This window comes from Achromobacter xylosoxidans A8 (genome assembly GCF_000165835.1).
In the GTDB taxonomy this organism is placed as follows: domain Bacteria; phylum Pseudomonadota; class Gammaproteobacteria; order Burkholderiales; family Burkholderiaceae_B; genus Achromobacter; species Achromobacter xylosoxidans_B.
On record NC_014640.1, the window covers coordinates 730,742 to 956,758 of the forward strand.

A 226,017-nucleotide genomic window follows, 5' to 3' on the forward strand; every position below is an offset into this window, starting at 1 on the left:
CGACCTTTCATCACGGCCAGGGCGGCGACCGCGAGATGGTGCACCCCGGCAACCGCGAGTTTGCCAAGGGCGACACCTTCGACCGGCCGCAAGGCGGGCAGGGAGAAGGCGGGTCCGAGCCGGGCGAAGGCGAATCGGTCGACCAGTTCACCTTCAGCCTGTCGCGGGCCGAGTTCCTGAACCTGTTCTTCGAAGATCTGGAACTGCCGCACATGGCGCGCACCCAGTTGGGCGAGGTCAGCCAGAAGAAGTGGCAGCGTGCCGGCTACACGACCACCGGCTCGCCCAGCATGCTGAGCATCAGCCGCACGCTCAAATCGTCGCTGGCGCGCCGCGTCGCGCTCAGCGTGAAGGCGCGCGCGGATCTCGAGGATGCCGAGGAGCGCCTGGCCAAGGCCCGCGAGGCCGGCGCCTCTGCCGACGACATCAAGGCGCTGGAGCAGGATGTCGAGGATTGCCGCGAGCGCCTCGCCCGCGTGCCTTTCCTGGACGACCTGGACCTGCGCTACCGCAACCGCGTGTCGGTGGCCATCCCGATGGCGCGCGCCGTCATGTTCTGCCTGATGGACGTGTCGGGCTCCATGGACGAAAACAAGAAGGATCTGGCCAAGCGCTTCTTCTCGCTGCTCTACCTGTTCCTGTCGCGCAAGTACGAGCACGTGGATCTGGTCTTCATCCGCCACACCGACAACGCCGAGGAAGTCGACGAGCAAACCTTCTTCTACGATCCCAAGAGCGGCGGCACCATCGTGCTGTCGGCGCTGGAATTGATGCGCGAGATCCTGGAGAAGCGCTATCCGCCGACCGCGTGGAACGTGTACGCGGCGCAGGCCAGCGACGGCGATTCGTTCGGCGCCGACGCGGGCAAGAGCGCGCGCTTCCTGGCCGAGCACCTGTTGCCGGCCACGCGTTACTTCGCCTACATCGAAGTGCCCGACTCGCAGGAGGCGCGCAAGAGCAGCCTGTGGGCGGAATATGAACAGAAACTGGAGCCGCATTTCGTCATGCGGCGCATCTGCGAACGCGGCGAGATCTTCCCCGTGTTCCATGACCTGTTCAAAAAGGAAACCGCATGAATGCCATCGTGGGAGCGCTCGTGGAACCGGAGGCCGCCGGCAGCGCCCGGCCGATCTCCCAGGGTTCCGAATGGACCTTCGAACTGATCCAGTCCTATGACGACGCCATCTCCAAGATCGCCGCCGAATACGGGCTGGACACCTACCCGAACCAGATCGAGGTCATCACCTCGGAGCAGATGCTGGACGCCTACGCCTCGGCCGGGCTGCCCATTGGCTATCCGCACTGGTCGTACGGCAAGGAATTCATCCGCAACGAGCAGTTCTATCGCCGCGGCATGCAGGGGCTGGCGTACGAGATCGTCATCAACTCCAACCCTTGCATCTCCTATCTCATGGAAGAAAACTCCATGACGATGCAGGCGCTGGTGATTGCGCACGCCTGCTACGGCCACAACTCGTTCTTCAAGGGCAATTACCTGTTCCGCCAATGGACCGACGCGGACGGGGTTTTGGATTATCTGGTCTTCGCTCGCAAGTACGTGATGTCCTGCGAAGACCGTTATGGCATCGACGCGGTGGAAGCCCTGCTCGACTCCTGCCATGCGCTCTCGCACCATGGCGTGGACCGCTACAAGCGCCCGACGCCGATCTCCTACAAGGAAGAGGCCGCGCGCCAGGCCGAACGCCAGGAGCACGCGCGCCTGCAATACAACGATCTGTGGCGGACCCTGCCGCGCCTTGAAGCCGACAAGGACGCCCACGTCGAAGCCTCGGTTTTTCCGCCGGAGCCCGAAGAAAACCTGCTGTACTTCATCGAGAAATACTCGCCCAAGCTCGCGCCTTGGCAGAAAGAGCTGGTGCGCATCGTTCGCAAGATCGCGCAGTACTTCTATCCGCAGACCCAGACCAAGGTCATGAACGAAGGCTGGGCCACGTTCTGGCACTACACCATCCTGAATCGGCTGCACGAAAAGGGGCTGGTGAATGACGGCTTCATGATGGAGTTCCTGCAAAGCCACACCAACGTCGTCAGCCAGCGCGGCTTCGATGAGCGCGGCTACGGCGGCATCAACCCCTATGCGCTGGGCTTCGCCATGATGTCCGACATCCGCCGCATCTGCGAAGCGCCCACGCCCGAGGACCGGCGCTGGTTCCCCGACATCGCCGGCGGCGACTGGCTGAAGACGCTGGACTTCGCCATGCGCAACTTCAAGGACGAGTCCTTCATCTCGCAGTACCTGTCGCCCCGCCTGATCCGCGAGTTCCGCTTCTTCGCGATCTCCGACCATCAGGCCAACCCCAAGCTCGAAGTCGCCGCCATCCATGACGACGAAGGCTACCGCGACATCCGTCGCCTGCTGGCCGCGCAGCACAACCGCGACAACCAGGTGCCGGACATCCAGGTGGTCCGCTTCAACCGCGACTCCGACCGCTCGCTGGTGCTGCGCCACCTGAAGAGCCGGGGCCGCCCGCTGGCCGGCGACGACGCCGAGCAGGTGATGAAGCATCTGGCCCGGCTGTGGGGCTTCAAGGTGCGTCTGGAAGAGACCGAGCCGGACGGCACGGTCAGCTCCTACCGGGAACAGGACCCGCCGGCATCGGCCTAGTGTCCACGCAGGCAGAGGGGACGCATATGTCGTCCCCTTTTCTTTGCCTGCTTGTGGGCGGTGCGCAAAATCTGCTAGAATCGCGGATTCGCATTTTCTGCAGCGGCTTGCCCGTGGCAAAAATCGCAAATAGGACAGGTGGCCGAGCGGTTGAAGGCGCACGCCTGGAAAGCGTGTATACGTCAAAAGCGTATCGGGGGTTCGAATCCCCCTCTGTCCGCCAGGATTCGCACTGCAAAACAGTGCACAAAAAAACCCGCAAGCGCTCAAGCCTTGCGGGTTTTTTGTATTGGCGTGGCGTAAAAAAACGCCGCCCGGCGCAAGGTGCCGGGCGGCGTCTTCAACCAGAGCGCTTACGCGCCTACCGGCTTGCCATCAGTCCGGCGCACCACCACCGTCGCGGAGCGGGCGTCGCCGCCGCCTGCGCGCAGGGTGTTCCACGTCTTATCCGGGTGCTGGATGTTGATGAAGAACGTGGTCAGGTCCGGCGTGTAGGCGATACCGGTGATCTCGCAGCCCAGCGGGCCGACCAGGAAGCGCTTGGATTCGCCGGTCTTCTGGTCGATGTAGTACATCGAGTTATTGCCGAAGAAGTCCGTGGTTGAAGCGCTGGTGCCGGCGTCGGTCTGGACCCACAGGCGGCCCTTGGGGTCGACGCGGATGCCGTCGGGGCTGGAGAAGGTGTCGCCGTTGACGTTGCCGGTCAGGTTGGCGGCCACGCCGTCGGCCTTGTCGCGGCCGGCCAGCAGCAGCAGGTCCCACTCGAAGGTGGTGGCCAGCGGCGAATCGCCGCGCTCGTGCCAGCGGATGATGTGGCCGTGCGAGTTGCTGACGCGCGGGTTGGCGGCGCTGGTGCGCTTGCGGCTGCCGTTGTTGGTCAGCGTGCAGTACACGGTCTTGTCCACGCCCACCGTGATCCACTCGGGGCGGTCCATTAGCGTGGCGCCGGCGACGCGGGCGGCGGCCCCGGTATTGACCAGCACGTCGGCTTGCGTGTTGAAGTTGATGAGCTTGCCGGTGATCACGGTGCCGCTGGCGACCTGCGTGAAGTTGCCCGGGTCGGTGGCGCCGGCGGTCAGATTGTTCTTGCCCACCGTCAGTTCCACCCAATTGCCGCTGCCGTCGTCGTTGAAGCGCGCGGCGTACAGCGTGCCTTCGTCCAGCAGGCCCATGTTGGCGGCGCGGTTGGCCGGGTCGTAGGGCTTGGTGGGGATGAACTTGTAGATGCAGCCGGGCGTGGTGTCATCGCCCATGTAGAACGCGACGCGGTTGTTCTCGTCCAACATGAAGGCCGTGTTTTCGTGGCTGAAGCGGCCCATCGCGGTGCGCTTGACGGCGGTCGAGTCCGGGTTCTGCGGATCGATTTCCACCACCCAGCCGTAGCCTTCATCGGCCGGCTTGCCGGTGTCGCCGGTCTTGTAGTGGTAGTTGTTGAGCGTCTCTTCGCAGGTCAGGTAGGTGCCCCAGGGCGTGTCGCCGCTGGAACAGTTGTTCAGGGTGCCGACGACGGTGTCGCCGACAACCGATTTGGCCGGGCCGCTGACGTTGTAGACGGTGTTGCCGGTGTAGCGCTTGTTGTAGCGCGAGTCGGTCTTGACGGCCCATGCGCCGTTGGCGCTACGGGTGATTTCGACGACGGACACGCCGACGTTGGACAGGCGGGTCTTCACGCCTTCGACGCTCTGATCCAGGGTCTCATCGTCCAGCGCTTCGTGGTTCAGCACCAGCAGGCCGCCCTGATTGGGATCGACGCCGGGCAGGGCATAGAAGTGCATGCCGTCGTGCTGGCCGCCGGACTGGGTCTCGGTGGCGGGATAGGACTGCGGTACGCCAGCGTAGCCGGTCGAGCCGATCATGCACTTGTCGCCGGCGGAATACAGCACTTCGGCGACGTAGCCTGCGGGCACGGTGACGGTGTCGGCGACGATCTTGTCGGCCAGCGGGGTGAACGTGACGGAGTAGTCGGGGCCAGGGGGCGGCTTGGTTTCGCCGCCCTCGCCAGGCTGGGTGCCAGGGGAATCGTCGTCGTCATCGTCGCTGCCGCCACAGGCGGTCAGCAGGGTCGATGCGCCGAACACGGACAACATTGACAGGCCGAAGCTGTTCTTCAGCAAAGTGCGGCGCTGGGGATTCGCGGCGACGATCTCGTCGAACATCTGCCCGGGCACGGTGACCGCGTCCTGGGCTTCGCGATAGGGAGCGCGCAATTTATCAGTCAAGTAGGACATTCCAACCTCATAGTGTCGCGAACGAGTCGCTCAGTTGTCTGTAAGCAAAACGAAAGCGAGGTTAAAGGTCGGTCGTTACAAAGGGGTGACGATAGTGTGAAGTCCTTGCTGTGGTCTGTGTAGTCCGCCGCCTGGCGGAGTCGCGGCTTGACTCGCGGCCGAGGCGGCGGCTGGGCGTGGCTGGGCGTGGCTTAAGCGCGCGGTCCGACGATGGGCGTTACGTCCAGCACGTACATCTGGCGTTCGCCCTCATGCACGGAGTCGATGCAGACCTGCGTGCCGTCGCGGCTCCAGCGCGGATGCAGGTCGCAGCGGTTTTCCTTGGAGAGATGGGGATCGGCGTAGAAGCTGCCCAGCGCGTGGCGCAGGCCGGTCTGCATGTCGTAGAGGAACAGGATGCGTTCGTGCGTGGTCGAGTCCGGATAGGTGTCGCTCAGCAGCCAGCGCGTGTTCACCGGCGAGTAGGTCATGTGGCCGTTCTCGGTCAGCACGCCGTCGCCCACGGCCTGCACCGCGCCGCCGGGCGCGTCGCGGTAGAGGTGGTAATGGATGCTGCCGTCATGCGGCCCCCAGACGATGATCGTATGGTCATCGCGCCACAGCGGATGCGAGATCTGATATTCGGATTTCTCGTAATCGAAGGTGCCGACCGCGCTGGGATCGAAGTCGTCGGCCAGTTGCGGCAGCGGGTGGTCGGAGCATTCCAGCAGGCGCATGTCGCTGCCGTCCGCGTTCATGGTGATCAGGCGGTGCAGGAAGCAGGTCTCGTCCTTCACGCGCTCGGTCCAGCGGTGCAGGAACAGGATGCGCGAGGACGAGGGATTGATCTCGATATGGCTGACCCAGTGGATGGCGCGTTCCATCGAGTCGCGCGGATGGAAGTTGCGCAGGTCGGCATAGCTGACCAGCAGGCGGTGCGCGCCGCTCTCCAGATCCATGCCGTGGATGCCGTCGTCGGCTGGGGCGTTGCTCACCGGGCCGGGCGCGTGTTCGCTGTAGCCGATGGTCTCGTGCGTGATGTAGAGGCGACGGTAGTCCACGCAGAGCGCGTAGCGGCTGTTGGGCGCGGCCACGTAGATGGGCAGCGGCAGATAGCGGGTCTGGCCGGTGGCGACGTTGTGGACGGCGGAGCGAAAGCCCGGATAGAAGCCGCTGTCGTCGTCGCGGCGGCAGTTGTAGATCATCTGCGGCTCGGCCTCGCCGTCCAGCCATTGCAGCTGGCAGCCCATCTGCCAGTTCCAGGCCGTGGTGTTGCCCACGGCGTGGTAGCGGTCGCCATCCTGCAGGTCGAAGTAGCCCACTTCCGCGCTCAGTTCGGGCGTGAGCGGCGCGTCCTTGAATGGCGTGCGGTTGGCCAGCAGATAGCGGCCGTCGCGATGCCAGACGGTCTTGTTGTAGTAGCCGAAGAAATGGTGGTGCGGCGTGGCGCCCAGGCGGCGGCAGGCGATGGGCGTGGCGAGCATGCGGTTCATGGATGGCGGGGTAGAGATAAAGTCGGAAAGAAAAAGGGCGGCGCTGGCGCCGCCCCAGGCAGGCGTTCAGCCCGCGGTGATGTGTTCGGTCTCGATGACCTTGTTCCAGCGGGCCCGTTCGCGTTCGACGAACTCGCGCGCTTCGGCGGGGCTGTTGCCCACCGGCGTCATGCCCAGGCGTTCCAGGCCGTCGCGGAAGGCGGGGTCGGCGTAGATGCGGCGCAGGTCGGCGCTGATTTTTTCGACCAGCGCGTCCGGCACGTCCTTGCTGGCGGCCAACGTCGTCCACGAGGTGACCGTCAAGCCGGGCAGGCCGGCTTCGGCGGCGGTGGGCACATCGGGCAGGGCGGGCGAGCGGGTGGCGCCGGTAATGGCCAGCGCCTTCAGCTTCTTGGCCTGGATGTAGCCGATGGTGGTGGGCACGTTCTCGAACAGCAACTGGATCTGGCCGCCCAGCAGATCGTTGGTGGCGGCTGAACTGCCACGGTACGGGATGTGCACGATGGGCGCCTGCGCGGCCATCTTGTAGAGCTCGCCGACCATATGCACGGACGAACCCACGCCGGCCGAGCCGAAGTGCAGCGTTTCCGGCTTGGCCTTTGCCAGTGCGGTGAGTTCGGCCAGGGTGTTGGCTTCCAGCGCGGGATTGGCCACCACCACGTGCGGCATCTCGGCCACGATGGTGATCAGCTTCAAATCGCGGGCGGGCTGGTAGTTGAGGTTCTTGTAGACCCCGTAGGTGGCGTGCAGGCCGATGGAGCCGAGCAGCAGGGTATAGCCGTCCGGTCCGGAGTCGGCGACGAACTTGCCGCCGATATGGCCGCCGGCGCCGGGACGGTTTTCCACCACCACCGACTGGCCATAGAGTTTGCCCAGGTGCTCGGCCAGCAGGCGGCCCTGGATGTCGGAGCTGCCGCCCGCGGTGAAGGGCACGATGATGCGCACCGGCCGGTCGGGATAGTTGGCTTGCGCGTGCGCAGCCAGCGGCAGCGTCGCTGCCGTCACGCTCAGACACAGCGTTTGCAGGAGGTGGCGCCAGGAGCGGCGGAGGTTCATGTGGGTTCCCCTGGGAGGTTGGATAGTGCGGGGGCGCATCTGGCGGCGCCCTTGGGAAAACCAGTGTAGGAGTCTGCGGGTATTTGAAAAAATTCTTTTTTCAACATAGGCTATGCAGAATTGCCATACATTGCCCCTGCCCCTGCCCCTGCCCCTGCCCCTGCCCCTGCCCCTGCCCCTGCCCCTGCCCCTGCCCATGAGCCGACCGCTGAATTTCCGCCAGATCGAAGCCTTCCACGCGGTCATGCTGGCAGGCACCACTACGGGCGCCGCGCAGATGCTGCGCACCACCCAGCCTTCGGTCAGCCGCCTGCTGGCGCAGGTGCAGCAGGCCAGCGGCCTGAAGCTGTTCGACATGGAGCGCGGACGCTTGAGGCCCACGCGGGAGGCCAAGGACTTGTTCGATACCGTCCAGCGCCATTTCGTGGGGCTGGAGCGTATCGAGGATCGCGTCGCGGCGATGCGGCGCAGCGGCAGCGGCGTGCTGCGGTTGGCCTGCACCCCGGCGCTGGGCCTGGGCGTGCTGCCGGGCGCGATCGAAACCTTCGCGCAGCGCTATCCCGACGTGCACATCAATATGCAGACCGTGGGCAGCCAGTATCTGCGCGAAGGGCTGCTGCACGGCACCTACGATGTGGTGGTGACCACGGCGCCGCTGGACGGCGCGCAGTTGGAAATGCAAAGCCTGCACGAAAGCGCCGCCGTCTGCGTGATGCGGCCCGATCATCCGCTCGCCGCGCAGCCGTCCGTCGGCATCATGGACCTGGACGGGCGGCGTCTGCTGGTGTTGAACGCCGATGACGACGTCTATCTGCAACTGCGCGGCGCCATGCAGCAACACGAGGCGCAGCCCGCCTCGGAAATCGAGACCACGTATTCGTCCACCATCTGCGCGCTGGCCGCCGCCGGCAGCGGCCTGGGCGTGGTCAATCCCTACATCGCCGCCGTGTTCGCGGACCGCTTGGCGATACGGCCGTTCACGCCGCGCCTGCCGGTCCGCGTCAGCATGGCTTATCCGGCGCAGACCGCGCCGTCGTCGGTGACGGAGGCTTTTGTGGAGATCCTGGCGCGCGGATTCCAGGCGTTGCCCGGCGCGGCCTGAGCGCCGCGCGGGCGGCGTCCGGGCTCGCGTATCATCTTGCCATCGCGCCGGGAGGGCTTAGCTCTTGCGGTTCTCGTACGAAGTATCTAGCACGTCATCTTCCGGGGTGATGATGCCGGGTTCGCCGGGTTCCGCAATGGCGCGTCCGCGCCGCGGCATGCCGGCGACCTCCTTGCTGTGGTCCGCCATCGGCAGCACTTCGGTGCCTTTGCGCGGGTCGACGGCGACGGGTTGTTCCGTTTCGGCGGTTTTGGCCGCCTGCGGATCGGGGGCGGTTTTCAACATGATGTCTGCTCCGCTTGCGGGCGTCCCAGGATGGCGACGCGCCTGGTTGCCACTTCCATCTTAGGACGGCACGCAGGCCCGGGAGCAGGAATGGCTGTCACGTTTGCAAGGGGCTGTTGCAGGAGCCCGACCCTTATAATTTCCAGCGCCCTGCGGTTTGCCGCCAGCCGCCCGGTTTCTCACTTTTCCTACGCCTACCTTGACTGAATCCGTCGAACGCTCCGTCCATGCTGAACTCGTTGCCGTGCTGGTCGCCGTCACCAACGGCGAGCCGCGGGTGCTGACGACCGACGATGCGCGCGCCTTGCCGGCCGGTCCCTTCGAACTGTCGCACCGTTCCTTGCAGGCCGGCTTGCGCGCCTGGGTGGAGGAGCAGACTCATCACCCGCTGGGTTATGTGGAGCAGCTCTACACCTTCGCTGATGGCGACCGTTCCGATGAGTCGGGCGCGCGCGTCATGTCGGTCAGTTACCTGGGCCTGACGCGCGAGGCCGGCGAGACCGGCGTGGCGCAGGTCGGCTGGCAGGACTGGTATCGCTACTTCCCCTGGGAAGACCGGCGCGCGGGCACGCCCGCGCTGGTGGAGGAAATGATCGTGCCGCGCCTGGCCGCCTGGTGCGAAGACAGTTCCGATGCGGCCGTGCGCACGCGCCGCCGCCAGCGCGCCGCCATCACCTTCGGGCTGGACGGCTCGCCGTGGAACGAGGACATGGTGCTGCAGCGCTACGAGCTGCTGTTCGAGGCCGGGCTGGTGCCCGAAGCCGCGCGGCGCGGGAACAAGGGCGCCGTGGTGCCGGGCGAACCCATGCGCCACGACCATCGCCGCATCCTGGCCACCGGCATCGCCCGGCTGCGCGCCAAGATCAAATACCGGCCCGTGGTGTTCGAATTGATGCCGGTGCAGTTCACCTTGCTGCAATTGCAGTTGGCCGTGGAAGCGCTGGCCGGACGCGCCCTGCACAAGCAGAATTTCCGCCGCCTCATCGAGCAGCAGGCGCTGGTCGAAGAAACCGGTGAAATGGCCACCGGCACGGCCGGCAGGCCGGCCAAACTGTTCCGCTTCCGCCGCGACGTGCTGTTGGAGCGTGCTATTGCGGGGAGCAAATTGCCGCTGTCGCGGGCGATGTGAGGCTTGACAAGCTTTATGCTCGTCTCTAGCATAATTACTGCGCAATCCCTGCGCGCCTTTTTTTAATCATTAAATACTCAAAATGAGCATTAAAGCCGCAGCGCCTGTGACCGTCGCCCGACTGGCCGTTCCTCCCTTGCCGGAAGTCATGCTGGAGCCGCTGGTGCGCGCGGCCTTGCTCGAGGATCTGGGACGCGCCGGCGATCTGACTACCGATGCCATCGTGCCCGCCGACGCCACGGCGCAGACCCGCCTGGTCGCGCGCCAGGAAGGCGTGCTGGCCGGGCTGGACCTGGCGCGACTAGCGTTTCGCGCCATGGACCCGGACATCAAGTTCGAGGTCGCGCTGCGCGACGGCAGCGAGTTGCAGCCGGGGGCGGAAATCGCCCGCATCAGCGGCAATGCGCGCGCCATGCTGACGGCCGAGCGCGTGGCGCTGAACTTCCTGTGCCACCTGAGCGGCGTGGCCAGCGCCACCGCGTCCATCGCCCGCGCCATCGAAGGCTACGGCGCGCGCGTCACCTGCACCCGCAAGACCATGCCGGGCCTGCGCGCGGTGCAGAAGTACGCGGTGCGGGTGGGCGGCGGCAGCAATCACCGCCATGGCCTGGACGACGCGGTGCTGATCAAGGACAACCACATCGCGCTGGCAGGCGGGGTCGCGACGGCGGTCGAGCGGGCGCGCGCCGGTATCGGCCATATGGTCAAGATCGAACTGGAAGTGGACACGCTGGAGCAGCTGGAAACGGCGCTGTCGCTGGGCGTGGACGTGGTGCTGCTGGACAACATGAGCCTGGACGACCTGCGCCGCGCGGTCGCCATGGCGCGCGGCCGCGCCATCACCGAGGCCTCGGGCCGCATCACGCCCGAAACCGCCGCCGCGGTAGCGGCCACCGGCGTGGACCAGATCGCGGTGGGCTGGATTACCCATAGCGCCAAGGTGCTCGACATCGGCCTGGACGCCTGAGCCTGTTCGCCGGCTTCTAGCCGGCATCGCCCAAGTCCCTGCGCGCGCATGCCGCGCGGGGACGCTTGCAAGCCCGCATCATGAATCGCCTGCTTAGCTCCGTTCTTACGTTTCTGGTCCTGCCGCTGGCCGCCTGCGGCAATTCGCCTTCGGGCGAAGCGCCCAAGGACGCCGCGTATCCCTCCCATCCCATCACCATCGTGGTGACGTTTCCGCCGGGCGGCGGCACCGATCTGCTGGCGCGCCGCATCGGCGCCAGCCTGCAGGAGCAGTTCGGCATGGCGGTGGTAGTGGAAAACCGTCCTGGCGCCAGCGGCAATATCGGCGCGCGCGCCGTGGCCGAGGCGCCTGCCGACGGCTATACGCTGCTGATGGTCAACAGCTCCTTCGCGATCAATCCGGGCGTCTACGGCAACCTGGGTTTCGCGCCCAAGCAGGACTTCGCGGCGGTCATCAATGTGGCATTCGTGCCGTCGGTGTACGTGGTGCCGGCGGCGTCGCCCTGGCACAGCCTGGACCAGGCGCTGGCCGCCGCCGCGCCGGACCGGCCGCTGCCGTTCGCGTCTTGCGGCAATGGTACGCCGCAGCACCTGGCGGGCGAGATGCTGGCGCGCGCCACCGGCGCGTCTTTGCAGCATGTGCCGTACAAGGGCTGCGGCCCCGCGCTGACCGACGTGACAGCGGGCCAGGTGAGCATGGGCGTGGTGACCGCGTCCAGCGCCGCGCCGCTGATCGCGGCCGGCAAGCTGCGGGCCTTGGCGGTGACCTCGCCCGCTCGCTCGCCGTTGTTGCCTGCGGTGCCGACGGTGGCCGAGCAAGGAGTGCCTGGCTATGCGCTGGACCAATGGCATGGCCTTCTGGCGCCGGCGGCGACGCCGCCCGCGGTGGTAGCCAAGCTGAATGCGGCGGTGGCGAAGATCGTCCAGCGCCCGGCTGTGCAGGCGGCGCTGCGTGAACAGGGTTTTACGCCTGCCAGCAGCACGCCGCGCGAATTCCAGGCGATGATCGATGCGGATATCGACCGCTATACCGCCTTGACGCAGGCGATCGGCCTGCGCGCCGACTAAACGATGTGCAGGCCGCCCGGTCTCAGGCTGCGGCGGCCCGGGCGTGCTGTTCCAGCTGTTCCTTCAAGCCCGGTTGCAGCTTGAGCTGGCGCGCCAGTTCGTCCAGATAGGCGCGTTCCATATAGCTTTCTTCGTCCACCACCAAGAGGCTGGCCAGGTACATCTCGGCCGCCATTTCCGGCGTTTGCGCGGCTTGCGCGATGACGGAAGGATCCAGCGGGCGCGACAACTCGGCTTCGAGCCAGCGGCGGTCTTGCGCGTCCGAAGACAGCTTGGACAGTTCGGTTTCGAGCAGGCTGCGTTCTTCCGGGCCGATGTGGCCGTCGGCCTTGGCCGCGCCGATCATGGCGGTCAGCACCGCCGTGCTGTGCTGCTCGGCCTGGGGCGCGGGCAGGCGGTCCAGCGTCTGCGGTGGGGCCGCCGGCGCGCCGGACTGGCTGCGCTGCCAGTCGCCATAGGCGCGGTAGGCCAGGGCGCCCAGCGCCGCCATGCCGCCGTACATGGCGACCTTGCCACCGATCTTGCGGGCCTTCTTGCTGCCCAGCAGCAGTCCCAGGGCGCCCGCGCCCAGCGCGCCGCCGCCCAGGCCGGTCAGGAAGGACGAACCCTTGCCGCCCGTGGCGTTCTGCACGCGATTGGTGGTGTCGGACAGCAGCCCTTGCCCGGACTGCAGCAGTTGATCGAGTAGTTGTCTGGCGCTCATGCGGCCCCCTTAAGTGTGCTCAGGTATTGCGGATAGAGATATCCGACCGGCCCAGCGGCCAGAAGTTCAGCTTACAGTCAGTTGCTTGCGCTGGCGACGTACAGCGATCGTCGCCAGGTGATACAACGTGGTCTGGGGCGGCCGCGGCGGCCGCCCGCCAGCACCCGTTACCAGGAGACAGGACCCATGAGCATCCGCGTGCGCCAGAATGCGCCCAACTCGCTGCAATTCACCGCCACGGCCGAAGGCCACGATCTGCCGCTGGACATGCCCCAGCCGCAGGGCGCCGGCCCTGATCCGCACGACTATTTCGATACCGCGCTGGGCGGCTGCAAGGCCATGACCCTGATGGTCTACGCGCAGCGCAAGGGTCTGCCGCTGGAATCGGTGGGGGTGGAGGTAGTGCGCGATGCCGGCGAGGAGCGCAAGGGCATCTACCGCCTGACGGCCAAGCTGACGCTGAATGGCGAGCTGTCCGATGCGCAGATCGATGAACTGCTGGCGGTGGCCGAGAAGTGCCCGGTGCACAAGCTGATGACCGCAGTAGACGTGCAAGTGTCCACCGTGGTGGTGCAGCCGGCCTGAGCGGTCCGGCTGCCGCGGCTGGGGCCGTCGGCCCCGCCGCGCAGGGACTTAGTCTTCCATGCCCGGGACGATGGTCGAGAAGCCCGCGTCCACGTGGGTGATCTCGCCCGTCACGCCAGCGGCCAGGTCCGACAGCATGAAGGCGGCGACGTTGCCCACGTCTTCGATGGTGACGTTGCGGCGCAGGGGAGCCTGGGCTTCCACGAACTTCAGGATGGCCGAGAAGTCCTTGATGCCGCTGGCGGCCAGCGTCTTGATGGGGCCGGCGGAAATGCCGTTGGCGCGGATGCCGCGCGGACCCAGCGCCGTGGCCAGGTAGCGCACGCTGGCTTCCAGCGAAGCCTTGGCCAGGCCCATGGTGTTGTAGTTCGGGACCACGCGCTCGGCGCCCAGGTAGGTCAGCGTCAGCACGGAGCCGTTGCGGCCTTCCATCAGTGGCAGGGCCGCCTTGGCCATGGCGGCGAAGCTGTAGGCCGAGATGTCGTGGGCGATGCGGAAGCCTTCGCGCGACAGGCCGTCGAGGAAGTTGCCGGCGATGGCTTCGCGCGGCGCGAAGCCGATGGAGTGCACCAGGCCGTCCAGGCCGTCCCAGTGCTGGCCGAGTTCGGCGAAGGCGCCTTCGATCTGGCTGTCTTCGGCCACATCGCAGGGCAGCACGATCTTGCTGCCGAATTCGGCGGCGAATTCGCCCACGCGGTCTTTGAAACGGTCGCCCACGTAGGTGAACGCCAGTTCGGCGCCTTGCTGGTGACAGGCGCGCGCGATGCCGTAGGCGATGGATCGGTTGGAAAGCACCCCGGTGACCAGGATGCGCTTGCCGGCGAGAAAGCCCATATATCTATCCTTTGATTTTTTCCCTCTGGAGACCGCCTATTTTAAGGAGTTTGCGCGGTTTCGCGATATGAAAAACCCGGGGCCGGATCTGCCCGGATTGCGCTTCAGGACGGCTGCCCGGGCGGCGGGAACAGGCGCACGAAGCTGGCGAGCAGGGGATCGCGCTGGTCGGCGCGCCAGACCAGCTCCAGATCGAACGTCAGGTCTATGCCGCCGACCTCCTTGAAGACCACGCCAGCGGGGCCGTGCTGCATGAACGAGGCGGGAATGACGGCGCAGCCCAGCCCGGCCGACACCAGCCCCAGAATGGTGGGAAGATCGGTCGCCACGGCAGCCGGCCGGGTCATCGGAATGCCGGCGGCCCTGAGGATGCGCACCAGCGCGTCATAGTGCGAGGGCGACCCGGCGCGCGGGAACAGAATGAATTTCTGGCCGGCCAGATCCTTGAGCGTGCGGACGCTTCCCGCGCCGCGCGCCACCGCCGCGGGCATGGCCAGGATCATGCGGTCTTCATAGATTTTCAGCCCCTCTACTTCGCTGTCGAGCGGAGAGCGCCAAGCGACGATACCGGCGTCCAATTCATGGCGCTTGATCGCATCCAGCTGCCAGGCCGACAGGCCGGGTTCCACCATCACGTCGGTATCGGGCGAGGCGCGCGACAAGGCGGCGATCGCCCGTCCCAGGCCGGGCAGCCAGCTATAGCCGGGCATGACGCCGATCTTCAGCGAGCCGGCCTTGCCGTTGGCCGCCAGCGCGACCTGCGCCCGCAAGGCCTCGCTGCCCGCCAGCATCAGCTTCGCCTGGGCCAGCAGGGCCTCGCCGGCCCGCGTCAATGCCACGCCGCGCGGCAGCCGCACCAGCAGTTGCGCGCCCAGTTCCTCTTCCAGGGCCATCATCTGGCGGGATAGCGCGGGCTGGGCGATATGCAAAGCCTTGGCCGCGCCGGCGACACTGCCGGCCGCGCATACGGCCGCGAAATAACGCAACTGCCTCAACTCCATGCCATGCCTCCCAGGCATACGTAATGCTCAACAAAAGTATTTGTTTCGACGGCTACAAATACCTATATTTTCCGGTTGAATCCCATAACGTATACCCAAAAGGTCTATGAAAAAAGCCACCTTCCGCGATTCGCCGTCGTTGCGTGACCGGCGGGTCGCGCACCTGCCCGCGCGCAACCCGCAGTGCGCGACGGCCTTCACCGACATCGATCTCGACGCGCCGGGCCGGCAGGCGGGCTTTCTGCATATTCCGCAATCGCCTCACGACGACGCCTGGGGCACGGTGCGCATTCCCATGGCGGTACTGGCGAATGGCGACGGGCCCACGGTCATCCTGGAAGGCGGCAACCATGGCGACGAATACGAAGGGCAGATCGTGCTGGGCGAACTGATCCGCGACCTGCCGCTGGACCGTATCCGGGGCAGGTTGATCGTCATGCCCTCGCTCAATGCGCCGGCGGCCGAAGCCGGACTGCGCACGTCGCCGCTGGACGGCAAGAACCTGAACCGCACGTTTCCCGGCGACCATGCCGGCAGCATCACGGAGCAGATCGCCGCCTACGTCAGCGACCAGCTGTTCTCGCGCGGCGACGCGTTCCTGAGCCTGCACTCCGGCGGCTCGTCGCTGGACATCATTCCCAGCGCCCTGGTGCAGCCGTCGAAGGATGCGGAGCAGACCCAGCGCAATATCGACGCCGTGATGGCCTTTGGCGCGCCGTTCAACGTGCTGCTGGACACGCTGGGCGACACGCGCACCAGCGTCGCCACGGCGGTGGCCGCGGGACTCACCTGCGTCAGCACCGAGATGGCGGGGCGCGGCACCGTGACGGACAGCGCGCTCGCGCTATGCCGCGCCGGCGCCTTGCGCGTGCTGGCGCACTGGGGCGTGCTGGACCAGGCCTGTGCCCAGCCGCTGGCGGCGCAGCTCGCGCCCCTGTACAAGGTCAGTGGCGCGACGTCCTACGTCATCGCTTCGGAGCGGGGCGTGTTCGAGGCTTACCATCGGCATGGCGAGGCCGTCGAAGCCGGCCAGCCGGCGGGCCGCATCCACCAGACCTTCGATCCGCGGCGCGCGCCGGTCGAACTGCTTTACGGGACCAGCGGCGTCGTCTTCGCCAAGCGGCATCCTGGCATCGTCTTGCCCGGCAACGTCTGCTGCGTGGTGGCCAGCGCGGCGTGAGGCCGCAGCCCGATTCACTTTTTCAGAAATCAGAACATGGCAATCCATATCGAAACCCCGGCGCTCGCATCCCGCGCTTTCTCCCTGCGCAGCGGCAAGGACGTGCGCCTGAAGATGGAGGCGCTGCAGCCCAGCGGCTCGTTCAAGGCGCGCGGCATAGGCCATGCCTGCCAGATCTACAAATCCCGCGGCGCCCGGCGCTTCATTTCTTCGTCCGGCGGCAATGCCGGCTATGCGGTGGCCTACGCCGGCCGCATGCTCGCCACGCCGGTGACCGTGGTGGTGCCTGCTACGACCTCGGAACGCGCCAAGAGCCTGATCCGCTCCGAGGGCGCCGAAGTCATCGTGCATGGCGCCTCCTGGATGGAGGCCAACGCCCACGCACTCGAACTCATGACGCCGGCCGACGCGTTCCTGCATCCCTTCGATGATCCCTTGCTATGGGAGGGGCACGCGACCATGATCGACGAGCTGGCCCGGCAGGGCGGGCGGCCGGACGTGGTCATCTGCTCGGTGGGTGGCGGCGGGCTGCTGTGCGGCGTGGTCGAAGGCCTGCGGCGCAACGGCTGGGCCGAGGTGCCGGTGATCGCGGCCGAGACCACCGGCGCGGATTCCTACGCCCAGGCCCTGAGCGCGGGGGCGCCGGTGCTGTTGCCCGAGATCAGGTCGATTGCGACTTCATTGGGCGCGCGTCAGGTCTGCGACCGCGCGCTGGATCTGGAGAAAGAGCACCCCATCGAGAGCGTCGTCGTATCGGACGCCGCCGCGGTGGCGGCCTGCGAAGACGTGCTGCTGGAGCACCGCATCCTGGTCGAGCCCGCCTGCGGCGCATCGGTGGCGGCGCTGGACAGCGGTTCGGAGTTCCTGAAGAACGCCCGCTCGGTAGCGGTCATATTGTGCGGCGGCGTGGGGGTCACGGCGGACCAGCTGGCGCAATGGAGCGCGCAATTCGCGGCGCAGCCCCGCTAGCGGCCCGGGCCAGAGGTGACTCGTCGTGCGGCTCGGCCTTACTTGGGCAGAAGGCTCACGGGTTGCCGAAGAATGACCTTGCGTTTCGTGGGGGCGGTGCGAGTCCAATCATCAAGATAGATCTCGTGATACGGCCCTGACGGCGCCAAACCTTCTTGCGGCAGATGTTCTCCGTAGAGCTTTTCAAGCATGGCGGGCAGATCGTTGGTTGGGCCCACATGAAGAATCTGTACGCACTTTCCTTCGACCAGCGCCTCCCAGCGCGGCGTTGGCGCACCGTTCAGTTCGTGGCGCATTTGCGCGGCGGATTCCTCAAGGCACGCCGCATTCGCCCACACAGGCAAGGTTATCTGCGCGCGCCAACGCCAATTCTCGCGATGGCCTGCTGCGAAGTCGCGCATATCGTCTGCCCAATAGAGCAATTCCACCGGAGGCTCGACAAAGGCCTTTCCCAGGCGCTCACGAGCTTTGCGCCGTATGGGATAGATGGCGGTGTAAAGGCCCTTGATCGCTGCCGTGACGGACGACGGTTCGGGAGATCCTGCACCATCCCAGACTGCGAATGGCAGCTTGGGCACATCGATCATGCTGAATGCCCCCGTCGGGGGGGCGTAGAGCGCCCTGAGCATCGCTCTGTCGCGGATCAAATCGATCATTCCTTCGTCGGCCATGGCTTGCTCCTCATGTAATCCAGGGTGGTGGTGATCCACCCGCGCTCTGCAGCCAGTTGGCTCGCGGAAAAGTCAAAAAGGACTTCAATGTGATCAGGCATCGGCTGCCGCTGCCGGCGCATGAGTTCGAGCCGTTCTGCTTCTGCCATGACCGAAGACAGGCGGTTCTCCAACGCAGCCAGCGCTGACTCGCGCGACAGCGCTGGCCAATGAATCATTCCCAGCAAAAGGGATGAATGCGTGGGGCGATAGGCTCCAAGGGCAGAGATCGTTTGTTCCAGCAGCGCCTGATGGCCCGCGGCAGTCGCCGAAAACGTCTTGCGCGCCTTGGTTCCAGCGGGGGCTTCCGCCAAAACCAGTCCCGCTTTCTCCAACTTTCCAAGCACGAAATAGATCGAGGAAAAACCGATCTGGGTCCATTCACGCATGCCCCGGGTTTCGATGACTTGTTCAAGTTCATAGCCGTGCCGCGGCATCTCTGCGACGAGGCCTAGTAGCAAGAGCTCGGAGTCGGTCAGGTTCATTGTTTTATTCTAGTACTAGAATAAAAAGCCAGGCAAGCTGAAATAAAAAAAGGCGCGTCCCGCAAGGACGCGCCTCTTGTTGTTCCGGCGGCGTTCAGCCGCGGGCGTTGGTGCCCGGCACGCGTAGCTGCGAGCCCACCTTCAGGGCGCTGCCCTTGATGTTGTTGAGCGCGCGCAGCGCGTCGACCGAGGTGCCGTACTGCTTGGCCAGCGAGAACAGCGTGTCGCCCTGGCGCACCTTGTGGGTGCGGACATTGGGACGGGCGCTGGCGACGCGGGCGGCCGGCGCTTGCGCGGCGCGGCCGCGCGGGGCGGCGGCCTTGTTGTCCGACGGCGCCGAGTCCAGCGCGCCCACCGGGGCCGCCAGCGAGGCCAGTTGCACGCCGCCCGTGCCGGGTTCGCCCGGCACCAGCAACGATTGGCCGGAGGCCGATTTCTGGCGCGAGCCGATGTCGTTGGTCTGGCGCAGCGTGGCTTCGCTCACGCCGAAACGTTTGGCGATCGAGGCGTAGGATTCACCACGGCGCGAGTGGTAGATCTTCCAGGCGCTGAGGTCGCCCTTGTAGTTGGTCAGGTTGGCGTTGAAGATCTCGACGCGGTCGGCCGGCAGCAGCAGGGTCGGGCCGTGGTCGCCGCGGATCACCGGGCGGTTGAACGAGGGATTCAGCGCCTTGAATTCGTCCAGCGGCATTTCGGCCAGCTTGGCGGCGATTTCCAGGTCGATGTCGCTGTTCTTCTGGACCGTCACGAAGTAGGGCGTGTTGCCGACCGGGGGCAGGGCCACCGCATAACGCTGCGGATCGGCGATGATGTTCTTGATGGCCTGCAGCTTGGGTACGTAGTTGCGGGTTTCGTCGGGCATGTTCAGGGACAGGTAGTCCGTGCCCTGGCCGGCCGCTTCGTTCTTGGCCATGGCGCGCTGCACCGAGCCTTCGCCCCAGTTGTACGAGGCCAGCGCCAGGTACCAGTCGCCCTGCATTTCAAACAGCTTTTCCAGGTAGTCCAGCGCCGCGTTGGTCGAGGCGATGGGATCGCGGCGCTCGTCGCGCCACCAGTCCTGCTTCAGGTTGAAATGCTGGCCCGTGGCCGGCACGAACTGCCACAGGCCCGAGGCCTGGGCGCGCGACAGCGCGGTCGGGTTGTAGGCGCTTTCGACGAAGGGCAGCAGCGCCAGCTCGGTCGGCAGGCCGCGGCGGTTGATCTCGTCGACGATGAAATACAGGTACTTGCCGGCGCGTTCCGCCATGCGCTGCACCGACTCGGGGTGGGACGCGTAATAGTCGGTCCACTGCTGCGAGAGGTCGGTGTTCAGGTTGGGGATGGCGAAACCGCGGCGGATGCGGTCCCAGGCGTCGGCGGGCGGGTTGGTCAGATCCACCGTCCGGGACGTGTCGCGGGCGATGTATCGCCCTTGGGAATTGGTGGTGAGGTTCTTGCTATCGGGGGCTTTGGTTCCTGCGCAACCGGCGAGGACTGCCAGCATGAGCGGCAGAAGGAGTCGGGATAGATTCATCAGGCTGTCACTTGAAATCGTTCTTCCATTTACGAAGGGAGGCAAAAACCTCTACCGGCGTAGCGTGGCTGTGGCCGGCCCAGCGCTCTGCGGCGTGGACGACCTCAACTTCTTGCGTGCGCAAAAACGGATTGGCCGCGCGTTCCTGTCCAATCGTGGACGGAAGCGTGGGAAGACCTTCTGCTCGTAATTGCTGGGCCTGCTGGTGCCACTGTTGCAGGCTGCGGTTGGCCGGATCGACTGCCAAGGCCCAGCGCAAGTTCGCTAGAGTGTACTCGTGTGCGCAAAAAACCTGTGTATCTGGCGGTAAAACAGCAAATTTCCCTAAAGAATCATGCATTTGCGCCGGAGTGCCTTCGAAAAGACGGCCGCAGCCCCCCGCAAACAGGGTGTCGCCACAGAACAGAACCGGCTGCTGGCCGGCTGCCCGGCCGTAGTACGCGATGTGGCCGGCAGTGTGCCCGGGCACGTCCAGCACGGTCAGATCCAGGTCCAGTTCCGGGATCGCCACGCGGTCGCCTTCCGCCAGGCGCACGTCGCAGCGCGGCAGCTGTTCATGCGCGGGCCCGTATACGGTGATGCCCTCGATGCGGGACAATTCCGGAACACCGCCCACGTGGTCGCCGTGATGGTGCGTGAGTAGAATGGCGCGCAGTCTCAAGCCCGTCCGGTCCAGCCATTGCAGCACCGGGCCGGCATCGCCGGGATCCACCACGGCGGCTTCGCCGCCGTGGACGATGGCCCAGATGTAGTTGTCGTTGAAGGCGGGTAGAGGCAAGACCGCGGCGTTGCGATCGCGGCCGCCTGTGGGGGCGGTCATGGCTTGCATGGGATTCGAAGGAATAAAACGTGGCAGAAGATACTCCGCCGATTGTAGAACTGGCCGAATGGTTCCAGACGCCGCCGGGACAGTATGCCCTGGCCTGGGAGCGGGCGCAGTTCGACGCGGCTGTCGCGGACGTGTTCGGATATTACGCCTGGCAGGTCGGCCTGGCGGACATGAATCTGCTGCGCGCCAACCGCATGCCCTTCAAAGGTTACGTGGGTACCGAGATTCCGTCCGCGGAAAGCGCGGCCAGCTGGCAGTCGCGGGTGGTGCTGGCCGAGCCCGAGGCCCTGCCGTTCGAATCCCAGAGTGTGGACCTGCTGATCCTGCCGCACGCCTTCGAATGCGCCGAAGAACCCCACAACGTGCTGCGCGAGGTCGAACGCGTGCTGGTGCCGGAAGGGCGGGTCGTGATCTCGGGCTTCAATCCCTGGAGCATGTGGGGCGCGCGCACGCGCATGCCCGGCATGGAGCCCTGGCTGCCTCAGCCGCCGTCGTCCCAGGTGTCCTTGCCGCGGTTGAAGGACTGGTTCAAGCTGCTGTCGCTGGAGGTCGACGCCAGCCACTTCGGCTGCTACGCGCCGGCCTGCCGCAGCGAAAAATGGCTGCAGCGCTGGTCCTTCCTGGAGTCGGCGGGCGCCCGCTGGTGGAGCCTGGGCGGCGCGGTCTACGTGGTGTCGGCGGTCAAGCGGGTGGCCGGCATGCGTATCATTGGCCCAGCCTGGAAGAAGGCCAAGCCCAAGCGTGCCCGCGCTGCGTCGGTGGTGGTCAACCGCCAGGCGGACGACGGCTCCTGAAGGACATGGCTCCGCGCCGCGGAGCCGATTTTTTTAGCAAGGAATACCAGGCAGCACCATGCAGGACGACAAAGCGAACGAGCAGAAAGTGGAAATGTGGACCGACGGCGCCTGCAAGGGCAATCCCGGTCCGGGCGGCTGGGGCGTGCTGATGCGCGCCGGGGGCCACGAAAAGACGCTACATGGCGGCGAACTTCAGACCACCAATAACCGGATGGAACTGCTGGCGGTCATCCAGGGCCTGCGCGCGCTCAAGCGCCCGTGCAGGGTCATCATCCACACGGACTCCCAATATGTGATGAAGGGCATGACCGAGTGGTTGGCCAACTGGAAGCGGCGCGGCTGGATGACGGCCGACAAGAAGCCGGTCAAGAACGTCGAACTGTGGCAATTGCTGGACGAACAGGTGCAACGCCATACGGTGTCCTGGCGCTGGGTCCGCGGACACGCCGGCGATCCGGGCAACGAACGGGCCGACCAATTGGCCAATATGGGCGTGGAATCGGCCAAGCGGGGCTGATGGCATCGGGAAATACCCTCAAATCCGCCCTCAGGGGCGGATTTAGTTCTTTCATCCGGCTTCAGGATTGTTCCAGTATGTAAATTCGGGTGCTAAAGTGCCAACCCTCATTCCAGTTCCTGCGGCGCAGTCCGCGTGGGGGCATGCCTGGCCCGCGCCGCAATACCGCCACATTTGCGCATGAAAAAAGCAGTACTGCTCGCCGCCGTAGCGGCAGGGGTGGCCGCGGGGGCCGCGCTCGGCGTTTTTGTGCCGCGCTGGCTCGCCTTCGGAACCGTCAGTCCACCACCCGGCGCCGTCGAAGCGCCCCTGGTCACGCGCGCCGCGCCCGTCCGGGTCGAAGTGGCCGCCGTCGAAGAGATTCCTTTCGCGCGCGGCATCTCGGCCGTGGGCAGCCTGCGCTCCGACGAATCCGTGGTGCTGCGCCCGGAAGTGGCCGGCCGCATCCAGTCCATCGATTTCAAGGAAGGCCAGCCGGTCAAGCGCGGTGACGTGCTGATCCGCCTGGACGATTCCGTGCCGCGCGCGGAATTGGCCCAGGCGCGCGCCAATCTGACGCTGGCGCAAAGCCACTACCGGCGCTCCGTGGAGTTGCAGGGCAAGGGCTTCGTCAGCCAGCAGGCGCGCGACGAGTCCGCAAGCACGCTGAAGGTGCAGGAAGCCGCCGTGGCGCTGGCCCAGGCGCGGCTGGACAAGATGACGATCTCGGCGCCGTTCGGCGGCATTGTGGGCTTGCGCAGCGTGTCGGTGGGCGACTACGTCAATCAGGGCCAGGACTTGGCGCCGCTGGAGGCGATCGATCCGCTCAAGGTGGACTTCCGCGTTCCCGAAATGTATTTGAGCAAGGTGGGCGTGGGCCAGCAGTTGACGCTGCGCATGGATGCGCTGCCCGGCCAGGAGCGGCCGGGTACGGTTTACGCGGTCAGCCCGCTGGTCGATGCGGGTGGACGTTCCATCCTGCTGCGCGCCACGGTCGCCAACAAGGATGCGGTGCTGCGCCCGGGCATGTTCGCCCGCGTGCAGCTGCAGTTCAATCAGGACAAGGCGCTGGTCGCGCCGGAAGCCGCGTTGTCGCCCTCGGGCGCGACGCAGTATGTCTACCGGGTCAAGAACGGCGCGGCCGAGCGGCGCGAGGTCACCATCGGCGAGCGCCGCGAGGGCCGCGTCGAGATCCTGACCGGGGTGGCGGCGGGCGACCAGCTGGTGGTGTCGGGCCTGCAACGGGTGACGGACGGCGCCGCGGTGACCGTTCTGGCCAACGGCGCGTGACGCCGGCTTTTTTCCCTATCTGGCGGTAGCGCAATGCGTATCTCGGAAACCTGCATCAAGCGGCCGGTGTTCGCATCGGTCCTGTCGCTGATCATCGTGCTGATCGGCCTGATTTCGTATTCGCGCCTGACCGTGCGCGAGTATCCCAAGATCGATGAGCCCATCGTTTCGGTGGACACGACCTATAAGGGCGCCTCGCCCGAAGTGATCGAGTCGCAGGTGACCAAGCCGCTGGAAGACCAGCTGGCCGGCATCGAGGGCGTGGACGTGATGACCTCGCGCAGCCGGTCGGAACGCAGCCTCATCAACATCAAGTTCAATCTGTCGCGCAATCCGGACGCCGCGGCCGCGGAAGTCCGCGACAAGGTCTCGCGCGCGCGCCGCTTCCTGCCCGACGAGATCGATGAACCCATCATCGGCAAGGTCGAGGCGGACTCCCAGCCCATCATCTACATCGCGGTCGAGTCCGGTACGTATTCCGCGATCCAGACCTCGGACTACATCAACCGCTACATCAAGACCCGCCTGTCGGTGCTGCCCGGCGCGGCCGAGGTGCGCGTCTTCGGCGAACGCCTGCCGTCCATGCGCATCTACGTGGACCGTGACAAGCTCGCCGCCTACGGCCTGACCGTGCAGGACGTGGAGGCCGCGCTGCGCAGCCAGAACGTGGAGATTCCAGCCGGCCGCATCGAATCGCGCGCCCGCGAGTTCTCGGTGGTGTCTTCCACCGACCTGCAGACGCCGGCGCAGTTTGAGAACGTGATCGTCGCCAACGTCAAAGGCTACCCGGTGCGCATGCGCGACGTGGCCAATGTGGAGATCGCCGCCGCCAGCGACCGCGTGCTGTCGCGGTTCAACGGCAAGCCCGCCATCAACATCGGCGTGACGCGCCAGTCCACCGCCAACCCGCTGGAACTGTCCAAGGCCGCGCGCGAGGAAGTGGCGCGCCTCAACGAGAACCTGCCGGCCGGCATGAAGCTGAACATCGCGTACGACTCGTCGGTGTTCATCGAGCGCTCCATCGATTCCGTGTTCCACACCATCGGCGAAGCCATCGTCCTGGTGGTGCTGGTGATCTTCTTCTTCCTGCGCAACCTGCGCGCCAGCATCATCCCCATCGTCACCATCCCGGTATCGCTGGTGGGCGCCTGTGCGCTGATGTACCTGTTCGGTTTTTCCATCAACACGCTGACCCTGCTGGCCATGGTGCTGGCCATCGGCCTGGTGGTGGATGACGCCATCGTGGTGCTGGAAAATATCTTCCGCCACATCGAAGAGGGCATGCCGCGCAAAGAGGCCGCCCTGCGCGGTTCGCGCGAGATCGGCTTCGCGGTGGTCGCGATGACCATGACCCTGGTCACCGTGTACGCGCCGCTGGCCTTCGCCACCGGCCGCACCGGACGGCTGTTCATCGAGTTCGCGCTGGCGCTGGCCGGCGCGGTGCTGGTGTCGGGCTTCGTGGCGCTGACGCTTACGCCCATGATGTGCTCGGTGCTGCTGCGCCACCAGAGCAGCCACAGCCGCTGGTACAACATGATCGAAGGCTGGCTCAATGCCATGAGCAACGGCTACCGGCGCGCGCTTGGGGCCTCCTTGCGCCATCGCTGGCTAGTGGTGGTGATAGGCGTGGCGGTGGCGGCCGCGAGCGGGGTGCTGTTCAAGGTGGTCAAGAGCGAGCTGGCGCCCATCGAGGACCGCGGCGTGGTGTTCGGCATCGTCAGCTCGCCGGAAGGCGCCACGCTGAACTACACGCTGGAAAGCATGCTGGGCATCGAGAAGTTCTATTCCGAGATTCCGGAGGCCAGCGGCAGCCAGGTGACCGTGGGCTTCCCCACGGTGACGGACGGCACCGCCATCCTGCGCCTGAAGCCCTGGGAAGAACGCAGCCGCAAGCAGCAGGCCATCACGCAGCAGCTGCAGCCGCAGTTCGCCTCGCTGCCTGGGGTGCGGGCGTTTCCGACCAATCCGCCGTCGCTGGGCCAGTCGGCGCGCTCCAAGCCGGTTGAGTTCATCATCATGAGCCAGGCGTCGTACGCCGAGCTGTCGCGCCTGACCGAAGTCTTCCTGGCCGAACTGCGCAAGTATCCCGGCCTGATCAATCTGGACACGGACCTGCGCTTGAACACGCCCGAGTTGCGGGTGCGGGTGGACCGCGACAAGATGGCCGACGTGGGCGCCAATGTGGACACCGTGGGCCGCACCCTGGAATCGATGCTGGGCGGCCGCCAGGTCACCCGCTACAAGGACGAAGGCGAACAGTACGACGTGATCGTGCAGGTGACGCCGCGCGACCGCGCCAATCCCACCGACATTTCCGGCATCTATGTCCGGGCGCGCGACGGCAGCATGGTGCAGCTGGACAACCTGCTGGGCGTGCACGAAGGCGTGTCGCCGCAGTCGCTGAATCACTTCAACCGCCTGCGCGCCGTGAAGATCGACGGCGCGGTGGCGCCGGGCTACGCCTTGGGCGAAGTCCTGGCGCACATGCACCAGGTGGCGCGCGACGTGCTGCCCAACACCATCGTGACCGACCTGGACGGCCAGTCGCGCGAGTTCCGCGATTCCTCCGGCAGCATCTACCTGGTGTTCGCCATGGCGCTGGCCTTCATCTACCTGGTGCTGGCCGCGCAGTTCGAAAGCTGGCGCAATCCCTTCATCATCATGCTGTCGGTGCCGCTGTCCATGACCGGCGCGCTGCTGGCGCTGTGGCTGACCGGCGGCACCTTGTCCATCTACAGCCAGATTGGCCTGATCACGCTGGTGGGGCTGATCACCAAGCACGGCATCCTGATCGTCGAATTCACCAACCAGCTGCGCGACGAGGGCAAGGAATTGTTCGAGGCCGTGGTTGAGGCCAGCGTGCTGCGCCTGCGCCCCATCCTGATGACGACCGGCGCCATGGTGCTGGGCACCGTGCCGCTGGCACTGTCCACGGGCGCGGGGGCGGAATCGCGCCAGCAGATCGGCTGGGTTCTGGTGGGCGGGCTGATGCTGGGTACACTACTGACCTTGTTCGTCGTGCCGGTGGCCTATACCTTGATCGCCACCGCACGCAAGAAACCCGGCCAGGCCGGCAGCGCAGCGCATCATCCGGACCCCGCTCCGGCGCCGCACGCGCAGCCCGCCGCGCCTGCCCAAGCGTCGGAATAAGTTATGCGCCAGATCATCTTTGACACTGAAACCACCGGACTGGACCCTGCCCAGGGCCATCGCATCGTCGAGATCGGCTGCGTGGAAATGGTCAACCGGATGAGCACCGGCAACAACCTGCACATCTACCTGAACCCGGACCGCGACAGCGACCCCGAGGCTTTGGCGGTGCACGGCCTGACCACGGAGTTCCTGTCCGACAAGCCGCGCTTCGCCGATGTCGCGGACGAGTTCGTCAAGTTCATCCAGGGCGCCGAGCTGATCGCGCACAACGCGGCATTCGACGTCAAGTTCTTCAACGCCGAACTCGCCAAGACCGGGCGCGGCCCGGTCACCGACTACTGCGAGACGGTCACCGATTCGCTGTTGCACGCGCGCTCGCTGTTCCCGGGCAAGCGCAATTCGCTGGACGCGCTGTGCGACCGTTTCGGTATCTCCAACGCCCACCGCACGCTGCACGGCGCATTGCTGGACTCGCAGCTGTTGGCGGAAGTCTGGCTGGCCATGACCCGCGGCCAGGACGCGCTGCTGATCGACGTGGACGATGGCGCCAGCGCTGGCGGCAACGGCGTCGAACTGGCTCGCTTCGACGCGTCGGGCTTGCCCGTGATCAAAGCCAGCGAAGCGGAACTGGCCGAGCATGAAACCTATCTCGCGGCCCTGGACAAGTCCGTGGGCGGGGAGTGCACCTGGCGCAAGATCGACGCGCCGGTGGCGGCCGTCTAAAGTTTTTCGAGGCGACTTGCACACGTTCAAAAAAACGTGCTAATATTTCGCCTCTTTCGGGGTGGTTAGCTCAGTGGTAGAGCACTGCCTTCACACGGCAGGGGTCACTGGTTCGAACCCAGTACTACCCACCAAAGACCCTTGGAAGACAACGCAGGCCCCAGGTCCAACGTTGTCGGCGCCCCAAGGTTAAAAAGACGCAAAGCAAAAAGCCAGCCGCGAGGTTGGCTTTTTTGTTTTGCACGCGTCGAACATATCGAGCCCGCCTTCAAGCCCAAGTGCTTTGGCCCGGGGTGCTTTGCATATGGGACGCCAGCCATTGCGCGGAACCGTCCCTTTCATTACGCTTAGATTGATTTGACGCAAGCGGACTCTCATCGATTGAGCCGCATCGCATGCGAGCCTGACTATCATTGATAACAAAGGCTTTGGCCCGTGGGGCCAGGCGTAGGCGAACAGGAGAAGGTCATGTCCGAGCACACCACTACCATGTTGATCATCATCGGCGCTGGCGTGGCGCTCATGCTGATCGGCTTCGGGCTGCGCGACCGCAATCTCGGCATGGGGCTGATGGGCGTAGGCCTGATCACGGCCCTGGGCACGATTATCTACAAGGCCTACATCACCTTCTATTGACCGCCTGTCGCGGCCGCCGGGGACTCAGCCCTTCTGCGCGTTGCGCGCCGCGCGCGCCAGCAGGCTGTCCAGCTGGTTGGCGAAGGCCTTGCGGTCGGCCTGGCTGAACGATGCCGGGCCGCCGGTGTCTACGCCGCTGGCCCGCAATTCTTCCATCATGTCCCGCAGCGCCAGCCGTTCCCGGATGGTTTCCGGCGAATAGCGCTCGCCGCGCGGGTTCAGCGCCAGCGCGCCTTTTTCCAGGACCTCCGCGGCCAGCGGGATGTCGCCGGTGATGACTAGGTCGCCCGGCTCCGCGCGTTCGGCGATGTGGGCGTCGGCGACGTCGAAGCCGCGCGGCACCTGCACTGCGCGGATCAGCGGCGAGGGCGGGGTGTAAAGCATCTGGTTGGCCACCAGCGTCAGCGGCACCTGCCAGCGCTGGGCAGCGCGGAACAGGATGTCTTTGATGACCGCGGGGCAGGCGTCCGCATCGACCCAGATGTGCATGCGCTTATTTGTCCAGCGCGTTCTGCAGCACTTCGGCGACGATGTCGTTGGTGGACACGCCGCGTTCGGCCGCCAGGGCGCGCAGCTTGTCGGCGTGCGCCTGCGACAGCTTCAGCGGGAAGGGCACCAGGCCGGCGGCCTGGTCCAGCTTGCGCTGCTCGCGGCGGTCGGGCGCTTGCGAGGCGGTGCCGAAGCGGTCCGGCGTGGCGGCTTGCTTGAGTTGGCCGGCCAGCTTCAGGGCCTGGTTTTTCTGCAGATCGAGTTTATTCATGGGAATTCCTGGTAGGGAGCGCAATCATAAGCGCAACCGGCTTCATTGCGGTTTGGCCTGTTCCAGCTTGGCCAGCCCTTCCTGGGCGCCGTCGTGCAGCGGCACGGTCAGCCCGCGCCGGGCGGTCGCTATGCCGACCTGGGCGCCCTGGGCCGATCCTGCGGCCAGCAGGTCCTGTCCGGTCACGTAAACCGCGCGCACGATCACCAGGGCTTCATCGCGAGTCAGGTCGGCGGTGGTGAGCAGCAGCGCCGCCATGCCCAAGGTGGGGATTGCTTCGGTCTGGTTGGGGTAGGTGCCGGCGGCGATGTCCAGCGGCATCAGCGCGTTGTCCTCGGCCGCGGTCAGCGTCTTGATGGCGGCGGGGTCCAGCGGCAGCAGTTTCAAGCGGGCCTGGGTCAACGCGTCGCGCAGGGGCGTTGCGGGCACGCCGATGACCTGGGCGGCGGCGTCGACCGTGCCGGCGTTCAAGGCCGGCAGGGACTCGGTGAAGGGGGTGTCGGCCACCTTGTAGTCGCGGCCGGCCTGCAGGCCGTGGGCGGCCAGCACTGTTTCCAGCGTGGCGCGCACCGCCGAACCTTCCGGCCCGAGGGCGATGGTCTTGCCCTTGAGGTCGCGCACGCCGCGCAGGGCGGCATCGTCGCGCACCACGATATGGACCAGTTCCGGATACAGGCTGCCCAAGGCGCGCAGCCCGGTGAACGGACCCTGGCCCGCGAACGGCCCCTTGCCGTCGTAGGCGAGCCGCGCCGTGTCGGCCTGGGCCAGCCCGACCACGGCGTCGCCGCTACGCAGCAGCGCGATGTTCTCGGCGCCGCCGCCAGTGATCAGGGGCGAGACGCGGATCTGCTGCTTGCGCGCCACGTCGCTCAGGGCGCGCGCGAAGGCCACGTACTCGCCACGGTCCGGGCCGCCGGCCAGCGGGTAGCCCTGTTGCATGCGGGCCAGCCGGCCGTTGATGCGCGCGACCGAACGCTCCAGTTCCTGCTGCACCACGTGCTGCGCGGTGCTGGAGGCGCTATAGGAAACCGAATGGGTGATCTGGTCCAGCGTATCCAGCAACTGGCGCGTGACGGGCGGCGGCGCGCCGGTGTCCAGGTTGGGCGCCTCGGCTGCCTTGAAGCCGGCCGGGGTCACCAGTTTCCAGGTGTCGCCGTCCTTGCGGTAGATCGCGCTGGCGTGCGCAACGATGCGGTCGCCGGCCTGGTTGCCGCCGGATTTCACGCCGCTGATGCTGCGCGGGCCGGCCCCCAGCAGCGTGACCAGCGCGGCGGCGCCGGGCTGGTCCCAGGCGCCCAGGGTGACGTTGCGTCCCAGGTCCAGTTCGACGTCGTAATAGACCACGCGGCGGGTTTCGCCCGCGGGGGCGCTGTTGTCCGAGGCCGATCCCATGCGCTTGAGTTCGGCGATACGGAACAGGCCGGCGCCATAGGCGGTGGCCAGGCTGTGTTCGACGTCGGCGCGCAAGGCGTCGGTATCCGGCGCGCGGCCGCAGGCCGCCAGCAGCAGGCAGAGGCTCAGGATGACGAGGCGTTTGAACATGGTCACATACCCCCCACGAACGGCAAGGAGATCAGCGAGGTCAGCACGATCACGTTGAGGATGTCGACCAGGAAGGCGCCGGTGACCGGTACGACGATGAACGCTTCCGGCGCCGGGCCATGGCGCCGCGTCAGTGCCTGCATGTTGGCGATGGCAGTGGCCGTGGCGCCCAGCGCGAAGCCGCAGAACGCGGCCGACATGATGGCCGCCTCGTAGTCGCGCTTGAGCATGCGGAACACCACCCAGGCGGCGTACAGCGCGCAGACCAGGGTCTGCACCACCAGCATCATCGCCAGGGGACCGGCCAGGCGCGCCACGCTGGACAGGTCCAGCGTCATCATGGTCATGCCCAGGAACAGCGACAGGGAGATGGTGCCGATGATCTCGGTGGCGCGGTCGTCCAGCTTCAGGCCCAGCCGTTCGCCGCCGTTGCGGATCAGCACGCCCGTGGCCAGGCACCAAAGGAAGTTCGGCAGGCTGACCGGGGCGTCCTCGACCAGCGCGGCCAGGTAGCCGCCCACCACCAGGCAGACCAGCGCGGCGGTCAGGGACACGATGTAGGAGCCCGCTGTGGAGGTAGGCGCGTTTTCCATGAGGTCCGGGGCCTCGTGGCCGTCGCCCGGCGCATGGTCGAGGCTGCCGGCCAGCTTGTGGCGCCGCATCAGCCATTCGGCCACCGGTCCGCCCACCACGCCGCCCAGCACCAGCCCCAGGGTGGCGGAGGTCATCGCCAGCGCCATGACGTCCTGGATGTTGTTGAAGTCGGCGAAGCGCGTGGCATAGGCCGCGCCCGTGCCGTGTCCGCCCACCAGCGTGATGGTGCCGCCCAGCAGGCCCATCAGCGGATGCATGTCCAGCAGCCAGGCCATGCCCAGCCCCACGGCGTTCTGCAGCACCAGGAAGGGGATCAGGGCCAGCAGGAAGGCGATCAGCCTGGGGCCGCCCTTGGCCAGCAGCTTGAGGTTGGCGGTCAGGCCGATGCTGCCGAAGAACAGCAGCAGCAAGGTCGGCTTGATGCTGGTTTCCAGCGAGACGGAAACGCCGCCCCAGGTGGACAGCAGGTAGGCCAGCACGGCGAACAGCAGACCGCCCACGATGGGGTCGGGAATGCTGTAGCGGGCGAGGACGCCGATCCTGGTGGTGAGCACGCGTCCGATGACCAGGACGAGGCAGCATGCCAGCAGCGATTGAACGGGCGTAAGCGAGATCATAGGTACCTTTGCGCCCTGTCAGGGCACGGTGAACTTTCTGGCTGTTTGAACCCTGCCGCCTCACACGGACTGAGGCTTATGTTACGTCCGCCGCGATGGCGGTGTACATGGGGGCAGGGGAGCGGCGCGCGGCGCGGAGCCGGGCGGGCGGAGAGGCCGTGGCGGGAGGCCGCCGCGGCCGGGGCGGCTAGAGCGGAAACGCGCGCGACATGTACTGCGCGCGCGGCCCATAGCCGGCCAGTTTTTCGGCCAGGTCGGCGCTGTCTGCGCTGACCGGCTGATAGCCGTGGCGCTGCCAATAGCCCACGGCGGACTCCAGGGACACCAGGCTTGCCCGGCGCAAACCGCCTTCGTGTGCGCTGGCCGCGGCGGCGCGCAGCAGCGCCTGGCCGACGCCCAGTCCTTGCGCCGAAGGCGCCACGGCGCAGTCGTGCAGGAACCAATGGTCGGCACCGGCCGGCAACGCAGCCAGCGTGACGTCCAGGGCAGGGGGCAGTCCCGCGTCCCAGGGATAGGAGATCAGATAGCCCAGCAACCCGTCCAGATTGGCGGAAGCTTGCGCGACCCAGCAGTGCGTGGGGGCGAGCGTCAGGCGGTTCTGGAAGAAACCGGCGCTTTCCAGCAGGAAACCGGGGTAGGCCAGGGTCTGGAGGGCCAGGATGGCGTCCACGTCGCTGGCCCGCATGGGCCGGACTCGATATTGCATGACAACCTGCGAAAACAAGAACTCGGGCGCATTTTACCGATGCGCGCGCGGTCCCCGGCTTTACAGGCCTTCACAAATTGGGGACACAGGTTCACCGGACTTTATTGTTTTCAGGGATCGGGCTCCTAGAATTTGCCCTGGATTACCGGCTGATCGGGCTGCGGCGCATTTTATGAAAATTCAACGACCCGCTGCGCATACTGCTCGCCATAGTCCTGCAATCCGAGTCTAGAGCCATGCACATCCAGTTCCGGTCCGAACCCATCGTCCCGCAAGTCTTGACCAAATCGTTTCCCCTGGAATCGGTGTGGCCGGCGGCCGAGGCCAGCGTACCGTACGACACCTGCGTGACCTGCGTCATTCCCTGCCTGAATGAATGCGAGAACCTGCGGGTGCTGCTGCCGTTGCTGCGCAACCGTCTGGAGGCGCTGTGCACCAGCTGGGAAATCATCGTGGCCGACGACGGCAGTACCGACGGCACGGAAGCGCTGATGGCCGAATGGACCGAGCACGATGGCTTCCGCTACGTGCAGCTGTCGCGCAACTTCGGCAAGGAAGCCGCGATCAGCGCCGGCCTGGAAGCGGCCACCGGCAATGCAGTGATCTGCCTGGACGCCGATCTGCAGCACCCCCCCGCACTGATCGAGCAGATGCTGGCGCGCTGGGCGGCTGGCGCCGAGATGGTCTACGCCGTGCGCGAGACCCGCGCCGATGAATCCTGGGCCAAGCGCGCTGGCGCGCGCTGGTTCTACAAATTGCTCAGTGGCGCGCGCGGCGTGGACGTGCCGGCGCACGCCGGCGATTTCCGCCTGATGGACCGCAGCGTGGTGAACGCCTTGATTGCCTTGCCCGAACGCACCCGTTTCATGAAGGGCCTGTACGCCTGGGTCGGCTTCAAGGGCGAGGCCCTGACCTATACCCCCGACGAGCGCATGCATGGCGACAGCCGTTTTGGCAGCATGCGCCTCTTCCGGCTGGCGCTGGACGGCCTGACCGCCTTCACCACCTGGCCGTTGCGCCTGGTCAGTCTGGTCGGCGTGGCTTTCGCCATGCTGGCGCTGGCCTATGCGGCTTACTTGGTTGGCGAATACCTGTTCTTCGGCAACGAGGTCTCGGGCTGGACGACGATCGTGACGGCGGTGCTGTTCTTTGCCGGCGTGAATCTGATTTCGCTGGGCGTGGTGGGCGAATACGTGTCCCGGATCTTCGACGAAGTGAAGGGCCGGCCTCTGTTTGTCGTGCGCCGCCGCCAGGGCCGGGCTTCCCGGCCGGGCCAGGGTTTGAGCTGACATGTCCGCCACCACTTTCTGGCGGCGTTCCGATTGGACCCCGCCGGCGGGACGCTTCCTGCTCGCGATAGGCGCGTGGCTTGCCTTCCTGGCCTGGCTCAGGCCGCTGACCCTGCCGGACGAAGGGCGCTATGCCGGCGTGGCCTGGGACATGCTGCGCAGCGGCTCGCATGCGGTGCCCTTGTTGGACGGCATGCCGTACTTCCACAAGCCGCCGCTCTATTACTGGCTGACCGAGCTGTCCTTCTCGATCTTCGGCGTGCATCCCTGGGCGGCGCGAGTTCCTTCCTGGCTGGCCGCGTGGGGCGCCCTGGCGGCTCTGTACTGCTTCGTGCGGCGCTACCGCGATAGCGCGGCGGCCGCGCTGACCGTGCTGGTCCTCGCCACCATGCCGTTTTTCTATGGGGGCGCGCAGTTCGCGAATCTGGACATGCTGGTGGCCGGCCTGATCACGCTATGCGTGCTGGCCGCGGCGGACGCGGTGCTGCGCGTCGAGCAAGGCCAAGCGTGGCGCACGATGTCGGTGGCGGCCGCGGTGCTGGCGGCGTTGGCGGTACTGGCCAAGGGCCTGATCGGCTTGGCGTTGCCGGGCGCCATCCTGCTGATCTGGCTGCTGTGGGAGCGGCGCTGGCGCGGCCTGGCCGCGCTGTTCTGGCCGCCCGCGCTGTTGGCCTTCATCGCCATGGCGGCGCCGTGGTTCGTGCTGATGCAGCTGCGCTATCCCGGTTTTTACGACTATTTTTTCGTCTATCAGCATTTCCAGCGCTTCGCGGCCAGCGGCTTCAACAATGCGCAGCCGTTCTGGTTTTACTTGCCGGTGATCGTCGGGCTCAGCCTGCCCTGGTCGCTTTGGGGTGGCGGCATTCTGCGCAAGGCGTTCTGGGAAGGCCCCACGCGCAGCCTGCGGCGTCTGGCCTTGGCGTGGTTTGCAGTTGTGGTGGTGTTTTTTTCGCTGCCGAACTCCAAGCTTGTGGGCTATGTCCTGCCGGCGCTGGCGCCGCTGGCCTTTCTGCTGGCGGAAGTGATTCAGGGCGCCAGGCGCGCCGATGCTGAAGGCACCACGCGCCTGGTGCGTCTGAGCGCGGCCGTGGCGGCTGGCATCTGCGTCATCGCGGTGGGCATTGCGGCCAACAATGCGCGCGGCAGCGCCGCTCCCCTGGCCAAGGTGGTGCGCCAACAGGCGCAGCCGGAAGACACCTTCGTGTCGCTGCACACCTATCCTTTCGATCTGGCGCTGTACGCCAGAGCCGCGCGGCCCGCGTGGGTGGTGGACGACTGGCGCAACCCCGAGGTGCCGGTGCGGGACAACTGGCGCAAGGAGCTGTACGACGCCGCCCAGTTCGATCCCGAGACGGGCGCGGAGGTGCTGCTAAGCCCCACCGAGTTCACTGCGCGTCTGTGCCAGGCGGCGGAAGGCGCGCGTTTCTGGGTATGGGGTACCGCGGCGGACAACCCGGTCTATCCGCCGCTGCAGGGGCTGGCGCCCGTGGCCAGCAGCGTGAAGTACGTGATGTGGCGCGTCGACGTGGACGCGGCCTTCAGGCAGCGGGTTTGTGGCGGAATGCCCAGAACCGGCTGACGATGAAGGTCGCCACGGCGAGCCCGAGCAGGATCAGCGCGAGCAGGATGTCGTAGCGGATGGCGGTGTTGTGCAGCAGCCAGGCGTAAGCGGCTTCGTTGATGAGGAAGCCTATGGCTGACACAAAGAAGAAACGGCGCGCTGCTACCGTCCAGGGAGTTTTGGAATGTCGGAACGTCAGCCGGTAGTGGCCGGTGAAGGAAACCGCGAAGGCGATCAGCCACCCCACCAGGTTGGCGGCCAGGGGCGGCATGCGCAAGAGTTCGACGCAACCCACGGCGACAGCCCAATGGGTGGCTGCGGCGGCGCATCCGACAGCAATGAAGGTGCTTACTTGTTGCAGCAGGGCGCGCATGAAGGCTGTGATGAAAGGGAAGTCAAAGGTATAGCGATGAGCAAACGTATCGTGGTCTGCGGTGACGATTTTGGCATGAATGCCGACATCGATGAAGGCATGATTGCGCTGGCCGGCATGGGCCGCCTGAGCGCGGTCAGCTGCCTCGCGCTGGGCCCTTCGTTCGCGGCGAACGCAGGGCGGCTGGCGCAGATGAACGTGGATATCGGCCTGCACGTGAACTTCACCGAAGCGCTTGAACCCGGCGCTGAACCCATGCCCACGCTGAGCCGGCTGATCCTCAACGCCTACACGGGCAGGCTGGACGGCGCCTGGGTCGAGGCGCTACTGGAACGCCAGTTCGATGCCTTCGAGGCCGCGTTCGGTCGCGCGCCGGATTATGTCGATGGCCATCAGCACGTGCATCAGCTGCCCGGCATCCGCGAACGCCTGCTGCAGCTGCTCAAGCGGCGTTACGGAGCGCACATGCCGTGGCTGCGCCAGACGGCGCCAGGCATGCAGTTCGGCATACCCTTGAAGGAAGCCATCAAGGCGCGCGTCATCGGCGCGCTGGGCTCCGCGGCGCTGGCGCGCCAGGCGCGCCAGGACGGCATGCGCACCAATCGCCGGCTGCTGGGTGTTTACGGTTTCGAAGGCGGCAAGCGCCGCTACGCGGATCTGCTGCAGAACTGGCTGTTCAACGCGCGCGACTGCGACCTGCTCATGTGCCATCCGGCGATGGGCAGCCAGGACGGCTGCGCCATGTCGCGCCAGCGCCGCGCGGAATTCGACGTGCTGGCCAGCCCCAAGCTGGGCGACTGGCTCAACGCCAACGGCGTGCACATTTCGCGCTTGCCCGCCACGGCGCGCTGACCGGCTCCAGATCCTGTTGCGTGCGGCGCTAGCCGCCCGTCAGGCTCTGCAGCAGCCAGGCGCCCGCCGGCCCCAGCGCGCGGCGGCGCGACCAGACCGCATCGACGCGGATATGGCGCGGCCAGCCCGGCGCTTTCAACTCCACCAGCTGGTCCTGGCCGAAGCGCTGGATCATCCAGCGCGGCAGCTCGGTCCAGCCGAATCCGCGGCTGGCCATTTCCAGCAGCATCAGATAGCCGGGCGCAGACCAGGTGGCATAGGCTGGCTCGGCTTCCTTGTCGCCCAGTTCATACGTGCTCAGGCGCAGCGCGCGCTCGGATTTCAGCTGGTCTTCGGTGACTCGGGGCAGCTTGGCCAGCGCGTGGCCGCGGCCCACGCACAGAACGATCTCCGACAGCTCCGCCAGCGTGGCGTGCGCCACGTCGGGCGGATAGCTGTCCTGCGCGGCCATCAGTCCCAGGTGAGCGCGTCCCTGCTGCACCAGCGCCACCACGTCCTCGTATTCCGCGATCAGGCATTCGAAACGCAGCGCCGGATAGCGCTGATCGATCTGGCTGAGCATGGTATCGAAGGTCTCGGATTGGAAGGTGTCGGACAGTACCACCGTCAGCCGGGGCTCCAGGCCCTCAGCCAGTTGGCTGGCGCTGCGGTTCAGCCTGTCGTTCGCCGCCAGCACCTGCAGGGCCTGCCCCAGCAGCACCTGGCCAGCCTCGGTTAGCGTCGGCTGCCGCTGGCTGCGGTCGAACAGCGTGACGTTCAGGTCCACCTCCAGGTTGGCGACGGTCTCGCTGACGGTGGACTGGCTTTTGCCAAGCTTGCGGGCGGCGGCGGAAAACGTGCCTTCGGAGGCAACCTGGGCGAACGCTGCCAGGGATTCCAGGGAGTGGCGCATGCGGGCAGGCTCCGGGGTAGGGCTTATGGGTTATCGGTTTTTCCGATGAAAACCATCTTTATGGTAACGGAAATATCGTCGAAAATTCCTGCCACTGAGTATCAACCGACCGCAGGTGGGTCATGACGCAAGCCAAGAAATCCCTCAAAGAACGTTTCCTCCACGCCTTTCTGTTCGAAATCATCGCCATCGGCCTGTGCGCCCCGGCGGCCGCCTGGGCCATGGGCAAGTCCCTGTTTGAAATGGGCGTGTTGACCGCGGTGATCGCCTGGATCGCGCTGGTCTGGAACATGATCTACAACGCGGGCTTCGACCGCATCGAGAACAGCATGGGCTGGACCCGCACGCTGCGGTTGCGCGTGGTGCACGCCTTCGGTTTCGAATTGGGCCTGATCCTGATCGTGATTCCGCTGGCGGCCTGGTGGCTCAATATCAGCCTGTGGCAGGCCTTCGTGCTGGATATCGCGCTGGTGCTGTTCTATCTGCCCTACGCCTTCCTCTACAACCTGGCGTATGACCGTTCGCGGCCGCGGGTCTTGCAGTGGCTGGCCCGCCGCAATGGGCAGGCCGCGCCGGCCGTCACGCGTCAATCACCTTGCGCGTGAACATCTCCAGGTAGTCCATCAGCGAGTCCGCGCCCTTGATGGCCGCGGACTCGTTGCCGGTGGCGATGCCTTCGGCCATCAGCATGTGGCGGCGCGCGCCTTCGGCAATGTCGCCCTCGTGTTGGTAGGCGTACCAGAAGCGCCGGCACTGGATGATCAGCGGCGCCACCGCGTTTACGGCCGAGGCGTTGCGGCAGGCCTGGTGGCAGACGTGGTCCAGCAGCTGGTCGGCATGCATGTAGTCGTCGAGATTGCCGCCTTCCGCCGCGCGTATCATCTGCGCCGCGCAATCCACGATCTGGCTGCGCTGAGCCGGCGTGGCGCGGCGCGCGGCATTGGCGGCGATCAGCTGCTCCAGCGCCCGGCGGGTCTGGATCAGGTCCATGTGGTCGGCCAGCTGGATCATGGACACGCGCAGGCCGCGCCGCGGCTCCTGGCGTATCAGCCCGGCGGCGACCATGCGCAGCAGCGCCTCGCGCAGCGGCGTGCGCCCCAGGCCGGTCTTTTCGACCAGATCCGCCTCGACGACCGCGCTGCCCGGTTGCAATTGCAGCGTGGCGATCATGCTTTCGATCTGATCGTAGGCGACATCGGCGGCGCGCCGTTTGGATTCTGCTGCTACCATCAACTATTGTTTTCCTTCGTTTTGCGCCACTGCGCGTAGGCCAGCCATTCGCCGACGAATCCGCGCCGGAAGAACGACACGCACAACACGAAAATCAGTCCGATGACGATGGTGACGACGTCGCCCAGGGTGGCAAGGTAATTCTGCAAGCTGACGACCAGCGTCGCGCCGACCACTGGCCCCCATACCGTGCCGATGCCGCCCAAGAGCGTCATCAGCAGCACTTCCGTGGAGGTAGCGAGCGACACGTCGTTCAATGCAACCAGCTGGAGCACCAGCGCCTTCAGCGAACCGGCCAGGCCGGCGACCGCGGCCGACAGCACGAAGGCCAGCAGCTTGCACCGGTCTGTATCGTAACCTAGCGATATGGCGCGTGGCGCGTTGTCGCGGATGGTCTTGAGCACCTGGCCGAAGGGCGAATGGATCACCCGGTAGACGAACAGGAAGCCCAGTACAAACACCCCCAGCGCGAAGTAATACATGTTGGCGTCGACGCTCAAATCCACCAGGCCCAGGAACTTGCCGCGTGGAATGCCCTGCATGCCGTCTTCGCCGCGCGTCCAGCCCACCTGCACGGCCATGAAATACGCCACCTGCGACAGCGCCAGCGTGATCATCGCGAAGTAGATGCCGGTGCGCCGGATCGCCAGCCAGCCGATCGCGTAGCCGATGGCGGCGGCCATGGCCACGCCGCAGGCCATGGCGATCTCTGGCGGCAGGCCGCGGGCGCCAAACAGGATCATCATTTCGCCGGCCGCGTAGCCGGCCCAGCCGAAGAACGCGGCGTGGCCGAAGGACACCAGCCCGGTAAAGCCGGTCAGCAGGTTGAAGGCCAGCGCGAACAGCGCAAAGCACAACACCTTCATCACAAACACGGGGTAGACGATCTGCGGGAAGAACGGCACCAGCAGGGCCGGCACCAGCAGCAGCGCCAGGATGCGGATCGAGGAGGGTATGCGCTGCACCTTATTTCTCCTTGCCGAACAGGCCGGCCGGGCGCGTCAGCAGAACGATCGCCATCACGATGAAGACGACCACCGTCGAGGCTTCGGGATAGAACACTTTGGTCAGCCCTTCCAGCAAGCCCAGGGCCAGTCCGGTGACGATGGCGCCCATGATGGAACCCAGCCCCCCGATCACCACCACGGCGAACACGATGTTCAGCAGGTTCGACCCCATCAGGGGGTTGATCTGCATGACGGGCGCGGCCAGCACCCCGGCTACGCCGGCCAGCGCCACGCCGAAGCCGTAGGTCAGGGTGATCATCACCGGTACGTTGACGCCGAAGGCCTGCAGTAGCCTGGGATTTTCAGTGCCCGCGCGCAGCATGGCGCCCAGCCGGGTCCGCTCGAACAGATACCAGGTGGCCAGGCACAGCACCAGCGACGCCACCACCACGAACGCGCGGTAGGCCGGCAGGAACATGAAGCCCAGGTCGAAGCCGCCCTGCAGGATCTCGGGCGGTTCATAGCCCACGCCCGAGATGCCGTAGAAGTAGCGGAAGCCGCCTTCCATCATCAGCGCGATGCCGAAGGTCAGCAACAGGCCATACAAGTGGTCCAGGTGGTAGAGCCGCTTGAGCAGCGTCTTCTCGATCACGACGCCCACCAGCCCCACCAGCAGCGGCGCCACGATCAGCGCGGCCCAGAAGTTGATCTGCACGCCCGGACCCAGCAGCTGCGGCAGCTGCGTGAAGCCGATCCAGGCCAGGAACGCCGCCATCATGAATTGGGCGCCGTGGGTGAAATTGACGATGTTGAGCAGGCCGAAGATGATGGCCAGCCCCATGCTCAGGATGGCGTAGAAGCAGCCGTTGATCAGCCCCACCAGCAGTTGGGCGAGCAAGGCGGGAAGCGAGATGTCGAACATAGTAGGCGGCGGGCGGACAGGTGTCGCGTCGATTTCCGGGAAGCGCGCGGCGGTGCGCCGCGGCCAGGGCAGCCGGCGCCGCACGCCAGGCGTGCGGCGCGTGGCGGCTTTACGTCTTGTTCAACGAGCACGCGGCCTGGGGCTTGGGAAACACGTCCTCGCCCTTGAGCACCGACTTCACGTTGTAGTAGTCCCACGGCGCCTTGGATTCCTTGGGCGTCTTTACCTGCAGCAGGAGCATGTCGTGTACCAGTGCGCCGTCGGCGCGCAGCTTGCCGTTGCGGATCACGGCGTCGTTGATGGTCATTTCGCGCAGCTTGGCCATGACCGCCGGCGCATCGTCGGTGCCAGCGGCTTCGATCGCCTTCAGGTACGACAGCGTGGCCGAATACACGCCCGCCTGCGAGGCCGTCGGCATCTTCTTGGCCTTCTCGAAGAACTTCTTGGCCCATGCGCGCGAGGCGTCGTCATAGTCCCAGTAGAAGGCTTCGGTCAGGTACATGCCCTGCGCCTTGGCCAGGCCCATGCTGTGCACGTCCGAGATGTAGGTCAGTAGCGGCGCCACGATCTGCTTCTTGTTGATGCCGAACTCGTTGGCCTGCTTGACCGCGTTGACCGTGTCGTTGCCGGCGTTGGCCAGCGCGATGACATCCGCCTTCGAGGCCTGCGCCTTCAACAGGAACGAGGAAAAATCATTGCCGGGGAAGGGATGGCGCGACACGCCCACCACATTGCCGCCGTTTTCCTGGATGACTTCGGTGCCGTCCTTTTCCAGCGAGTGGCCGAAGGTGTAGTCGGCGGTGATGAAGTACCAGCTCTTCTTGCCCTCCTTGACCAGCGCGCGCGCGGTGCCGGCGGCCAGGGCATAGGTGTTGGTGGTCCACTGCGCGTTCAGCGGCGAGCATTTCTCGCCCAGGATGGCGGTGGACAGGCCGGCCGACGGCATGGTCACGCGGTTCTTCTGCTTGGCGATCTCCATCACCGCCAGCGCGGTGGACGCGGTGGGGAAGTCGGTGATCATGTCGACCTTGCCTTGGTCGAACCATTCGCGCGCCAGGTTGGCGGCGACGTCGGGCTTGTTCTGGTGGTCGGCCGAAACCACTTCCACCGGTTTGCCCAGCACCTTGTTGCCCATTTCCTCGGCGGCCATGCGCGCCGCGATCACGGAGCCGTTGCCGGCCAGGTCGGAATAGACGCCGGACAGGTCGGTCAGGACGCCGATCTTGACCACGTCGTCGCTGACCTTGGTCTGGGCCTGGGCGGCGCCGATCATGCCGACGGCGAACAGCGCTGCTGCGATTCGATTCAATTTCATCTGACTACGCTCCGTGTAGGAAGGGGACTGCGGTCGGAAGGAATGCGGCTGGAAAACTCAAATGCCGAGCAGGGCGTTCAGCCTGTCCTGCGATTGCCGGACCTCGGCGCGGTCGATCACCGCCACCACCTGGCCGTGCTCGATGACGTAATGGCGGTCGGCCAGGTGTTGGGCGAAACGGAAGTTCTGCTCGACCAGCACGGTGGTGTAGCCGCGCTCTTTCAATTGCCGGATCACGCGGCCCAGGGATTGCACGATGACGGGGGCCAGGCCTTCGGTGATTTCGTCCAGCAACAACAGGCGGGCGCCGGTGCGCAGGATGCGCGCCATCGCCAGCATCTGCTGTTCGCCGCCCGACAGCCGCGTGCCAGGGCTGTGGGCGCGCTCTTTCAGGTTGGGGAACATGTCGTAGATCTCCGCCACCGACATGCCGTCCGGTCCCACCGAGGGCAGCAGCATGAGGTTTTCCTCGGCGCTCAAGGACGCATAGATGCCGCGTTCCTCGGGGCAATAGCCGATGCCGCGGCGCGCGATCTTGTGGGGCGGCAGGCCGACGGTCTCCTGGCCCCGGATCTTGACGGAGCCGCTGCGCCGGCTCACCAGGCCCAGGATGGACTTCAGCGTGGAGCTGCGGCCCGCGCCGTTCCTGCCCAGCAGGGTCACGCATTCGCCCGGCTTCACGTCCAGGTCTATGCCGTGCAGGATGTGCGATTCGCCGTACCAGGCGTGCAGATTGCGGATCTCCAGCATGCTGGAGGTCGAGGCCGGGGCGGCTTCATTCATCTTCGGCTCCCATGTAGGCTTCGCGCACCGCCGGGTTTTCCGACACGGTTGCGTAGGGGCCTTCGGCCAGGATCTCGCCCCGCTGCAACACGGTGATGGTGTCGGAGATGTCTGCCACCACTTTCATGTTGTGTTCGACCATGAGGATGGTGCGGCCGGCAGAGACCTGCTTGATCAGGTGCTTGACCCGGTCTACATCTTCGTGGCCCATGCCCTGGGTGGGTTCGTCGAGCAGCAGCAGCTCGGGTTCCAGCGCCAGCGTGGTGGCGATTTCCAGCGTGCGCTTGCGGCCATAGGGCAGGTCGCCCGCGGCCACGTCCAGATGCGTGCGCAGGCCAACCTGGTCCAGCAGTTCCTCGACGCGGTGGTGCAGGCTTTCCAGCGTGCGTTCCGAACGCCAGAAGCAATAGTCCACGCCGAGTTTGCGCTGCAGGGCCACGCGCACGTTTTCGCGCACCGACAGCAGTGGGAACACGGCGGAAATCTGGAACGAGCGCACGATGCCGCGGCGGGCGGTCTGCGCCGGGCGTTCCTGCGTGATGTCCACGCCGTCGTACAGGATCTCGCCGCGCGTCGGGATGTGGAACTTGGTCAGCAGATTGAAGAAGGTGGTCTTGCCCGCGCCGTTGGGGCCGATGAGCGCGTGGATGGCGCCACGGCGCACGCTCATGTCGACGTTGTTGACCGCAACGAAGCCGCGGAATTCCTTGCTCAGGCCCCGGGTCTGAAGAATGATGTCGCTTTGCATGATGTCCGTTAGGCTTGCGGGAGGACAGGCCCTGGCGCGTCGCGGCTCCGCCACGCGCCAGGAGGTTCGTGCTTCTTCCGGAGCCCGGCCTTACTTCGACTGGTACTGCGCGGGGCGCTTGGCCAGCGAGGCCTGGATGATGGCGGCGCAGCGTTCGCGCTCGGCCCCGACCAGCGGCAGGCGCGGACGGCGCACGTGCTCGTTGCCCACCCCGGCCAGCGTCTCGGCCAGCTTGATGTTCTGCACCAGCTTGGTCGACACATCCAGGTGCAAGAGCGGCGTGAACCACTGGTACAGCGCCAGCGCTTCCTGCCACTTGCCGGCCTTCATCAGGTCGTACAGGGCCACGGTCTCGCGCGGAAAGGCGGTCACCAATCCCGCCAGCAGGCCGTCGGCGCCCAGCGCCAGCGCTTCGAACGACAGGTCGTCCACGCCGATGAACAGTTGGTAGCGGGTGCCCAGCGCGTTGCGCAGGTCGGTCAGGCGGCGCACGTCGTCGCTGCTTTCCTTGATGGCGACCAGCCACTTGCAGTCGGCCAGTTCGACCATGTGCTCGGTCTTCAGGTCCACGCGGTAGGCGACGGGGTTGTTGTAGATCATGCAGGGCTTCTGCGCCGCTTCGGCCATGGTGCGGATGCTCTGCATCGCTTCGCGCGCGTCCGCTACGTAGATCAGCGAAGGCATCAGCATGAAGCCGTCGACGCCCAGTTCCACGGCGGCCTTGATGAAACGCAGCGCCTCGCGGGTGCTGGTTTCCGATACGTTGGCCAGGACAGGAATGCGGCCCGCGCTGACTTCAACCGCGCAGCGCGTCACTTCCAGCTTTTCTTCCAGGGTCAGGGTGCTGGCTTCGCCCAGCGAGCCGCAGGTGACCAGGCCGTGTACGCCGTTATCGATCAGGAAGCCGAAGTGCTTGCGCATCGCCTCGAAGTCGAGGGTCTCGTCGGCATGGAACTTACTCGTTACGGCAGGAAAGACCCCCTGCCAAAGCACGTTACTCAACTGGCTTCTCCTCAAGATGCCGTCGCTTCAATGGCGGAGCGGCGAGCAGGAGCAAAGTCTAATATCTAGTAAATATATTTAGAAGATATTTTGATTTGGGGATTTCCCGGGGCGGGCCAACCCGGGGCGGGTCATCCCGGAGGGGGGGGAGGCCGGCCGGGGTGGGATTTCGCAAGGGGCGTATGTTCGGGGCGGAGCCTGCCCAGCGCGCGCATTTTCGCGGGATGGGCAGGTGTACGGGAAACGCGCTATTGGCGCGTGCGGGCAGGGCCGGCTAAGAGCCCGCCGCGCCGGTTCGGGCCGTCAGCCCGCCTTGCGCGGATACGCGCGGCTCGCGTCCTGCATGAAGGCCTTCACGGCGGTCTCATACTGCGCGCCGCTGCGGAAGGCTCCCGAGTGCGTGGCGCCTTCGATCTTGACCAGGCGCTTGAGCTCGGGCGCGACATTGCTGGCGGCGGCGTAGAGTTCATCGCTCATGGTGTGGGGCACCACGCGGTCGGCGGTGCCGTGCATGAACAGCATGGGGGTGCGCATGCGCGCCAGCTTTTCCACCGAGGCGAACGGCTGTGTGACCAGCAGACTGGCGCCCGGCACTTTGCCCCAACGCAGCGTGCCCAGCATCGCGCCGATGCTGGTGAAGCTGGACTCCACGATCAGGCCGGCGAACGCCGGCTGCTCAGGGCGCGCGGCCAGGTCGATCGCGATGGCGCCGCCCAGGCTGTGGCCGTAGATGAAGCGGCGAGACGGATCGGGCTGGATCCGGGCCAGTTCCTTCAGCCCGGCCACGGCATCTTCCAGCGCGCTGTCCTCGGACGGCAGGCGCGGCGTCGACGCGCCGAAGCCGCGGTAGTCGATGGCCAGCACGGAATAGCCCATGCGGGTCCAGCCGTCGATGCGAAAGGCGCTGCCGTTCAGGTTCCAGCGCGCGCCGTGCAGGTACAGCACGGTGGGCGCGCCGGCTTGCGGGCTTTGCCAGTACCAGGCGCGCACCTTGTCGCCGCCGGCCAGCGTCAGGTCGTAGACCTGGGTGCCGGCGGCGGGTTCGCGCCACCAGGTCTGCGGTTCGGACTGGGGAGAGAAAATCGTCTGCCGCTGCCAGGAATCGAGTTGGCTGCAGCCAACCACGCTGGCGCCGGCAAGCAGGGCAACGGCGAACAGGCGGCGGGGAGAGAGGCGGGGTAGGGCGGGCATGGAGTGTCTGACCCGGGCGAGGCGGCTGGGTTCCGGCATCAGCATACTTCGGGATGGACTTCTCGCGTCAAGGCCAGCCAGGCCTGGGCGGCATGCGACAGGTAGCCGCCGCGGCGCCAGACCAGCACCATTTCCCAGTCCGTGCCGGCATCGCGCAGCGGCACGCGCGCCACGCCCGCGTGCAGTTCTTCGCGGGCCTTCAGGCGCGGCAGGAAGGCCACGCCCAGGCCGGCCGCCACCAGCGCCACGATGAAATCGATCTGGCCGCTGCGCGCGGCAATGGTGGGCGCGAAGCCGGCGCGCTGGCAGGCGTCGTGGAGGATGCGGTTCAGGGCGAAGCCAGTCTCGAACAGGATGAACGGCGAGTCGCGCAGTTCGCCCAGTCCCACGGTTGCGGCGCGCGCCTTGGGATGGTCGGCGGGCATCAGCGCCACCAGCGGTTCGCGCGCCACCGGCTGCCACTCGAAAATGTCGGGCACCGGCTTGAGCGAACCCGCCAGCTCGATCTCGCCGGCCATCACCATTTCCTCCAGGCGGCGGCTGCCGTGTTCCACCAGGCTGATCTCGATCTGCGGGTAGCGGCTGCGAAAGCGCGCGAACATGGGCGCGAACAGGGTGCTGCTGCCCAGCGGCGGCAGGCCCAGCCGCAGCACGCCGCGCTTGAGCCCCTTCAATTCGTCGAGTTCGGCGTACAGGTCGTCGCGCTGCGTCAGCATGGCCACGGCGCGGCGGTAGACGATTTCGCCGGCGGCCGTCAGCCGCGGGGGCTGGGCGTGGCGGTCCAGCAAGGGCATGCCCAGCTCGTCTTCCAGCTGGCGCACCGCCTTGCTCACGGTGGGCTGGGTGGCGAAGACGGTCTTGGCCGCCTGGGAAAAGCCGCCTTGGCGCACGACCTCGACCAGGGCGCGCAGGGGACGCAGTTCCATGGTTATGCCTTTTTGGAATGGGATGGATTCGATGAATTCATTTTATCTATGGGCGGCCCGGGCGTAAAACATCTACTTGCCGCTGGAACTTCCATTCAATGTCTCGCCCACGCCTCATCATTCTTCTACGCAGCCGGCTGCGCCGCAGCCGCGTGCTGCAGATCTGCCTGCTGATCCTCTTTTCCCTGCTGGGCCAGGCGCTGGCCCAACTGCTGGGCCTGCCCGTGCCGGGCGGCGTCATCGGCATGGCGCTGGTGCTGCTACTGCTGGCCACGCGCCGCCTGCGGGTGCGCAATGTGCACCGCGGCGCCAGTTGGCTGCTGGGCGAGATGCTGTTGTTCTTCGTGCCCGCCGTCATGTCGCTGCTGGATCACCGCGAATTTCTCGGCCTGCTGGGGCTGAAGTTGCTGGCCGTCATCCTCCTGGGCACGGCCTTGGTGATGACCGGCACTGCGCTGACCATCGATCTCTGCTACCGATGGATGAACCGCCATGCCGGCTGATTTCAACCTGTGGTTCTGGCCCGCCGCGACCGTGCTGGCCTACGTCTGTGCGCGCCTGTTCTACCGACGCTTCGCCTGCTGGTGGACGTCGACACTGGTGGTGGCGCCCGCGTTGCTGCTGACGCTGGCGATTGCGTTGCACACCGGCTATCGGGAGTACATGGCGGGGTCCCACTGGCTGATGGCGATGCTGGGACCGGTGATCGTCGCGTTTGCGCTGCCCTTGTACGAGCAGCGCGCCTTGATCCGCCGCTACTGGCCGGTGCTGGTGGCTGGCGTGGCGGTCGGCAGCCTGATCGCGGGCGTCAGCGCCTGGATGCTGGGCAGCCTGCTGGGCTTGTCGCCGGACCTGCGCCTGAGCCTGCTGCCGCGCTCGGTGGCCACGCCGTTCGCGGTGGCGGTGTCGTCGCACGTGGGCGGGGTGCCGGATCTGACGGCTGTCTTCGTGATCGTCACGGGCGTATTCGGCGCGGCCATCGGCCAGCTGATGCGGCGCTGGCTGCCGCTGCGTTCGGCCTTGGCGCGCGGCGCGCTGTTCGGCATGGGCGCGCACGGCGCCGGAACGGCCAAGGCCCGCGAACTGGCGGCCGATGAAGGCGCCGTCGCGGGCCTGGTGATGGTGATGGCGGGCTTGTTCAACGTGCTGGTCACGCCCGCCGTGGTCGTGGGGCTGCTGGCCTGACGGCCGCGTCAGTGCAGCATTTCCAGCGCCACCGGATACAGCGAGGCCACCAGCAGCAGCGCCATGCCCACATTGAAGGCGCGGATCGCCCAGGGCTTGTGCAGCACGCGGCGCAGCGCCGTGCCGAAGGTCACCCAGATGCCGATGCTGGGCAGGTTGACGACGCCGCAGACGATGGTGGCGATGACCAGGTTGGCGAAGAAGCCGTTCTGCGGCGTGTAGGTCGCGATCACGCCCACGGCCATGACCCAGGCCTTGGGGTTGACCCACTGGAAGGCAGCGGCCTGCAGAAAAGTGAAGGGCTTGCCGCGCGCCTCGCCGTCGTCCATTTCGCCCGAATTCGCGATCTTCCAGGCCAGGTACAGCAGATAGGCCGCGCCGGCGTACTTCAGCACGGCGTACAACTGCGGCACCTGCTGGAACACCGAGCCCAGCCCGATGCCTACCAGGAAGATCATGAAGGTAAAGCCCAGGTTCACGCCCAGCAGGTGCGGCACGCTGCGGCGGAAACCGAAGTTCAGGCCGGAGGAGGCCAGCATCACGTTGTTGGGGCCGGGCGTAATCGAACTGACCAGCGCGAACATGGCCAGCGGGCCCAGCAAGGACAGGGACATCAGGGGCACGTCGGCCCAGTTGGAGGGGAACGGATTCATTTTTTGGTCCTGACGATGGCGCGGCGTCCGCCGGCGATAACGGCGATCACGGCAGCGGCGAAGACATACGTCGCCGGTTCCACGGATTCGCCAAACAGCATTGCGGCCGCCACCACCGTCAGGAACGGCTGCAGCAACTGCACCTGGCCGACCCGGGCGATGCCGCCCACGGCCAGGCCGCGATACCAGGCAAAAAAGCCCAGGAACATCGAACCCAGCGCCAGATAGGCGCAGGCATAGATTACCGAGGCCGTGGGCCAACTGGCCTGCTGCGCCGCCATCCAGCCGACAGGCGCCGCCACCACGGGTGCGCTGATCACCAGCGCCCAGCAGATGGTGCGCCCGCCGCCCAGCGTGCGGGAAGCGCGCGCGCCTTCGGCGTAGCCCATGCCGCCCAGCACCACGGCCAGCAGTAGCCAGAGGTAACCCGTCTCCAGCGTGCCGTTGCCTTGGCGCAAGGCGTAGGCCGTGACCAGGGCGGCGCCCAGTACAGCCCAGGCCCAGAAGCCGGGAGAAGGGCGTTCGCCGCTGCGCAACGCGGCAAACGCCGCGGTCGACAGCGGCAGCAAGCCATTGAACACCGCGCCCTGCGCAGCGGGTACGGTCTGCATGGCGAGCGAGGACGCCAGCGGCCAGCCCACCACGATCCCGAGCGCGGCCAGGATCACGCCAGGCCACTCCTGGCGGTTCGGCCTGCGTGCGCGGGTCAGCCAGAGCACGGCGACGGCTGGCACGGCCGCCAGCAGGGCGCGGCCCAGCCCTACCAGCAGCGGCGCCAATTCGGCGACCGCCAGGCGGGTCATGGGCAGCGTCAGGGAAAAGACCAGCACCCCCAGAAAACCATAGCCGTAGCCCTCCCAAAGCGCAGCGGGCGCGGCGGGCGCGCCTTGGGATGTCGGATAGAAAGCGGGACGGGTCATCACAGCCACCAGGGAATGGGAACGCCGCGGGCATCGCGCCCGTCCGCTCTTGCGGGTTTCCGGCATTGCTGTCACTCTACGCATAGTTATCGGTACAGTACCGGTACACTTTTGCATATCACTTTAATCACTGGCCTGGTGAAATTCCCATGACAGTTGCTTCCGCCGCGACCCCCTCCATGCCCTGGCAGCCCGTGCGCCAGGCCGACGCCACCCTGGTGGCGCAACTGGCCGACGGGCTGGCGCGCCGCATCGACGAACAGGGGCTGCGTCCCGGCACCCGGCTGCCGTCGATCCGCAAGATGGCGGAACAGTCAGGCGTCAGCCGCTTCACGGTGGTCGAGGCCTACGACCGGCTGGTGGCCAGTGGCCTGGTGCAATCGCGCCGCGGTGCAGGGTTCTTCGTGCGGGCGCGCAGCGGCCAGTTGGCGGCGGTCGCCAGCGCGGCGCCCGTGGCGCTGACGCCGCCTGCCCGCATCGACGTCGCCTGGCTGCTGCGCAGCATGTTCCGCGACACCAATCCCTCAGGCATGCCGGGCGGCGCGGGGCTGCTGCCGGCGGACTGGCTGGATCCGGAGATGGTGGCGGGGGCGGTGCGCGCGGTGGGGCGTTCGGTGCGCGGACACCTGGTCAGCTATGGACATCCGCAGGGCTTTGCGCCGCTGCGCCAGCAGATCGCCGCCTTCCTGCAGAACGACGGCGTGCCGGCGCACCCGGAACTCAATCTGCTCACCACCAACGGCGTCACGCACGGGCTGGACCTGATCGCGCGGCACCTGGTCAAGCCGGGCGACACCGTGCTGGTCGAAGATCCCGCCTGGTTCGTCATCTTCGGCCGCCTGGCTGCCTTCGGCGCGCGCCTGATCGGCGTGCCGCGCGGCCCCGACGGCCCCGACACGGCGCTGCTCGAACAGTTGGCGGCCCAGCACAAGCCCAAGCTCTTCATCATCAACAGCTCGGTGCACAATCCCACCGGCCACCGGTTGTCGGCCGGCGTCGCCTACGACATCCTGCGCATCGCCGAACGCCACGATTTCCTGGTGGTCGAAGACGACACCTACGGCGAACTGCACCCTGGCGGCGCCATGAAACTGGCCGCGCTGGACGGCCTGAAACGGGTGATCCTGGTAGGCGGCTATTCCAAGATGCTGGCCGCCAGCCTGCGCGTGGGCTACCTGGCCGCGAATCCCGAGATGCTGCAGAAGCTGGCGGACCTGAAGATGCTGGCCGGCCTGACCTCACCCGAACTGGGCGAGCGCGTCATCCACCGCGTGCTGATGGAAGGTCAATACCGCCGCCACATCGAGCGCGTGCGCCTGCGGGTGGACGACGCCCGCCAGCGTTGCCTGAAAGGGCTGCTGAAGCTGGGGCTGACCGTGCCGCACGAGCCGCATGCGGGAATGTTCGTCTGGGCTGACTATGGCCGCGATACCGAGGCGCTGGCGCGCGTGGCGGCGGATCACGGCATGTTATTGGCGCCGGGCACGCTATTTTCCCCGTCACAGGCGCCTTCGACCATGCTGCGCTTTTCGGTCACCATCGTCGATCATCGCGGCGTCTGGACCGATCTGGAAAAAATCTTCGCGCAAAACGCCTCCAGCAATTAATAATAGAGAGCTATCTCGTTGACGCCATTGAAGGAAACGCCATGTCCGCACCCATCAAGCCCCTGACCCAGAATTTCGCCGTCGCGCCGCAGCTCGGCCCGGACGACATGGCGGACGTCGCCGCCGCCGGCTACAAGAGCGTCATCATCAACCGTCCCGATTTCGAAGGCGGCCCGGACCAGCCCACCGCCGCGGACGTGTCCAAGGCCGCGCTGGCCGCCGGCCTGCAGATCGAGTACCAGCCCGTGGTGGGCAGCGCCATGACCTCCGCCGACGTGGTGCGCTTCGCCGAGTTGCTGCGCACCCTGCCGGGCCCGGTCCTGGCGTATTGCCGCACCGGCACGCGCTGCACCAATCTGTTCGCCGCTGCTCAGCAACTGGGCTGAACGCGCGCTTGACGCGCGTCAAGGCGCGCCGGGTTCCGTTGATGTGAACCTGGCGCGTTTCCGGTAGCATGGAGGTACCTCACAGACAGGAGCAGGCAAGATGTTCAAGAAGATCCTGATTCCCACCGACGGTTCTCCGCTCTCGGCCCAGGCCGCCAACGCCGGTATTTGCTTCGCGCGCTCCGTGGGCGCTGAAGTCGTCGCCCTCTACGTGACCCAGCCTTTCGCTGCCACTATCGGTTTCGACGGCATGGCCGCCGCTTACGCCATCACCGACGAAGACTACGAAAAGGCCTCCGCCGAGCAGGCCGACAAGTACCTCAAGCAGATCACCGATCGCGCCGACACCGCCGGCGTGAAGTCCGAATCGCGCGCCGTGTCCAACTTCAACGTGGCCGACGGCATCGTGCAAGCCGCCGCCGACGCCGGCTGCGACCTGATCTTCATCGGCAGCCACGGCCGCAGCGGCCTGTCGCGCCTGCTGCTGGGCAGCGTCACCGCCAAGGTCCTGTCGCTGGCCAGCACGGCAGTGCTGGTGTATCGCGTCAAGGAAGAAAAGAAGTAGCCTGCCCGCATCAGCCGCCGCGGAACGCTCTACGGAGTTGCCCCAGGCTGGCGCATGGCGAACGAGCCCCTCCTGATGGAGGGGCTTTTTTTATCCTTGGCCCTTGCAGGGACTAGGCTTGTTTCTTGCCGCGCCGCGCGTAATATTTGTGAATCAGTGCGGGCGCGATTTCGCCATTCTCAAGCACCCTACGCGGCATGGCGCCCGCCGCGGCAAGGCCCGGTCGGGCTTGCCGTCTTCGCCCGGTAGTTCACTGCAAGGGAAGAGGCCATGACTCGCAAGACGCGTATCGAGCTATACCGCAATATCGGCATCAGCGCCCATATCGACGCGGGCAAAACGACCACCACCGAGCGCATCCTCTTCTACACCGGCATCACTCATAAAATCGGCGAAGTGCACGACGGCGCCGCCGTGATGGACTGGATGGAGCAGGAGCAGGAACGCGGCATCACCATCACGTCGGCCGCCACCACCGCCTTCTGGAAGGGCATGGCGGGCAATTATCCCGAACACCGCATCAACATCATCGACACGCCGGGCCACGTCGACTTCACCATCGAGGTCGAGCGTTCCATGCGCGTGCTGGACGGCGCGGTCATGGTCTATGACGCCGTGGGCGGCGTGCAGCCGCAATCCGAAACCGTCTGGCGTCAGGCCAACAAGTACAAGGTGCCGCGCCTGGCCTTCGTCAACAAGATGGACCGGGTCGGCGCGGATTTCCTGCGCGTGCAGCGCCAGATCGCCGAACGCCTGAACGGCGACGCGGTGCCCATCCAACTGCCGGTGGGCGCCGAGGACCATTTCGAAGGCGTGATCGACCTGGTCAAAATGAAGGCCATCATCTGGGACGAGGACAGCCAGGGCGTGCGTTTCGAGTATCGCGACATTCCCGCCGACATGCAGGCGCAAGCCCAGGAATGGCACGACAAGATGGTGGAAAAGGCGGCGGAAGCCAACGAAACCCTACTGGAGAAATACCTGTCCGGCGAAGCGCTGACCGAGGACGAGATCAAGCAGGGCCTGCGCATGCGCACGGTCGCCAACGAAATCGTGCCCATGCTCTGTGGCAGCGCGTTCAAGAACAAGGGCGTGCAGGCCATGCTGGACGCGGTCATCGACTACATGCCTTCGCCCGTTGATGTGCCCGCGATCAAAGGCCACGACGTGCGCGACCACGAAATCGAACGCCATCCCACCGACAACGAACCGTTCTCGGCCCTGGCCTTCAAGATCATGACGGACCCCTTCGTCGGCCAGCTGGTGTTCTTCCGTGTCTATTCGGGCGTGGTGAAGTCGGGTGACTCCGTCTTCAATCCCATCAAGGAAAAGAAGGAGAGGCTAGGCCGCATCCTGCAGATGCACGCCAACGAGCGGCGCGAGATCACCGAGGTCTACGCGGGCGACATCGCCGCGGCCGTGGGCATCAAGGACGTCACCACCGGCGACACGCTGACCGATCCGGCCCACATCATCATCCTGGAACGCATGGTGTTTCCGGAGCCCGTGATTTCCCAGGCCGTGGAGCCCAAGACCAAGGCCGACCAGGAAAAAATGGGCATCGCGCTGGGCCGCCTGGCGCAAGAGGACCCGTCCTTCCGCGTGCGCACCGACGAGGAATCCGGGCAGACCATCATCTCCGGCATGGGCGAGCTGCACCTGGAAATCCTGGTCGACCGCATGAAGCGCGAGTTCGGCGTCGAGGCCACCGTGGGCAAGCCCCAGGTCGCGTACCGCGAAACCATACGCAAGGCCTGCAACGAGGTCGAAGGCAAGTTCGTCAAGCAATCGGGCGGGCGCGGCCAATACGGCCACGTGGTGCTCAAGCTGGAGCCGCAGGAACCCGGCAAGGGCTACGAATTCGTCGACGCCATCAAGGGCGGCGTGGTGCCGCGCGAATTCATCCCGGCGGTCGACAAGGGCATACGCGAAGCGCTGAATGCGGGCGTGCTGGCGGGTTACCCGGTGGTGGACGTGAAGGCGACGCTGTTCTTCGGGTCCTATCACGATGTGGACTCGAACGAGAACGCCTTCAAGATGGCGGGCTCGATGGCCTTCAAGGAAGGCATGCGCCGCGCGGATCCGGTGCTGCTGGAGCCCATGATGCACGTCGAAGTGGAAACGCCCGAGGACTTTACCGGCAACGTCATGGGCGACCTGTCGTCGCGGCGCGGCATGGTGCAGGGCATGGAGGACATCGCCGGCGGCAGCGGCAAGCTGGTGCGGGCCGAAGTGCCGCTGGCCGAGATGTTCGGCTATTCGACGTCGCTGCGTTCGCTGACCCAGGGGCGCGCGACCTACAGCATGGAGTTCAAGCACTATGCCGAGGCGCCGCGCCAGGTGGCGCAGGAAGTGATGGCGGCCCAGGGCGCCGGCCGCTGAGTCCGAGAGTCGTGCGTGTCAGGCGGGGGCGGCGGCCGTGGGCGCCGCCGCGCGCATGCGCGACGAAGCCAGTTTCACGCCCAGCAGGATCATCACAAAACCGTAGGCATGGAACAGCTGCGGGGCTTCGCCCAGCAGCGGCCAGGCCAGCAGCGCGGCATAGACCGGCACCAGGAACATCGATAGTCCCGCGGTGGCCGGGCCGGCCTGGCTGATCAGGCGGCCATACACGTAGTACGCGCCCAGGCTGGGCACCACCGCCAGGAACAGCAGCACTGCCGCCAGGCGCGGATCGCCCCAGGGCGGCGTGGCGCCAGCCGCGGCCTCGATGGCGGCGAAGGGCGCCAGCGCCAGCACGCCGCCCAGCATCAAGGTCGCGAGCCGCGCGCTGTCGGGCACCGCAGGCAGGCGCAGGCGCTTTTGCAGCACGGTATAGAGGGCCCAGCCGGTGGCGGCCAACAACACCCAGAGGTCGCCCTGGCCGAAAGCCAGCCGCGCTAATGTCTGCGCGTCGCCGCGCGCCAGCACCACCAGCACGCCGCCCAGGGCCAGCGCCAGTCCCGCGCCGCGCAGGGCGGACAGCGGCTTGCGCCAGATGACGGCCTCCAGCAGCGCCACCAGGATGGGGCTGCAAGAAAAGATCAGGGCGATGTTGGTCGCGCTGGTGCTCTGCGCGCCGATGTATTGCGGAGCCACCGCCACGCCCATGCCCAGCACCGCCAGGGGCGCCAGCGATGGCAAAGCGCGCCACAGCGTCTTGCGGTGCGCGCGCAGGGCGGGCGCGGCCAGCGGCAACAGGATCAGCAAGGCGATCAGCCAGCGGCCGAAAGCCAGGAAGACGGGGGGAAGGTTGGTGTCATGAGCCCAGCGGGCTGCCACCATGTTGGAGGCGAATAGCGCCGGAGCGGCGAAAAGCATGGCGGTGCCGGAGAGGCCCAGGCCGGTTCTTGCGGGTGCTGCTGCTGCGAGAGACATGGTTTCCTGCCGCGCGGATCGGCGCGCGGCGTGCTGCGTTGATGCTGCCGGCGCCTGCGCCGGGTTATGCCGCAGCGTGGACGCCGAAATCGGACGGCCGGGATAGGTGGCTGCCTTGCAGGAGAGTCTACGGGCAGGAAAGCAAAATAGGTTTCCTGATTCACGCCTTATTGGCGGAATTTGGAAAATATCTATCTTGTAAAATTGTTTTTTTAAGAGATATTATCTTCAGATCAAACCCGCCATGCCCACACCCCCCAAGATCGACGAAACCGACCGCAAGATCCTGCGCGCCTTGCGTGCGGACGGACGCCTTACCAATCTGAAGCTGGCCGAACAAGTGGGGCTGTCGCCCACGCCCTGCTGGAACCGGGTCAAGGCGCTGGAAGAGGCGGGCGTGATCGAGGGCTACGCGGCTCTGCTGAACCAGAAGGCGCTGGGTTTGCCGGACACCGTCATGATCGAGGTGACGCTGGAGCACCACGACGACGACACCCTGGCGCGTTTCGGCGAAGAAATCACGCGGCTGCCAGAAGTGGTCGAGGCCTTTCTCGTGACGGGCGAGTACGACTATCTGATCAAGGTGGCGGTGGCGGGAACCGAAGGCTACGAGGAATTCCTGCGCAAGCGGCTGTACAAGCTGCGTGGCGTGCGGCACAGCCGTTCTACCTTCGTGTTGCGGCGTCTGAAGCACACGCCTTCGGTCGAGCCCTAGCTCAACCCCCAAGCGTGCACCCTCGCTCGAGCCCTAACGCGACGCCCAAAAGCGCATTGTCGGACGCGCCCAGCCAGGCGCACTCTCGGCCGGACTCCGGCACTCGGCCGGGCACCGGCTCAGCCGCCGATGAACGTCTCGATGGCCCCGTTGAAGGCGCGGGGATTGCCCAGGTTCATGCCGTGCGACGATCCCGTGATCGTCACGCGCTGCGCTTGCGGCAGCCACTGCGACAGGGCGTCCAGCACGGCCGGGTAGGGCGCGGGGCTCAGGGCGCCGCCGATCAGCAGGGTCGGCAGCTTCAGCGTGCCGATCTGCGCCGGCGTCAGCGCTTCGGGCTTTTCCTCGGCCTGCCCGAACAGCGTGCCGACGTTATCGCGCACCATCTCCTTGAACCACGGCACCATGCGCTGCCAAGTGTCGGGTCCGGTCACGGTATCGACGAACAGCGCCAGGCCCGTTTCGATCTCGCCGTCGCGGATGAGGGCCAGCGCGCGCTGGCGAAAGCCGCCGCGCTGGTCGTCGTCGCCCGGCAGGGGCAGGCCGGGGTCGGCCAGGGTCAGGCTGCGTAGCGCGCCGGGCTGTTGCAGCGCCGCTTCCAGCGCCACGCGGCCGCCGCGGGAATGGCCCACCAGATGGGCCGGTCCGCCGGCCACGGTATCGATGAACTCCAGCACGTCATTGGCATGTTGCTCGATCGAAAAGCCTTCGCCCTCGCCGTCCCAGGTTTCGGGCCAGTAGCGGCGCAGGCACACCGCCAGCACGCGGAACGACTTGCCCAGCGGCGCCATCTGCGACTTCCAGTAGCGGCAGTCGGACAGGGAGCCATGCACCAGCACCATGGGCGCGCCGCTGCCGTACTCGGTGTAGGACATGGCGTAGCCGCCGATCAGCGCGGTTTGCAGGGGCAGGACGGGTTCGGAACGCATGGGTGTCGTATGGGAAAGCCAGGTCCGCATTCTAGCCCGCTGGCGTCTGCCGGCGGCGCTGATAAACTCGTTTCCGACCTGCCGGCGCGCTGTCCGCGCCGGCTTCGCACCACTACGGAGCCGCCCCGATGTCCCCTGAGTCGCTTGCCGCCTTGCCCGAATCCGCCCAGCGCGTCGCGCGCCTGCTGCTGGAGCTGGGCCATGACAAACCCGTGGTGGTCCTGCCGCAAACCGGCAAGACCTCGGCGGAAGCGGCGGCGGGGCTAGGCTGCGAGGTTGCGCAGATCGCCAAGTCCATCATCTTCCGGCGCGCCACGGACGACGCTCCGGTGCTGGTCATCGCCAGCGGCGCCAACCGCGTGGACGAGGCCAAGGTGGCCGCGCAGGTGGGCGCGCTGGCCAAGGCGGACGCGAAATTCGTGCGTGACATGACCGGCTATGCGATCGGCGGCGTATGTCCCATCGGCCATGCGGTCAAGCCGGTGATGCTGCTGGACGCGGACCTGTTCAACTACGACAGCCTGTGGGCCGCGGCGGGACATCCGCATGCGGTGTTCAACCTGACGCCGCGGCAACTGGCGGATATGACTGGCGCGCCGGTCGTGGATGTGGCCCTGCGCGGCTGAGTCCGCGCCCGCCACAATCAGTGCGGGTGCGTGTCCAGGCCGTCGATCAGCACTTGCCGCAAGCCGCGCGAGCAGGTCTCCACCCGCCCTTCGACGCCGTACACGGCCGCCAGCGAGGCCGGCGTGATCACGTCCGCCGGCAAGCCTGCGGCATGCAGCCCGCCTTTATGGATCATGACCGCGCGGTCGGCGTGCTGCAGCGCCACGTTCAGGTCATGCAGCACGATGACGCTGATCAAGCCATGCTCCCGGGTCTCCTGCCGCAGCAGCCGCATGACGTGGAACTGATAGTTCAGGTCCAGCGCCGACAGCGGTTCGTCCAGCAGCAGCACGCGCGGATGCCGGATCAGCGCCTGCGCCAGTCCCACCAGTTGCTTCTGTCCGCCGGATAGCGAATCCAGGTACTGCAAGGCCAGATGGGCAATGCCCAGCCGTTCCAGCAGGCGGTCTATGGCCTGCATGTCCACCGGCGTGGCCAGGCCGTCGCCGGCCTTGGCCGCCACCAGCACGGACTCGAATACCCGCAGGTGCACGGCGGCGGGCAGGCCCTGGGGCAGGTAGACCACATGACGCGCGCGCTCGCCGAAGCTCCGGCGGACCAGGTCCCGTCCATCCAGCGCCACGTCGCCAGCGCGCACGCGTATCAGGCCGGCCAGGGCCTTGAGCAGCGTCGATTTGCCGCTGCCGTTGGGGCCCAGCAAGGCGGTCACCTGGCCGGCTGCCAGTTCGGGCAGTGACAACTCATGCAGTACGTCCGCGCGGCCGTAGCCGGCCGTCAGGCCGCGCACGGCCAGGGCAGACGAGGGGGCAGTCTGGAGCGCGGTCATGGCATGCGCCGGCGCAGCACGACAGACGCGAAGAAGGGTATGCCGACCAGGGAGGTCACGATGCCGATCGGCACGATCACGCCGGGCATGAGATTCTTGGAAGCGATCGACGCCAGCGACAGGATCACGGCGCCCACCAATGCGCTACCCGGCAGGAAGAACCGGTGGTCCTCGCCGAACAGCCGTCGCGCAATGTGCGGCGCGACCAGCCCGATGAAGCCGATGGTGCCGACAAAAGCCACCGCCAGCGCCGACAGCAGGCTGACCCGGGCCAGCGCCGCAACGCGCACCCGGCGCACGTCCACGCCGAAACTCGCGGCGCGGTCCTCGCCCAGGCGCAGCGCCGTCAGTTTCCAGGATTGGCGCATGGCCAGCGGCAGCGCCAGGGCGAAGGCCGCCGCCAGCACGGCCACGGTGATCCAGCTGGAGCGCGACAGGCTGCCCATGGTCCAGAACACCAGGTTCTGCAGCGCTTCGGCGCTGGCCATGAACTGCACCAGCGATACCAGGGCATTGAAGGTGAACAGCATGGCGATGCCGAACAGCACCACGCCCGACGTGTTCATGCCGCCCCAGCGGGTTACCGCATCCAGCATCAAGGCCGCCAGCAAGGCGAACAGGAAGGCATTGCCCGCCACCAGCCAACCGGCGGGGATGCCGGGCACGCCGAGCTGCAGCACGATGGCCAGCGAGGCCCCGAAAGCGGCGGCTGAAGACACGCCAAGGGTGAACGGGCTGGCCAGCGGATTGTTCAGGATGGTCTGCATTTCGGCGCCCGCCATCCCCAGCGCCATGCCGACCAGCGCGGCCATCAGCGCGGACGGCAGACGGATGTCCCACACGATCACGCGGGTGGTCGGGTCGGCGGCGGCGGGGCGGGTGAGCGTCTGCCAGAGCTCGCCCCAGGGCAGGCCTGACGGACCCACCGTGAAGTCGGCCAGCAGCGCAATGAAAAGCGCCGCCAACAGCAGGGCGATAAGCCCTGCCCGGCGGCGCAGAATGTGCCGGTAGGCGGCAACCGCGTTCGCGGTTGGCGGCATTACTGCAGCAGCTGCAGACGGCTCTTGGCCGTGCTCGCGGCCGGCGTGGTCGGATAGTCGCGGACGATGCGTTGCAACGTGGTCTTGGCGCCGGCGCGGTTGTTCATTTCGATCTGGCTGCCGGCGATGACCAGCAGGGCGTCCGGCGCGCGCGCGTTGTCCGGGGCCTTCTGCACCATGGCGTTCAACTGTTCGATGGCGCCCTTGAAGTCCTTCAGCGCGTAGCGGCTGCTGCCCAGGTAAAACTGGGCGCTGGGCGCAAGCTGGCTGGCAGGGTACAGGGCGGTGAAGGCGGCCAGCGATTCGGACGCTTCCTTGTATTGGCCCTTGCGGAACAGGTCGATCGCGCCATCATAGGCCGCTTGCTCCTGGGGATCGCCGGCGGAGGCTCCCGGAGGATTGGCGCTGCCAGCAGCACCGCCCGGCTTGGCCGAAGGCTGCTGGCGCGACACCAGCTCCAACTGGTCGCGCAGTTGGGCGACTTCCTGCTGCAGAGCCTGAATCTGGTCGGCCAGTTGCAGCTTGGCGCGCTGGCTTTGTTCGTTCTGCTGCTGCACCTGTTGGCGCAAATCCAGGATGGCCCGGCGGGCTTCATCGTCGGAAAAAGCGTGGGCGGGCGCCGCCAGGGCCGCCAGTACCAAGCCGGTGGCCGCAATCAGAGGACGCAGGGACAGAACGTTATCGCGCATGAAAATTCCCGGGTATAAAAACAAACGTCGGGACGGCCGGTTGACCGTCCCGACGCGTGGTAGGGCTCTAGACTATACGAAAAAGCTTAGCGGCGATAAACGATATCGGCGCGGCGGTTTTCCGCAAAGTCGGCTTCCGACGTGCCAGTCGACTTCGGCTTTTCTTTACCGAAGCTGATGGTTTCGATCTGGTTGTCGCTGACGCCCAGCAGGGTCATCATGCGGCGCACGGCGTCGGCACGGCGCTGGCCCAGGGCCAGGTTGTATTCAGCGCCGCCGCGTTCGTCGGTGTTGCCTTCGATCTTGATGGTCTGCTGCTGATGCGAGGCCAGGTACTTGGCGTGGGTTTCGACCAAGCTGCGGTACTGGTCCGACACCGTGTAGCTGTCGAAGTCAAAGTACACCGAGCGCTGTTGCGCCAGGATGCTTTGGGGGTTGAAGGGATCAAGGATCTGGCCAGAGGCCGAGGATCCTTGGCCAGCGCCTCCGCCCTGACCCGCTTTATCGTCGAGAGGGACGGAGCTGCAAGCTGCCAGGGCGGCAGCCAGAGCGGCGATGGTTAGGCTTTTGGCAATGCGCGACTTCATGATAGTTCCTTTGCAAAGAGAGTCACACGTGTTATCGGGTAAATGGGCCCCAAGTCGGTTCACGTATTTCCCCATTCAGTACCGAAAGCGTCTGCCGTACGCGGCCATCGCTCGACACACCCGCAAGCACGCTACGTCCATTTTGGATGGCGGCGTAGAGGACTTGCATTCCATTTGGCGCAAAACTCGGGGACTGATCGTCACGACCATCAGTCAGCAAGGTCTCGGAGCCTGAGGACAGGTTCAGCGATGCGATACGAAACGCGCCGTCGCGTCTTGCAACGTACAGTAGCGTCGATCCATCGGGGGAAATTCGGGGTGATATGTTGTAACCACCATTAAACGTGAGGCGGCGAGCTTCGCCGCCACTCGAGCCGGTCTGATAGATTTGCGGCCCGCCGCTGCGGTCACTCGTAAAGATAATGGAAGCACCGTCTGGCGTAAAGCTCGGTTCGGTGTCAATCCCGGGAGAACGCGTAACTCGCGTCGGATTGGAGCCGTCCGTTGCGCCAACGATGTAAATTTGCGACAAACCATCGCGGGTCAGGGCCACGGCCAGCTTGCTGCCGTCGGGCGACCAGCCGGGTGCGCTGTTGTTGCCCTTGAAGTTGGCGACAGGCGAGCGGGCGCTGGTGGCCAGATTGTGCACGTAGACGACAGGTTTGCCGGATTCGAAGCTCACATAGGCGAGCTTGGAGCCATCGGGCGACCAGGACGGCGAGATGATGGGCTCGCGCGAACGCAGTGCCACCTGGGGATTCTGGCCGTCGGCGTCGGCCACCTGCAATTCGTAGGTGGCGCCCTTCTTCAGCACATACGCGATACGCGTCGAGAAGACGCCCTTAACGCCGGTGATCTTCTCGTAAATGCGGTCGGCGATCTGGTGCGCGACGCGGCGCAGTTCCTGCTCGGTGCCCGAGAACGCCACGCCATCCAGCTGGCTCTTCTTGACCGTGTCGGCCAAGCGGTAGCGGACGTCGTAGCGGCCGTCGCCGCCGCGCGTGATGCTGCCGTAAGCGATGAAATCGGCGCCCTTGCCGCGCCAGTCGTCATGGGCGATGGGGGAGTCCACATTCAGGCCGGAACCTGCGGCGTTGATCAGGCGGAACTGGCCCGTGCGGGTCAGGTCGGCGCGGATCACTTCGGCCAAGGCGCGGCCATGGGTGTCGTCAACCGCGAAATCGGCGATGGCCACGGGGTACTGGGTGGCGCCGGTGCCGGAAATGTCGACGCGCAGCTGCGCATGGGCGGGCTTGATGGCCATCAGGCAGGCCAGGGTCAGCATCAGCAGACCGAGTCCATACGATCGCCAGAGAGCGAGGGGGGGTACTCGTCGGCTATAAGCGGGAGTCATATTCATCAATCTCCTGTCAATCATACATTCTGTACACAACGTCAATAATGGGTTCGTAGCGGCCCGTCGAGGGCTTCGGGAACGGGTTGCAACGGCGGATGCCCGTCTCGACCGCGCGGTCGAAGCCGGCATTGCCCGAAGAACTGGTCAAAGTGACGCCATTGACCTTCCCGTCGGAACCTAACTGTACCCGGTATTGTGCCGTGGGATTTTCCGATCCGCTGCGGGCCGGGGGCGGATATGCCACCCCGGGTTGCACGCAGGCGCGGACCTTGGCGCCATAGCCGCTGTCGCGTCCGCCGCCCGCCTGGTTGCGGTCGGCCGTGCCGCCGGGGATGCCGGCGGCGCCCAGGGCGTCGTTGCGGAAGGCATCCTTCAGCGCCTTGTCGGCAGCGGCCTTCTTGGCGGCTTCTTCCTTGGCCTTCTTCTCGGCCGCAGCCTTTTTCTCGGCGGCGGCTTTCTCGGCGGCGGCCTTTTCAGCCTTTTCCTCGGCGGCCTTTTCGGCAGCGGCCTTCTCCGCCGCCGCCTTCTTGGCGGCGTCGTCCTTAGCCTTCTTTTCCGCGGCCGCCTTGTCGGCAGCAGCCTTTTCAGCCGCGGCCTTCTCGGCAGCAGCCTTGTCGGCGGCCTGGCGTTCCTGCTCCAGACGCTTCTTTTCCTTCAGTTCGGCCTGCTTGCGCTCTTCCTCGAGGCGCGCCTTTTCCTTGGCGGCTTCGGCCGCCTGGCGTGCCTTTTCTTCCTGCTCGCGCTTCTTCTTGGCTTCCTGCAGCGCGATTTCGGGGTCGACTTCCTCGGTCTTGGGCTGAGCTTCGGGCTCGGGCTTGGGAGGAGGAGGCGGCGGAGGAGGCGGCTCGGGCGCCTTTTCAGGCTCCGGCTTGGGTTCCGGTTTGGGCTGCGGCTTCGGCGGTTCGGGTTGCGGCGTGGGCGGCGGAGAGTCGGGCGAGTTGCCGTCAGCCCAGAGCTGGACCTGTACGGGGCCGGGGCTCTCGGAGCGCCAGTTCACGCCAAAGATCAAGACGATCAGCAGCAGCACGTGCACCGCCACGGCCAGAATCAATGCCTTCCGGTTGTCGTGGTTCGGCGGGGTGGCCGGGGGGCCGCTGCGGTGTCGGATTATGGGTGGCGTCATGAGCGTTGCATGCCGGCGGCGCCGGCGGAAGGCGTCGCGTTAGCGTTTTTTCGCGGGTGCGGGCTGGGAGCCGCCGGCGGACTGGTCCACCAGCAGGCCCAGGCGGGTGATGCCGTTGGTGCGAAGTTCATCCATGACCTTCACGACCGTCTCATAGGGCACCTTGCCGTCGGCGGCGATGACCACCGGGGTTTCCGCGGTAATGCGCGAACGCACTTGCGCCACCAGTTCGGGGCGCGCGATGTCCTGCATGGTGGCGCCGGGTTCGCGCATGCGCAGGGCAATCTTGCCGTCTTCCGAAATCTGGACTTCCAGCGGCTTGACCGGCACGTCCGAAGCCGCGCCGACCGAGGGCAGCTGGATCAGGCCGGGCGTGATGAGGGGCGCGGTCACCATGAAGATGACCAGCAGCACCAGCATCACGTCGATGTACGGCACCACGTTGATGTCGGCCTTCATGCGGCGGCCGGACCTGCCGCGTGAGCTTACCGAGGGCATTAGCGCACCTGCCGTTGCAGAATGTTCAGGAATTCATCGACGAAGCTGTCGAAACGGATCGAGATGCGATCGATGTCGTTCGTGAAGCGGTTGTAGGCGACCACGGCGGGAATTGCCGCGAACAGGCCGATGGCGGTGGCGATCAGCGCTTCCGCGATGCCGGGGGCCACCGAGGCCAGCGTGGCCTGCTGCATGTTCGACAGGCCGATGAAGGCGTGCATGATCCCCCAGACCGTGCCCAGCAGGCCGATATAAGGGGACACGGAGCCGGCCGAAGCCAGGAAGTTCAGGTGCGACTCCAGCGAATCCATCTCGCGCTGGTAGGCGGCGCGCATGGCGCGGCGCGGGCCGTCCAGCACGGCGGTGGCGTCACCTGCGGCATTGCCGCGGCGGGCTTTCAGGAATTCGGTCATGCCGGCGTCGAAGATGCGGGCCAGGGCGCCTTGCTCATCGCGGCGCGAGGCCACGGCCTGCTGCAGCATGGAGAGGTCGCCGCCCGACCAGAAATCGTCTTCGAAGCGGCGGGTCTGGGCGTGGGCCCGCTTGATCGCCAGCCGCTTGGCGAAAATGTAGGTCCAGGACATGATCGAAATGCCCAACAGCATCAGCATGATCAGCTGGACCGGCACGCTGGCGTGCGAAATCAGCGAAAGCAACGACATGTCGTTGGTGACTTGCATGGTTATTCCTGAATGAATTCCAGTTTGGCGCGAACGTCAGCCGGCAACTCCGCCGGCCGCATGTGAATGGCATCGACGCAGCAGACTTGGATGTTGCCTTCGGCAAGCAGTTCCCCGTCGCGTTCCGCGCGTTGCGCGAAGTGTATCGAAGCGCGGCCCAGTCGTGTGACTCGGCTGCGTATGGTAAGTAAATCGTCCAGCCTGGCCGGCTTGCGGTAGGACATGTCCAGGGAGCGGACAACGAACAGTCGTTGCTCGCTGACCGCCAGGTTGGACTGGTTGACCCCCAGGTTGCGCAGCCACTCGGTGCGTGCGCGTTCCAGGAATTTCAAGTAGTTGGCGTAGAAAACCACTCCGCCTGCATCCGTGTCTTCGTAGTAGACACGGACTTGCAGGACGGATTCGGCGGACTTCGGGTCGGTCACGATGGATGGCAAAGGGCGGTCGGGACGCGAAAAGTCCGTAGTTACTATAAGGTTTACAGCGTGTCGAGCTTCGTCAGCACGGCTTCAAGCGCGGACTCTACCGGAATCTTGGCCGCTTCGGTTTCCCGACGGGCCTGCAATTCCACCACACCATCGTTCAGGCCGCGTTCTCCAACTGTTACACGCAGCGGCGCGCCGATCAGCTCCCATTCAGCAAACATCACGCCCGGGCGGGCATCGCGGTCATCCAGGATGACGTCCACGCCGCGCGCCAGGAGCGATTCATAAAGTTTCTGCGCGGTGTCACGCACGGTTTCACTTTTGCCCCAGCCGACCGGGCAGATTACCACTTCGAAGGGGGCGATCGCGCGCGGCCAGATGATGCCGCGGGCATCGTGGTTCTGCTCGATGGCCGCGCCCACGATGCGGGTCACGCCGATGCCGTAGCAGCCCATTTCCAGGACGGCGGGTTTGCCGGTCTCGTCCAGGAAGGTGGCCTTGAGGGCTTCCGAGTACTTTTTGCCCAGGTAGAAGACGTGGCCCACTTCGATGCCGCGCTGGATCGACAGGGTGCCCTTGCCGTCCGGCGAGGGGTCGCCCGCGACCACGTTGCGCAGGTCGGCCACCAGTTCGGGCTCGGGCAGGTCGCGGCCCCAGTTCACGCCCTGGATGTGGAAGTCTTCCTTGTTCGCGCCGCAGACGAAATCGGCCATGTTGGCCACGGTGCGGTCGGCGATGACGTGCATCGGACGGACGGTCTTGACCGGGCCCAGGTAGCCGGGCTTGCAGCCGAAGGCCTCGACGATCTCGGTTTCCGTGGCGAAGCGGAAACCGGCCAGGCCGGGCAGCTTGCCGGCCTTGATTTCATTGAGTTCATGGTCGCCGCGCAGCAGCAGCAGCCAGATGTCGGCGCCCTTTTCGCCGTCGGTGGCCAGCACGATGGACTTGATGGTGCGCTCCAGCGGCAGGCCCAGCAGCTTGGCCACGTCCTCGCACTTGGCGGCGCCCGGCGTGGGCACGTCGGCCATGGCCTGGGCGGGTTCGGCGCGGGTGGGGTACAGGGCCACGGCCTCGGCCAGCTCGATGTTGGCGGCGTAGTCGGTGTCGGCGTTGTAGACCAGCAGGTCTTCGCCGGTGTCGGCGATCACCTGGAATTCGTGGCTGCGGGTGCCGCCGATCGAGCCCGTGTCAGCGGCCACGGCGCGGAATCCCAGGCCCAGACGGCCGAAAATGCGCATGTAGGCGTTGTACATGGTGTCGTAGCTGGCCTGCGCGCCAGCTTCGTCACGGTCGAAGGAGTAGGCGTCCTTCATGGTGAACTCGCGGCCACGCATCAGGCCGAAGCGCGGACGGCGCTCGTCCCGGAACTTGGTCTGGATGTGATAGAAGTTCACCGGCAACTGGCGATAGCTGTGGATTTCGTTGCGCGCGATGTCGGTGATGACTTCCTCGGACGTGGGCTGCAGCACGAAATCGCGCTGGTGCCGATCCTTGATGCGCAGCAACTCGGCGCCGTACTGCTCCCAGCGGCCCGACTCCTGCCAGAGCTCGGCCGGCTGGACCACCGGCATCAGCAGCTCGATCGCACCCGCGGCGTTCATTTCTTCGCGGACGATGGCTTCGACCTTGCGGATGACTTTCAGCCCCAGGGGCATGTAGGTGTAGATGCCGCCCGCGAGCTTGCGGATCATCCCGGCCCGGGTCATCAGCTGGTGGCTGGCGACTTCGGCTTCGGAAGGGGCTTCTTTGAGGGTGTTGATGTGGTAGTTGGATGCGCGCATGTTTAAAGGTGGCAGCAGATACGTATAATCGACCGTAATTGTATTGAATTCGGTGGGGGTGGCCCATGCTTGACCGCGAAGGCTACCGCCCCAATGTCGGCATCATTCTCGTCAACGGTAGAAACGAGGTCTTTTGGGGCAAGCGTATCAGGGAACATGCCTGGCAGTTCCCCCAAGGCGGCATCAAGTACGGCGAAAGCCCGGTGCAAGCCATGTATCGCGAACTCCATGAAGAGGTGGGCTTGAAGCCCGAGCATGTCCGTATTTTGGGGCGTACACGCGATTGGTTACGTTATAACGTGCCCGATCACTTCGTCCGGCGTGAGTGGCGCGGCCACTATAAAGGACAAAAGCAGATTTGGTTCTTGTTGCGCCTGGTAGGACGTGACAGCGATGTGTGCTTGCGCGCGACGCAGCATCCGGAATTCGATGCCTGGCGCTGGAGCCAGTATTGGGTGCCCCTGGATGCCGTGATCGAGTTCAAGCGCGATGTCTACACCCAGGCGCTGAACGAGTTGTCGGCTATCCTCTTCCGGCGCCATCACGAAACCCGCTACCTGCGCCAACGGGTGCACGGGCAACGGGCGGCAGACAATCTGCCCGAAGGAACGGACGGTCATGCGCATATTGTTGGTTGAAGACGAACGGGACATGGCGTCCTGGTTGATGCGCGCGCTCGCCCAGAGCGGATTCGTGCCGGACCACGCGGCCGACGCCCGTACCGCCGAAGCCTTCATGGCAGGCACCGAATACGACGCCATCGTCATGGACCTGCGCCTGCCCGACAAGCATGGGCTGGTGGTGCTGCGCGAAATGCGCAACCGCGACGACCGCACCCCCGTGCTGCTGCTCACCGCCCAGGGCGCCCTGCAGGATCGCGTGCGCGGCCTGAACCTGGGCGCGGACGACTTCCTGACCAAACCCTTCGCGCTCGAGGAACTGGAAGCGCGCCTCACGGCGCTGGTGCGCCGCAGCCGCGGCCGCCAGCATCCGCGGCTGCAATGCGGCTCGCTGTCCTACGACAGCGAAAGCCGCGCCTTCACCCTGGACGGCTCGCTGCTGTTCCTGACCCCGCGCGAACATGCCGCCCTGGCCGCCTTGTTGACCCGCAGCGGCTATCCGGTGGACAAGTCCCAATTGTTCGGCAAGGTCTTCACCCACGACAGCGAGGCCAATCCGGATGCCATCGAGGTCGTGCTGCACCGGCTGCGCAAGAAACTGACCGGCAGCGACGTGCGTATCGTCACCGTGCGCGGGCTGGGCTACATGCTGGAAAGCGTCGCCAGCGAGTCCGCGGAATCCTGAGTGAGGCTGCGGCTATCCGAGCTGCCGCGCGTGGGCATCCGCGCGCTGCTGATCATTCTGCTGCTGCCGGGCGTGATCATGCTCCTGGTGGTAGACAGCGTGAACGACTACCGCACCCTGGCCGAGATCACCAACGAAGCCTACGACAGCGCCCTGGTGGAGCCGGCCCGGGTGCTGGAAAGCAGCCTGGAATTCACGCCTGACGGCAATCTGCAGGTCGCCACGCCGCTGTACGCGCAGGTGATGCTCGAGTCCCGCGCGGGCCTGCGCAAGTACTTCCGCATCGAAGAGATCGACCCGCCCCTGCCGGACGGCGCCGCGGTGCCCACGGCCCCGGGCAAGACCCTGCTGGGCATGCCGGAAATGCCGCGTCCGCCCAGCTGGCCGCGATCCAACAGCCAGCCTATTTTCTACGACAGCGTCTATCGCAACGATCCCGTGCGGGTCGTCGCGGTGGTGCGGGATCTGTATTACCAGGGGCAGCACCGGCAGGTACTGGTGGTCGTGGCCGAAAGCACCGGCAAGCGTATCGAAGCCGAGAACAACGCGCGGCGCCAGGAAATCCTGCGCGACACGCGCATGCTGGCGCTGGTGGCGCTGCTGGTGTGGTGGGGCGTGTCGTGGGCGCTGAAGCCGCTACGCCGGCTGCGCAACGATATCCGTGCGCGCCGCCCGGATGACCTGACGCCGCTGGACGCCTCGCGCGTGCCCAGCGAAGTGGCGCCGCTGGTCGATGCGGTCAATCACCATATCGCCCGCTACCGTCGCGTCCTCGATGAACAATCGCAGTTCCTGGCCGATGCCTCGCATCAGCTGCGCACGCCGCTGGCCATCATGCTGACCCAGGCCCAGTACGCCCTGCGCGAGCGCGATCCGGCCCGCGCGCAGGAAGGCCTGCGCGGCATCGTCGACCAACTGGGCCGCACGCGCCGCCTGACCGAGCAGTTGCTGTCCCTGGCCCACGCCAATCAGGCCGATCAGCTGCCGCGGCAGTTGCTGGACATGAACGCCGTGTCGCGCGAGGTGGTGCTGCAATACCTGCCGCTGGCGCACGAAAAGCAGCAGGACCTGGGCTGGGTGCAGGCCGGCTCCGAAGAGGGGCTGGAGATCCCCGCACCGGTTTCGGGCAACGAGGCCGAACTGCACGAGGCGCTTTCGAACCTGGTGCACAACGCCATCCATTACGCCCCAGTTGGCGCGCGCATTACCGTATCGGTCTGCTGCCACGCCAACCGCGCCGAGGTTGCCGTGTCCGACAACGGGCCAGGGCTGGACCCGATACTGCGCCAGCGGGCCTTCGCGCGTTTCGAACGCGTCGGTACGGACAAACCGGTCGCCTCGTCTGGGTCGGGCCTGGGGCTGGCGATCGCCCGCGCCTATGCCCGCCGCAACGACGGCGACATCGAACTGCGCGACGGCGAACCGAACGCCCAGGGGGGCGTAGGACTGGCTTCCGTGCTGTGGTTGCCGCTCGCGTCCACCGTCTCGCAGTATCCGCGTCCGCTCGATGTCGAGCTCAAGGGCGATCAGTAACTTCTCCGCATTTCCGCTTTCATCCGCAGCTTCCGTTCAGGGATAACCCCCGAATTCAGGATCGCGACAGCGCACAGAAAGCGGATTAGCAGCTTCCTTCCGTAATCTGCGTCCGGGCCTGTCGCCAGGACCCGGGTCGCGCTCGCTTCGAGCGGCACATCCCCGGGCAGGCGCGCGGACCGCACCACGAAGGAGGATGAAGTGCAAAAGACAATCAATAGAAAGGACTATTACGGCGGAGCGCTGATGGTCCTCATCGGGCTGGGGGCAATCTACGGCGGGACCGACTATCACATCGGCTCCCTGAGCCACATGGGACCCGGCTTTTTCCCTGCGGCGCTCGGCGGTCTGCTGGCGCTGACCGGCGTGCTGATCGCTATCTCGGCGCGCTCGGGCGAATCGTCCGCGCCGCCACCCGGCGACGGCCACGGCCATGGACTGCCGGATTTCCGCGGCGGCGCCTGCATCCTGCTGGGCATCCTGGCTTTCCTGCTGCTGGGCCATTACGGCGGCTTGCTGCCCGCCACGTTCGCCATCGTATTCATTTCTGCGCTGGGCGACCGCAAGAACACGATCAAGCAGGCCATCCTGCTTTCGGTCGCCATGACCGCCATCGCGGTCGTCGTCTTCTGGTGGGCGCTGCAGCTGCAGCTTCCGCTGTTTCGCTGGGGTTGAAGCGCCATGATTTCGCAATCCTTGATGGACCTCTGGTACGGCTTCGGCGTTGCCTTCCAGTGGCATAACCTGATGTGGTCGTTCTTCGGCGTGCTGGTGGGCAACCTCATCGGCGTGCTGCCCGGCATGGGCGCGCTGTCAGCCATTTCCATTCTGCTGCCGCTGACCTACGTGATGCATCCAGTGCCCGCCATCCTGATGCTGGCCGGCATTTTCTATGGTTCGCAGTACGGCGGCGCCATTGGCGCGATCCTGCTGAATCTGCCTTCGCATCCGCCGCACGCGGTCACCTGCCTGGACGGCTATCCGCTGACCAAGCAGGGCAAGGGCGGAACAGCGTTGGGCATCACGATGATCTGTTCGTTCTTCGCCGCATCGGTGGGGATCATCGTCATGATCTTCGCCTCGCCGCTGCTGGTGGAAGTCGCGTTCAAGTTCGGTCCGACCGAGATTTTCTCGATCATGCTGCTGGGTCTGCTGGCAGGCGCCACGATGTCGCGCGGCTCGCCGCTCAAGGGCGTGGCAATGACCTTGTTCGGCCTGATGTGCGGCGTGGTGGGCACGGACGTGAACACCGGCACCATCCGCTTCTCCTTCGGTCTGCTGGACCTGTCCGACGGCCTGGAACTGGTGGCGATTTCGATGGGCCTGTTCGGCGTGGCCGACTTCCTGATGAGCGTCAACCGCATGACCATCATCGGCAGCGGCGCCAAGCTGCGCCTGCGCGACATGCGGCCCAGCAAGCAGGAACTCAAGACTGCTTTCTGGCCCATGGTCCGCGGCACGGCGGTGGGCACGCTGTTCGGCGCCATGCCCGGCACCGGTCCCACCATCACCACTTTCGTGGCCTATGCGCTGGAGCGCAAGATCTCCAAGACGCCCGAGAAGTTCGGCACCGGCATGATCGCCGGCGTGGCGTCGCCCGAAGCCTCTTCGCACTCCAAGACGCAGGTCGACTTCATCCCCACGATGAGCCTGGGCATTCCCGGCGACGCGGTGATGGCGCTGATCCTGGGCGCGCTGCTGATCCAGGGCATCCAGCCCGGCCCGCAGCTGATCACCGAGCATCCGGACATCTTCTGGGGCCTGATCGCCAGCTTCTGGGTGGGTAATGTGCTGCTCATGGTGCTGAACGTGCCGCTGATCGGCGTGTGGGTGAAACTGCTGCAGGTGCCGTACCGCTACCTGTTCCCGTCAGCGCTGTTCTTCATCGCGGTGGGCGTGTTCAGCACGCAGAACAGCCTCTTCCAGATATGGGAAGTGCTGGCGTTCGGCGTGATCGGCGCGATCCTGATGACGCTGGAGTTTTCCGTCGCGCCCATCCTGCTCGGCTTCGTGCTGGGGCCGATGGTCGAAGAGAACTTCCGCCGCGCGCTGTTGCTGTCCCGCGGCGATCTGGCGGTATTCGTGGAACGGCCGATCAGCGCCTGGTTCATTGGCGCAAGCGCCTTGCTGATCTTCCTGCAAGTGTGGGCATTCCTGCGCCGCAACAAGAACAAGGACAAGAGCAAGCCCGAGGTGCCGCAAGCGGCCTGAGCGCGGCAGCCCTCAGCCTGAACACGGCCCGGCAATCTGCCGGGCCGTTTGATTTGTGGGGCGGCATCCCTCATGCTTGAGCCTTCCCGAGCCTGCACTCAGAGCCATCATGCACATACTCTTTGCCTGCCCCCACCACGATCCCGCCGCCTGGGTTCCGCTCCTGGAAGCCGCCATGCCCGGCTGTCGCATCTCCGTGTGGAACCCTGACGGCCCGCCCTCGGGCGCGGAAGCCGCCTTGGTCTGGCGTCCGCCGGCAGAGCTCTTCGCGCACGAGACCGGCCTGAAGACGCTGTTCAATCTGGGCGCCGGCGTCGATGCCTTGCTGAAGATGCCCGAGATCCCGCCGCATGTGCGCATCGTCCGCCTGGAGGACGCGGGCATGTCGGTGCAGATGGCCGAGTACGCGCTGTACGCGCTGCTGCGCGTCTCGCGCGATTTCGAAGACTTCGATCATGCGCAGGCGCGCCAGCATTGGGACACTCGCGAAGGCTCGCGCCAGGCGGACTGGCCGGTCGGCGTGCTGGGGCTGGGGCAGGTGGGCGCGCGCGTGGCGCAGATCCTGGCCCAGTTTGGCTATCCCGTGGCCGGCTGGTCGCGTTCGCCGCGCGAGATCCCGGGCGTGGAGTCCTACGCGGGCGAAGCCGCCTTGCCGGCGTTCCTGGCCCGCACGCGCTTCCTGGTGAACGTGCTGCCGCTCACGCCGGACACGATCGGCATCCTCAATCGCGACACGCTGTCGCAGCTTCTGCCGCATGCGCATCTGGTCAACGTGGGCCGCGGCGAACATCTGGTCGAAGACGATCTGGTGCAGATGCTTGAAGAAGGCGAGATCGACGGCGCCACGCTGGACGTCTTCCACACCGAGCCCTTGCCCAAGGACCATGCGTTCTGGCGCGATGCGCGCGTGCACGTCACGCCGCATATCGCGGCGCGCACCTTGCGCGACGAAAGCATCCGGCAGATCGCGGACAAGGTTGCGCAACTGCAGCGCGGCGAATCCATCAGCGGCGTGGTGGACCGCTCGCGCGGCTACTGAGCCGGGGGCAGCGGGGCCTTTTCCAGCCGCTGGTACATGGCGGGCAGGCGCTCCGACAGGAAATCGAGCAGGGCGCGCACGGCGGGCATCATGCCCCGCCGCGACGGATAGATGCAATGCACGATGCCTTCGGGCGACTGCCACTGCGGCAGGACCTGCACCAGTTGGCCGCGCCGCAGCTGTTCGTGCGTGGCGATAGAAGGCAGCAGGGCGATGCCGCGGCCCCGCACCGCGGCCTCGGTCAGCACGATGAAGTCGTTGCAGGACAGCTGCGGCTTCAATTCAATGTGCACCTCTTCGCCCTTGTCGTTGCGCAACGGCCAGCGCACTTCGTTTTGCGGATCGCTGAAACTCAGCGTGGTATGCGTGGCGAGATCCTGCGGCGTATCGGGCGTGCCGTGGCGCTGCAGGTAGCTGGGGCTGGCGACCAGCGTGCCGCGCGCCGTGCCGAAGTGGCGCACGACCAGCTCGGCGTCCGTATCCAGCTTGGTGCGTACGCGCAGGGCCAGGTCCACGCCTTCGCGGATCAGGTCCACGCGGCGGTTGGTCACCAGCAATTGCACCGACACGGCGGGCCAGGCGTCCAGGAACTCGGGCAGCAGCGGCGACAGCACGTCCTGCGCGATGGACACCGGGCAGCTCACGATCACAGGGCCGGTGGGCTCCGCCTGCAACTGCCGCATGGCGTCGTCCGCCGCGCGCGCCGAGGCGGCCATTTCGCGGCAATAGTGCAAATAGCGTTCGCCAGCCGAGGTCAGGCGCAAGCGGCGCGTCGTGCGTTGCAACAAGCGTACGCCCAGGCTTTCCTCCAGGTGCGAGATCCGGCGCGACAAGCGGGATTTCGGAATGTCCAGCGCCCTGGCCGCCGCGCTGAAACCTCCCTGTTCGACCACCTGGGAGAAGTAATAGAGGTCATTGAGATCTTGCATGATTGTTCTATGCCTGGAACGAATAGTTCATCATAACCGTATTTATGTGAACAATTAAGCCGTCTACAGTGACGCCATGCACTCGGGATCTGATCAAAGCCTACGGATCCTGACCGCCCGCAGCGAGCGGGCCCTCACTGGAGAAATTTGCAATGAAGACCCTGGTTATCCTTTCCTCTATTCTCGGCGATCGTTCCAACAGCAAGCAATTGGCCGATCACCTGATCAACCGCGTCAAGGCGTCCAACCCGGCCGCGGCCATCAAGGTCCGTGACCTTGGCGCGCAACCCATCCCGTACTTCGACGGCAACACCGCCGGCGCGCTGTTTACCCCGGCGGATGCCCGCAGCGTGGAACAGCAACGCCTGGTTGAGATGAGTGACACGCTGGTCGCCGAAGTGATGGAGGCCGATCGCATCGTCTTCGCCGTTCCGGTCTACAACTTCAACATGCCGGCGCAGTTCAAGAGCTATCTCGACCATCTGGCGCGCGCCGGCATCACCTTCCGCTATACCGCCGAAGGCGTGCCGGAAGGTCTGGTCAAGGGCAAGCAGGTGTTTGTGCTGACCGCCCGCGGCGGCAAGGCCGAAGGCACGCCCTCGGATACGCTGACGCCTTATCTGCGCCAGATGCTCGCCTTCCTGGGCATGACCGACGTCAACTTCATCGCCGCCGAAGGCATGGCCATGGGCGAAGTGGCTGCGCTGGAAGGCATTGCGCAGGCCAAGCAGCGTATCGATGCGCTGCTGCCCGTCGCGCAACAGGACAGCCTGGCCGCGTAAGCGCAGGCCCCAAAAGCAAAGGCGAGCCTCATGGCTCGCCTTTTTTCTTGCCGCGGGGGCAGGGCTCAGTCGCGCAGGCGCTTGATCAGGCTGGACGTATCCCAGCGGCTGCCGCCCATCTTCTGGACGTCGCCATAGAACTGGTCCACCAGCGCCGTCAGGGGCAGGCGTGCGCCGTTGTGGCGGGCTTCGGCCAGCACCAGGCCCAGATCCTTGCGCATCCAGTCCACCGCGAAACCGAACTCGAACTTGTCGTCGACCATGGTCCCGCCGCGATTTTCCATCTGCCAGCTCTGCGCCGCGCCCTTGCTGATCACGTCCAGCACGAGTTTCATGTCCAGATCGGCCGCCTGGCCGAAAGCGATGGCTTCGGACAGGCCCTGCACCACGCCCGCGATGCAGATCTGGTTGACCATCTTGGCCAGTTGGCCAGCTCCCGGGGGGCCAACCAGCGTGACGGCGCGGCCGAAAGACTGTGCCACGGGCTTGATCGCATCGAACACGGCCTGTTCGCCGCCGCACATGATGGTCAGCACGCCATTGACCGCGCCCGCCTGTCCGCCCGACACCGGGGCGTCGATGAAATTCAGGCCCAGGTCCTTGGCTTGCGCGTAGAGCTCGCGCGCCACGTCGGCGGATGCGGTGGTGTGGTCGACGAAGACCGCGCCCGGCGCCATGCCGGCGAAGGCGCCGTCCGGTCCCAGCACCACGCTGCGCAGGTCATCGTCATTGCCCACGCAGGCGAACACGATCTGCGCGCCGGCCACGGCTTCGCGCGGCGTGGCCGCGCTCTTGCCGCCGAACTCGGCGACCCAGGCCTGCGCCTTGGCGGGCGAGCGGTTGTAGACCGTGACCTCGTGTCCCGCGCGCGCCAGATGGCCGGCCATGGGCAGGCCCATCACGCCCAAACCGAGGAAAGTGACTTTCTGGGCTACGACAGCGTCGTAGCTCTTGGTACCGATCGTTGCCATGCAGGGAACTCCGCTTTATGAAGTTAGGGGCATCAGGGGCGCTGGCGCCTGTTAACAGGCCCTAACCTTAACGCAATCAAAAGCCCGCGGCGAGTCCATCGCGCCGGCTGTCGCTGGCGCTGACATATCCGTCGACGGCCGGGTCGCCCAGGCGCCAGATGAATTGCCCCGATCCGAAATCCATGTAGGGATCGGCCATGCTTTCGAGCACGTGGCCGCGGGCGCGCAGTCCCTCGGCGACCGCCGGGGCCAGGCCGGCCTCTACATCCAATGACAGTCCGTGGTTCCATTTCCAGCGAGGCGCGTCGCAGGCGGCTTGCGGCTGCTGCCCATAGTCCAGCATCCGCACCAGCGCCTGCACCTGCCCCTGGGGCTGCATATTGCCTCCCATGACCCCGAAGCTCATGACGGGGGCGCCATTGCGCATCAGGAAACCGGGGATGATGGTGTGGAAAGGGCGCTTGCCGCCGGCCACCGCATTGGGGTGGCCGGGATCGGTACTGAAGCAATGACCGCGGTTCTGCAGGCTGACGCCGGTGCCCGGCACCACCACGCCGGAACCAAAACCCATGTAGTTCGACTGGATGAAGCTGACCATCATGCCGCACTTGTCGGCCGCGGTCAGGTAGACAGTGCCGCCGCGCGGCGCATGGCCGGCGGCAGGGGCCTGCGCCGCGTTGGGGTCAATCAGGTGTGCACGCTGCGCCAGATAGTCCGCGGCCAGCATCTGTTCGGGCGTGACGCGCATGTGGCGGGCATCGGCCACGTGATCGTAGACGTCGGCGAAGGCCAGTTTCATCGCCTCGATCAGCAGGTGCTGCGTCTCTGGATGATCTACCGGGCGGGCCGCCACGTCGAAGTTTTGCAGGATGCCCAGGGCGATCAGGGCGGCGATGCCCTGGCCATTGGGTGGAATCTGATGCAGTGTGTGGCCGCGATACGCCTGGCTGATAGGCGTGACCCATTGCGGCGCGTAATCGCGCAGATCAGCCAGCGTCAGGGCGGCGTCGTGGGCCTGGGCATGCGCCACCAGCTTGTGGGCGGTTTCGCCTTCGTAGAAGTCCCTGCCTCCGCTGGCCGCGATGCGCTTGAGGGTGGAGGCCGCGCCCTGCAGCACGAAGTGCTCGCCGACCTGCGGCGCGCGCCCGCGCGGCAGGAAATGCTCGGCGAAGCCCGGCTGCGGCTGCAGGACATCGGCTTGCGCCGCCCATTTCTCTTGCACGACGGGTGACACGGCAAAGCCGCGCTCGGCGTACTCGATGGCGGGCGCCAGCACGTCGGCAAAGGCCAGGCGGCCCAGTTTTTCATGCAGGGCGGCCCAGCCGGCCACGCAGCCCGGCACCGTCACGCTGTCCCAGCCCCGGGCCGGGATGGCGCCCTGATGCTTGCGCCGGAAGTAATCCATGTTCCACCCGGCCGGCGCCGTGCCCGAGGCATTCAGCCCATGCAGTTTGGAGCCGTCCCAGACGATGGCGAAACAGTCCGATCCCAGCCCGTTGCTGACCGGCTCCGTCAGGGCCAGCGTGGCGGCCGCGGCGATCGCCGCGTCGACGGCATTGCCGCCTTGCGCCAGGATCCGGAGGCCCGCCTGCGCGGCCAGCGGCTGCGAGGTGGCGACCACGTTGCGCGCGAACACCGGGCGCCGGATGGTGGGATAGGGGTTGTTCCAGTTGAAATTCATCTCGAATCGTCGCGTGGGGTAAACCCCTAGCTTAACGTACGCGAACTGCGTTTGAACATACTTCGTATTGAGTCGTATCGATCCGTAGCGTTTGTCGGACTGAATTCCGCGCGCACAAAGAAAAACCCCCGGGCGGAACCCGGGGGTTTTCAGGGCGAGACTGCCGCTGAGCGGCAGGCTGCGCTTTACTCTTCTTCGACGAAGGTCTCTTCGCGCTTCTTGCGGATCGCAGGCAGCGCCACCAGGATCACCAGGAAGACGGCGATGGCCAGCAGCGAGGCCGACAGCGGACGCGTCACGAAGGTCGTGAAGTCGCCGCGCGACAGCAGCAGGGCGCGACGGAAGTTCTCTTCCATCATGGGGCCCAGCACCAAGCCCAGCAGCAGCGGTGCACCTTCGCACTTCAGCTTGGACCAGACGTAGCCGATGATGCCGAAGATGGCGGTGGTGAAGATGTCGAACGTGTTGTAGTTCAACGAGTACACCCCGATCGTGCAGAACACCAGAATCGCCGGGAACAGGATGCGGTAGGGCACCTTCAGCAGCTTGACCCACAGGCCGATCAGCGGCAGGTTCAGCACCACCAGCATCAGGTTGCCGATCCACATCGAGGCGATCAGGCCCCAGAACAGCTCCGGGTGGCTCGTCATGACTTGCGGGCCGGGCTGGATGTTGTGGATGGTCATCGCGCCGACCATCAGCGCCATCACGGCGTTGCCCGGGATGCCCAGGGTCAGCAGCGGGATGAACGAGGTCTGGGCCGCAGCGTTGTTCGCCGATTCCGGGCCAGCCAGGCCGGCCGGGTGGCCCTTGCCGAAGCGTTCCGGGTTCTTCGAGATCTTCTTTTCCAGCGTGTAGGAAGCGAACGACGACAACACGGCGCCACCGCCCGGCAGGATGCCCAGGGCCGAACCCAGGGCCGTGCCGCGCAGCACGGCGGGAGCGGCTTCCTTGAATTCCTGCTTGTTGGGATACAGCGAGCCGATCTTGTCGGTGATGTCGACGCGGTTTTCCTTCTGCTCGAGGTTGGTCATGATTTCGGCGAAGCCGAACACGCCCATGGCCACGATGGCGAAGTCGATGCCGTCCTGCAGCTCGGGGATGCCGAAGTCGAAGCGGGCAACGCCCGAGTTCACGTCGGTGCCGACCATGCCCAGCAGCAGGCCCAGCAGGATCATCGCGATAGCCTTGGGCAGCGAACCCGAAGCCAGCACCACGGCGCCGACCAGGCCCAGGCACATCAGCGAGAAGTACTCGGCGGGGCCGAACTTGAACGCGACTTCAGCCAGCGGGGGCGCGAAGGCAGCCAGCAGCAGCGTGGCCACGCAGCCTGCGAAGAACGAACCCAGCGCGGCGATCGCCAGCGCGGCGCCAGCACGGCCGTTGCGGGCCATCTGGTGACCGTCCAGCACGGTCACCACCGCGGACGTTTCCCCTGGCAAAGCCACAAGAATTGCCGTCGTGGAGCCGCCGTATTGGGCGCCGTAGTAGATGCCTGCCAGCATGATCAGGCCGGCTACCGGGGGCAGCACGTACGTGATCGGCAGCAGCATGGCGATGGTCGGGACGGGGCCGATGCCCGGCAGCACGCCGATCAGCGTGCCCAGAATGCAGCCCAGCAGTGCGTAAAGCAGGTTCTCGGGCGTAAACGCCACCGAGAAGCCCAACATCAGGTTGTCAAACAATTCCATGACCGGGTGCTCCTTAGTTCATGCCCAGAAACGACGGCCACAGCGGGAAAATCAGCCCCAGCCCCTTGACGAATGCCAGATACGAGAACAGCACCAGGAAGATGCCGTTGGCGACGGCGACCTTCAGGCTGAACTCGTGGCTGGCCAGGCTGCTGACGACAACCAGGACGAATACCGAGATGTAGATGCCCAGCAGCTTGAGGATGAAGCCGTAGAGCACGACCGATCCGACCACCAGGAACACGATGCGCCAGTCGAACTTGTCGACGTGGGTGTCGTGCGCCTTCTTGGACATCGAGCCAAGCAGCACGATGGCGCCCAGCAATGCCAGAACAATGCCTAGCCAGAAAGGAAAATACCCTGGGCCCATTCGGGCGGCAGTACCCATTTGGTAGCTGCTGGCCTGCCAGGCGAATCCCAGTCCTAGGGCGATGAACATCACCCCCGACCAGAAGTCCTGTCGATTGCGTAGCTGCATGATTGGTTGGCTCCTGTTTACAGCATGTAGATAAAAAAGGTCTGTGGCCACTCCCGCCGACAGGCGAGTGACAGGCACAAAAAAGGCACTTCGGGGTGCCGTTTGTTCTTATGAAAGGTAAGGCTGGGATTCTTGAAAGGGCGAATGGTAATGGACGCCCGCCACGCTGCAAACCCTGTAAGGTCGGTGAAAGGCTGGGGTTTTCCCTAAAATTCGGGAACTCCCGACCCCGAGTTGTAACGGGTCAGGAAGTTTGAGGGCTTTTTGAAAGCTAAGTGAAAGTTTATAGAAAGAAAGGCGAAAGCAGGATCGGCCGGATGCGTGGCTTTCGTATGAGTGAGGGATAAATCCTACTGAATATTGCCGGGTTTCTCACCTTGCGTGAAGAGACCCCGTTCAACTCAGGATGGTTTACGATAGCGCCCATGCTGCAAGATCTAGACCAACTCGCCGCCCGCATCGGGCAACTGGTGCAACGCACCCGCCAACTCCACGCAGAGCGTGACGCGTTGCGCCAACGCCTGAACGACACCGAAGCCGAGCAGCGTGTGCTCAAGCAGCGCGCCGCCGAGCGCGAGGCCGAGATCGTCACGCTACAGAGCAAGCTTCAGGACAACGACGGGGCGGTCACCGCCATGCTCGAGCAAGCCCAGCAGGCTGAAGCCTCGCTGCGTGAGCAATTGGCTCGCGAAACTTCCGAGCGCCAATCGCTCGAATCGCGTTTCTCCGCCAGGGAAACCGAACTGCAGGGCAATCTGCAGACCCGCGACACCGAATTACAGCGCTTGCGCGTGGCTGCCGCATCGGCCCGCGAGCGTATTGACGCCGTGCTGGCCCGTCTGCCGGGCGCACCGTCTGGAGAGCAACACTGATGGAACGCGTAGATGTCACCATACTGGGGCGCGACTATTCCCTGGCATGTTCCGCCGAAGAGAAACCGACGCTGCTGGCCGCCGTGCGCCACGTGGACCAACTGATGCTGCGCATCCAGGGCACGGGCAAGGTCTCCAGCAACGAACGCATCGCCGTGATGGCCGCGCTGCAAGTCGCGGGCGAGCTGCTCGCCATGAAAGCGCCCGATGGTCCTCTGGGCGGTTTGGCGGTCGGCGACTTCAAGCGTAGAATCGAGGACATGAACGCAGTACTCGATGACGCCTTGTCGGGTCAGGAAAAACTGCTCTAACCGTTCATAAAGCAGTATTCAAGTATTTTCAGTTTGTCCCTGCCGTGTTCGTGACTAGGCCATACATTCTCTGAACCTATGTCTTTTGGCATATTGGTTGCGGGAGTGCAGAGCTGGAGTGATCGTCTCCCGTAGACGAACCCGACGCTCTTCGGAACGCGACCACCTTGAACCTCAGGGTTCGAGATGCCGGCCTTGACGGCACAGGCGGGGCATCTATCCCAGCGGGCCTGCCATAAGAGCAGGTCCGCCCCGGGCGCCTCACCACTCCCTCTTCGTCCTCCCTCCTAGGACCAGTCCATGTTCAAACACCCAGTTTTCTCGCTGACCAAACTCGGCGCGGCGTGCGCAACCGTGGCCGCTCTGAGCGCCGCGCCGCTCGCGCATGCGCAGACCCAGGCGCCCGCCGCCGCGGCCGAAGCGACGGCTAGCCGTGCGCCGGAACTGACTTTGCAGGCCAATGCGTCTTCCGAGGTCAAGCAGGACACCGTCCGCATTACGCTGTCCGTCGAAATCGAGGCGCCCGACCAGCCCGCCGCAGGCAAGAAGCTGAGCACGCTCCTGGACGACGTGGTCAAGCGTGCGCGCGACGTCAAGGGCGTGGAAGTGCGCACCGGCGGCTACAACGTCTGGCCGAGCACTTCCAGCAAGGGCAGGATCGGTTCCTGGCGCGGCCAGGGCGAAGTGATCTTGGAATCCAAAGACTTCGAAGCCGCGGCCGCGCTGGCCTCCAAGCTGTCCGACAAGACCGCCATCTCCCACATCAGCTTCCTGCTGTCGCGCGAAGCGCGCGAGGCCGAAGAACGCAAGCTGCTCAAGGAAGCCGCGCAAGCCTTCAAGGACCGCGCGCTGGCTGCGGCCAACGCCTTCGGTTTCTCGGGCTATCGCCTTTCCAAGTTGGAGTTGGGCGGCTCGGGCGGCCCGATGCCAATGCCGCGCACGATGGGCGCGGCGGCGATGGCCAAGGACGGTTCTGGCGGCTACAGTCCGGACGTGCCGCTGGAAGCGGGCAACGTCACGGTCAGCATCGCAGTCAACGGGACGATCGTTTTGCAGTAAGGCTGAACATGATGGCGCCCAGGGCGACCATCGGCACGGACAGCCACTGTCCCATGCTCAAACCGCCCGCGAGCAGGCCCAGGAAGTTGTCCGGCTCGCGGGTGAATTCCACCAGGAAGCGGAACGTTCCGTAGCCCATCAGGAAGAGCCCGCTCACCTGTCCCAGCGGGCGCGGCTTGCTCGAAAACCACCACAGCAGCGCAAACAGCACGATGCCTTCCAGGCCCAGTTCATAGAGCTGCGAAGGGTGGCGCGCCAGGCCGTCGCCGCTGCCAGGAAACACCATGGCCCACGGCACATCGGTGGGCCGGCCCCAGAGCTCGCCATTGATGAAGTTGCCCAGGCGGCCGAAGCCCAGCCCCAACGGAATCAGCGGTGCAATGAAATCGCTGACCGCAAAGAACGGCAGCTTCTTCTTGCGCGCGAACAGCAGCATCACCACGATCACGCCGATCAAGCCGCCATGGAACGACATGCCGCCCTGCCACAGGTACGCCACTTCCAGCGGATGGGACAGGTAATACGAAGGCTTGTAGAACAGTACATAGCCTAGCCGTCCGCCCACCACCACGCCCAGCACGCTATAGAAGATCAGGTCTTCCAGGTCCTTCACGTTCAGCGATGTGGTGTGGCCGCTGGTGATGCGCCGGCGTCCCAGCAGGTACACCAGGGCAAAGCCCACCAGGTACATCAGTCCGTACCAGTGGATGGCTAGCGGCCCGATCTGCAGGGCGACGGGATCAAATTGGGGATATTGCAGCATGTTCTGCCCGACACAATAAAGTTGAATGATAATAACCGGCGAACATTGAAGATTCGCGCGCAAGCGAGCCAGTTCCCCCGGGGCGGTCGCCATGTCCGAGCCCCGTCGGCCGACAGGAGACAGACCATGCCGCACAACGAACGTTCCCGCCATATCACCCACGGTGTCGCGCGCGCACCCAATCGCGCCATGTACTACGCGCTGGGCTATCAAGAGGCCGATTTCGAAAATCCCATGATCGGCGTGGCCAATGGCCATTCGACCATCACGCCTTGCAATAGCGGCCTGCAGCGCCTGGCCGATGCCGCCATCGACGCCATTCGCGCATCGCGCGCCAATCCCCAGGTGTTCGGCACGCCCACCATTTCCGACGGCATGTCCATGGGCACCGAGGGCATGAAGTACTCGCTGGTGTCCCGCGAAGTCATCGCCGACTGCATCGAGACCGCCGCGCAAGGGCAGTGGATGGACGGCGTGGTGGTGATCGGCGGCTGCGACAAGAACATGCCCGGCGGGATGATCGCGCTGGCGCGCACCAACGTGCCCGGCATCTATGTCTATGGCGGCACCATCAAACCCGGCCATTACAAGGGCAACGATCTCACCATCGTCTCCGTCTTCGAAGCGGTGGGCGAATACACCATGGGCCGCATGCCCGAAGAGGACTTCAAGCAAATAGAGAAATGCGCGATTCCGGGCTCGGGGTCCTGTGGCGGCATGTACACCGCCAACACCATGAGCTCCGCGTTCGAAGCCATGGGCATGAGCCTGCCGTACTCCAGCACCATGGCCAACGAGGACGAGGAAAAGGTCGCTTCCGCGGCGGAGTCGGCTCGGGTGCTGGTCGAGGCGGTCAGGAAAGGGCTGCGCCCGCGCGACATCATCACGCGCGAGTCCATCGAAAATGCGGTGTCCGTCATCATGGCTACGGGCGGCTCCACCAATGCCGTGCTGCACTTCCTGGCAATTGCGCATGCCGCGGAAGTGCCCTGGACCATCGACGACTTTGAACGCATCCGCAAGCGCGTGCCGGTGCTGTGCGACCTGAAACCGTCCGGCAAATACGTCGCCACCGATCTGCATCGCGCCGGCGGCATTCCGCAGGTCATGAAGCTGCTGCTCAATGCGGGCTTGCTGCATGCGGACTGCATCACCATCACCGGCAAGACCATCGCCGAGACCTTGGCCGGCGTGCCCAATGCGCCCAGGGCGGACCAGGACGTCATCATGCCGCTCGACCGCGCGCTCTATCCGCAGGGGCATCTGGCCATCTTGAAGGGCAATCTCTCGCCTGAAGGCTGTGTCGCCAAGATCACCGGCCTGAAGAATCCCGTCATCACGGGCCCGGCGCGCGTCTTCGATTCCGAGGATGACGCCATGACCGCCATCATGGCGCGCGAGATCCGTGATGGCGATGTGGTGGTCATCCGCTACGAAGGCCCCAAGGGCGGTCCCGGCATGCGCGAAATGCTCGCGCCTACCTCCGCGCTGGTCGGCCAGGGGCTGGGCGAAACCGTGGGGCTGATCACCGATGGACGCTTTTCCGGCGGCACCTGGGGCATGGTCGTGGGCCACGTTGCGCCGGAAGCCTTCGTGGGCGGTCCCATCGCGCTGATCCGCGAGGGCGATTCGGTTACCATCGATGCCCATAAGCTGCTGTTGCAGCTCAATATCAGCGACGAAGAAATGGCGGCTCGTCGCCAGGCCTGGGTGCAGCCCCGGCCGCGTTATACACGCGGTGTGCTTGCCAAATTCGGCAAGCTCGCCAGCACCGCGAGCCGTGGGGCAGTTACCGATGCATTTGAAGAGTAGTCTGTTGTTGGTCGCCGCCTGCGTGCTGGGCGCGGGGGCGGCGCAAGCGCAAACCACCGGCTTGGATCTGGCCAAGAACAAGGCCTGTATGGCCTGCCACCAGGTCGAAGCCAAACGCGTGGGGCCGCCGCTCAAGAGCGTGGCCGAACGCTATGCGGGCCAGGGCGACGCCATGGTCGACTACCTGGCAGGCAAGATCCGCGGCGGCGGCCGTGGCGCCTGGGGCGCCGTGCCCATGCCCGCGCAAACCCAGGTCAGCCCGGACGACGCCCGCGCGCTCGCCGAATGGATCTTGTCGCTGGCTCCGCCCAAGCAGTAGTCTTATTCTCTCGCGTCCCGCGCGTAAGCTGGGGCGCTTGGCCGCAGTCCGCGGCCGCCTATCAGGAAGGAATCGTCATGGCAGAACAACCCTCCCCGGGCAATGAAGTCGCCGTACTCGGCGGCGGCTGCTTCTGGTGCGTCGAAGCGGTGTTCACCGAGCTGCGTGGTGTCAAGAGCGTGCTGCCCGGTTACAGCGGCGGCCATGTGGACAACCCCAGCTACGAGCAGGTCTGCGGGAAGGCCACGGGCCACATCGAAGTGGCCCGCGTCGAGTTCGACCCCGCCGAATTGTCTTACAGCGATTTGCTGCGCGTGTTCTTCGCGACCCACGACCCCACCACCCCGGGCCGCCAGGGCAACGACGTCGGCCCACAATACGAGTCCGCCATCTTCTGGCAGAACGAAACGCAGCGCGAGCAGGCGCAAGCGGTCATTGCGGAGGTCGAAGCCCAGAAAATCTACGATGCGCCTATCGTGACGCACGTGTTGCCGCCCGCCACCTTCTGGCAAGCCGAGGACTATCACAGCAACTACTTCGCCCTGCATCCCGAGCAAGGCTACTGCCAGTTCGTGATCGCGCCCAAGGTCGCCAAGTTCCGCAAGCAGTTCCAGGACCGGCTGCAGAAGTAGCAGGCGAAAAAAAACCTCACCAAAGGTGAGGTTTCAAAGCCAGCGCCGATGCCTGGGCACCGGGCGCTGGCGGGGGAAGTCTTTACTCGACGGTCTTAACCACGCCGCGGCGCATCTGGTCCAGCTCGATCGATTCGAACAGGGCCTTGAAATTGCCTTCGCCGAAGCCGTCGTTGCCCTTGCGCTGAATGATCTCGAAGAAGATCGGGCCGATCTGGTTTTCGGTGAAGATCTGCAGCAGCAGGCCGCCGCCGGGGGCGCCATCCAGCAGGATGCGGTTCTTCTGCAGGCGCGCCACGTCCTCGCCGTGATTCGGCAGGCGGCGATCCAGCAGTTCATAGTAGGTTTCCGGCGTATCCAGGAACACCACGCCGTTCTGGCGCAGCGCTTCGATGGTGCTGTAGATGTCTTCCGTGGCCATGGCGATGTGCTGGATGCCCTCGCCGCGGTACAGGTCCAGGTATTCCTGGATCTGGCCCTTCTCTTCCGTGCCTTCCTCATTGATAGGAATGCGGATGTTGCCGCAAGGCGAGGTCATGGCCTTGGACTTCACGCCCGTCACTTTGCCCTCGATGTCGAAGTAGCGCACTTCGCGGAAATTAAAGAGGCGTTCGTAGAATTCGGCCCACTCGGCCATGCGGCCCTTGTGCACGTTGTGCGTCAGGTGGTCCACCAGCGTCAGACCGGCGCCGCGGTGATGCAGATCGGCCTGGGCGTTCTGCGGATCCACGGGCACGAAGTCCACGTCATAGATGCTGATGTCGCCGATGCCGCCGTGGCCGTCCTTGCCGCTCCAGCGATCCACCAGATAAATCAGCGAATCGCCGATGCCCTTGATCGCCGGGATGTTCAGCTCCATCGGGCCGCTATGCGAGTCGAAACCCCATGCGCCCAGCTCCAGCGCGCGCTTGTAGGCGGCATTGGCGTCCTGCACACGGAAGCCGATCGCACAGATCGACGGGCCATGCAGGCGGGCGAAACGTTGGGCGAAGGAATCCGGTTCGGCGTTGATCAGGAAGTTCACGCCGCCCTGACGGTACAGCGTCACGTCCTTGTGGCGGTGCTTGGCGATGGCCTTGAAGCCCAGCAGTTCGAACACCTTGCGCAGCGCGGCGGGGTCCGGCGCGGCATATTCAATGAACTCGAACCCGGCGGTACCCATCGGGTTGTCCCAGGGTTGGAAAGCGCTGCTCATAAGTCTGCTCCCTTGCATCGTTTTTAAGGACGACTTGTTCTTCAAGTCTAGACGGAGATTGTAGGAAGGAACGACGGGCAGACAATTGCAAACATGTCGCGAAAGCCGCTAGGTTGAGCAATAATATTGCTGTACAGAAAACATTCAGGGCTGAAAATGTCTGACATTGAGCTAGATAGGACAGATATACGGATTTTGGCTGAGCTGCAGCGAGATGGCCGCCTGAGCAACCAGGAACTGGCCGACCGGGTGTCGCTCTCTCCCAGTCCCTGCCTGCGCCGGGTTCGCCGGCTCGAAGAGAAGGGGTTCATCAAGAAGTACGTCGCGTTGATCGACGCGGGGAAGGTCGGCCTCGGCCTGCTCGCCTACGTGAATATCCGCCTGAACAAGCACAGCGGCTCCAGTCATGCCCCAATGAGCGATTTCGCACGCGACGTGCAACTCTGGCCGGAGGTGGTCGAGTGCTACGCCATGTCTGGTGACATGGACTACCTGCTGCGCATACAGGTCGCCGACCTGGCGCATTTCTCCCGGTTCGCCATGGACACGCTGATGCGGCATCCCGCCGTGGTCGACATGCGCTCATTCTTCGCGCTTCAGCAGATCAAGGAAACCACGGAGCTTAGGCTGTAGCTGCCGCGCCTTACTGCCCTCTATATATAGGCGTGGGCGGCTGGATCGTTTCAGATGCTTTAGTACGTCCCCTAAAAACTTCATCTTCTTGAAAAAAGGGTGCCACCTCCGCAGCATAGGAAAAATTCCGTGCTATAGTCTCGCTCCTTCGCGATTCGGCAGTTTTGAAGCGCGAAGCCAAGCAAGCACACAGGCCAGCATGGGTAACCAAGCCGACCTGCCGCCAGGCGATCAGAAATGGAAGCTCAGCGGTTATTGCAAGAATTGCGGCAAATCAGGCAGAAGCCGGTTGCGCAATTCGCAAAAATCGTGCTATAGTCTTGGGCTTGGCTGGTTATTTTGTTTAAGGGTTTTCCCTTGCTTCCCAGCCACCCAGTGCGGTGACCGATCCCTGGATTCCGGGGCCAAGGCTGAGGCGAAAGTCGAGCTGAGGGGTTGCAAGATAGGGTGCAAATTAGGCAAAAGCCAGTTGCACGATCTGCAAAAATCGTGTTATAGTCTTGGGCTTGGTAGTTGCCGAAAACTTAGGGTTAACCCTGATATTTCGATAGCTGCTAAAGAGAGGCGGACCTGAAGAGGTCACAGGCAAGAAAGCGTAACGATGGATGTGACGCTGACTTGACAAGCGATAAAAATTTCTTCATAATCTCGTTTCTCTGCTGCAAACAACGCGGCGCCAGCGAAAGCGGCGTAGCGAAGCGAGCAGGCAGTAAGTAGTACCGAATTTAGCAGTACCGCTCTTTAACAATTAAACAACCGATAAGTGTGGGCGCTTGATGCGAGTGCAGTGTGATTGGGTTTTAAACCCCGGCCACAAGCACAATGAAATCAAGTGCTCACTAGAAGTGAAGTACCTTAGACGTCAAGTTTAAGAACATACCTCACTTCCTTTGAGTAGCGACGTATGACCTGGTTTGGATTTATTCAGACCAAGAATACGAAACAAATACAGAGATTAAACTGAAGAGTTTGATCCTGGCTCAGATTGAACGCTAGCGGGATGCCTTACACATGCAAGTCGAACGGCAGCACGGACTTCGGTCTGGTGGCGAGTGGCGAACGGGTGAGTAATGTATCGGAACGTGCCTAGTAGCGGGGGATAACTACGCGAAAGCGTAGCTAATACCGCATACGCCCTACGGGGGAAAGCAGGGGATCGCAAGACCTTGCACTATTAGAGCGGCCGATATCGGATTAGCTAGTTGGTGGGGTAACGGCTCACCAAGGCGACGATCCGTAGCTGGTTTGAGAGGACGACCAGCCACACTGGGACTGAGACACGGCCCAGACTCCTACGGGAGGCAGCAGTGGGGAATTTTGGACAATGGGGGAAACCCTGATCCAGCCATCCCGCGTGTGCGATGAAGGCCTTCGGGTTGTAAAGCACTTTTGGCAGGAAAGAAACGTCATGGGCTAATACCCCGTGAAACTGACGGTACCTGCAGAATAAGCACCGGCTAACTACGTGCCAGCAGCCGCGGTAATACGTAGGGTGCAAGCGTTAATCGGAATTACTGGGCGTAAAGCGTGCGCAGGCGGTTCGGAAAGAAAGATGTGAAATCCCAGAGCTCAACTTTGGAACTGCATTTTTAACTACCGGGCTAGAGTGTGTCAGAGGGAGGTGGAATTCCGCGTGTAGCAGTGAAATGCGTAGATATGCGGAGGAACACCGATGGCGAAGGCAGCCTCCTGGGATAACACTGACGCTCATGCACGAAAGCGTGGGGAGCAAACAGGATTAGATACCCTGGTAGTCCACGCCCTAAACGATGTCAACTAGCTGTTGGGGCCTTCGGGCCTTAGTAGCGCAGCTAACGCGTGAAGTTGACCGCCTGGGGAGTACGGTCGCAAGATTAAAACTCAAAGGAATTGACGGGGACCCGCACAAGCGGTGGATGATGTGGATTAATTCGATGCAACGCGAAAAACCTTACCTACCCTTGACATGTCTGGAATTCCGAAGAGATTTGGAAGTGCTCGCAAGAGAACCGGAACACAGGTGCTGCATGGCTGTCGTCAGCTCGTGTCGTGAGATGTTGGGTTAAGTCCCGCAACGAGCGCAACCCTTGTCATTAGTTGCTACGAAAGGGCACTCTAATGAGACTGCCGGTGACAAACCGGAGGAAGGTGGGGATGACGTCAAGTCCTCATGGCCCTTATGGGTAGGGCTTCACACGTCATACAATGGTCGGGACAGAGGGTCGCCAACCCGCGAGGGGGAGCCAATCCCAGAAACCCGATCGTAGTCCGGATCGCAGTCTGCAACTCGACTGCGTGAAGTCGGAATCGCTAGTAATCGCGGATCAGCATGTCGCGGTGAATACGTTCCCGGGTCTTGTACACACCGCCCGTCACACCATGGGAGTGGGTTTTACCAGAAGTAGTTAGCCTAACCGTAAGGGGGGCGATTACCACGGTAGGATTCATGACTGGGGTGAAGTCGTAACAAGGTAGCCGTATCGGAAGGTGCGGCTGGATCACCTCCTTTCAGAGCTTAGTGCTCGTGTTAAGCGTCCACTCTTATCGGTTGTTTGATATAGCTGGGATCAGTTGTAGGCTTGGGTCGAGGGAATCTTCCCTGGGTCTCCAACTACCTGACTGCTGATCCGAGAAGGTTTTGGGTCTGTAGCTCAGTCGGTTAGAGCACCGTCTTGATAAGGCGGGGGTCGTTGGTTCGAATCCAACCAGACCCACCAAGTATTCTACGCATGCGGGATATGGGGGTGTAGCTCAGCTGGGAGAGCGCCTGCTTTGCAAGCAGGATGTCATCGGTTCGATCCCGTTCACCTCCACCATTGATTCTCAAAACTCACCTGGTGGTGATGTAGAGGCTAACTCATAGTGTCGTGGAAACGGCGTTATGAGTTAGGTTTTACCTGAACAGCTATATTTGTTCTTTAACAATCTGGAAGAAGCACAACGAAAATGTACTTATCAAGTACTCGACGCAAGTCGATGAAGATAGGTACGGGTTGTGATTGCATTAATTTTGTTCCAAGTTCTCAAGACTGGGGTGAATAACCTCAGACTGCTTTGAAACTTATGAACGGCACAAACGCTAATACTCAGGTCCTATAGCCTACAGCGTTATAGGATCAAGCGACTAAGTGCATATGGTGGATGCCTTGGCGATCACAGGCGATGAAGGACGTAGTAGCCTGCGAAAAGCTACGGGGAGCTGGCAAACAAGCTTTGATCCGTAGATGTCCGAATGGGGAAACCCACCGCAGCAATGCGGTATCCCTGGCTGAATACATAGGCCAGTGGAAGCGAACCGGGTGAACTGAAACATCTCAGTAGCTCGAGGAAAAGAAATCAACCGAGATTCCGAAAGTAGTGGCGAGCGAAATCGGAAGAGCCTTTACGTTTTAGCATGCAAGATAGTCGAACGGAATGGAAAGTCCGGCCGTAGCAGGTGATAGCCCTGTAGGCGAAATCTTGTGTGTGGAACTAAGCGTAAGACAAGTAGGGCGGGACACGTGAAATCCTGTTTGAAGATGGGGGGACCATCCTCCAAGGCTAAATACTCGTGATCGACCGATAGTGAACCAGTACCGTGAGGGAAAGGCGAAAAGAACCCCGGAAGGGGAGTGAAATAGATCCTGAAACCGTATGCATACAAACAGTAGGAGCCTCCTTGTGGGGTGACTGCGTACCTTTTGTATAATGGGTCAGCGACTTACATTCAGTGGCAAGGTTAACCGAATAGGGAAGCCGTAGCGAAAGCGAGTCCGAATAGGGCGATTCAGTCGCTGGGTGTAGACCCGAAACCAGATGATCTATCCATGGCCAGGTTGAAGGCACGGTAACACGTGCTGGAGGACCGAACCCACTAATGTTGAAAAATTAGGGGATGAGCTGTGGATAGGGGTGAAAGGCTAAACAAATCTGGAAATAGCTGGTTCTCTCCGAAAACTATTTAGGTAGTGCCTCAAGTATTACTGCGGGGGGTAGAGCACTGTTATAGCTAGGGGGTCATGGCGACTTACCAAACTATGGCAAACTCCGAATACCCGCAAGTACAGCTTGGGAGACAGAGCACCGGGTGCTAACGTCCGGACTCAAGAGGGAAACAACCCAGACCGCCAGCTAAGGTCCCGAATTATCGCTAAGTGGGAAACGAAGTGGGAAGGCATAGACAGTCAGGAGGTTGGCTTAGAAGCAGCCATCCTTTAAAGAAAGCGTAATAGCTCACTGATCGAGTCGTCCTGCGCGGAAGATGTAACGGGGCTAAGCGATAAACCGAAGCTGCGGGTGTGCACTTTTAGTGCACGCGGTAGGAGAGCGTTCTGTAAGCCTGCGAAGGTGGCTTGTAAAGGCTGCTGGAGGTATCAGAAGTGCGAATGCTGACATGAGTAGCGATAAAGGGGGTGAAAAGCCCCCTCGCCGTAAGTCCAAGGTTTCCTGCGCAACGTTCATCGGCGCAGGGTGAGTCGGCCCCTAAGGCGAGGCAGAGATGCGTAGCTGATGGGAAACTGGTTAATATTCCAGTACCGTCGTACAGTGCGATGGGGGGACGGATCGCGGAAGATCATCAGGGTGTTGGATGTCCCTGTTGCTGTATCGAAGATGGCGCTTAGGCAAATCCGGGCGCGTAAATCAAGGGTATGGCACGAGCGAGCATTGCTTGCGAAGTGATTGGAAGTGGTTCCAAGAAAAGCCTCTAAGCTTCAGCTGTACGAGACCGTACCGCAAACCGACACAGGTGGACGGGATGAATATTCCAAGGCGCTTGAGAGAACTCAGGAGAAGGAACTCGGCAAATTGATACCGTAACTTCGGGAGAAGGTATACCCCGGTAGTGTGAAGCGCCTGCGCGCTTAGCATGATGGGGTCGCAGAGAATCGGTGGCTGCGACTGTTTATTAAAAACACAGCACTCTGCAAAGACGAAAGTCGACGTATAGGGTGTGACGCCTGCCCGGTGCCGGAAGGTTAAGTGATGGGGTGCAAGCTCTTGATCGAAGCCCCGGTAAACGGCGGCCGTAACTATAACGGTCCTAAGGTAGCGAAATTCCTTGTCGGGTAAGTTCCGACCTGCACGAATGGCGTAACGATGGCCACACTGTCTCCTCCTGAGACTCAGCGAAGTTGAAGTGTTTGTGATGATGCAATCTACCCGCGGCTAGACGGAAAGACCCCATGAACCTTTACTGTAGCTTTGCATTGATCTGTGAACCGGCCTGTGTAGGATAGGTGGGAGGCTTTGAAGCGTAGTCGCTAGATTACGTGGAGCCATCCTTGAAATACCACCCTGGTTTGTTTGCGGTTCTAACCTTGGTCCGTTATCCGGATCGGGGACAGTGCATGGTGGGCAGTTTGACTGGGGCGGTCTCCTCCCAAAGTGTAACGGAGGAGTTCGAAGGTACGCTAGGTACGGTCGGAAATCGTGCTGATAGTGCAATGGCATAAGCGTGCTTGACTGTGAGACTGACAAGTCGAACAGGTGCGAAAGCAGGACATAGTGATCCGGTGGTTCTGAATGGAAGGGCCATCGCTCAACGGATAAAAGGTACTCTGGGGATAACAGGCTGATACCGCCCAAGAGTTCATATCGACGGCGGTGTTTGGCACCTCGATGTCGGCTCATCTCATCCTGGGGCTGTAGCCGGTCCCAAGGGTATGGCTGTTCGCCATTTAAAGAGGTACGTGAGCTGGGTTTAAAACGTCGTGAGACAGTTTGGTCCCTATCTGCCGTGGGCGTTGGATACTTGACGGAGCCTGCTCCTAGTACGAGAGGACCGGAGTGGACGTACCTCTGGTGTACCGGTTGTCATGCCAATGGCATTGCCGGGTAGCTAAGTACGGAAGAGATAACCGCTGAAGGCATCTAAGCGGGAAACTCGTCTGAAGATAAGGTATCCCGGGGACTTGATCCCCCTGAAGGGTCGTTCGAGACCAGGACGTTGATAGGTCGGGTGTGGAAGCGCAGTAATGCGTTAAGCTAACCGATACTAATTGCCCGTGAGGCTTGATCCTATAACACTGATGGTTATGACCTGGTGATGTAGCGTTCCAAGTGTCGTTCAATACAAAATCTGGCTGCACCGTCGGCAGCCAGCCAACACCAATTACACCCCCCCGTGCGTGATCATCGAGTCTGACTCTGATCCCCCACGCGTTGTGTTTCTTCCAAGATTGGAGCAGTTGCCTCGCGGCAGCCGCTCAACCAGTTACGCTTGACGACCATAGCGAGTTGGTCCCACTCCTTCCCATCCCGAACAGGACAGTGAAACGACTTTGCGCCGATGATAGTGGACGGACGTCTGTGAAAGTAGGTCATCGTCAAGCTTTTATTCCGCAAAACCCCACAGGTAACCCCTGTGGGGTTTTGTCTTTGTGAGAGCCCATGGCGGCCGCCTGTCGAGACTTGCTCCAGGCGCATTCATCGGTCTCTCGACAGGATTGGAGCGTTTGCCCAGGCAGGGCAGGCACTCAAGCAGTTACGCCTGACAACCATAGCAAGGTGGTCCCACTCCTTCCCATCCCGAACAGGACAGTGAAACGCCTTTGCGCCGATGATAGTGGACGGACGTCCGTGAAAGTAGGTCATTGTCAGGCTTTGATTCCAGAAACCCCGCAGCTCGCGCTGCGGGGTTTTTTCTTTGTCGCGGGCGCTGCGGCAGGCGTACACACTGTCTGACGGTGGCAGACGCGTGAGCGCGTGGCACGGGCTTTTGCTTGGTGCTTGCGCACCGTCAATCAGGCTGCAAGCCGCGCCAGCATTGAATGTGCACAAATAACAACGGCCGTGGGCGGGGTGGCTTTGTGCGGTAAGATTGACCGAGTCAATTCGTTGGAGCGTTATCGTGAGTGATCCCCAGACCCCCGTGCCCGGAACGACGTTAGACCTGCGCACGCTGACCCACGTGGCCTATGGCTTGTACGCCCTGGGCTTCCTGACGAGTGGATTCCTGGGCATCGCCACGCTGGCGGCCGTTGTGCTGATGTATTTGAAGCGCTCGGACGCCGCAGGCACCGTCTATGCCGCTCATTTTGACTGGCTGCTGCGTACTTTCTGGTGGGCCTTGCTGTGGCTGGCCATCAGCGGTATTGCGACCTTGATCTTCATCGGCTGGATCGGCTTGGCCGCGACCGTGATCTGGGTGCTGTATCGCTTGATCAAGGGCTGGCTGTCGCTGCTGGAAGGCTCCGCGCCGACCACCTACGCCTGAAGGCGTGCGTTCAAGCAAAAGGCCGGCACATGCCGGCCTTTTGTTTTGTTGGGCTCGCACCACGGCTGCGCGCCTATCGTGCGCGTGCGTGCAGCAGCGAACAAGAGACAGGCGCGCGGTTCAGGACCTTGCGTGAGCCTGCAGGCGCAGGAGCTTGCCCGTGCATGGCGCCGCGCCATGTGGATGCTCGTGACGCCGCCGAGCCTGGGGTTGTTCGTGCAGCTACCAGCCGCTAGATGCGAGTTTGCAAGAAGCGTTGCCAACTGCCTGAAGAGGCGCGCCAGGCTTGGCTTTCGGGGAATGCTGGTGTGGGGAATCGGGCCTTGCCGGTGAGGTGGCGGCGTGGCTGTCGCGATGCTTGAAAGCTGCGCTGGGGAGGCGAGCTCGCCCAGGAATGAACCGGGGCGTCGCGACGATATGTAGGCAGGGACGTACGGGGTACGCCCTTTGCCTGCTTACTTCAGATGTGCGTTGACCAGCTTGGTCAATTCGAACATCGTGACCTGATCTTTGCCGAAGATCGGGCGCAGCTTGGCATCGGCGTTGATGTTGCGCTTGTTGCTGGCATCTTGCAGGTTGTGCTTCTTGATGTATTCCCAGATCTTTTTGGTGACCTCGGTACGCGGCACGGCTTCCGAGCCGATGACAGCAGCCAGTTCGGCGCTGGGGGTCAGGGGCTTCATGAATGCAGCGTTCGGCTTGCGCGCGGTCGCGGGTTTGGAGGTTGTGGCCATAATGCGGCGCTCCTTCTCTGGCTGTTGGAAAAATTGTCCTGCGGCCGGAGCATAACGTGTCTCTCCCGTAAAGACAAAGGCATTTATCCTCTGTAGCAACTAAAATGCACGGACTGTCCTCCCTACATCGTCATTCTGTAACCTCCTATGTACGCACGATCTCCTTTGGAATCAATTCGCCTTTTTCATGACGAATTGACGGCGCTGCGGCGCGATTTGCACGCGCACCCCGAACTGGGCTTCGAGGAGGTACGGACTTCCGGCATCGTGGCCGGCGCGCTGGAGGCGCTGGGGATCGAGGTGCATCGCGGCATCGGCAAGACTGGCGTGGTGGGTGTCATCCGCGGCAAACGCTGCGACAGCGGGCGCATGATAGGCCTGCGCGCCGACATGGATGCCTTGCCCATGACCGAGGACAACGACTTCGGCCACAAGTCGACCAAGCCCGGTCTGATGCACGGCTGCGGCCACGACGGCCACACCGCGGTGCTTATTGGCGCGGCCAAGTACCTGTCGCAGACGCGCAATTTCGACGGAACGGCAGTGCTGATTTTCCAGCCCGCCGAAGAGGGCCGCGGCGGCGCGCGCGCCATGCTGGAAGACGGACTGTTCGATACCTTTCCGTGCGATGCGATCTATGCGCTGCACAACTGGCCGGGCTTGAAGCCGGGCACGATAGGCATCAATCCCGGGCCGATGATGGCCGCGGCGGATCGCTTCGAGATCCTGATCACCGGGCGCGGCGGCCACGGCGCGCATCCTTACCAGACTATCGATCCCGTCACGATCGCCGGGCAGATCATCACGGCCTTGCAGACCATCGTGTCGCGCAACGTGAATCCGCTGGATTCGGCGGTGGTGTCTATTGGATCCTTGCAGGCGGGCCATCCCGGCGCGATGAGCGTGATTCCGCGCGAAGCGCGGATGGTGGGCACGGTGCGCACCTTCCGCAAATCCGTCCAGGAAATGGTGGAGAGCCGCATGCGCGAACTGGTGTCAGCTATCGCGAGCGCCTTCGGCGGCAGCGCCGAGGTGACTTACGAACGGATCTATCCGGCGACCTTGAACACGCCGCAGCATGCCAATCTGGTGGCCGACATCGCCACCGAGATGATAGGCAAGGAGAACGTCGTGCGCGATCTGACGCCATCGATGGGCTCCGAGGATTTCTCTTTCATGTTGCAGAGCAAGCCTGGCGCATACTTCCGGCTGGGCCAGGGCGGAGCCGATTCCGGCTGCGTGCTGCACAACTCGCATTTCGATTTCAACGATGCCGTCATTCCCTTGGGCAGCGCGATGTTCAGCGCGCTGGCCGAACGGGGCATGCCGCTGGCAGATTAAGAAGCCTAACCATGTCTACTCAAAATACGACTCAGCTCACCATTACTCGCCCGGACGACTGGCATCTGCACCTGCGCGACGGCGCTGCCCTGGAGGCCGTGGTGGCGGACAGCGCGCGCCAGTTCGCGCGGGCCATCATCATGCCCAACCTGAAGCCGCCGGTCACGACCACCGAGCAGGCGCTGGCCTATCGCGGCCGCATCCTGGAGGCCTTGAAGAAGGCGGGTGGCAACCCCGACGCCTTCACGCCGCTGATGACGCTGTACCTGACCGACAACACCACGTCGGAAGAGATCTTCCGCGCTTACGAGTCGGGCCAGGTCTACGCCGTGAAGCTCTATCCCGCAGGCGCCACCACCAACTCGGACGCCGGCGTGACCGATCTGCTGGGCAAGTGCGCCAAGGCGCTGGAAGCGCTTGAAAAATGCGGCATGCCGTTGTTGGTGCATGGCGAGGTCACGGACCCGTCGATCGACCTGTTTGACCGTGAGGCGATCTTCGTCGAGCGCGTGATGAAACCTCTGCGCCGCGCCTTTCCCGCCTTGAAAGTGGTGTTCGAACACATCACGACGAAAGAGGGTGCCGAGTACGTGCGAGACGCCGAAGGCCCGATTGCCGCCACTATCACGCCGCAGCACTTGCTGTACAACCGCAACGCGATTTTCCAGGGCGGGGTGCGGCCGCACTTCTACTGTCTGCCCGTCCTCAAGCGCGAAACCCACCGCCTCGCTCTGGTCCAAGCGGCCACTAGCGGGAGCCCGCGCTTTTTCCTGGGAACCGACAGCGCCCCGCATGCGCGCGGCCTGAAGGAGCATGCCTGCGGCTGCGCCGGCTGCTATACGGGCTTGCATGCCATGGAGCTGTACGCGACGGCTTTCGACGCCGTCGGCAAGCTGGACAAGCTGGAAGGTTTCGCCAGTTTCCATGGCCCGGACTTTTACGGCCTGCCGCGCAACACCGGCACGCTGACGCTGGTGCGCGAGGCCTATGTGGTGCCCGAGGAGATCCCGTTCGGCAATACGACGCTGGTTCCGCTGGCGGCAGGCGAGGCGCTGGCCTGGCGCGCACGCGGCTAGGCGGCTGCGCCGCGGCCCAGGCGGCAGGTCCGAGACGTGAAAATGCCCCCGAATTTTCGGGGGCATTTTTTACGCGCCTCTATATGTATATAGAGACAAGCTGATTACAGCGCGCCTTCGCGCCGTGCTTCCAGCAATTCCCAGCGGGCGAAGCGCTCTTCGAGTTCGCTTTCCAGCTTGGCCAGTTCGCCGTTGATGCGTTCGACCTCGGCCGGCGCGTCGCGGTACAGGCTGCCGTCGGCGAGCTTGCCGGCGAGCTCGGCCTGCTGCGCCTCGAGCGCGGCGATGGCGTCGGGCAGCCCCTCCAGTTCGCGCAGTTCCCAGGAGTTCATCTTGGAGGACTTAGGGGGTTTGGGCCGGGCTGCCTTGGCGCGCGCGGCGGCGTCATCGGCAGGCCGGGCGGCAGGGGCGGTCTCTTCGGCGGGGGCCGCCGGCGCGGGCCGCTGGGCGACCCACTCGTCGTAGCCGCCTACGTAGTCGCGCCAGCGGCCGTCACCTTCGTAGGCGATGGTTTGCGTGACGACGTTGTTCAGGAAGGCGCGGTCGTGGCTGACCAGCAGCACCGTGCCTTGGTATTCTTGCAGCAACTCTTCCAGCAGTTCCAGCGTTTCGATGTCGAGATCGTTGGTGGGTTCGTCCAGCACCAGCACGTTGGCGGGGCGGGCGAACAGCCGTGCCAGCAGCAGGCGCGCGCGCTCGCCGCCGGACAGGCTGCGCACCGGCGAGCCGGCGCGGGCGGGCGAGAACAGGAAGTCGCCCAGGTAGCTCATGACGTGCTTGCGTGCGCCGCCGATTTCGACCCATTCGCTGCCCGGGCTGATGATGTCGACGAGCGTGGCGTTTTCATCCAGCTGCGCGCGCATCTGGTCGAAATACGCGACCGCGACATTGGTGCCCAGGCGGGTCGTACCGCTGTCCGGCTGCATTTCGCCCAGGATCAGTTTGAGCAGGGTGGTCTTGCCGGCGCCGTTGGGGCCGATGATGCCGATGCGGTCGCCGCGCAGGATGGTGGTGGAGTAGTCGTCCACCACGATCTTGTCGCCAAAGGCCTTGTTCACATGATCGAGTTCCGCGACCAGCTTGCCGGAGCGTTGGCCTTCGGCAAGCGCGAGCGAGACGTCGCCGACGCGTTCGCGGCGTTCGGCGCGATCGACGCGCAGCTGTTCAAGGCGGCGCACGCGGCCTTCATTGCGGGTGCGGCGGGCTTCGACACCCTTGCGGATCCAGATTTCTTCCTGCGCCAGCAGCTTATCGAAGCGGGCTTGTTCCAGGCGCTCGGATTCCAGCCACTGGGCCTTGCGCTCCTGCCACTGCGAGAAGTTGCCGGGGAAACTCAGCAGCCGCCCGCGGTCGAGTTCCACGATGCGGGTGGCGACGGAATCCAGGAAGCGGCGGTCGTGGGTGATGATGACCGCAGCGCCTTTCCAGGAGCGCAGCATGTCCTCCAGCCAGGCAATGCCTTCGAAGTCCAGGTGGTTGGTGGGTTCGTCCAGCAGCAGCAGATCCGGCTCATCGACCAGGGCGCGCGCCAGCGCGACCCGCTTGCGGGTGCCGCCAGACAAGCCGGCGATCTGCACGTCGGCAGGCAGGCCGAGTTTTTCGAGCACCGAGCGTACGCGCGACGGGCGTTGCCAGTCTTCATGATCGCCCTCGACATTGCAGACGACATCGAAGACGGTGGCGTTTTCGTCCAGCTCAGGTTCCTGCTCGACGGTGGCCACGCGCAGTCCGGAGCTGCGGGCGATATCGCCGTCGTCCGGCTGGGTCCTGCCGTCCAGCAGTCTCAGCAGCGAGGACTTGCCGGCGCCATTGCGGCCGATGAGGCCGATGCGCTCGCCGGCCTGGATGGCGAAATCGGCGTGATCCAGCAGCGGATGGTGGCCATAGGCCAGCTGGATGTCGGTAAGGGTGATGAGCGTAGCAAGGGCCATGTGATGGGTAGTGTCTGCGGCGTCTGACTGAATCAAGGCGTATTGTCGCAGGAACCCCGCGACGCCGTTTACACGGCGCGCGCCGCAGCCGCTTCGGGGACAGAGCCGGCGGGTGTAATAGAATACGGACCGCAAGGCGGGTCGGGCGATCGCGGTGGATGCGAATCCATCGAGGAAGGTCCGGACTCCACAGGGCAGGGTAACGGCTAACGGCCGTCCGGCCGCGTCTTCGGGCACGGTTGAGGAATAGGGCCACAGAGACGAGTCTGCGGGGTGGGCGCGCATCGCGCGCACAGATACGGCCATCTCCGTATCGCGCCGTCCGGCAACGGGCGGCGGCATCGCAGGGTGAAACGCGGCAACCTCTACCCGGAGCAACATCAAATAGGCATGCGTGCGGTCTTCGGATCGCGAAGGGCGGCTCCGTCCGAGCATGCGGGTAGATGGCTAGAGCGGCTCAGCAATGATCCGCGCAGAGGAATGATCGTCCGCCAGGGAAACCTGGTGTACAGAATCCGGCCTATAGACCCGTCTTGCAACTCATTCTCAACGCGAGCGAGGTTCGAACCGGAGCCTGGCATCGCGTGGGCCGGGTCGGCCACTTTTTCGATCGTCACAATCCCGGAGTCCGGCGGAAAGCCTCGCCAACCGGAGCAATCGACCGATCGTAAAACAATGCAAAGCCATTGTTAGCTGCCACTTCTGAAGAAGGACTTTTAGATAGTGCCGCAACCTCCTGATTTATTGGGAGGTTTTTCTTTTTGCGGATTTACATATTGATCTAAGTCCTTGTTGTGATTGAAAAAATTGCAACCACGCGCTTGACCGCCCTGATCCCATACCGTAGAGTGGGAAATAGTAGGAAATTGTGCAATTAAGTGGGGTAAAAGTGGTGTTTCAGGGAAGCAGCGCGCTCACGCTGGATGCCAAGGGACGGATCTCGATTCCGACCCGGCATCGTGACGCGCTCATGTCGCAGGCCGATGGCCGGCTGACCCTGACACGCCACCCTGACGGCTGCTTGCTGGTCTACCCGCGGCCGGAGTGGGAAAAGAAGCGCGAGCAGATTGCCGCCTTTCCCATGACGGCGCGCGCGTTGCAGCGGCTGTTGCTGGGCAACGCTCAGGACGTGGAACTGGACGGCTCCGGCCGGGTCCTGATCGCTCCTGAACTGCGCAACGCTTCCGGTATGACGCGCGATGTGATGCTGCTCGGTCTGGGCGCGCACTTCGAGCTGTGGGACGCCGCTACCCTGGCCAGCCGCGAGGCTGAGGACCTGGCCAAGGGTATGCCGGATGTGTTGAATCAGTTTTCGTTCTGAAAAAGTTATGGAATTCGAACATCGGCCCGTTCTGCTGGAGCCGACGGTGGACGCGTTATTGCTGCCCGACTTCGGCGGCAAGGGCGCGACACGGTCGCATCAGCAGGCCGGGCCGGCTACGGCTACGCGAGCGGAGGACGGCGTCTTCGTCGACGGCACCTTCGGGCGTGGCGGGCACAGCCGCGAACTTTTGGGCCGTCTGGGCAAGGCTGCCAGGCTGGTGGTGTTCGACAAGGACCCGGAGGCGATCGCCGTAGCCAATGCGTTGGCGGCAGCGGACCCGAGGGTCACCGTGGTGCATGGCGGCTTTGCCACCATGGCCGAAGAATTGGAGCAGCTCGGTATCGGCAAGGTCGATGGCGTGATGCTGGATCTGGGCGTTTCCTCGCCTCAGATCGACGATGCCGAGCGCGGTTTCTCGTTCATGCGAGACGGCCCGCTCGATATGCGGATGGACACCACTCGTGGTCCCACGGTGGCGGATTGGCTGGCGCAAGCCAGTGTGGATGAGATGCGGGAGGTCATAGCGGATTATGGCGAAGAACGGTTTGCTTTTCAGGTTGCAAAGGCGATTGCTGCTCGCCGCGCAACAAGGCCGCTGCGCACCACGCTCGAACTTGCCGAGTGCGTCGCCAGCGCCGTCCGCACGCGCGAAAAGGGGCAGCATCCGGCCACACGCACCTTTCAAGCTCTACGGATTTACATCAATCGGGAACTCGAAGAGCTCGCGCGCACCCTCGCGGCAGCTCTAGACCTGCTCGCCCCGGGAGGGAGGTTGGCGGTGATCAGCTTTCATTCGCTTGAAGACCGCATGGTCAAGCAGTGCATCGCGGCGGCGGCTCGTCCGGCTGCCGCGCATGCGCGCCTGCCCCTGCGGGAAAGCGAAATGCCGCAGCCGGTCCTGCGTTCCCTGGGGCGCGTGCTGGCCGAAGACGATGAGGTCTCGGCCAACGCCCGTGCCCGCTCCGCCGTCCTGCGCGTTGCCGAACGCACCGAAACGCCGCTGCCCGCCGAGGGCGGCTTTGCGTTCGTGAAGATCGGCTCGCTGCCGGGCAGCGACCTGGCTCCTGCGCCGCGCCGCGGCAAGGGGGGGCGTCGCTAATGGGTCGCGTCAACCTGATCGTTGCGGCTTTACTGATGCTGTCGGCCATTTCCCTGGTCACCAGCCGGTATCAGTCGCGCCAGCTCTTTATCGAGCTGGGCCGCGATCAGGCGCACGCACGCGACCTTGAAACCAGTTGGCGGCGTCTGCAGCTGGACCGCGCCGAACTCGCCCGCAACGCGCGGGTGGACGCTATTGCGCGTGAGGGCCTGAAGATGATTTCCATCGTTCCGGACCGCACGCTGTACATGAATCAGGCGCCTGTCTCCGCCAGCGGAGGCGCGCAATGAAACGCGTCCCCTTCTTCGACAACCCCGTGCTGCGCGGGCAATTGCCCACGTGGCGCGCGCGCCTGGTGCTGATCCTGCTGTTCGGCGGGTTCACCGTGCTGGCCGGCCGCGCGCTGTTCCTGCAGGGGCTGTCCACCGAATTCCTGCAGCAGCAGGGCGAGCGGCGCTATGAGCGCACGCTGACCCTGGCCGCCACGCGCGGCAAGATCATGGACCGCAATGGCGCGGTGCTGGCCTCCAGCGTGCCGGCGCGCGCCATCTGGGCGATTCCCGAAGACGCCAAGCAGGCCACCCCGGCGCAGATGGATACCTTGGCGAAGCTGCTGGAAACGCCCTTGGCCGATCTGCGCCACCGCCTGGTCGACGAAGACAAGAACTTCGTCTACCTGAAGCGCCAGGTCTCGATGGACGTGGCCGACAAGATCAAGCAATTGGGCATGCCGGGCGTGCACCAGCAGCCGGAGACCCGCCGTTATTACCCGGACGGCGACGTGATGGCCCATGTGGTGGGCTTCAACAGCGTCGAGGACCAGGGACAGGAAGGCGTCGAATTGACGTTCAACCAGCAGTTGTCCGGCCGCCCCGGCAGCCGCCGCGTCATCAAGGACCGGCTGGGCCGCGTGATCGAGGACGTGCAGGCCGTGACCCTGCCAGTGGATGGCCGCGACCTGCGCCTGTCCATCGACACGCGCTTGCAGTACCTGGTGTTCAAGGCTCTGAAGGACGCCATGGACAAGCACCAGGCCAAGGGCGCGACCGCCGTGGTGGTGGACGTGCACACGGGCGAGATCCTGGCCCTGGCCAACGTGCCTACCTTCGATCCGAACAAGCGCGAAACCTTTCATGGTTCCAAGCTGCGCAACCAGGCCATTACCGACACGTTCGAACCTGGCTCGATCATGAAGCCCTTCACCGCCGCGCTGGCGCTGGACCTGGGTCGCATCAGCACCAAGACGCTGTTTGAAACCGGCAATGGCCGCTTCCAATACCAAGGCAGCACGATCAGTGACGTGAGCCGCAACGGCACGCTGGACGTGGCCGGCGTACTGCGCAAGTCCAGCAACATCGGCATGACCATGATCTCCGAGAAGCTGGAATCCCGCGAGATGTGGGACCGCTTCACCGAATTGGGCCTGGGCCAGGCGCCCCAGGTGGGATTTCCCGGCGCGGCGCCCGGCCGCCTGCGCCCCTGGGACCGCTGGCGCCTGATCGAAAAGGCCACGATGGCCTACGGCTACGGCCTGTCGGTGTCGCTGCTGCAGGTGGCGCGCGCCTATACCGTTTTCGCCCGCAATGGCGACATGGTGTCGCTGACGCTGGTCAAGCGCGACAGCGACCCTACCAGCGTCAAGATCTATACGCCCAAGACCACCGAAATGGTGCGCGGCATGCTGGAAGCCGCCGCTGGTCCTGAAGGCACCAAGGCTGCCCAGGTGCAGGGCTATCGCGTGGCCGGCAAGAGCGGCACGGCGCGCAAGATCGTCGACGGCAAGTACAGCATGCAGCGCTATCGGAGCTCCTACGTGGGCTTCGCTCCGGTGTCGGATCCGAAGATCGTCGTGGCCGTGTCCATCGACGAGCCGACGGTTGGCGGCTATTACGGCGGCGCTATCGCCGCGCCCGTGTTCTCCCAGATCGTGGGGGGGAGCTTGCGGCTGATGGGGGTGCGCCCGGACGCGCCCTTCGAATCCACAATTGTTGCTGGTCTTAAGGAGCCAGGCAGATGAGCGCCAAAGGCTTCCTCTTCAACCCTGTCGCCACGGTTGCCGAAACCGTGGCGTGGTTGCATTCGCGCGTGTCGTTGACCGCGCACCTCAAGCTGGACTCCCGCGATATCGAGCCGGGCGATGTTTTCGTCGCCTGCCCGGGTCTGTCCAGCGACGGACGTCTCTATATAGAGAAGGCGTTGGCGCTGGGCGCCAGCGCGGTGTTGTTCGAAGCCCCCGCCAACGATGCCGTCGCGGCCGTGGCGGACCAGGCCCCGATGCTGCCGGTGACCGGCCTGCGCGCCCTGTTGGGCGAGCTGGCCGACACCTGGTATGGCCGGCCTTCGGCCGAGCTGGCAGTCGTGGCGGTGACTGGCACCAACGGCAAGACCTCATCGGTGCAGTGGATCGCCCACGCGCTGAGCCGCAATGACAAGCCTTGCGGCACCATCGGCACCCTGGGCGCCGTGCTGCCCGACGGGCGCACGCTGGGCGGCGACCTGACCACGCCTGACGTGCTGACCGTGCATCGCACGCTGGCCGCCATGCGCGACGCCGGCGCCAAGGCCGTGGCGATGGAGGCATCCTCCATCGGCATCGAGCAGGGCCGGATGGACGGCGTGCGCGTTGCGCTGGCCGCCTTCACCAACCTGACCCGCGACCATCTCGATTATCACGGCACCATGGAGCGGTACGAGGCCGCCAAGGCGCGCCTGTTCCGTTGGCCGGGGCTGACCGCCGCCGTGATCAACGCCGACGACGAAGCCGGACGCCGCCTGATCGCCGGTCTGCCCGCGGGCATGGCGATGGGCTACAGCCTGAGCGCCGACCCGGAGATTCCCGCCGGCATGCGCGCGCGCGATCTCCAGGCCACTGCCCAGGGCCAGATCTTCACGTTGGTGTCGCCGCATGGCGAGGCCCAGATCGTGACCCGCCTGCTGGGCGCGCACAACGTGTCGAACCTGCTGTTGGTGGCGGGTGTGCTGTATCAACTGGGCCTGCCGTTTGCGCAGATCGCGCGCGAACTGGCCGCGACGGATCCCGTCGACGGCCGCCTGCAGACCGTCGAGCCGGTGGCGCACAGCACCCAGGCCGCCACGGGCCGCGGCGCGCTGGTGGTGGTGGACTATGCACATACGCCCGACGCGCTGGCGCGGGCGCTGTCCGCCCTGCGCGCCGTCGCGACCGCACGCTCGGGCCGCCTGATCTGCCTGTTCGGTTGCGGCGGCGAGCGTGATCCGGGCAAGCGTCCCGAGATGGGCCGTATCGCCGCGGACCTGGCCGACCACGTGGTCGTATCCAGCGACAACCCGCGTACCGAATCGCCCGAAGCCATCGTCGAACAGATCCTGGCCGGCATTCCCGACAGCGTGCGCCCCGACGTGCAGGTGGACCGCGCGCGCGCCATCATGCAGACCATCTGGGCGGCAGCACCCGATGACGTGGTGCTGCTGGCCGGCAAGGGACATGAAACCTATCAGGACATCGGAGGCGAGAAGCTGCCCTTCGATGACCGCGAATGGGCGCGGCTGGCGCTGCTGGTGCCGCAGATCAAGGGCGTGTCCACCGACACGCGTCGCATCGGCCAGGGCGAACTGTTCGTGGCGCTGGTGGGCGAGAACTTCGACGCTCACAACTATCTGGACCAGGCCGAGGCGCGCGGCGCCTGCGCGGCCGTGGTGGCGCATGCCGTGCCCGATGCCAAGCTGCCGCAACTGGTGCTGGGCGACACGCGCATCGCGTTGATGCGCATCGGCGCCGCCTGGCGTGCGCAGTTCGCGTTGCCCGTGGTGGCGGTGACCGGCAGCAACGGCAAGACCACCACCAAGGAAATGATCTCGGCCATGCTGGCCGAGTGGCAGGGCGAGGCGGGCCGCCTGGCGACCGCCGGCAACCTGAACAACGACATCGGCGTGCCGCTGACTCTGCTGCGCCTGCGGCCGGAGCACCGCGCAGCCGTATTCGAGCTGGGCATGAACCACCCCGGCGAGATCGCGCAATTGGCCGCCATCGCCGCGCCCACGGTGGCGCTGGTGACCAACGCCCAGCGCGAGCACCAGGAATTCATGCACAGCGTGGAAGCCGTGGCCCATGAGAACGGCGCGGCCATCGCGGCGCTGCCCGAGGATGGTGTCGCGGTTTATCCCGGCGACGAACCCTATTCGGCGATTTGGGACGCCTTGGCCGAGCCGCGCCGTGTGCTGCGCTTCGGCCTGCAACCCGGCCTGGACGTGTATGCCGAACAGATCCTCGCGGACGTGCACGCCACGCGGTGCCGCGTGGTCACGCCGATGGGCGTCGCCGACTTGACGCTGCCGGTGCCGGGCCTGCACAACCTGCGCAACGCGCTGGCGGCCATCGCCAGCGCGATCGCCGCGGGGGCGCCGCTGGAAGGCGCGGTGCGCGCCCTGTCCGGATTCAGCCCGGTCGCGGGCCGCATGCAGCACAAGCATATGAGTGACGGAACGTTGCTCATCGATGACACCTACAATGCCAACCCCGACTCGGTGCGCGTGGCCGTGGACGTGCTGGCCCGCATGGCCGGCAAGCGCGTCCTGGTGCTGGGCGACATGGGCGAGGTCGGGGACAACGGCCCCGCCATGCATGTCGAGGTGGGCAATTACGCGCGCGAGCAAGGGCTCGACGCGTTCATCACGCTAGGCGAAGCCAGCCGGGCGGCCGCGGCCGCATTCGGAGTGGGCGCGCACGCCTGCGCATCGGTAGACGAAGTGGTTGCCGCCTTGCGCGGCTTGCGCGCGTCCTGCGTATTGATAAAGGGATCGCGCTTTATGCGCATGGAGCGGGTAGTGACGGCTTTTTCTACGAATGAAGGTGTGACGGCCAAGGGGCAGGGAGAGCAGAATGCTGCTTGAAATCGCCCGCATGCTGTCTGACGATGTGCGCGCGCTGGGGGTGTTCGAATACATCACCTTGCGCGCCGTGCTGGCGTGCGCGACCGCGCTTTTGATCGGCCTGGTGGCCGGTCCGCGCGTGATCCGCAAACTGACCGAGATGAAGATCGGCCAGGCCGTGCGTTCCTACGGTCCGGAAACCCATCTGGTCAAGACTGGCACGCCCACCATGGGCGGCGTGCTGATCCTTATCTCCATCGCCATCAGCACGCTGCTGTGGGCGGATTGGACCAACCGCTTCGTGTGGGTGGTGCTGCTGGTGACCTTCGGCTTCGGCTGGATCGGCTGGATGGACGATTACCGCAAGGTGGTTTATCGCGATCCGGAAGGCATGCCCGCGCGGCAGAAATTCTTCTGGCAGGCGACCATCGGCATCGTGGCGGCGGTGTATCTGGCGTTCGCCGTGTCGGCGCCGGCCAATACCGAACTGTGGCCCCTGTTCAAGGCCTGGGTCGGCAGCGGCTTCACGATGCCCCTGCCGACGCGCGCCGACCTGATCGTTCCGTTCTTCAAGAGCGTGAGCTACCCGTTGGGCGTGCTGGGCTTCGTGGCGCTGACCTGGGCTGTCATCGTCGGCACCAGCAATGCCGTGAACCTGACCGACGGCCTGGACGGCCTGGCCATCATGCCCACCGTCATGGTGGGCAGCGCGCTGGGCATCTTCGCGTACGTGGTCGGCCGCGTGGACTATTCCAAGTACCTGTTATTCCCCTATATCCCGGGCGCATCGGAATTGATGGTGCTGTGCGCCGCGATCGGCGGCGCCGGCCTGGCGTTTTTGTGGTTCAACGCGTATCCGGCGCAGGTCTTCATGGGCGACGTCGGCGCGCTGGCGCTGGGCGGCGCATTGGGCACCATCGCGGTCATCGTGCGCCAGGAAATCGTGCTGTTCATCATGGGCGGCGTGTTCGTGGTCGAGACCCTTTCCGTGATGATGCAAGTGACTTGGTTCAAGTACACCAAGCGACGTTATGGAACAGGTAGACGCATTTTCCGCATGGCCCCGTTGCATCATCACTTTGAAGTGGGTGGCTGGAAAGAAACCCAGGTGGTCGTGCGTTTCTGGATCATCAGCATGATGCTGGTGCTGATTGGCCTCTCTACCCTGAAGTTGCGATGAATACGATGGAAACCTCCCGCGCAGACGCGCCGCTCGTCCTGATCCTCGGATTGGGCGAGACGGGTGTCGCCGCCGCTCGCTGGTGCGCCCGCCTGGGCGCCCGCTTGCGCGTGGCTGACACGCGCGCTGAACCGGGTGGGCTGGCCGCGCTGCGCGAAGCGCTGGCGCAAAGCGAAGTGGAATACCGCCTGGGCTGCGATCAGTCCTTCGACACCGCGCTGCTGGATGGCGTGAGCCAACTGGTGCTGAGCCCCGGCCTGGCGCCCGCTCAGCCTCCCGCGGCCGATCTGCTGCGTGAGGCCGAGGCCCGCGGCATCGAGATTGTTGGCGAAATCGAATTGTTTGCGCGCGCGCTGGCCGACCTGGCCGAAACGCGCGAGTACCGGCCGCGCCTGTTGACCGTGACCGGCACCAACGGCAAGACCACCGTCACTGCGCTGACGCGTCAACTGATCGAGGCCAGCGGCCTGTCGGTCGTGGCGGCGGGCAACATCAGCCCCGCGGCGCTGGCCGCGCTGATGGATGCGCTGGATGCGGAATCGCTGCCACAAGTCTGGGTGCTGGAGCTGTCCAGTTTCCAGCTGGAAACCACGCACTCGCTGATGGCCGACGCAGGTGTCGTGCTGAACGTCACCCAGGATCACCTGGACTGGCATGGCAGCATGGAGGCCTACGCTCAGGCCAAGGCCCGTCTGCTGAAGATGGCGCGCGTGGCCATCGTCAACCGCGACGATCCCTATACCGTGGACATGGTCGCCACCCTGAACGCGCTGAACGTGCGCAGCTTCGGCCGCGACGTGCCGGAGCTGGTCGGCGACATGGGCCTGGAACTGGGCCAGGGCGTGGCCTGGCTGGTGGCCTGCGAACCCAATGATTTCGATGAGCCCGCGCCGCCGGTGCGCCGCAAGAAGGACGCGCCTGAACCTGTGCGCGCCAAGGGCCGCATGAGCCGCCTGATGCCGGTGGACGCCTTGCGCATCCGCGGCATCCACAATGCCCTGAACGCGCTGGCCGCGTTGCAACTGGCCCGTTGCCTGGACCTGGGCTGGGGCGCGATGTTGCGCGCGCTGCGCGAATACGCCGGCGAACCGCATCGCGCGGCCTTTGTGCGCACGATCGGTGGCGTCGACTACATCAATGACAGCAAGGGCACCAACGTGGGCGCCACTGTCGCCGCGCTGGAGGGCCTGGGCCAGCAGGTCGTGCTGATCGCCGGCGGCCAGGGCAAGGGCCAGGATTTCGCGCCGCTGATTCCGGGGGTGACGCAGCATGCGCGCGCCGTGATGCTGATCGGCCAGGACGGTCCCGAGATCGGCCGCGTGCTGGCGTCGACCGGGGTGCAGTGCGTCATGGCTGAAACGTTGCGCGACGCGGTGCGCGGCGCCGCCGAACTGGCCCAGCCCGGCGATGCCGTGCTGCTGTCGCCCGCCTGCGCCAGCCTGGACATGTTCCGCAACTATCCGCATCGCGGACAGGTGTTCGTGGAAGAGGTCGAAGACCTGGCCCGCGACCGTGGAGAGGTCGCATGAGCCTGATCGCCGATCTCACCGCCAGCGTCAACGCCGTACGGCCCGGCCGTACCCGCATGCGCAATTTCGATCTGCCGCTGGTCATCGCGGCGTCGACCTTGCTGCTGCTCGGCCTGCTGATGGTGTACTCGGCATCGATCGCGCTGGCCGACGGCCCGCGCTACGCGTCCTATGGCCGCTACTACTTCGTGATCCGCCACGGCCTGTTCATCAGTGCCGGGCTGCTTGCCGCCGCCGTGGTGCTGGCGGTGCCGATCCGCGTGTGGCAGCGTCTGGCCGTGCCCCTGTTCGTGGTCGCCAACGTGCTGCTGGTGGCCGTGCTGATTCCCGGCATCGGCCGCGAAGTCAACGGCGCGCACCGCTGGATTCCGCTGGGTCCGCTCAACTTCCAGCCTTCCGAGCTGATGAAGCTGGCCGCGCTGCTCTACGCCGCCGATTACACCGTGCGCAAGCAGGAACATATGCAGGCGTTCGCGCGGGGCTTCCTGCCCATGGCGTTCGCGCTGGCCGGCGTCGGCATGCTGCTGCTGCTCGAGCCCGACCTGGGCGCTTTCATGGTGATCGTGGCGATCGCCATCGGCATCCTGTTCCTGGGTGGCATCAACGGCAAGTACTTCAGCAGCCTGCTGGCGGTGCTGGTCAGCACGTTTCTGATGCTGATCTGGCTGTCGCCGTGGCGCCGCGCACGTCTGTTCGCCTACCTGGATCCCTGGAACGAAGACAATGCCTACGGCAGCGCCTACCAGTTGTCGCATTCGCTGATTGCCCTGGGCCGCGGCGAATGGCTGGGCGTGGGCCTGGGCGCCAGCGTCGAAAAGTTGCACTACCTGCCCGAAGCGCACACCGACTTCCTGATGGCGGTGGTGGGAGAGGAACTGGGCTTTGCCGGCGTGATGCTGGTCATCACCTTGTTCGCCATCATCGTCTACCGCGGATTCGACATCGGCCGCCAGGCCATCGCCATGGAACGCACCTTCGCGGGCCTGGTGGCGCACGGCGTGGCGATGTGGTTCGGCGTGCAGGCCTTCATCAATATGGGCGTCTGCCTGGGCCTGCTGCCCACCAAGGGCCTGACCCTGCCCCTGATGAGCTACGGCGGTTCGGGCGTGGTGATGAACCTGTGCGCCCTGGCCATGTTGATCCGGGTCGACGTGGAAAACCGCATCATGATGCGTGGGGGGCGGGTATGACGGCCTCGCGCACCATCCTGATCATGGCCGGCGGCACCGGCGGCCACATCATGCCGGGCCTGGCGGTGGCCGATGTGCTGCGCGAGCGCGGCTGGCGCGTGCTGTGGCTGGGCAATCCCGAAAAGATGGAAGGCCGGCTGGTGCCGCCGCGCGGCATCGAGCTGGTTCCGTTGCGCTTTCAGGGCGTGCGCGGCAAGGGCGCCTCGGCGCTTCTGAAGCTGCCGTTCCTGCTGCTGCGCGCGTTCGGGCAAGCCTGGTCGCGTTTGTCCGACGTGCGGCCCGACGTGGTGCTGGGCATGGGCGGCTACGTGGCTTTCCCGGGCGGCGTCATCGCGGCGCTGCGCGGCACGCCGCTGGTCGTGCATGAACAGAATGCCGTGGCAGGCACCGCGAACAAATGGCTGGCCCGGATGGCCCGCCGCGTGCTCAGCGGCTTTCCCGGCGTATTGCCCAAGGGCGAGGCCATGGGCAATCCGGTGCGCGCGGACCTGTGCGCGCTGCCGGACCCGGCGGCGCGTTACGCAGGCCGCAGCGGTCCGCTGCGGGTGCTGATCGTGGGCGGCAGCCTGGGCGCCCAGGCGCTGAACACGACTTTGCCGCAGGCGCTCGCGCGCCTGCCGCAGGAAAGCCGGCCGATGGTGGTACACCAGGCCGGCGAACAACATTTGCCCGCGCTGCAGCAGGCCTACGCCCAGGCGGGCGTGGAAGCCGACTGCCGCGCATTCATCGATGACATGGCGGGCGCCATGGGCGATGCCGACCTGCTGATCTGCCGCGCGGGCGCCATGACGGTGTCCGAAGTGGCCGCGGCAGGCGTGGCGGCCTTGTTCGTGCCGTTCCCGCATGCCATCGATGACCACCAGACCGCCAACGCGCGCTTCCTGAGCGATGCGCAGGCCGCCTGGCTGCAGCCGCAGACCGGCCTGACGCCCGAATGGCTGGCGCAGTGGCTGGGCCAGCGCTCCCGACAAGAACTCCAAGCCGTGGCCGAACGGGCCCGCGCGCATGCGCGTCCCGAAGCCGCGGCTCATATCGCCGACGTCTGTGAACAAGCAGCGGGGCGTTCATCATGAAACACAGAATTCAACACATCCATTTCGTAGGCATAGGCGGCTCGGGCATGAGCGGCATTGCCGAGGTGCTGCTCAACCTGGGCTACACCATCAGCGGTTCCGACCTGAACGAGTCGGCGGTGACGCGCCGCCTGGCCGGCCTGGGCATGAAGATCGCGATCGGCCACGTCGCCAGCAACGTCACCGGCGCCGCCGCCATCGTCACGTCCACGGCAGTGGCGGGCGACAACCCTGAAGTGATCGCCGCCCGCGCGGCGCGCATTCCGGTGGTGCCGCGCGCCCTCATGCTGGCCGAGCTGATGCGCCTGAAGCGCGGCATCGCCGTTGCCGGCACGCATGGCAAGACGACCACGACCAGCCTGGTGGCCAGCGTGCTCGCCGCCGGCGACCTGGATCCGACCTTCGTGATCGGCGGCCGCCTGAATTCCGCGGGCGCAAATGCGCGCCTGGGGCAGGGCGACTACATCGTGGTCGAAGCCGACGAATCCGACGCCTCGTTCCTGAATCTGCTGCCGGTGATGGCCATCGTGACCAACATCGATGCCGATCACATGGACACCTACGGGCACGACGTGGCGCGCCTGAAGAGCGCCTTCATCGAGTTCACGCAGCGCCTGCCGTTCTACGGCAGCGCCGTGCTGTGCTCGGACGACGCCAATGTGCGTGAAATCATGCCCTTCGTGTCGCGGCCGATCACGACCTATGGCCTGAACGAAGAGGCGCAGGTGCGCGCCTACGAAGTGCAGCCGGCGGGCACGCGCATGCGCTTCAACGTGCAGCGCACGCATCGCGACACCCTGTTGCCGCCGCTGCAGGTCGAACTGAACCTGCCGGGCCTGCACAACGTGCGCAACGCGCTGGCCGCGATCGCCGTGGCGACCGAGCTGGGCGTGGCCGACGAGGCCATCTGCGAGGCATTGTCTTCCTTCCACGGCGTGGGCCGTCGTTTCACGCAAACGGGCGATTTCCCCGTGCCGGCCAACCATGGCGGCGGCACCTTCACGGTGATCGACGACTACGGCCATCACCCGGTGGAAATGGCTGCCACGCTGGCCGCCGCGCGCGGCGCCTGGCCCGACCGCCGCATCGTGCTGGCGTTCCAGCCGCATCGCTACACCCGGACTCGGGATTGTTTTGAAGACTTCGTGCGCGTGCTGGGCACCGCCGATGCCGTGTTGCTGACCGAGGTCTACGCCGCGGGCGAACCGCCTTTGGTGGCGGCGGACGGCCGGGCCTTGTCGCGCGCCTTGCGTGTGGCCGGCAAGGTCGAGCCGGTGTTCGTCGAGGACGTGGCGGAGCTGCCGCAGGCCGTGGTCGATTTCGTGCGCGACGGCGACGTGGTGATTGTTATGGGAGCGGGTTCGATCAGCAAGGTCCCCGCCCAAGTTGGAGAACTGGCATGAGCACGCAATTCGGCAAAGTGGGTGTGTTGTACGGCGGGCGCTCCGCCGAACGCGAAGTGTCCTTGATGTCGGGCGCGGGCGTGCACCAGGCGCTGCTCAGCGCCGGCGTGGACGCGCACCTGTTCGACACGGGCGAGCGCAGCCTGTCCGAGCTGGCCGCCCAAGGCTTCGACCGCGTGTTCATCGCTTTGCACGGCCGCTATGGCGAAGACGGCACCATCCAGGGGGCGCTGGAACTGCTGGGCATCCCCTACACCGGCAGCGGCCCGCTGGCGTCCGCGCTCGCCATGGACAAGACCATGACCAAGCGCGTGTGGCTGCAGCACGGCCTGCCCACGCCCGACTTTGAATTGCTGGATGCGGACACCGAACTGCGCCTGGTGCCGGACCGCCTGAGCCTGCCGCTGATCATCAAGCCGCCGCACGAAGGATCGACGGTGGGCATTACCAAGGTGGTGGGCTATTCCGACATGAAGGAAGCCTACGCCGCAGCGGCCCGTTTCGACGCCGAAGTGCTGGCCGAGCAGTTCATCACCGGCCGCGAGCTGACCGTGGCGGTGCTGGGCGGCGGCAAGACCGCGCGCGCGCTGCCCGTCATCGAGATCGCCGCGCCTGGCGGCAATTACGACTACGAGCACAAGTACTTCTCCGACGACACGCAGTACTTCTGCCCGGCCACCTTGCCGCCCGAAGTGGCCGCGGAAGTCGCCGAGATCGCGGTCCAGGCTTACCAGGCGCTGGGCTGCGAAGGCTGGGGCCGCGCCGATTTCATCCTCGACCGCGACAACCGGCCGTGGCTGCTTGAAATGAATACCTCGCCTGGCATGACCAGCCATTCACTCGTTCCCATGGCCGCCAAGGCGGTGGGAATCAGCTACGCCGACCTGTGCGTGGCGATCTTGTCCGAGGCCGCGTGCAAAGTGCGCAGCCCGGCCCGTAACGCTTGACCCGGATACTCTGTGTGGAACGACGCTCGCACCACCAACCTGATCGCCAACACGCTGGCCGTGCTGGCGGTTTGCGCCATGCTCGTCGCGGGCGTGGTGTGGGTGGTGCAACGCCCGTTCTTCACGCTCTCGGCCATCGAGCTGGAATCGATGCCGGACACCGAGCTGCACTACGTCTCCACGGGGGCGGTGCGGTCGGCGATCGCGGGCCGCTTCAAGGGCAATTTCTTCACGGTCGACCTGGACGACGCGCGCGAGATCTTCGAGTCGGTGCCGTGGGTCCGGCACGCCACCGTGCGGCGGATCTGGCCCAATGTGCTGCGCGTGCGGATCGAGGAACAGCAGCCTCTGGCGCTGTGGAACGAGAACCAGATGATCAACACCTGGGGCGAAGCGTTCACGGCCAATACGGGCGAGGTGGACGACGAGACCGTGCTGCCGCAGTTCTCCGGTCCGGAGGGCACCGAATCGCTCGTCGTGCAACGCTACGCCGAACTGGCCCGCTGGTTCGCGCCGCTCGATATGCACGTGACGCAGCTGGATCTGAGTCCGCGCTACGCCTGGCGCGTGGTGCTGTCCAACGGCATGTCGCTGGACCTGGGCCGAGATCCGGGCGCGGACGCGCCGGATCCGCATGGCCTGCCGGGCGCTCTGCCGTTCGCGGCCCGAATTCAACGTTTTGTGCAGGCGTGGCCCGCCGTGTCGGGGCGCCTGGAAGGGCGCACCGTGACGCAGGCCGACCTGCGTTATCCCAATGGTTTCGCCCTGGCGCTGGCCCCGTTGCCGCCGTCGGAAACCAAATCCAAATCCATACCGAAACCTCCCAAGAAACGCTAACGCCATGACCCGTGACATCAAGGACCTTATCGTCGCCCTCGATATCGGCACCAGCAAGGTGGTGGCTGTGGTGGCTGAAATTTTGCCTGAAGGGCGATTCGAAGTGCTAGGCCTGGGCCAGCACGAATCGCGCGGCATGCGCAAGGGCGTGGTCGTCAACATCGAGACCACTGTGAATTCCATCCAGCGCGCGCTTGAAGAAGCCGAGCTGATGGCAGATTGCAAGATTCGCGACGTCTACACCGGCATTGCCGGCAGCCATATCCGCAGCTTCAACTCCAGCGGCATGGTCGCCGTGAAAGACAAGGAAGTCACCGCCACCGACGTTGCCCGCGTCATCGAGACCGCCAAGGCGGTGAACATCCCGACCGACCAGCAGGTGCTGCACGTGCTGACGCAGGAGTTCATCGTCGACGGCCAGGAAGACATCCGCGAGCCCATCGGCATGAGCGGCCTGCGCCTGGAAGTGCGCGTGCACATCGTGACGGGCGCGGTCAGCGCCGCCCAGAACATCGTCAAGTGCGTGCGCCGCTGCGGCCTGGAAGTGCAAGACCTGATCCTGCAGCCCCTGGCGTCCAGCCTGGCCGTGCTGACCGCCGATGAAAAAGAACTCGGCGTGGTGCTGGTCGACATCGGCGGCGGCACCACCGACGTTGCCATCTTCACCGGCGGCGCGATCCGTCACACCGCCGTCCTGCCGATTGCCGGCGACCAGATCACCAACGACATCGCCGCGATGCTGCGCACGCCCACGCCCGATGCCGAGGAAATCAAGCTGCGCTACGGCGTGGCCAAGCAGGTGCTGGCCAGCCCGGACGAGTCCGTGGAAGTGCCGGGCCTGGGCGACCGCGGTCCGCGCCAGGTCAAGCGCCAGGCGCTGGGCGCCGTGATCGAACCGCGCGTGGAAGAACTGTTCACGCTGGTGCAGCAGGTCGTGCGCGATTCCGGCTACGAGGACCTGCTGGCGTCCGGCGTGGTCCTGACCGGCGGATCGGCGCAACTGCCCGGCATGATCGAACTGGCCGAGGACGTGTTCCTCAAGCCGGTGCGCGTGGCGGTGCCCGAATACGAAGGCAGCCTGGCCGACGTGATGCGCAATCCGCGCTTCTCGACGGTGATGGGCTTGTTGCAGGAAGCACGGATGCAGCGCGTGCGCGGCCGCAAGGTCGCCGCCCAGACCGGCAATTTCAAGAGCCTGCTGGCGCGCATGAAGGAATGGTTCATGAACTGAGTTTCAAGGGGCAGGTTGGGGCCTGTCCTTGGTGCGGTTCGCAGCAGTAACGCGGGCCGGGCCAGAAGAGGGGAGGCGCTTCAAACCCGTTGCGGGCCCGTCCGGCGACGAGTTTGAGGCGATTCACAAAACATAGGTTGGTTGGGGAATTTTTGTGATTTGCGAAATCGGACTTGTGAGGGAGTCATCATGATGAACTTTGAGATGCTTGAGAACAACACCAAAGGGACCGTTATCAAGGTCGTTGGTGTGGGCGGTGCGGGCGGCAATGCCGTGGCGCACATGATTCGCAGCGGTGTGCACGGGGTGGATTTCATCTGCGCCAACACCGATGCGCAGGCACTGGCGGCGACCAACGCCCCGGTGCAGATCCGTCTGGGCCGTACCGGCCTGGGCGCGGGCGCCAAGCCCGAGCAGGGACGTGCGTCGGCTGAAACCGCGCGCGAGGAGATCCGTGCCGCGCTGAATGGCGCGCATATGGTCTTCATCACCGCCGGCATGGGTGGTGGCACCGGCACCGGCGCAGGTCCGGTCGTGGCCGAAGTCGCGAAGGAACTGGGCATTCTGACGGTGGGCGTGGTCACCAAGCCTTTCACCTTCGAAGGCAACAAGCGCCTGAAGATGGCCGAGGACGGTATCTCGGAACTGGCCAAGCACGTGCATTCGCTCATCGTGGTGCTCAACGAGAACCTCTATGAACTGATGGACGAGGACGCGACGCAGGAAGACTGCTTCCGTTCGGCCGACGACATCCTGCACAACGCTTGCGCGGGCATCGCCGAAATCATCAACGTCGAAGGCAACGTCAACGTCGACTTCGAAGACGTCAAGACGATCATGGGCGAGCAGGGCCAGGCCATGATGGGCACGGCGTCGGCTTCGGGTGCGGACCGCGCCCGCGTGGCCGCCGAGCACGCCATTGCTTGCCCGCTGCTGGAAGGCGTGGACCTGAACGGCGCTCGCGGCGTGCTGGTCAACATTACCGCCAGCCGCTCGCTGAAGATGCGCGAAACGCGCGAAATCATGGAAACGATCCGCAGCTACGCTTCGGACGACGCGACCGTGATCTTCGGCACCGCCTACGACGAATCCATGGGCGAAAACCTGCGCGTGACCGTGGTGGCAACTGGCCTGGGCCGTGCGCAAGCGCGTCCGCAGCTGGTGCAGAACACCGCTGAAGTGCTGCGTACCGGCACCGACAACATGCCCATGGGCACGATGCCGGCTGGCGGTCAAGGCGATTACCGCAACCTGGACATGCCGTCTGTCATGCGCAACCCGCGCAGCCAGGCGTCGGCCCAGGTGCGTGCTCTGGAAAGCTCGGGCATGGATCATTTCGACATCCCGGCATTCCTGCGCAAGCAAGCGGATTGAACCTAGGAGCCGATTTCTGGCTCTAATTGCACTCCCTCATCTCCGGCCTGCCTGTCCCCACAGGCAAGCCGGAGGCAGAGCGGTCCGTGTTTCCCTTGCACGGTTTCAATAAGGGACGGAGGTATCGGTCGATCCGGACGCCAAATGGCGCCAGGGATCGGACAGAGTTACAATACGTCAGTTACGCCGGCAATCTGCTTGTCTTCTTGCCGGCTTCCTGGCTCAAAACACCCAAGTCTCATGTTCCGACAGCGCAGCATTCAGAATCTCGTCCGCACGACAGGCGTCGGCGTCCACTCCGGACGGCGGGTCGAGCTCACCTTGCGCCCGGCACAACCGAATACGGGCATCGTGTTCCATCGCGTCGATCTGCCGCAGGTCGTGGATCTGCCCGCGCAGGCCACCGGCGTGGGCGATACGCGCATGGCATCGGTGTTGCAGCAGGGCAATGTCCGCGTGTCCACGGTGGAACACCTGATGTCGGCGCTGGCCGGCCTGGGTATCGACAACCTGCATATCGACCTCACTGCCGAAGAAGTCCCCATCATGGACGGCAGTGCGGCCACGTTTGTCTATCTGCTGCGCTCGGCAGGCATCGTTGAACAGAACGCGCCCAAGCAATTCATCCGCGTGTTGAAGCCGGTGGAAGTGCGCGAAGGCGAAGGCCGCAACGAGAAATGGGCCCGTCTCGAACCCCATGAGGGCTACGCGCTGGCGTTCTCGATCGATTTCCGCCACCCTGCCATCGACTCCACGGCCAATTTTGCCGAGATCGATTTCGCTACGCACTCGTATGTGCGTGAAATCGCTCGCGCGCGCACCTTCGGTTTCGTCAATGAAGTCGAGGCCTTGCGCTCCATGGGCCTGGCCCGCGGCGGCAGCCTGGACAACGCCATCGTCATGGACGAGTACCGCGTGCTCAATAGCGACGGACTGCGCTACGACGACGAATTTGTAAAACACAAGATCCTGGACGCCATCGGCGACCTGTATCTGCTGGGCAAGCCCCTGGTGGCGCGCTACGTCGCGTGCAAGTCGGGCCACGGCCTGAACAACCAGCTGGCCCGTGCGCTGCTGGAGCAGCGCGACGCCTGGGAACTGATTACCTACGAATCGCAGGCTGAAGCGCCACAGGCGTTCCGCCAAGAGTGGCAGCTGGCCTAGAGCCAGGCCCACTCCCTACCCGCTGACGCGGGCCCCCTCCAGGGGCGACGTCTGCGGACCGGCAAAGCCGGCTCCGCGACGTCCGCGCTATCATCTTGCGCGGCTAGGTCCCTGAGGACTCCCAGAGGATGTGACGGCCGTCATCCTCTAGCGCTTTAGGCGCAAACCGGCGGCAAACCATAGGATGGATCCGTCCGAGAACTTGGTTTCGCTTCGTTTCCGGGAGGCCCGGATCACGGACAACCCGGCTGGCTTCAGCTACTCTTGTGGTGCTTCAGCAGCTTGGCGACCGCGTCGGCCAGAGGGCCTGGCCGCAGGTTGTCGTGCAGGGTCTCGAACGCGCCCAGGGCGGTGTCGCCCAGTGGTTGCGCCTCTTTGGGAGGGCGCGGCTGGCGGGCGCCAGGTTTGGGCAAACCCGCTTGTACCTTGACGGCGATTTCGTTAAGGTTCCAGCCTTGGTCTGCCAAGGTCCGCGCGATGCGCGGTGCCAATTGACGCATCTTGGCCGCATGCGCGGCACTCGGCACCACCAGGTGCAGGCACTGGTTTTCCAGCTTGCCCACCTGGCATACGGCGCCCAGCGGGGCGGGCAGAACCGCCGCCACCGCGTACTGGATTTGCAAGTGCTTGCGGGCGGTCGCCAGAACGCCGGCGCCCCGCATGTCATGACCCAGCCATCCCAGGGCGGTATCTTCTTTCCGCCGGCTGGAACTGGAACGTTGACGGTATGAAGTGGGTCTATTCATGCCGGCTCTAAGAATTAGGAAGCAAACCTTGAAAATCGTGATTATGCACGCCCGCGACGGGCGGGACGGGCATTTCACCCTGGGCGGCGCGCGCCTCGCGCTGTTTCTGGGGGGCGCCTTGATCACGGCCGCCATCTTTGGCGCCGCGTTACAACGATACCTTACTCCGATCCTGCCGGCCGTACATACCGTGGGCTGGCCGCTGGCGGGCCAACCCGGGCGCGACGCCGATTTCCTGCGCGGAAACATGAATCTGCTGGCCGCCAAGGTGGGGGCGCTGCAGGCCAAGCTGGTAAGCATCGACGGCCTGGGCCAGCGCGTGGCCAAGGTGGCCGGCGTGGCTTACACCGATCCCGAGTTGGCCAAGCAACTGGCCGTGGCGCAGCCCGAGGCGCTGACCCAGCCCGAAGCCACCCAGGTCATGGACGATCTGTTCACCGACCACCCGCCGCCCAGCGCGGCCTCGGCCGAGGCGCTAGGCCGCCAGCTCGACGAGATCCAGGCCAGGCTGGCCCAGCAGTCGGACAATCTGAAGCTGCTGGACGCGGCGCTGACCAAGCGGTCGGCGGACCAGGCGCGCATGCCGACCGCCATGCCCATCACCGATTACCCCTATCTCAGTTCCTCGTACGGTTGGCGCCGCAACCCCGTGACCGGCCGCAGCGCCATGCACGAGGGCCTGGACTTCGCCGCGCCTCCGGGTACGCCCATCCTCGCGGCCTCGGGCGGGGTGGTGCTGGAGTCCAAGTTCCAGCCGGGCTACGGCAATATGGTCGAGATCGATCATGGGGACGGTTTGATCACCCGTTATGCCCACGCTTCCTCCCTGATGGTGAAGCAGGGGCAACTGGTCGAACGCGGCCAGCAGGTGGCCCGCGTAGGCAGTTCCGGCCGTTCCACCGGCCCGCATCTGCACTTCGAGGTCCGCTTGGCCGGGCAGCCGCTGGACCCGCGCCTGTTCCTGGGACCGCATCAGACCGCGCCGCCTTCCGCGGTGGCCCACGCCGGGCAGTGAACCTGGGCGGTCCGCGCCGGTCAAACCGGCCGGCAGTGCTACCCTGTCCATAGGTTCAGGCTATTGCGCTCCAGGTGCGTTAAACTGGTTCGTTTTCCAGCGGACCCCCGCTCAACCAATAACATCAAGTCACGGGTGACGCTGCTCCGGCCTTTTGCGGGCGCGGCGTGGCTCGTGCGGCCGACATACGCATGGTTTCTCTGCTCAAAAAACTCATAGGCAGCCGCAACGACCGGCTGCTTAAGCAGTATCGCAAGCTGGTAACCCAGATCAATGGGCTCGAACCCAAGATCTCCGCGCTCTCCGATGCGGAGCTGGCGGCCAAAACCGAGGAATTCCGTTCCCGCCACGCCCAGGGCACATCCCTGGACGATCTGCTGCCCGAAGCGTTCGCGGTTGTGCGCGAAGCGGGCAAGCGGGTGTTCGGCATGCGCCACTTCGACGTGCAGATGCTGGGCGGCATCGCCCTGCACAGCGGCAAGATCGCCGAAATGCGCACGGGCGAAGGCAAGACGCTCATGGCGACCTTGCCGGTCTACCTGAATGCGATCGCCGGCAAGGGCGTGCACGTGGTCACGGTGAACGACTACCTGGCCCGCCGCGACGCCGAATGGATGGGACGCCTGTACCACTTCCTGGGCTTGAGCACGGGCGTGGTGGTGCCGCAGCAGCCCAACGAGGAAAAGAAGGCGGCTTACCTCGCCGACATCACCTACGGCACCAACAACGAATTCGGCTTCGACTACCTGCGCGACAACATGGAATACCGTGTTGAAGACCGTCGCCAGCGCGGGCTGTTCTACGCCATCGTCGACGAAGTGGACTCGATCCTGATCGACGAAGCTCGCACGCCGCTGATCATCTCCGGCCAGGCCGAAGACCACACCGAACTCTACGTCCGCATGAATGCGGTGCCGCCGCTGCTCAAGCGCATGGCCCACGAGCCCAAGCCGCAGGAGCCGGAACCCGAAGGCGACTACTGGGTCGACGAAAAGAGCCAGCAGGTCTACCTGTCCGAAGCCGGGCACGAGAACGCCGAAGGCATCCTGTCGCGCCTGGGTATCCTGCCCGAGGGCGAATCGCTGTACGACCCGCGCCATATCGCGCTGATGCACCACCTGATGGTGGCGCTGCGCGCCAACACGCTGTTCTTCCGCGACCAGCAGTACGTGGTGCAGGACGGCGAAGTGGTGATCGTCGACGAATTCACCGGCCGCCTGATGGTGGGCCGCCGCTGGTCCGATGGCCTGCACCAGGCGGTCGAGGCCAAGGAAGGCGTGAAGATCCAGCACGAGAACCAGACGCTGGCGTCGATCACGTTCCAGAACTACTTCCGCATGTACGAAAAGCTGTCCGGCATGACCGGCACGGCCGATACGGAAGCCTACGAATTCCAGGAAATCTACGGGCTCGAAACGGTCATCATCCCGACCAACAAGCCCATGGTCCGCAAGGATCAGAACGACCAGGTCTTCAAGACCGACGGCGAAAAGTACAACGCCATTCTCGAAGACATCCGCGACTGCCACGAACGCGGCCAGCCGGTGCTGGTGGGTACCACCAGCATCGAAAACTCCGAGCTGCTGTCGGGCCTGCTGAAGAAGGCCAAGCTGCCGCACGAAGTGCTGAACGCCAAGCAGCACGCCCGCGAAGCCGAGATCGTCGCCGAAGCCGGCAAGCCTGGCCACATCACCATCGCCACCAACATGGCGGGCCGCGGCACCGACATCGTGCTGGGCGGCAGCGTCGACAAGCAGGTCGACCTGATCCGCGCCGACGAGTCGCTGTCCGAAGCCGAAAAGGACGCCCGCATCGCGAAGGTGCGCGCCGACTGGAAGCCGCTGAACGAGCAGGTCAAGGCCGCCGGCGGCCTGCGCATCATCGGCACCGAACGCCACGAATCGCGCCGTATCGACAACCAGTTGCGCGGCCGTGCCGGCCGCCAGGGCGATCCGGGCTCGTCGCGCTTCTATTTGTCGCTGGAAGACTCGCTGATGCGCATCTTCGCGGGCGACCGCGTGCGCGCCATCATGGAACGCCTGAAGCTGCCCGAGGGCGAGCCCATCGAGGCCGGCATGGTGACGCGTTCGATCGAGACCGCGCAGCGCAAGGTGGAAGGCCGCAACTTCGACATCCGTAAGCAATTGCTGGAGTACGACGACGTCGCCAACGACCAGCGCAAGGTGCTGTATTCGCAGCGCAATGACGTGCTGGAAGCCGCCAGCGTGGGCGCCACCGTGCAGAACCTGCGCGATGCCGCCGTGGCCGAGATGGTCAACACCTACGTGCCGCCGGAATCGGTGGAAGAACAGTGGGACGTGCCGGCGCTGCAAAAGGCGCTGGAAGCCGACTGGCACGTGCAGTTGCCGCTGACCGAAATGCTGGAAAAGGAAGCCAGCCTGACCGACGACGACCTGCGCGAGCGTGTTGTTGGCGCGGCGCGCGACGCCTACCAGGCCAAGGTCGACCAGGTGGGCACGGAATCGTGGTCGCAGTTCGAGCGTTCGATCATGCTGCAGGCGATCGACACGCATTGGCGCGAGCACCTGTCGGCGCTGGATTACCTGCGCCAGGGCATCCATCTGCGCGGCTATGCGCAGAAGAATCCCAAGCAGGAGTACAAGCGCGAAGCCTTCGAACTGTTCTCGGGCATGCTGGACCGCATCCGCGACGACGTGGTCCGGGTGCTGATGACGGTGCGCGTGCAGTCGCAGGAACAGGTCGAACAGGCCGAGGCCGAAGCGGCGCAGCCGCACGTGCAGAACGTGCAGTATCACCATTCCGATTACGACGAAGCGCTGGCCCAGTCCGAACCGGAAGGCGGCGCCCAGCCCGTGCGCAATGCCTTGCCCAAGGTCGGCCGCAACGACCCGTGCCCTTGCGGCAGCGGCAAGAAGTACAAGCAGTGCCACGGCAAGCTCGTCTGATCCAGGAGCCATCATGCTGCATTCCGTCGGCCGCACTGAATTCGACCATGCCGTGGTCATGGTGCGCGACCGGCTGGATGCGCTGGCCCCGCATTTCGAACGCCAGGGGTTCCACCTCAGCGACAAGGCGGTGCACAACCTGGGGTCGTGCAACCGGCTGATCGTGCTGGAAGGCACGTATGTCGAACTGCTGGGCTGGCCGCCCGGCGCGCCGCCCGCCCGCAAGGAAATCGCCGATTCGCCATTTGGGCTGGAAGCGCTGGTGTTCCGCACCTATGATGCCGAAGCCACTCGCGAGCGCCTGCTGGCCGCTGGGTTTGCCGTCAACCCGGTCCAGGAACTGAGCCGTCCCGCCATGCTGGACGGCCAGGAAGTCCAGGCCCGTTTCCATACCGTGCGCTTCGCCGAGCAGCCCTTGCCCGGCATCCGCATGTATTTCTGCCGCCATCTGACGCCCGAGTGCGTGTGGTCGCCTGAACTCATGGCGCACCCCAACGGCGCCCGCAGCCTGGTGCGCATCGATGCCCGGGCGCAGGATGCGCGCGCGGTCGCACAGCAGCTGGCGCTGGTGGCCGGCGTGGACGCCGAAGCCGCAAGCGGCGGCTGGGACGTGCCGCTGGCGAATCTGCGCATCCATGTGAGCCAGGATGCGGCGGCGGGACCCACGCTTTCGACGCTGACCCTGGAAAACAAGGACGGCGCCCACTACACGCTGGATACCGGCCTGTAAGCGCCAGGCGGCAGGCGCCGCCGCAAGAACAAACTGCCCGCAACGTTCCGCGTTGCGGGCTTTTTTTTTCGTCTCGCATGTGCCGATCAGGCGTCGTACAGCACGACCTGTGCCCCGTAGGCCGCGATCTGGGCATCACGCGCAGTCAACGGTGCTTCGTGCGTGGGACGCTTCGCCCATCGGGCATTCGGCCAACGCACGCAGTTGCTGCGCGTCTAGATGATCCAGGGATGCGGTACTCATGCCCGCTCTGCTGGGCGCCTGATCACCGCGCGGCGCGACAGGTTCTGCAGCTGGACCTCAATTTCCTTTTTCAGCCCAGAGCCCAGATATGCGAGCGACGATTCCGAGCGAGCATATCGAGGGTCGCGCTGCGCGCTGAACCAGTTGAATGACCCGACGCAATAGTAGGTGCCGTCCGCGATCACAAGCTTGCTATGCACTCGGTTCACCACCACCGGCTCGACGCCATGTTGGCTTAGCTTCGCCAATTGCTGATCAAAGTCCAGTTGCTTCACTTTTCGCCTGCTGGAATCCTGGTCGTGCGTATTGGAAAAGCCATCCGCATACACCTTCACTTGAACGCCACGCCGGACTGCGTCTGCCATGGCTTCGAGCGCACCGGCTTCCTCCATGCAGCCTGGCCGGATCCAAGGCGTGACGATATGCACCTCCAGCTTGGCATTCTGCAGAACCATCTTTAGGTAGGGATCGTGTTCAGGGGCATCCAGCAATTGCTGCAACGAAGTACCCACTGTTGTCAGGTCCGCTCGGGCTGGTGTTGCGAATTCCAGGGCGTTCGTCCCCTCGGCAAACAGCATATCGGCAAGTAGACCTCGCGGGGTCGTCGATGCCGCCAGGGACAGTACATCCATATCGCCGAACACCAGGAACGCGTCCTTCGCACGCGATACAGCGACGTTCAGCAGGCTGGGGTCCTTGTCGATGAATTGACCGTCCGCGTGCTTGGAGTAGACCGGCGAAAACAGAACTACGGGGCGCGCGGCGCCTTGCAAGGCGTGGACCGTGCCAATTGTCAGTCCATCATCACCCTCAACAGCAATGCCTCTTTGCTGGCAAGCCTGGCGGATGGCGCGAACCTGTCCAGCAAAGGGAGATATGACCCCAACGACTTGACTTAGAGGTTTGCCATAGCGAGCCTCCAGCCGTTCCCGATGCTCAGCAAGCCACGCGGCGATGGTGTCGGCCTCCAGCTGATTGCAGCGGCTGCCGCCATTCCCCTTCACTGCAATGCCATCGATGTGCAGATAGCCCATGGACGGCAATGGCAGCGCCTGCTCCTCCTCGGGCGAGCGCCGCAGCCGCAGCCCTCGCATGGGAATGAGCTTGCCGTGATAGCACAAGCGGTTGCTGTAGCTGATGATTTCGTCGAAGCAACGCCGATGCTCCGACAAGAACATGCCCCGGGCCATATCAGGCGCAGAGTGCCAACGGCTGGCAACCTGCGCGACACGCATTACGCTGCCGGACGCGGCCAACTTGCCCTTGGTGGCAAGCAGCTCGTAGGCCGCCGCCGTATCGCCCGCGCGATCGAGCAGACCTGCCTCGTGCAGATTCCCAACGTCGACCGCGCGGGGAATGGACCAGATAGGCGGAATCTGCAGCGTATCGCCGATGACGAGTCCCTGCCTGGCCAGAGCGAATGATGCGCCGGCTACTTCCGGGAGCACCTGGCCTGCCTCGTCCACGATCAGCAGGTCGGCAAAATCATAGAGGTAGTTGTCAACAAAACCACCTGCCGTGGCCTTGCTTGTCTTCATCTCTGCAGGCAGTCTGAAGCAGGTCATCACCACGCAAGGCGTTAGCATCATTCGGCGCTGCCAGCGCTTTTCCATCGCAGCCCGGCCGTTCTTTCTCTTCTCCGACTGCAGATCGCCCAGAGCAGAAATGGCCGATAGCCAGCGGCCCTCCCAATAGTGAACCGCCAATTGGAAGATCGGAAAGCGCACAGAGCGGTCACTCCAGTTGTCGACATCTGGCAAGGTGGCTTGGTGTACATCTCCCTCGAAGCCCAGCTTGGTCAGTAAATCACGCCACCGAGCCTCCGCGTCCGCCAGATTCTGTACGACGAGACCGTAGTTCATCGTCAGCTTTTGCGCTTCGTCGCGGGCTTTCTTTGTCCGATTGAACAACGCCGTCACGTCGGAGCCGATGTCGTCCAGGGTTCTCCAGCGCTCGGTTGGTGCGTCGCCAGGCCAGTGCTGCAGAATGTGGTACTGCGCTGCGGCCATTCTGGAGCGATGAATTCCAGGCAAGAACCCAAGCAGGCTCTTCAGCCAGTGTTCCTCGGCAAGAAACCGAAGCCAGGCTGCGCGCACCGCTTCTGCCGCGGCAAAATCGTTCTTCGCCTGGTGTAGTCTTAGCTCCATCTCCTGCGGTGAAGCACTGGCAATTTTCACCAACTGTTGCCGAATGGTCTCGCAGTCCGTCCAGGCACTTCCCAGTCTTGCCAGGGAGGCCGCGTGCTCCCCCAGCCGTCGCCGCAGGGCGGCGATGACGCTGTCGACGTCCAAGGATTCGAGTTCAGGCAGGGCCAGATTCGCCGCGTCAAGGTAGTTGACCCGGGCCCGCTCGATGTACTCCTCGGATTCGACAGCTTCGAAGAATTCCTTGAGTTGATATTTGCCAGGAGGGAGCTTTTCCGCGGCCGCCTTCGATGGAAAGTAAGCACCATAGCTCTTGATGTCCGGTAGCCAGCGATCGGCGAACGGGCCACTGCCTTTGGCAAACTCATCTTCGAACGCGTCGAGAATGTTGGTTACCGCCTGGTTGTTGGTCGAAGTTGCCAAGATCACGGGAGGAGCGTCGTCGTTAAGCGCGGCCTTGGCCCAGAGCGTAGCGACAACCGACAGCACCAGGGTCGTCTTGCCGGTGCCAGGCGGCCCGTTCACGGCGAGAATGTCGCCATGCTTCCCAGCCAAGAAATGACTCAGAGCCTCCCTCTGCGACGGTGCCAGCGGGTATTTGTCGCTGGAATGTGCCAAGCGCTCGGCGAACTGCCCGTTGGCCGGAAGGCGCGGCTCGACTTCCAGTTCGCTCTCACTGGCGAACCGCTCGAACAGTGGCACCGTAGGGGCGGAGCTCCGCATATGGTCGTACAGCTGACGTATGTGGTAGCTGAAGCCGCGGATCGATGTCGACTTCTCCCAGAAGCCATAGTCCATCCTCGCGAAATCGGCTTGCCCCGACTCGGGCCAATCGGGGCAGACTTGCCCAAGCAGCGCGTTAGATCCGGCCAGGTAGTCCGTCCACAGCTGAACAAAGGCTTCCTCGTTTGCATCCTCCAAGGCGGCAGGCAGGTCTTCTGCACCAGGAACTCCACTCTCGGTCAGGAACTGATCGAGTTCCGCCAATTCGCCAATGGTGTAGATGTTCTTATCCTGCGGCTCCAGCAGGTCGCGGGGTACGACCGTTCCGGGCAGCGGGAACAGCCGGCCGTCGCGCGCGAGCGCGACTGGGGTGGTCAAGGGGGTCAGGACTTCCGGCAGCCCATCGGATTTGGACACCCCGTGTTCGACCCGCCGCCTGTAGACGAAGGGCCGAATCAGCAACTCGACGGTGACGACATCCTCCGGCTCATCGGCAAAGCAGGTTTTGACAACACTCTCGTCGATCAGCCCAGGTTTGCCATTGCGCCATTGGAAAGGCTCGAGCGCCTCGGCATGGCGCTTGGACAACGCTCCCTTTCCAAGCTCTGCGTCGGACAGCGAGTTTCGCCAGTAGCGGGCATAAGCGGCGGCATGGGCCGGTGTTCTTGTTTGCATCTAACCTCGCTTGAAATCAAAGAGCCGGGTGTGCCAGCGATTCAATGCCTACCTCAGGGCCTGCCTGCCGCCGTTCGGCACGGACAGTGGTCGGGCCCCCGATGAAGCCAGCTTCGCAATATGGTGTTTGCGCCGTAAGGCAGCACTATTGAAGTGCCGTCATCGCCAATATCCGACAAGATCTGCTGTGCTCCTGCTCATGTCATCTATTCAACATCTCGCGTTGCGCGTGCGCAGCACGCCCGCCGGTACAGGAGCTGAGTCATGCCGAATGAGTTTCCATGGTTGATGCACTTCGAAGAAGTTGTTCGTGCCTCGCGAGAGCAATGCGCCGTCATCCGAATAGTGCGACGCAGCGAGACGAATGAATGAAGCATCCATGCTAGTAGTTTCACTTAATTTGGAAAATGAGAACCATCTGATCTACCTATCAGATATTTTCCTGCCTAGCGGTATTCGCTGTTTAGTGCAAAAGCTAAAGATAGGATTGCCGGGCGATTACGGGCTTGCAGTAGCCAGCGTCCGGGGAAACCCGGGTTGTTGCGCCAACTGTATGCACTTTAGTATGCATTTCATTCCCGGCCATCCAACCGAGCGCAGGTGAGCAGGCATGACCCAATCCTCAATCGCAATCCGGCCCGCGGCGCGCACCAAGGAAGCGCAGGCGGAGCTGTATAACGCGGTCAAGGCGATGGCAGTGCGCTTTGACTTCAAACCGGGCGAACGCATCAACGAGGTGGAGTTGGCCCGCAGGCTGAACGTCAGCCGCACGCCGCTGCGCGAAGTCCTGAACCAGCTGATGGTCGAGGGCTTCCTGACCCGCTCGGTCAATCGCGGTTTCATTGCCCGCCTGCTCGACGCCAAGCAGATTCACAGTCTCTACGAGTACCGCGCCGTGCTGGAGGCGGGCATCGTGCGCGCGGCCTGCGAGCGCGCCAGCGACGAAGAGCTGGCCAGCCTGCGGGAGTTCGTCGAGCGGTCCCGCGACCTGCCCGAGGACAGCGACGCCACCCGCCTGCTGGAACTCGATGAGGCTTTCCATCTGACGCTGGCGCGCTACTCGCGCAACGAGGAGTTCGTGCGCGCGCTGGAAAGCGTCAACGCCCGCATCCACTTCGTGCGCTGGATCGACATGCAGCAGGGGCGTCGCAGCCACACGCAGAGCGAGCACCTTCGCATCGTCGAGGCGCTGGAACGGCGCGACATCGCTGCCTTGCCGGACCTGATGGGCGCGCATATCGGCCGCCGCCTGGATCAGATCACCGACGTCATACGCACCGGTTTTTCCACGATCTACATGCGGGACCAGGTCGAACCCGCCACGGCAGCGCCGGCCAACACCATACAAGCAGGGGAAAATCTATGAATCACGGGATCAAGCGCGGACTGGCTGCGCTATGCATGTTGTCCGCCACGGCAGGTGCTTTCGTCACGTCGCCGGCTACCGCCGCAGAGGAACGGCCGCTGATACTGGTCGTGCCGTATCCCCCTGGAGGCAGTACCGACATCCTGGCGCGCATTCTGCAGCCGCGCCTGTCGCAGCAATTGGGCGGCCGCGCGGTGGTGGTCGAAAACCGGCCGGGGGCGGCCAGCCAGATCGCCACCGCCTTCGTGGCGCGCGCCGAACCCGACGGCAACACCTTGCTGGTCAGCTTCGACAACCACGGCATCAATCCCGCCGTGAAGCCCAAGCTGCCCTACGACACGTTCAAGGACTTTGTCGCCATTTCGCAGACGGTGCGCTTCCCGCTGGTGCTGGGCGCCAATCCCAGCGTGCCTGGGGATAACCTGAAGGAATTCCTCGCCGCCGCGGCCAAGCAGCCGCCCAACAAGTTCAACTACGCCTCGACCGGCGTGGGCTCGTTGAACCATTTGGCGCCCGAAGAGCTCAAGCGCCTGTCGAAGGTCGAACTGCTGCATGTGCCGTACGGCGGCGGCGGACCGGCCATCCAGGCGGTGGTGGGCGGACAGGCCAGCATGACCTGGTTGAGCTTCGCCGCCCTGCGCGGCCAGATCCAGGCCGGCAAGATCAAGCCGCTGGCGGTGGCGGGCGACAAGCGCCTGGCCGATCTGCCCAATGTGCCGACGGTGGCGGAATCCGGCTTCCCGGGCTTTGTCGCCTATTCCTGGAGCGGCATGTTTGCGCCCAAGGGCACGCCGGACGCAACGGTAAAAAAGCTGACCGCTGATTTCAAGGCCGTGCTGGCCGATCCGGAAATCCGCAAGAAGGTCACGGACGCGGGCTTCGAGATCGTGGCCTCCGACGGTCCGGCGCTGGACGCCTACGTGAAGTCGGAATACGACCGCTGGAGCGCCTTCATCAAGAGCAGCAACATCAATCTGGACAACTGAACCACGCGCGGCCGGCGGAGTGCCGCCCGGCCGCGGCGCGTGCAACACAAGTGGAGATGACATGGAAAACATGACCGGCGCCGAAGCCATGGTGCGCATGCTGCAGCACAACGGCGTCAAGCACATATTCGGCCTGTGCGGCGATACCAGCCTGCCGTTCTACGACGCGCTGTACCGGCTGGACCACGGCATGCAGCACATCCTGACGCGCGATGAGCGCAGCGCCGGCTACATGGCGGACGCCTATGCCCGCGTGACCGGCAAGGTCGGCGTGTGCGAAGGCCCCAGCGGCGGCGGCGCAACCTATCTGCTGCCCGGCCTGGTGGAGGCCAACGAATCGTCGATCCCGGTGCTGGGCATTACCTCGGACGTGGCGGTGGGCTCGCGCGGCAAGTATCCGCTGACCGAACTGGACCAGGAAGCGCTGTACCGTCCGCTGACCAAATGGAACCGCACCATCGACCGCGCGGATCAGATTCCCGGTATGGTGCGCGCCGCCTTCCGCGCCATGACGACCGGCAAGCCCGGCGCCGCCCATCTGTGCTTTCCGTATGACGTGATGAAGCAGCAGGTGGAGGCGTCCGATGTCTGGGCCCAGCCCGAGCACGGACGGTTCCCGGCCATGCGCTATGCGCCGGATCCGCTGGATGTCGCGCGCGCCGCGCAGCGGCTGGTCAGCGCGCGGGCGCCGGTGATCATCTGCGGCGGCGGCGTGGTCATCGCCGGCGCCAGCGGCGCCTTGCAGGAATTGGCCGAATCGCTCAAGGCCGCGGTCTGCGTGACCGTGAGCGGGCAGGGCAGCCTGGCCGACAACCATCCCTTGAACGCGGGCGTGGTCGGCTCCAACGGCGGTGTGATGGCGACGCGCGACGTGGTGGCCGCGGCCGACGTGGTGCTGTTCGTCGGCTGCCGCGCCGGTTCGACCTCCACCGAGCACTGGCGCTTTCCGAACCGCGACGTGCCCATCCTGCATATCGACATCGATCCCATGGTGATCGGCGCCAACTACCTGACCGAAGTCGGCATGGTGGGCGACGCCAAGCTGGCGCTGGAGGCCCTGGGCGTGGAGGTCGCGGCCCGCCTGGCGCACCGTCCCGCGGATGCCGCCGACGGCGCGGTGCTGGCTGGCCGCGCCAAGGAGGCTCGCCGGGCGCAGCTGGAGCCGCTGGCCCACAGCCTGGACGCACCCATCCGCCCGGAGCGCGTGGTGCAGTCCCTGAACCGCCTGCTGCCGGACGACGCGGTGGTCTGCGCCGACCCCGGCACGCCTTGCCCGTATTTCTCCGCCTACTACGACGTGTCGCGCCCCGGCCGTCATTTCATCACCAACCGCGCGCATGGCGCGCTGGGCTTCTCCATGTCGGCCGCGCTGGGCGCCTGGGTCGGCCGGCCGCAGTCCAAGTGCGTGTCGGTGATGGGCGACGGCAGCTTCGGCTTCACCGTGGGCGAACTGGAAACCATTGTGCGGCACAAGGCGCCGCTGCTGATGGTGGTGTTCTCCAACTCGGTCTATGGCTGGATCAAGGCCAGCCAGAAGGCGGGCTACGACAAGCGCTACTACAGCGTGGACTTCAACCGCACCGACCATGCCCGCATCGCCGAAGCCTATGGCGTCAAGGCCTGGCGCGTGGAGGATCCGGCCAAGCTGGACGCCGCCATCAAGGCGGCAATGGAGCATGACGGCCCGGCGCTGATCGACGTGGTGGCGCAGCCCTTGCAGGATGCGGCGGCGCCGGTCAGCCAGTGGATGGGCTGATACAGCAGTCCTATACTGGTCCGCTTTGGCGGAGTGCTCCGCCAAAGCGCAATGACAGGAGAGTCGGGCATGGATCTGGGGATCGGCGGCAAGACGGCACTGGTATTCGGCGGCAGCCGCGGCATGGGTCGGGCGTGCGCTCTGCAATTGGCACGGGAAGGCGTGGCGGTCACGATAGCCGCCCGCAACCCGGCCACGCTGGAGCAGGCCGCGGCCGAGATATCGCATGAAACCGGAATCGGGGTGGGCTGGGTGTCGGCCGACCTGACGCAGGCGCCGGGCCGGGACGCGGCCATGGCCGCCTGTCCGCATCCCGACATCCTGATCAACAACGCGGACGGCCCGCTGCCGGGCGACTTCCGCAACTGGAGCCATGACGACTGGATCGCCGCGCTGGACGCCATGATGCTGGGCCCCATCGACATGATCCGCCGGGTGGTGGACGGGATGATGGAGCGGCGCTTCGGGCGCATCGTGAACATCGTGTCGCGCAGCGTCAAGGCGCCGCATGCCGAGCTTGGCCTGTCCAATGGCGCGCGTTCGGGCCTGATCGGCTTCGTCAGCGGACTCGCGCGGCAGACCGTGCGCCACAACGTCACCATCAACAACCTGCTGCCCGGCGCCTTCGCCACGGATGCGCAGGTCAGGCACATACAAGGCATGCTGGATCAGTCCGGCGGCAAGAGCTTCGAGCAGCTCTGGGACGAGCGCGGACGCGCGAATCCAGCCGGCCGCTACGGCCAGCCCGAGGAGCTGGGCGCGCTATGCGCCTATGTCTGTTCCGCGCAGGCCGGCTACATGACGGCGCAGAACATCCTGATCGACGGCGGCGGCTACCCCGGGACCTACTGAAGTCCGGCGCCCGGCGGGCGCAAGCTGGACGCGGGCAGGCGGAACAGGCAACATTGGGGCCGATCCAGCCGAGGAAACCCATGGACCAGACGGACATCAAGATACTGGCCTTGCTGCAGAAGGACGCCACCTGTTCGGTCGCCGAAATCGCCGAGCAGGTGCACCTGTCCGTCACGCCCTGCTGGCGCCGCATCCAGAAGCTGAAGGATGACGGCGTCATCGCCCGCAATGCCATCTTGCTGGATCCCTGCGCGCTGGGCCTGAACCTGACGGTCTTCGTGTCCATCAAGACCAGCCAGCACAACGAAAAATGGACCCAGAGCCTGATTAACGCCGTGATGGCCCTGCCCAACGTGGTGGAGTTCCACCGCATGGCGGGTGACGTCGATTATCTGCTCAAGGTCGTGGTCGAGGACATGGCGGCCTATGACCGCTTCTACCGCCGCCTGATCGGTGCCGTGGACCTGCTGGACGTCAGCGCCAGCTTCTCGATGGAAGTCATCAAAAGCACCACCGAATTGCCGCTGGACGCGGTGTAGGCGGGCGCGCGCAATTTTTTTTCCATGGCGGGGGCTGCCGGGGATGCAAATTCCATTCGGCCCGCCGGCCGGCCTCCATCACGCAATTCTTTTGCGCGGGCTACGGCGTAGGATATCCCCACTCCCATTATGGGATGAATCGGGATATCAGAGGACCCTATGTCGTTGGCAGTACCCGCCGGCTGCGCCGGTACGGAAACTTCGCGGCGCGCGCTTTCGGTGGATGACCTGCTGGTCGGCTGGAACGGCGTCGACGATCTGTGGGTGTTCGCCTATGGATCCCTGATATGGCACCCCGGCTTCACCTGGCGCGAGCGCCGGCTGGCGACGGTGCGCGGCTACCACCGGTCCCTGTGTCTGTGGTCGCACGATCATCGCGGTTCGCCCGACAATCCCGGCCTGGTGTTTGGCCTGGACCGCGGCGGCTGCTGCCGCGGCGTGGCTTTCCAGATAGCCGCCTGCGACGTGCCCGCGGTATTCCAGGCGCTATGGCGCCGCGAGATGATCACGGGCGCGTACTCGCCGCGCTGGCTCACCTGCCATACCGAAGCCGCGCCGGTGCGCGGGCTGGTGTTCCTGTTGAACCGGGCTTGCCAGGAGTACGCGGCAGGCCTCAGCGACGATCGTCTGCTGGCGTCGGTGCGCAATGCCGTCGGCCATTCGGGGCCTTGCCTGGACTATGTCGTGGAGACCGAGCGTGCGCTGCGTGCGCACGGCATCGACGACTGGCGCTTGGGCGATCTGGTGCGCAGGCTGGGCCAGGCCTTCTGAGGCCTGCGAGCGCTTCAGAAGCTCCAGCGGCCGAACATGAACAGCACGTTGCCCGCGCCGGCGGAACCCGGGATGTAGGTCGCGTATAGCATCGCGTCCTTGTAGCCCGCGCTCACCAGCGGCAGGATGCCCGGAAACGGCACGTAGCTCATGATGTCGTGGCGCGCCGTCAGGAAGACGGTATAGCCCGCGCCCAGGCGAAAGTTCTCGCTGACCCGCCCGATCTTCAGGAAGCCGTAGCCGGCGATCGGTTCGACCTTGCTATGCGAATCGAGAAAGGCCATGGCGTACAGGCCCTGCCAGTCGCCGTCTTCGTCGTAGATGCTGCGGCCGTAGCCGCCGCCCCAGGCCAGCTCGTTGAAGCTGTCGATCTTCTCTTTGCTGTAGGTGGCCCGGTTGTGCCACGAGTAGCCGGTGAAGTACAGGTCGTTGCCGCCCTCGTTCCAGATCTGGTCAAGGCGGTTGCAGGCCGACTGGGCCCATGAGGGCATGCTGTCACAGGCTTGGGCGGTGGCGGCGAAGGTGGCGAGCAGCAGGCAAAGAATTGCCGCCCGGAATCTTGCAGTCATTGTGGATGCAGAAAGGGTAGAGATGACAATTCCATTACTGTAATGGAACGATCGTTATCTACCCTGTCAGCTAGCTGTCAACCGGGCGCCGCCAGAGGGAAGCCGGTTTTCTTGACCGTTGTATCCGGGCTACAGCAGGAAAATCGTCGCCAGGCCCAGAAAGATGAAGAACCCCAACGAATCGGTGGCAAAGGTCAGGAGCACCGACGAGCCCATCGCCGGATCCTTGCCGAAGCGGGCGCGCACCATCGGCACCAGCACGCCCACCGACGCGCCGACCAGCATATTGCAGATCATGGCGGCCATCATCACCAGCGCGATGGACAGCGAATGCGAAATCGCCCAGGCGAACAATGCGGCGACCAGGCTGCCGCACAGCCCCACCATCAGGGTGACGAGGAGTTCGCGCTTGACCAGCTGCCACAGATTGCGGCCGGTGATCCGCCCCATGGCCAGGGCCCGGATGATCAGGGTCATGGTCTGGTTGCCGGAGTTGCCGCCGATGCCGGCCACGATGGACATCAGGAACGCCAGGATGACGATCTGGCTGACCGTGCCCTCGAACTGGGAGGCCACGAAGGACGCCGTGGCGGCGGTACAGAGGTTGAACAGCAGCCAGGGGGCGCGGTTGCGCAGGGCCGTGGCGACGGGCGCAAAAATGTCTTCTTCCTGCAGGCCGGCGCGCGACAGCGCCTGTTCCTGGGAGTCTTCGCGCATCACGTCCACCACGTCGGCAATGGTGACCCGCCCGATCAGGCGGCCTTGGTCGTCCATGACCGGCGCAGAAACCAGGTCGTAGCGTTCGAAGGCGCCGGCGGCATCGGCGTCGGAATCCAGCGGGTTGAGCGCCAGGAAATCCGAGTTCATGACCGCGCTCACTTCGGTTTCGGGCTCGCTGACCAGCAGCTTGGACAGGGGCAGGATGCCTTGCAGCTTGTCCTGGCGGTCCACCACGAAGATCTGGTCGGTGTGGTCGGGTAGTTCGTGCAGCCGGCGCAGATAGCGCAGCACCACTTCCAGCGTCACGTCCTCGCGCACCCGGACCATCTCGAAGTCCATGATCGCGCCCACGCTGTCTTCTGGATAGCCCATGGCTTCCAGCAGCTGCGCGCGTTCCTCTTCGGTCAGGCCCTTCTGGACTTCCGCCACCACGTCGGGCGGCAAGTCGGGCGCCAGGTCGGCCAGCTCGTCGGCGTCCATGTTGCCGGTGGCGGCAACCAGGTCCTGGCGGTCCATCGCCTCGATCAGCGATTCCCGCACCCAGTCTTCGACTTCCAGCAGCACGTCCGCGTCGTGCTCGGGGCTGACCAGTTTCCAGATGGCCTGCCGTTCGTCCTTGGGCAGCGATTCCAGGATGAAGGCGATGTCGGCCGGATGCAGGCCGTCCAGCAGGGTCTTGAGTTCGGCTTCGTGCTGGCGGTGCACCAGGTCCTCGACCAGCGAGGCCTTGGAGTCGCCTTCTTCCTGGCGATGCACCAGGTCGGCGACCAGTTGCTGGCGGCGCAGGCGTTCCTGCACTTCCGCCAGCGCGTGTTGGGCGTCTTCCGGGTCGAGGCGGCCGGGCGTCGCGGGCGGTTTCTGCGCGGCGGCGGACTGCGTCATGCGTTACGGCTCAAAGAGTAGGAAGGGGACGGCGCCGGCGGGCTTCGTCGGTGGCGACGTAGGTCAGCGTGGCCTCGGTGACCTTGACGATCTCGGCGTCCAGCCGCTGACGCTCCGCGTAGACCTCGACGGACACCGTGACCGAGGTCGTGCCGGTCTTGGTGATGGCTGCGTAGAAACTGAGCAAATCGCCCACGAACACCGGCTCTTTGAACTGGAAGGCATTGACCGCGACGGTGGCCACGCGCCCGGCGGCGCGGCGCGCGGCGGGGATCGATCCGGCGATGTCGACCTGGGACATGATCCAGCCGCCAAAGACGTCCCCGTGGATATTCGCGTCCGCCGGCATCGGCATGACGCGCAACACCGCGTCGCGATCGGCGGGCAAAGTCGTAAACGGGGTTTTGGTGCTGGAGGTCATGCGGCCGACTCCACTGCTAGGGAACCAGCCGATTATGCAGGAAAAACGCGACAGCGGCGTGCATGCGCAAAGCCCGCCGCGCCTCTGGGCGCGGCGGGCCGGGGATCAGGACGCCAGCTTGACGATGCCGTAGCCGCCGACCAGCAGCCAGAGGTACAGGATCAGGCCCAGCGCCATCACCCGGGGACCGGCCTTGCGGATCTGGGCGAAGCGGGTTTCGATGCCCAGCGCGGTCATGGCCATGGTCAGGGCGAAGACGTCCAGGCGGCGGATGGCGGCCACCGCGTCGGCGGGGATGATGTTCAGCGAATTGATGATGGCCAGCACCAGGAAGCCCACCGCGAACCAGGGGATCGGCAGCTTGCCGCCTTTGCCCTGGCCGCCGGCATGCGAGGCGGCGCTGCGCAGATACATGCCCAGGATCAGCAGGACCGGCACCAGCAGGGCCACGCGGGTCATCTTCACGATGGTGGCGACTTCGGTGGTGGCGGGGTCGACGTTGCTGGCCGCGCCGACGACCTGGGCCACTTCATGGATGGTGCCGCCGATATAGATGCCCAGGGCCTGGGTGTCGAAGTTCAGCCAGCCCGCGTGGTAGAGCACCGGGTACAGGAACATGGACAGGGTGCCGAACAGCACCACGGTGGCCACGGCCACCGCGCTCTTGTGGGGAGCGGCCCGCAACGTGGGTTCGAAGGCCAGCACGGCGGCGGCGCCGCAGATGGCGCTGCCGGCGGCCGTCAGCATGGCGGTGTCGCGGTCCAGGCCCAACAGACGCTGGCCCACCACCGTGCCGAGCACCAGGGTGCCCACCACCACCGCCACCGAGACCGCCAGCCCGGGCAGGCCCACGGCGGCGATCTGCTGGATGCTGATGTTCAGGCCGTAGAAGGCCACGGCGATGCGCAGCAGGCGCCGCGCGGTGAAATTCACGCCCGCGCTCCAGTCAGCGGGCATGGTGCCGCGCAGGAAGTTGCCGTAGAGCATGCCGCAGACGATGCCCACGACCAGCGGCGAGAAACCCAGCTGGCGGATGGCGGGCAGGTCCGCGAGCTGCATCACCGCGGCGGCCATCAGGCCGACGAACAGCACGCCGTTGAGCTTGTCGCGCCAGGGTGTGGCGGCGGGAGACGCCGTCGGCGTGGCGGGGAGGGGGACGGCGGTGCTGGTAGATGTACTCATGGCTGGCCTTTTGGGGGAGGCATATCTAAATAACTTCCCGAAATATTAATTTCCCGCCTACTATTTGAAAAATCTTTATTTCAGATATGTAATATCAGGAATTCTGATATTTAGGCGATCATGACTCCCGATCAGCTGCTTACCTTCGCCAGCGTGGCCGATGCCGGCAATATCAGCCGCGCCGCGCAGCTGCTGAACCTGTCCCAGCCCGCCGTCTCCGGCCAGCTACGGATGTTGCAGGAATGGTTCGGCGAACCCCTGTACCGCCGCAGCGGCCACGGCATCGCGCTGACCGAAGCCGGTGAGCGCCTGGCCGAGCAGGCCCGCCAGTTGCGCCAGGTGTACCGGCAGGCGCAGGCGGTGCGCGAATCCTGGCGCGGACTGGAAACCGGCGATCTGCGCCTGGGCGCCAGCACCACCCCCGCCAGCTATCTGCTGCCCAGCCTGGTGGCCGATTTCCGCCATGCCTTTCCGGCGGTCAGCCTGCATCTGTCCGATGGCAACACGCGTGAGATCGTCGAGCGCCTGCCGGCCCTGGATCTGGCGTTCATCGAAGGCGACGTGCCTACGGGCTTGCCCGCGGACACGGCCGTGCATGCCTGGCGCCAGGACGAAGTGGTGGCGGTGGTGCGCGCGGACCACGCGCTGGCGGGAAAAGGGGCGGTGACGCTGCGCGACCTGGCGGCGTCAGCGCTGATCATGCGCGAACCCGGTTCGGGCGTGCGCCGGCTGGTGGAGCGCGCTTTCGCGGACGCCGGCCTGGCGCCGTCGGTGGGCCTGGAGCTGGCCGGCGTGGAGGGGGTGAAGCAGGCGGTGCGGGCCGGACTGGGCGTGGGCTTCGTGTCGGTCATGTCGATGCGGCACGAGGATGGCGCCCTGGCGGCCTTGCGCCTCTTGCCCAGGCCGCTGACGCGGACCCTGAGCATCCTGGTGCCGCATGCCGACGCGGCCGCCCGCGCCGCCGAACGCTTCCTGGCGATGTGCCTGGCGGTCGGGACGGCGGACGGCGTTTGAGGGTCAGGCCTTGGCCAGGCGCTTGAGCGCCAGCTGGACCCAGTAGGTGCCGCCCAGCGGCAGCAGTTCGTCGTTGAAGTCGTAGCTGCCGTTATGCAGCATGCAGGGGCCCAGGCCGTGGCCGCTGTCGCGATGGTCGCCGGTGCCGTTGCCGATCCAGACATAACAGCCCGGCAGTTCCTGCAGCATGAAGGCGAAGTCTTCCGCGCCCATGGTGGGTTGCACGTGGTCGTTGACGTTGGCCTCGCCCACGATGTCGCGCAGCACGTCGGCGCAGAACGCGGCTTCCTCGGCGTGATTGATGGTGGGCGGGTAGTTGCGCTGGAACGTGAATTCGACCTCGCAGTCCATCGCCGCGCAGGTGTGGCGCGCGATCTCTTCCATACGGCGTTCGATCAGGTCCAGCACGTCCAGCGTGAAGGTGCGCACGGTGCCGCGCAATTCGGCATGGTTGGGCACGACGTTGTCGGCGCTACCGGCGTGGATCTGCGTGATGCTGAGCACGGCCGCGTCCAGCGGATTGCGGTTGCGCGTGATGATGGTCTGCAGCGATTGCGCCAGTTGCACGGCCGCCATGACCGGATCGATGCCCAGGTTGGGCATGCCGGCGTGTGTGCCCTTGCCCTTCACGATGATGGAGAACTCGTTGCTGGAGGCCATGATGGGGCCGGCGGTCAGGCCGAACTGGCCGGGCTTCATGCCGGGCCAGTTGTGCATGCCGAACACCGCTTCCATGGGAAAGCGTTTGAACAGGCCGTCGTCGATCATGCGCTTGGCGCCGCCGCCGCCTTCTTCCGCGGGCTGGAAGATCACGTAGACCGTGCCGGCGTAATCGCGGTGCTGCGACAGGTATTGCGCGGCCGCCAGCAGCATGGCCGTGTGGCCGTCGTGGCCGCAGGCGTGCATCTTGCCGGCGTTGGTGCTGGCGTGCGCGAAGGTGTTGACCTCCTGCATGGGCAGCGCGTCCATGTCGGCGCGCAGGCCCACGGCGCGGTCGCCCGGCAGATTGCCGCGGATGATGCCGACCACGCCGGTGCCACCCAGGCCCCGGTCGATTTCAATGCCCCATTCCTCGAGTTTCGCGGCCACTACGTCGGCGGTGCGGAACTCTTCGAAAGCCAGTTCGGGATGCGCGTGGATGTCGCGGCGGATCTTGGAAATGTCGTGATGCCACGCGACGATGGGTTCGAGCAGTTTCATGGAGCTCTCGGGCGAAAAAAGGGAACGCAACAAGGGTATCATCAATCAAAAACCAATTTAATGGAGACAAATACCATGACGCGTCCGTGGCTTGCCCATTATCCGCAGGGGGTTCCGGCGGAGATATCCACAGAGGGTTATGCCTCCCTGACTGACTTGCTGGATCGGGCCTGCAAGCAGTACGCCTCGCGCATCGCCTGCACCGCGATGGGCAGCAACATTACCTATGCGCAGCTCGACGCCCATGCGCAAGCGTTCGCCGGCTGGCTGCAAAGCATGGGCCTGGCCAAGGGCGAGCGGGTGGCATTGATGATGCCGAACGTGCCTGCCTATCTGGTCAGCATGCTGGGCACGCTGCGCGCGGGTCTGGTCGTGGTGAACGTGAATCCGCTTTACACCGCTGAAGAGCTGCAGCGACAGCTGCAGGACAGCGGCGCGTCGGCCATCGTCATCCTGGAAAATTTCGCGCACACCTTGCAGCGCGTCACGGACCGCGGACAGCTCAAGCACATCATCGTGACCGGCCCCGGCGATCTGCTCGGCGGGCTGAAGGCGCCGCTGGTGAATCTGGCTGCGCGCTACGTCAAGAAGATCGTGCCCGCATGGCAGATCGATGGCGCCCGCATGCTGCCCGACGTGCTGCGCGACGGCGCGCGCCAGCGCTTTGCGCCGCCGCCGCTGTCGATGGACGACGTGGCGGTGCTGCAATACACCGGCGGCACCACCGGCGTGCCCAAGGGCGCGATGCTGTCGCATCGCAATCTGGTGGCCAATGTGCTGCAGACGGAAGCGGTGGCCCAGCCCGTGGTGCATGACCTCGCGGACCAGCAGCTCACCATCATCAGCGCGCTGCCGCTCTACCACGTGTTCGCGATGACCGTGTGCGGGCTGTATGGGCTGCATGCCGGCATGCGCAACGTGCTTATCATCAACCCGCGCGACCAGCCTTCGCTCATCAACGCGTGGCGCAAGGTGCCGATCAATGTGTTCCCCGGCGTTAATACGCTGTTTAACGCACTGGCGCACAACGACGACTTCGCCCGCCTGGACTTTTCTGCCTTGCGGCTGACCTTGGGCGGCGGCATGGCGGTGCAGCAGCAGGTCGCCGAACGTTGGCTGAAGATTACGGGCAGGCCGCTGATCGAAGGCTATGGCCTGTCGGAAACCTCGCCGGTGGCGACCGTGAATCCCACCAACGCGACCGCGTACTCCGGCTCCATCGGCCTGCCGCTGCCGTCCACCGACGTGGCCATCCTGGACGACGAAGGCCATGAAGTGCCGCTGGGCGAGCGTGGCGAAGTGGGTATCCGCGGGCCGCAGGTCATGCTGGGATACTGGCAGAAGCCCGAGGAAACCCGCCACTCCATGACCGCCGACGGCTACTTCCGCACCGGCGACATCGGCATCATGGACGAGCAGGGCTATACCCGCATCGTCGATCGCAAGAAAGACATGATCGCGGTGTCGGGCTTCAAGGTCTATCCGAACGAGGTCGAGGCCGCAGTGGCGCAGCACCCCGGCGTGCTGGAATGCGCGGCGATCGGCGTGCCGGACGAGCACTCGGGCGAGGCCGTCAAGGTGTTCGTGGTGCGGCGGGACCCGACGCTGACTGAAGCGCAGATCCAGGATTGGTGCCGCGAAAAGCTCACGGGCTACAAGCGTCCGCGCTACGTGGAATTCCGCGACGAGCTGCCCAAGAGCAACGTGGGCAAGATACTGCGCCGGGAGCTGCGTCCCGATGCGGTTGCGGGTGCGCCCACGGGCACCGCGGCGTAAGGGCCGTCAGTCCTTCTTGTCCAGGTGCGGCGCGATCATTTCGTGCAAGGCGCGCTCGATGGCCTTGTTGCCGGCCACGACGCGCCCGCCGATGGGCCAGGGATCCTGCCGGTGCATGTCCGAACACGCGCCGCCCGCTTCGCGCAGGATCAGCGTGCCGGCAGCCACGTCCCAGGGCGCCAGGCCCATTTCCCAATAGCCGTCATAGCGGCCGCAGGCGGTCCATGCCAGGTCCAACGCAGCCGCGCCCATGCGGCGCACACCGCGGGCGCGGTTGATGGCGTCGTGCAGCATGGGCATATATTGCGCGGCGAATGAAAAGTCGCGGAACGGAAACCCGGTGGCCAGAACGGCGTCTTCGATGGTCGGCGTGCGCGAACACTTGATGCGCCGGCCGTTGAGCCAGGCGCCCAGGCCGTGGACCGCGGTAAAGAGTTCCTCGCGGCAGGGGTCGTACACCACGCCGACCACGGGCGTGTCCTCGGCCAGCGTTTCGGTGGCTGATATGGCGGTGCCGGCGTGCGCGATCAGCGCGATCGACACCGCGTAATGCGGAATGTCGTGCAGGAAGTTGGTGGTGCCGTCCAGCGGATCGATATACCAGGTGGCGCTGCCCTGCGGCTTGCCGCCGGTCTCTTCGGCGACGATGCCGAATTTGGGCGTGCGCGCTTGCAGCTCCTGGATAATGGCAGCCTCCGCCTCGCGGTCCGCCTGGGACACGAGATCGTTGCGCGCCTTGCGGTCGATCACGAGATCCGCGCGGTGATGCGCGTAGGATTGCAGTATGGCCGCGCCGGCATGGGCCGCCGTGACTGCCGCGTCGATCGCGGCGCACAGGTCGATGGGCGAGGTCTGCGAGCGGGGCTGATCGTAGGTATCCATGAAACCAGTGTAAGCCCATGTATGCGTCAACTCCGTGGCTGCGCCCCTAAACCGCCGCGCCGCGTGTGGCGTCCGCCCAACGCAGCCGCATCCGATAATCCGCGCTGAGTCCCATTCTCCATTTCGTCCGCCGTCGCCGTTTCCATGTCCTCTAGCTATGCTCCCCTGATCCCCGCCAAGGCTGAGTTCGACGCCGACGGCCGGCTCTACAGTCCCGCTTATGGCGATGTCTACCATTCGCCATCGGGTGCGTTGGGCCAGGCGGAACACGTGTTCCTGCGAGGCAACGGCCTGCCCGAGCGTTGGCGTGGTCGCCGCGGTTTCACCGTTTGCGAAACGGGCTTCGGGTTGGGGCTGAACTTCCTGGCCCTCTGGAAAGCATGGCGCGACGATCCCCTGCGCAGCGCCGCGCTGCACGTGGTGTCGCTTGAAGGGCATCCCTTCGAACGCGAAGACCTGGCGGCTTTGCTGGCCCGCTACGCGCCCGAGTCCCTGGCCGGCCTGGGACGGCAGCTGGCAGAGCGATGGCCGGTCCTGTTGCCCGGATTGCATCGCCTGGAGTTCGAGGGCGGCGCCGTCACGCTGACGCTGGGCTTCGGCGATGCCCAGGTCCTGGCGCCCCGCCTGAACGCGAGCGTGGACGCATTCTTCCTGGACGGCTTCGCGCCGGAGCGCAATCCGCGGATGTGGGAGCTTTCCCTGCTGCGCGACCTGGCCACGCTGGCCGCACCCGGCGCCACGCTGGCTACCTGGGCCTGCACCGGCGAATTGCGCCAGACCTTGCGGACGGCGGGTTTCGAGGCGCGGCGGGCGCCCGGCTACGGCGGCAAATGGCATATGACCGTGGCGGCTGCCATCGCGCCGGGCTGCGCGGCCCCGAGCGCCCCGGACGAGGATTCCCGCCACGCCGTGGTGGTGGGGGCGGGGCTGGCGGGCGCAGGCATTGCCCAGGCATTGGCCGCGCGCGGGTGGCGTGTGACGGTGCTCGACGCAGGCCTGGCGCAGGGCGCGCCATCGCATGCCGGGCATGTCGCGGCGGCTTTGACTCCGGTGGTGGCGCGCGATGACAACGCGCGGGCGCGTCTGTCGCGCGCGGGCAGTCTGCGCGCGTTGGCGCGATGGCAAAGCCTGCCCGAAGGCGCGGCGCCGCTGGTCTGCGGCACCGTGCAGTTGGAGCGCGACGAAGGCCGGTCCGCGGCGCTGGCCGGCACCCTGGAGACCTTGGCCTTTCCCGGGCACTGGGTGCGCCAGGTGAACCGCGACGAAGCCAGCGCCCTGGCCGGCCTGCCGCTGGCGCGGGGCGGGGTGTATTTCGGACAGGGCATGTTGCTGCAGCCTGGCAGGCTGATAGAGGCGCTGCTGGCGGCGGACGGCGTGACGGTCCTGCCCGGCAAGGTGGCCAGTGTCGACCGCAACGGCGCGGGCTGGAGCGTGCGCGATCTGGCCGGCGCCGAGCTGGCGCGCGCCGATACCGTCATCCTGGCCAATGCGTTCGGCGCGCGCGCCGTGCTGGCCGATAGCGGTCTGCTGGATCCCTTGCCCCGTGTGGCGCAGATGCATGCGCTCGCGGGCGAGGTAACGCTGGTGCCAGCCCGGGCACTGCACGGCGGTCCGCGCTGCATCGTCGGCGGCGAGGGCTATCTGCTGCCCGATGTGGGCACCGGTTGCGTGGCCGGCAGCACTTACGTGCATGGCGCGGCCGAAGCGCGGGTCGGCGCCGAAGGTCAGCGTGTCACCCTGGACAAGGCTGCGGGCCTGCTGGGCGGCGGCTTTCCGGACTTTGATTCCCTGGAGCCTGGCAGCCTGCCGGGTTGGGCCGGCTGGCGGGCCGTGCTGCCGGGGCGGCTGCCGGCCGTGGGCGAGCTTCCTCAGGCCCCGGGTCTGTGGCTGGCCGTCGGTTACGCGTCGCGCGGCCTTTCATGGTCGGCGCTGATGGGCGACCTGATCGCCGCGCGCCTGGCCGGCGAGCCGTCGCCCCTGGAAACAGATCTGGCGCAACTTATTTCGCCACGTTGAAAAAAAGCCGGGAAGGGGGAACGGGGGCATCCCGCAGGTGGCGTAGAATGGCAGGAATTGCCAGGATTTGGCGCCAAATTGGCCTGAGTTGGCCGCGAACCTGGCGTTTTGGCGGGTCGAAGGCCGCTCCTTTTGGGGGCGCTGGCCGAAGGCTTTAGACCCCTTTTATGGATGAGTTCGCAATCCAAAAGAGGGACCGAGTTTATTTCAAAGCCCAAATCCGTCAAAATAGCGTCTTTTGATGGTTTTTGGCTTAAGCCGGGGGATGCTCTGTGCCGCCCAAGTTCGACTTTGCCCATACTACCCAGCTCGACAATGTCGAGCTGTTGACGTCCCGCCCCAGTCGCATCGATTTCGACGCGGGCGATGGGTTGCACCTGGTAGTCGAGGCGCATGCGCCTGGTGTTTTTCGCCTGCGCTGCGGCGAGGCGAATCACCTTAATGATGACAAGCCCGGCGCGCGTGCTCGCGCCGTGGCGGAAATGCTGCTCGCGCGCCAAGAGGCCGTGGGCGAAGCCGTTATCGCTCCGCGCGACGACGGGGAAGGCTGGCGGATCACCCAGGGCGACGTCTCCCTGGAAATCCTGTCCAACCCCGTGCGGGTCGCGATCTACCGCAACGACGAGCGGGTGTTCGAGTCCGAGGTCTCCGCGCATACGCCCGCATTCGGGCACAACGCGCTGGATCAGGCCGACGACGCCGTCTGGACGGCGGGCTTTACGCTGCAGTCCGATGAGCGCGTGTACGGACTGGGCGAAACTCCGGGCGACCTGAACCGCCGCGAAGAATCCGTGGTTTCCGACGATCCCGAGCACCGCGCCTTGCCTTTGGCATGGAGTCCGCGCGGCTGGGGCGTCTACGTCAACACGATGCGCCGCGTGGAGCATTCGGTGGGCGTGGCGCCCGCGGATTCCGCCTACGTGCTGACCGTGGACGACGTCGTGCTGGACGTGTTCCTGTTCGCTGGCGAACCCGGTGAAATCCTCAATCAGTACACCGCCCTGACCGGCCGCGCCGGCCAACCCTCGCTGTGGGCGATGGGAGCATGGCTGCAGCAGGCCCCGGGCGAGATGCCCACGGATACCGTGGCCCTGGTAGCCCGCATGCGCGAAAACCAGATTCCGGTTGATGCCGTGACGCTGGCGCAGCCGGCGGCCTGGGGCTTCCAGTCGGACAAGACGGTTTTCGAATGGGATGCCCAGCGCTTCCCCGACGCCAAGCAGATGCTGGCGCTGTTCCACAAGCACCATGTGCATGTCGCCGCTTCCGGCTTCCCCGGCGTGCTGAAGACCAGCCCGCTGTTCGAAGAACTCGAAGACCGTGGCTGGCTGCTGGCCAAGGACGATGGTTCGGCGCAGGTGTTCGACGGCAACGCCGCTACCTCGGGACAGCCCTATGGCCTGCTGGACCTGACCTACCGCGACATCTACAACCTGTGGGTGGAGCGCCATCGCCAACTGGTCGAAGACGGCCTGGACGCGCCCGCGTGCGACGCCCAGATCGCCATCCCTGACGGCGTCACCGCCCGCAACGGCGAAACCGGCCCCGCGCTGCGCAGCATGTATCCGCTGCTGGTGCGCCGCGCGCTGTTCGACGCGGTCGCCGGCCTGAAGGTCCCGCCGGAAGGGGTGGTGCCCAGCTCCGACCTGTTCCCCGCTGCCCAGCGTCTGCCGTGGCAGGTTGGGCCGCAGGCTGAAAACACCTGGGAAGGGCTGCGCCACACCCTGCGCACCGCCTTGTCGATCGGCGCCAGCGGCTTGCCCGTCCAGGTGCACGGCATCGGCTCGGCCGCGCGCGACCGCGCCAGCATGACGCCGGAACTGTATCTGCGTTGGCTGACCGCCGGCGTGTTCTCGTCGAACTTCGCCTTCCAGGGCGTGGACGGCCTGATGCCCTGGGACTTCGGCGAAGAAACCCTGGCGCACGCCAAGACCTGGATGCAGTGGCGCTATCGCCTGGTGCCTTATGTGCTGGGCGCCATCGAGGACTCGGCGCGCACCGGCCTGCCGGTGCAGCGGTCCATGGCCATGTCGTTCCCGAACGATCCCGTCTCGCATGATTGGGACTTGCAGTACCTGCTGGGCCCGGCCCTGCTGGTAGCGCCCATCACGGAACCGGGTAAGCAAGTGCGCGTCTACCTGCCCAAGGGCGAAGCCTGGTGGGACCTGAATACGGGGCACCGCTATGAAGGCGGCACCACCTGGACCATCGATTGCGAATTGGGCCAGTTCCCCGTGTTCGGCCGCGAAGGGCACATGCTCTGTCTGGGGCCGGCGGCGCAGCATACGGGCGAGTTCAACTCGGCCCGCATCCTGGACGAGGTCTGGATGTTCGGCATGCCGGTGCACAACCCGGTTGTCATGCGCAACAAGATCCGCGTGATGCAGATGCAGGGCTCCAGCTACATCAAGGGGCTGGAAGGCCTGCGCATTTCTCCGTCCGAGGGCCTGGAGGTCAAGCGCCGCGGCGCGGAAGTCCGCATCTCGCGCGCACGCTGAACCAACCGGCTGCGGCCGGTCCGGCAAAAACTGGGCAGTCAGGAAGGCTTTCCTTCCTGACTGCCCTTTCCGCGTTATGGCATGTGCTCCATAGGGACGCAACAAGGCGCGGGCGCAGGCTTTTATATTACTTGTAGTTATAAAAAATGAAAGAAACAGTCGTTCTCTGTAGAAGAGAAAAGATACAAAATCGCTTGCCATGATTCAGATCGAGAACCTATCCAAGACCTACGCCACGCCGCACGGAGAATTCCAGGCGCTGCGCGGCATCAACCTGCACATCCAGCAGGGCGAGGTCTTCGGCATCATCGGCCCCAGCGGGGCCGGCAAAAGCACGCTGGTCCAGTGCATCAACCTGCTGGAGCGGCCCAATGAAGGCTCGATCGCGATCGGCGGCCAGTCCCTGACCGGCCTGAACGAGGCGCAGCTGCGGCAGCAGCGCCGCCGCATCGGCATGGTGTTCCAGGGCTTCAACCTGCTGTCGCGCCGCACGGTGTACGGCAACGTTGCGCTGCCGCTGGAAATCGCCGGCGTGGCCAAGGCCGAGATTCCTGCCCGCGTCGAGCGCCTGCTGGCGCTGGTGGGCCTGGAGCATCTGCGCGACCGCTATCCCAGCCAGATCAGCGGCGGCCAGAAGCAGCGCGTCGGCATTGCCCGCGCCCTGGCCAACAATCCTGACGTGCTGCTCAGCGACGAAGCCACGTCCGCGCTGGACCCGGAAACCACGCACAACATCCTGGCCTTGCTGCGCGATATCAACCGCAAGACCGGCGTGACCGTGGTCATGATCACGCACCAGATGGAAGTCGTGCGCGAGGTCTGCGACCGCGTGGCCGTGCTGTCGCAGGGCGAAGTGGTCGAAATGGGCAGCACGCGCGAAGTGTTCGCGCAGCCGCGCCACGAAGTGACTCGCGCCATGGTGTCGGCCGCCACCGCGTCCGACCTGACCGACGCCACGCTGGCGGCGGTCAAGGAACGCATCCAGGCGCTCGTGGCGGCCAAGCCGGGCCAGGCGGTGCGCCTGCTGCGCCTGTCGTTGACCGGCACCGACGCGTCGGGGTCCTTCCTGTCCGACCTGTACAAGCAGTTCTCCCTGGACGTGGGCCTGATCCAGGCGCGCGTCGAAGACATCCAGGGCGTGGCTGTCGGCACGATGTTCGTGCTGGCCCAAGGCGCGCCCGCTTCGGTCAAGGACGCGATTGCCGCGCTGGCCGCCCGTGACATTACCGTTGAAGAAATAGCTCATGAGTCCGCAACTGATCGACCTGCTTATTACGTCGCTGCTTGACACCCTGCTGATGGTGGGCGTGGCCAGCGCCATCGCGGTGGTGGTCGGCATTCCGCTGGGCGTGATCCTGACGGTGACCGCCCGCGGCAACATGCTCGAGAACCAGTCCGTCAACCACGTGCTGGGGGCGGTGATCAATGCCACGCGTTCGGTGCCGTTCGTCATCTTGATGGTCGCGATCATTCCGTTCACGCGCCTGGTGGCCCAGACCTCCATCGGCACCACCGCCGCCATCGTGCCCCTGTCGGTCGCCGCGATTCCGTTCATGGCCCGTATCGCCGAAAACGCCATGCGCGAAGTCGACCCGGGCCTGATCACCGCCGCGCGCGCCATGGGCGCATCGCCGATGCAGATCATCATGAAGGTGTTGCTGCCCGAGTCCTTGCCTGGCCTCATCGCCGCCACCGTCGTTACCGTCGTCAGCCTGATCGGCTACTCGGCCATGGCCGGCGCCATCGGCGGCGGCGGCCTGGGCGACCTGGCCATCCGCTACGGCTACCAACGCTTCCAATCCGACGTGATGGCCGCCGTGGTCATCGTGCTGATCGTCCTGGTCCAGGTGATCCAGAGCCTGGGCGACCGCTACGTGCGCCGCATCTCGCATCGCTGATCTCGCGCCCGCCGCACCATTTTCTTCTCACTTCCGACATTCGGGATATCGCAACATGAGCATCAAGGTTTTGAAGTCGCTGGCCGCGTTCGCACTCGGCGCCGCCGTTTTCGCCCAGCCCGCGCTGGCCCAGGACAAGCCGCTGAAGATCGGCGTGACCGCCGGCCCGCACGCCCAGATCTTTGATGTGGTGAAGCAGGAAGCCGCCAAGCAGGGCCTGAACATCCAGGTCATCGAATTCACCGATTACGTGCAGCCCAACGTCGCGCTGTCCGCGGGCGACCTCGACGCCAACAGCTACCAGCATCAGCCTTACCTGGACAATGCCAATGCGGACCGCGGCTACAAGCTGGTCAGCATCGCCAAGACGGTCATCTTCCCCATCGGCATCTACAGCAAGAAGATCAAGTCGCTGTCCGAGCTGAAGGAAGGCGCGCGCATCGCGCTGCCGAACGACCCGACCAACGGCGGCCGCGCCCTGTTGCTGCTGCAGGCCAATGGCTTGATCAAGCTGCGTCCCGACGTGGGCCTGAAGGCGACCCCGATCGACGTGGTCGAGAACCCCAAGAAGCTGCGTTTCATCGAACTGGACGCTGCTCAGCTGCCGCGCTCGCTGGACGACACCGATGCGTCCGCCGTGAACACCAACTTCGCGCTGGAAGCGGGTCTCAACCCCGCCAAGGATGCCATCGCCCAGGAATCGCCCGACTCGCCTTACGCCAACGTACTGGTCGTGCGTGAAAAGGACAAGGACCGTCCCGAGTTCGCCAAGCTGATCAGCATCTACCACAGCCCGGCCGTGAAGCAGTTCATCGAGACCAAGTACAAGGGCGCCGTGGTGGCCGCCTGGTAAGTCCAAGCGCCTGCCCGAAGTTCCCAGAACGGCCGCCGCGAGCGGCCGTTTTCATTGTGGGATGGGGGCCTTGCGCAGGGCTGTTGCGTCGAATTTTGACAAACCGCCCCAAATCGGCCATAATTTCTGGCTTCGGTCGGGTTGTTAGCTCAGTCGGTAGAGCAGCGGACTTTTAATCCGTTGGTCGCGAGTTCGAGTCTCGCACAACCCACCACCCCAATTCCCGCAGTACGCAGCAGCGCCGTCCAAGCATTGCTGACCAAGAAGAAACGCCGCTATCTCTAGCGGCGTTTTTCGTTGGTGGCTGGGTTATTGAACCAGTTGGGGCGGGAGTGGCTGAAAGCGGCGCGTGTCGCGATCGGCCCCCCTGCAATTCTCCTACGTCGACGCCGCGAACGCGATAAGCGCGGGCTCGGCCATCGGTACAGGCCGCGAGGTGACGGACGATGCGGTCTTGAACACTTCGACCGCCTGCAGCAGATCCCGCGCCTGTTCAGCCATGGAAAGCGCCGCCGCCGCGGATTCCTCGACCAAGGCCGCATTCTGCTGCGTCACGGAATCCAGCTGGGCGATGGCCACGTTGACCTGTTCAATGCCGATGGCCTGTTCGCGCGAGGCTGTCGCGATCTCTCCGGTTATTGTCTTCATGCGCATGACCGACGTGACGACGTCCTCCATGTCTTGGCCTGCCCGTACGGCGAGGTCCCGGCCCGCCTGGACCACGGAAGTCGAGGTCTCGATCAGATCCTTGATTTCCCTGGCGGAGGTGGCGCTGCGCTGGGCCAGCGCGCGGACTTCGCCGGCCACCACGGCGAAGCCCCGACCCTGGTCCCCGGCTCTTGCGGCTTCCACTGCCGCGTTCAGCGCAAGTATGTTCGTCTGAAAGGCGATGCTCTCGATCAGCGACACGATCTGCCCGACCTTTTCGGAATTGGTGGAGATCTCTGTCATGGCCGCCAGCATTTCGGATACGACCCCGCCCGCTTTCTCCGCAGCCCTGGCGCCTTCGGAGGCCAGTTCATCGCCGCTGGCCGCATTGTCCTGATTCAGCCGCACGGTGGACGTCAGCTGTTCGATGCTGGCCGCGGTCTCTTCCAACGACGCTGCCTGCTCTTCAGTGCGGTGCGACAGGTCGGCATTGCCTTGGGCAATCTGACCTGCCGCCGTCGAGATGGACGCGGCGGAAGATTTGATCGCATCGACGATTCTGGACAGGCGCGATCGCATGGTTTCCAGCCCGTGCATCAGGCTGTGGTCATAGCGGGGATCGAGCTGCAGCCGGCTGCTCAGATCGCCATCGGCGATGTTCACCGCCAGAAGCTGCGCATCGCCAGGATCGCCACCCAATTGGCGCAGGATGCTGCGCGCCGTGAGACAGGCAGCAGCCACGCCAAGCAACAGCGCGACCACGACGGTTATTCCCACCGCCCACTGCAATTGGTTCGCGAGGGTCCGGGTATCCGCCGCACGCGCGTCATTGATCTGCGTCTCGAGCGCGGCGAGCGTGGACAGTGTCTCTTGGAGCACGCGCTGCTTGGGCCGCAATTCATCCTCCAATAGGTGCTGCGCGGCCTGCCGGTCACCGTTCATGCCTTCTTCCTGCACGCGAACGAACAGCGAGCGCATGTCTTGTTGTGCGGCCCCAGCGGCGGCGAACAGACGTGATTCCTCGCTGGTGGTATTGGAGCGGCTCGAGAACATGCCGCCCAGCCGATTTCGCGATTCGTTGTAGAGCTTCTCGGCTTCATTCGCCCGCAGCACTTCGGCCTGCAGCACTTTCGGATCTGTGAGGACCAGGATGTTGCGGATCGCGATGGCCTGTTCCTGGACCTGGTAGCGCATATCGATGGCCAGGCGCCGCTGTTCATTGTTGATGGCGGTGATCTGGTAGACATCCTGCTCCAACGCCCGGATGCCGAACGTGCCCAGCACGCCAGACACCAACAGCGCCACCATGATCATTGCAAAGCCCATGGCGAGGCGGGTACGCATCTTCAGGTTTGACGGTTTCATTGCTCTTTCGCTTTCAAAATGGAATTTCTGTATTCGGCTTACTCCGTCCGGACTATACGGATGGGCTGCACGCAGAAAAAGACAGAAATTTTTTTCCACCGAGTACTTTTTTCTATCTTGTGAAAGACCGAGGACCGATGCGTGCGGCGCGTTCGCGCCGCTGTGCGAAAGCACTCAAGCGTCTTCGGATTGCGTAATGACGCAGTTGCGGCCAGAGGCCTTGGCGCGATAGAGCAGCTCGTCTGCTTGCTTCAGCAGGGCATCGATATCGTGGATTTCATCCGCCGGCGCGCAGACCACGCCAAAACTGCTGGTGATGGACTCTATGGTCTTGCCGTCCAGCGGTACCGACAGACGCTCGACGCGGCGGCGCATGCTCTGCGCCATTGCGCTGGCCTGCGCGGTGCTGCGGACCGTGCACAGCACGGCGAATTCCTCACCGCCGATGCGCGCCACGATGTCCGAGCGGCGCCATGTCTGGTGGCATGCTTGCGCCACGGCCACCAGCACGTTGTCGCCGCCGGCGTGGCCGTAGGAATCGTTGATCCGCTTGAAATGGTCGATGTCGAAGACGATCAGCGTCAGCATCTGCCCTGGCTCATCCAGGCTGGCGCACAAGGCTTCGGCGCGCGCATGAAACGCGCGCCGGTTGAGCAATCCCGTGAGGAAGTCTGTCTCCGCCAACGCGGCCAGGTCGGCGATGAGCCGCTCGCGCTCATGTTCCGTGCGGGACTTGGCGATGGCGTTGTCCTTCAATGTCTGTATGGCATCGAACAGACCGCGGACCTCCTTGCGATAGCCGGCGGCAGAGATCGGCGCGGGGGCGTTGTCGTTGAGTGAGTTGATGATCTCGGTGGCCACGACGAATGGGCGTATCAGACGCCAGCGGAACTTGGTGAATCCCCAGGTGGCGGCCAGCAGCAGCACGATCGCGACCGTCGTGGTGGTGACCAGTTCCGTCAGCGCATTGACGCGTTGGCGTTCCAGCAGCTTTTGCAATACGTTCAGCACTTCATCGCGGAAGTCGAGAATGGATTGCATCAGGGGAACGTAACGTTCCTGCATGCCAGCCTCGTGAGGCGGCGAGTGGGCTAGTGCAGGTGGCGCGTGGCGCAGCGCTGCGATGTACTCCAGGCCCGCGCCAAAGTACTCGTATTGAACCCGCGGATACGCTCGGGTTTCAAGGTCCGCATGGGTGGAAAGCTGTACTTCGAGCAGCGCGCGCAATTGGGCGACGCGGCCCAGTTGTTGCTCGATACGCTGCGTTTCCTCGTCGCTTAAAGGGCGGCGCTGAACCTGTGCAGGCATGAAGGCGGAACCAAGCAGGCCGGCCTGCTCGCGCAGGCCCGCCGCCAGCAAGGCAATGGTCATGAGGCCGGGGCTTTCTACTTCATGGCGGATCACAACGGCGGAGTTGTCGAGCGCGGTTTCCTCAAGCGCGGGAATGAGCCCGGCCATGATCACCACCACGTCGTTGAGCTCCTCGGCACTGATCAGCGTACGTCGCCTGGCAATGAGCCGATCTGCCAGGGCGCGGTGTTGGACCAGGGTTCGCGCGATATGCTGGATGGTGCCTTGCGCGTCCCTGCAGCCGTCGCAGTTGCGAGTCTGGTGCAGCGCCAGCAGCTCGGCGATTCTGCCGTCGCTGGCGCTGCGCGCGAGCTGCAACTCCTGCTGCCTGGCCTCGGATACGGGCTGGCCTTCTATCAGTGCGGCATTCATCGACCCGCGCTCCATCAGGACGGCAGCCATCGCGTCCAGCGTGCCCTGGACGACGCACAGGCTCGACCTGGCATCGCGCGCCGCCGTATGGGCGTGCCAGCTATGGGTCAGTTGGATGCCGATCAGCGCACTGACCGGGATCAGAACGCCGATGACATATGCCACCGTGTAGCGATTCAGGGATTTCAAAAGAACAGTGAAGACGAAGAGATTTCAACGTGCGGAAGGCGTCGGAAAGGAGGCGCTGCGTCGCGTACGCTTTATTCCTTTGCCCCGAGCGTGTCTTGCAGTATGACCTTGTTGAGCGCCAGGATGGCGATCAAGCGCTCTAGGCGATTGCACTCGTTCTCGAGTTTGTTCAACAGTTTCAGTTCGTAGGACGCCAGCCCGTCGTAGTGCACTTTCCATGCGTGGAAAGTGGCTTCGCTCACGCCCATGCGCGTGCAGATATCGGATATCGGCGTGCCTAGCGTTGCCTGCCTCAACGCGTGCCTGATCTGTTCTTCCGTAAAGCCCGACCGGTCCATGTGATGCACCTCCGTATCTTGAGATGAAGCCAACACCTGCCGCGGGGACGGAAGCGTCGGCGCAATCCTTTCGGTTTTCTGTGTCAAGCCGCCTGCAAGCCGCGCAGCGCCTGCAGAACCGCCACCCGGGTCTGCCCCAGCACCATGCCGTGCCAGTTTTCCTCGTTGCAATAAAACGCTTCCAGTGTGGTTTGCAGGATGGTTCTTCGTAACTCCTGGGAGGCCTCGGGATGCGCGTGCAGCCAGTTCCGGCCGCATAGCGCATGCACCATCGCGTCGAAGCGTACCGCCCCGAACACGATGGCCATCGAGGTCGGCAAGGACAACGGGCAGGCTTGATAGATCAGATCGGCGAGCTGGCCGGAGATATCGACTGACACCGAGTTGCCCTGGTAGGGGACGGTAATGTCGCTGCCCCACCATTGGCGCGCGCGGGATACCTCGGCATCGTCGTGGCGGCCGGCATAGAGCTTTTCGCCATGGCCGCGAGGCCCCCAACCGGTATGCACGTCGATCCAGCCGATATGGGTGCGTGTGCGCGCATGCTCGTGCAGGATGCGGCGCAGGTTCAATAGCGATGCCGCGGGGCGGTCGCCTCCGTAGAACAGGCCGTCGGCGTGCGTATACTGGCCGCGCGAGACAGCCTGCGCGAAGGCGGACTGCCCGTGCTCGGCGATGAATTGAGCGATCTGTTGCTGGTTTGATGGCGTGGGAGGCCATTCCTCAGGCAGCAGCAGGTCGTGTATCCGCGCATACTCAGGGTTCGCGGGCAGCGGCCGCCCATCGAAGGGCAGTCCATTGCGGTTCAGGTCTATATTGCATTCGTCGGTGCGCGCGATCCACGAATAACCGTAAGGATTGACCGCGTGCACTAGCAGCAAGGCCACGCCAGCCTCGCGTGCCCGGCTCAGCATGACGCTATCGTCCAGTAACGCCAGTTGGCAGCCCGAACCGCAGAAACCTTCCACTCCCAATACCGCGGAAGTCATGATGAGGATACGGTCGGCATCGGGATCGCCGATGTAGGCGACATCCGTGGCCAGCGCTTCGCCTTCCCTACCGGCGTGGTCGATGCCGTAGGAATGGAACGAATCGGCAAGCGGCCTGGCTGCCAGCGCAAAGCGCTCGCGCGCCTGGGCGTAGCTGCGGGAGAAGTAGCTGGCGCTGGTTCGCATCAAGCCTCCTGCAGACCGGAGAGAGCCTGCAGCACGGCGACGCGACTCTGGCCCAGGATCATGCCGTGCCAATCGGCGGCGTTGCAGTAGAACGCTTCCAGCGTGGCGTTCAGGATGGCGTCGCGCTTGGCGTCGTCGGCCCCAGGATGCGCAAGCAGCCAGTTGCGGCCGCGCAGCGCTTCGATCATGTCTTCAAAAGGCAGAGTGCCGAATTCCAGTGCCATCGGCGTGTGCTGGGCGTCGGGGCAGGTCTGGTAGATCAGGCCGGCCAACTGGCCGGTAATGTCCGCGGAAGCGGAGCTGCCTTCGTAGGGAACCGCGATATCGCTGCCCCACCATTGGCGCGCGCGTGCGACAGCGGCGGCGTCGCGGCGCCCCGCGTATATTTTTTCGCCGTGCCCGCGCGGCCCCAAGCCTGTATGCACATCGATCCAGCCGATATGCTTGCTACGGCTGCCGTGCTGCTGAAGGATATGGCGCAGGTTCAGCAGCGATGCCGTAAGGTGCGTGCCGCCGTAGAACAGGCCGTCGGCATGCGTGTACTGCCCGCGGGTCACGACCTGCGCGAACGCCGACCGGCCATGCTCGGCGATATAGGCATCGATCCGCGAGGCGTTCGCAGCCGTGGCTGGCCATTCCGCAGGCAGCAGCAGGTCATGTATCCCCGCGTATCCGGGGTTCTGGGGCAGGGGGCGTCCGTCGAAGGACTGGTCGTTGCGGTTCAGGTCGACATTGTCTTCGTTCGTGCGCGCCAGCCAGGAAAACCCATACGGGTTGATGGCGTGCACGAGCAGCACGGCCACGCCGGCTCTGCGGGCGCGCTCCAGCATGGCGGCATCGTCCAGCAGGGCGAGTTGACAGCCCGAGCCGCAGAAGCCCTCCACGCCATGTGTGGCGGAGGTCATTATCAGCAGCCGTTCAGCGTCGGTCGGGCCGATCAGCGCGACGTCGGTCGCCAGGGCTTCGCCGTGGCGGCCGGCGGGTTCGATGACATAGGATTGAAACTGTGTGGCCAGGGGTTTGGCCGCCAGCACGAAGCGATGGCGCGCTTCTTCGTAGCTGCGGGAAAAGTAGCTGGAACCGTGCTGCATTAGGCCTCCTGGCCGTCGATGTCGTCGTGGGTGCGGTCGTCAATCCAGAACAGCACCACCGTGGAGAGGGCTATGGCCACCATCAGGAACCACGCCGGCGCCATGGAATTTCCGGTCACGTGCAGCAGCCAGGTCACGAAGAACTGCGCAAAGCCGCCGAACACGGATATGCCCAATCCATACACGACGGACATGCCGGTCGTGCGCACGGCCTTGGGGAAGAGTTCGGGAAGCATCGTGAATGCGGGCGCCGACTGCAGGGCCACCAGCAGCGCGAACAGGGCGACGAGCAGCATCAGCCGCTCGGTGCTGGGCGCGGCCATCAGCCATTGGAAGCAGGGGAGCAGGACGATCAGGGTGGCGAGGCGCGACCAGAAGATCACGCGCTTGCGGCCGTAGCGGTCGGCCAGCATGCCGACGAACGGGGCAATCAGGAAGCCGACCGCGCCGAACACGACGCTGGCCGATAGCGTGGACGTGGCCGGCAAGCCCAGTTCCCGGTTGGCGTACGCCGGCATGTAGAAGCTGAGGATCTGCGTGCTGACCATGCCACCGATCAACAGCAGGATGCCCTTCAATATGGTGACCTTGTACTCGGCAAAGATGCGGCGCAACGGCTGGTGAGGGGTGGCACGGCGTAGTGCCGCAGGCTGGGGTTTGCCGGAGTCCGGGGGCGAGCTCGTCAGTGTTTCCTCAAGGTTGCGGCGGATGTAGGCGCCGACGGGCACGGTCAGGATGCCGATGACGAACGGCACGCGCCAGCCCCAGGCGTGCATCTGCTCGGTGGTCAACCCCATGGTCAGCAGCGTCACGACCAGCGCCCCAAGCATCACGCCTAGCGACTGGCTGCCGAACTGCCAGCTGGAATAGAAGCCGCGCTTGCCGCGCGGCGCGTGTTCGACCAGCAGGGTGGTCGAGGCTCCGACCTCGCCGCCGGCGGCGAAGCCCTGGATCAGGCGGGCCAACACCATCATGACCGGGCCGACCATGCCCAATTGTGCATAGGTGGGCGCCACGGCGATCAGGGCACAGCCCAGGCCCATCAGCCACAGTGTCAGCGTCATGGCCGCGCGGCGGCCGTGGCGGTCGGCATAGGAGCCGATCAGCATGCCGCCCACGGGCCGCATCAGGAACCCCACGCCGAAAGTGGCGGTGGTCAACAGCAATTGGCCGTAGCCCGAGGCGGCCGGAAAGAACAGTGGACCCAGCACCAGCATCAGGAAAGTGAAAACGGTGAAGTCGAAGAATTCGAGTGCGTTGCCGATGGTGGTGCCGGCGATGACGCGCCGGCGCATGGACGGCGTATGTAGTGAGTTGGTCGCAGCTGCTGCGATTGCGATAGACATGGTTTCCCCTGGTGTCTGTTTGAGGAGGAGCTGATCCGTGGTCCCGGGCCTTGGGCCACTCCCCGAAGGGCACTATACGGATGCCCTGAGATAAGAAAAAGACAGAAAATTTGTTTTGGTGCTCACATTTTTATATAGTGCGGCCCCCTTTTTTTTTGCACCAAATTTCCCTGATGCCGTTGGCAGTCCGATGGATGGATTGGACCTTGCATTGCATGTGCCTCGGGCTGCGTGGGCAGGATGGCTCTCAGGTTGTCGTGGGCTGCCTCTGGCCCTGCAGCGTCCATTCCCGTTGCAACTTGTCGTCGCGCAGATGGTCGCGCGGCCGGGTCTCAGGCATGGCCATGAATGTGTCGGAGGTGACGGCGCCGATGTCCTGAAGCGCGCGGTACGCCGTTGACTCACGCCAGGCGGCGGCAGCCTGGGGAGTGGGCCAGTGGGTGATCAGCAAATAGACAACACCGCCGGTTTCCGGCGGGGCGTCGTCGGGGCCGATGAGCTGGTAGGGACGGGCTTCGTACTCCCCCGTCAGGGTTTCCAAGGGGGAGGCGCCAATATCGGCCAGACAGGTCAGGATTTCTGTCAAGGCGCGGAGTTGCGCGTCGGCCAGGGGGATGGGGACAGTCAGACGAGTTTCGGTCATGACTTTTCCGGTCATGGCTTCACCGGGTGCGGGTTCGCGCCATTTGCGCATATAGACCGCTGTCCACCAACGGTCGTATGCTGCCTTCTGGGCAGCCTTGTGCCGCGGGTGGTTATGCCAGGCGTCCATTTGTTCGGCGCTGGCGAAGCGCACGCCTACATACCGCCAGGCTGAATCAAGGATTGCCCCGCCATACACCGATTCAAAGCCATCCTGGCTGACCGCGACAGGATGCAGTGCATCGTTGAAACGGGCGAAACCGTCCTCTTTGCCGGGAACGATCTTGAAGCCGCTCTCCAGCACGGTTCGCGTGGACTGCACGGGTGATTTCGTCATGTGATCCTCAATGTTGAAGGGAAATTCGGGCTTTACGGACTCACGCTGCCTGCGCGTCGATGTCGTCATGGGTGCGGTCGTCTATCCAGAACAGCACCAGCGTTGAAAGCGCCGTTGTCACCATCAGGAACCACGCTGGAGACATGGGGTTTTCAGTGGCATGCAGCAGCCAGGTCACGAAGAATTGCGCGAAGCCGCCGAACACGGAGATGCCCAGTCCGTACACCACCGACATGCCGGTCGTGCGCACGGATTTTGGGAAGAGTTCAGGCAGCATCGTGAAGGCCGGCGCCGACTGGAGGGCCACCAACAGGGCGAAGGCGGCGGTGAGCAGCATCAGCCGTTCGGTGCTGGGCGCGGCCATCAGCCAATGGAAACCGGGCAGCAGGATGGCAAGCGTTGTGACGCGAGACCAGAAGATCACGCGCTTGCGGCCGTAGCGGTCGGCCAGCATGCCGATGAAGGGGGCGCCTGCGAAGCCGAGAGCGCCGAAAACGACGCTGGCCGACAGCGTGGAGGTGGCAGGCAGACCCAGTTCCCGGTGGGCGTAGGTTGGAATGTAGAAGTTGAGGATCTGCGTGCTGACCATGCCGCCGATTACCAGCAGCATGCCTTTGAGTACGCTTGCTTTATGCTCGGTGAATATCCGGCGCAGGGGCTGATGCGTGGCGGTGCGACGCAAGCCCTTGGTGTGCGCCGGCTTGGCGGCCGGGGGCTCGACAGTCAGGGTTTCTTCCAGATTGCGGCGGATGTAGGCGCCTATCGGCACGGTCAGGATGCCGATGAAGAACGGGACCCGCCAGCCCCAGGCCTGCATCTGCTCCGTGGTCAGCCCCATGTTGAGCAGCATCACGACCACTGCTCCGAGCGTGACGCCGAGGGCCTGGCTGCCGTATTGCCAGCTGGAATAGAAGCCACGCTTGCCGCGCGGCGCGTGTTCGACCAGCAGGGTGGTCGAGGCCCCGACCTCGCCGCCGGCGGCGAAGCCCTGGATCAGGCGGGCCAGCACCATCATGACCGGGCCGACCATGCCCAATTGCGCATAGGTGGGCGCCACGGCGATCATGGCACAGCCCAGGCCCATCAGCCACAGCGTCAGGGTCATGGCCGCGCGGCGGCCGTGGCGGTCGGCATAGGAGCCGATCAGCATGCCACCCACGGGCCGCATCAGGAACCCCACGCCGAAAGTGGCGGTGGTCAACAGCAATTGGCCGTAGCCCGAGGCGGCCGGAAAGAACAGTGGGCCCAGCACCAGCATCAGGAAAGTGAAGACGGTGAAGTCGAAGAATTCGAGTGCGTTGCCGATGGTGGTGCCGGCGATGACGCGCCGGCGCATGGATGGCGTATGTAGCGCGCTGGGCGCGGCTGCGGCGATTGCGATAGACATGGTGTCCCCTCGTGTCTGTTGAGAGGGGTCGGCTCGTGATTCCGGGCCTTCGACTCCTCTTCGAGGGCACTATAAGGACGCCTTGGAATAAGAAAAAGACAGAATTTAAGTTCTAATGAATACTTTTTTTTATAGGGTAAATTACCCAGGAAATTCAGTGCAGATACCGGGGCGAGTGGCGTTTCTACCCCTGGGGACGCCGTGGCTGCCTAGCCGAGGCGGCGCTTCTGCCGCAGGCCGGCCTTGACTTCGGACCCGGGACTTCCGCTCGCAGGCGCCATACGGTTGCCATAGAATCAAAAAGACAGAAATCGGGTGCTGCGATCCGTTTTTTTTATATCTCCACAAATCCGCCGGAGCCGAACGCATGAACCTACGTCAATTGCGCGCCTTCACGCTGATTGCCGAGCATGGCAGCATCCGCGCCGCGGCACGCGCGCTCTCAGTAACGCAGCCTGCCGCGACACGCAGCTTGCGCGAACTGGAGCAGAGCGTGGGTGTCGAGCTGGTACGCCGCAGCGTCAAGGGCGTGGAACTGACGACCTACGGCGAAGCGTTGTACAAGCGGGCCATCGTCATCATGCAGGAGGCCCGGCGGGCTCGCGAGGAAATCGGACAGATGCGCGATGGCGAGGGCGGCACGTTGAACTTGGCCGTGAGCTCGGCGGCGCTGGTGGTCGTGCCGGACGCGCTGGTCGCTTTTCGCGCACGCATGCCGCGCGTGGCGGTTTCGTTCAATGAAGTGGCGCCGCCCTACAGCCATGAGCAGCTGGAGTCGGGCCGCTACGATTTTCTCGTGCAGACCGAGTACGACGGGGAGATCAGCGACGGCTTCGCGCACCGGCCGCTGTTCACGCTGCCGCTCGCGGTCGGTGCGCGTCTGGGCCACCCGTTGCGCAGGGCGCGCAGTCTGGCGGAACTGCATGACGCGCCTTGGCTGGTGCCAGGCAATTCGGAAGCTCCTGCAAATCTGTTGAGGATGGCCTTCGCCGCGCACGGCCTGTCCCTGCCGCGCGACACCATATCCTGTCATTCGGTGGCGGTTGCGTTGGCCATCATGGCCAAAAGCGATGCGCTGGGCATCTTCGTGCGCCCATTGTTCGAGCACGATCTCCTGCCGTCGAACATGCGCATGATGGCATTGGCGCACGAGCTTCCCTCTGCCCGGATCTCGATCCTGGCGAGGAAGGAATCGCCGCCCACGCCAGCCGCCGAGTGCTTTATCGATTGCCTGATCGCCACTCGGGACGCCATGGCCACCTCCAGCAAGGAAGGCCGTCCGGCGCGCAAGAATCCGGTCTACATGGACCTCGCGGAACCTGTTCGTCCATGAGACCGGCATGCGGGGCGCGGGTCAACGCGCCGCCCTGCTGCGTTTGGGCATGCTCGCGCCCAGCAGCACCATGAGTTCCCGATGGTTGCGTACGCCCAGGTGCTGGAACGCCCGGTAGCGATACGTCAGCGCGGTGGTCTCCGATACGCCCATTTCGCGAGCGGCCTCCCGGGTGGTCAGGCCGTCCAGCACATGCGTGACCAGTTGCCGTTCGCGGCCCGATAGCTTGGTCATGAGCTGTACCTGCAGCGGCTGGTCAGCGGGCGCGCGCCGGGTCACCTGGACATGGCGCATGACGGCCGCCGCAATCAGGGGAGCGTGCTGCGACATGCGCTCGAAATCCTTGGGGCCATAGTCGGGATATGAGAAATTCCGGTGCAGGCTGACCGCCACCCGATAGCCGTCGGGAAACACGGCCAGCAGCGACATGCGCTCGCGGATGCCGGGGTCGTCGTAGCAGACGCGGCGGTAGTGCGCATCCGCGACCTCTGCCGCGAACTGGTGCCCGATCCACAGCTGGCGCGCTTTCGCCGGCTTGCGCCTGGACAGCCAGATCATGTTTGAGTCCTGCTTGTCGAAGCCCAGGCGCATGTATTCGATGGCGGTCAAGGTCGCCACTTCGCCGATGGCGCTGGCGCTGGAAACGGCTTCCACGCGGCCGCTGCTGCGCAGCGCGAATACCGTGCAATGGCTGGCGGGCACCGTAGCGCCCAATGCGTCCAGCACCTCGGCGGCGAAGTTCTCGGCGCCGATGGCATTCATCAGCGCGACACTCAGATCCTGGCCGGGAGGCGGGGGGCGCGGCGGCAGCGGCAGCAGTTTCATAGCGGGTTAGCCTGTCCTGATTAATTAGGACATATTAACGAGTCCGCCCCAGCAGAATATGACGCAAGCCAATACGGTTGTTTGATGACACGATCAGGACTTGCGCATGCCCCTAGAAAGAATCGGACCCTTCGAGTACCGGCGCTTCCCGCCCTCGCTTCCCCCGCTCGCGCCGCCAGGCGAGGAGGCCCGGCATCATCGCGTGCTGATCGCAGGCGGTGGTCCGGTGGGGCTGGCGGCAGCGTTGGGATTGGCCAGGCTGGGCATAGACAGTGTCGTGATCGAGGCCGACGACTCGGTCTGCGAGGGCAGCCGCGCAGCCTGTATTTCGCGCCGCAGCCTTGAAATCCTGGAGCGTCTGGGCGTGGCGCCGGCCTTCATGGAAAAGGGCCTGGCCTGGACGCGGGGCCGCAGCTATTACGGCACCGAGGAAGTGCTGGTGTTCGATATGCCGTCGTCGCAGGGCGACAAGTACCCGCCGATGATCAATCTGCAGCAGTACTACATCGAACAGTTCCTGCTGGATGCCATCGACGAAATCAACCGCCGTTTCCCGGGACGGGTGGATATCCGCTGGGCCAGCAAGGTGTCCGAATGCAGGCCCGACGCGGCCGGCGTGACGCTGCGGATCGAAAATCCGCTGGGAAGCTACGACACACGCGCCGATTGGCTGCTGGCCTGCGATGGCGGCCAGAGCTTCATACGCGCCAGCCTGGGCCTGGAGCTGAAAGGCACCGGCTACCAAGGCCGCTATGCAATCGTCGATATCGAACTGGCGAGCGAGCATCCGGCGGAGCGCCGCGCCTGGTTCGATCCGCCCTGGGCGCGCGGAACCACCATATTGATGCACCGTCAGCCGGACAACATCTGGCGCGTGGACTACCAATTGAAGGCCGGCGCGGACGCAGCGCAAGCCTTGCAGCCGGACCCGGTGCGCGCCTTTGTGCAGACCCATCTGGATGCCATCGGCGAAGGGCATCTGCCGTGGGCGCCCGTGTGGACTTCGGTCTACCGCGCTGGCGCGATGACGCTGGATGCCTATCGTCATGGTCGCATCCTGTTCGCGGGCAACGCCGCGCATGCCATGCCGATTTTCGGCGTGCGCGGGCTGAACTCGGGCTTTGACGACGCCGACAACCTGGTCTGGAAACTCGCTGCCGTGTTGCAAGGGAAGGGCACGGAAGCCCTGCTGGACAGCTATTGCAGCGAGCGGCGGCAGGCCTTCCACATCAACGCCGAGAACGCCATGCGCAGCACCGAATTCATGTCGCCGCCACATCGGGGTTTCGATCTGATGCGCGAGGCCAGCCTGTCGTTGGCCGGCCGGCATCCGGGGATTGCGCGCGTGGTCAATCCGCGGCAGACGCAAGCCCTCGCCTATGCGCATTCGCCGCTGTCGACGGAAGACGAGGGTGGCGGCGCATGGGCGCCTGGCGCGCCGTTGGTGGATGGCCAGACTGCGGATGGCCGACACCTGACCGATCTGCTGACACCTGGCGGTTTTACTTTGCTGGTGTTCGCGTCATGGCCGGAGCAGCACGCGCTGGAAGCGATGACGGCCTCGGCGGCGTGGCGATTCCTGCCTTGCCACTGCGTCGCGTTTGCGGCCGCCGATGCGATGTGGCCCGGGTCCGAGGCCGGCATGGCCTACCTCCTGAGGCCTGACGGCCATGTTTGCGGCCGGTGGCGTTCGCCGTCGCTGGACACGGTGCTATCCGCCATCCAACGCGCCTGCGGCGCACCAGGAGCCATCCAATGATTGAAGACGCCGCGGTCCAGGATCGCATCTACGCCCGTTGCAGCAACGCCATCGCTACCGCGGGGCGCGGACGCGAGTCCCTGTTTTTGGCACGCCTGGCCTTGCTGCTGTTCGAGCAGGTCCAGGACGAGCAGCGTTGCCTGGACGCCATCGAGCAAGCCTTGCGCGATTTGCCCAACCCTTCGCTTTCAGCCGATTGACCGGCGACGACCATTCCAAAGGAGACAGACTTGAATCGACGCCATTTCCTCGAGGCGCTGGCGGCCACGGCCTTGACCGCTGCCGCGCCGCTGGCCCGCGCCCAGGGCAAGTATCCAGAACAATTGATCAAGTGGGTGGTGCCGTATCCCGCTGGCGGCGGCACCGACAATCTTGCGCGCACGCTGGCGGAGTCCATGCGCGCCGCGTTGGGGCAGCAGATCATCATCGACAACCGGCCGGGCGCCGCGACCAACATCGGCGCGGAGCAGGTCGCGAACGCCAAGCCCGATGGCTATACCGTCATGTCGGCGGATAACGGTGTGTTGGCCTTCAATGAGCACTTGTTCCGGAAACTGGCTTTCAGTCCGGAAAAGGATTTCACCTACATCGGCGCCATCGGCAAGTTTCCGCTGGTGCTGGTGGTGCACCCGGCGTTTCCCGCCGCGGACTTCAAAGCCTTCATGGCGCGCGTGCAGGCCGAGCCAGGCAAGGTGGACTATGCCTCGGTCGGCAACGGCTCGCCGCATCATCTGGCCATGGAACTGTTCCAGAGCCGCACCGGGGCGCGCCTGACGCACGTGCCTTACCGCGGCGCCGCCCCGGCCATGCAGGATGTGATGGGCGGGCAGGTCCCGGTGATGTTCCTGGACCTGGCTTCGGGAGCGTCCATCATCAAGGCCGGCAAGGTCAGGCCGCTGGCCATCGGTTCGCAGGTCCGTTCGCCGCTGCTGCCGGACGTGCCGACGCTGGCCGAACTGGGCGTGCCGGACGCGGAGGTTTTCGCATTTCAGGGCATGCTCGGCCCCAAGGGGATGCCGGCGCCAGCGGTCGCGCGCCTGAACCAGGAACTGAACGCCGCCCTGGCCAACCCCAACGTGGTCAAGCGTTTTGCCGAGTTCGGCTTTGAACCCCTGCCTGGAACGCCCGATGAATTCAGGGCGCTGGCGCGCGCCGAATCGGCCCGTTGGGGCGAAGTCATCCGCGCCAACAAGATCTCGCTCGATTGAGGAACCCTATGGACCATACTGCCGCCCGTCCCGTGCAGGGACTGCATCATTTCGCCTGGCGCTGCCGGGATGCCGAGGAAACCCGGCGCTTCTACGAGGACTTGCTGGGCTTGCCGCTGGTGCATGTCATCAAGAAGGACTCCGTACCCAGCACCGGGGAATTCTGCCCGTACGTGCACATCTTTTTCCGCATGCGCGACGGCTCCTGCATCGCGTTCTTCGACCTGGGCGACCAGACCGCGGCGCTGCCGTCGCCGAACACGCCGGGGTGGGTCAACCACATCGCCCTGCGGGTGCCGGAGCGCGACGATCTGCTGGCGATGAAGGCGCGGCTCGAAGCCCATGGCGTGGAGGTAGTCGGCGTTACGGACCACGATAGCTACATCGAATCGATCTACTTCTTCGATCCCAATGGCTTGCGGCTGGAGCTGACGGTCGAAGTGGCGGCGCCGGAAGTTGTCGAGGGTTACGTGCGCGAGGCCCGTGCGGCGCTGGACCTCTGGACCCAGGATAAGCGCGGTCTTGCGGCGGCGCCGGGGAGGCTGGCATGACGCAGGCGGCTTTGCCATTGCGCGTGGCGACGCGCAGGGACGGTACGCGCGACGGGGAACTGATGCTGGTGAGCGCTTGCGGGCAGCGCTGGGCGTCCGCCGGGCCCGGCGCCGCCACGTTGCAGGTCCTGCTGGATGATTGGGATGCGTTGGCGCCGCAGCTCGTCCGCCGCAGTCAGGAACTCGACACGAGCGAGTGGGCCGGCGCCGGTGCGTTCGATGGGGGCCAATGCATGGCCCCGCTGCCGCGGGCCTACCAGTGGGCGGATGCCTCGGTCTACCGGAATCATGCGCGGCTGATCTACCAGTGGCGCCGGGAGCCCATTCCGCCGCGCTATGAGGAGGAGCCGCTGGTGTACCAGGGCGGGTCGGACGTGATGCTCGGGCCGGAAGAGCCCATCGTGGCGGTCGACGAGGCCCATCTGATCGACCTGGAAGCCGAGGTTGCGGTGATTACCAAGGATGTGCCCATGGGCGCCAGCGCGGCGCAGGCAGCCGGTCTGATTGCCCTGGTGGTCCTGCTCAACGACGTTTCCCTGCGTGGGCTGATCCCGGGTGAACTTGCCAAGGGTTTCGGCTTCTATCAGAGCAAGCCCGCGACCAGCTTCGCGCCCATCGCGGTGACGCCGGACGCACTGGGCAGCGCCTGGAAGGACTGCATGCTGGACCTGCCCGTGCGTATAGAGATCAATGGCGAGCGTTTCGGCGAGCCGCATGCCAATAGCGAGATCGTCTTCAATTTCGCCCAGATCATCGCGCACCTGGCCAGGACGCGCAGCCTGGCGGCGGGCAGCATCGTCGGCGCGGGGACCATCAGCAATGCGGATCCTGCCGCGGGCAGCGCCTGCATCACCGAAGCGCGGGTCCGCGGCCAGCTCGACGGCATGCCTGAAGAGCGCCTGCCGCCCTATCTGCGGCGCGACGACCGGGTCCGCATCTACGCGCGCGGGCCGGATGGCGGCATGCCCTTCGGCGCCATCGACCAGCGCGTGGAAATCGCAGGGGGAGGGCGCTGACGGGGGATGTCAGGACAGGGTGCGGGCCGGCATGGCCGAGAGATCGTGCAGGCTCAGGCCGCAGCTGCGGGCGCGTTCCGCCATCAATTCGCTATGCGCCAGGGCGCGCCGACTTTCCTCCAGCAGCACGTCGAGCTGTTCCTGCAGGCTGGCCGCCATGGTCCAGGCGCGCTCGGCGAACAGGGCCGAGAAGGTGTCGGCGCAAGCCTTGCAGATGGCTGCGCCGTTCTTTTCGAGCAGCGGGGCGCCTTGCGCAAGCGTCGATTGGCAAAAAATGCAGGCGAGAGCGCGGTTCATGCAGGGCGGCCGGTCCTGAGGTTGGAGGGGCGCGCTACCCGGCGGGTACTTGCGCCATCACATCAATGGACTACGGCGCTGGCGGCCGACTCTTAAATCGACGGGCACCTTAGTCCACGATGAAGCCCCCCGGGCCCGACTGGCCCAGCAGTTCGCGGGCGCACTGCGCGGCCTGGCCGACGGTGGCCACGGCCAGGAATGGCACGCCGAAGGCGCGGGTCATTTTTTCGCCGCGCTTGCGGATCTTGTCCAGCGCTTCGGCGTCGCCTTCCACCGCGATGAATGCGCGGCAGCGGGCCTTCAGGCGCGGCATGTTGGCGGTCTGCCATTCGATCATGGCCTTGCGGTCGGCTTGGCCGGCTTCCTGTCGCATGTCGGGCACCACCATGACGAAGTGCCGGGGGTTGTCCACCAGCATCTCCATTTCGCGTATCCAGCTGGCGGAATAGCCGTCGGGCGCGCCGCCATGCCTGGCGGTGACGATGGGAAACTGGGATAGGTCGTGGAAGAAAAACTGTTCGTGGTTCATTCGAATTCTCCGTGAGGAAGGGCGGCGGCGTCTTTGCCGCAGCCGCAGTGGCCGTAAAGCACCAGGCTGTAGGAGTCCAGCAGAAAGCCGCTGTGCTTGGCGATCTTCCTGACCAACTGGCCCATGGCCGGGTCGCTGGACTCCAGGACCCGTCCGCAATCGGTGCAGACCAGATGGTCGTGGTGCCCCTTGTCATTGAGCTCGTACACCGTGGTGTGGGCGTCGAGCTGAGTACGTTTGAGCAGGCCGGCGCCTTCAAGTTGCGTGATGACGCGATAAACCGTGGCCAGGCCGATGTTGCTGTGGTCCGAGAGCAGGTGGCGGTATATGTCGGCCGGGCTCATGTGCAGGCCGGCGTGCTGATAGAAGAGATCCAGGATCTTCATCCGCGGGAAGGTGGCCTTGATGCCGGCATGGCGCAGCCTTGAGTGGTCCATGGGGGTTCTCCTTGCGGGGCTGATATCCAGGTGAGAATGATGTACATTTCCAACTGGATCCGCTCGCCGGAAACCGTCAACCTGTAGCTCAAACCTGCCAACCATGCTTCATGTGGCCGTGGCGCCTCCCCTGCCGGACGTATTGCTGACGCCGTTCAGCGTCCAGGGGCGGCGCGAATCCAAAGGTATTGCCGTGCCCTCTCATGTTCATGACGAGGGCATGCTGGTGCTGGTGCACGAGGGGCTGGTGGTGGTGCAGGCGGGCGCTCAGGTCTGGACGGTGATGCCGGGCAGCCTGGGCTGGATTCCGCCGGGCGTGCAGCATGGAGCACGCTGGTTCGGCGAGGCGCGCGGTTCGTTCCTGTACGTGCGCCGCGATGCCTGCGGGCGCCTGCCGGACCGCTGCCGGTCCTGGCCCGCGTCCCGGTTGATCGAAGCCTTGATGGAGCGCTTTACCTCGGTCCAGCCGAACACCGCGTTGTCTCCCGCCTACCAGCAGCAGCTGTTCGACGTGCTGCTGGAAGAGCTCAAGCAGCGCGAGCATGAGCCCGTGCTGCTGCCGATGCCCGCCGATGCGCGCTTGCAGGATCTGGCGAATACCTTGCTGGACCGGCCCGACGACACTGCCGGCATCGACGAATGGGCGCAGCGGCTGAACATGTCCTCGCGCACGCTGATGCGCCGCTTCCGCCAGGAAACCGGCGTCACGCTGGGACAGTGGCGCCAGCAGGCCCGCCTGCTGCGCGCCCTGGAACTGCTGTGCCGCGGCGGCTCGGTCACCGAGGCCGGCTTGTCGGTGGGCTACGAGAGCACCAGTGCCTTCATCGGCAGCTTCCGCGCCGCATTCGGCGTGACGCCCACGCGCTACCTGGCCGAACGCGAGTAGGGTGGCCCCTGCTGCGCGCTTTACGGATCTTCACGGTTCTCCGACAGTTTTGCCGATCTTCCCGAGCACCCCTTGCCTAGTATGACGCCAGGGTTGGACAGGACTTTTCGTCCTGCCCGCCATGCATCAGGGGTGTTTCATGAATGACTTGTTTTTTCTTGCGTTGGCGCCGGCCAGGAGCGCGCCGTGAGCCAGCAACGCGTCGGCGCACTGCTCATCCACGGCTTGGGCGGCACCGAATTCGACATGGGCGCCATGCACAAGGTGCTGGCGCGCGCCGGGATCGAGCCCCACGGCGTGACCTTGCCCGGCCATGCCGGTTGTCCGGAAGACCTGCTTGATGTGCGGGTCGAGGACTGGATGGCGGTGGTCACGCAGCGCTATCGCGAACTCTGCGCGCAGTACGAGGTGCTGCACGTCATCGGGATGTGCCTGGGCGCCTTGCTGGCGGTGGAACTGTGCAAGCGCGAATCGCACACGCGGGGCGCGCTGGTGTCGCTGTCCGCGCCGGTATTCCTGGATGGGTGGAGCACGCCCTGGTATCGGGCCTTGCGTTATCTGGTGTACCGCCTGCCGGGCCTGCCGCGCCGGATGCGGGTGCGCGAAGAGGATCCATACGGCGTGAAGAGCGAGCTGGTGCGCGCTTTCATCAAGGCGGGCTTTGCGCGCGGCGACGGCTTCCATTATCAATGGGTGCCGCTGGCTTGCGTGCGCCAGGTGGACCGGCTGCGCGGCATGGTCCAGCGGGGGCTGGAGCGCATGCGCTGTCCCACCTTGATCATGCACGCGGAAGAGGATGAACTGACCAGTCCGCGTTCAGCCCGTTTCCTGGCGCGGCGCATACCGGAGGCGACGGTGGTGATGCTGCAGGACAGCTACCACATGATCTGTGTGGATCAGGAACGCGAGCGCGTGATGCGCAACGTCCTGGGATTTTTGGGCAAGGACCCGGACATCGTCCGGATGCGCAGACGTTCGCGCGTGCCCGACGCCGATACCCATCCCACGCCGGCCATGCTGGCGCAAGCCAGCCATTCCTGCGCGGGCTGAAAGCTGTTGCCTCAGGCTGCGGCGGGCTGGTCGGGGTGCATGGGGCCTTGCGGGTCGTTCTCGGCGTCCGGCCGCGGCGGCACCGGGGACAGCCCCAGCGTCAGCCGCAGACGTTGGCAATCGGGGTTGGGCGAACCGTCGGGCATCCAGATGTCGAATTCCCGGCAAGGCGTGGGGCGGTTCTCGTAAATGGCGCAATGGATGCCGGGCTGGCCGAGTTCGCCGCGCAGCGAGATGCAGCGGCCGCCGCCGGTTTCCGTGCCCTTCATGCAGGCGCGCAACGGACTCATCTGGGTGACCAGCTCTACCGGCACGTGGCCGCCGTTTTCGCCGGCCAATTCGCCGCAATAGAACGACACCCTGAAATGCGCGCAGCATGCCCCGCAGTCCAGACAGGGGTTGGCGGCCGGATCGTCGCCTGCCAGCACGGCGGGGGAGACGAAGGAGATGAGCGAGGACTCTAGCAGGGTCATGGAGCGCGGAAGGCTGAAAACCTGTCCAGGCCCCGGCAAGCTCGCAAAACGGGCCGCGTGTCGCGGACCCCCATACAGCGCCGGGACGCGCGTGGACAGGGCCGGCGCGGGATCAGGGCTGCAAATATTAGCGGGATATGATCGGCGGCCGCCATGATTTTTTTGCCCTTTTATCGGGGACGTTGCTGCGGTAGCATCGGTAGCCCCGATAGCGGCCAGGAGCCTGCCCTTGAACGCCAAAACCGAATCCCCCGACGGCCTGGTCCGTTGCGGCTGGGTGGACACGTCCGCCGAATACATGGCCTACCACGATACCGAATGGGGCTACCCCGAGGGCGACGACCGGGCGCTGTTCGAGCAGCTCTGCCTGGAGGGGTTCCAGTCGGGCTTGAGCTGGCGCACCATCCTGTCCAAGCGCGACGCGTTCCGCCGCGGTTTCGCCAACTTCGAACCCGCCAAGGTGGCGCGTTTCGGCGAAAAAGAGGTGCTGAGGCTGCTGGGCGACGCGGGCATCGTGCGCCATCGCGGCAAGATCGAAGCCGTGATCAACAATGCCGCCCGCGCGCTGGAGATGATCGAGCGGGAGGGCTCGCTGGGCGCCTACCTGTGGCGCTTCGAAGCGCCAAAAGGGGCGCCGTCCACGCGTGGCGCCTCGACTTCGGCGCAATCCGAGGCCCTGTCCAAGGCGTTGAAGAAACTGGGCTGGAAGTTCGTCGGGCCCACCACGGTCTACGCCTTCATGCAGTCGGTGGGCATGGTGAATGACCACAGCCCCGATTGCCATTGCCACGCCGCCAGCGAAAAGGCCCGCAAGGCGTTCAAGCGGCCGGCGTAGCGGCCGCCGGGCGGGGGTTCAGGCGGCCGGCTTTTCGCTGGAGCCGGACGATTCGGCAGCCTGGCCTGGCAGGCTGTAGCGGCCTTCGCGATAGGCCCAGCTGGGCCACAGCGCATGCGCCAGCGCTTCGGCGGCCAGATCCGGATCCAGCGGCATGGGCGCGTATTCCTCGGGCGCCGTATAGCGGTACTGCAGCGGCGTCTTGTTGGGCGCCATCACCAGCAGCTCGTCTTCCTTCAGGTAGCCGTAGGTGCTGTCGTATTGCATGATGGCCCGGCCCGGCGTGCTGCGGGTGAGGTCATGGCCGATCATCGGATGCTCTGTGTCCACGCCTATCAGCGACAGCAGGGTCGGCGCCAGGTCGATCTGGCTGATCAGGCGGTCGTCGCGCCGCGGCTCGATGCCGGCGCCCAGGATGACGGCCGGAATGTGGAAGTGGCGCACGGGCACCAGGCTGGCGCCGAAGACGCGGGAATCGTGGTCAGCCGCTACCAGGAACACGGTGTTCTCCCAGTACGGCGAGGCCTTGGCGCGTTCGAAGAACCGGCCCAGCGCCCAGTCGGCGTAGCGCACGGTGTTTTCCACGGTGGCCGGGTTGCCGTCGGTCTGGATGCGGCCCGCCGGGTACTCCCAGGGCGAATGGTTGGACACGCTGAAGGCCAGCGTGAAGGTGGGCTGGTCGCCGTCTTCGCGCAGCAGCCGGTCCAGCTGGTTGAACATGTCCTCGTCCGAGGCGCCCCAGGTGCCGACGAAGGCCGGATCCACGAAGTCGGAGCGGTCCACGATCTGCTTGAAGCCGTTGCCCAGGAAGAAGCCCTTCATATTGTCGAAGTGCGATTCGCCGCCATAGATGAAGCGCGAGTGGTAGCCATGGCGTCCGAGCAGGTCGGCTAGCGAGAAGAAGCCGCGCTGCGAGCGCGGCAGCTTCAGCACCGCCTGGGCGGGGGTGGGCAGAAAGCCGGTGACCACCGCTTCCAGTCCACGCACCGAGCGGGTGCCCGTGGCGTAGGCGCGGGTGAAGGTCCAGGCCTCGCGCGCCAGGGCGTCCAGCTCCGGCGTCAGGTCGGCGCCACCCAGGCCGGCGCAATACTGCGCGCCCAGGCTTTCTTCCAGGATGATCACCAGGTTGAGCGGCCGCGCCGTCTTGCGGCTGGCCGGCTGGCGGTGCAGGCTGGGGTAGTCCGGGTTGGCGGGCGGGTTGGGCAGGCCGGCCTGCGCCAGCACCAGCCCGTGCATCTTGTCGTCGTCCATGCCGCCGTACACGGCCGAGGCGGACTTTTCGTTCTTCATGCTGTAGACGGCGTAGAACACGTTGTAGAGCGAGTTCAGCGCCAGCGTGTTGAGCATGCCGTCCGAGCTGTAGGCGACCGAGGACGGGTTGATGGGGCGATGGCCCAGCGTGCCGCGGATGGCGAGGATGACGATGGCCAGGATCGCCAGGCTGGCCAGCGGCATCTGCCACCAGCTCAGCGGCGCGTCGGGCTGGGCGTGGCCGAACAGGCCGTAGGCGCCCCAGCCGATCAGCGCCACGACCGCCAGGCCGCCCACCAGCGCGCCCTTGTAGCCGCGCCAGAGCATGCCGGAGACTTCGCGGGGATGTTTCAGATACTCGACGAACAGCCGGTTGGGGCGGGAGTCGTATTCGATGATGAAGGGCGGCGTGGCCACTTCCAGGAAGGCCAGCAGGATGAAAGCGACCAGGTACCAGTAGCCGGCCAGGGTGGCGGCCAGCGGGATGTGGCCGAACAAAGGCGACAGCACGGCCGGCAGCGCCGCCAGCACGGCGATCTGGTGCGCATCGATGCGCAGTCCGCCCAGCAGCAGGGGGATCAGCCCCCCGGCATCGCGCACGCGCTTGGACTGCCAGGCGGCCAGCGCCAGGCGGCTGAGCGTCAGCAGCGCAAACGCCGCCACCACGAAAATCAAGGTCGAATGCCGCATCGGGCCTCCAGGTTGTTCTGCTGCCCGGTCCGATGGGCCGGGGTCTGTCGTTCAGGCATTTGAGCGGTGCCGGCGTCGAAAATTCGGTAGGCGCCGGTGCTCGGGTCACATTTCGCAGCGCGCAGCCATTTCGTTTTGTAACTGGCTGCTGCGCGGCCAGGCACGCGCCATGCTGGGCAAACCCCGGGCGACGCGTGCCGAGCGGCTTCGCGGGGGCGTCGAGCCTGGAAAAATCCGCACACATTATGGGGCCGGCAACGCCGGACCAAGCCGCGGGCCGCGATACCCTGGGAGGTAACAGGAGCCGGCAGCGGTACGCCGGCCGCAATGCCAAGGATAATAACCATGACGCGCTCTGGAAAAATAGCGATCGGGATTGTAGGGGGAGCGGCGCTCCTCGTGGCGGTACTGGTGGTGGTGATCGCCACCTTCGACTGGAACCGCGCCAAGCCCTTCATTAACGAGCGGGCCAGCGCCGCGATCGGACGCCCCTTCGCCATCAACGGCGATCTCAGCGTTGAATGGGGGCGTGATTCCGACGGGGGCGGCTGGCGCGCCTGGGTGCCATGGCCGCACATCATCGCCAACGACATATCGGTGGGCAACGCGCCCTGGGCCAAGGCGCCGCAGTTCGCGACCCTCAAGCGCGGGGAGCTCAGCCTGGCGCTACTGCCGCTGCTGCGCCAGCGCGTCGTCATCCGCCGCATCCAGCTGACCGAACCCGCCGCCGACCTGCAGCGGCTGGCGGACGGCCGCGCCAACTGGGAGTTCACCCTGCCGGAAACCGGCGAACCGTCGCCCTGGGTGCTGGATATCAACGAGATCGGCTTCGACAAGGGCCGCGTGGGGCTGGTGGACGAGGTCCTCAAGGCAGACCTGACCGTGCTGGTGGATCCCCTGGGCAAGCCGGTGCCGTTCGCGGACGTGGCCGGCGCGGCCTTCGCGGCGGAAGAGGGCGGCGCCGCGCCGTCGCCGCGCGACTATGTGTTCGGCTGGAAGCTGGACGGCAAGTACAAGGGCCTGGCCACCAAGGGCGAAGGCAAGGTCGGCGGCATGCTGGCCCTGCAGGACGCCAGGCAACCCTTTCCGGTGCAGGCGGACGTGGCTATCGGCGGCACCCGGGCGTCGGTGGCCGGCACCCTGACCGACCCGGTCAACCTTGGCGCGCTGGACCTGCGGCTGAAGCTGTCGGGCGCGTCGATGGCGCAGCTGTATCCGCTAACCGGGGTCACCCTGCCGGACACGCCGCCGTATTCCACCGACGGCCATCTGGTGGCCAAGCTGCGTAATCCCGGTGGCGCGGTGTTCGACTACAAGGGCTTCAACGGCAAGGTGGGCAATAGCGATCTGCATGGCGACATCAGCTTCGCGCTAGGCATGCCGCGGCCCAAGCTGACCGGCAAGCTTTCCTCCAAGCAGTTGCGCATGGAGGACTTGGGGCCGCTGATCGGCGTGCCGTCGGGCAAGGTCGCGGGCGCGGCAACGGACCAGGCCAAGGATGCGCCGGCCAAGCCCAAGGGCGGCAAGGTGCTGCCTACCCAGGCCTTTCGAACCGACCGCTGGCGCGACATGGACGCCGACGTCTCGCTGGATGCGGGCCGCATCGTGCACGACAGCAAGTTGCCGCTGTCGGACCTGTCCGTGCATCTGGTGTTGCAGGATGGCAAGCTGGCCCTGGAGCCCCTGCGCTTCGGGATGGCCGGGGGCAACATCAACTCCACCATACGCCTGGATGGCTCCGGCGCGACCCTGACCGGGCGCGTCGACATCAGCGCGCGCCGCCTGCGGCTCAAGCAGCTCTTTCCCGGCACCGCCGCCATGCAGAAAACGCTGGGCGAGCTGAATGGCGACATGGCGGTGAGCGGCGCAGGGAATTCGGTCGCCACCTTGTTGGGCACGGCGACGGGCGATGTGAAGATGTTGGTCAATGACGGCGTGATCAGCCGCAGCCTGATGGAGATCGCGGGGCTCAACGTGGGTAACTACGTCGTTTCCAAGCTGTTCGGCGACGACGAGGTGAAGATCAACTGCGGCGCGGCCGACCTGGAAATGAAGAGCGGCGTCATGACGCCGCGGGTGTTCGTGTTTGATACCGAGAACGCGCTCATCAGCATTACCGGCACGGCCGACTTCAAGAACGAGAAGCTGGACATGGACATTACTCCGGACAGCAAGGGCTTCCGTATCTTCTCGCTGCGCTCTCCCTTGTACGTCCGCGGTACCTTCGGCTCGCCGGACGTGGGCGTGCACGTGCTGCCTCTAGCCGCGCGCGGCGCGGGCATGGTCGCTTTGGGGGTGTTGCTGACGCCGGCTGCCGGTCTGTTGGCCCTGGTGGCGCCCAGCACCACGGACGAGAACGCCTGCGGCCCCTTGCTCGAACAGATGCGCAAGCCGCCCAAGGCGTCCGCGCCCGCCGCGGCGAAAGGCAAATAGGCGATTCAGCCCGGCGACGCCATGCGCGCGCCGGCCTGGACGTTGTCGTCCGCGACGCAGACCGCGTTGCGGCCATGGTTCTTGGCGTAATAGAGGGCCTGATCCGCGCGTTGCAGGGCGGCGTCGAGCGTCGCGCCGTGTTCCGGGTAGGCCGCGACGCCGGCCGAAATAGTGAGCGGAATGGCGATCACACCGGGCTCGGCTGCGATACGCAGGCGCAGCCGTTCCACCAGACCGATCGCAGCCTCCAGCGGCGCGCCGGGCAGCAGCATGACGAATTCCTCGCCGCCTGCGCGCGCAAGGGTGTCACCGCTGCGCGATCCTTCACTCATCAATTGCGCCAGCTCGCGCAGCGCGCGATCGCCCGCCGCGTGGCCATGGCGGTCATTGATGTGCTTGAAGTGGTCGATATCGATGGCCACGATCGCCACCGGCTGTTCCTCGGCCTGCAGCAGCGCCAGGGCTTCGTTCAGGCCGCGCCGGTTCAACAAGCCGGTCAAGGTGTCCGTGGTGGTCTCGCGGCGCAGGTCGCGGATCTTGTGGTGGATCGAGGCCAGCCCCATCAGTAGCGCGCGCTTTAGCTGCGCGACTTCCGAGTACCACGAGCGCACATGGCGGATGCGGTCCGCCGAGTCCGGGTTCTGCATATGCGTGGCGATGCTGGCCAGTTCCCCCAGCGGCCGGGCGATCCAGCGCGACAACAGCCAGATGGACGCCAGCGACAGCAGCAGCAGCGGCAAGGTCTGGCGGGCCGTGGCCAGCAGCAGATCGCTCAGGGGCTGCAAGGTGGCATCCACCGGGCGTTGAGCGATGATGCTCCAGCCCATGCTGGGCACGGGTGCATAGCCTGCAAGCATTTCGCGGCCATGTTCATCCGTGTAGCGCATTTCACCAGTTTCGCCGCGCAGGGCGGCGGCGAAGTCGCTTGGCGAAGGGACGATCTGCCCCAGGCTGCTGCGGTCGGAATGGTAGATCTGCGCGCCATTGCGATCCAGGACGTACAGGGAGGACTCGCCACGATAGAAATGCTGATTCAGCAGATGGTCCAGCGCATTGTGCTCATGCAGGTAGAACGCGCCGCCGAAAAAGCCCAGGTAGCGGGCGTCGGCCGAAAAAATCGGGTGGGTGTAGAGAATCATCCAGCGGTTCTGGCGGCCTATGTAGGCGGCGCCGACAGTCGGGCGCTGATTGGCTATCGCCTCTTTGGTCGCTTCGCTGCGCAGCTGCTGCCCCAGCAAATCCTGGCCCGACGTCGATGTCGCCAACACCTTGCCTTGAGGCGAGACGATAAAGGTGGAGTTGAAGTGGGCCAACTGCCGTTCCTGCCGCAGTATCTCGGTCGTCATGTGTTCGGGATGGGTCTCCATGTCAGCCAGCATTTCGGCGCTATATGACAGATAGCGCCTCAGATCTGTCAGGAAAATCTCGGTCGTGGATGCCAGCTTGGAGGCATAGGCCCGGTTGAGTTCCAGTGCGGTATGCAGCAGCAGGTCGCGCTGCACCACGTAGCTCGCGTGCAGGCTGCCGACCAGCGCCAGGGCGACCGAAAAAAGACAGATCCACAGGATGAGACGCCGCAGATCGATCCGGAACATGACGCGATCCATCAGGCGCGGACCCGGCCTTGCGGCAAGCCGGAGGACGGCGGGCTCGCGGTCAGCGCATCCCAGGCGCACATCGCCTGTCTGGCCACGGCTTGCAGGGTTTTGCGGGTGGCGCCGTCGCGCGCCTGGATCGACATGCCGTGCAGCACGGTGGTGTAGAAGGCGGCCAGGCTCTTGAGGTCGGTGCCTGTCGGCAGTTCGCCCTCGGATGCGCCGGCCTGGAGACGGGCCAGGATGCGGCTTTGCATTTCGCGGCGGTTGTCGCCCAGGAAATCGCCCACGCCGGTCTGATTCATGCAGCCTGCCGGCGCGCCCAGCACGATCATGCAGCCAGACGGCGTGCCGGGAGCGGTAAAGCGTTCTGCCGATGCCAGCAGCATGGACAGAATGGCTTCGCGGGCGGTGGGCGCATCTTGCAGCGCGCGCCGCGCCGCGCCGCCCTCGGTTTCGCGGTAGAGCTCCACCGCTTCGCGGAATAGTCCTTCCTTTGAGCCGAATGCCCCATAGAGGCTGGGCGAATTGATGCCCATCGCCGCCGTGAGGTCGGTCAGCGATGCTCCGTCATATCCCTTCGACCAGAAGACGTCCATGGCCTTGTGCAAGGCCTGGGCCCGGTCGAAGTTCCGGGGGCGCCCACGTTCTGCCATGGGCGTGATTTTACCCGGCAGGGATTTTTGTGGTGATTGATAAAAAAATAGTTGACGGACGTTGGCTGGCTCGGCGAATATATTTGTACTGATCACTACAAATATGGGTGTGCCAATGTCGAATCTGACTGGGAAAGTTGCTTTTGTCACCGGCGGAAGCCGGGGTATCGGCGCCGCCATCGTGCGCCGCCTGGCGGCCGACGGGGCCGACGTGGCTTTCACCTACGTGAGCGCTTCCTCGGCCGCCACCGCGCAGGCGCTGGCGCGCGAATTGTCCGCGGACGGGCGCCGCGCGCTGGCCATCCAGGCGGACGCCGCGGATGCCGCCGCCGTCCGGGTCGCGGTCGAACGGGCCATTGCCGAGCTCGGGCCTATCGACGTGCTGGTCAACAATGCCGGCATCTTTCTCACCGGCGCCATCGGCGAGACCAGCCTCGACGACTACGAGCGCACCATGGACATCAACGTGCGGGCGCCCTTCGTCGCCATCCAGGCGGCGCAGGCGTCCATGCCGGACGGCGGACGCATCATCAACATCGGCAGCTGCCTGGCCGGCCGCGCCGGCCGCGCCGGCGTCGCGCTGTATGCCGCCAGCAAGTCCGCGCTGGTCGGCCTGACCCAGGGCCTGGCGCGCGACCTGGGCGCACGCGGCATCACCGCCAACGTGGTGCACCCCGGCCCCATCGACACCGACATGAATCCCGCCGACGGCGCGCATGCGGCAGATCTGGTGGCTGTGCTGTCCCTGCCGCACTACGGCGAAGCTCGCGACATCGCCGGCATGGTGGCGTTCCTGGCCGGGCCGGAAGGGCGCTACGTCACGGGCGCGAGCCTGTCGGTGGACGGCGGCTACGCCGCTTGATGCGGCCTGTTTGAAAGTTTTTTCGGGGCGACTTGCACAAACCAAAAAAGCTGCATATAATCTTGCTTCTTCGCACTACACACGTAACGAAGCGCAGCGGCGGCGGACTAAAAAACGCGCAGCAAAGCGGACGAGACTGAGTGAAGTTGCAGGGCTGTTAGCTCAGTTGGTAGAGCAGCGGACTCTTAATCCGTAGGTCGAGTGTTCGAGCCACTCACAGCCCACCAGAATTCCCAAAGGCCGTTGACGTCACCGTCAACGGCCTTTTTGTTTTTTCTGTTCAAGCGCGCGGCGGCAGGCTGTGCGGCTCGCGGGAGCCATGAAAAATGCATGCGCTGCGCCATTGAGAAAAGCGGGATGGCGGGACACGGACTTTTGATATGATTGCTAATCATTCTTATTTCCAAATCCCGACGCGCGTGCCATGTCCGCTCCCGATACTGCCCGCCACGCGGCCTTGTTGACCTGGTACAGCGATCATCACGGTTGGCTGGTCGGATGGCTGCGCCGCAAGCTGGGCTCGCCCTGCGACGCGGCCGACTTTGCGCAGGATACCTTTGTGCGGCTGATCGGCCGCGACGATCTGGCGGCGATCAGGACGCCGCGCGCCTATCTCACAACGACCGCAACCCGCCTGGTGATCGACGACGCGCGCCGGCGCAAGCTCGAGGCGGTGTGCCTGGAGAGCTGGGCCATCCTGCATGGCGGCGAGGCGGCGCCCGCGCCTGAGCAGTTGCTCGAAACCGTGGAGATCCTGGCGGCGTTGGCGCGCATGCTCGATACCTTGCCCGCCAAGCCGCGCAGCGCCTTCCTGCTGCACAGGCTGGAAGGGCGGAACTACGGCGAGATCGCCGCCGAACTGGGCGTATCCACCAGCATGGTGAAGCAGTATGTTGCGCGCGCGCTTGCTCATTGCTACCTGGCGATGGAGGCGGCGTGAAGACCGGTGCCGTTCCTGCCATCGTGGAGCACGCCGCGCAATGGATGGCCACGCTGCGCGATGAGGGCGCCAGCGACGCCGACCGCGAGGCCTGTCGGCGGTGGCGGGCGGCGGATCCGCAGCACGAGAAGGTCTACCGCCGGCTTGAGGATCTTTGGGGCAGTTTCGACCAGGCGGCAGCCTTTGATTCTCCCGCGGTGGCCCGGCGCATCCTGGAGCAGTCCAGCCGCAAGCCGCGGACTGGCCGCCGCGCCCTGGGGGCGGCGGCGCTGGCTCTGCTGATCTGCGGTGCCGCGCTCTGGCGCATGGCGCCGCCGGCCTGGCTGTTGGCCGATCACCGCAGCGGAGTCGGCGAGTGGCGCGTCATTGAACTGGACGACCATAGCCGCATCACCCTGAACAGCGATTCGGCCATCGACGTGCGCTTCGATGCCCGCGAGCGTCTGATCACCTTGCGGCAAGGCGAAATCCTGGTCGATGTGGCGCACGAGGCCGCGGGACGGCCCTTCGTGGTGCGGACGCCGGACGGCACCGCGCAGGCGCTGGGCACCCGCTATGCCGTGCGGCGCGGCGAGGGACATACCGACGTCATCGTGCAGCAATCCCGCGTGCGGGCCTGCGCCCAGACGTCCGCACCGGTTTGCGCCGACCTGGCGGCCGGGCAGCGCGTGCGCATGGGCGGCGGTCAGGTCGGCGAGGTCGAATCCGTCGATCCGGAGCAGGCGCTGGCCTGGACGCGGCGCAGCCTGGTGGTGGACAACCAGCCGCTGGCCGACGTGCTGGCGGAGCTGGGCCGCTACCGCAAGGGGCGGCTGCAATACGACGCAGGCGCGCTCGACGGCTTGCGCGTGTCGGGGGTGTTCCCGCTGGAAGCGCCTGATCAGGCGCTGGCCTCGCTGGCGGCCAGCCTCCCCATTACGGTCAGCCGATACACCTCTTGGCTGGTGCTGGTGCAGCGCCGTTGAAAAAAAATCCTGCATTCCGCTGTCCCTGGCGCGGTTTGCTTCGTCATGACTCATGAGTAGCCATCAATCTGGAGAGGGTCGTCCGCTCATGAGTCATTCCAAGTCTGCTGCGCGCGCCTTGCGCGCGCTGTCCGCCGCGGCCGCGTTGGCCGCGTTTCATCCTGTCTGGGCGCAGCCGCTGGCAGCGCCATCCGCGACGGCCGCCCGCGCGGTCGATGTGCCGCCCGGCCCGTTGGCGCCAGCGCTGAACCGTTATGCCGAACAGGCTGGCCTGATCCTGTCGTTCGATCCGGCGTTGACCGCCGGGCTGCAAAGCCCGGGCCTGTCCGGCACGGTGGCGCCCCGCGAGGCGTTCGCTGGGCTGTTGGCCGGCACCGGCCTGGAGGCGGTTGCGCGCGGCCAGGCCGGATACACCATCAGGCGCGCGCCCGGCGCCTCCACCAGCACGCTGGAGCCGATCACCGTGCATGGCAGCGGCGAGCAGGCCTGGGGGCCGGTCGACGGTTATGTCGCGCGCAAGAGCGCGACAGCCACCAAGACCGATACGCCGTTGATCGAGACGCCGCAGTCGATCAGCGTCATCACGCAGGCGCAGATGGCGGCGCAGGGCGTCAGCCGCGTGGACGAGGCTTTGCGCTACAGCGCGGGCGTGCGTACCGAGCCCATCTATGACACGCGCCGCGGCACTTACTACGTGCGTGGCTTCAATGTCGCCAACAACGGGCAGTATCTCGACGGCCTGAAGCTGGCCTACTCAGGCGGCTACGGTGGCTGGGAAGTCGATCCCTACACGCTGGAACGCCTGGAAGTCCTGCGCGGCCCCTCGTCCGTGTTGTACGGGCAGACCGTGCCCGGCGGTCTCGTCAACCAGGTCAGCAAGCGTCCGCTGGAGACGCGCAGTGGCGAACTGGCGGTGCAGTACGGCAGCTTTGATCGGAAGCAGCTCTCGGGCGACTTCACCGGCCCGCTGGACGATGCGGGCCATTGGCTCTACCGTCTGACGGCGGTGGGGCGCGAGGGTGGCACGCAGACCAATCACGTCGACGACGACCGCGTCCTGCTGGCGCCGTCGCTGACCTGGAAGCCGAGCGCGGCGACCTCGATCACGCTGCTGGCGCAGTACCAGCACGACCGCACAGGCAATACGGCCAACTTCCTGCCGGCGGCAGGCACGCTCTGGCCTGTTGCCAACGGCCATATCCCCGTGGACTTCTTCACGGGCGACCCGACCTTTGACCAGACCGACCGGCGCAAGGCGCAAATCGGCTACCTGGCCGAGCACCGGGTCAACGATCAGCTGACGCTGCGCCAGAACCTGCGCTATTCCACGCTGGACGTCGATTACCGCAGCCTGGGGGCGAACGGCGGCTGGGTGCAGACGCGCGAGCCCTACACGGACCTGCGCCGGATTTCGCTGGTCAGCAAAGAGGGCTTCCATTTGTTCACGCTGGACAACCAGGCGCAGTTCAACCTGTCTCATGGACCAGTGGCGCACACATTGTTGTTGGGCGCGGATTACCAGGAATCGCGCTTCGACCGGCTTTACGGCTTGCGCACGGCCGCGGTGGACCCGATCAATGTGTGGAACCCGGCGTATGGCCGGCCGTTTCCCGGCGCGACGCCGCAGGCGTCCAACGACACCAACCAGGTGCGCCGGCAGTTCGGTCTGTATGCGCAGGACCAGATCAAGTTCTACGACAAATTGGTGCTGCAGTTGGCCGGCCGCTACGATTGGGCGCGTTCCACCACCGGTGAGACGATCCTGCGTACCGGCGTGGAAACCACGACGCGCACCAATGATGAACAGTTCAGCGGCAAGGTCGGGCTGGTCTATCTGGCCGACAACGGTCTCGCGCCCTACGCGTCGTACACCGAGTCCTTCGAGCCGGTGGCGGGCGCGGGCTACGGCGGCACGCCATTCGAACCCACGCGCGGCAAGCAGTATGAGATCGGCCTGAAGTATCAGCCGGCCGGCGCCCGCAGCTTCGCGCAAGTCTCGCTCTTCGATCTGCGCCAGACCAATGTGTCGACGGCGGACCTGGCCCATCCCGGCTTCAGCGTGCAGACCGGTGAAATCCGTTCGCGCGGCATCGAGTTGGAAGGCACCTGGGAAGTCACGCCGCAGTTGAACCTGCTCGCGTCCTATACATACAGTGACGTCAAGGTGACCAAGGCGGCGCGGACCGCGGTCAACCTGGGCAAGCGTCCGCCCTACATTCCCGATCACATGGCGTCGCTGTGGGCTGATTACCGCCTGTCGGCCACGGGACCGCTGGCCGGCTTGTGGTTTGGCGCGGGTGTGCGCTACATGGGGGCGACCAATGACATCCCGGATGCAGTGCGCGTGCCTGCCTACACGCTGGTGGACGCCGCGCTGCGCTATGACATGGGGAGCTACCAGTTCTCGTTGAACGCCAGCAACCTGTTCGACAAGCGCTATGTGGCGGCGTGCGACAGCGTGACCAACTGCTATTACGGCCTGGAGCGGACTGTCATGGCGCGGGTGGCTTACCGCTGGTAGGGCGATTAAGTTCAGGCTTAATGGTGGGTAAACGCAGGTTGAATCACAGCGGCTCCGATGCTCTTTATAGTGGCTCCGTACCCGTCCGAGAGAGCCGCGCATGTCCAGTACCGTCCATTTACCCGCCTATCCCCGCGCCGTGTTGTTCGACCTGCTGACGGCCTTGCTCGACTCCTGGACCGTATGGAACCGCGCCGCCGGCTCCGAGGCCGCCGGGCGGGCCTGGCGCGCGGAGTACCTGCGCCGCACCTATGGCTGCGGCGCCTATCAACCCTATGAGCGCCTGGTGCAGGAGGCCGCGTCCGCGGTCGGCTTGCCGGCGGCGGCGCCGGCCGCGCTGGAAGCGGGCTGGGACGAACTGCCTGCATGGGACGGCGCCCGAGAACTGTTGCAGGCCTTGCGGCCGCATTGCCGTCTGGCCGTGGTCACCAACTGTTCCGCCCGCCTGGGGCGGCGCGCCGCTGGCTTGCTGGGGGTGGATTGGGACGTAGTGGTGACGTCGGAGGAAGCAGGTTTCTACAAGCCCGACCCGCGCCCCTATGAACTGGCATTGGCGCAATTGCAGGTGCAGCCCTCCCAGGCCGCATTCGTCGCCGGGTCCGGTTATGACATGTTCGGCACCAGCAAGGTGGGCCTGCGCACGTATTGGCACAACCGGGTGGGACTGACGTTGCCGGAAGGCGCGGCGCGGCCTGAAGTGGAGTCCGCGCGGCTGGATGCGGCGCTGCCCTGGCTGGAACGGTTCGGCGCAGGCTGACGGCGAGCAATGCCTGGGGGCATGCCGCGCTTTGCCGGCCTGTTCCCGGCATCATCCCGCCGGCAACGAAATCGCATCTCCCAACCCTTTGACCTCCTTCAGCACGAAGGAGGTGTAGACCTCCTTCACGCCCGGCAAGGCGCCAAGTACGTAGCGCGCCAGATCGCCGAAGGCGTCCAAATCGCGGGCGATCACCGTCAACTGGTGATCGTAGCGGCCCGACACGCAATGGCATGTCAGTACTTCCGGCACGTCCTTGATGGCGTCCTCGAACGCCTTGACGTGCTCCGCACCCTTCATGTCCAGCGAAATCCAGACGAACGCGGTCACGCCGAAGCCCAGCTTCTTGACGTCGACCTCGGCCCGGTAGCCGCGGATCACGCCCTCGTCTTCCAGGCGCTTGACGCGCCGCCAGCAAGGGGAGGGAGTGAGCGAAACGCGTTCGGCCAGATCGGCGCTGGACAGCCGTCCGTCGACCTGCAAGGCGGCCAGGATCTGCAGGTCTGTGGGGTCGAAATTCTTGTTTTGCACGATTTTTCCAAGAAATCCAGGATTTCGCCAATTTCAATCCAAAATATTACACGTTGACGTCAAAAATTCGGAAATATTCGCGATTCGGCTCCGGTATCTTTGTTTGGCTGTTTGAGGGGGCGTCGACACGATGAATGCTCCCGGTTTGAACACTATGGAGCAGACATGAAAGATTCGAATCCGATACGCAAGGCACTCCTGGCCCTGGAGCCTTCCGAGGGCTGCTGGCTGACTTTGGCGAGCCCGGCCGTGGCCGAGGCGATTGCGCATTGCGGCTTCGATTGGCTGGTCGTCGACATGGAGCATGCGCCCAATGATGTGGCGGGCCTGACGGCGCAATTGCAGGCCATCGATGCGGCGCGCGCGCATGGCGCGGCGGCGTATCCGATCGTGCGCGTGACGGTTAACGATGCGGCGCTGGTCAAGCGCGCCATGGACTGCGGCGCCAAGACGATCATTTTCCCGAACATCGACACGGTCGAGGACGCGCGCCGCGCCGTCGCAGCCATGCGCTTTCCCTTCGAAGGCAATGGCGGCGTGCGCGGGGTGGCGGGGCTGGTGCGGGCCGGCATGTATGGGCAAGACCCGTCCTACGTCAAGCTGGCCAATGAGCAGGCCTGCGCGGTCCTGCAGATCGAATCGGCGCAGGCGGTGCGCAACGTGGAAGCCATTGCCGCCCTGCCTGGGGCGGATTGCCTGTTCGTCGGCACGGCCGATCTGGCGGCCAGCCTTGGCCGCCTGGGCGACATGGCCCACGCCGAGCTGCGCGAGGCCGTGAGCCGCGTGATTGAGGCCGGCAAGGCGGCGGGCAAGGCGGTCGGCATTTTCGCCAACGATCCCGAAGAGGCGGCGCGCTACCGCAAGCTGGGGGTGCAGTTCATCGCCTTGCACTCCGACGTGGCCTGGCTGGCCCGGGGCGCCCGTCAGGCGCGCGCGCAGTTCGACGCGGCGTGCCGCTGAGCGGGCGGCGCGATCTCTTTCTTCTGGCAAGACAGGAACAGGCATGAACACAGCAGTATCTTCCGGCGGCTTCAGCGCCACCGCGCGCGCTAGCGTGCAGACCTTGCGTTCGTCGCAAATCCGCGAAGTCGCCAATGCAGGCATGGGCCGCGCCGACGTGCTGCCGTTCTGGTTCGGCGAGCCCGACGAGCAGACGCCGGCAGCATTCCGCGACGCGGCGATCGCCCATATCGCTTCCGGGCAGACGTTCTACGTCCAGACCCTGGGTGTGCCGGCGTTGCGTGAACGCCTGGCCACGTATGTGAGCGGCCTGCACGGCCAGCGCGACGTGGACAACATCGCGGTGACCAGTTCGGGCACGTCGGCGCTGATGACCGCCGTGCAGGCCGTCGTGGGCGCGGGCGATCACGTGGTTGCCGTGACGCCGCTGTGGCCCAACCTGGTGGAAATGCCCAAGGTGCTGGGCGCGCGGGTGACGACCGTGGCGCTGTCGTTCTCGGAGAGCGGCTGGCGCCTGGATCTGGACGCCTTGCTCAGCGCCTTGACGCCGGATGTGCGGGCGCTTTTGGTGAACTCGCCGAACAATCCCACGGGCTGGGTGATGACCGCCGAGCAGCAGCGCGCGGTGCTGGAGCATTGCCGCAAGCACGGCATCTGGATCATCTCCGACGATGTCTATGAACGCTACTACTACGAAGGCGCGGTGGCGCCCACGTTCCTCGACATCGCCGCGCCGGATGATCGCGTGGTCAGCTGCAACTCGTTCTCGAAGGCCTGGCTGATGACGGGCTGGCGCGTGGGCTGGGTGGTGATGCCACGCGGACTGCTGCCGGAGATCGGCAAGCTGATCGAATACAGCAACACCTGCACGCCCGGCTTTGTGCAAACCGCCGCCTTGTGCGCGCTGGAACAGGGCGAGCCTGTCATCGCGCGCACGGTGCAGCGGCTGCGCTTGGCGCGCGACCATCTGGCAGCGAGGCTGGGCGAGGTGCCTGGGGTCGAGCTGGCCGGCGCGGCGCCGGGCGCGATGTACACCTTCTTCCGCGTCCGCGGCGTCTCGGACAGCCTGGCGTTCTGCAAGGACCTGGTGGTGCGCGGCGGCCTGGGCCTGGCGCCGGGCGTGGCTTTCGGTCCCGAGGGCGAGGGCTATCTGCGCTGGTGCTACGCCAGCGCGCACGAGCGCCTGGATGAAGGCGTGGCTAGACTATCGCGCTTTCTGGACGCGGCCCGGGGCCAGCCAGCCTGAGCGCCGGCGCCGGACCTCAACATTAGGGCAAGAGCCATGAATACTCCTGAGCTTCCCCGTTCCCTGGAATGGATAGAACGGCTGGTGCGCTTCGATACGACCAGCCGGCTGTCGAACCTGGGCCTGATCGAAACGGTGCGCGACCACGTGGCTGCGGCCGGGCTTGCGCCCAGGCTGATCTACAACGCCGACGGCAAGAAGGCCAACCTCTTCGTGACCGTCCCCGCGGCCGACGGCGGCACTCAGGGCGGGGTGGTGCTTTCGGGCCATACCGACGTCGTGCCGGTGGACGGCCAGGCCTGGAGCAGCGATCCGTTCGCGCCCGAAGTGCGCGATGGCCGGCTGTACGGACGCGGCACCTGCGACATGAAGGGTTTCATAGGGACGGCGCTGGCCATGCTGCCCTCGTTCACGTCGCGGCGCCTGCGCGTGCCGCTGCATCTGGCGCTGAGCTATGACGAGGAGGTCGGCTGCCTGGGCGCGGACGCCATGCTGCGCGAGCTGGCGAAGCTGGAGATCCGGCCCGATAGCTGCATCGTGGGCGAGCCGACCGAAATGCGCGTGATCTCGGCGCACAAGAGCAGCAATCTGTACCGCTGCACCGTGCATGGGCATGCCGCGCATTCTTCGCTGACGCCGCGTGGCGTCAACGCGATCGAATATGCGGCGCGCGCCATCTGCCACATCCGCGATATGGCCGACAGCCATCGCCAGAACGGACCGTTCGACCAGGACTTCGAGGTTCCGTACACCACCGCGAACACCGGCACGATCTCGGGCGGCCTGTCCGTCAACACGATCCCGGACCGTTGCCAGTTCGAGTTCGAATTCCGCACCATTCCGGGCGTGCTGGCGCCGGACGTGATCGGCGGCCTGCGCCGCTACATCACCGGCGAACTGCGCGACCGCATCAAGGCGGAGCACCCACAGGCCGACATCGAGCTGGAGGCGATGGCAGAAGTGCCGGGTTTCGATACCGCCGCGACCGCCGAGATCGCGCGGCTGGCGCAGGCGCTGACCGGTATGCGCGGCACCGAGAAGGTGGCGTATTGCACCGAGGCGGGCTTGTTTCAGCGGGCAGGAATGACGGCCGTGATTTGCGGTCCGGGCAATCTGCAGCAGGCGCACCGGCCCGATGAGTATGTGGCGCTGTCGCAGATCGGCCTGTGCGAACAGTTCATGGAAAAGCTGGCGGGCCATCTTGCGATAGCCCGTCCATAAGTTGATCGATAGTTAATTCTTCAAAAAAACAGAGGGAAAAATGGCTTACTCGGAGAAGACAACGTGGAATGCGGCGGCCGCTGCCCGCGACAAGGCGGCGCCATCAGGCGACCGGCGCGCCCAGGCGCGGCGCGCGGTGATCGCCGCGTCCATCGGCAATGCGCTCGAATGGTTCGACATGATCGCGTACGGCACCTTCGCGCTGATCATTGCCAAGCTGTACTTTCCGTCCGCCAGTGAGAGTTCCTCGCTGCTGCTGGCGCTGGCCACGTTCGGCGTGTCGTTCCTGATGCGGCCGCTGGGCGCCATCGTGCTGGGAAGCTATGCCGACCGGGCCGGGCGCAAGGCGGCGCTGACGGCTTCCATTTTCCTGATGATGATAGGCACGCTGATCATCGTGGTGGTGCCCACGCACGCGCAGATCGGCGTTGCCGCGTCGGTCATCATCCTGGTCGCACGGTTGATCCAGGGCTTTTCGGCGGGCGGAGAGTTCGGCAGCGCGACGGCCTTCCTCATCGAATATGCGCCGGATCGGCGCGCCTACTATGCCAGCTGGCAGGTCGCCAGCCAGGGCGCCGCGATCCTGCTGGCGGCGCTGTTCGGCGCCGTGCTCAACGCGACCTTGACCCAGGCGCAGCTGGAAAGCTGGGGCTGGCGCATTCCGTTCGTGTTCGGCCTGCTGATTGCGCCGGTGGGCTACTACATCCGCCATCACATGGATGAGACGCCAGAATTCAGCGCGGCGCAGGCTTCGGCTTCGCCCCTGAGCGACATGTTTGCGGGACAGAAACTGCGGCTGCTGGTGACGGTGGGCTTCGTGGCGCTGGGCTCGGTGGGCAACTACCTGGCGCTGTATATGCCCACGTACTCGATTCGCCAGCTGGGCCTGCCGCCGACCATCGGCTTTCTGGCGACGCTGGTCACGGGCGTCATCATGACGGTAGGCGCGCCTTTTGTGGGCGCGCTGGCTGACCGGATCGGACCCGCGCGCATCATGACGGCCGCGGCCCTGTTGACCGCAGTGCTGTGCTATCCCTTGTTCTATCTGCTGGTGTCGTATCCGACGGTGGGCGTGCTGATGATCGTCCAGGTCATTCTGGGCTTGTTGGCGACGCTGTACTTTGCGCCCATGCCGGCGCTGATGTCCGCGATTTTCCCGGTGCAGGTGCGCACCACGGGCCTGTCATTGGGCTACAACATCGCGGTGACGATCTTCGGCGGCTTCGCGCCGTTCATCCTGACCTGGCTGATCGCGACCACCGATTCCAAGCTGTCGCCGAGCTACTACCTGCTGGCCATCGCGCTCATGGCCATGGTGTCGCTGAACGTGGCGCGCCGGACGTTCCAGCAGCGCTAGGCGCCAGGCGCCGGCCTTCGCCTTGAAGGCCGGCCCGCGCTGGGCGGAATGTAGCCCATTGTTGCGGGATTGCGCGCCTTTTCGCTCCGGCTGGGGCCGCGCCGTACAGCGCGGCCGCGCTATCTTCAGGACCCTGCTGATAGTACAAAATGTTGCCTGCCTCCCGTCCCGCGCTTGCTAGCATGGTCTGGCCGGAATGATCCGGCACACCGACGGAATAAGTGGAGGTTGCCATGAGCTCAAGAACAATATTCAACCGGATCGCAGTTGTCGCGGCCACGGGTGCCTTGCTGGCGGGATGCGCCACGCAGCAGCAGACCAACACGGCCGTGGGTACGGGCGCCGGGGCGGCCATCGGCGCCGGCATCGGCGCCTTGATCGGCCACGGCAAGGGCGCGGCCATCGGCGCCGGCATCGGCGCGGTGGCGGGTGGCCTGGTGGGCTACAACTGGAAAGTGGTCAAGGAAGACGTGCAGAAGTCGGGCGCTTCATCGTTGGGTATCGACGTGGTGGAAATGCCCGATGGCAGCCTGAAGGTCAACATTCCCAGCGGCGTGTCGTTCGATACCGACAAGACGCAGCTCAAGCCCGCGTTGCTGCCGGTGCTGGACAGCGTGGCGCGTTCGCTCAACCAGCATCCTGAATTGCGGGCCAAGGTGGTCGGCCATACCGACAGCACGGGCGCGTTGGCGCACAACCAGACGCTGTCGGTCAATCGCGCCAAGAGCGTCACGGACTACCTCGGCAAGCAGGGCGTGGCAGCCGGCCGCCTGACGGTCGAAGGCCGCGGACCGAACGATCCGATCGGCGACAATGCGACCGCCGAAGGCCGCGCGCTGAACCGCCGCGTGGAAATCTACCTGTACGCGGTCCAGCAGTAAGCCTGGGCCAGCCCAGTGTCCGAGGCGGCTGGCGCAACGCGCCGCCGCCTTTTTTTTCCGGAGTCCGTCATGAGCATGTTTCCTCCCGCCCGCGTCGGCACCGATACCGCCGTGGCCGCTTTGTCAGGTTGGCAGGCGGTTGCGATGCGCGACGCCATCGAAAAGCGCTTCCGCTTTCCCAATTTCAATGCGGCATTCGGCTTCATGGCGCGCGTCGCCATGTTCGCGGAGAAGCTGAACCATCATCCCGAATGGACCAACGTCTATAACCGTGTGGACGTGACCCTGACCACGCATGACGCTGGCGGCGTGACCGAATTGGACGTGCGCATGGCGCAGTTCATGGATGAAGCGGCTGCGCAACTGGGCGCGACCGCGCCTAAGGGCTAGGGCCTGAGCGAGTTGCAATCGCGGCTGTGGGCTAGTCTTCCGCCCCGTCCGCGTCCGGCTGCAGATGGCCGATCACGCGGTCCAGCATGTCGCCCAGCAGGCGTTGCTCGTCGTCGCTGAGGCAGTTGAAGATCTCCTCATTGCGGCGGGCGATCAGGTCGATGACGCGCTGGTATTGCGCCAGGCCGGCCGGGGTCGGCGCCAGCACCACGCCGCGCCCGTCGGAGGCGGACATGGTTTTTTCGACCAGTCCGCGTTCCACCAGCGCCTGCGCCGAGCGGCTGGCCTGGCCTTTGTTCAGATTGGCCGCGCGCGCCAGGTCGTTGACCGACAGGGGCGCGTAGCGGCCGATGGCCGCCAGGCAGCGCGCCTCGCCTAGCGGAATGCCGCAGTCTTCCAGATAGGCGCGATTCGTGTCCCTGTCCGTGATCTTGTTGAGCACGTGCAGGCGGTAGGTCAGGAATCGTTCGAGGGCGGGCGGGTTCACGTCGGACTGGCAGAAGCAGAGGCGGGACAGTGTGCCACAGGGGCGTTGGCCAGGCAGGCGGCTTCCGCCTGGGCCAGCAGCGCGGCGGCGTCGCGCGCATCGCTTAAGCGGGCCAGCAGCGACAGGCTCAGGATCGACAGGAAGAGCGACGCTTGCTCTTCGCCGACGCGCGTCAGGGCTTGCGCCATGGCGGTATAGGTCTGGTCCAGTTCATCGTTGTTCATGCTTGGTCTTCCTTGGGCGCATCCAGGGCGATCGAGGGGTAGTAGGGCCGGAGGGCGGCGCGCAGGGTGGCGGCCGCGGGGGTGATCCAGCGGCCCAGTACGTAGCCGTCCGGCCGCAGCAGGTAGACGGCGCTGCCTTGGGCGCCATAGCGCTGGCGCAGTTGCCCGTGCGTGTCCTGCAAGGCGTCGGCGCCCGTCTTCAGCACGCGCAGCGGCTGGGGGGCATCGCGAGTGGCAGCGGCCAAGGCCTCCAGTTCCGCTGCCAGCCTGGCGTCGGGTTCGAGCGCCAACGCCACGAAGCCTGCGCCGAAGCACGCGCTGAGATGCAGCGGCGCGCCGCGATCCTGCAGCAGCGCTTCGGGCGCGGGCTGGCCGGGCGCGGCGGCGGCGCCGGCTTGCGGCGCGCCGTCAGCCAGATTCAAGGGCGAGGCATCGTAGGAGATGGGCGCCGACTGCCGCGGGTTGATCAACTGGCGCACTCGCTCGTCCGAGAGGGCCAGACGCAGGGCGGCCTCGCGCATCAGGCGGAAGCCGAAATCCGGCGGAGCCATGAATTCGGTGCTCTTGGCGCCGTAGGCCAGGTTCTGGCGGGTGGCGTGGACGCGCTCCACGCTGTAGCTGTCCAGCAGGCTGTCGGGGGCTTGGCCTTGCAGCACCCAGGCCAGCTTCCAGGCCAGGTTGCCCGCGTCGTCCAGCCCCGAGTTCAGGCCCCGCACGCCGAAGATCGGCACCAGGTGGGCGGCGTCCCCGGCGAACAGCACGCGTCCGTGGCGGTAGCTGTCCAGCGTCAGGCACTTGGCGTTGTAGATGGAGATCCACAGCGGCTTCCAGGGCGCGCTCTCGCCGATCATGTCCAGATGGCTCTGCACGCGCGGCAGCACGTTCTCCGGCTTGACGGCCTCCTCGGGATCTTCGTCGTCGCGGATCTGGTAATCCACGCGCCAGACATTGCCGGGCTGGCGATGCATGAGCAGGGTGGAACCGGGATTGGACGGCGGATCGAACCAGGCCAGGCGCTCCACCGGACGGCTGGATGCCTGTTCGATGTCGACGATGACGTAGCGCCCTTCGTACTGCATGCCTGTCAGCTTCAGGCCCATGGCTTCGCGCACGGTGCTGCGGCCGCCATCGCAGGCGATCAGCCAGTCGGCGCGCACGGTGTGGCGGCCGCCTTCGGCTTCCACTTCGGCCGTGACGCCGTCCGCGTCCGTCTGCAGGCCTGCAAGCCGCGCCGACCAGCGCAGCGCGGCCCGTTCCGGATGGCGCTGCATGGCCTGGTGGGCGTACTCCTCGACGGCGTACTGCTGGATATTGACCATGGGGGCGTAGCGTTGCAGCGGGTCGTGCGGCATTTCGAAGTGCAGCACCTCGCTGTTGCGGTAGTAGCTGCGGCCTCCGGTCCAGGCCAAGCCGGTGGCGGTCAGGGGGCGGTCGGCGCCGACCCAGCCCATGATTTCCTGTGACCGCCGCGAAATGCAGATGGCGCGGCTGCCGCTGCAGTAGTCGTCGTCCGCCTCCAGGGTCAGCGTAGCGATGCCGTATTCGGCCAGCAGGGCGGCCAGCGTCAGGCCGACGGGGCCGCCGCCGGCGATCAGGACGGGAACGTGCGCGGGTAGCGGCATGCTGTCTCCGGATATTGGTTGTTTGCGCAACTATATTCTCAAAAAGGTTGTACGCGCAACCATATTGTTGGGGCAAAAAAAACCCGCCGGATCAGGGCGGGTCGTCGGGCTGTAGGGGCGTTTCAGTTGCGCACGTAATAGATACGCATCGCCTGCTGTTTCTGCGCGCCGTCCAGTACGCGCAGCACCACGACCTTGGCCGTGAAACCATCGGGCAGCTTCAGCTGGCCCAGCGCGTAGTCGTAACGGTCGACGTTCAGGGCAGGGCCTTCCGGCGTGACGGTGGCGGCGCGGCCATTGGGATAGGTGCCGTCGATGGAGAAGGTCAGCGTGCCCTTGAACGGGGCTCCCTGGCGCTCTTCGCGCATGACCAGCACCTGGTAATCCAGCAGGCCGGGCGCGCGCTTGAAGGTGGCGGAGCGGATACCCAGGTTGCCGCCGCGCGGGTCGGCCGGCATGGCGTCCTGGAACAGCACCAGTTCCTTGTTCAGCGTGTCGATCTTGCTGCGGGCGTCAGAAAGGTCGGCGGTCAGTTTTTCGTGGCCGGACTTGTTGGCGTCGCGCTGCTGGGTGGCTTCCTCGAGCTGGCTTTGCAGGCGCTGGCGCTCAAGATTTGCCGTGCTGAGTTCGCTGTGCAATTGCTCGGACTGTTCCACGGTCAGGCGTTGCGGACCGTAGTTGGTCTGCAGGAAGAGCACGCCGCCGGCGCCCAGGGCGATGCCCACCAGCAGCAGGACCAGCCAGCGCGGCATGCGGCGCGTGCGTTGGCCGGGCTGGTACACGGAGGGCTTGAACACAGCCCGTTGCGATCTTCCGAACATCCCCATTCCTAGAAAACTTCCTGTATGTTTGCTCGCCCGCGCGCAGCGCGCGCAGGTCAAAGCGCTAGAGAATACCCCGTTAGCCGGGGCGGTTGGGTGCGCGGACAAGCCTGGTTGCGCACCTTGATATTGTGAAATATGTGGACATCAGCGGCCCTGTCCGTTGAGTTCGGCATCCAGGTCCGCCAGCCGCTGCGGCGTGCCGACATCCGTCCATTTGCCCGCATGGCGCGCGCCGCGCACCAGGCCTCGGGCCATGGCCTGCCGCAGCAAGGGAGCCAGGGGCGCCGCCGCGCCCCGGGGGACGTCGGCGAACAACGAGGGATGGTAGACGCCGATGCCCGCAAAGGTCAAACGAGGTTCGCCCTGGGCATGGACGCTGCCGTCGGCCTCAAGCCGGAAATCGCCGGCCGGGTGCTGCGGCGGATTGTCCGACAGCAGCAGCCAGGCGCCGCCGTCGGGGAGGACGCTTGCCAGATCGTTCGCCGCAGCGGGATCCCAGTCGCACCACACGTCGCCGTTGACGACCAGGAAAGGCTCGCCGCCCAGCAGGGGCAGCGCCTGGGCGATGCCGCCAGCGGTTTCCAGCGCGGTCGCTTCCGCCGAATAGCGGATCCGCACGCCGTGCGCGGCGCCATCGCCCAGCGCCCGCTCGATCTCGTGGCCGAGCCAGGCATGGTTGATGACGACGTCGCGGATGCCGGCGGCCGCCAGCCGGCGCAGGTGCCAGACGATCAGCGGCTGGCCGCCCACGGCCAGCAGGGGCTTGGGCAGGCGGTCGGTCAGCGGGCGCATGCGTTCGCCGCGCCCCGCCGCGAGGATCATGGCCCGCATCAGAACGTGTACCCGACGCTGACCTGGCGGTCGTCCAGCTTGTCCAGCAGGCGCAGCAACGGCGTGAAGACGCTGTAGCGCTGGGCCACCTGGCGCACGTAGCCGTTCATGCGCGGCATGTGGGCCAGGTAGTGCGCCTTGCCGTCGCGGTGGTTCAGGCGGGCGAACACGCCCAGGATGCGCAGGTTGCGCTGCAGGCCCATCCATTCATAAGCGCGGTGGAATTCGGCGAAATCCGGATCCACCGGCAAGCCCGCCGTCCGCGCCATTTCCCAGTAGCGGATGGCCCAATCCAGTTGCTGGGGCTCTTCCCATGTGGTGCGGGCGTCGGTCACCAGCGAGGCCAGATCGTAGGTGATGGGACCGATGAGCGCATCCTGGAAGTCGATGATGCCGGGATTGGGGCCGTATTGCGGCTGGTCGCAGACCATCAGGTTGGGCGAGTGGTAATCGCGGTGCACCAGCACCTGGGCCTGTCCGCCATTGCTGGTGGACAACAGCGCGAAGATCTTTTCCAGCGCGTTCGCGGTCTTGTCGTCCAGCGTCACCCCGTGGTGCTTTTGCACGTACCACTCGGGGAACAGCTTGAGCTCGTCGGCCAGACGGGTGGTGTCGTAGGTGCCCAGGCTAGTGGTGGATGCCTGCTGCAGGCGGACCAGCGCGGCCAGGGCCTCGCGGTACAGCGTCTGCAGTTCGCTGTCCGGCAGTCCCGCCTGGATTCGCTGGTAATAGGTCTGTTCGCCCAGGTCGGACAGCAGCAGCAGGCCCTGGTCCAGGTCCTGTTCCAGCACGGCGGGCACGTTCAGCCCGACGTCCGCCAGCAGGCGGTCCACGTGCAGGAAGGGGCGGCAATCCTCGTGCGCGGGCGGGGCGTCCATGACTATCAGGGTGCGCTCGCCGGCGTCCAGCCTGAAATAGCGGCGGAAGCTGGCGTCGGCCGACGCCGGACGCAGCGTGTCGATGGCCAGGTTCAGGCTGGCGGGCAGGCTGCCCAGCCAGTTGCGGATCAGCTCCAGGCGGGGGTCGTGATCGTTTTTCAAGGAAGATCCGTGTCAGAAAGGCAATATTGCTGAGAATTGTGTTCCGAGCACATAAGTCTGGGCCTATGGCGCGGCTTCTCTATAATACCGGCTCGTTTCCGTTAGCATTGGCCCTCCGTGGGTGCCGGTGTCGCGTTCCCACCATCGTCAAAAAGGGCTGTTTTCACTCGTGCGCAAGGTTCGATGGTTGATCCTCTCTGCTGTCAGTGTCGCCGCCGGAGCCGTCCAGGCCCAGGGTAGCCAGGGCAGCGTTCCCGCCGCGTCGTCGACCTCGGCGACCCCCGTGTTGCGCACTTCGCCGGGCTTGCGGATGCACCGCCTGCCGGACGACAGCATTCCCGCCTTCATGGAGGCGGACTCCATCGACGGCGATCCGGACTCCGACCTGACCCTGACCGGCAACGCCCAGGTGCGCCGCATCGACAGCGTGATCAAGGGCGATCGCATCAACTACCGCAAGGACACGGGCGAAGTCGACGTCCAGGGCAGCGCGCGCATGATGCGCGACGGCACCCTGGTGATCGGGCCGAACGCCAAGTTCAACGTGGACAAGTCCTCGGGCGAGATTGAAAAGCCGAATTTCTGGATGGGCGCCAACGGCGGCTTCGCCGTCGCCGAGCATGCGGACATCTTCAGCCGGTCGCAGATGCGGATGCACACAGTGACTTATAGCGGCTGCGCCTGCGAAACGCCGTCCTGGTACATCAAGGCCAAGACCGTCGACATCGACTACGACGAGAACGAAGGCGTGGCGCGCAGCGGCGTGCTGTATTTCAAGGACGTGCCCATTCTGGCGTCGCCCTACATGACCTTCCCGGTCAAGAAGGAGCGCAAGTCGGGCTTTCTGATGCCGACTTACGGCACGACCAGCCAGGGCGGCTTCGATTTTTCGATTCCGTATTACCTGAATCTGGCGCCGAACTATGACATGACCGTGCAGCCGCGCTACTTCTCCAAGCGCGGGCTGCAGATGGGCGGGGAGTTCCGTTATCTCGGCAGCACCTATAGCGGCATCCTGGATGGCACCTACCTGCCCAATGACAAGCTGACCGACAGCGACCGTTGGATGTACTGGTGGCGCCACCAGCAGATGCTGCCCTACGGGTTCTATGCGGACTGGGATATCGCGAAGGTGTCGGATGACAACTACTTCCGCGACATTTCGCAGCTGGGCCTGAACCAGGCCTCGACGACCTATTTGCCGCAACGCGCGCGGGTGGGCTGGACGTCTGCGTCCGGCTATTGGAGCGGCTATGTGCAGGTCCACAAGTATCAGACGCTGCAGGATCCCGATGCTCCGCTGGCGCCGCCGTATGACAAGGAGCCGGAACTCGCCTTCCGCGGCGCCCGCTATGACTGGGGCGGTTTTGACGTCGACTGGACTTCGACGGCCGTGCGCTTCCGCAGGTCGTTGTTCGACGGCCAGCGCTTGGGACCCGATGGCAACCGCTTCCAGACCTATCCCACGGTTTCCTACCCCATCGTCAAGCCGGGCTGGTTCATCGTGCCCAAGGCGGGCGTCAATTACACGCAATACGACACCGACTGGTACAACCTGAGCCCAGGTACTCCGCGCTCCCAATCCCGTACGGTGCCGATCATGTCTCTGGATTCGGGGCTGATCTTCGAGCGCGATACTTCGCTGTTCGGCAAGGCTTCCACGCAGACCTTGGAGCCGCGCCTGTACTACCTGTACGTGCCCTACCGCGACCAGTCCAAGCTACCCGTCTACGATACCTCCCTGGCCGATTTCAGCTTCTCGCAGGCGTTCGATGAGAACATCTATACCGGCGGGTGGGACCGTATCGCGAATGCAAACCAGCTGACCGCGGCGTTGACCACGCGCTGGCTCGATGCCGATACCGGCTTCGAACGTTTGTCGCTGGCAGTGGCGCAGCGGTTCTATTTCGCGGACCAGAAGGTCACGCTACCCTACGAGACACCGCGCGAAAACGTGCGCTCCGACTTTTTGGTTGGGGCTAGCGCAGCCTTGACCGATACGCTCAGCACGGAAGTCGCGGCCCAATACAACCCCTATGACAACAACTGGTCACGCGGTTTGATCAGCGCGCGTTGGTCCCCCCAACGTCTGACCACGGTCGCCTTGTCCTATCGCTATCAGCGTGACCCCCAGCCGGGTGTCGCTTATCAACCCCAAGGCCAGAACCAGGTCAGCATGGCGGTCCAATGGCCGTTCAGCAAGCGTTGGTACGGTGTCGGACGGGTGGACTATTCCTTGCGTTCCGGACCGTCGAGCACGATCGCCAATACGACGGACTCTCCGCGGGTGACGCAGGCCATCGCTGGCCTGGAGTACAAGGGCGATTGCTGCTGGGTGGGCCGCGTGGTCTACCAGCGGTACGCTATTTCCGCCACGGACGCCAACTCCGCAGTGTTCTTCCAGCTTGAGCTGACCGGCCTGGGTTCCCTCGGAACCGACCCGATGAACCTGCTGAACAGAAGTATCCCCGGCTACTCGCGCATTACGCCGCCAGTGCCCACCGGGACCACATTTGAAAGGTATGAATGATGCGTAGGTTGCACTCTTTGCGCCGCCTCTCCGGCAATGCGCTGCTGCTGGCCGTGTGCGCCGGCTTGCCCATGGCCCATGCGGCCGAGCAGGGTGGCAAGGCCGCGAGCAATGGCGCCAAGCCGAATCCCGCCGCGCAGAAGAATGCCGCGCCGGCGCCCGCGCCGCAGCGCGAGCAGTTCGTCGACGGCATTGCCGCCGTGGTGGACAAGGACGTGATTACATTGCGTGAATTGCGCGATGCGTCCCTGCGTATTTCAGGCGAGTTGAAGTCCCGCGGCATCCAGGTGCCCGATGACCAGACCCTGCAGCATCAGGTGCTGCAACGCCTGATCATGGAGCGCGTGCAACGCCATGAAGCAGACCGCCTGGGCATACGGGTGGATGATGCGCAAGTCGATCAGGCCATCCAGACCATCGCCGCCCGCAACAAGATCACCGTGGCCCAGTTGCGCCAGGAGATCGAAAAATCCGGCACGCATTGGGATGGCTACCGCAAGTCGTTGCGCGATGAGATCCGCACCGACCGCCTGCGCCAGCGCGCGGTGGACTCCACGATCGTGATTTCCGATGCCGAAGTCGATGCCTTCCTGAAGGACCAGCGCCGCAATCCGGCGTTCGGCGCGGCGCCGCAGGCGGCCCCGCAGCCGCAGCCGCAGGCCCAGCCGCAACCCGAGCCCCAGCAGGCCGCCGCGCCGTCGGGCCCGATGCTTTACGCCCTGGCCCAGATCCTGGTGCGGGTGCCTGAAGGCTCGTCGCCCGAGCAACTGGCCGCACTGCGCAAGAAGGCCGAAGGCCTGCTGGCGCAAGCCAAGCGCGGCGACGACTTCGCCAGCCTGGCTGCCGCGGCCTCGGACGGTCCCGAAGCCTTGCAGGGCGGCGTCATGGGCGTGCGCCCGCTGGACGGCTGGCCCGACCTGTTCGTGCAGGCCGTCAGCAATCTGCAGAAAGGGCAGGTCAGCAGCCTGATCCAAAGCGGCAACGGCTTTCACATCATCAAGGTGATGGACCGCGGCACCGCCCAGCCCGCGCCTGCCCGCACGGCCCGCGCCCCGGCGCCGGCCCAGGCGCCGCAGCCCGCCGCCGCGCCCGCGCAGGCGCCTGCGCACCAGGGCCCGGTGGAAGTGATGCAGACCCGCGCCCGCCACATCCTGATCAAGACCTCCACCGTTATGAGCGACGAACTGGCGCGTCAGCGCCTGGAGCAGGTCCGTCAGCGCCTGGTGAGCGGCGGCGCCAAGTTCGAGGACATGGCGCGCCAGTATTCGCAGGACGCCACCGCCCCGCAAGGCGGCGAACTGGGCTGGCTGAACCCGGGCGAAACCGTGCCGCCGTTCGAGGCCGCCATGAACGCCTTGAAGCCGGGCGAGATCAGCCAACCGGTGCAATCGCCCTTTGGCTGGCACCTGATCGAAGTGGAAGAGCGCCGCCAGCACGACGCCACCGACGACATGGCCCGCATGAAGGCTCGCCAGATCCTGTTCGAACGCCGCGCCCAGCCCGCGTTCGAAGATTGGCTGGAGCAGCTGCGCGCCCAGGCCTACATCGACAACCGCCTGGAAAAGCAGCAGAAGATCCAGCAGAACAACCGTTAAACGCATTACAGGCTTTACATGTCACAGCACCAGGCGCGCAAGCGTTTCGGCCAGAACTTCCTGACCGACGAGAGCGTGGTCGAGTCCATCGTCCGGGCGGTTTCGCCCGCCCGCGACGACACCGTGGTCGAGATCGGCCCGGGCTTGTCCGCGCTTACCCGGCCGCTGCTCGAACGTCTGGATCATCTGACGGCGGTCGAGATCGATCGCGACCTGGCGGCGCGACTGCGCAAGCAGTTCGACGCCAGCCGCCTGACCGTGGTCGAGGCCGATGCGCTGACAGTGGATTTTTCCCAGTTCGGACCGGCGCTGCGGGTGGTGGGCAATCTGCCTTACAACATCTCCAGCCCGTTGCTGTTCCATCTGATGACCTGGGCCGGGCACGTCCGCGACCAGCATTTCATGCTGCAGCGGGAAGTGATCGACCGCATGGTCGCGCAACCTGGTTCAGGCGACTTCAGCCGCCTGTCGGTGATGCTGCAATCGCGCTACCGCATGCACAAGCTGTTCGACGTGCCGCCGGAAGCCTTCGATCCGCCTCCCAAGGTGGTGTCGGCGATCGTGCGCATGGTGCCCTTGCCGGCGGACCGCTTGCGTCCGGTCAGCGAGCGGGCCTTTGAAACAGTGGTGGCGCGCGCGTTTTCACAGCGGCGCAAGATGTTGCGCCGGGTGCTGGCGGACTGGGCTGCGCAAGTGCCTTGGGAAGCCCTGGATATCGCGCCCACGGCACGCGCCGAGGATATTTCGGTGGATCGCTATATTCGCCTGGCGGATGCACTGGTGGCGGCAGGAGTGCTGCAGGCCGGTTGAAGCTGGACCCCAAAAATCTAAAAGCCCGCTACTGAACTGACCCCCAGAAGTTGGATGATCAGAAGCTAAAGCCCGAAGGCCTGAGCTCGGTACTGCACCGGACTCAGGCCTTTTAGCTTGAGTTTGATGCGTTCGTGATTGTAATAACGGATGTACTGGCGGATGCCCGCCTGTAACTGCGCGACGTTTTCGAAGCGATTCAGGTGGAAGAATTCGGACTTCAACGTGCCAAAGAAGCTCTCCATGGCGGCGTTGTCCAGACAATTTCCCCTGCGCGACATGCTTTGGGTAAGCGACCGATCTGCCAGCATGCGGCGGTATTGGGGATGTTGATACTGCCAGCCCTGGTCTGAGTGCAGGATGGGGCTGTCGGTGGGCTTGAGCCGCGCCAGCGCTTTCTTCACCATGGTGCCAATAAGCTTGAACACTGGCCGTTGGCTGGTCTCATAGGCCACGATCTCACCGTTATACAGGTCCATGACCGGCGACAGATACAGCTTTTCGCCTCGTACCTTGAACTCGGTCACATCGGTAACCCACTTTTGGTTCGGCCGCTCAGCAACGAAGTCGCGCGCCAGCACGTTGGCCGCCACGTGATGCGACTGGCCTCGGTAAGAGCGGTACTTTTTGACTCGCACCAACGACTTCAGGCCCAGCCTCTGCATCAGCTTCTGTACCGTTTTGTGATTCACTAATTCCCCCGCCTGGCGTAACGCGGCCGTGATCCGGCGATAGCCGTAGCGGCCCTTGTGGCGTGCATAGACCGCACTGATGCGTGCCTTCAAATCAGCGTACTGATCGGCAGCGCCCTGCGCCTTCAGGTGATAGTAGAACGTGCTGCGCGACAGTTTGGCTGCGCGCAGCAACCGTTCCAGCGGATGCTTATGCCTCAATTCTTGGACCACTTGCGCTTTGCAACGAGCGCTTGGGTCTTTTCCGCTTCGATCAAGGCATCGAGCTTTTTTAGGTAGTCCAGCTCCGCTCGCAGGTTCGCGACCTCTTCGCGTAGCTCCTCCTCGGTCATGTCTTTGGGCACTGGCTCGGGGGGATACTTATGTGGCATGGCGCGTTGTCCTCTCGGCTGGGGCTCCAACGCCCCAATACCATGCTTATGATACTGAGCGCGCCATTGGCCTATCGAACCCGCTGACCGAATATCGTAGAGCGCGACCACCTCTCGGTCTGACAGCCCCTCCCGCTCGGCGTGCTTCAACACCCTCAGCTTGAACTGCGCGTCATAGTGACCGGACTTCTTGGCCAAGGCCGCGCGCCCATGGATCTGAAAACCCGACACCCAACGCCGCAGCATCGAGTAGTCGACCTGCAGTTCAGCAGCAATCAACTCAATACTGTGTTGCCCTGATAAACATTTCTTGACCGCGCGCAGCTTAAAGCGCTCGTCGTACTTCGTCATGTAAAAACCCCCGAAGGTTGGATCTACGTCCAACTTTCGGGGGTCAGTTCATACAGCGGGCTTTTTTCAATTCAGTGCCTACAGCATGCGTTTTTGCGCGGTCATCCAGAGTTGCATGACGTCGCGGGCGCGGTCGGCCAGCAGTTTTTCGGCATCGGTGAGCGCCTGTTGCAGCGTGATGGGGCCGGGGGCCAGGCTGAAGGCCGCGCTGATGCCGCAGGCATGCAGCGCTTCGTAGCCTTCGCCTAGCGATCCGGCCAGCGCCACGACCGGCACGCCCGCGCGCTGCGCGATCTTCGCCACGCCAGCGGGGGTCTTGCCGCGCAGGGTCTGCGCATCCATGCGGCCTTCGCCGGTGAACACCAGGGTAGCGCCCTCGATCGCCTGAGCCAGGCCGCCCAGTTCCGCGACAATCTCCACCCCGGGGCGGAAACTGGCGTTGAGGAAGGCCTTGGCCGCAAAGCCCAGGCCGCCCGCGGCGCCCGCGCCGGGTTGGCCGCGGTGGTCGGCGCCCAGGTGCTTCGCGCACACGTCGGCGAAGTTCGTCAGCATCTGGTCCAGGATCTGCACTTGTTCGGGTGTCGCGCCCTTTTGCGGGCCGAACACGTGCGAAGCGCCCTGAGGGCCGCACAAGGGGTTGTCCACGTCCGAGGCAATGTCGATGCGGATCTCGGCCAGGCGCGGATCCAGGCCGCGCGTATCGATGCTGGCCAGCTTGCCGAGCGCGCCGCCGCCAGGCGGCAGGCTGCGGCCATCCGCATCCAGCAGGCGCACGCCCAGGGCCGTCAACATGCCGGCGCCGGCATCGTTGGTGGCCGAGCCGCCCAGGCCCAGGATGATGCGCTTGGCGCCCGCGTTCACGGCGGCCAGTATCAGTTCGCCCACGCCATGGCTGCTGGCGCGCATCGGATCGCGCTTGGAGGGCGCGATGAGTTCGAGGCCCGCCGCCGCGGCCATTTCGATCACCGCCGTGCCATCGTCCAGCAGCCCCCACACGGCGTCGACCTTGTAGCCCAATGCGTCGTTCACCGTCAGCTGCTGTTCCTTGCCACCGGTTGCGGCGAGCACGGCTTCCACCGTGCCTTCGCCGCCGTCGGCCATCGGAATACAGACCGTATGGGCGCCGGGGATTGCGGCCTTCACGCCGCGCGCAATGGCTGCCGCGGCATCGGGCGCGGACACGCTTTCTTTGAAAGAGTCGGGGGCGATGACGATTTTCACGGGTTCAGTCGAGCTCGTTTTTCGGTTGGGATGATGCCCATGATACCTGCGTGAGCGCGGCCGGCGTACCATAGCGTTTTTGTCGTTTTAGCGAGAGTGGATCGTCATGCCCGTATTGCGCCGCACCAAAATTGTCGCCACCCTGGGACCCTCGACTTCGACGCCCGAACGCATTGAAGCGCTGATCCGCGCGGGCCTGGACGTGGCCCGCCTGAACTTTTCGCACGGCAGCCCGGACGACCACCGCGAGCGCGCTCGCATGGTGCGCGAGATCGCCGCCAAGCAGGGCCGCTTCGTCGCCATCATGGGCGACCTGCAGGGGCCCAAGATCCGTATCGCGCGCTTCACGGACAAGCTGGTCCAACTGCAGGTCGGACAGCCGTTCACGCTGTCGCGCGTGCATCCCAAAGAGGCCGGCACGGCCAGCATCGTCGGCATCGATTACCCCGAACTGGTGCAGGATTGCCGTGTCGGCGACGAGCTGCTGCTGGATGACGGCCGCGTGGTGCTGGTGGTGGACAGCGTCGAAGGCGACGAGGTCCACACCACCGTGACAGTGGGCGGCCCGTTGTCGAACAACAAGGGCATCAACCGCCGCGGCGGCGGCCTCTCCGCGCCCAGCCTGACCGACAAGGACCGCGTCGACATCAAACTGGCCGCGGAAATGAATCTGGAATACGTGGCCGTGTCGTTCCCGCGTTACGGCAGCGACATCGACGAGGCCCGCACGCTGCTGGCGGCAGCCGGCAGCCAGGCCTGGATCATCGCCAAGATCGAGCGCGCGGAAGCCGTGGCCGACGATGAAGCGCTGGATGCCCTGATCCGCGCCAGCGACGGTGTGATGGTGGCGCGCGGCGACCTGGGCGTGGAAGTGGGCGATGCCGAACTGGTGGGCATCCAGAAGCGCATCATCCAGCACGCGCGCACCCTGAACAAGGTCGTCATTACCGCGACGCAGATGATGGAGTCCATGATCTCCAGCCCCATGCCCACGCGTGCCGAAGTGTCCGACGTGGCCAACGCGGTGCTCGACTACACCGACGCGGTCATGCTGTCGGCGGAGAGCGCATCGGGCCAGTATCCGGTGGAAACCGTGCAGGCCATGGCTCGCGTCTGCCTGGGCGCGGAAAAGCACCCTACCTCGACCAAGTCGCATCATCGCCTGGGCGAGACCTTCACGCGTTGCGACGAGACTATCGCGCTGGCGGCCATGTACGCGGCCAATCATTTTCCAGGCGTCAAGGCCATCATCGCGCTGACGGAAAGCGGCCATACGCCGCTGATCATGTCGCGCATCCGTTCGGGCGTGCCGATCTATTGCTACAGCCCGCATAGCGCCACGCAGAACCGGGTGGCGATGTTCCGCGGGGTCTACACCGTGCCGTTCTCGCCGTCGGACTACGAGCCCGCCGACCTGAGCAACGCCGCCATCGACGAACTGCGCAAGCGCAATCTGGTGCAGACCGGCGATTGGGTGATCCTGACCAAGGGCGACTTCTACCGCGACAGCGGCGGCACCAATGGGATGAAGATCCTGCTGGTGGATTGATGCGAGGAGGGCAGGGGCGCCATGCCGGCGTTTCCTGCCGCCCCGACGAGTCTCAGCCGAAGAACCAGTAGCACACGCCGATGGCCGCCAGCACGCCGGCCAGGTCGGCGATCAGGGCGCAGCCCACCGCATGGCGGGCCCGCAGGATGCCCACCGATCCGAAGTACACCGCCAGCACGTAGAAGGTGGTTTCGGTGCTGCCCTGGACCACTGCGGCCAGCAACGCCGGAAAACTGTCCACGCCGAAATGCGCCATGGTTTCCAGCATCATCGCGCGCGCCGCGCTGCCCGAGAAGGGCTTGACCAGGGCGGTGGGCAGGGCGTCCACGAAGCGCGTGTCCCAGCCTGCCTGCACCGCCAGCCAGCGGATGCCGTCGAGCAGGAAATCCAGCGCGCCCGAGGCGCGCAGCACGCCCACCGCGCACAGCATCGCGACCAGATAAGGCAGCAGGCTCTTGGCGATGTCGAAACCTTCCTTGGCGCCTTCGATGAAGGCCTCGTAGACCGGCACCTTCTTCCAGGCGCCCGCGATCAGGAAGGCCAGCAGGATGCCGAACAGCGTCAGATTGCCCAGCAGCGACGACAGCGAGGCGATGGCGGCGGCCGACATGCTGGCCAGCAGCGCCATGAAGCCGCCCATGAGCAGCGCCGCACCGCCCAGCCACAGCATGACGACGGGATCGATCAGGCGCAGCCGCTGGCAGGCCGCCACGGCCAGAAAGCCCGCCAGGGTCGATGCGCTGGTGGCCAGCAGGATGGGCAGGAACACCAGCGTCGGGTCCGCCGCGCCCTGCTGCGCGCGGAACATGAACAGCGTCACGGGCAGCAGGGTCAGCGACGAGGCATTCAGCACCAGGAACAGGATCTGCGCGTTGCTGGCGGTTTCGGGCGTGGGATTCAACGACTGCAGTTCGCGCATGGCGCGCAGCCCGATGGGCGTGGCGGCATTGTCCAGCCCCAGCCCGTTGGCGGCGAAGTTCAGCGTGATCAGGCCGATGGCGGGATGGTTGCGCGGCACCTCGGGCATCAGGCGCGCGAACAGCGGCCCCAGCACGCGCGCCAGCCTTTCCACCAGCCCGGCACCCTCGGCGATGCGCAGAAAGCCCAGCCACAGCGTCAGCGTGCCGAACAGCAGCACCATCACTTCCACCGACACGCGGGCCATGTCGAACAGGCTGGCCACCATCAGGCGGAAAACCTCGGGGTCGCCGATGATCAGCCAGCGGTACAGCGCCGCCGCGGCCGCGGTAAGGAAAAAGCCCAGCCAAAGTTTGTTCAGCATGCGGAGACTGCCCGGATAGCGATGGATTGCGCGCTGCGCGCCGTCGCCCATTGTCGCAGAGTCGGTAGGCCGCAGCTTGGCCCGGCGCCGCCAATTCTGGTACTTTGACCTGATACGCCCTGAGGCCTGGGGCCATAACAGTGAGGAAAACTCATGGACTTCAATGCCTGGCGCCGCCGCCGCATCTCGGAACCCGCTTATCGCTGGGCGCGCAACGCGCTGCCGGCCATGTCGGCCACGGAGCGCGAGGCCATCGAAGCCGGAGACACCTGGTGGGACGCGGACCTGTTCACCGGCAACCCCAATTGGCGCAAGCTGCTGGACGTGCCCGCCGCCACGCTGACCGCGGACGAGCAGCGCTTCATCGAGGGCCCGCTGGCGCGGCTCTGCGCCATGCTGGACGAATGGGACATCACCTGGAACCGCCGCGACCTGCCGCCGGAAGTATGGGATTTCCTGAAGGCCGAACGCTTCTTCGGCATGATCATTCCGCGGCGCTACGGCGGCCTGGGTTTTTCGCCCTATGCGCACTCCGAGGTCGTGCGGCGCATCTCGGCCTATTCCATCACCGCGGGCGTCACCGTCATGGTGCCCAATTCGCTGGGGCCGGGCGAATTGCTGATGCAGTTCGGCACGCCGGCGCAGCGCGATTATTGGCTGCCGCGGCTGGCGGACGGCCGCGAGGTGCCGTGCTTCGGCCTGACCAGTCCCGAGGCCGGTTCGGACGCCGCGTCCATGGTGGATACCGGCGTGGTCTGCCGCCAGGTGGTCGATGGGCGCGAACTGATCGGCATCCGGCTGAACTGGCACAAGCGCTACATCACGCTGGGACCGGTGGCGACGGTGCTGGGCCTGGCCTTCAAGATGTCGGACCCGGACGGCATCCTGGGCGGTCCCAAAGACATCGGCATATCGGTCGCGCTGGTGCCGACCGAAGCGCCGGGCGTGGAGATCGGACGCCGCCATCTGCCCGCCATGCAGGTCTTCCAGAACGGCCCCAACCGCGGGCGCGACGTGTTCGTGCCGCTGGACGCGCTGATCGGCGGCGCCGAGCGCGCCGGACACGGCTGGCAGATGCTGATGAGCGCGCTGGCGGCGGGCCGCGGTATTTCGTTGCCTTCGCTGTCGGCCGCCGCCGCCGCGATGTGCGCGCATACCACTGGCATGTATGCCCGCGTGCGCGAGCAGTTCGGCATCCCGGTGGGCAAGTTCGAGGGCGTGCAGGAAGGCCTGGCGCGGCTGGCGGGCAATGCCTACCTGGTCGAAGCGGCCCGGCGCCTGACCTGCGCCGCGCTGAACCAGGGCGTCAAGCCGGCGGTGGTCTCGGGCATCATGAAGTACCACGCCACCGAGCGCATGCGCGGCTCGGTCAACGACGCGATGGATATCCATGCCGGCCGCGCCGTCATCGACGGCCCCAGCAACTACCTGGGCGCGCTCTACCGCGCCGTACCCATCGCCATCACGGTCGAGGGCGCCAACATCCTGACGCGCAACCTGATCATCTTCGGCCAGGGCGCGATCCGCGCCCATCCCTACCTGATGCCGGAAATCCTGGCGCTGGGCAATCCCGACGAAGAACGCGGCATGGAGGTCTTCCACGACGTGTTCTGGCGCCACCTGCGCCACACCGGACTCAACGCGCTGCGCGCCATCGGCCGCGCATGGACTGGCGGGATGCTGGCGCCCGCGCCTTCATCCGGTCCCGTGGCCGGGCACTACCGGCGGCTGGGGCGCTATGCCTCGGGCTTCGCGCTGCTGGCCGATGCCACGCTGGCGCAGCTGGGCGGCGGCCTGAAGCGCCGTGAGATGATCTCCGCGCGCCTCGGCGACATCCTGTCCGAGCTGTACCTGCTGTCGGCGGTGCTCAAGCGCTGGGAGGACGAGGGCCGCAAGCATGATGACCTGCCGCTGGTTCGGTGGTGCATGGAGCAGGGCTACGCCAGCATCGAGAAAAGCATGGACCAGGTCCTGCGCAATTTGCCGGGCCGCGTATTGTCATGGGGGCTGCGCGTCGCCATCCTGCCGCTGCGCCTGGCCAAGGGACCGGATGACGCCCTGACCCGGGAATGCGCGGAACTGCTGCTCAAGCCGTCGCCCACGCATGTGCGCCTGGCGGCCGACCTGCACCGCGAGGCCGGCGCGGCCGGTGACGATCCAGTGGGCCTCTTGACCCGCGCGTTCGCGCTGGCGGACGCCGTGCAGCCGCTGCGCGACCGGGTGCGTCAGTCCGGCGTGCGTGATTGGCGCGAAGCCCACCAGCGCGGCGCCATCACCGACGCGCAGGCGGCCGAATTGGAACAGGCCGAGGCCTTGGTGTCGCGAGTGCTGCAGGTGGACGATTTCGCGCCCGAGGAGCTGTCGCCGCAGGCCGCCAAGGCGGACCCGGGCGAGGCTTAGGCTAGAGACGCAGGCTCCCGCAACGCGGGAGCGAGGCCTCAGTCGTCCTGGTTCGGATCCATGTCCGGGAACAGGATCTCGGTGAATCCGAACTTGCTGAAGTCCTGGATGCGCGACGGATAGAGCCGGCCGATCAGGTGGTCGCATTCGTGCTGCACCACCCGGGCATGGAAGCCGTCGGCTTCGCGCTCGATGAGCTGGCCGTAAGGGTCGCGTCCGCTGTAGCGGATGCGGCGGTAGCGCGGCACCAGGCCGCGCAGGCCCGGCACTGACAGGCAGCCTTCCCAGCCGTCTTCCATCTCGTCGGACAGCGGCGTGATGACGGGATTGCACAGGATGGTCTGCGGCACGGCGGGCGCGTCGGGATAGCGTTCGTTGCGGTCGAAGCCGAAGATCACCAGTTGCAGGTCCACGCCGATCTGCGGTGCGGCCAGGCCCACCCCTTGCGCGGCGGCCATGGTTTCGAACATGTCGTCGATCAGCGCGTGCAGCTCGGGGGTGTCGAAGCGTTCCACGGGCGCGGCCACGCGCAGCAGCCGCGGATCGCCCATTTTCAGGATGGTGTGGATCATGGGGTGTCTTCCTGGCGTCAGCCGCGCGGGGCTCAGTCCTGGCGGCCTTTCTTCTGGATGAATTCGATCTTGTAGCCGTCGGGGTCCTCGACAAAGGCGATGACCGTCTTGCCGTGCTTCATCGGGCCGGCTTCGCGCGTGACCTTGCCGCCTTTTTCCTTGACCTTGTCACAGGCTTCGTAGGCGTTGTCCACTTCCAGGGCGATGTGGCCGTAGCCGGTGCCCAGGTCGTACTTGTCCGTGTCCCAGTTGTGGGTCAGTTCGATGACGGCGCCTTCGGTTTCGTCCTGGTAGCCGACGAAGGCCAGCGTGAACTTGCCGTCGGGGTAGTCGTTGCGGCGCAGGACGCGCATGCCGAGCACGTTGGTATAGAAGTCGATGGACTTGTCGAGGTTGCCGACTCGCAGCATGGTGTGGAGCATACGCATGGGATGTTTTCCTTAAGCGGTGAGGGGGAGCGGGAAGAATGCGCCGTTGCCGGCGGCTTCCCGGGTGATGCCGATGTCGCGCAGCGCGCCGCCCATGGCGTCGACTGCTTGCCGCATCTGGTCGGGCCCGAAGGCGCCGATGCAGCCGACCCGGAACGAAGGTTGTTCGGTGTTGTAGAAGTTGCTGAGCACGTAGCCGCGGCGCTTGAGGGCGTCCACGAACAATTGCAGGTTCCAGGTCGGGGCGTCCGGGGCGCGGACGTTGACGACGATGGGGCCCTGCAAGGCAGGCGGCAGGTACGGGGTCAGGCCCAGCTCCCTGACGCCATCATATAGCGTGCGCATATTGCCCGTGTAGCGCGCCAGGCGCGCCTCGCGGCCTTCCTCAAGGTGCAGCGCCAGCGCCACGGCCAGCGCGGCCAGCGTGGGCGCGGGCGGCGTGAAGCGCGGGCCGGCGTTGGGCTGCAGGCTTTGCTGATAGATGTCCGCCAGGTCCAGCGACCAGCTGCCGGCGACGCCGCGCGCGGCTTCCAGGCTGTCGCGCCGGGCCACCACGAAGGCGGCGCCGGGCATGCCTTCCAGGCACTTGTTGGCCGTCAGCACCACCGCTTCCACGGCGGGCAGGGCACGCAAGTCCAGGGGCAGCGCGCCGAAGGCGGACACGGCGTCGACGATAACGCGGCGGCCCAGCGTGTGCGCGATGCGCGCCAGTTCAGGCACGTCGTGGCAGATGCCGCTGCCGGTTTCGCTGTAGACCAGGGCCAGGTGCGTGAGCGTGGGGTCTTGTTCCAGCGCCTTGGCGACTGCTTGCGGATCGATCCGCTCGGTGGCGCCCACGGACAAGGGTACGGCCACACGGCCCGCGTCGCCGGCCAGTTTCTGCAGGCGGGCGGCATAGGCGCCGGTGGAGGGCGCCAGCAGGCGGCCGCCGGCGGGGATGAAGCTGCGGATTGCGGCTTCCACCGCGAAGTGGCCGCAGCCCGGCAGCGCCAGCGCGGCGTGCTCGTCGGGGGACGCCTGCGCCGCGTGCAGCACGCCGTCGCAGACCTGCCGGTAGGTCTGGCGGAAATCGTTGTCCCACGGCGCATAGTCTTGCGCCATGGCGGCCTTCACCCGCGCGTCGGTCGTGACCGGGCCCGGAATCAGCAGCAACATTTTCGTGTCTCCTGGATGCCTCAGAACTGAGGCAAGGATGCGGGGTCGTGGCGCCGCAGGATGTTCTTGGCGTCTTCGAAGTCGGGCAGGATCTGCCCCACTTCGCGCCAGAAGTCCTGACTGTGGTTCATTTCGCGCAAATGGGCAAGCTCGTGCGCGATGACGTAGTCGATGATGGCGGGCGCGAAATGGATCAGGCGCCAGTTCAGCATGATGTTGCCGTCGCTGGTGCAGGAGCCCCAGCGGGTGGCGGCCGACGACAGGCGCCAGCGCTGGATCTTCAGTCCGCTGATCTGCAGGAAATGGGCCAGGCGGGCGCCGAACCAGGCGCCGGCGCGCTGCTGCAACCAGGCTTGGGCCGAATCGCGGATACGGCCCTGGTCCGCCGAGGACGGCAACGCCAACCAGAGGGTGTCGCCATCCTGGGGGGCGTCCGCATCGCCGGACAGGTTGGCCTGGCGGCTGTCGCCGCCCACGCCGATGACGATGCGCTTGCCCAGATAGGGCAGCTCGCCGCCGGGCTGCCAGCGCGTATGCGCCATGGCCAGCTGCTGCTTGCGGGCGTGCCATTCGCGCAGCTTGGCCAGGATCCAGCGGGCCTTTTCGCGCACGGCGTCGTCCACCTGCGTCAACGTGACCCAGTTGGGGGCCGTGACGCGCAGGCCGTCGTCGGTGATCACGAAGCCGATGCTGCGGCGGCGCGAGCGCAGCAGCACGAAGCCTATGGGTTGTTGCTCGGTCGAAACCTCGCGCCAGCGCGCGCCGGGCGGCAGCGGATCGGGGCAGGGCGTGGGGACGCGCGCCGCCGCGTTGGGCGAGGGCGTTAGCAAAGGTTCGCTCGTGGCCGCGGTGGCTGGCGGCAGATCGGGGAAGAGGGGCTTGGGCGGCGTTGCCCGGGGCGGGGCCGGCGGCTTGGGCGCGGCGCTCAGCGGCGACGCGCCTGCGGGCGCGTCGTGCTGCTGTTCATCGAACAGGAGTTCGAGCTGATCAGTGCTGGCCATACCTTTCTGGATTGAGACGCCGCATTTCCCCTTCGATCCAGTCCTGAACCTTCTGGTTCAGTTCGTCGGGGGAGAGTCCCTTGGATTCTATCGCGGGACCGATGGAGACGGTAACCATGCCGGGATACTTTATGAAAGCGTTGCGGCGCCAGCATTCGCCGGCATTGTGCGCCACCGGGATGACGACCGCGCCGGTGCGCGATGCCAGCAGCGCGCCGCCCATCTTGAAGCGGCCGGTCTTGCCGGGCGGGACCCGGGTGCCCTCGGGAAACAGCAGGGGCCAGCGGCCTTCGTCCAGGCGGGTCTGGCCCTGCTTGACCACCTGCTCGAAGGCGTCGCGGCCTTTGGCGCGGTCGATCGGGATCATGCGCAGCAGCGCCAGGCCCCAGCCGAAGAACGGCACCATGTGCAGCTCCCGCTTGTAGACGAAGCAGACTTCGCGCGGCATGTAGGCCGGGAAGAACAGCGTTTCCCAGGCCGACTGGTGCTTGGACAGCAGCACCGCGGGGCCGTCGGGCAGGTTTTCCCAGCCCTTGACCTGCCAGCGGATGCCGCAGAAGAAGCGCGCGCCCCAGATGGCCAGGCGCGGCCAGCCCACGGTCAGCTTGTAGCGCCAATGCAGCGGCAGCGGCGCCCACAGAATGCAGGCGAAGGCGTAGGGAATGACCGTGACGGCCAGGAACAGGAAGTACAGCAGCGAACGTAGCCGGGCCATCGGATCAATGGTCCTGCAGCAAGGTATCGACCACGGCCGACAGATCGTCGCTCACGCGGGTGTTGTCGGGCAGGCCACCCTTGGCCAATGTTTTCTTGCCATTGCCGGTCAGCACCAGCCAGGGCGAGCAGCCGACCGACGACGAGGCTTGCAGGTCGCGCAGCGAATCGCCCACCGCCGGCACGCCGGCCAGGTCGACGTCGTAGCGGTGCCCGATCTGTTCGAACATGCCGGGCTTGGGCTTGCGGCAGGAGCAGTTGTCGTCCGGGCCGTGCGGGCACATGAAGACCGCGTCGATGCTGCCGCCCGCGGCGGCCAGCTCGCGCCGCATCTTGGTGTGGATGGCGGTCAGCGTGTCCATGTCGAACAGGCCGCGCGCCAGGCCCGACTGGTTGGTGGCGACCACCACCTTCCAGCCCGCCTGCGTCAGCCGGGCGATGGCGTGCAGGCTGCCGGGCAGGGCGATCCATTCGTCGGGATTCTTGACGAACGAATCGCTGTCCTGATTGATGACGCCGTCGCGGTCTAGGATGATGAGTTTCACTGTGCCAGCCTGGAGATGTCAGCGACCTGGTTCATCAGGCCATGCAGCTGGCTCAGCAGGGCCAGCCGGTTGGCGCGCACGGCCGGGTCTTCGGCCATGACCATGACGTCGGCGAAGAAGGCGTCCACGGGCTCGCGGACCTGGGCCAGCGTGCTCAGGCTGCCGGCGAAATCGCCAGCGGCCAGTTGCGCCTCGGCCTTCGGGCGCAGCGCGGACACGGCGGCGGCCAGGGCCTTTTCGGCCGGTTCCACCAGCGCGGCGTCGTTCACGGCGCCGATCTCGCCTTCGGCCTTCTTGAGCAGGTTGCCGATACGTTTGTTGGCGGCGGCCAGGCTGGCGGCCTCGGGCAGTTGCGCGAACGCGGCGGCGGCGCGCACGCGCTCGGCCACCTGGTGCAGCGGCGGGGTCAGCGCGACCACGGCTTCGACGGCATTGCGGTCGAACTCGTTGATCAGCTGGTTGCGGTAGCGCTCATAGATGAAGGCGCGGACTTCGGGCAGCGTGTCGGCAGGGATCTTGCCGGCGGGGAAGGTACCCGCCGCCAGTTCCAGCAGGCCGTCCAGCGACAGCGGGCCAGCCTCGCTGATCTTGAGCCAGCCGCCCGCGGCCAGTTGCTCGAAGGCGCTGATCAGGCCCAGCGCGGCGCGGCGCAGGCCGAAGGGGTCGCGTTCGCCGGTGGGTGCCAGGCCGATGGCCCAGATGCCGACCATGGTTTCCACGCGCTCGGCGACGAACAGGACGGCGGCGGTCAGCGTGTCGGCGGTGACGGGCGCGTCGTAGCGGTTGCGGTACTGCGTGCGCAGGGCCTGCACCACGCTGTCGGGCTCGCCGTCGCCGGCCGCGTAGTAGGCGCCCATGACGCCTTGCAGCTCGGGGAATTCGCCCACCATGTTGGAGCCCAGGTCGGCCTTGGCCAGCATGGCCGCGCGGTCGGCGGCGGAGACGTCGCCGCCCAGCAGCTCGGCCACGCCGCGGGCAATGGCGCGCACGCGCTCCACGCGTTCCAGCTGGGTGCCCAGCTTGTTGTGATAGACGATGGAACCCAATTGCTCGACGCGCGCCGCCAGCGGGGTCTTGCGGTCGGTTTCGAAGAAGAACTGCGCATCCGCCAGGCGCGGGCGCACCACGCGCTGGTTGCCTTCGACAATGTTCACCGGATTGTCGGTGTGCATGTTGCTGACGATCAGGAAGCGGTGCGTCAGGCGGCCGCTGGCCGGATCGAACAGCGGGAAGTACTTCTGGTTCAGGCGCATGGTCAGGATCAGGCATTCCTGCGGCACTTGCAGGAACTGCTCTTCGAACTGGCCCACGTAGACGGTGGGGTGTTCGACCAGGGCCGTGACTTCGTCCAGCAGCGCGGCCACTTCGGGATCGTCGCCCAGCGTGGCGTTGAGGCGGCCGGCATGGTCCAGCAACTGGCGCTGGATCTCGTCGCGGCGGCCTTCGAATGAGGCCATCACGCGGCCCTTTTCGGCCAAGGTGGCGGCATAGGCGTCGGCGTCGGCGAAGGACACGGGACCCGCGCTCATGAAGCGGTGGCCCAGCGTGTCGCGGCCGGCGGCCAGCCCCAGCGCGGACACCGGCACCACGTCGGCGCCGAACAGCGCGACCAGGCCGTGCGCCGGGCGCACGAACTTGACGGAGGTGACGCCGTCGGCCAATTGGTAGCGCATGACCTTGGGGATGGGCAGGCCGTTGATGGCGGCATCGATGCCTTCCTGCAGGCCGGCGGCCAACTGGGCGCCGGCGGCGGTGCCGCGCGCGACCAGGTAGTCCTGCTTGCCGTCGGACTCGCGTTCCAGGGTTGCCAGGTCGATGTTTTCCAGGCCCTTCGCGGCCAGCTTCTTTTGCAGCGCGGGCGTGGCCTTGCCGTCATCGGTCAGGCCGATCTTCACCGGCATCAGCTTTTCGGCATAGGGCTGGTCCGGCGCCTGCGCCAGCACGGCGGACAGGTGCACGGCCAGGCGGCGCGGCGTGGAATAGGCGGTCATGGCGCAGCCGGCGGCCAGCAGGCCGTGGCGCTCCAGCGTGGCGCGCACGCCTTCGGCAAAGGCCTGGCCCAGCTTTTGCAGGGCCTTGGGCGGAAGTTCTTCGGTCAGCAGTTCGACCAGCAGCGGGCGGATGTTCGTCGTCATTTATGCTGCCTCCCCGGCGGCCTTGTCGCGGCCCAGCATGGGAAAGCCCAGTCGTTCGCGGGAATCGTAATAGGCCTGCGCGACGGCGCGCGACAGGTTGCGGATGCGGCCGATGTAGGCGGCGCGCTCGGTGACGCTGATCGCGCCGCGCGCGTCCAGCATGTTGAACGTGTGCGCGGCCTTCAGCGCGGCCTCGTAGGCGGGCAGCGCCAGCGGCACTTCCATCAGGCGCTTGGCCTCGGCTTCGTAGTCATTGAAGTGCGAGAACAGCATCTCGGCCGACGAATGTTCGAAGTTGTAGGTGGACTGTTCCACTTCGTTCTGGTGGAACACGTCGCGGTACAGCACGCGGTTGCCGTTGGCGCCTTCGGTCCAGACCAGGTCGTAGACGCTTTCGACGTCCTGCAGGTACATGGCCAGGCGTTCCAGGCCGTAGGTGATTTCGCCGGTGGTCGGCGTGCAGTCCAGGCCGCCCACTTGCTGGAAGTAGGTGAACTGGGTGACTTCCATGCCGTTGAGCCAGACTTCCCAGCCCAGGCCCCAGGCGCCGAGCGTGGGGTTTTCCCAGTCGTCCTCGACGAAGCGGATGTCGTGCTGGGCCGGGTCGATGCCCAAGGCTTTGAGCGAACCGATGTACAGGTCCAGGATTTCCGGGGGCGCAGGCTTGAGCACGACCTGGTATTGGTAGTAGTGCTGCAGGCGGTTGGGGTTTTCGCCGTAGCGGCCGTCCTTGGGGCGGCGCGAGGGCTGCACATAGGCCGCGCGCCAGGGCTCCGGGCCGATCGCGCGCAGGAACGTGGCGGTATGCGAGGTACCGGCGCCGACTTCCATGTCGTAGGGCTGCAGCAGGGCGCAACCCTGCTTGTCCCAGTATTCCTGGAGCGTAAGGATGATTTGCTGAAAGGTGAGCATAGGATTCTTGGAATTCGGCCGCCGGGCCAGGCTTGCCCTGGGCGTGGGAAACCCGGCATTTTAACTGGCCTGGGGCGCGCCGGCTTCCGAAGGCGGGGCGGACGGTTACATCTAGGCCTGCGGGGCGGCTCGTTGGGGGACAGTGTGCCGCTGGTGGACGCCTCGCGGGCCTCGCCCTGCGCCTGCAAACCAATGATCGTATGATTCCAGGTTGCGTACCAAGTCTTATATAAAACCCGGAACCCGATTCCGAGAATTCCCGGAAGGAGCAGTCCCATGTCAGACCTGATCAAGGTAGAAGTCACCGACGGCATCCAGATCATCACGATCAACCGTCCCGAGGCCAAGAACGCCATCAACCTGGAAACCGCGCAGGCCCTGGCCGCGGCGCTGGACCAGCTGGACAGCCGCGACGACATCCGCATCGGCATCCTGACGGGCGGCGGCGGCACGTTTTCGTCGGGCATGGACTTGAAGGCCTTCGCCAAGTCGGGGCAGCGTCCCTACGTGGAAGGCCGCGGTTTCGCCGGCCTGAACGAACGGCCTCCCAAGAAGCCGCTGATCGCCGCGGTGGAAGGCTATGCGCTGGCCGGCGGCTGCGAAATGGCGCTGGCGTCCGACCTGATCGTGGCGGCCAGCAATGCCAAGTTCGGCCTGCCGGAAGTCAAGCGCGGCCTGGTGGCCGGCGCTGGCGGCATGCTGCGCCTGCCGCGCCGCCTGCCGTACCACATCGCCATGGAAGTGATCCTGACGGGCGAAATGCTGACGGCCGAGCGCGCCTATTCCTTCGGCCTGGTCAACCGCATCACCGAGCCGGGCGCTGCCCTGGCCGGCGCGCTGGAACTGGCCCGCGCCATCGTCGAGAACGGCCCGCTGGCGGTGCAGACCGCCAAGAGCGTAGTTGCGCAGTCGGGCGACTGGGACCAGGCCAGCATGTTCGACCAGCAGCGTCCGCTGATTGCGCACATTTTTTCGTCGGCCGACGCCAAGGAAGGCGCCACGGCTTTCGCCGAGAAGCGCAAGCCCGTCTGGCAAGGGAAATAAAATAGGCTTCAAGCACCCGCGCGCGGCCGGTTCTGCCGGCCGCGTTTTCACGTTATCCATCTACACCCGCATATCGCCATGTCCGTCATCATTAAAGAAGAAGACTTCATCCAGTCGATAGCCGATGGCATCCAGTTCATCAGCTACTACCACCCTGTCGACTACATCCGTCATTTGGCGCGCGCCTACGAGCGCGAGGAAAGCCCCGCCGCGCGCGACGCGATGGCGCAGATCCTGACCAACTCGCGCATGTGCGCCGAGGGCAAGCGTCCGCTGTGCCAGGACACGGGCATCGTCAACGTGTTCCTGAAGGTCGGCATGGGCGTGCGTTTCGAGACCAAGCGCACGCTGCAGGAGCTCTGTGATGAAGGTGTGCGCCGCGGTTATCTGAACCCGGACAATCCTTTGCGCGCCTCGGTGCTGGACGATCCGCTGTTCGCGCGCAAGAACACGCGCGACAACACGCCCTGTATCCTGCACGTCGAGCTTGTCCCGGGTGACAAGGTCGACGTGCAAGTGGCTTCGAAGGGCGGCGGTTCGGAAAACAAGTCCAAGTTTGCGATGCTGAACCCGAGCGATTCGCTGGTGGATTGGGTGCTGAAGACGGTCCCGACGATGGGCGCCGGCTGGTGCCCGCCGGGCATGCTGGGCATAGGCGTCGGCGGCACGGCCGAGAAGGCCATGCTGATGGCGAAGCAGTCGTTGATGGAAGACATCGATATGTATGAGCTGCTGGCGCGCGGCCCGCAGAGCAAGCTGGAAGAGCTGCGCATCGAGCTGTATGAGAAGGTCAACGCGCTGGGTATCGGCGCGCAGGGCCTGGGCGGCTTGACGACGGTGCTGGACGTGAAGATCAGCACGTTCCCGACGCATGCGGCCTCGAAACCCGTGGCGATGATTCCGAACTGTGCGGCTACGCGTCATGCGCATTTCGAGCTGGACGGCTCGGGCCCGGCGCGCCTGGATCCGCCGTCGCTGTCGGAGTGGCCGGAAGTGCATTGGGCGCCTGACTACAACAAGTCCAAGCAGGTGGACCTGAATACGCTGACGAAGGAAGAAGTGGCCAGCTGGAAGCCGGGCCAGACTTTGCTGCTGTCGGGCAAGATGTTGACGGGCCGCGATGCGGCTCACAAGCGTATCCAGGATATGCTGGCCAAGGGCGAGCCGCTGCCGGTGGATTTCAAGAACCGGGTCATCTATTACGTGGGGCCGGTGGATCCGGTGCGCGATGAAGTGGTTGGCCCGGCGGGTCCCACGACGGCCACGCGCATGGACAAGTTCACGGACATGATGCTGGAGCAGACCGGGCTGATCGCGATGATCGGCAAGTCGGAGCGCGGGCCGGTGGCGATCGAGTCGATCAAGAAGCACAACTCGGCTTATCTGATGGCTGTGGGCGGCGCGGCTTACCTGGTGTCGAAGGCGATTCGTGGCGCGAAGGTGCTGGGTTTTGCGGACCTGGGCATGGAAGCCATCTATGAGTTCGACGTGAAGGACATGCCGGTGACGGTGGCGGTTGACGCTCAGGGCACTTCTGTCCACACCACGGGGCCTAAGGAATGGCAGGCGAAGATCGGGAAGATTCCGGTCGCTGTGGCTTGATTTCTGTAGGCTGTGGGAAAAACGGCTGCCAGGGGACTGGTGGCCGTTTTTTTTTGGTTTCGGAGGGCGTTTGGCTGTGCTTCGTAGGCCGCCCGCGACGACGGGCTACTTGTGTCTTGGTCTGGTGCGCTGCTGGAGTTGTGGTCAGGGACGACGTTCTTGTTGCCCGCCATTTTCGGCCGCGCGGGCGGCCGGAAATGACATACGTGATTAATTTGAATTTGATGGTGCTTGTAGCTGAGCGCGGAACGCGGCGATCTCCTCCGCCGTCTTGCCCAGCACCTCGCGCAGCACCTCTTCCGTGTGCTCCCCCAGCAGCGGCGGCGCGCGACGGTACTCCACCGGCGAGGCCGATAGCCGCAACGGGCTGGCTGTCACCGCCGCCATGCCGCCCGCCGGATGCGGCAAATCGCGCCGCAGCTGCCGCGCCAACGCTTGCGGATGTGCCTGGGCCTGGGCGATATCGTTGATCGGCCCGCAGGGCACGCCCACGGCCTCCAGTTTGGCGATCCAGTCGTCGCGTTTGCCCTGGCGCATGATCTCGGTCAGCAGGCCGACCAGCACCTCGCGGTTGGCCAGGCGCATGCGGTTGGTGGCAAAACGCGGGTCGTCGCCCAGCTCGGGTGCGCCGATGGCGCGGCAGTACGCGCGGTACTGCGATTCGTTGCCGGTGGCGACGATCAGGTGGCCGTTGCTGGCGGCGAACACTTGGTAGGGCACGACGTTCTGGTGCGCGTTGCCGGCGCGCTGGGGCGCGACGCCGGAGTTGAAGTAGTTGGAGTTCTGGTTGGCCAGCATGGCGACGTGGCTGTCCAGCAGGGCGATGTCCAGGTGCTGGCCCAGGCCGCTGTTGTGGCGTTCCTGCAAGGCGGCCAGGATCGCGACGGTGGCGTACATGCCGGTGATGATGTCGGTCACCGCCACGCCGGCCTTCTGCGGGCCGCCGCCGGGCAGGTCGTCGCGTTCGCCGGTGATGCTCATCAGGCCGCCCAGGCCCTGGATCATGAAGTCGTAGCCGGGGTGCTGCGCGTAGGGGCCGTCCTGGCCGAAGCCGGTGACCGAGCAATAGATCAGGCGCGGGTTGATCTGTTTGAGGCTGTCATAGTCCAGGCCGTATTTGGCGAGGCCGCCGACCTTGAAGTTCTCGACCAGGATGTCGCTGGCGGCCGCCAGTTCGCGGATCAGCGCGGCGCCTTGGGGGGTGGCCATGTCGGCCTCTACTGAGCGCTTGTTGCGGTTCGCGCTGAGGTAGTAGGCGGATTCTTCGGTGTCGCGGCCGTCGCCGTCTTTCAGGAAGGGCGGGCCCCAGGCGCGCGTGTCGTCGCCTACGCGGGGACGTTCGATCTTGATGACGTCGGCGCCCAGGTCGGCGAGGTTTTGCGTGCACCAGGGGCCGGCCAGGATGCGCGAGAGGTCCAGCACCCGGATGCCGGTCAAGGCGGGCGGGCGCGTCATGGTTTCAGCTCCGCGGTGCCGTGGCTCAACACGGTTATCTTGCGTTCGAGTGCACGGGCCAGGAAGCGGATCTGGCCGTCGGGCAGGCGCCAGATGCCGCATTGCAGGGTTTCGCCGGGGTAGACCGGCGCCGAGAAGCGCGTGTTCAGGCTGACGAGGCGCGAGGCGTCGTAGCCGCAGCAGCTTTTGACGATGGCGTGGGCCACTACGCCGTAGGTGCACAGCCCGTGCAGGATGGGTTTGGGATAGCCGGCCTGGCGCGCGACCTCGGGGTCCGCGTGCAGCGGATTGCGGTCGGCGTTCAGCCGGTACAGCAGGGCCGCGTTGGCGGGAATGCGGATCTCGCAGCGCAGGTCTGGTTCGCCGTCGGGCGCGGCGGGCAGGGCGGCGGGGCTGTCGTCTCCTGGTCCGAAGCCGCCGTCGCCGCGGCAGAAGGTGCTTTGCCGCAAGGTGGCCAGGCAGGTGCCGTCCTCGTCGTGCAGGGTACGCTCGGTGATGACGATGGCGCCCTTGTCGGCGCCTTTGTCGATCACATGCGTGTTGCGGGTCTTGCCCGTGACCACGCCCGCCGGCGGCAAGGGCGCATGCATGGTCAGCCGCTGTTCGCCGTGCACCACGCGGACCCAGTCGATGCCGGCGCGCGGATCCTGGACCCAGAAGCCGGGATAACCGAGCACCACGCTCATGGTGGGGAAGGACTGCAGGCCCTTTTCGTACACGTAGCGCAGCTGGCCGGCGTCTTCGGGATCCTGCCCCAGGCCTATGCCCAGGGCGTACAGCATGGTGTCTTTCTCGTCGTAACGCTGGCGCACCTCGTCGAAGCGCCAGTTCTTTACGGTTGCGTAGTCCAGGGGCATGGCGGCCTCAGATGGGGTCCCAGTCGATCACGTCGGGCGAACGCTCCAACGCGTAGAAGTGCTTGCGCATGGCGGGCACCGCGATCTCGGCGATGCGCTCTGGCGTCCAGCCGTCGCCGTGATGCACGGTGCGCAGCGGACGCGGCTGGCTCATCAGCATGATCTCGTTGGCGCGCACCGCGAAGATCTGCGCGGTGACCTCGCTGGCGGCGTCGCTGGCCAGGTAGACGGCCATGGGCGCGACCTTGCCGGCTTCCATCTTCTTCAGCTTTTCGACGCGGGCCTTTTCCTCATCCGTTTCGGCCGGAATGGAGCTGGTCATGCGGCTCCAGGCGAACGGCGCAATGCAGTTGGAGCGAACGTTGTAGCGCGCCATGTCCAGCGCGATGGATTTCGACAGGGCCACAATGCCCAGCTTGGCCGCGGCGTAGTTGGCCTGGCCAAAGTTTCCGATCAGTCCGGACGTGGACGTCATGTGCACGAATGCGCCGGACTCCTGTTCGCGGAAGTAGGGCGCCGCCGCGCGGCTCATGAAGAAGGAGCCGTTCAGGTGCACGCCCAGCACCTGGCTCCATTCCTCTTCGCTCATCTTGTGGAAAACCCGGTCGCGCAGATTGCCGGCGTTGTTGACCACGGCGTCGATGCGGCCGAAGGCGTCGATCGCCGTCTGCACGCAGCGGCTGGCGCTGTCGTAGGCGGCCACGCTGTCGGTGTTGGCGACGGCCTGGCCGCCCGCCGCGATGATCTCCTTGACGACCGCTTGCGCGGGGCCTTCCGCGCCGCCTTCGCCGGTGAGCGATACGCCGATGTCGTTCACGACCACCTTGGCGCCGGCCTGCGCCATGGCTAGCGCAATGCTGCGGCCGATGCCGCCGCCCGCGCCGGTAACGATCACTACTTTTCCGGAAACCATGCCGCTCATTGAAGTTGACTCCTGTGCTGCGGCGCGCGCGCCGTGTGGAAAACAGTTCCGCATCAAACGCTCTGGTTCGAGGGGATGCACCATGGTAGATTCGACGAGGCATGCGAAGAATTCAAAATTAGATATGCCCCCCTTCTGCGTGGTGGAACATGAGACACGATCTGACGGACCTGCGTTTGTTTCTGAACGTGGGGGAAACACTCAATCTGACCCGGGCTGCCGAGCGCACCTTCCTATCCCTGCCGGCGGCGAGCGCGCGGGTGAAGAACATGGAAGAGGCCTTCAAGGCCAGGCTGCTGGTGCGCATGGCCACAGGCGTGGCGCTGACGCCGGCGGGCGAAGTGCTGCTCAAGCATGCGAATGCCGTATTCCGGCAGCTGGAATGCCTGAACGCGGATCTGCAGCCCTATGCCAGCGGCCTGAAGGGACGCCTGCGCCTATTGGCCAACACCACGGCCACCAATTCCTTCCTGGCCGATGCGCTGTCCACGTTTCTTGCGGAAAACCCTGATGTGGACGTGGAGCTGGAAGAAAAAATTTCCGGCGATATCGTCATTGCCATACGCGCAGGTCAGGGAGATCTGGGACTGGTGGCGGGCAATATCGATGTGTCCGGCCTGGACGTCACGCCGCTGTTCCGCGATGAGCTCACCGTGGTGACGTCACTGGACCATCCGCTGGCTGCCTCCGAGTCCGCGCATTTCGCTGACCTGCTGGACGCGTACCAGTTCGTCGGCATTCATCCCGACAGCGCCATCCAGACCTTTCTGGAAGATATCGCCAGCGGCCTGGGCAAGCGCATCTGCCAGCGGGTGCACGTGGGCAGCTTCGAGGCCGTGTGCCGCATGGTGGAGGCGGGCGCGGGGATCGCGGTGGTGCCGCGCGCCTGCGCCGCGCGCTACAGCCGCCCGGATGCGCTGCACGTGCTCAAGCTGGACGACCCCTGGGCGCTGCGCGACCGCCTGCTGTGCCGTCAGCGCGGACGCGATCTGCCCAGTTTCGCGGAATGCTTCATCGGACACGTGCAGCGCGCGGCGCGCGGCCTGTAGCGCGTCCCGAAGAGGGGCTTTTGCAAATATGTAGCGGCGGCTCCGCCGGTTCGGCAAATAATAAAAAAGGCGTCAGGCAGCAGTCCTAGAGCTTGGCCGCCCATAAAACCGAGAACCAGGAGACTGCCGTGACCGATCTACTACGCCGCCGCGCCATTGCGGGGCTGGGCGCCGCGTGCGCCGCCGCCGCGCTGCCTGCGCTGTTCCCCGCCATCGCCCGCGCCGCCGCCTGGCCGGCGCATGCCGTGAACTTCATCGTGCCATTCCCCGCGGGCGGGCCCGTGGACACGACCGCGCGCTTTACCACGCAGCCGCTGGGCCAGCTGTGGTCGGTGCCTACGGTGGTGGACAACAAGTCGGGCGCCGGCGGCATTGTGGGCGCGCAGTTTGCGGCCAAGGCCGAGCCCGACGGCTACAACTACTTCTTCGCTTCCATCCACCACGCGGTGCTGCCCAGCCTGCGGGGCAATCTCAGCTACGACATCACCCGGGACTTCGTGCCGGTCGGCATGGCGGCCGTCTTCCCCATCGTACTGGTGGTGAACGCGGCGCTGCCGGTGAATTCGGTGAGCGAACTGATCGCCTACGCCAAGGCGAACCCGGGCAAGCTGTCGTTCAGCTCGTCGGGCACGGGCGGCGGCACGCATCTGGCCGGCGAGCTCTTCAATGCCATGGCAGGCGTGCGCATCCAGCACGTGCCATATCGCGGCAGCGCGCCCGCCATGCAGGACCTGCTGGGCGGACAGGTGCAGGTGATGTTCGCCGACGGTCCTTCCGCCGTGCCGCATCTGAAGGGCGGCAAGGTACGCGCCTTGGGCGTGGGCAATCCAACGCGTTCCAGCATGCTGCCGGACGTGCCGACCATCGCCGAGGCGGGCCTGCCGGGCTACGAGGCCTACTCGTGGAGCGGCGTGATGGCGCCCAAGGGCACGCCGCCCGATATTGTGAAGCGCGTGAATGCGGACCTGGTGCGGGTGCTGTCGGATCAGGCCACCGCGCAGGGCATGATCGCCGCGGGGGCCGAGCCCAAGCCTGGCACCCCCGAGCAGTTCGGCGATTTTGTGCGCGACGAAATCGCGAAGTGGCGCGACGTCATCAAGACGGCCAACATCAAGCTGGATTAGCGTCGAAGCAGGGCCTCGCGCGCGCCGTGGTATTCGGCTTCCAGCTGATCCACCAGCATCGCGATCGGCAGGACCTCCTGCGCGGCGCCCACGCCCTGGCCCGCGCTCCACACATCTTTCCAGGCCTTGGGCCGGGAACTCTTGTCCATGTTGGCGGGCGGGGCGATGCCGTTCCTGGCGAGCTCCAGCGGGTCCAGGCCCGCGGCCTGGATGCTGGCCGACAGATAGTTCGCGGGCACGCCCGAGAAGTAGGGGGTGTAGGTGACGTCCGCGGCTTGCGCCTGCAGCACCATTTCGCGGTAGGCGTCGCCTGCCAATGATTCCTGGGTGGCGATGAAGCGCGTGCCCATGTAGGCGAAGTCGCAGCCCAGCACTTGCGCGGCCAGGATGTCCTTGCCGTGGCTGATACAGCCAGACAGCGCCAGCGGGCCGTCGTAGAAGGCGCGAATCTCGTTGACCAGCGCGATCGGATTGATCTGGCCGGCATGGCCGCCTGCGCCTGCCGCCACCAGGATCAGGCCGTCGACGCCGGCGTCCAGCGCGCGCTGGGCATGCCGCACGTTGGTGACGTCATGGAACACCAGCCCGCCGTAGCCGTGCGCGGCTGCCACCACGGCTTCGGGCGCATGCAGCGAGGTGATGATGAGCGGCACGCGCCGTTCGGCGCAGATGGCCAGATCACCCTGCCAGCGCGGATTGCTGGGGTGGACGATCAGGTTGACGCCGTAGGGCGCGATGCGAGCGCCGGGCGCGGCCTGGCGCCTGGCGGCGAGGCCGTCTTCGATGCGGGTAAGCCAGTCGTGCAGCTGTTCCTGCGGACGGGCGTTAAGCGAGGGGAAGGTGCCGATGATCCCCGCCGCGCATTGCGCCACCACCAGGTCCGGGCCGGAAACCAGGAACATGGGGGCGCCGATGACGGGCAGGCGGGTTTGGGTGTGCAGCGCGAGCGGGGGATTCATCTGGATGCTCCGGGGGGTCAGTTGGCCTGGATATTGGCGCTTTGGATGACGTCGGACCACAGGGCGTATTCACGGTCGATGCGTGATTGCAGCGCCTTGGAGTCGCCGGTGTTGATGGTGTAGCCGCCGTCGGTCATGGCCTGGCGGAAGGCGGGATCGCTGGAGACCTCGTTCAGCGCGCGGGTCAGGCGGGCAGCGACGGCGTCGGGCAGCTTCTTCGGACCCACCAGCGCGTACCAGCCCACCACCTCGTAGTCCTTCATGCCGGCTTCGACCATGGTGGGCACGTCGGGCAGTTCGGGGTTGCGGGTCTTGGAGGTGACCGCCAGGGCGCGGGCCTTGCCGCTTTTGATGAACGGTATGGCCGTGCTGGTGATGTCGAACATGAAGGTGATCTTGCCGCTGATCACGTCGACCATGGCCGGCGAGTTGCCCCTGTAGGGGACGTGCAGCATGGGCGCGCCTGCCTGCTTTTTCAGCAGTTCCGCCGACAGGTGATTGGAGGCGCCGATGCCGGCCGAGCCGAAGGACACGGCGTCAGGATGGGCGCGGGCGTAGGTGACCAGTTCGCTGACGTTCTTGGCGGGAATCTGCGGGCCGATCAGCAGGACGTTGGCGTAGTCCACCACCAGTCCTATCAGCGAGAAGTCCTTGCGCGGATCGAACAGCGTGCTGCGCTGGACCAGCGGCGACATGGTGAGGGTGGGGCTGGCGGCGAAGCCCAGCATGTAGCCGTCCGGCGGGGCCTTGGCGGTGGCGTCCGAGGCGATCATACCGCTCGCGCCGGCGCGGTTCTCCACCACCACGGGCTGGCCCAGCTTGTCGCCCAGGTACTTGGCGAAGACGCGGGCGGTGGTGTCCACGGGGCCGCCGGGGGCATAGCCCACCAGCAGCCGGATGGGGCGTTCGGGATAGGCGTCCGCCTGGGCGCTAGCGGCCGTGGCGAGCGCCGCCGCGGCGGCGGCTGCGGTGAGCAGGGTCTTGATGTTCACGCTGTTGTCTCCTTGTGGGTAAGTGGCGGGTCGTGCAGCGGAACAGCGGGGCCGCGGCTACGCCAGCCTTTCTTTCAGCGGCTGCTTGAGGATCTTGCCGCTGACGGTCGTGGGAATGGTGTCGATGGGGATGATGCGGGCGGGCCGCTTGTACGGCGCCAGTTGCGCGCGCAGATGCAGCATCAGCAGGTTGGTGTCCACCGTGGCGCCGGGCAGGGGCTCGACGAAGGCGATGACTTCCTCGTTCTGGTCGGCGGTGGCGCGGCCCACCACGGCCGACAGGCGCACGCCGGGGAAGGCGTTGATGACCGATTCGACTTCCAGCGGATAGACGTTGAAGCCGGAGCGGATGATCAGGTCCTTGGAGCGGCCCGCGATGTACAGCGCGCCGTGCTCGTCGACGTAGCCGATGTCGCCGGTGTTGAGCCAGCCGCCGGGCAGCAGCGCCTGCGCGGTCTGTTCAGGGCTGCGGTAGTAGCCCAGCATGACGCCCGGGCCGCGGATCAGGATGTCGCCGCGCTCGCCGGGCGCGGGCGTGCCGCTGTCCGGACTGCCGATGCGCATCTCCACGCCTTCGACCGCGTGGCCGGCCGAGCAGTCGCCGCGCGGCGCATCGATGCGGGTGACGAACATGGAGCCCGCGTATTCGGTGATGCCGTAGCCGTGATGCATGGCGACGCCGAAATAGCGCTCGGCGTCGCGCTTGAGCGTGGGGTCCAATGCGGCGCCGCCCGTGTACAGATAGCGCAGGGCCGGCGCCCGCAGCTCCGCGCGCGGCGGCGCCACGGCCATCATGCGGCTGAACATGGTCGGCACGCCTTGGAGGATGCTGACGCCGGGATGGGCCAGGGCCTTGAAAGCGTCCGCGGCGTCGAAGCGGCTGCGCAGCACCAGGCTGGCGCCGGCATGCACCGTGGCCATCAGCACGGTGGCGAT

203 protein-coding genes, 6 tRNA genes, 4 rRNA genes and 2 other RNA genes (2 of these 215 only partly in view) are annotated in these 226,017 nt (G+C 65.4%); 117 read left to right on the top strand and 98 right to left on the bottom strand.

All coding sequences use genetic code 11. The features are described 5' to 3' along the window. The 3 genes from AXYL_RS03385 to AXYL_RS03395 all read left to right on the top strand — a co-directional run. Nucleotides 1-1,076: the 3' portion of a YeaH/YhbH family protein gene (locus AXYL_RS03385; RefSeq protein ID WP_013391429.1), read on the top strand. Its footprint begins 184 nt before the window's first position; only the last 1,076 of its 1,260 coding nucleotides appear in the window; its start codon lies off the left edge, out of view; it ends in the stop codon at nt 1,074-1,076. Next, complete coding sequence (locus AXYL_RS03390; protein ID WP_013391430.1) at nt 1,073-2,626, top strand: SpoVR family protein; 1,554 nt, start codon at nt 1,073-1,075, stop codon at nt 2,624-2,626. Before AXYL_RS03385 ends, AXYL_RS03390 begins: the two co-directional genes overlap by 4 nt. A gap of 132 nt (nt 2,627-2,758) precedes the next feature. Beyond that, nucleotides 2,759-2,849: transfer RNA gene (locus AXYL_RS03395), tRNA-Ser, on the top strand. 130 nt (nt 2,850-2,979) lie between these two features. Here the strand turns inward: AXYL_RS03395 and AXYL_RS03400 are convergent. The 3 genes from AXYL_RS03400 to AXYL_RS03410 all read right to left on the bottom strand — a co-directional run bounded on the left by AXYL_RS03400 (nt 2,980) and on the right by AXYL_RS03410 (nt 7,382). Continuing rightward, nucleotides 2,980-4,854, bottom strand: coding sequence for a PhoX family protein (locus AXYL_RS03400; protein WP_013391431.1), 1,875 nt, complete (start codon nt 4,852-4,854; stop codon nt 2,980-2,982). Nucleotides 4,855-5,045: 191 nt separating this feature from the next. After that, nucleotides 5,046-6,326, bottom strand: a complete 1,281-nt coding sequence (locus AXYL_RS03405; protein WP_013391432.1) for a hypothetical protein — start codon at nt 6,324-6,326, stop codon at nt 5,046-5,048. A 66-nt stretch (nt 6,327-6,392) separates the two neighbouring features. Next, the gene (locus AXYL_RS03410; RefSeq protein ID WP_049797748.1) at nt 6,393-7,382 is read right to left on the bottom strand and encodes a Bug family tripartite tricarboxylate transporter substrate binding protein; all 990 of its coding nucleotides are present in this window, start codon (nt 7,380-7,382) and stop codon (nt 6,393-6,395) included. Nucleotides 7,383-7,578: 196 nt separating this feature from the next. Here AXYL_RS03410 and AXYL_RS03415 point away from each other — a divergent pair, with 196 nt between their 5' ends. Then, nucleotides 7,579-8,484 carry a LysR substrate-binding domain-containing protein gene (locus tag AXYL_RS03415; RefSeq protein ID WP_041654851.1) on the top strand — a complete coding sequence of 302 codons (906 nt, stop codon included), beginning with the start codon at nt 7,579-7,581 and terminating at the stop codon, nt 8,482-8,484. Between the two features lie 57 nt (nt 8,485-8,541). On the opposite strand, the gene AXYL_RS03420 is transcribed toward AXYL_RS03415, so the two are convergent. Continuing rightward, the gene (locus AXYL_RS03420; protein WP_013391435.1) at nt 8,542-8,769 is read right to left on the bottom strand and encodes a hypothetical protein; all 228 of its coding nucleotides are present in this window, start codon (nt 8,767-8,769) and stop codon (nt 8,542-8,544) included. Nucleotides 8,770-8,968: 199 nt separating this feature from the next. Here AXYL_RS03420 and AXYL_RS03425 point away from each other — a divergent pair, with 199 nt between their 5' ends. From AXYL_RS03425 to AXYL_RS03435, 3 genes are all read left to right on the top strand, one after another. Beyond that, nucleotides 8,969-9,898: an NUDIX hydrolase gene (locus AXYL_RS03425; RefSeq protein ID WP_013391436.1), complete on the top strand. Its 930-nt coding sequence runs from the start codon at nt 8,969-8,971 to the stop codon at nt 9,896-9,898. A gap of 82 nt (nt 9,899-9,980) precedes the next feature. Next, a complete protein-coding gene (nadC, locus tag AXYL_RS03430) occupies nt 9,981-10,865 on the top strand; it encodes a carboxylating nicotinate-nucleotide diphosphorylase (protein WP_013391437.1) in 885 nt (294 codons plus the stop codon). Between the two features lie 80 nt (nt 10,866-10,945). Further along, nucleotides 10,946-11,932 carry a tripartite tricarboxylate transporter substrate binding protein gene (locus tag AXYL_RS03435; RefSeq protein ID WP_041652179.1) on the top strand — a complete coding sequence of 329 codons (987 nt, stop codon included), beginning with the start codon at nt 10,946-10,948 and terminating at the stop codon, nt 11,930-11,932. 22 nt (nt 11,933-11,954) lie between these two features. Here AXYL_RS03435 and AXYL_RS03440 read toward each other — a convergent pair whose 3' ends face one another. Continuing rightward, nucleotides 11,955-12,635, bottom strand: a complete 681-nt coding sequence (locus AXYL_RS03440; protein ID WP_013391439.1) for a tellurite resistance TerB family protein — start codon at nt 12,633-12,635, stop codon at nt 11,955-11,957. Nucleotides 12,636-12,821: 186 nt separating this feature from the next. Here AXYL_RS03440 and AXYL_RS03445 point away from each other — a divergent pair, with 186 nt between their 5' ends. Next, nucleotides 12,822-13,220 (top strand): OsmC family protein, encoded by a 399-nt coding sequence (locus AXYL_RS03445; RefSeq protein ID WP_013391440.1) that lies wholly within the window; start codon nt 12,822-12,824, stop codon nt 13,218-13,220. 48 nt (nt 13,221-13,268) lie between these two features. Here the strand turns inward: AXYL_RS03445 and fabI are convergent, their stop codons facing one another. After that, nucleotides 13,269-14,054 carry an enoyl-ACP reductase FabI gene (fabI, locus tag AXYL_RS03450; protein ID WP_013391441.1) on the bottom strand — a complete coding sequence of 262 codons (786 nt, stop codon included), beginning with the start codon at nt 14,052-14,054 and terminating at the stop codon, nt 13,269-13,271. Between the two features lie 104 nt (nt 14,055-14,158). Further along, the gene (locus AXYL_RS03455; protein WP_013391442.1) at nt 14,159-15,055 is read right to left on the bottom strand and encodes a LysR family transcriptional regulator; all 897 of its coding nucleotides are present in this window, start codon (nt 15,053-15,055) and stop codon (nt 14,159-14,161) included. Between the two features lie 106 nt (nt 15,056-15,161). On the opposite strand from AXYL_RS03455, the gene AXYL_RS03460 reads away from it, so the two are divergent. Both AXYL_RS03460 and AXYL_RS03465 read left to right on the top strand, forming a co-directional pair. After that, a complete protein-coding gene (locus AXYL_RS03460) occupies nt 15,162-16,235 on the top strand; it encodes a succinylglutamate desuccinylase/aspartoacylase family protein (RefSeq protein WP_013391443.1) in 1,074 nt (357 codons plus the stop codon). Between the two features lie 36 nt (nt 16,236-16,271). Continuing rightward, nucleotides 16,272-17,204, top strand: a complete 933-nt coding sequence (locus tag AXYL_RS03465; RefSeq protein ID WP_013391444.1) for a pyridoxal-phosphate dependent enzyme — start codon at nt 16,272-16,274, stop codon at nt 17,202-17,204. Between the two features lie 38 nt (nt 17,205-17,242). Here AXYL_RS03465 and AXYL_RS03470 read toward each other — a convergent pair whose 3' ends face one another. The 4 genes from AXYL_RS03470 to gloB form a co-directional block, all read right to left on the bottom strand. After that, complete coding sequence (locus AXYL_RS03470; protein WP_041652182.1) at nt 17,243-17,875, bottom strand: GyrI-like domain-containing protein; 633 nt, start codon at nt 17,873-17,875, stop codon at nt 17,243-17,245. Next, nucleotides 17,857-18,399: a PadR family transcriptional regulator gene (locus AXYL_RS03475; RefSeq protein ID WP_013391446.1), complete on the bottom strand. Its 543-nt coding sequence runs from the start codon at nt 18,397-18,399 to the stop codon at nt 17,857-17,859. Before AXYL_RS03475 ends, AXYL_RS03470 begins: the two co-directional genes overlap by 19 nt. Before the next feature lie 94 nt (nt 18,400-18,493). Next, nucleotides 18,494-19,912: a transglycosylase SLT domain-containing protein gene (locus tag AXYL_RS03480; RefSeq protein WP_013391447.1), complete on the bottom strand. Its 1,419-nt coding sequence runs from the start codon at nt 19,910-19,912 to the stop codon at nt 18,494-18,496. Nucleotides 19,913-19,919: 7 nt separating this feature from the next. Next, a complete protein-coding gene (gene gloB / locus AXYL_RS03485; protein ID WP_013391448.1) occupies nt 19,920-20,741 on the bottom strand; it encodes a hydroxyacylglutathione hydrolase in 822 nt (273 codons plus the stop codon). A gap of 20 nt (nt 20,742-20,761) precedes the next feature. On the opposite strand from gloB, the gene AXYL_RS03490 reads away from it, so the two are divergent. The 7 genes from AXYL_RS03490 to AXYL_RS35145 all read left to right on the top strand — a co-directional run bounded on the left by AXYL_RS03490 (nt 20,762) and on the right by AXYL_RS35145 (nt 27,836). Next, nucleotides 20,762-21,535 carry a class I SAM-dependent methyltransferase gene (locus AXYL_RS03490; protein ID WP_013391449.1) on the top strand — a complete coding sequence of 258 codons (774 nt, stop codon included), beginning with the start codon at nt 20,762-20,764 and terminating at the stop codon, nt 21,533-21,535. A gap of 58 nt (nt 21,536-21,593) precedes the next feature. Then, entirely contained in the window at nt 21,594-22,055 is a 462-nt protein-coding gene (gene rnhA, locus AXYL_RS03495; RefSeq protein WP_013391450.1) for a ribonuclease HI, read from the top strand. A 180-nt stretch (nt 22,056-22,235) separates the two neighbouring features. Continuing rightward, the gene (locus AXYL_RS03500; RefSeq protein WP_013391451.1) at nt 22,236-23,324 is read left to right on the top strand and encodes an efflux RND transporter periplasmic adaptor subunit; all 1,089 of its coding nucleotides are present in this window, start codon (nt 22,236-22,238) and stop codon (nt 23,322-23,324) included. A 33-nt stretch (nt 23,325-23,357) separates the two neighbouring features. Beyond that, complete coding sequence (locus AXYL_RS03505; RefSeq protein WP_013391452.1) at nt 23,358-26,474, top strand: efflux RND transporter permease subunit; 3,117 nt, start codon at nt 23,358-23,360, stop codon at nt 26,472-26,474. A 3-nt stretch (nt 26,475-26,477) separates the two neighbouring features. Then, the gene (dnaQ, locus tag AXYL_RS03510; RefSeq protein WP_013391453.1) at nt 26,478-27,200 is read left to right on the top strand and encodes a DNA polymerase III subunit epsilon; all 723 of its coding nucleotides are present in this window, start codon (nt 26,478-26,480) and stop codon (nt 27,198-27,200) included. 59 nt (nt 27,201-27,259) lie between these two features. Next, nucleotides 27,260-27,334, top strand: a tRNA-Val gene (locus AXYL_RS03515). A 334-nt stretch (nt 27,335-27,668) separates the two neighbouring features. After that, on the top strand, nt 27,669-27,836 hold the full coding sequence (locus tag AXYL_RS35145) for a hypothetical protein (RefSeq protein WP_013391454.1): 168 nt from the start codon (nt 27,669-27,671) through the stop codon (nt 27,834-27,836). A gap of 24 nt (nt 27,837-27,860) precedes the next feature. Here AXYL_RS35145 and AXYL_RS03525 read toward each other — a convergent pair whose 3' ends face one another. The 5 genes from AXYL_RS03525 to AXYL_RS03545 all read right to left on the bottom strand — a co-directional run bounded on the left by AXYL_RS03525 (nt 27,861) and on the right by AXYL_RS03545 (nt 32,034). After that, complete coding sequence (locus tag AXYL_RS03525) at nt 27,861-28,325, bottom strand: YaiI/YqxD family protein (RefSeq protein ID WP_013391455.1); 465 nt, start codon at nt 28,323-28,325, stop codon at nt 27,861-27,863. A gap of 4 nt (nt 28,326-28,329) precedes the next feature. Then, nucleotides 28,330-28,596, bottom strand: a complete 267-nt coding sequence (locus tag AXYL_RS03530) for a hypothetical protein (protein ID WP_013391456.1) — start codon at nt 28,594-28,596, stop codon at nt 28,330-28,332. Between the two features lie 42 nt (nt 28,597-28,638). Continuing rightward, nucleotides 28,639-30,144 carry a TAXI family TRAP transporter solute-binding subunit gene (locus tag AXYL_RS03535; RefSeq protein WP_041652186.1) on the bottom strand — a complete coding sequence of 502 codons (1,506 nt, stop codon included), beginning with the start codon at nt 30,142-30,144 and terminating at the stop codon, nt 28,639-28,641. Next, on the bottom strand, nt 30,141-31,349 hold the full coding sequence (gltS, locus tag AXYL_RS03540) for a sodium/glutamate symporter (RefSeq protein WP_013391458.1): 1,209 nt from the start codon (nt 31,347-31,349) through the stop codon (nt 30,141-30,143). Before gltS ends, AXYL_RS03535 begins: the two co-directional genes overlap by 4 nt. Before the next feature lie 187 nt (nt 31,350-31,536). Continuing rightward, a complete protein-coding gene (locus AXYL_RS03545; protein ID WP_013391459.1) occupies nt 31,537-32,034 on the bottom strand; it encodes a GNAT family N-acetyltransferase in 498 nt (165 codons plus the stop codon). A gap of 257 nt (nt 32,035-32,291) precedes the next feature. Between AXYL_RS03545 and AXYL_RS03550 the strand changes: the two genes are divergently transcribed. Both AXYL_RS03550 and AXYL_RS03555 read left to right on the top strand, forming a co-directional pair. After that, a complete protein-coding gene (locus AXYL_RS03550; protein ID WP_013391460.1) occupies nt 32,292-33,344 on the top strand; it encodes a glycosyltransferase family 2 protein in 1,053 nt (350 codons plus the stop codon). 1 nt (nt 33,345) lies between these two features. Next, nucleotides 33,346-34,923: a glycosyltransferase family 39 protein gene (locus AXYL_RS03555; protein WP_013391461.1), complete on the top strand. Its 1,578-nt coding sequence runs from the start codon at nt 33,346-33,348 to the stop codon at nt 34,921-34,923. Here AXYL_RS03555 and AXYL_RS34015 read toward each other — a convergent pair. Then, on the bottom strand, nt 34,883-35,278 hold the full coding sequence (locus AXYL_RS34015) for a GtrA family protein (protein ID WP_013391462.1): 396 nt from the start codon (nt 35,276-35,278) through the stop codon (nt 34,883-34,885). The two genes, AXYL_RS03555 and AXYL_RS34015, sit on opposite strands and share 41 nt — an antisense overlap. Nucleotides 35,279-35,314: 36 nt before the next feature. Here AXYL_RS34015 and AXYL_RS03560 point away from each other — a divergent pair, with 36 nt between their 5' ends. Further along, nucleotides 35,315-36,130, top strand: coding sequence for a ChbG/HpnK family deacetylase (locus AXYL_RS03560; protein ID WP_013391463.1), 816 nt, complete (start codon nt 35,315-35,317; stop codon nt 36,128-36,130). A 28-nt stretch (nt 36,131-36,158) separates the two neighbouring features. Here the strand turns inward: AXYL_RS03560 and AXYL_RS03565 are convergent, their stop codons facing one another. Next, nucleotides 36,159-37,022 carry a LysR family transcriptional regulator gene (locus tag AXYL_RS03565; protein WP_013391464.1) on the bottom strand — a complete coding sequence of 288 codons (864 nt, stop codon included), beginning with the start codon at nt 37,020-37,022 and terminating at the stop codon, nt 36,159-36,161. A 122-nt stretch (nt 37,023-37,144) separates the two neighbouring features. Between AXYL_RS03565 and AXYL_RS03570 the strand changes: the two genes are divergently transcribed. Then, the gene (locus AXYL_RS03570) at nt 37,145-37,627 is read left to right on the top strand and encodes a multidrug/biocide efflux PACE transporter (protein ID WP_013391465.1); all 483 of its coding nucleotides are present in this window, start codon (nt 37,145-37,147) and stop codon (nt 37,625-37,627) included. Here AXYL_RS03570 and AXYL_RS03575 read toward each other — a convergent pair. From AXYL_RS03575 to AXYL_RS03615, 9 genes are all read right to left on the bottom strand, one after another. Further along, nucleotides 37,602-38,252, bottom strand: a complete 651-nt coding sequence (locus tag AXYL_RS03575; RefSeq protein ID WP_013391466.1) for a GntR family transcriptional regulator — start codon at nt 38,250-38,252, stop codon at nt 37,602-37,604. The genes AXYL_RS03570 and AXYL_RS03575 overlap by 26 nt on opposite strands. Further along, a complete protein-coding gene (locus AXYL_RS03580; RefSeq protein WP_013391467.1) occupies nt 38,252-39,217 on the bottom strand; it encodes a branched-chain amino acid ABC transporter permease in 966 nt (321 codons plus the stop codon). The genes AXYL_RS03575 and AXYL_RS03580 overlap by 1 nt, the downstream gene beginning before the upstream one ends. 1 nt (nt 39,218) lies before the next feature. After that, the gene (locus AXYL_RS03585; RefSeq protein ID WP_013391468.1) at nt 39,219-40,121 is read right to left on the bottom strand and encodes a branched-chain amino acid ABC transporter permease; all 903 of its coding nucleotides are present in this window, start codon (nt 40,119-40,121) and stop codon (nt 39,219-39,221) included. A gap of 109 nt (nt 40,122-40,230) precedes the next feature. Continuing rightward, nucleotides 40,231-41,436 carry an ABC transporter substrate-binding protein gene (locus tag AXYL_RS03590; RefSeq protein WP_013391469.1) on the bottom strand — a complete coding sequence of 402 codons (1,206 nt, stop codon included), beginning with the start codon at nt 41,434-41,436 and terminating at the stop codon, nt 40,231-40,233. 57 nt (nt 41,437-41,493) lie between these two features. After that, the gene (locus AXYL_RS03595; protein WP_013391470.1) at nt 41,494-42,219 is read right to left on the bottom strand and encodes an ABC transporter ATP-binding protein; all 726 of its coding nucleotides are present in this window, start codon (nt 42,217-42,219) and stop codon (nt 41,494-41,496) included. Beyond that, nucleotides 42,212-42,967, bottom strand: a complete 756-nt coding sequence (locus AXYL_RS03600) for an ABC transporter ATP-binding protein (RefSeq protein WP_013391471.1) — start codon at nt 42,965-42,967, stop codon at nt 42,212-42,214. Before AXYL_RS03600 ends, AXYL_RS03595 begins: the two co-directional genes overlap by 8 nt. Nucleotides 42,968-43,057: 90 nt before the next feature. Beyond that, nucleotides 43,058-43,969, bottom strand: a complete 912-nt coding sequence (locus AXYL_RS03605; RefSeq protein WP_013391472.1) for a dihydrodipicolinate synthase family protein — start codon at nt 43,967-43,969, stop codon at nt 43,058-43,060. Between the two features lie 303 nt (nt 43,970-44,272). Beyond that, nucleotides 44,273-45,160 carry an alpha/beta hydrolase gene (locus AXYL_RS03610; protein ID WP_013391473.1) on the bottom strand — a complete coding sequence of 296 codons (888 nt, stop codon included), beginning with the start codon at nt 45,158-45,160 and terminating at the stop codon, nt 44,273-44,275. Between the two features lie 38 nt (nt 45,161-45,198). After that, nucleotides 45,199-46,086, bottom strand: coding sequence for a LysR family transcriptional regulator (locus tag AXYL_RS03615; RefSeq protein ID WP_013391474.1), 888 nt, complete (start codon nt 46,084-46,086; stop codon nt 45,199-45,201). Nucleotides 46,087-46,184: 98 nt separating this feature from the next. Here AXYL_RS03615 and AXYL_RS03620 point away from each other — a divergent pair, with 98 nt between their 5' ends. Then, nucleotides 46,185-46,589 carry a CidA/LrgA family protein gene (locus AXYL_RS03620; RefSeq protein WP_013391475.1) on the top strand — a complete coding sequence of 135 codons (405 nt, stop codon included), beginning with the start codon at nt 46,185-46,187 and terminating at the stop codon, nt 46,587-46,589. Beyond that, nucleotides 46,579-47,271, top strand: a complete 693-nt coding sequence (locus AXYL_RS03625) for an LrgB family protein (RefSeq protein ID WP_013391476.1) — start codon at nt 46,579-46,581, stop codon at nt 47,269-47,271. Before AXYL_RS03620 ends, AXYL_RS03625 begins: the two co-directional genes overlap by 11 nt. Before the next feature lie 8 nt (nt 47,272-47,279). Here the strand turns inward: AXYL_RS03625 and AXYL_RS03630 are convergent, their stop codons facing one another. Then, nucleotides 47,280-47,924, bottom strand: a complete 645-nt coding sequence (locus AXYL_RS03630; protein ID WP_013391477.1) for a LysE family translocator — start codon at nt 47,922-47,924, stop codon at nt 47,280-47,282. Then, nucleotides 47,921-48,844, bottom strand: a complete 924-nt coding sequence (locus tag AXYL_RS03635; protein ID WP_013391478.1) for a DMT family transporter — start codon at nt 48,842-48,844, stop codon at nt 47,921-47,923. Before AXYL_RS03635 ends, AXYL_RS03630 begins: the two co-directional genes overlap by 4 nt. A gap of 194 nt (nt 48,845-49,038) precedes the next feature. Between AXYL_RS03635 and AXYL_RS03640 the strand changes: the two genes are divergently transcribed. From AXYL_RS03640 to fusA, 4 genes are all read left to right on the top strand, one after another. After that, nucleotides 49,039-50,451 carry a PLP-dependent aminotransferase family protein gene (locus AXYL_RS03640; RefSeq protein ID WP_085947831.1) on the top strand — a complete coding sequence of 471 codons (1,413 nt, stop codon included), beginning with the start codon at nt 49,039-49,041 and terminating at the stop codon, nt 50,449-50,451. Between the two features lie 41 nt (nt 50,452-50,492). After that, nucleotides 50,493-50,837 carry a TIGR01244 family sulfur transferase gene (locus tag AXYL_RS03645; protein ID WP_013391480.1) on the top strand — a complete coding sequence of 115 codons (345 nt, stop codon included), beginning with the start codon at nt 50,493-50,495 and terminating at the stop codon, nt 50,835-50,837. Between the two features lie 100 nt (nt 50,838-50,937). Next, on the top strand, nt 50,938-51,402 hold the full coding sequence (locus AXYL_RS03650; protein ID WP_013391481.1) for a universal stress protein: 465 nt from the start codon (nt 50,938-50,940) through the stop codon (nt 51,400-51,402). 270 nt (nt 51,403-51,672) lie between these two features. Further along, a complete protein-coding gene (gene fusA, locus AXYL_RS03655; protein WP_013391482.1) occupies nt 51,673-53,784 on the top strand; it encodes an elongation factor G in 2,112 nt (703 codons plus the stop codon). An 18-nt stretch (nt 53,785-53,802) separates the two neighbouring features. On the opposite strand, the gene AXYL_RS03660 is transcribed toward fusA, so the two are convergent. After that, nucleotides 53,803-54,759 carry a DMT family transporter gene (locus AXYL_RS03660; RefSeq protein WP_013391483.1) on the bottom strand — a complete coding sequence of 319 codons (957 nt, stop codon included), beginning with the start codon at nt 54,757-54,759 and terminating at the stop codon, nt 53,803-53,805. Between the two features lie 244 nt (nt 54,760-55,003). Here AXYL_RS03660 and AXYL_RS03665 point away from each other — a divergent pair, with 244 nt between their 5' ends. After that, nucleotides 55,004-55,474: an Lrp/AsnC family transcriptional regulator gene (locus AXYL_RS03665; protein ID WP_013391484.1), complete on the top strand. Its 471-nt coding sequence runs from the start codon at nt 55,004-55,006 to the stop codon at nt 55,472-55,474. 119 nt (nt 55,475-55,593) lie between these two features. Here the strand turns inward: AXYL_RS03665 and AXYL_RS03670 are convergent, their stop codons facing one another. Continuing rightward, nucleotides 55,594-56,403 carry an alpha/beta fold hydrolase gene (locus tag AXYL_RS03670; protein ID WP_013391485.1) on the bottom strand — a complete coding sequence of 270 codons (810 nt, stop codon included), beginning with the start codon at nt 56,401-56,403 and terminating at the stop codon, nt 55,594-55,596. Between the two features lie 128 nt (nt 56,404-56,531). Between AXYL_RS03670 and AXYL_RS03675 the strand changes: the two genes are divergently transcribed. Beyond that, on the top strand, nt 56,532-57,029 hold the full coding sequence (locus AXYL_RS03675) for a YbaK/EbsC family protein (protein ID WP_013391486.1): 498 nt from the start codon (nt 56,532-56,534) through the stop codon (nt 57,027-57,029). A gap of 17 nt (nt 57,030-57,046) precedes the next feature. Here AXYL_RS03675 and AXYL_RS03680 read toward each other — a convergent pair whose 3' ends face one another. The 10 genes from AXYL_RS03680 to AXYL_RS03725 all read right to left on the bottom strand — a co-directional run bounded on the left by AXYL_RS03680 (nt 57,047) and on the right by AXYL_RS03725 (nt 66,036). Further along, nucleotides 57,047-57,856 (bottom strand): ABC transporter ATP-binding protein, encoded by an 810-nt coding sequence (locus tag AXYL_RS03680; protein WP_013391487.1) that lies wholly within the window; start codon nt 57,854-57,856, stop codon nt 57,047-57,049. After that, nucleotides 57,853-58,896 (bottom strand): FecCD family ABC transporter permease, encoded by a 1,044-nt coding sequence (locus tag AXYL_RS03685; RefSeq protein WP_013391488.1) that lies wholly within the window; start codon nt 58,894-58,896, stop codon nt 57,853-57,855. Before AXYL_RS03685 ends, AXYL_RS03680 begins: the two co-directional genes overlap by 4 nt. Beyond that, nucleotides 58,896-59,585, bottom strand: a complete 690-nt coding sequence (gene ybgF, locus AXYL_RS03690) for a tol-pal system protein YbgF (RefSeq protein ID WP_013391489.1) — start codon at nt 59,583-59,585, stop codon at nt 58,896-58,898. Before ybgF ends, AXYL_RS03685 begins: the two co-directional genes overlap by 1 nt. Before the next feature lie 86 nt (nt 59,586-59,671). Then, nucleotides 59,672-60,172 (bottom strand): peptidoglycan-associated lipoprotein Pal, encoded by a 501-nt coding sequence (gene pal, locus AXYL_RS03695; RefSeq protein ID WP_013391490.1) that lies wholly within the window; start codon nt 60,170-60,172, stop codon nt 59,672-59,674. Nucleotides 60,173-60,203: 31 nt separating this feature from the next. Then, a complete protein-coding gene (gene tolB / locus AXYL_RS03700; RefSeq protein ID WP_041654868.1) occupies nt 60,204-61,526 on the bottom strand; it encodes a Tol-Pal system beta propeller repeat protein TolB in 1,323 nt (440 codons plus the stop codon). Between the two features lie 16 nt (nt 61,527-61,542). Beyond that, nucleotides 61,543-62,652 (bottom strand): cell envelope integrity protein TolA, encoded by a 1,110-nt coding sequence (gene tolA / locus AXYL_RS03705; RefSeq protein ID WP_013391492.1) that lies wholly within the window; start codon nt 62,650-62,652, stop codon nt 61,543-61,545. Nucleotides 62,653-62,691: 39 nt separating this feature from the next. Next, nucleotides 62,692-63,150, bottom strand: coding sequence for an ExbD/TolR family protein (locus tag AXYL_RS03710; RefSeq protein WP_041652194.1), 459 nt, complete (start codon nt 63,148-63,150; stop codon nt 62,692-62,694). Next, entirely contained in the window at nt 63,150-63,830 is a 681-nt protein-coding gene (gene tolQ, locus AXYL_RS03715; protein ID WP_013391494.1) for a protein TolQ, read from the bottom strand. The genes AXYL_RS03710 and tolQ overlap by 1 nt, the downstream gene beginning before the upstream one ends. A gap of 2 nt (nt 63,831-63,832) precedes the next feature. Next, entirely contained in the window at nt 63,833-64,255 is a 423-nt protein-coding gene (gene ybgC / locus AXYL_RS03720; RefSeq protein WP_013391495.1) for a tol-pal system-associated acyl-CoA thioesterase, read from the bottom strand. A gap of 53 nt (nt 64,256-64,308) precedes the next feature. After that, nucleotides 64,309-66,036: a proline--tRNA ligase gene (locus tag AXYL_RS03725; protein ID WP_013391496.1), complete on the bottom strand. Its 1,728-nt coding sequence runs from the start codon at nt 66,034-66,036 to the stop codon at nt 64,309-64,311. A 65-nt stretch (nt 66,037-66,101) separates the two neighbouring features. Between AXYL_RS03725 and AXYL_RS03730 the strand changes: the two genes are divergently transcribed. The 6 genes from AXYL_RS03730 (at nt 66,102) to AXYL_RS03755 (ending at nt 72,124) form a co-directional block, all read left to right on the top strand. Continuing rightward, nucleotides 66,102-66,674 (top strand): RNA pyrophosphohydrolase, encoded by a 573-nt coding sequence (locus tag AXYL_RS03730; protein WP_013391497.1) that lies wholly within the window; start codon nt 66,102-66,104, stop codon nt 66,672-66,674. After that, nucleotides 66,655-67,341 carry a response regulator gene (locus AXYL_RS03735; RefSeq protein ID WP_013391498.1) on the top strand — a complete coding sequence of 229 codons (687 nt, stop codon included), beginning with the start codon at nt 66,655-66,657 and terminating at the stop codon, nt 67,339-67,341. The genes AXYL_RS03730 and AXYL_RS03735 overlap by 20 nt, the downstream gene beginning before the upstream one ends. Nucleotides 67,342-67,371: 30 nt before the next feature. Next, a complete protein-coding gene (locus tag AXYL_RS03740) occupies nt 67,372-68,874 on the top strand; it encodes a sensor histidine kinase (RefSeq protein ID WP_085947832.1) in 1,503 nt (500 codons plus the stop codon). A gap of 246 nt (nt 68,875-69,120) precedes the next feature. Then, a complete protein-coding gene (locus AXYL_RS03745) occupies nt 69,121-69,549 on the top strand; it encodes a tripartite tricarboxylate transporter TctB family protein (protein ID WP_041652198.1) in 429 nt (142 codons plus the stop codon). A 6-nt stretch (nt 69,550-69,555) separates the two neighbouring features. Next, on the top strand, nt 69,556-71,085 hold the full coding sequence (locus tag AXYL_RS03750) for a tripartite tricarboxylate transporter permease (RefSeq protein ID WP_013391501.1): 1,530 nt from the start codon (nt 69,556-69,558) through the stop codon (nt 71,083-71,085). Nucleotides 71,086-71,194: 109 nt separating this feature from the next. After that, the gene (locus AXYL_RS03755) at nt 71,195-72,124 is read left to right on the top strand and encodes a 2-hydroxyacid dehydrogenase (protein ID WP_041652201.1); all 930 of its coding nucleotides are present in this window, start codon (nt 71,195-71,197) and stop codon (nt 72,122-72,124) included. Here the strand turns inward: AXYL_RS03755 and AXYL_RS03760 are convergent. Next, nucleotides 72,118-73,053 (bottom strand): LysR family transcriptional regulator, encoded by a 936-nt coding sequence (locus AXYL_RS03760; protein ID WP_013391503.1) that lies wholly within the window; start codon nt 73,051-73,053, stop codon nt 72,118-72,120. The two genes, AXYL_RS03755 and AXYL_RS03760, sit on opposite strands and share 7 nt — an antisense overlap. Before the next feature lie 152 nt (nt 73,054-73,205). Here AXYL_RS03760 and AXYL_RS03765 point away from each other — a divergent pair, with 152 nt between their 5' ends. Continuing rightward, nucleotides 73,206-73,835 carry an FMN-dependent NADH-azoreductase gene (locus AXYL_RS03765; RefSeq protein WP_013391504.1) on the top strand — a complete coding sequence of 210 codons (630 nt, stop codon included), beginning with the start codon at nt 73,206-73,208 and terminating at the stop codon, nt 73,833-73,835. Between the two features lie 65 nt (nt 73,836-73,900). Here the strand turns inward: AXYL_RS03765 and AXYL_RS03770 are convergent, their stop codons facing one another. From AXYL_RS03770 to AXYL_RS03785, 4 genes are all read right to left on the bottom strand, one after another. Further along, nucleotides 73,901-74,806, bottom strand: a complete 906-nt coding sequence (locus AXYL_RS03770; protein WP_013391505.1) for an NAD(P)-dependent oxidoreductase — start codon at nt 74,804-74,806, stop codon at nt 73,901-73,903. 76 nt (nt 74,807-74,882) lie between these two features. Beyond that, nucleotides 74,883-76,487: a gamma-glutamyltransferase family protein gene (locus tag AXYL_RS03775; RefSeq protein WP_013391506.1), complete on the bottom strand. Its 1,605-nt coding sequence runs from the start codon at nt 76,485-76,487 to the stop codon at nt 74,883-74,885. Nucleotides 76,488-76,672: 185 nt separating this feature from the next. After that, a complete protein-coding gene (locus tag AXYL_RS03780; RefSeq protein WP_013391507.1) occupies nt 76,673-78,178 on the bottom strand; it encodes a tripartite tricarboxylate transporter permease in 1,506 nt (501 codons plus the stop codon). A gap of 13 nt (nt 78,179-78,191) precedes the next feature. Continuing rightward, entirely contained in the window at nt 78,192-78,656 is a 465-nt protein-coding gene (locus tag AXYL_RS03785) for a tripartite tricarboxylate transporter TctB family protein (RefSeq protein ID WP_013391508.1), read from the bottom strand. Between the two features lie 425 nt (nt 78,657-79,081). Here AXYL_RS03785 and AXYL_RS03790 point away from each other — a divergent pair, with 425 nt between their 5' ends. The 4 genes from AXYL_RS03790 to AXYL_RS03800 all read left to right on the top strand — a co-directional run bounded on the left by AXYL_RS03790 (nt 79,082) and on the right by AXYL_RS03800 (nt 80,898). Continuing rightward, nucleotides 79,082-79,528: a hypothetical protein gene (locus AXYL_RS03790; protein WP_013391509.1), complete on the top strand. Its 447-nt coding sequence runs from the start codon at nt 79,082-79,084 to the stop codon at nt 79,526-79,528. Further along, on the top strand, nt 79,528-79,839 hold the full coding sequence (locus tag AXYL_RS03795; RefSeq protein ID WP_006388757.1) for a cell division protein ZapA: 312 nt from the start codon (nt 79,528-79,530) through the stop codon (nt 79,837-79,839). Before AXYL_RS03790 ends, AXYL_RS03795 begins: the two co-directional genes overlap by 1 nt. Nucleotides 79,840-79,872: 33 nt before the next feature. Further along, a non-coding RNA gene (gene ssrS, locus AXYL_RS34195) (6S RNA) lies at nt 79,873-80,057 on the top strand. Between the two features lie 82 nt (nt 80,058-80,139). Beyond that, nucleotides 80,140-80,898 carry an SIMPL domain-containing protein gene (locus tag AXYL_RS03800; protein WP_013391510.1) on the top strand — a complete coding sequence of 253 codons (759 nt, stop codon included), beginning with the start codon at nt 80,140-80,142 and terminating at the stop codon, nt 80,896-80,898. Here the strand turns inward: AXYL_RS03800 and lgt are convergent. Next, complete coding sequence (gene lgt, locus AXYL_RS03805) at nt 80,873-81,661, bottom strand: prolipoprotein diacylglyceryl transferase (protein WP_013391511.1); 789 nt, start codon at nt 81,659-81,661, stop codon at nt 80,873-80,875. The two genes, AXYL_RS03800 and lgt, sit on opposite strands and share 26 nt — an antisense overlap. Before the next feature lie 126 nt (nt 81,662-81,787). Here lgt and ilvD point away from each other — a divergent pair, with 126 nt between their 5' ends. The 3 genes from ilvD (at nt 81,788) to msrA (ending at nt 84,424) form a co-directional block, all read left to right on the top strand. Then, nucleotides 81,788-83,473 (top strand): dihydroxy-acid dehydratase, encoded by a 1,686-nt coding sequence (ilvD, locus tag AXYL_RS03810; protein ID WP_013391512.1) that lies wholly within the window; start codon nt 81,788-81,790, stop codon nt 83,471-83,473. Next, nucleotides 83,457-83,792: a c-type cytochrome gene (locus AXYL_RS03815; RefSeq protein ID WP_013391513.1), complete on the top strand. Its 336-nt coding sequence runs from the start codon at nt 83,457-83,459 to the stop codon at nt 83,790-83,792. The genes ilvD and AXYL_RS03815 overlap by 17 nt, the downstream gene beginning before the upstream one ends. A gap of 77 nt (nt 83,793-83,869) precedes the next feature. Further along, on the top strand, nt 83,870-84,424 hold the full coding sequence (gene msrA, locus AXYL_RS03820; RefSeq protein WP_013391514.1) for a peptide-methionine (S)-S-oxide reductase MsrA: 555 nt from the start codon (nt 83,870-83,872) through the stop codon (nt 84,422-84,424). An 82-nt stretch (nt 84,425-84,506) separates the two neighbouring features. Here the strand turns inward: msrA and hppD are convergent, their stop codons facing one another. Further along, complete coding sequence (gene hppD, locus AXYL_RS03825) at nt 84,507-85,619, bottom strand: 4-hydroxyphenylpyruvate dioxygenase (protein ID WP_013391515.1); 1,113 nt, start codon at nt 85,617-85,619, stop codon at nt 84,507-84,509. Between the two features lie 156 nt (nt 85,620-85,775). Between hppD and AXYL_RS03830 the strand changes: the two genes are divergently transcribed. The 8 genes from AXYL_RS03830 to AXYL_RS03865 all read left to right on the top strand — a co-directional run bounded on the left by AXYL_RS03830 (nt 85,776) and on the right by AXYL_RS03865 (nt 93,426). Then, entirely contained in the window at nt 85,776-86,252 is a 477-nt protein-coding gene (locus AXYL_RS03830; RefSeq protein WP_013391516.1) for an Lrp/AsnC family transcriptional regulator, read from the top strand. A gap of 957 nt (nt 86,253-87,209) precedes the next feature. Then, a 16S ribosomal RNA gene (locus tag AXYL_RS03835) occupies nt 87,210-88,740 on the top strand. 131 nt (nt 88,741-88,871) lie between these two features. Further along, nucleotides 88,872-88,948 (top strand) — tRNA-Ile (locus AXYL_RS03840). Nucleotides 88,949-88,971: 23 nt separating this feature from the next. After that, nucleotides 88,972-89,047, top strand: a tRNA-Ala gene (locus AXYL_RS03845). Nucleotides 89,048-89,345: 298 nt separating this feature from the next. Then, nucleotides 89,346-92,230 (top strand): 23S ribosomal RNA (locus AXYL_RS03850). A 199-nt stretch (nt 92,231-92,429) separates the two neighbouring features. After that, nucleotides 92,430-92,542: ribosomal RNA gene (gene rrf, locus AXYL_RS03855) — 5S ribosomal RNA — on the top strand. 157 nt (nt 92,543-92,699) lie between these two features. After that, nucleotides 92,700-92,812, top strand: a 5S ribosomal RNA gene (gene rrf, locus AXYL_RS03860). Together the 16S, 23S and 5S rRNA genes with 2 tRNA genes alongside form the textbook arrangement of a ribosomal RNA operon. 248 nt (nt 92,813-93,060) lie before the next feature. After that, complete coding sequence (locus tag AXYL_RS03865) at nt 93,061-93,426, top strand: DUF4870 family protein (RefSeq protein ID WP_013391517.1); 366 nt, start codon at nt 93,061-93,063, stop codon at nt 93,424-93,426. Between the two features lie 455 nt (nt 93,427-93,881). Here the strand turns inward: AXYL_RS03865 and AXYL_RS03870 are convergent, their stop codons facing one another. Further along, on the bottom strand, nt 93,882-94,160 hold the full coding sequence (locus AXYL_RS03870; RefSeq protein WP_006217453.1) for an SWIB/MDM2 domain-containing protein: 279 nt from the start codon (nt 94,158-94,160) through the stop codon (nt 93,882-93,884). Nucleotides 94,161-94,307: 147 nt separating this feature from the next. Here AXYL_RS03870 and AXYL_RS03875 point away from each other — a divergent pair, with 147 nt between their 5' ends. Together AXYL_RS03875 and pyrC are read left to right on the top strand one after the other, a co-directional pair. Next, nucleotides 94,308-95,501, top strand: a complete 1,194-nt coding sequence (locus tag AXYL_RS03875; protein WP_013391518.1) for a M20 aminoacylase family protein — start codon at nt 94,308-94,310, stop codon at nt 95,499-95,501. 11 nt (nt 95,502-95,512) lie between these two features. Beyond that, nucleotides 95,513-96,577: a dihydroorotase gene (gene pyrC / locus AXYL_RS03880; RefSeq protein WP_013391519.1), complete on the top strand. Its 1,065-nt coding sequence runs from the start codon at nt 95,513-95,515 to the stop codon at nt 96,575-96,577. Between the two features lie 104 nt (nt 96,578-96,681). Here pyrC and AXYL_RS03885 read toward each other — a convergent pair whose 3' ends face one another. Continuing rightward, entirely contained in the window at nt 96,682-98,508 is a 1,827-nt protein-coding gene (locus AXYL_RS03885) for an ATP-binding cassette domain-containing protein (RefSeq protein ID WP_013391520.1), read from the bottom strand. A 133-nt stretch (nt 98,509-98,641) separates the two neighbouring features. On the opposite strand from AXYL_RS03885, the gene rnpB reads away from it, so the two are divergent. From rnpB to lpxC, 16 genes are all read left to right on the top strand, one after another. Then, nucleotides 98,642-99,047: RNase P RNA component class A (rnpB, locus tag AXYL_RS34155), an RNA gene on the top strand. Nucleotides 99,048-99,400: 353 nt separating this feature from the next. Beyond that, nucleotides 99,401-99,829 carry a division/cell wall cluster transcriptional repressor MraZ gene (gene mraZ / locus AXYL_RS03890; protein ID WP_006226256.1) on the top strand — a complete coding sequence of 143 codons (429 nt, stop codon included), beginning with the start codon at nt 99,401-99,403 and terminating at the stop codon, nt 99,827-99,829. A gap of 7 nt (nt 99,830-99,836) precedes the next feature. Beyond that, nucleotides 99,837-100,931, top strand: coding sequence for a 16S rRNA (cytosine(1402)-N(4))-methyltransferase RsmH (rsmH, locus tag AXYL_RS03895; protein ID WP_013391521.1), 1,095 nt, complete (start codon nt 99,837-99,839; stop codon nt 100,929-100,931). Next, on the top strand, nt 100,931-101,221 hold the full coding sequence (gene ftsL, locus AXYL_RS03900; RefSeq protein WP_013391522.1) for a cell division protein FtsL: 291 nt from the start codon (nt 100,931-100,933) through the stop codon (nt 101,219-101,221). Before rsmH ends, ftsL begins: the two co-directional genes overlap by 1 nt. After that, nucleotides 101,218-102,948 carry a peptidoglycan D,D-transpeptidase FtsI family protein gene (locus AXYL_RS03905; protein WP_013391523.1) on the top strand — a complete coding sequence of 577 codons (1,731 nt, stop codon included), beginning with the start codon at nt 101,218-101,220 and terminating at the stop codon, nt 102,946-102,948. The genes ftsL and AXYL_RS03905 overlap by 4 nt, the downstream gene beginning before the upstream one ends. After that, a complete protein-coding gene (gene murF / locus AXYL_RS03910) occupies nt 102,945-105,800 on the top strand; it encodes a bifunctional UDP-N-acetylmuramoyl-L-alanyl-D-glutamate--2,6-diaminopimelate ligase MurE/UDP-N-acetylmuramoyl-tripeptide--D-alanyl-D-alanine ligase MurF (RefSeq protein WP_013391524.1) in 2,856 nt (951 codons plus the stop codon). The genes AXYL_RS03905 and murF overlap by 4 nt, the downstream gene beginning before the upstream one ends. Further along, entirely contained in the window at nt 105,790-106,959 is a 1,170-nt protein-coding gene (gene mraY, locus AXYL_RS03915) for a phospho-N-acetylmuramoyl-pentapeptide-transferase (protein WP_013391525.1), read from the top strand. Before murF ends, mraY begins: the two co-directional genes overlap by 11 nt. Continuing rightward, on the top strand, nt 106,956-108,488 hold the full coding sequence (gene murD, locus AXYL_RS03920) for a UDP-N-acetylmuramoyl-L-alanine--D-glutamate ligase (RefSeq protein WP_013391526.1): 1,533 nt from the start codon (nt 106,956-106,958) through the stop codon (nt 108,486-108,488). The genes mraY and murD overlap by 4 nt, the downstream gene beginning before the upstream one ends. Beyond that, nucleotides 108,485-109,678 carry a putative lipid II flippase FtsW gene (gene ftsW, locus AXYL_RS03925; RefSeq protein WP_013391527.1) on the top strand — a complete coding sequence of 398 codons (1,194 nt, stop codon included), beginning with the start codon at nt 108,485-108,487 and terminating at the stop codon, nt 109,676-109,678. Before murD ends, ftsW begins: the two co-directional genes overlap by 4 nt. Continuing rightward, the gene (murG, locus tag AXYL_RS03930; protein WP_013391528.1) at nt 109,675-110,751 is read left to right on the top strand and encodes an undecaprenyldiphospho-muramoylpentapeptide beta-N-acetylglucosaminyltransferase; all 1,077 of its coding nucleotides are present in this window, start codon (nt 109,675-109,677) and stop codon (nt 110,749-110,751) included. The genes ftsW and murG overlap by 4 nt, the downstream gene beginning before the upstream one ends. After that, a complete protein-coding gene (gene murC, locus AXYL_RS03935) occupies nt 110,748-112,154 on the top strand; it encodes a UDP-N-acetylmuramate--L-alanine ligase (protein ID WP_013391529.1) in 1,407 nt (468 codons plus the stop codon). Before murG ends, murC begins: the two co-directional genes overlap by 4 nt. Then, nucleotides 112,151-113,101 carry a D-alanine--D-alanine ligase gene (locus AXYL_RS03940; RefSeq protein WP_013391530.1) on the top strand — a complete coding sequence of 317 codons (951 nt, stop codon included), beginning with the start codon at nt 112,151-112,153 and terminating at the stop codon, nt 113,099-113,101. The genes murC and AXYL_RS03940 overlap by 4 nt, the downstream gene beginning before the upstream one ends. Nucleotides 113,102-113,113: 12 nt before the next feature. Further along, nucleotides 113,114-113,938: a cell division protein FtsQ/DivIB gene (locus AXYL_RS03945; RefSeq protein ID WP_013391531.1), complete on the top strand. Its 825-nt coding sequence runs from the start codon at nt 113,114-113,116 to the stop codon at nt 113,936-113,938. 4 nt (nt 113,939-113,942) lie between these two features. Then, nucleotides 113,943-115,169, top strand: a complete 1,227-nt coding sequence (gene ftsA, locus AXYL_RS03950; RefSeq protein ID WP_006217473.1) for a cell division protein FtsA — start codon at nt 113,943-113,945, stop codon at nt 115,167-115,169. A 189-nt stretch (nt 115,170-115,358) separates the two neighbouring features. Further along, nucleotides 115,359-116,543, top strand: coding sequence for a cell division protein FtsZ (gene ftsZ / locus AXYL_RS03955; protein ID WP_013391532.1), 1,185 nt, complete (start codon nt 115,359-115,361; stop codon nt 116,541-116,543). A gap of 240 nt (nt 116,544-116,783) precedes the next feature. Beyond that, nucleotides 116,784-117,707, top strand: a complete 924-nt coding sequence (gene lpxC / locus AXYL_RS03960) for a UDP-3-O-acyl-N-acetylglucosamine deacetylase (RefSeq protein WP_013391533.1) — start codon at nt 116,784-116,786, stop codon at nt 117,705-117,707. Between the two features lie 254 nt (nt 117,708-117,961). Here lpxC and AXYL_RS03965 read toward each other — a convergent pair whose 3' ends face one another. After that, nucleotides 117,962-118,369, bottom strand: coding sequence for a DciA family protein (locus tag AXYL_RS03965; protein ID WP_013391534.1), 408 nt, complete (start codon nt 118,367-118,369; stop codon nt 117,962-117,964). A 127-nt stretch (nt 118,370-118,496) separates the two neighbouring features. On the opposite strand from AXYL_RS03965, the gene AXYL_RS03970 reads away from it, so the two are divergent. The 3 genes from AXYL_RS03970 to AXYL_RS03980 all read left to right on the top strand — a co-directional run bounded on the left by AXYL_RS03970 (nt 118,497) and on the right by AXYL_RS03980 (nt 123,125). Beyond that, the gene (locus tag AXYL_RS03970) at nt 118,497-119,468 is read left to right on the top strand and encodes a M23 family metallopeptidase (RefSeq protein ID WP_013391535.1); all 972 of its coding nucleotides are present in this window, start codon (nt 118,497-118,499) and stop codon (nt 119,466-119,468) included. 191 nt (nt 119,469-119,659) lie between these two features. Then, nucleotides 119,660-122,395, top strand: a complete 2,736-nt coding sequence (gene secA, locus AXYL_RS03975) for a preprotein translocase subunit SecA (RefSeq protein ID WP_013391536.1) — start codon at nt 119,660-119,662, stop codon at nt 122,393-122,395. Nucleotides 122,396-122,408: 13 nt separating this feature from the next. Further along, entirely contained in the window at nt 122,409-123,125 is a 717-nt protein-coding gene (locus tag AXYL_RS03980; protein WP_013391537.1) for a VOC family protein, read from the top strand. 239 nt (nt 123,126-123,364) lie between these two features. On the opposite strand, the gene AXYL_RS03985 is transcribed toward AXYL_RS03980, so the two are convergent. Continuing rightward, nucleotides 123,365-126,910, bottom strand: coding sequence for an AAA domain-containing protein (locus AXYL_RS03985; protein WP_013391538.1), 3,546 nt, complete (start codon nt 126,908-126,910; stop codon nt 123,365-123,367). 610 nt (nt 126,911-127,520) lie between these two features. On the opposite strand from AXYL_RS03985, the gene AXYL_RS03990 reads away from it, so the two are divergent. The 6 genes from AXYL_RS03990 (at nt 127,521) to AXYL_RS04015 (ending at nt 133,180) form a co-directional block, all read left to right on the top strand. Beyond that, complete coding sequence (locus tag AXYL_RS03990; protein WP_013391539.1) at nt 127,521-128,276, top strand: GntR family transcriptional regulator; 756 nt, start codon at nt 127,521-127,523, stop codon at nt 128,274-128,276. Then, a complete protein-coding gene (locus AXYL_RS03995; protein WP_013391540.1) occupies nt 128,273-129,262 on the top strand; it encodes a tripartite tricarboxylate transporter substrate binding protein in 990 nt (329 codons plus the stop codon). Before AXYL_RS03990 ends, AXYL_RS03995 begins: the two co-directional genes overlap by 4 nt. 61 nt (nt 129,263-129,323) lie before the next feature. Further along, nucleotides 129,324-131,018: a thiamine pyrophosphate-binding protein gene (locus tag AXYL_RS04000; protein ID WP_013391541.1), complete on the top strand. Its 1,695-nt coding sequence runs from the start codon at nt 129,324-129,326 to the stop codon at nt 131,016-131,018. A gap of 69 nt (nt 131,019-131,087) precedes the next feature. Beyond that, nucleotides 131,088-131,870 carry an SDR family NAD(P)-dependent oxidoreductase gene (locus tag AXYL_RS04005; RefSeq protein WP_013391542.1) on the top strand — a complete coding sequence of 261 codons (783 nt, stop codon included), beginning with the start codon at nt 131,088-131,090 and terminating at the stop codon, nt 131,868-131,870. Between the two features lie 80 nt (nt 131,871-131,950). Next, nucleotides 131,951-132,409, top strand: a complete 459-nt coding sequence (locus tag AXYL_RS04010; RefSeq protein ID WP_013391543.1) for an Lrp/AsnC family transcriptional regulator — start codon at nt 131,951-131,953, stop codon at nt 132,407-132,409. Nucleotides 132,410-132,568: 159 nt separating this feature from the next. Continuing rightward, a complete protein-coding gene (locus AXYL_RS04015; RefSeq protein ID WP_013391544.1) occupies nt 132,569-133,180 on the top strand; it encodes a gamma-glutamylcyclotransferase in 612 nt (203 codons plus the stop codon). Nucleotides 133,181-133,194: 14 nt separating this feature from the next. Here the strand turns inward: AXYL_RS04015 and pagP are convergent, their stop codons facing one another. From pagP to AXYL_RS04035, 4 genes are all read right to left on the bottom strand, one after another. Then, entirely contained in the window at nt 133,195-133,749 is a 555-nt protein-coding gene (pagP, locus tag AXYL_RS04020) for a lipid IV(A) palmitoyltransferase PagP (RefSeq protein WP_013391545.1), read from the bottom strand. 129 nt (nt 133,750-133,878) lie between these two features. Then, nucleotides 133,879-135,351 carry a magnesium transporter gene (gene mgtE / locus AXYL_RS04025; RefSeq protein WP_013391546.1) on the bottom strand — a complete coding sequence of 491 codons (1,473 nt, stop codon included), beginning with the start codon at nt 135,349-135,351 and terminating at the stop codon, nt 133,879-133,881. Between the two features lie 10 nt (nt 135,352-135,361). Further along, entirely contained in the window at nt 135,362-135,772 is a 411-nt protein-coding gene (locus tag AXYL_RS04030; RefSeq protein WP_013391547.1) for an acyl-CoA thioesterase, read from the bottom strand. 105 nt (nt 135,773-135,877) lie between these two features. After that, entirely contained in the window at nt 135,878-136,954 is a 1,077-nt protein-coding gene (locus AXYL_RS04035; protein ID WP_013391548.1) for a YeiH family protein, read from the bottom strand. 120 nt (nt 136,955-137,074) lie between these two features. On the opposite strand from AXYL_RS04035, the gene AXYL_RS04040 reads away from it, so the two are divergent. Further along, nucleotides 137,075-137,968, top strand: a complete 894-nt coding sequence (locus AXYL_RS04040; protein ID WP_013391549.1) for a LysR family transcriptional regulator — start codon at nt 137,075-137,077, stop codon at nt 137,966-137,968. A 3-nt stretch (nt 137,969-137,971) separates the two neighbouring features. Here AXYL_RS04040 and AXYL_RS04045 read toward each other — a convergent pair whose 3' ends face one another. Further along, nucleotides 137,972-139,168 (bottom strand): M20 aminoacylase family protein, encoded by a 1,197-nt coding sequence (locus tag AXYL_RS04045; protein WP_013391550.1) that lies wholly within the window; start codon nt 139,166-139,168, stop codon nt 137,972-137,974. 75 nt (nt 139,169-139,243) lie between these two features. Between AXYL_RS04045 and AXYL_RS04050 the strand changes: the two genes are divergently transcribed. After that, the gene (locus AXYL_RS04050; RefSeq protein ID WP_013391551.1) at nt 139,244-140,944 is read left to right on the top strand and encodes an AMP-binding protein; all 1,701 of its coding nucleotides are present in this window, start codon (nt 139,244-139,246) and stop codon (nt 140,942-140,944) included. A 6-nt stretch (nt 140,945-140,950) separates the two neighbouring features. Here AXYL_RS04050 and AXYL_RS04055 read toward each other — a convergent pair whose 3' ends face one another. Further along, nucleotides 140,951-141,826, bottom strand: a complete 876-nt coding sequence (locus AXYL_RS04055; RefSeq protein ID WP_013391552.1) for an inositol monophosphatase family protein — start codon at nt 141,824-141,826, stop codon at nt 140,951-140,953. A gap of 144 nt (nt 141,827-141,970) precedes the next feature. Between AXYL_RS04055 and mnmD the strand changes: the two genes are divergently transcribed. From mnmD to AXYL_RS04085, 6 genes are all read left to right on the top strand, one after another. Continuing rightward, the gene (mnmD, locus tag AXYL_RS04060) at nt 141,971-143,842 is read left to right on the top strand and encodes a tRNA (5-methylaminomethyl-2-thiouridine)(34)-methyltransferase MnmD (RefSeq protein WP_013391553.1); all 1,872 of its coding nucleotides are present in this window, start codon (nt 141,971-141,973) and stop codon (nt 143,840-143,842) included. Between the two features lie 272 nt (nt 143,843-144,114). After that, the gene (locus tag AXYL_RS04065) at nt 144,115-146,340 is read left to right on the top strand and encodes a glycoside hydrolase family 31 protein (protein ID WP_013391554.1); all 2,226 of its coding nucleotides are present in this window, start codon (nt 144,115-144,117) and stop codon (nt 146,338-146,340) included. 199 nt (nt 146,341-146,539) lie between these two features. Continuing rightward, complete coding sequence (locus tag AXYL_RS04070) at nt 146,540-147,628, top strand: methionine ABC transporter ATP-binding protein (RefSeq protein ID WP_013391555.1); 1,089 nt, start codon at nt 146,540-146,542, stop codon at nt 147,626-147,628. Next, nucleotides 147,585-148,238 (top strand): methionine ABC transporter permease, encoded by a 654-nt coding sequence (locus tag AXYL_RS04075; RefSeq protein ID WP_013391556.1) that lies wholly within the window; start codon nt 147,585-147,587, stop codon nt 148,236-148,238. Before AXYL_RS04070 ends, AXYL_RS04075 begins: the two co-directional genes overlap by 44 nt. Before the next feature lie 55 nt (nt 148,239-148,293). After that, nucleotides 148,294-149,091, top strand: a complete 798-nt coding sequence (locus tag AXYL_RS04080) for a MetQ/NlpA family ABC transporter substrate-binding protein (protein WP_013391557.1) — start codon at nt 148,294-148,296, stop codon at nt 149,089-149,091. Between the two features lie 138 nt (nt 149,092-149,229). Next, nucleotides 149,230-149,305: transfer RNA gene (locus AXYL_RS04085), tRNA-Lys, on the top strand. A 164-nt stretch (nt 149,306-149,469) separates the two neighbouring features. Here the strand turns inward: AXYL_RS04085 and AXYL_RS04090 are convergent. From AXYL_RS04090 to AXYL_RS04125, 8 genes are all read right to left on the bottom strand, one after another. After that, the gene (locus AXYL_RS04090; protein WP_148260577.1) at nt 149,470-151,278 is read right to left on the bottom strand and encodes a methyl-accepting chemotaxis protein; all 1,809 of its coding nucleotides are present in this window, start codon (nt 151,276-151,278) and stop codon (nt 149,470-149,472) included. Beyond that, on the bottom strand, nt 151,279-153,015 hold the full coding sequence (locus AXYL_RS04095; RefSeq protein ID WP_013391559.1) for a sensor domain-containing diguanylate cyclase: 1,737 nt from the start codon (nt 153,013-153,015) through the stop codon (nt 151,279-151,281). Between the two features lie 71 nt (nt 153,016-153,086). Further along, entirely contained in the window at nt 153,087-153,353 is a 267-nt protein-coding gene (locus tag AXYL_RS04100; RefSeq protein ID WP_013391560.1) for a transposase, read from the bottom strand. Nucleotides 153,354-153,436: 83 nt separating this feature from the next. Beyond that, nucleotides 153,437-154,528: a M14 family metallopeptidase gene (locus tag AXYL_RS04105; RefSeq protein WP_013391561.1), complete on the bottom strand. Its 1,092-nt coding sequence runs from the start codon at nt 154,526-154,528 to the stop codon at nt 153,437-153,439. Further along, nucleotides 154,528-155,619, bottom strand: coding sequence for a M14 family metallopeptidase (locus tag AXYL_RS04110; protein WP_013391562.1), 1,092 nt, complete (start codon nt 155,617-155,619; stop codon nt 154,528-154,530). The genes AXYL_RS04105 and AXYL_RS04110 overlap by 1 nt, the downstream gene beginning before the upstream one ends. Next, complete coding sequence (locus tag AXYL_RS04115; RefSeq protein WP_013391563.1) at nt 155,619-156,965, bottom strand: MFS transporter; 1,347 nt, start codon at nt 156,963-156,965, stop codon at nt 155,619-155,621. Before AXYL_RS04115 ends, AXYL_RS04110 begins: the two co-directional genes overlap by 1 nt. Before the next feature lie 247 nt (nt 156,966-157,212). Beyond that, on the bottom strand, nt 157,213-158,013 hold the full coding sequence (locus AXYL_RS04120) for an antibiotic biosynthesis monooxygenase family protein (RefSeq protein WP_237709976.1): 801 nt from the start codon (nt 158,011-158,013) through the stop codon (nt 157,213-157,215). After that, nucleotides 157,985-159,331, bottom strand: a complete 1,347-nt coding sequence (locus AXYL_RS04125) for an MFS transporter (protein ID WP_013391565.1) — start codon at nt 159,329-159,331, stop codon at nt 157,985-157,987. The genes AXYL_RS04120 and AXYL_RS04125 overlap by 29 nt, the downstream gene beginning before the upstream one ends. 367 nt (nt 159,332-159,698) lie before the next feature. Here AXYL_RS04125 and AXYL_RS04130 point away from each other — a divergent pair, with 367 nt between their 5' ends. Beyond that, nucleotides 159,699-160,664: a LysR substrate-binding domain-containing protein gene (locus tag AXYL_RS04130; protein ID WP_013391566.1), complete on the top strand. Its 966-nt coding sequence runs from the start codon at nt 159,699-159,701 to the stop codon at nt 160,662-160,664. Between the two features lie 21 nt (nt 160,665-160,685). Here the strand turns inward: AXYL_RS04130 and AXYL_RS04135 are convergent, their stop codons facing one another. After that, on the bottom strand, nt 160,686-161,489 hold the full coding sequence (locus tag AXYL_RS04135) for a helix-turn-helix transcriptional regulator (RefSeq protein ID WP_013391567.1): 804 nt from the start codon (nt 161,487-161,489) through the stop codon (nt 160,686-160,688). A gap of 106 nt (nt 161,490-161,595) precedes the next feature. On the opposite strand from AXYL_RS04135, the gene AXYL_RS04140 reads away from it, so the two are divergent. The 5 genes from AXYL_RS04140 to AXYL_RS04160 are packed head-to-tail and all read left to right on the top strand — an operon-like array spanning nt 161,596 to nt 166,023. After that, nucleotides 161,596-163,248, top strand: a complete 1,653-nt coding sequence (locus AXYL_RS04140; RefSeq protein WP_013391568.1) for an FAD-dependent monooxygenase — start codon at nt 161,596-161,598, stop codon at nt 163,246-163,248. Further along, nucleotides 163,245-163,448: a hypothetical protein gene (locus tag AXYL_RS04145; RefSeq protein ID WP_013391569.1), complete on the top strand. Its 204-nt coding sequence runs from the start codon at nt 163,245-163,247 to the stop codon at nt 163,446-163,448. Before AXYL_RS04140 ends, AXYL_RS04145 begins: the two co-directional genes overlap by 4 nt. A gap of 30 nt (nt 163,449-163,478) precedes the next feature. Continuing rightward, entirely contained in the window at nt 163,479-164,456 is a 978-nt protein-coding gene (locus tag AXYL_RS04150) for a Bug family tripartite tricarboxylate transporter substrate binding protein (protein ID WP_013391570.1), read from the top strand. Between the two features lie 8 nt (nt 164,457-164,464). Then, complete coding sequence (locus AXYL_RS04155) at nt 164,465-165,007, top strand: VOC family protein (RefSeq protein ID WP_013391571.1); 543 nt, start codon at nt 164,465-164,467, stop codon at nt 165,005-165,007. Further along, nucleotides 165,004-166,023 carry a fumarylacetoacetate hydrolase family protein gene (locus tag AXYL_RS04160; RefSeq protein ID WP_013391572.1) on the top strand — a complete coding sequence of 340 codons (1,020 nt, stop codon included), beginning with the start codon at nt 165,004-165,006 and terminating at the stop codon, nt 166,021-166,023. The genes AXYL_RS04155 and AXYL_RS04160 overlap by 4 nt, the downstream gene beginning before the upstream one ends. Before the next feature lie 9 nt (nt 166,024-166,032). Here the strand turns inward: AXYL_RS04160 and AXYL_RS04165 are convergent, their stop codons facing one another. The 3 genes from AXYL_RS04165 to AXYL_RS04175 form a co-directional block, all read right to left on the bottom strand. Continuing rightward, nucleotides 166,033-166,320, bottom strand: coding sequence for an MSHA biogenesis protein MshH (locus tag AXYL_RS04165; protein ID WP_013391573.1), 288 nt, complete (start codon nt 166,318-166,320; stop codon nt 166,033-166,035). Between the two features lie 109 nt (nt 166,321-166,429). Next, on the bottom strand, nt 166,430-166,849 hold the full coding sequence (locus tag AXYL_RS04170) for a hypothetical protein (protein ID WP_013391574.1): 420 nt from the start codon (nt 166,847-166,849) through the stop codon (nt 166,430-166,432). After that, the gene (locus AXYL_RS04175; RefSeq protein WP_013391575.1) at nt 166,846-167,286 is read right to left on the bottom strand and encodes a Fur family transcriptional regulator; all 441 of its coding nucleotides are present in this window, start codon (nt 167,284-167,286) and stop codon (nt 166,846-166,848) included. The genes AXYL_RS04170 and AXYL_RS04175 overlap by 4 nt, the downstream gene beginning before the upstream one ends. Before the next feature lie 103 nt (nt 167,287-167,389). On the opposite strand from AXYL_RS04175, the gene AXYL_RS04180 reads away from it, so the two are divergent. After that, entirely contained in the window at nt 167,390-168,172 is a 783-nt protein-coding gene (locus AXYL_RS04180; RefSeq protein WP_013391576.1) for a helix-turn-helix domain-containing protein, read from the top strand. A 186-nt stretch (nt 168,173-168,358) separates the two neighbouring features. After that, a complete protein-coding gene (locus AXYL_RS04185; protein ID WP_013391577.1) occupies nt 168,359-169,222 on the top strand; it encodes an alpha/beta hydrolase in 864 nt (287 codons plus the stop codon). 11 nt (nt 169,223-169,233) lie between these two features. Here the strand turns inward: AXYL_RS04185 and AXYL_RS04190 are convergent, their stop codons facing one another. Then, on the bottom strand, nt 169,234-169,695 hold the full coding sequence (locus AXYL_RS04190) for a YkgJ family cysteine cluster protein (protein ID WP_013391578.1): 462 nt from the start codon (nt 169,693-169,695) through the stop codon (nt 169,234-169,236). Between the two features lie 229 nt (nt 169,696-169,924). On the opposite strand from AXYL_RS04190, the gene AXYL_RS04195 reads away from it, so the two are divergent. Continuing rightward, a complete protein-coding gene (locus AXYL_RS04195; RefSeq protein WP_013391579.1) occupies nt 169,925-170,530 on the top strand; it encodes a DNA-3-methyladenine glycosylase I in 606 nt (201 codons plus the stop codon). A gap of 18 nt (nt 170,531-170,548) precedes the next feature. On the opposite strand, the gene AXYL_RS04200 is transcribed toward AXYL_RS04195, so the two are convergent. Beyond that, complete coding sequence (locus tag AXYL_RS04200; RefSeq protein ID WP_013391580.1) at nt 170,549-172,471, bottom strand: LTA synthase family protein; 1,923 nt, start codon at nt 172,469-172,471, stop codon at nt 170,549-170,551. Nucleotides 172,472-172,816: 345 nt separating this feature from the next. Between AXYL_RS04200 and AXYL_RS04205 the strand changes: the two genes are divergently transcribed. Beyond that, on the top strand, nt 172,817-174,904 hold the full coding sequence (locus tag AXYL_RS04205) for an AsmA family protein (protein ID WP_013391581.1): 2,088 nt from the start codon (nt 172,817-172,819) through the stop codon (nt 174,902-174,904). A gap of 5 nt (nt 174,905-174,909) precedes the next feature. Here AXYL_RS04205 and AXYL_RS04210 read toward each other — a convergent pair whose 3' ends face one another. Beyond that, nucleotides 174,910-176,499 (bottom strand): sensor domain-containing diguanylate cyclase, encoded by a 1,590-nt coding sequence (locus AXYL_RS04210; protein WP_041652250.1) that lies wholly within the window; start codon nt 176,497-176,499, stop codon nt 174,910-174,912. Between the two features lie 11 nt (nt 176,500-176,510). Then, nucleotides 176,511-177,155 carry a TetR/AcrR family transcriptional regulator gene (locus tag AXYL_RS04215; RefSeq protein ID WP_013391583.1) on the bottom strand — a complete coding sequence of 215 codons (645 nt, stop codon included), beginning with the start codon at nt 177,153-177,155 and terminating at the stop codon, nt 176,511-176,513. Between the two features lie 115 nt (nt 177,156-177,270). Between AXYL_RS04215 and AXYL_RS04220 the strand changes: the two genes are divergently transcribed. The 6 genes from AXYL_RS04220 (at nt 177,271) to AXYL_RS04245 (ending at nt 183,200) form a co-directional block, all read left to right on the top strand. Next, complete coding sequence (locus tag AXYL_RS04220; RefSeq protein WP_013391584.1) at nt 177,271-178,017, top strand: SDR family oxidoreductase; 747 nt, start codon at nt 177,271-177,273, stop codon at nt 178,015-178,017. Nucleotides 178,018-178,168: 151 nt separating this feature from the next. After that, nucleotides 178,169-178,244, top strand: a tRNA-Lys gene (locus tag AXYL_RS04225). A 197-nt stretch (nt 178,245-178,441) separates the two neighbouring features. Further along, entirely contained in the window at nt 178,442-178,957 is a 516-nt protein-coding gene (locus AXYL_RS04230; protein ID WP_013391585.1) for a sigma-70 family RNA polymerase sigma factor, read from the top strand. After that, nucleotides 178,954-179,922 carry a FecR family protein gene (locus AXYL_RS04235; protein ID WP_013391586.1) on the top strand — a complete coding sequence of 323 codons (969 nt, stop codon included), beginning with the start codon at nt 178,954-178,956 and terminating at the stop codon, nt 179,920-179,922. Before AXYL_RS04230 ends, AXYL_RS04235 begins: the two co-directional genes overlap by 4 nt. A gap of 88 nt (nt 179,923-180,010) precedes the next feature. Continuing rightward, nucleotides 180,011-182,443, top strand: coding sequence for a TonB-dependent siderophore receptor (locus tag AXYL_RS04240; protein ID WP_013391587.1), 2,433 nt, complete (start codon nt 180,011-180,013; stop codon nt 182,441-182,443). A gap of 100 nt (nt 182,444-182,543) precedes the next feature. Continuing rightward, nucleotides 182,544-183,200, top strand: a complete 657-nt coding sequence (locus AXYL_RS04245) for an HAD family hydrolase (protein WP_013391588.1) — start codon at nt 182,544-182,546, stop codon at nt 183,198-183,200. 51 nt (nt 183,201-183,251) lie between these two features. Here AXYL_RS04245 and AXYL_RS04250 read toward each other — a convergent pair whose 3' ends face one another. After that, on the bottom strand, nt 183,252-183,731 hold the full coding sequence (locus AXYL_RS04250; RefSeq protein ID WP_013391589.1) for an Lrp/AsnC family transcriptional regulator: 480 nt from the start codon (nt 183,729-183,731) through the stop codon (nt 183,252-183,254). A 165-nt stretch (nt 183,732-183,896) separates the two neighbouring features. On the opposite strand from AXYL_RS04250, the gene AXYL_RS04255 reads away from it, so the two are divergent. From AXYL_RS04255 to AXYL_RS04280, 6 genes are all read left to right on the top strand, one after another. Continuing rightward, nucleotides 183,897-184,691 carry an HpcH/HpaI aldolase family protein gene (locus tag AXYL_RS04255; protein ID WP_013391590.1) on the top strand — a complete coding sequence of 265 codons (795 nt, stop codon included), beginning with the start codon at nt 183,897-183,899 and terminating at the stop codon, nt 184,689-184,691. A 43-nt stretch (nt 184,692-184,734) separates the two neighbouring features. Continuing rightward, nucleotides 184,735-185,937, top strand: coding sequence for a pyridoxal phosphate-dependent aminotransferase (locus AXYL_RS04260; RefSeq protein ID WP_013391591.1), 1,203 nt, complete (start codon nt 184,735-184,737; stop codon nt 185,935-185,937). Nucleotides 185,938-185,973: 36 nt separating this feature from the next. Further along, nucleotides 185,974-187,158, top strand: a complete 1,185-nt coding sequence (gene argE, locus AXYL_RS04265) for an acetylornithine deacetylase (protein ID WP_013391592.1) — start codon at nt 185,974-185,976, stop codon at nt 187,156-187,158. A gap of 40 nt (nt 187,159-187,198) precedes the next feature. Further along, on the top strand, nt 187,199-188,515 hold the full coding sequence (locus tag AXYL_RS04270; RefSeq protein WP_013391593.1) for an MFS transporter: 1,317 nt from the start codon (nt 187,199-187,201) through the stop codon (nt 188,513-188,515). Nucleotides 188,516-188,748: 233 nt separating this feature from the next. Then, nucleotides 188,749-189,396 (top strand): OmpA family protein, encoded by a 648-nt coding sequence (locus tag AXYL_RS04275; protein ID WP_013391594.1) that lies wholly within the window; start codon nt 188,749-188,751, stop codon nt 189,394-189,396. A 69-nt stretch (nt 189,397-189,465) separates the two neighbouring features. Further along, a complete protein-coding gene (locus AXYL_RS04280) occupies nt 189,466-189,786 on the top strand; it encodes a 4a-hydroxytetrahydrobiopterin dehydratase (RefSeq protein WP_013391595.1) in 321 nt (106 codons plus the stop codon). A 31-nt stretch (nt 189,787-189,817) separates the two neighbouring features. Here the strand turns inward: AXYL_RS04280 and AXYL_RS04285 are convergent, their stop codons facing one another. The 6 genes from AXYL_RS04285 to AXYL_RS04310 form a co-directional block, all read right to left on the bottom strand. Then, nucleotides 189,818-190,273: a MarR family winged helix-turn-helix transcriptional regulator gene (locus AXYL_RS04285; RefSeq protein WP_013391596.1), complete on the bottom strand. Its 456-nt coding sequence runs from the start codon at nt 190,271-190,273 to the stop codon at nt 189,818-189,820. Then, complete coding sequence (locus AXYL_RS04290; RefSeq protein ID WP_013391597.1) at nt 190,270-190,497, bottom strand: hypothetical protein; 228 nt, start codon at nt 190,495-190,497, stop codon at nt 190,270-190,272. Before AXYL_RS04290 ends, AXYL_RS04285 begins: the two co-directional genes overlap by 4 nt. Then, the gene (locus AXYL_RS04295) at nt 190,494-192,119 is read right to left on the bottom strand and encodes an FAD-dependent monooxygenase (protein ID WP_013391598.1); all 1,626 of its coding nucleotides are present in this window, start codon (nt 192,117-192,119) and stop codon (nt 190,494-190,496) included. The genes AXYL_RS04290 and AXYL_RS04295 overlap by 4 nt, the downstream gene beginning before the upstream one ends. A 122-nt stretch (nt 192,120-192,241) precedes the next feature. Beyond that, the gene (locus AXYL_RS04300; RefSeq protein ID WP_013391599.1) at nt 192,242-192,940 is read right to left on the bottom strand and encodes a DUF6776 family protein; all 699 of its coding nucleotides are present in this window, start codon (nt 192,938-192,940) and stop codon (nt 192,242-192,244) included. Nucleotides 192,941-193,087: 147 nt separating this feature from the next. Then, the gene (gene murU, locus AXYL_RS04305; protein WP_013391600.1) at nt 193,088-193,774 is read right to left on the bottom strand and encodes an N-acetylmuramate alpha-1-phosphate uridylyltransferase MurU; all 687 of its coding nucleotides are present in this window, start codon (nt 193,772-193,774) and stop codon (nt 193,088-193,090) included. Next, nucleotides 193,774-194,814: an aminoglycoside phosphotransferase family protein gene (locus tag AXYL_RS04310; protein WP_013391601.1), complete on the bottom strand. Its 1,041-nt coding sequence runs from the start codon at nt 194,812-194,814 to the stop codon at nt 193,774-193,776. Before AXYL_RS04310 ends, murU begins: the two co-directional genes overlap by 1 nt. Before the next feature lie 169 nt (nt 194,815-194,983). Between AXYL_RS04310 and AXYL_RS04315 the strand changes: the two genes are divergently transcribed. Genes AXYL_RS04315 through rsmA form a run of 3 tightly spaced genes read left to right on the top strand, consistent with a single transcriptional unit; the run spans nt 194,984 to nt 199,749 of the window. Next, nucleotides 194,984-197,344 (top strand): LPS-assembly protein LptD, encoded by a 2,361-nt coding sequence (locus tag AXYL_RS04315; RefSeq protein WP_041652258.1) that lies wholly within the window; start codon nt 194,984-194,986, stop codon nt 197,342-197,344. After that, nucleotides 197,341-198,939: a peptidylprolyl isomerase gene (locus AXYL_RS04320; RefSeq protein ID WP_013391603.1), complete on the top strand. Its 1,599-nt coding sequence runs from the start codon at nt 197,341-197,343 to the stop codon at nt 198,937-198,939. Before AXYL_RS04315 ends, AXYL_RS04320 begins: the two co-directional genes overlap by 4 nt. A gap of 18 nt (nt 198,940-198,957) precedes the next feature. Then, nucleotides 198,958-199,749 carry a 16S rRNA (adenine(1518)-N(6)/adenine(1519)-N(6))-dimethyltransferase RsmA gene (gene rsmA, locus AXYL_RS04325; protein ID WP_013391604.1) on the top strand — a complete coding sequence of 264 codons (792 nt, stop codon included), beginning with the start codon at nt 198,958-198,960 and terminating at the stop codon, nt 199,747-199,749. 65 nt (nt 199,750-199,814) lie between these two features. On the opposite strand, the gene AXYL_RS34245 is transcribed toward rsmA, so the two are convergent. Both AXYL_RS34245 and AXYL_RS04340 read right to left on the bottom strand, forming a co-directional pair. Further along, nucleotides 199,815-201,163 (bottom strand): IS3 family transposase gene (locus tag AXYL_RS34245; RefSeq protein WP_085947818.1). Its coding sequence is split into 2 segments (ribosomal slippage): nt 199,815-200,716 and nt 200,716-201,163, totalling 1,350 coding nucleotides; the frame shifts between segments, so codons are not numbered across the junction. Nucleotides 201,164-201,241: 78 nt separating this feature from the next. Further along, the gene (locus AXYL_RS04340; protein ID WP_013391607.1) at nt 201,242-202,384 is read right to left on the bottom strand and encodes a glycerate kinase; all 1,143 of its coding nucleotides are present in this window, start codon (nt 202,382-202,384) and stop codon (nt 201,242-201,244) included. A 106-nt stretch (nt 202,385-202,490) separates the two neighbouring features. Here AXYL_RS04340 and pyk point away from each other — a divergent pair, with 106 nt between their 5' ends. Next, nucleotides 202,491-203,933: a pyruvate kinase gene (pyk, locus tag AXYL_RS04345; protein ID WP_013391608.1), complete on the top strand. Its 1,443-nt coding sequence runs from the start codon at nt 202,491-202,493 to the stop codon at nt 203,931-203,933. A 52-nt stretch (nt 203,934-203,985) separates the two neighbouring features. On the opposite strand, the gene AXYL_RS04350 is transcribed toward pyk, so the two are convergent. Next, entirely contained in the window at nt 203,986-205,215 is a 1,230-nt protein-coding gene (locus tag AXYL_RS04350; protein ID WP_041654907.1) for a nucleoside recognition domain-containing protein, read from the bottom strand. Nucleotides 205,216-205,368: 153 nt separating this feature from the next. Here AXYL_RS04350 and AXYL_RS04355 point away from each other — a divergent pair, with 153 nt between their 5' ends. Continuing rightward, complete coding sequence (locus AXYL_RS04355; RefSeq protein ID WP_013391610.1) at nt 205,369-207,615, top strand: acyl-CoA dehydrogenase; 2,247 nt, start codon at nt 205,369-205,371, stop codon at nt 207,613-207,615. A 38-nt stretch (nt 207,616-207,653) separates the two neighbouring features. On the opposite strand, the gene def is transcribed toward AXYL_RS04355, so the two are convergent. The 8 genes from def to glyQ are packed head-to-tail and all read right to left on the bottom strand — an operon-like array spanning nt 207,654 to nt 215,077. Further along, nucleotides 207,654-208,187, bottom strand: a complete 534-nt coding sequence (def, locus tag AXYL_RS04360) for a peptide deformylase (protein ID WP_013391611.1) — start codon at nt 208,185-208,187, stop codon at nt 207,654-207,656. Between the two features lie 32 nt (nt 208,188-208,219). Then, complete coding sequence (gene gloA / locus AXYL_RS04365; RefSeq protein WP_013391612.1) at nt 208,220-208,615, bottom strand: lactoylglutathione lyase; 396 nt, start codon at nt 208,613-208,615, stop codon at nt 208,220-208,222. A gap of 12 nt (nt 208,616-208,627) precedes the next feature. Then, a complete protein-coding gene (locus AXYL_RS04370) occupies nt 208,628-209,770 on the bottom strand; it encodes a 2-aminoethylphosphonate--pyruvate transaminase (RefSeq protein WP_013391613.1) in 1,143 nt (380 codons plus the stop codon). Nucleotides 209,771-209,790: 20 nt separating this feature from the next. Further along, complete coding sequence (locus AXYL_RS04375) at nt 209,791-210,771, bottom strand: M48 family metallopeptidase (RefSeq protein ID WP_013391614.1); 981 nt, start codon at nt 210,769-210,771, stop codon at nt 209,791-209,793. Further along, the gene (locus AXYL_RS04380; RefSeq protein ID WP_013391615.1) at nt 210,758-211,486 is read right to left on the bottom strand and encodes a lysophospholipid acyltransferase family protein; all 729 of its coding nucleotides are present in this window, start codon (nt 211,484-211,486) and stop codon (nt 210,758-210,760) included. Before AXYL_RS04380 ends, AXYL_RS04375 begins: the two co-directional genes overlap by 14 nt. Before the next feature lie 4 nt (nt 211,487-211,490). After that, nucleotides 211,491-212,030 (bottom strand): D-glycero-beta-D-manno-heptose 1,7-bisphosphate 7-phosphatase, encoded by a 540-nt coding sequence (gmhB, locus tag AXYL_RS04385; RefSeq protein ID WP_013391616.1) that lies wholly within the window; start codon nt 212,028-212,030, stop codon nt 211,491-211,493. Beyond that, nucleotides 212,027-214,165: a glycine--tRNA ligase subunit beta gene (glyS, locus tag AXYL_RS04390; protein WP_013391617.1), complete on the bottom strand. Its 2,139-nt coding sequence runs from the start codon at nt 214,163-214,165 to the stop codon at nt 212,027-212,029. Before glyS ends, gmhB begins: the two co-directional genes overlap by 4 nt. Then, nucleotides 214,166-215,077 (bottom strand): glycine--tRNA ligase subunit alpha, encoded by a 912-nt coding sequence (glyQ, locus tag AXYL_RS04395; RefSeq protein WP_013391618.1) that lies wholly within the window; start codon nt 215,075-215,077, stop codon nt 214,166-214,168. A 276-nt stretch (nt 215,078-215,353) separates the two neighbouring features. Here glyQ and AXYL_RS04400 point away from each other — a divergent pair, with 276 nt between their 5' ends. Then, complete coding sequence (locus tag AXYL_RS04400) at nt 215,354-216,121, top strand: crotonase/enoyl-CoA hydratase family protein (RefSeq protein WP_013391619.1); 768 nt, start codon at nt 215,354-215,356, stop codon at nt 216,119-216,121. A gap of 78 nt (nt 216,122-216,199) precedes the next feature. After that, nucleotides 216,200-217,723 (top strand): fumarate hydratase, encoded by a 1,524-nt coding sequence (locus AXYL_RS04405; RefSeq protein ID WP_013391620.1) that lies wholly within the window; start codon nt 216,200-216,202, stop codon nt 217,721-217,723. Nucleotides 217,724-217,933: 210 nt separating this feature from the next. Here AXYL_RS04405 and AXYL_RS04410 read toward each other — a convergent pair whose 3' ends face one another. Genes AXYL_RS04410 through AXYL_RS04420 form a run of 3 tightly spaced genes read right to left on the bottom strand, consistent with a single transcriptional unit; the run spans nt 217,934 to nt 220,957 of the window. Next, nucleotides 217,934-219,178, bottom strand: coding sequence for a CaiB/BaiF CoA transferase family protein (locus AXYL_RS04410; RefSeq protein ID WP_013391621.1), 1,245 nt, complete (start codon nt 219,176-219,178; stop codon nt 217,934-217,936). After that, entirely contained in the window at nt 219,175-220,035 is an 861-nt protein-coding gene (locus tag AXYL_RS04415; protein ID WP_013391622.1) for a MaoC/PaaZ C-terminal domain-containing protein, read from the bottom strand. The genes AXYL_RS04410 and AXYL_RS04415 overlap by 4 nt, the downstream gene beginning before the upstream one ends. 7 nt (nt 220,036-220,042) lie before the next feature. Continuing rightward, nucleotides 220,043-220,957 (bottom strand): SDR family NAD(P)-dependent oxidoreductase, encoded by a 915-nt coding sequence (locus AXYL_RS04420; RefSeq protein WP_013391623.1) that lies wholly within the window; start codon nt 220,955-220,957, stop codon nt 220,043-220,045. Between the two features lie 149 nt (nt 220,958-221,106). On the opposite strand from AXYL_RS04420, the gene AXYL_RS04425 reads away from it, so the two are divergent. Next, nucleotides 221,107-222,006: a LysR family transcriptional regulator gene (locus AXYL_RS04425; RefSeq protein ID WP_013391624.1), complete on the top strand. Its 900-nt coding sequence runs from the start codon at nt 221,107-221,109 to the stop codon at nt 222,004-222,006. Between the two features lie 128 nt (nt 222,007-222,134). Beyond that, a complete protein-coding gene (locus tag AXYL_RS04430) occupies nt 222,135-223,130 on the top strand; it encodes a tripartite tricarboxylate transporter substrate binding protein (protein WP_041652271.1) in 996 nt (331 codons plus the stop codon). On the opposite strand, the gene AXYL_RS04435 is transcribed toward AXYL_RS04430, so the two are convergent. The 3 genes in view from AXYL_RS04435 to AXYL_RS04445 are tightly spaced (at most 57 nt apart) and all read right to left on the bottom strand, a layout consistent with a single transcriptional unit that may run on beyond the window. Further along, complete coding sequence (locus tag AXYL_RS04435) at nt 223,127-224,089, bottom strand: NAD(P)H-dependent flavin oxidoreductase (RefSeq protein WP_013391626.1); 963 nt, start codon at nt 224,087-224,089, stop codon at nt 223,127-223,129. The genes AXYL_RS04430 and AXYL_RS04435 overlap by 4 nt on opposite strands. A 17-nt stretch (nt 224,090-224,106) precedes the next feature. Continuing rightward, complete coding sequence (locus AXYL_RS04440; protein ID WP_013391627.1) at nt 224,107-225,081, bottom strand: Bug family tripartite tricarboxylate transporter substrate binding protein; 975 nt, start codon at nt 225,079-225,081, stop codon at nt 224,107-224,109. 57 nt (nt 225,082-225,138) lie between these two features. Then, on the bottom strand, nt 225,139-226,017 hold the 3' portion of the coding sequence (locus AXYL_RS04445) for a class I adenylate-forming enzyme family protein (protein ID WP_013391628.1). It continues 642 nt past the right edge of the window; 879 of the gene's 1,521 nt are visible here — the last part of the coding sequence; its start codon lies off the right edge, out of view — the gene reads right to left on this strand; it ends in the stop codon at nt 225,139-225,141.

Bases quoted from the DNA above. Each gene is read 5' to 3' on its own strand.
- AXYL_RS03710 (WP_041652194.1), bottom strand. From the start codon at position 63,150: ATGCCCTCGGTAAGCTCACGCGGCAGGTCCGGCCGCCGCATGAAGGCC.
- AXYL_RS04320 (WP_013391603.1), top strand. From the start codon at position 197,341: ATGATGCGTAGGTTGCACTCTTTGCGCCGCCTCTCCGGCAATGCGCTG.
- msrA (WP_013391514.1), top strand. From the start codon at position 83,870: ATGGCAGAACAACCCTCCCCGGGCAATGAAGTCGCCGTACTCGGCGGC.
- tolB (WP_041654868.1), bottom strand. From the start codon at position 61,526: ATGACTCCCGCTTATAGCCGACGAGTACCCCCCCTCGCTCTCTGGCGA.
- AXYL_RS03980 (WP_013391537.1), top strand. From the start codon at position 122,409: ATGCTGCATTCCGTCGGCCGCACTGAATTCGACCATGCCGTGGTCATG.
- AXYL_RS03665 (WP_013391484.1), top strand. From the start codon at position 55,004: ATGCCCACACCCCCCAAGATCGACGAAACCGACCGCAAGATCCTGCGC.
- AXYL_RS03405 (WP_013391432.1), bottom strand. From the start codon at position 6,326: ATGAACCGCATGCTCGCCACGCCCATCGCCTGCCGCCGCCTGGGCGCC.
- AXYL_RS04035 (WP_013391548.1), bottom strand. From the start codon at position 136,954: ATGAGTACATCTACCAGCACCGCCGTCCCCCTCCCCGCCACGCCGACG.
- AXYL_RS03885 (WP_013391520.1), bottom strand. From the start codon at position 98,508: ATGGCCCTTGCTACGCTCATCACCCTTACCGACATCCAGCTGGCCTAT.
- AXYL_RS03470 (WP_041652182.1), bottom strand. From the start codon at position 17,875: ATGGCCGACGAAGGAATGATCGATTTGATCCGCGACAGAGCGATGCTC.
- AXYL_RS04030 (WP_013391547.1), bottom strand. From the start codon at position 135,772: ATGACCTCCAGCACCAAAACCCCGTTTACGACTTTGCCCGCCGATCGC.
- AXYL_RS03525 (WP_013391455.1), bottom strand. From the start codon at position 28,325: ATGCACATCTGGGTCGATGCGGACGCCTGCCCCGCGGTCATCAAAGAC.
- AXYL_RS04275 (WP_013391594.1), top strand. From the start codon at position 188,749: ATGAGCTCAAGAACAATATTCAACCGGATCGCAGTTGTCGCGGCCACG.
- rsmH (WP_013391521.1), top strand. From the start codon at position 99,837: ATGGAATTCGAACATCGGCCCGTTCTGCTGGAGCCGACGGTGGACGCG.
- AXYL_RS04425 (WP_013391624.1), top strand. From the start codon at position 221,107: ATGAGACACGATCTGACGGACCTGCGTTTGTTTCTGAACGTGGGGGAA.
- AXYL_RS04110 (WP_013391562.1), bottom strand. From the start codon at position 155,619: ATGCAGCACGGTTCCAGCTACTTTTCCCGCAGCTACGAAGAAGCGCGC.
- AXYL_RS04125 (WP_013391565.1), bottom strand. From the start codon at position 159,331: ATGTCTATCGCAATCGCCGCAGCCGCGCCCAGCGCGCTACATACGCCA.
- AXYL_RS03570 (WP_013391465.1), top strand. From the start codon at position 37,145: ATGACGCAAGCCAAGAAATCCCTCAAAGAACGTTTCCTCCACGCCTTT.
- AXYL_RS04220 (WP_013391584.1), top strand. From the start codon at position 177,271: ATGTCGAATCTGACTGGGAAAGTTGCTTTTGTCACCGGCGGAAGCCGG.
- ftsZ (WP_013391532.1), top strand. From the start codon at position 115,359: ATGATGAACTTTGAGATGCTTGAGAACAACACCAAAGGGACCGTTATC.
- AXYL_RS04300 (WP_013391599.1), bottom strand. From the start codon at position 192,940: ATGTTCGGAAGATCGCAACGGGCTGTGTTCAAGCCCTCCGTGTACCAG.
- AXYL_RS03465 (WP_013391444.1), top strand. From the start codon at position 16,272: ATGGCAATCCATATCGAAACCCCGGCGCTCGCATCCCGCGCTTTCTCC.
- murC (WP_013391529.1), top strand. From the start codon at position 110,748: ATGAAACACAGAATTCAACACATCCATTTCGTAGGCATAGGCGGCTCG.
- AXYL_RS03750 (WP_013391501.1), top strand. From the start codon at position 69,556: ATGATTTCGCAATCCTTGATGGACCTCTGGTACGGCTTCGGCGTTGCC.
- AXYL_RS03590 (WP_013391469.1), bottom strand. From the start codon at position 41,436: ATGAAATTGAATCGAATCGCAGCAGCGCTGTTCGCCGTCGGCATGATC.
- AXYL_RS04435 (WP_013391626.1), bottom strand. From the start codon at position 224,089: ATGAATCCCCCGCTCGCGCTGCACACCCAAACCCGCCTGCCCGTCATC.
- AXYL_RS03460 (WP_013391443.1), top strand. From the start codon at position 15,162: ATGAAAAAAGCCACCTTCCGCGATTCGCCGTCGTTGCGTGACCGGCGG.
- AXYL_RS04000 (WP_013391541.1), top strand. From the start codon at position 129,324: ATGGAAAACATGACCGGCGCCGAAGCCATGGTGCGCATGCTGCAGCAC.
- AXYL_RS03680 (WP_013391487.1), bottom strand. From the start codon at position 57,856: ATGACCGCGCTCCAGACTGCCCCCTCGTCTGCCCTGGCCGTGCGCGGC.
- AXYL_RS34015 (WP_013391462.1), bottom strand. From the start codon at position 35,278: ATGCGCGCCCTGCTGCAACAAGTAAGCACCTTCATTGCTGTCGGATGC.
- AXYL_RS04350 (WP_041654907.1), bottom strand. From the start codon at position 205,215: ATGCTGAACAAACTTTGGCTGGGCTTTTTCCTTACCGCGGCCGCGGCG.
- AXYL_RS04120 (WP_237709976.1), bottom strand. From the start codon at position 158,013: ATGACGACATCGACGCGCAGGCAGCGTGAGTCCGTAAAGCCCGAATTT.
- tolQ (WP_013391494.1), bottom strand. From the start codon at position 63,830: ATGCAAGTCACCAACGACATGTCGTTGCTTTCGCTGATTTCGCACGCC.
- AXYL_RS04420 (WP_013391623.1), bottom strand. From the start codon at position 220,957: ATGAGCGGCATGGTTTCCGGAAAAGTAGTGATCGTTACCGGCGCGGGC.
- AXYL_RS04080 (WP_013391557.1), top strand. From the start codon at position 148,294: ATGAGCATCAAGGTTTTGAAGTCGCTGGCCGCGTTCGCACTCGGCGCC.
- AXYL_RS03940 (WP_013391530.1), top strand. From the start codon at position 112,151: ATGAGCACGCAATTCGGCAAAGTGGGTGTGTTGTACGGCGGGCGCTCC.
- AXYL_RS04230 (WP_013391585.1), top strand. From the start codon at position 178,442: ATGTCCGCTCCCGATACTGCCCGCCACGCGGCCTTGTTGACCTGGTAC.
- rsmA (WP_013391604.1), top strand. From the start codon at position 198,958: ATGTCACAGCACCAGGCGCGCAAGCGTTTCGGCCAGAACTTCCTGACC.
- AXYL_RS03585 (WP_013391468.1), bottom strand. From the start codon at position 40,121: ATGTTCGACATCTCGCTTCCCGCCTTGCTCGCCCAACTGCTGGTGGGG.
- AXYL_RS03505 (WP_013391452.1), top strand. From the start codon at position 23,358: ATGCGTATCTCGGAAACCTGCATCAAGCGGCCGGTGTTCGCATCGGTC.
- AXYL_RS04205 (WP_013391581.1), top strand. From the start codon at position 172,817: ATGACGCGCTCTGGAAAAATAGCGATCGGGATTGTAGGGGGAGCGGCG.
- AXYL_RS03785 (WP_013391508.1), bottom strand. From the start codon at position 78,656: ATGCAGCTACGCAATCGACAGGACTTCTGGTCGGGGGTGATGTTCATC.
- AXYL_RS04400 (WP_013391619.1), top strand. From the start codon at position 215,354: ATGTCAGACCTGATCAAGGTAGAAGTCACCGACGGCATCCAGATCATC.
- AXYL_RS04165 (WP_013391573.1), bottom strand. From the start codon at position 166,320: ATGAACCGCGCTCTCGCCTGCATTTTTTGCCAATCGACGCTTGCGCAA.
- AXYL_RS04240 (WP_013391587.1), top strand. From the start codon at position 180,011: ATGAGTCATTCCAAGTCTGCTGCGCGCGCCTTGCGCGCGCTGTCCGCC.
- AXYL_RS04255 (WP_013391590.1), top strand. From the start codon at position 183,897: ATGAAAGATTCGAATCCGATACGCAAGGCACTCCTGGCCCTGGAGCCT.
- AXYL_RS03615 (WP_013391474.1), bottom strand. From the start codon at position 46,086: ATGGAACTGCGTCCCCTGCGCGCCCTGGTCGAGGTCGTGCGCCAAGGC.
- AXYL_RS03735 (WP_013391498.1), top strand. From the start codon at position 66,655: ATGCGCATATTGTTGGTTGAAGACGAACGGGACATGGCGTCCTGGTTG.
- AXYL_RS04100 (WP_013391560.1), bottom strand. From the start codon at position 153,353: ATGGACCGGTCGGGCTTTACGGAAGAACAGATCAGGCACGCGTTGAGG.
- ftsA (WP_006217473.1), top strand. From the start codon at position 113,943: ATGACCCGTGACATCAAGGACCTTATCGTCGCCCTCGATATCGGCACC.
- AXYL_RS03600 (WP_013391471.1), bottom strand. From the start codon at position 42,967: ATGCAAAGCGACATCATTCTTCAGACCCGGGGCCTGAGCAAGGAATTC.
- AXYL_RS04015 (WP_013391544.1), top strand. From the start codon at position 132,569: ATGTCGTTGGCAGTACCCGCCGGCTGCGCCGGTACGGAAACTTCGCGG.
- AXYL_RS04155 (WP_013391571.1), top strand. From the start codon at position 164,465: ATGGACCATACTGCCGCCCGTCCCGTGCAGGGACTGCATCATTTCGCC.
- ftsL (WP_013391522.1), top strand. From the start codon at position 100,931: ATGGGTCGCGTCAACCTGATCGTTGCGGCTTTACTGATGCTGTCGGCC.
- AXYL_RS04145 (WP_013391569.1), top strand. From the start codon at position 163,245: ATGATTGAAGACGCCGCGGTCCAGGATCGCATCTACGCCCGTTGCAGC.
- AXYL_RS04115 (WP_013391563.1), bottom strand. From the start codon at position 156,965: ATGTCTATCGCAATCGCAGCAGCTGCGACCAACTCACTACATACGCCG.
- AXYL_RS04050 (WP_013391551.1), top strand. From the start codon at position 139,244: ATGACGCGTCCGTGGCTTGCCCATTATCCGCAGGGGGTTCCGGCGGAG.
- AXYL_RS03625 (WP_013391476.1), top strand. From the start codon at position 46,579: ATGCCGGCTGATTTCAACCTGTGGTTCTGGCCCGCCGCGACCGTGCTG.
- AXYL_RS03650 (WP_013391481.1), top strand. From the start codon at position 50,938: ATGTTCAAGAAGATCCTGATTCCCACCGACGGTTCTCCGCTCTCGGCC.
- fusA (WP_013391482.1), top strand. From the start codon at position 51,673: ATGACTCGCAAGACGCGTATCGAGCTATACCGCAATATCGGCATCAGC.
- AXYL_RS03390 (WP_013391430.1), top strand. From the start codon at position 1,073: ATGAATGCCATCGTGGGAGCGCTCGTGGAACCGGAGGCCGCCGGCAGC.
- AXYL_RS04040 (WP_013391549.1), top strand. From the start codon at position 137,075: ATGACTCCCGATCAGCTGCTTACCTTCGCCAGCGTGGCCGATGCCGGC.
- AXYL_RS04180 (WP_013391576.1), top strand. From the start codon at position 167,390: ATGCTTCATGTGGCCGTGGCGCCTCCCCTGCCGGACGTATTGCTGACG.
- AXYL_RS03770 (WP_013391505.1), bottom strand. From the start codon at position 74,806: ATGGCAACGATCGGTACCAAGAGCTACGACGCTGTCGTAGCCCAGAAA.
- AXYL_RS04045 (WP_013391550.1), bottom strand. From the start codon at position 139,168: ATGAAACTGCTCGAACCCATCGTCGCGTGGCATCACGACATTTCCAAG.
- AXYL_RS04290 (WP_013391597.1), bottom strand. From the start codon at position 190,497: ATGAACAACGATGAACTGGACCAGACCTATACCGCCATGGCGCAAGCC.
- AXYL_RS03620 (WP_013391475.1), top strand. From the start codon at position 46,185: ATGTCTCGCCCACGCCTCATCATTCTTCTACGCAGCCGGCTGCGCCGC.
- AXYL_RS03435 (WP_041652179.1), top strand. From the start codon at position 10,946: ATGAATCGCCTGCTTAGCTCCGTTCTTACGTTTCTGGTCCTGCCGCTG.
- AXYL_RS03670 (WP_013391485.1), bottom strand. From the start codon at position 56,403: ATGCGTTCCGAACCCGTCCTGCCCCTGCAAACCGCGCTGATCGGCGGC.
- gloA (WP_013391612.1), bottom strand. From the start codon at position 208,615: ATGCGTATGCTCCACACCATGCTGCGAGTCGGCAACCTCGACAAGTCC.
- gltS (WP_013391458.1), bottom strand. From the start codon at position 31,349: ATGATCTCGCTTACGCCCGTTCAATCGCTGCTGGCATGCTGCCTCGTC.
- nadC (WP_013391437.1), top strand. From the start codon at position 9,981: ATGAGCATTAAAGCCGCAGCGCCTGTGACCGTCGCCCGACTGGCCGTT.
- AXYL_RS03995 (WP_013391540.1), top strand. From the start codon at position 128,273: ATGAATCACGGGATCAAGCGCGGACTGGCTGCGCTATGCATGTTGTCC.
- AXYL_RS03575 (WP_013391466.1), bottom strand. From the start codon at position 38,252: ATGGTAGCAGCAGAATCCAAACGGCGCGCCGCCGATGTCGCCTACGAT.
- murU (WP_013391600.1), bottom strand. From the start codon at position 193,774: ATGCGGGCCATGATCCTCGCGGCGGGGCGCGGCGAACGCATGCGCCCG.
- AXYL_RS04130 (WP_013391566.1), top strand. From the start codon at position 159,699: ATGAACCTACGTCAATTGCGCGCCTTCACGCTGATTGCCGAGCATGGC.
- ftsW (WP_013391527.1), top strand. From the start codon at position 108,485: ATGAGCCTGATCGCCGATCTCACCGCCAGCGTCAACGCCGTACGGCCC.
- tolA (WP_013391492.1), bottom strand. From the start codon at position 62,652: ATGACGCCACCCATAATCCGACACCGCAGCGGCCCCCCGGCCACCCCG.
- pyrC (WP_013391519.1), top strand. From the start codon at position 95,513: ATGTCTACTCAAAATACGACTCAGCTCACCATTACTCGCCCGGACGAC.
- def (WP_013391611.1), bottom strand. From the start codon at position 208,187: ATGATCCACACCATCCTGAAAATGGGCGATCCGCGGCTGCTGCGCGTG.
- AXYL_RS03480 (WP_013391447.1), bottom strand. From the start codon at position 19,912: ATGAATCTATCCCGACTCCTTCTGCCGCTCATGCTGGCAGTCCTCGCC.
- AXYL_RS04355 (WP_013391610.1), top strand. From the start codon at position 205,369: ATGGACTTCAATGCCTGGCGCCGCCGCCGCATCTCGGAACCCGCTTAT.
- AXYL_RS03560 (WP_013391463.1), top strand. From the start codon at position 35,315: ATGAGCAAACGTATCGTGGTCTGCGGTGACGATTTTGGCATGAATGCC.
- AXYL_RS03790 (WP_013391509.1), top strand. From the start codon at position 79,082: ATGCTGCAAGATCTAGACCAACTCGCCGCCCGCATCGGGCAACTGGTG.
- AXYL_RS03730 (WP_013391497.1), top strand. From the start codon at position 66,102: ATGCTTGACCGCGAAGGCTACCGCCCCAATGTCGGCATCATTCTCGTC.
- AXYL_RS03795 (WP_006388757.1), top strand. From the start codon at position 79,528: ATGGAACGCGTAGATGTCACCATACTGGGGCGCGACTATTCCCTGGCA.
- AXYL_RS04375 (WP_013391614.1), bottom strand. From the start codon at position 210,771: ATGGCCAGCACTGATCAGCTCGAACTCCTGTTCGATGAACAGCAGCAC.
- AXYL_RS03830 (WP_013391516.1), top strand. From the start codon at position 85,776: ATGTCTGACATTGAGCTAGATAGGACAGATATACGGATTTTGGCTGAG.
- AXYL_RS04055 (WP_013391552.1), bottom strand. From the start codon at position 141,826: ATGGATACCTACGATCAGCCCCGCTCGCAGACCTCGCCCATCGACCTG.
- rnhA (WP_013391450.1), top strand. From the start codon at position 21,594: ATGCAGGACGACAAAGCGAACGAGCAGAAAGTGGAAATGTGGACCGAC.
- AXYL_RS04010 (WP_013391543.1), top strand. From the start codon at position 131,951: ATGGACCAGACGGACATCAAGATACTGGCCTTGCTGCAGAAGGACGCC.
- AXYL_RS03725 (WP_013391496.1), bottom strand. From the start codon at position 66,036: ATGCGCGCATCCAACTACCACATCAACACCCTCAAAGAAGCCCCTTCC.
- AXYL_RS03500 (WP_013391451.1), top strand. From the start codon at position 22,236: ATGAAAAAAGCAGTACTGCTCGCCGCCGTAGCGGCAGGGGTGGCCGCG.
- AXYL_RS03875 (WP_013391518.1), top strand. From the start codon at position 94,308: ATGTACGCACGATCTCCTTTGGAATCAATTCGCCTTTTTCATGACGAA.
- AXYL_RS03440 (WP_013391439.1), bottom strand. From the start codon at position 12,635: ATGAGCGCCAGACAACTACTCGATCAACTGCTGCAGTCCGGGCAAGGG.
- AXYL_RS03530 (WP_013391456.1), bottom strand. From the start codon at position 28,596: ATGAATAAACTCGATCTGCAGAAAAACCAGGCCCTGAAGCTGGCCGGC.
- ybgF (WP_013391489.1), bottom strand. From the start codon at position 59,585: ATGCGCGATAACGTTCTGTCCCTGCGTCCTCTGATTGCGGCCACCGGC.
- AXYL_RS04190 (WP_013391578.1), bottom strand. From the start codon at position 169,695: ATGACCCTGCTAGAGTCCTCGCTCATCTCCTTCGTCTCCCCCGCCGTG.
- AXYL_RS04215 (WP_013391583.1), bottom strand. From the start codon at position 177,155: ATGGCAGAACGTGGGCGCCCCCGGAACTTCGACCGGGCCCAGGCCTTG.
- AXYL_RS04210 (WP_041652250.1), bottom strand. From the start codon at position 176,499: ATGTTCCGGATCGATCTGCGGCGTCTCATCCTGTGGATCTGTCTTTTT.
- AXYL_RS04070 (WP_013391555.1), top strand. From the start codon at position 146,540: ATGATTCAGATCGAGAACCTATCCAAGACCTACGCCACGCCGCACGGA.
- AXYL_RS03660 (WP_013391483.1), bottom strand. From the start codon at position 54,759: ATGTCTCTCGCAGCAGCAGCACCCGCAAGAACCGGCCTGGGCCTCTCC.
- AXYL_RS04295 (WP_013391598.1), bottom strand. From the start codon at position 192,119: ATGCCGCTACCCGCGCACGTTCCCGTCCTGATCGCCGGCGGCGGCCCC.
- AXYL_RS03985 (WP_013391538.1), bottom strand. From the start codon at position 126,910: ATGCAAACAAGAACACCGGCCCATGCCGCCGCTTATGCCCGCTACTGG.
- AXYL_RS03990 (WP_013391539.1), top strand. From the start codon at position 127,521: ATGACCCAATCCTCAATCGCAATCCGGCCCGCGGCGCGCACCAAGGAA.
- AXYL_RS03455 (WP_013391442.1), bottom strand. From the start codon at position 15,055: ATGGAGTTGAGGCAGTTGCGTTATTTCGCGGCCGTATGCGCGGCCGGC.
- AXYL_RS04270 (WP_013391593.1), top strand. From the start codon at position 187,199: ATGGCTTACTCGGAGAAGACAACGTGGAATGCGGCGGCCGCTGCCCGC.
- AXYL_RS03970 (WP_013391535.1), top strand. From the start codon at position 118,497: ATGCACGCCCGCGACGGGCGGGACGGGCATTTCACCCTGGGCGGCGCG.
- murG (WP_013391528.1), top strand. From the start codon at position 109,675: ATGACGGCCTCGCGCACCATCCTGATCATGGCCGGCGGCACCGGCGGC.
- argE (WP_013391592.1), top strand. From the start codon at position 185,974: ATGAATACTCCTGAGCTTCCCCGTTCCCTGGAATGGATAGAACGGCTG.
- AXYL_RS03630 (WP_013391477.1), bottom strand. From the start codon at position 47,924: ATGAATCCGTTCCCCTCCAACTGGGCCGACGTGCCCCTGATGTCCCTG.
- glyS (WP_013391617.1), bottom strand. From the start codon at position 214,165: ATGACGACGAACATCCGCCCGCTGCTGGTCGAACTGCTGACCGAAGAA.
- AXYL_RS03645 (WP_013391480.1), top strand. From the start codon at position 50,493: ATGTCCGCACCCATCAAGCCCCTGACCCAGAATTTCGCCGTCGCGCCG.
- ilvD (WP_013391512.1), top strand. From the start codon at position 81,788: ATGCCGCACAACGAACGTTCCCGCCATATCACCCACGGTGTCGCGCGC.
- AXYL_RS03400 (WP_013391431.1), bottom strand. From the start codon at position 4,854: ATGTCCTACTTGACTGATAAATTGCGCGCTCCCTATCGCGAAGCCCAG.
- AXYL_RS03775 (WP_013391506.1), bottom strand. From the start codon at position 76,487: ATGAATTTCAACTGGAACAACCCCTATCCCACCATCCGGCGCCCGGTG.
- AXYL_RS04135 (WP_013391567.1), bottom strand. From the start codon at position 161,489: ATGAAACTGCTGCCGCTGCCGCCGCGCCCCCCGCCTCCCGGCCAGGAT.
- AXYL_RS03565 (WP_013391464.1), bottom strand. From the start codon at position 37,022: ATGCGCCACTCCCTGGAATCCCTGGCAGCGTTCGCCCAGGTTGCCTCC.
- pyk (WP_013391608.1), top strand. From the start codon at position 202,491: ATGCCCGTATTGCGCCGCACCAAAATTGTCGCCACCCTGGGACCCTCG.
- AXYL_RS03610 (WP_013391473.1), bottom strand. From the start codon at position 45,160: ATGCCCGCCCTACCCCGCCTCTCTCCCCGCCGCCTGTTCGCCGTTGCC.
- lgt (WP_013391511.1), bottom strand. From the start codon at position 81,661: ATGCTGCAATATCCCCAATTTGATCCCGTCGCCCTGCAGATCGGGCCG.
- AXYL_RS04160 (WP_013391572.1), top strand. From the start codon at position 165,004: ATGACGCAGGCGGCTTTGCCATTGCGCGTGGCGACGCGCAGGGACGGT.
- AXYL_RS04260 (WP_013391591.1), top strand. From the start codon at position 184,735: ATGAACACAGCAGTATCTTCCGGCGGCTTCAGCGCCACCGCGCGCGCT.
- AXYL_RS03555 (WP_013391461.1), top strand. From the start codon at position 33,346: ATGTCCGCCACCACTTTCTGGCGGCGTTCCGATTGGACCCCGCCGGCG.
- pal (WP_013391490.1), bottom strand. From the start codon at position 60,172: ATGAAGTCGCGCATTGCCAAAAGCCTAACCATCGCCGCTCTGGCTGCC.
- AXYL_RS04370 (WP_013391613.1), bottom strand. From the start codon at position 209,770: ATGTTGCTGCTGATTCCGGGCCCGGTCACGACCGACGCGCGGGTGAAG.
- AXYL_RS03445 (WP_013391440.1), top strand. From the start codon at position 12,822: ATGAGCATCCGCGTGCGCCAGAATGCGCCCAACTCGCTGCAATTCACC.
- murF (WP_013391524.1), top strand. From the start codon at position 102,945: ATGAGCGCCAAAGGCTTCCTCTTCAACCCTGTCGCCACGGTTGCCGAA.
- AXYL_RS03800 (WP_013391510.1), top strand. From the start codon at position 80,140: ATGTTCAAACACCCAGTTTTCTCGCTGACCAAACTCGGCGCGGCGTGC.
- gloB (WP_013391448.1), bottom strand. From the start codon at position 20,741: ATGCAAGCCATGACCGCCCCCACAGGCGGCCGCGATCGCAACGCCGCG.
- AXYL_RS03685 (WP_013391488.1), bottom strand. From the start codon at position 58,896: ATGCCGCCAACCGCGAACGCGGTTGCCGCCTACCGGCACATTCTGCGC.
- AXYL_RS03475 (WP_013391446.1), bottom strand. From the start codon at position 18,399: ATGAACCTGACCGACTCCGAGCTCTTGCTACTAGGCCTCGTCGCAGAG.
- AXYL_RS03870 (WP_006217453.1), bottom strand. From the start codon at position 94,160: ATGGCCACAACCTCCAAACCCGCGACCGCGCGCAAGCCGAACGCTGCA.
- AXYL_RS03420 (WP_013391435.1), bottom strand. From the start codon at position 8,769: ATGTTGAAAACCGCCCCCGATCCGCAGGCGGCCAAAACCGCCGAAACG.
- AXYL_RS03745 (WP_041652198.1), top strand. From the start codon at position 69,121: ATGGTCCTCATCGGGCTGGGGGCAATCTACGGCGGGACCGACTATCAC.
- AXYL_RS03780 (WP_013391507.1), bottom strand. From the start codon at position 78,178: ATGGAATTGTTTGACAACCTGATGTTGGGCTTCTCGGTGGCGTTTACG.
- AXYL_RS35145 (WP_013391454.1), top strand. From the start codon at position 27,669: ATGTCCGAGCACACCACTACCATGTTGATCATCATCGGCGCTGGCGTG.
- AXYL_RS03545 (WP_013391459.1), bottom strand. From the start codon at position 32,034: ATGCGGGCCAGCGACGTGGACGCCATCCTGGCCCTCCAGACCCTGGCC.
- AXYL_RS04405 (WP_013391620.1), top strand. From the start codon at position 216,200: ATGTCCGTCATCATTAAAGAAGAAGACTTCATCCAGTCGATAGCCGAT.
- hppD (WP_013391515.1), bottom strand. From the start codon at position 85,619: ATGAGCAGCGCTTTCCAACCCTGGGACAACCCGATGGGTACCGCCGGG.
- AXYL_RS03765 (WP_013391504.1), top strand. From the start codon at position 73,206: ATGAAGACCCTGGTTATCCTTTCCTCTATTCTCGGCGATCGTTCCAAC.
- AXYL_RS03965 (WP_013391534.1), bottom strand. From the start codon at position 118,369: ATGCGGGGCGCCGGCGTTCTGGCGACCGCCCGCAAGCACTTGCAAATC.
- mraY (WP_013391525.1), top strand. From the start codon at position 105,790: ATGCTGCTTGAAATCGCCCGCATGCTGTCTGACGATGTGCGCGCGCTG.
- AXYL_RS04415 (WP_013391622.1), bottom strand. From the start codon at position 220,035: ATGCCCCTGGACTACGCAACCGTAAAGAACTGGCGCTTCGACGAGGTG.
- AXYL_RS04200 (WP_013391580.1), bottom strand. From the start codon at position 172,471: ATGCGGCATTCGACCTTGATTTTCGTGGTGGCGGCGTTTGCGCTGCTG.
- AXYL_RS04380 (WP_013391615.1), bottom strand. From the start codon at position 211,486: ATGGCCCGGCTACGTTCGCTGCTGTACTTCCTGTTCCTGGCCGTCACG.
- AXYL_RS03675 (WP_013391486.1), top strand. From the start codon at position 56,532: ATGTCCCCTGAGTCGCTTGCCGCCTTGCCCGAATCCGCCCAGCGCGTC.
- fabI (WP_013391441.1), bottom strand. From the start codon at position 14,054: ATGGGCTTTCTCGCCGGCAAGCGCATCCTGGTCACCGGGGTGCTTTCC.
- AXYL_RS03815 (WP_013391513.1), top strand. From the start codon at position 83,457: ATGCATTTGAAGAGTAGTCTGTTGTTGGTCGCCGCCTGCGTGCTGGGC.
- secA (WP_013391536.1), top strand. From the start codon at position 119,660: ATGGTTTCTCTGCTCAAAAAACTCATAGGCAGCCGCAACGACCGGCTG.
- mgtE (WP_013391546.1), bottom strand. From the start codon at position 135,351: ATGACGCAGTCCGCCGCCGCGCAGAAACCGCCCGCGACGCCCGGCCGC.
- dnaQ (WP_013391453.1), top strand. From the start codon at position 26,478: ATGCGCCAGATCATCTTTGACACTGAAACCACCGGACTGGACCCTGCC.
- AXYL_RS03410 (WP_049797748.1), bottom strand. From the start codon at position 7,382: ATGAACCTCCGCCGCTCCTGGCGCCACCTCCTGCAAACGCTGTGTCTG.
- pagP (WP_013391545.1), bottom strand. From the start codon at position 133,749: ATGACTGCAAGATTCCGGGCGGCAATTCTTTGCCTGCTGCTCGCCACC.
- AXYL_RS03595 (WP_013391470.1), bottom strand. From the start codon at position 42,219: ATGAATGAAGCCGCCCCGGCCTCGACCTCCAGCATGCTGGAGATCCGC.
- mnmD (WP_013391553.1), top strand. From the start codon at position 141,971: ATGTCCTCTAGCTATGCTCCCCTGATCCCCGCCAAGGCTGAGTTCGAC.
- AXYL_RS03635 (WP_013391478.1), bottom strand. From the start codon at position 48,844: ATGACCCGTCCCGCTTTCTATCCGACATCCCAAGGCGCGCCCGCCGCG.
- AXYL_RS04245 (WP_013391588.1), top strand. From the start codon at position 182,544: ATGTCCAGTACCGTCCATTTACCCGCCTATCCCCGCGCCGTGTTGTTC.
- AXYL_RS03415 (WP_041654851.1), top strand. From the start codon at position 7,579: ATGAGCCGACCGCTGAATTTCCGCCAGATCGAAGCCTTCCACGCGGTC.
- lpxC (WP_013391533.1), top strand. From the start codon at position 116,784: ATGTTCCGACAGCGCAGCATTCAGAATCTCGTCCGCACGACAGGCGTC.
- AXYL_RS04005 (WP_013391542.1), top strand. From the start codon at position 131,088: ATGGATCTGGGGATCGGCGGCAAGACGGCACTGGTATTCGGCGGCAGC.
- AXYL_RS04175 (WP_013391575.1), bottom strand. From the start codon at position 167,286: ATGGACCACTCAAGGCTGCGCCATGCCGGCATCAAGGCCACCTTCCCG.
- AXYL_RS04140 (WP_013391568.1), top strand. From the start codon at position 161,596: ATGCCCCTAGAAAGAATCGGACCCTTCGAGTACCGGCGCTTCCCGCCC.
- AXYL_RS03760 (WP_013391503.1), bottom strand. From the start codon at position 73,053: ATGCAAGATCTCAATGACCTCTATTACTTCTCCCAGGTGGTCGAACAG.
- AXYL_RS04105 (WP_013391561.1), bottom strand. From the start codon at position 154,528: ATGCGAACCAGCGCCAGCTACTTCTCCCGCAGCTACGCCCAGGCGCGC.
- AXYL_RS04280 (WP_013391595.1), top strand. From the start codon at position 189,466: ATGAGCATGTTTCCTCCCGCCCGCGTCGGCACCGATACCGCCGTGGCC.
- AXYL_RS03550 (WP_013391460.1), top strand. From the start codon at position 32,292: ATGCACATCCAGTTCCGGTCCGAACCCATCGTCCCGCAAGTCTTGACC.
- glyQ (WP_013391618.1), bottom strand. From the start codon at position 215,077: ATGCTCACCTTTCAGCAAATCATCCTTACGCTCCAGGAATACTGGGAC.
- AXYL_RS04075 (WP_013391556.1), top strand. From the start codon at position 147,585: ATGAGTCCGCAACTGATCGACCTGCTTATTACGTCGCTGCTTGACACC.
- AXYL_RS03755 (WP_041652201.1), top strand. From the start codon at position 71,195: ATGCACATACTCTTTGCCTGCCCCCACCACGATCCCGCCGCCTGGGTT.
- AXYL_RS04410 (WP_013391621.1), bottom strand. From the start codon at position 219,178: ATGACGCGCCCGCCCGCCTTGACCGGCATCCGGGTGCTGGACCTCTCG.
- AXYL_RS03905 (WP_013391523.1), top strand. From the start codon at position 101,218: ATGAAACGCGTCCCCTTCTTCGACAACCCCGTGCTGCGCGGGCAATTG.
- murD (WP_013391526.1), top strand. From the start codon at position 106,956: ATGAATACGATGGAAACCTCCCGCGCAGACGCGCCGCTCGTCCTGATC.
- AXYL_RS04170 (WP_013391574.1), bottom strand. From the start codon at position 166,849: ATGAACCACGAACAGTTTTTCTTCCACGACCTATCCCAGTTTCCCATC.